Here is a 230,686-nt window from a genome sequence, read left to right on the forward strand (position 1 = left end):
ACGAGCTGTTCCTGGAGCGCCTCCCCGGACGCGGCATCACCTACACCGACTGGACCGACCAGAAACTGCACCCGCTCACGCAGATCCAGGTCGCCACCGCCGCCAACAAGATCGACGCCGCCGAGGCCCTGTCGACCCGCTGGCTCACCCTCCTCCAGGAACGCGCCGACGCCGGCGAGCAGCCCACCGACACCGAGAAGGCCATCGTGCGCGGCCAGACCGGCTTCGCCGCCCAACTGGCCAAGGAGGCCGTGGAGATCCTCCACAACGCCAGCGGCGGCTCCGTCATCCGGCGCGACGTCCACCTGCAGCGCTTCAACCGCGACATCCAGGGCTTCTCGCTGCACGCGCTGGCCAACGCCGACGTCAACCTCGAACTCCAGGGCCGCGTCCTGGTCGGCCTGGAGCCCGGCACCGTCTTCCTCTGAGCCGACGCCCCGGACCCCTCTTCTCCCCGGCGCGCCCCGCGTGCCGGCTTGCTCAGCACACCACTTCGTACTGGAGGAACTGATTCATGGGTGACAACCACACCTCGGTGTCGGTGCTCGGCCTCGGCCTGATGGGGCAGGCCCTGGCCGCCGCCTTCCTGAAGGCGGGTCACGCCACCACCGTGTGGAACCGCTCGGCGGACAAGGCCGACGGCCTCGTCAAGGACGGCGCCGTCCTCGCCGCGAAGCCCGCCGACGCCGTCGCCGCGAGCGACCTGGTGGTCGTGTGCGTGTCGACGTACGACGTGGTGCACGACGTCATCGGCTCGCTCGGCGACGACCTGCGCGGCAAGACCGTCGTCAACCTGACCACGGGCTCCTCCGAGCAGGCCCGGCAGACCGCCGAGTGGGCGGAGAAGAACGGCGCCCGGTACCTCGACGGCGCCATCATGATCACCCCGCCCGGCATCGGCGCCGAGACCTCCGTCCTCTTCTACGCGGGCGACCAGGCCGTCTTCGAGGCGCACGAGCCCGTCCTGAAGCTCCTCGGCGGCGGCACCACCTACCTCGGCACCGACCACGGCAAGCCCGCCCTGTTCGACGTGTCGCTGCTCGGCCTGATGTGGGGCGCCCTCAACAGCTTCCTGCACGGCGTGGCCATCGTGGAGACCGGCGGCGTCAAGGCGCAGGAGTTCCTGCCGTGGGCCCACATGTGGCTGGACGCCATCAAGATGTTCACCGCCGACTACGCCGCCCAGATCGACGCCGGCGACGAGAAGTTCCCGGCCAACGACGCCACCCTGGAGACGCACCTGGGCGCGCTCAAGCACCTCGTCGAGGAGTCCGAGGCGCTCGGCGTCGACACCGAACTGCCCAAGTACTCCGAGGCGCTGATGGAGGGCATCATCGCCCAGGGCCACGCCAAGAACAGCTACGCCAGTGTCGTGAAGGCGTACCGCCGCCCCAACCAGTAGTCACCGGGCCCGGTATTCACTTCACCCCCTGACGAAGGGGCCGGTTCCGAATCCCCCGTCGGAACCGGCCCCTTCCCCATGCCCGAAACTCCGGCGTCCCGGAACCGGACGCGCACCGCTTCTTCCATTTCTCTTCGTTTCCGTCCGTCGATTCCGTGCGCTTTCCGTCCCGTAATTCCCGCTCTTCGCGAAAGGTGTGTTCCATGACCGAGAACGGCGACAGCACGACCCTCCGCGCCCACGGACGCGTCAGCAGAAGAACCGTCCTCAAGGCCGCGGGCGCCACCGCGCTCGCCGCCGGTGCCGTCACCGCGACGGCGTCCTCCTCCGCGGCGGCGGACGACAAGCCCTACGACGCCATCGTGGTAGGCGCGGGATACGCGGGCGGCACCGTCGCCCGCGAGCTGGGCGCCCGCGGCATGAAGGTCCTGGTCCTGGAGGCCCGCGGCCGGATCGGCGGCCGTATCGAACCCGGCACCCTGGCCGGGCAGCACATCGAACTGGGCGGCGGCTGGTTCGGCCCCGGCCAGGACCTGGTCGCCCGCGAACTGAAGCGCTACTCGCTCACCACCACCGAGGACGTGCACGCCACCCGCATGGTGATGCCCGGCCCGAACGGCTACACCAGCCACTCCCCGCAGGAGGCCGGCGCCCGCCTCAACAGCCTCTTCGCAGACTTCTACGCCGGCTCCGAGCAGTACTTCGAGCGGCCCTACGAGCCGCTGCACCGCAAGGACCTGCTGTCGTCCGTGGACCGCCTCTCGCTCGCCGACCGCATCGACCGGCTCCAGCTGCGCGGCGTCGACCACGACTGGGTGAGCGGCGCCACCTCGGTGTTCGCCGGCGGCAACCGCACCGGCTCCCTCACCGGCCTCGCCCAGTGGTACCAGCTCGCCGGCGGCACCTACGACAAGTTCCTGTCGGTGATGAGCGAGCTGCCCGAGGGCGGCATGATCTCCGTCCTGGAACGGATGCTGCGCGAGTCCGGCGCGACCGTCAGCCTCAACTCGCCGGTCACGGCGATCCGGGAGCGCGGCGGCCTCACCCATGTCGAGGTCCGCGGCGGCCGGGTCCATCAGGCCCCGGTGGTCGTGCTCGCCACACCCGTCAACACGTGGTCCACGCTCACCTTCGAGCCGGGCCTGCCCAAGGTGCACGCCGACGCCGCCCGTGAGGGCATCGGTGTGCCGCACGCCACCAAGCTGTGGCTGCGGGTGCGGGGCACCTCCGAGGCGGTGTCCGCCCAGGCCCCGGAGGGCGCCCCCATCCTGCTGCTGATCCCGCAGAAGCAGCTGCCCGACGGACGCATCTTCGTGGCCTTCACCGGGCCCGCCCTCGACGTGTCCGACCCGCAGGCGGTGCGTGCCGCCGTCCGCGGGCTGCTGCCGGAGGCCAGGGTCGTCGAGTACCGGGCGAAGGAATGGCACAAGGACCCGTACGCGCGCGGCGGCTGGGGCCTGCGCCGGCCGGGACAGCTCCTGCGTCAGCTGCCGGACATCCAGCAGCCGTTCGGGCGCATCGTCTTCGCGGGCGGTGACATAGCGAGCGGCTGGAACGGTGCCTTCGTCGAAGGCGCCCTGGAGTCCGGCTTCCGTGCCGCGGAACAGGCCGCGACCCTCGCCGGCTGACCGACGGCAGCGCCATGGCCGGGCGGTGGGAAACGGGGAGTGCGGTCCCCGTCCACCGTCCGGTCATGGCGCCTTCTCCTTTTCCCGCTCCATTTCGTCCGCACCGAATTACCGGAGTGAGGCCGGACACTGAGAAGCGGGAGAGGCCCCCCTGTCTACGATCGGGCCGAACATTCCCCCACTCAGCAGTCTTGCGGTAATTCGGCCGAAAGGGCAGTCGAGCGCGATGACGAATCAGCACCAGTCCGAATCGATCGGGACGCGCCGTGCACGGAGCGAGGAAATCGCCGTCGTCGGCCTTTCCTGCCGTCTGCCCGGAGCCGGCGACCCCGAGGCCTTCTGGGAGCTGCTGAGCACCGGCCGCTCCGCCGTCACCCCCGCCCCGGCGGACCGCCTGCGGCCGGCGACCGGCGAAGCCGCCGACCACGAACCGGGCCTGCGCCACGGAGGCTTCCTGGAACGTGTCGACACCTTCGACGCCGGCTTCTTCGGGATCGCCCCGCGCGAGGCCCGTGTCATGGACCCGCAGCAGCGCCTCGTCCTCGAACTGGCCTGGGAGGCGCTGGAGAACGCCGGGATCGTCCCGGCCACCCTGCGCGGCAGCCGCACCGCCGTCTTCGTCGGCACCCTGCGCGACGACTACGCCGCACTGCTCTACCAGCACGGCGCCCGGGCCGTCACCCAGCACACCATGACCGGCGTCAACCGCGGAGTGATCGCCAACCGCGTCTCCTACCACCTCGGGCTGCGCGGCCCCAGCCTCACCGTCGACTCGGCCCAGTCGTCCTCGCTGGTCGCCGTGCACCTGGCGTGCGAGTCCCTGCGCACCGGCGAGTCCGACGCCGCCATCGTCGCCGGGGTCAACCTCAACATCCTCGCCGAGGCCGCGGTGGCCGGAGAGCGCTTCGGCGGCCTGTCTCCCGACGGCACCACCTACACCTTCGACGCCCGCGCCAACGGCTTCGTACGCGGTGAGGGCGGTGGCGCCGTGGTCCTCAAGCTGCTGTCCCGCGCCCTCGCGGACGGCGACGACGTCCTCGGCGTCATCCACGCCAGCGCCGTCAACAACGACGGATCCACCCCCGGACTGACCGTGCCCGGCCAGGAGACCCAGGAGCGGGTCCTGCGCGAGGCGTACGAGCGCGGCGGCCTCGACCCCGACGCCGTCCAGTACGTCGAACTGCACGGCACCGGGACACCGGTCGGCGATCCCGTCGAGGCCGCCGCACTCGGCGCGGTGCTGGGCGTGGCCCGCTCCGGCGCCGGCCCGCTGCGCGTCGGGTCCGCGAAGACCAACGTGGGCCACCTGGAGGGCGCCGCCGGCATCGTCGGCCTCATCAAGACCCTGCTGGCCCTGCGCCACCGCCGCCTGCCCGCCAGCCTCAACTTCGACACCCCGAACCCGGCGATCCCGCTGGCGGACCTCGGCCTGGAGGTACAGCGCGAGACGGGCGACTGGCCCGCCCCCGACCGGCCGCTGATCGCCGGGGTCTCCTCGTTCGGCATGGGCGGCACCAACGCCCACGTGGTGCTGGGCGAGGGACCGGCCACACCGTCGCCCGCCGAGACCCCGGACAGGAGCGGCGTCCTGCTGCCCTGGGTCGTCTCCGGCCGTGACGCAGCCGCCCTCGCCGCACAGGCCGATCGGCTGCGTGCCGCCGTGACCGCCGAACCCGGGCCCAGCCCCGAGGACGTCGGCCACTCCCTGGCCACCACCCGCACCGTCTTCGACCACCGGGCCCTCGTCCTCGCCGACGACCACGCCGGAATGGCCGCAGGCCTGACCGCCCTGGCCGCGGGCCGTGCCGCCGCGCAGGTCGTCACCGGAGCCGTCCGCCCCGGTACGACGGCCTTCCTGTTCACCGGGCAGGGAGCCCAGCGCACCGGCATGGGCCGCGAACTGCGCGACGCCTTCCCGGTGTTCCGCGCCGCCTTCGACGAGGTGTGCCGGGCCTTCGCCCCGCTCCTCGACCGGCCCCTCGCCGAGGTGGTCGACTCCGGGACCGGCCTGGACGACACCGCCTGGACCCAGCCCGCCCTCTTCGCCGTCGAGGTCGCCCTGTACCGCCTGGTCACCTCCTGGGGCATCACCCCCGGCCACGTGGCCGGGCACTCCATCGGGGAGATCGCCGCCGCTCATGTCGCGGGCGTGCTGTCCCTCGACGACGCCGCCCGGCTCGTCGCCGCCCGGGGCCGCCTGATGCAGGAACTGCCCGCCGGCGGCGCCATGATCGCCGTCGAGGCCACCGAGGACGAGGTGCTGCCGCTGCTCGCCGCGCAGGACGGGCCGGTGGCCGTCGCCACCGTCAACGGGCCGCGCGCGGTCGTGCTGTCCGGCACTCTCGACGGCGTCACGGCCGTCGCGGAGCAACTCGCCGCGCAGGGCCGCAAGACCCGCCGTCTCACGGTCAGCCACGCCTTCCACTCGCCGCTCATGGACCCGATGCTGGAGCCCTTCCGCGCCGTCGTGGAGGAACTGACCTTCCACGAGCCGCGGATACCGGCCGTGTCCACGGTCACCGGCGCCGCCGTCGCACCGGGCCAGTGGAGCTCGCCCGCCTACTGGGTCGAGCAGGTGCGCCGCCCGGTCCGCTTCCTCGACGCCGTACGCACCCTGGAGGAGTCGAGCGCCGCCACCCTGCTCGAACTTGGCCCCGACGGCGTCCTGACCGCGCTGGCCGCCGCGAGCGCCGGTGACACCGCGGCCACCGCGCCCGTCGCCACGCTCCGCGCCGGACGCGCCGAGGTCCGCTCCCTGCTCACCGGTGTCGCCACCGCGTTCGTCCGGGGCACGCCCGTCGACTGGGCGGCCGTGCACGCCGACGGCACCGGCCGCCGCGTCCCGCTGCCCACCTACGCCTTCCAGCGTGAGCGCCACTGGATCGACGGCCCGGCCGCCCCCGCCGCACCGGCATCCGCGCCGGCCCTGTCCGAGGCCGGAACCACCGCCACCGAAGCCGGAACCACCGCCACTGAAGCCGGTACCGCCACCACGGCCCCGGCCGCCCCGGCCCCGCACGCCCCCGACGCCACCGCCCTCGTGCTGGAGCAGGTCGCAGCCGTCCTGGAGCACACCGACACCCGGCGCGTCGACCCGCACGCCGCGTTCAAGGACCTCGGCTTCGACTCCCTGATGACGGTCGAGCTGCGCGACGCCCTGGCCACCGCCACCGGACTGAAGCTGCCCAGCGGCCTGCTCTTCGACCACCCCACTCCGGCCGCCCTCATCGCCCACCTCACCACCCTCCTCGCCGGCCCGGACACGGCCGCCCGCACCGAGGACCGCCCGGGCGGCACCCCCGACACGGCGCACGAACCCGTCGCCATCGTCGGCATGGCCTGCCGCTACCCGGGCGGCGTCACCTCACCCGAGGAGCTGTGGAACCTGGTCGCCGACGGCCGGGACGCCATATCCGGCTTCCCCGGCGACCGCGGCTGGGACGCGGACCTCTACGACGCCGACCCCACGCACGGCGGTCACAGCACCGTCGGTGAGGGCGGCTTCCTGCACGACGCCCCCCTGTTCGACAACGAGTTCTTCGGGATCTCGCCCCGCGAGGCCCTCGCCATGGACCCCCAGCAGCGCCTCCTCCTGGAGACCGCCTGGGAGGCCGTCGAACGGGCCGGTCTGGACGCCGCCGCCCTCAAGGGCAGCCGCACCGGCGTGTTCGTGGGCGCCACCACCCTCGACTACGGGCCCCGGATGCACGAGGCCCCCGACACCGTCGAGGGACACCTCCTCACCGGCACCACCCCGAGCGTCATGTCCGGCCGCATCGCCTACCAGCTCGGACTGCTCGGCCCGGCCGTCACCGTCGACACGGCCTGCTCGTCCTCGCTGGTCGCCCTGCACATGGCGGTGCGCTCCCTGCGCTCCGGCGAGACCAACCTGGCCCTCGCGGGCGGCGCTACGGTCATGTCGTCGCCCGGCATGTTCGTGGAGTTCTCCCGCCAGCGCGGCCTGGCCGCGGACGGACGCTCCAAGTCCTTCGCCGCGTCCGCCGACGGCACCTCCTGGGCCGAGGGCGTCGGCCTCCTGGTCGTGGAGCGCCTGTCGGACGCGATCCGCAACGGGCACCGGGTGCTGGCCGTCGTACGGGGCAGCGCCATCAACCAGGACGGCACCGGCAACGGCCTGACCGCCCCGGTCGGCCCCTCCCAGCAGCGCGTCATCCGGGACGCCCTGTCCGACGCCCGTCTCGCACCGGCCGAGGTGGACGCGGTGGAGGCGCACGGTACGGGTACGCGTCTTGGTGATCCGATCGAGGCGCAGGCGTTGCTGGCGACATACGGTCAGGATCGTGAACGGCCGTTGTTCCTGGGTTCGTTGAAGTCGAACATCGGGCATGCTCAGGCGGCTGCCGGTGTCGGTGGTGTGATCAAGATGGTGCAGGCGATGCGGCACGGTGTGCTGCCGCGGACGCTGCACGTGGACGAGCCGTCGCCGTTCGTGGAGTGGGACACCGGCTCGGTCGAGCTGCTGACGCAGGAGCGTGAGTGGACCGCGCGCGACGGTGAGCCCCGTCGCGCGGGTGTCTCCTCCTTCGGTATCAGCGGGACCAACGCGCATGTGCTGGTCGAGGAGTTCGTCACCGCGGAGGACGATGTCGAGCGGCCGGAGCCGTCCGGGCCCGTTCCGTTCGTGCTGTCCGCGCGGGACGAGGCGGCGCTGCGCGCCCAAGCGCAGCGCCTGCACGACGTCGTCACGGAGAGCGGCACGCACCCCGCCGACCTCGGCGCGTCCCTCGCCGTCACCCGCACCGCACTGCCGCACCGCGCCGTGGTCACCGCCACGGACACCGACACGCTTCTCGCCGGCCTCGCCGCCCTGGCCGACGGCGAGGAGGCCGCCCAGGTCGTCACCGGCAGCGCCGCGGGCGCGGGACGCACCGCCTTCCTGTTCACCGGGCAGGGCGCCCAGCGCGCCGGCATGGGCCGCGAACTGTACGCCGCGTCCCCGGTGTTCGCCGCCGCCCTGGACGAGGTGTGCGCGGCCCTCGACGAGCACCTCGAACTGCCGCTGCGCACGGTGATGTTCGCCGAGGCGGACACCGAGCCCGCCCGGCTGCTGCACCGCACCGTCCACACCCAGCCCGCCCTGTTCGCCGTAGAGGTCGCCCTGTTCCGGCTCCTCGCCCACCACGGCACCACACCGGACCTGCTGGCCGGGCACTCCATCGGCGAGCTCGCGGCGGCCCATGTCGCGGGCGTGCTGTCCCTGGCCGACGCGGCCCGGCTGGTCGCGGCCCGGGGAAGGCTCATGGAGGCGGCACGCGCGGGCGGCGCCATGATCGCTGTGGAGGCCACCGAAGCCGAGATCGCCGACGACCTCCGGAAGGCGGCGGGCCGGTTCGACCTCGCAGCCGTCAACGCCCCCGACTCCCTCGTGATCTCGGGCGACGAGGACGCCGTGGAGGAACTGGCCGGACAGTGGCGCGCCCGGGGCCGCCGCACCCGCCGGCTCCAGGTCAGCCACGCCTTCCACTCACCGCACATGGACGAGATCCTCGACGAGTTCCGCACGATCGCCCAGAGCCTCACCTTCCACGCGCCGCGCATCCCGATCGTCTCCACGGTCACCGGCGAACTCGCCACCCCGGACGAGCTGACCTCGCCCGGCTACTGGGCGCGGCAGATCCGCCGGCCCGTACGGTTCGTCGACGCCGCCCGCGCCCTGCACCGGCACGGCGCCACGGTGTTCGTCGAGACCGGCCCCGACGCCGTGCTCACCCCGCTGACCCGGGCAGCCCTGGCCGACGCGGACGCCGACGCCGTAGTCGTTCCGATGCTGCGGGCCGCCCGCCCCGAGGGCGAGACCTTCCTCGCCGGGATCGCCGCGGCCTGGACGGGCGGCGCGCCGTTCGCCGCCGAGACCTTCCACCCCGGCGCCCGCCTCGTCGACCTGCCGACGTACCCGTTCCAGCGCGAGCGCTACTGGCTCGCCCCCGAACGGCCGCTCGACGCCCGGGGCCTGGGCCTCGACCCGGCCGGGCATCCGCTCCTGCACGCCTCGATGGAACTGGCCGGCAGCGACGGGCTCGTCCTCACCGGTCGCCTCGCCGTGGCCGACCAGCCCTGGCTCGCCGATCACACCATCACCGGCGCGGTCCTCGTGCCCGCCACCGCGTTCCTGGAACTGGCCCTGGCCGCCGCGGGCCGCCTGGGCGTCGACCGGATCGACGAACTGACCCTGGAAGCGCCCCTGGAGCTGCCGGAGCAGGGCGCCGTGCGCGTCCAGGTCGCCGTCGGCGCGCCGGACGCGTCCGGCAGCCGGCCCGTGGAGATCCACGCCTGCCCGGACAGCGGCCCGGACGCCGAGCAGCTGTGGACGCGGCACGCCTCCGGCACCCTCGGCGGCACCCCGCCGGCCGGCCCCGACCTCGGCCAGTGGCCGCCCGCCGACGCCCATGAGATGCCGCTGGACGGCGCCTACGAACGCCTGGCCGCACTCGGTTACGCCTACGGCCCGGCCTTCCAGGGCCTGACGGGCCTGTGGCGCACCGCGGACGTGCTGTACGCCGAGGTCGCCCTGCCCGACGCGCACCGCAGCGGCGCCGGCCGGTTCGGACTGCACCCCGCCCTCTTCGACGCGCTCCTGCACCCGGTGGTGCTGCACGCTGCCGGGGACGGCACCGCCGAGGACACCATCCGGCTGCCGTTCTCCTGGTCCGGCGCGTCCCTGCACGCGGGCGGCGCCGACACCCTGCGGGTGCGGATCGAGCCCACCGGGTCGGGCACCTACGCGCTGCACGCCGCGGACGCCGTCGGCGCACCCGTCATGAGCGTGGAGTCCCTCGCCCTGCGCCCGGTCGCCAAGGACCGGCTGCGCTCCGCGTCACGGCTCCACGACGCCCTGTACGCCGTGGAATGGACGCCGGTCACGACACCCGAGGGCGATGCTCCGGGTCTCGTGGAGGCGAACGACCTCACGCAGGTGGACGCCACGGCCGACGTGGTGCTCGTCCGCGCCCCGGCCGGTGACGGACACGGCGATGTGGCAGCCCGTGCCCACGACACGGCGGAGGCGTTCCTGCGCCTGGTGCAGGACTTCCTCGCCGACGAGCGTCTGACCGACGCGCGCCTCGCGGTACTCACCTCGGGTGCCGTCGCCGCCGTACCCGGCGACCTCGTCCCCGAGCCGGCCCAGGCCCCGCTGTGGGGCCTGCTGCGCAGCGTGCAGTCCGAGCACCCCGACCGGGTGGTCCTGATCGACGCCGACGTCCCCACCGAAGACCCGCTCCTGGCCGCCGCTGTCGCTTCGGGTGAGGCGCAGGTGGCGGTGCGGTCGGGTGGGTTGGTGGTGCCGAGGCTGCGTCGGGCGGAGGCCGCCGAGGGTGACGCTGTCGCCTGGGGTGAGGGTCCGGTGTTGGTGACGGGTGGCACCGGTGGTCTGGGTGCTGTGGTGGCCCGGCATCTGGTGGCGGCCCATGGGGTCCGGTCGCTGGTGCTGGTGAGCCGGCGGGGTGAGTCGGCTCCTGGTGCGGTGGAGTTGCGGTCGGAGCTGGAGGCTCTGGGTGCTTCGGTGAGGCTCGCGGCGTGTGATGTGACCGACCGGCCGGCGTTGGCCGAACTGCTCTCCGTTGTGGGTGGGTTGTCGGGGATCGTGCACACGGCGGGTGTGCTGGACGACGTGACGGTGGAGGGTCTGACGCCTGAGCGGCTGCATTCCGTGTTGCGTCCGAAGGTGGACGCGGCGTGGCACCTGCACGAGCTGACGCGGGAGATGGGCCTGCGGGCGTTCGTCCTGTATTCCTCCGTGTCGGGTCTGCTGGGTACGGCGGGGCAGGCGAACTACGCGGCGGGTAATGCTTTCCTGGACGCGCTGGCGGCGCATCGCCGGGCGGCCGGACTGCCCGCGACCTCCCTCGCCTGGGGCCTCTGGGACGGCACCCACGGCATGGGCGGCACTCTCGGCGAAGCCGACCTGGCCCGCTGGACGCGTCAGGGCATCAGGACCCTCACCCCCGAGCACGCCCTGGCCCTCTTCGACGCGGCGCTGTCCGGCGACGACGCGCTGCGCGTGCCCGTGGTCTTCGAACAGCGGGCCCTGCGCGCCGAATCCTCGCCCCTGCTGCGCGATCTGGCCCCGGCACCCCGCTCCCGGCGCACGGCAGCCCGTGCGGACGAGGCGGGCACCGAAGGCACCACCTGGGCACAGCGGATCGCCGCCCTGCCGCAGGAGCGCCGCCGCGAGACCGTCCTCGACCTCGTCCGCGGCATCGTGGCCGGCGTCCTCGGCCACACCGACCCCGGGCGCCTCGATCCCAAACGCGCCTTCAAGGAGAGCGGCTTCGACTCCCTCGCCGGCGTCGAACTGCGCAACCGCCTGAACACCGCCACCGGCCTGCGGCTGCCCGCCACCGTCGTCTTCGACCACCCCACGCCCGACGCGGTCACCGACCACCTGCTCACCCGGATCGAGGACACCGCCACCGCCACCTCCGCCCCGGCCCCCGCCCCGCGGCCCACCGCCGCCCGGGACGAACCGATCGCGATCGTCGGCATGGCCTGCCGCTACCCGGGCGGCGTCGCCTCGCCGGACGACCTCTGGCGGCTGGTCTCCGAGGGCGGGGACGCCATCAGCGAGTTCCCCGGCAACCGGGGCTGGGACCTGGACGGCCTCTACGACCCGGACCCCGCCCACACCGGCACCTCCTACGTCCGGCACGGCGGATTCCTGCACGACGCCGACCGGTTCGACCCCGCCTTCTTCGGCATCCCGCCGCGTGAGGCGACCGCCATGGACCCCCAGCACCGGCTGCTGCTGGAGACGGCCTGGGAGGCCTTCGAGCACGCCGGCATCGACCCGGCCGGCCTGCACGGCTCGGACACCGGCGTGTTCACCGGCGCCATGTACGACGACTACGCCTCCCGCCTCGCGGCGAGCCCCGAGGAGTACGAGGGCTTCCTGCTCGCGGGCAACCTCTCCAGCGTCGTGTCCGGCCGTCTGTCGTACACCTACGGGTTCGAGGGCCCGGCCGTCACCGTCGACACGGCCTGCTCGTCCTCGCTGGTCGCCCTGCACCTCGCGGCGAACGCGCTGCGCAACGGCGAGTGCTCGCTCGCCCTCGCGGGCGGCGTGACCGTCATGGCCGGTCCGCACGTCTTCGTGGAGTTCTCCCGCCAGCGTGGCCTGTCGCCCGACGGCCGGTGCAAGTCCTTCGCGGCGGCGGCCGACGGTGTGGCCTGGTCGGAAGGCGTGGGCCTGCTGGTGGTCGAGCGCCTGTCGGACGCGGTGCGCAACGGGCACCGGGTGCTGGCGGTGGTGCGGGGCAGCGCGGTGAACCAGGACGGCGCCTCGAACGGCCTGACGGCACCGAACGGCCCCTCGCAGGAGCGTGTCATCCGCCAGGCACTGGCTTCGGCCGGGCTGTCCGCCTCCGACGTGGATGCGGTGGAAGCGCACGGCACGGGCACGCGGCTGGGTGATCCGATCGAGGCGCAGGCGCTGCTGGCGACGTACGGTCAGGATCGTGAACGGCCGTTGTTCCTGGGTTCGTTGAAGTCGAACATCGGGCATGCGCAGGCGGCTGCCGGTGTCGGTGGTGTGATCAAGATGGTGCAGGCGATGCGGCACGGTGTGCTGCCGCGGACGTTGCATGTGGACGAGCCGTCGCCGTTCGTGGAGTGGGACACCGGCTCGGTCGAGCTGCTGACCCAGGAACGGGAGTGGGCCGCCAGGGACGGCGTGCCGCGTCGCGCGGGTGTCTCCTCCTTCGGTATCAGCGGGACCAACGCGCATGTGGTGGTCGAGGAGTTCGTCACCGCGGAGGACGATGTCGAGCGGCCGGAGCCGTCCGGGCCCGTTCCCTTCGTGCTGTCCGCCCGGGACGAGGCCGCCCTGCGGGGCCAGGCCCGGCGTCTCAACGACCACCTCGACCGCCACCCCGAGGATGCTCTCGCGGACCTCGGCTGGTCCCTGGGCACCCGGCGGGCCCGGCACGGCCGCGGAGCCGTGGTGGTCGCCCGGCACCGCGCCGAACTGCTCGACGGCCTCGCGGCGCTGAGCCGCGGAGAGACAACTCCGACGGTGCAGCGAACCCCCGCGACCACGCGCGGCAAGACCGCCTTCCTGCTGACGGGGCAGGGCGCCCAGCGTCTCGGCATGGGCCGGGAACTGTACGCCGCTTCCCCGGTGTTCGCGGCGGCCCTCGACGAGGTGTGCGCCCACCTGGACCCCGAGCTCATGCGCCCGCTGAAGTCGGTGCTCTTCGCCGCCGAGGACAGCGCGGACGCGGCGCTGCTCGACCAGACGGCGTTCACCCAGACCGCGCTGTTCGCTCTGGAGACCGCCCTGTTCCGCCTCGCCGAACACCACGGCCTCACCCCGGACTTCCTGCTCGGCCACTCGATCGGCGAGGTCACCGCCGCCCATCTCGCGGGCGTCCTCGACCTGCCCGACGCCTGCGTCCTCGTCGCCGAACGAGGCCGGCTGATGCAAGCTGCCCGGGAAGGCGGCGCCATGGCGGCCGTCGAAGCCGCGGAGGACGCGGTACGCGCCGCGCTCGCCCCCTACGGCGACCGGGTCGCGGTGGCCGGGGTCAACGGACCACGTGCCACGGTCATCTCCGGCGACGCCGACGCCGTGGACGAGCTCGCCGCCCGGTTCAAGAAGGACGGCGCCCGGGTCAAGCGCCTCCCCGTCAGCCACGCCTTCCACTCGCCGCACATGGACGAGATCCTGGACGAGTTCCGCACGATCGCCGAGGACCTCACCTTCCACGCGCCGCGCATCCCGATCGTCTCCAACGTCACCGGCGCACTGGCCACGGCCGAGGACCTCGCCTCGCCCGGCTACTGGGCCCGCCACATCCGCGAGGCCGTCCGCTTCCTCGACGGCGTACGCCTGCTGGAGGCGGCCGGGGTCACCGAGTGGGTGGAACTCGGGCCCGACGGGGTGCTGAGCGCCCTGGTCGCCGAATCGCTGGAGCAGAGCCCCGGGGTCGTGGCGCCGGTCCTGCGCCGGGGCCGCTCCGAGCCGGAGGTGTTCGCGACCGCCCTCGGGCTGCTCGCCGCGCGCGGCACCGACATCCGCTGGGACACCGTCTTCCCCGGCGCACACGACACCGGCCTGCCGCTGTACGCGTTCCAGCGGCAGCGCTACTGGCTCGACGCGCCCACCACCGTCACGGACGCCGCGGGCTTCGGACTCGTGGCGGCCGACCACCCGCTGCTCGGCGCGGCCGTCCCGCTGGCCGACCGCGACGAACACGTCCTCACCGGCCGGCTGGCCCGCGGCACACACCCCTGGCTGACGGAGCACACCGTCGCCGGCACCGTGCTCGTGCCCGGCACCGGACTGCTCGAACTCGCCCTCCGGGCGGGCGAACAGCTCGGCACCGCCACGGTGGAGGAACTCACCCTCGCCGCCCCCCTGGTCCTGCCCGAACGCGGCGGCGTGCACCTCCAGGTGTCCGTCGGCGCCGAGGACACCGACGCGACCCGCCCGGTGCGCATCCACGCCCGGCCCCACGGCGACCCCGGCCACGACGGGACCTGGACCCTGCACGCCTACGGCACGCTGAGCGCCTCGCCCGGCACGGCCGACGGATCGCTCACGGTCTGGCCTCCCGCGGGAGCCCGGGAGATCGACCTCACCGGCGCCTACCAGCGTCTCGCCGAGCAGGGCTACGCCTACGGGCCCGCCTTCCGCAACCTGCGCAGGCTCTGGACAGCCGGCGACGACCTCTGCGCCGAGGTCGCCCTCGACGACGACCGGCGCGCCGAGGCCCGCCGGTTCACCCTCCACCCGGCCCTGCTCGACGCCGCCCTGCACCCGCTGCTCCCCGGGGTCGCCGGTGACGGAGGCCGGACGGTGCTGCCGTTCTCCTGGGCCGGAGTGAGCGCGACCTCCGCGGGCGCGTCCGTGCTGCGGGTCCGGCTCGCCGGAGCGGCGGCGCCCGAGACCGCCGACGGCGGCTCCACGACCGTCGCACTCACGGTGGCCGACGGTTCGGGCGCACCGGTCGCCGAGGTGGCGGAGCTGACCCTGCGCCCGCTGTCCGCCCAGTCGCTGCGCGCCGCCGGCACCGGCTCCGCCGACGGCCTGCTCAAGGTCGAGTGGAGCAGTCCGGCCACCGCGCAGACCACGGCCGACCTCACCACCTGGGCGGTCCTCGGATCCACACCGGACCTCGGCCTGCCGGACGGCACGGTCCGCTCCTACGCGGACCTCGGCGCACTGGCCCGGGACATCGAGGCGGGCGCACCCGCGCCCGCGGTCGTCCTCGCTCCCCACTTCTCCGCGCCCGTCGGCGAGACGCTGCCGGACACCGCCCGGGAGGCCGCTCACCAGGCGCTCGTCCAGGTGCAGGAGTGGCTCGCGGACGACCGGTTCGCCGACACCCGCCTCGTGGTCACCACCAGGGGCGCCGTGGCCACCGCAGCCGACGAGGACGTCACCGACCTGGCCCACGCCCCGCTCTGGGGCCTGCTGCGCACGGCACAGTCGGAGAGCCCCGGCCGCATCCAGCTCCTGGACCTCGACGGCACGGACACAGCTGCCCTCACCGCCGCGGTCGCCTCGGGTGAGGCGCAGGTGGCGGTGCGGTCGGGTGGGTTGGTGGTGCCGAGGCTGCGGAGTGCTGTGCCGGGTGACGGTGGTGCGGTCGCCTGGGGCGAGGGCCCGGTGCTGGTGACGGGCGGTACCGGGGGTCTGGGTGCGGCGGTGGCCCGGCATCTGGTGACGGTTCACGGAGTGCGCTCAGTGGTACTGGTGAGCCGGCGTGGTGAGGCGGCGCCTGGTGCGGGGGAGTTGCGGGCGGAGCTGGAGGCCCTGGGTTCAGCCGTGAGGCTCGCGGCATGTGATGTGACCGATCGGTCCGCCCTGGCCGAACTGCTGGCTGGTGTGGGCGAGTTGTCGGGGGTCGTGCACACGGCGGGTGTGCTGGACGACGTGACGGTGGAGGGTCTGACGCCCGAGCGGCTGCATTCCGTGCTGCGTCCGAAGGTGGATGCGGCGTGGCACCTGCACGAGCTGACCCGGGAGATGGGCCTGCGGGCGTTCGTCCTGTACTCGTCGGTGTCGGGTCTGCTGGGTACGGCGGGGCAGGCGAACTATGCGGCGGGCAACGCGTTCCTGGACGCGTTGGCGGCGCACCGCCGGGCTGCCGGACTGCCCGCGACCTCCCTCGCCTGGGGCCTCTGGGAGGAGACCAGCACCATCACCGGTCACCTCGCCGAGGCGGACCTGCGCCGTCTGGCCCGCTCCGGCCTGCTGCCGCTGGCCACCGACGACGCGATGGCCCTCTTCGACGCCGCCCCGGCCACCGGCGAGAGCGTCCTCGCCGTCACCCGGCTCGACACCCGGGCGATCCGCGCCCTGGGCGACGGGGTACCGCCGCTCCTCGCCGGACTCGTCCGCGCCCACAGCGCCCGCCGCCCGGCGGCCTCGGGCGACGCCCCCGCCGGCCGCCCGGAGGGCCGGGGTCTCGCCGAGCGGCTCGCCGCCCTGGCCGCGCCCGACCGGGAACGGGCCTTGGTGGACCTGGTTCGCGGCCGGGTGGCCGCCGTCCTCGGGCATGCCGACCACAGGGCGATCGACGCCGACCGGCCGGTCCAGGAACTGGGTTTCGACTCCCTGACGGCCGTCGAGCTGCGCAACCAGCTCGCCACCGAGACGGGACTGCGGCTGCCGACCACCCTGGTCTTCGACCAGCCCACGCCGCGGGCGCTCGCCTCGTACCTGGGCGACCGCCTCACCGTCGAGGAGACCGCACCGGACGAGCCGGTGCTCGCGGAACTGGCACGGCTCGAAGCCGCTATCGAGACGGCCGCCACCGACGCGTCCGCCCACGGCCGGATCACCGCCCGACTGCGCGAACTCCTCGACGCCGCCGACAACGCGGCAGGGGCCCCGGCCGGCGCATCGGACCAGGACCAGGGCGACGACCTGGACGACGACCTGGACTCGGCGACCGACGACGAACTGTTCGCCCTCGTCGACGAGCTGAACTGAGCCACACCGCCCACTGCGGCACCGATCACCACACGACACACGGGAGTTGACACACCATGGCGGGCGAGGACAAGCTCCGCGACTACCTGAAGAAGGCCGTCGCCGATGCCCGTGAGGCACGCCGGCAACTGCGGGACATCGAGGACAGGCGGCGCGAGCCGATCGCGATCGTTGGCATGGCCTGCCGCTACCCCGGCGGCGTGTCCTCGCCCGACGACCTGTGGCGCCTCGTGGCCGACGGCACCGACGCCGTCGGCGGGTTCCCCGGCAACCGGGGCTGGGACGTGGACGGCCTCTACGACCCGGACCCCGACCGCACGGGTGCCTCCTACACCCGCGAGGGCGGATTCCTCTACGACGCCGACCGGTTCGACCCGGCCTTCTTCGGGCTGTCGCCGCGCGAGGCCATGGCGATCGACCCGCAGCAGCGGCTGCTGCTGGAGACGGCCTGGGAGGCGTTCGAGCACGCCGGCATCGACGCCACCGCCCTGCGCGGCTCGGACACCGGCGTGTTCACGGGCCAGATGTACAACGACTACGGCTCACGCCCCCACCTGCCGCCGGAGGACTTCGAGGGCTACCTGTTCAGCGGCAGCGCCGGCAGCATCGCCGTCGGCCGGCTCTCCTACACCTACGGCTTCGAGGGCCCGGCGGTCTCCGTCGACACGGCGTGCTCGTCCTCGCTGGTCGCCCTGCACCTCGCGGTCAACGCGCTGCGCAACGGCGAGTGCTCGCTCGCCCTGGCCGGCGGCGTCACGGTGATGTCGACACCCGTGGCCTTCCTGGAGTTCTCCCGCCTGCGCGGTCTGTCGCCCGACGGCCGCTGCAAGTCGTTCGCGGCCGGAGCCGACGGAGTGGCGTGGGCGGAGGGGGCCGGTGTTCTCGTCGTCGAGCGGCTGTCGGACGCGGTGCGCAACGGGCACCGGGTGCTGGCGGTGGTGCGGGGCAGCGCGGTGAACCAGGACGGCGCCTCGAACGGCCTGACGGCACCGAACGGCCCCTCGCAGGAGCGTGTCATCCGCCAGGCACTGGCTTCGGCCGGGCTGTCCGCCTCCGACGTGGATGCGGTGGAAGCGCACGGCACGGGCACGCGTCTTGGTGATCCGATCGAGGCGCAGGCGCTGCTGGCGACGTATGGCCAGGGCCGTGAACGGCCGCTGCTGCTGGGGTCGTTGAAGTCGAACATCGGGCATGCGCAGGCGGCCGCGGGTGTGGGTGGTGTGATCAAGATGGTGCAGGCGATGCGGCACGGTGTGCTGCCGCGGACACTGCACGTGGACGAGCCGTCGCCGTTCGTGGAGTGGGACACGGGTGCGGTCGAGCTGCTGACCGAGGAACGTGACTGGCCGGAGCGGGAGGACGCGCCCCGCCGCGCGGGTGTCTCCTCCTTCGGATTCGGCGGCACCAACGCGCACGTGATCCTGGAGGAGGCCCCGGCCGCCCCGCCCGCCGAGACCACCGGCCCCCGCGCCCTGCCCGTCCTGCCGTGGCTCCTGTCCGCCCGCACCCCCGAGGCGCTCACCGCCCAGGCCGAACGGCTCCACGTCTACGCCTCGGCCCCCGGCGCCCCCGACCCCCTGGACATCGCCTACTCCCTGGCCACCACCCGAGCAGGCCTCCCGCACCGCGCCGCGGTCGTGGGTACGGGGCCCGCCGAACTCCTCGACGACCTCCGCCACCTGACGCCGGTCAGCCCCTCAGGGGGTGCTCTTGCCTTGGTGTTCTCGGGTCAGGGTGCGCAGCGGGCTGGGATGGGGCGGGAGTTGTATGAGGCGTTTCCGGTGTTCGCGGGGGCGTTGGACGAGGTGTGTGGGGTGCTGGATCCGTTGGTGGGTGGCTCTTTGAGGGAGGTGATGTTCGCGGTCGAGGGGTCGTTGTTGTCTCGGACGGGGTGGACGCAGCCGGCGTTGTTCGCGTTCGAGGTGGCGTTGTTCCGGTTGGTGGAGTCGTGGGGTGTGCGGCCTGGGTTCGTTGCGGGGCATTCGGTGGGGGAGTTGGTGGCTGCGCATGTGGCGGGGGTGATGGATCTGGGTGAGGCGGCTCGGTTGGTGGCGGCGCGTGCGGGGTTGATGGAGGCGTTGCCGCCGGGCGGGGTGATGGTTGCGGTGGAGGCGTCGGAGGGGGAGGTGCTGGCGGCGATCGGTGAGCGTGGTGACGCGGTGGGTGTGGCTGCTGTGAATGGCCCGTCGGCGGTGGTGATCTCGGGCGCGGACGATGCGGTGGAGGCCGTAGTGGCTGGGTTGCCGGGTCGGCGTACCCGTCGTCTCGATGTCTCGCATGCGTTTCATTCGCCGTTGATGGACGGGATGGTGGAGGAGTTCCGTTCGGCGGCCAAGGAGGTGCGTTACGAGGTTCCCCGTCTTCCGGTGGTGTCGACGGTGACGGGTCGGTTGGCGGGGGGTGAGGATCTTCGGTCGGCGGACTACTGGGTGACCCAGGTCCGCCAGGCCGTCCGCTACGCCGACGCCGTCACCACCCTGGAGTCCGAGGGCGTCACCACACTCCTGGAGATCGGTCCCGGCGGCGTTCTCGCCGCCCTCGCCGCGCAGGCCGTCCGCGACCCCGACGCCCTGACCGCCACCGTCGCCACCCGCGCGGGACGCGCCGAGCCGGAGACCCTGGTCGAGGCCCTCGGCACGCTGCACGCCCGAGGCGTACCCGTCGACTGGGAGGCGTACTTCGCCGGTTCCGGAGCCCGCCGGGTCCAGCTGCCCACCTACGCCTTCCAGCGCCGGCGGTACTGGCTCGACGAAGTCACCACCGGCAGCCGTGAGATGGACCCCGGCTCACGCGTCACGCCCGACATCCCGGAGGAGACGACACCCCGGGCGGTGCCCCTGGCCGAGCGGCTCGCGCCGCTGGGCGAGGCGCAGCGGGAGCAGTACCTCCTGACCCTCGTCACGGAGCTGGTCGCCAAGGTGCTCAAGCACCCCGACACCTCGGCCGTGGTGCCCGACCGTCCCTTCCAGGAACTCGGCTTCGACTCCCTGACCGGCGTCGAACTGCGCAACCGGCTCGGTGCCGACACCGGCCTCTCCCTGCCCACCACCGTCGTCTTCGACCATCCGAACCCCGCAGCGCTCGCGGCCTACGTAAAGGCGCAGGCGGCCGCGCCCGGCCCCGGCAGCGGACCGGCCGGTGCCGTCGCCGGGGAACTGGATCGGCTGGAGGCGTCCCTGGGCGCCCTCGCGGCGGACGGCTCGCAGCCGGACGAAAGCCGCGTGGAGCTGTCCGCCCGGCTGCGGGCCCTGGCCGACCGTCTCGCGGGGCCGACGGACACACCGTCCCCGTCCGCCGCCGACGTCCTCGGGGACGCCTCCGCCGACGAGATCTTCGACTTCATCGACACCCAGCTGGGCCGGGCCGCGGACTGACGCCGTCCGCCCGCCCCGCACCACCACCCTTCCGGTACCGAGGAGAGACTGATTCCGCATGTCCGCTGACATGTCCCGCGCGCAGGAGCAGGCCCAGACCAGGGAACAGAAGCTCGTCGACTACCTGAAGTGGGTCACCGCCGACCTGCAGAAGGCGCGCGAGCGCATCGAGACGCTCGAGTCGGCCACCACCGAACCCGTGGCCATCGTCGGCATGGCGTGCCGCTTCCCGGGCGGCGTCACGTCACCGGACGACCTGTGGCGCCTGGCCGCCGAAGGACGGGACGCCATCAGCCCGTTCCCCGAGGACCGCGGATGGGACCTGGACGCGCTGTACAGCACGGACCGTGACGAGCCCGGCACGTCGTACACCCGCGAGGGCGGCTTCCTCGACGGCGCCGCCCTGTTCGACGCGGACTTCTTCGGCATCTCGCCCCGTGAGGCCCGCGCGATGGACCCCCAGCAGCGCGTCCTCCTGGAGACCGCGTGGGAGGCGTTCGAGGACGCCGGGATCGACCCCGCCACGCTGCGCGGCAGCCGGACCGCCGTGTTCGCCGGCGTGATCGAGCAGAGCTACCTCGGACTCGAAGGACCCGCCGAACTCGAGGGCCACCTCATGACCGGCAAGCTCAGCAGCGTGGCCTCCGGCCGTATTTCCTACACCTTCGGTCTCGAGGGCCCGGCCGTCTCGATCGACACGGCCTGCTCGTCCTCGCTGGTCGCCCTGCACCTGGCGGTGGAGTCGGTCCGCCGCGGGGAGTCCACCCTCGCCCTCGCCGGAGGCGCGACGATCACCGCGACCCCCGGCGGATTCGTCGACTTCTCACGCCAGGGCGGACTCGCCCCCGACGGCCGGATCAAGTCGTTCGCGGCGGCCGCCGACGGCACCTCGTGGTCGGAGGGCGTCGGTCTGCTGGTCGTGGAGCGTCTGTCGGACGCGGTGCGCAACGGGCACCGGGTGCTGGCGGTGGTGCGGGGCAGCGCGGTGAACCAGGACGGTGCGTCGAACGGTCTGACGGCGCCGAACGGTCCGTCGCAGGAGCGGGTCATCCGCCAGGCGCTTGCGAACGCCCGTCTGACGCCTGCCGAGGTGGACGCGGTGGAGGCGCACGGTACGGGCACCCGGCTGGGCGACCCGATCGAGGCGCAGGCACTGCTGGCGACGTACGGCCAGGACCGCGAACGGCCGCTGCTCCTGGGCTCGTTGAAGTCCAACATCGGCCACACCGTCGCCGCGGCCGGTGTCGGTGGTGTCATCAAGATGGTGCAGGCCATGCGGCACGGCCTGCTGCCCCGGACCCTGCACGTCGACCAGCCCACCCCCATGGTCGACTGGAGCTCCGGCGCGGTCGAACTTCTCACCGAGGCCCGCGAGTGGACTCCCCGGGCAACGGCCCCGCGCCGCGCCGCCGTCTCCGCCTTCGGAGTGAGCGGCACCAACGCCCACGTCATCCTGGAAGAGGCCCCGGAAACGGAGGCCACCGCCCCGGAGCAGACCCGCACCCTCCCGGCCGTGCCCTGGATCCTGTCCGCACCGGACGACGACGCCCTGAGCGACCAGGCCCGGCGGCTCCAGACGCACATGGGCGCCCACCCCGAGCAGTCCGCCACCGACCTCGCCTACTCCCTCGCCACCACACGCACCCTGCACGACCGCCGCGCCGTCCTGACCGGAACCGGCAGCGACGACCTGTCCGACGCCCTCCGGCAACTCGCCGAGACCCCCACGAGCTTCGGCGCGCCCGCCCGGCCCGGCGCCCTGGCGGTGGTGTTCTCGGGTCAGGGTGCGCAGCGGGCTGGGATGGGGCGGGAGTTGTATGAGGCGTTTCCGGTGTTCGCGGGGGCGTTGGACGAGGTGTGTGGGGTGCTGGATCCGTTGGTGGGTGGCTCTTTGAGGGAGGTGATGTTCGCGGTCGAGGGGTCGTTGTTGTCTCGGACGGGGTGGACGCAGCCGGCGTTGTTCGCGTTCGAGGTGGCGTTGTTCCGGTTGGTGGAGTCGTGGGGTGTGCGGCCTGGGTTCGTTGCGGGGCATTCGGTGGGGGAGTTGGTGGCTGCGCATGTGGCGGGGGTGATGGATCTGGGTGAGGCGGCTCGGTTGGTGGCGGCGCGTGCGGGGTTGATGGAGGCGTTGCCGCCGGGCGGGGTGATGGTTGCGGTGGAGGCGTCGGAGGGGGAGGTGCTGGCGGCGATCGGTGAGCGTGGTGACGCGGTGGGTGTGGCTGCTGTGAATGGCCCGTCGGCGGTGGTGATCTCGGGCGCGGACGATGCGGTGGAGGCCGTAGTGGCTGGGTTGCCGGGTCGGCGTACCCGTCGTCTCGATGTCTCGCATGCGTTTCATTCGCCGTTGATGGACGGGATGGTGGAGGAGTTCCGTTCGGCGGCCAAGGAGGTGCGCTACGAGGTTCCCCGTCTTCCGGTGGTGTCGACGGTGACGGGCGGGTTGGCGGGGGGTGAGGATCTTCGGTCGGCGGACTACTGGGTGACCCAGGTCCGCCAGGCCGTCCGCTACGCCGACGCCGTCACCACCCTCTACGACCAGGGAGTGCGGACCGTCGTGGAGATCGGCCCCGGCACCACCCTCGCCGCCCTCACCCGAACCGTCCTCGCCGACCGGGACGACGTCACCGTCCAGGCCCTCCAGCGCGCCGACCGGCCCGAACCGCCCGCACTCGCCGACGGCATCGGCACCCTCCACGCCCGGGGCGTGCCCGTCGACTGGGAGGCGTTCTTCGCCGGCTCCGGAGCCCGCAGGGTCCCGCTGCCCACCTACGCCTTCCGGCACCAGCGGTACTGGGCCGACGCACTCTCGGCCGGTCGCCGGGACGCGGGCGGATTCGGACTGGACAGCGCCGAGCACCCCCTCATCGGTGCCGCGTTGTTCCCGGGAGACCGCGACGAGGCGCTGTTCACGGCCCGCCTGTCGTCCCGCACGGACCAATTCCTCGCAGCCCACACCGTCGCCGGGGAGACCGTCGTGCCCGGCACGGTCCTCGCCGAACTCGCCGTCCGGGCCGGGGACGAGACGGGCTGCACGGCCGTGGACGAACTCGTCGTCGACGCGCCGCTGGTGCTGCCCCGCGAGGGAGCCCTGCACCTCCAGGTCCGCGTCGGCGAACCGGACACGGCCGGCCGGCGCGCCCTCACCGTCCACGCCCGGCCCGAGGCCGCCGACGCGTCCTGGACGCGCCACGCCCACGGCGTCCTCGCCGACACCCCGCTCGTCCCACCGGCGGACACCGCTCCCGCGCCCTGGCCGCCCGTCGGCGCCGAGCCGTTCACAGCCGCCGCGGACGGGACCGAACACCCGGAAGCGGACCCGGAAGCAGTACAGGAGCTGTACGAACGCTTCGCCGCGGCCGGTGTGCACTACGGGCCCTCGTACCGAGGGCTGACACGGATCTGGCGGCGCACCGACGAGCTGTTCGCCGAGGTGGCCCTGGACTCCGACACCGATCCGCACGCCGAGGGGTTCGGGCTGCATCCGGCCCTGCTGGAGGCCGCCCTGCAACCGCTGTACGCCGCCGGACTGCCCGGCCTGCCGCCCATGGCCACCCGGTGGCGCGGTCTGCGGCTGTACGCCGTCGGCGCGGACACCCTGCGCGTGCAGCTCGCCCCGGTCCCCGGTGCCGACGACACCTACGCGGTGCGCCTCACCGACCCGGCCGGACAGGTGGTCGCGGTGGCCGACGCCGTGACCGTCGGACCCGTCCGCGCCGAGGCGCTGCGGGCCGCCCGCTCCCGGGACCGCGACGCCCTCCACCACGTGGAGTGGATCGCCCGCCCGCTGCCCGCCGCTTCCCTGAACTGGCTCACCCTCGGCTCCGCCGCGCACCCGGACGTACCGGCAGTCTCCGAGGCGGCCAGGGCGGCCGGCGAGCGCATCGGGGCCGTACGCCTCGACCTGGCCACCCCCGCAGGAGCAACCGCGGAGGACGCCGTCCGGGACACCGTGGGCCGGGCCCTCTCCTGGGCGCGGCTGTGGCTCGCCGAGGAGGCCCTGGCCGACACGCCGCTGGTCGTCGTGACCCGTGGTGCCATGGCCGTCGTCGACGACGAGGACGTCACCGACCCCGCCGCCGCTGCGGCCTGGGGCCTGCTGCGCTCGGCGCAGTCGGAGACGCCGGGGCGGATCGTGCTGGTGGACGCGGACGGCGAACCCGACCCGGACGCCCTGTCCGCCGTGGTCGCCTCCGGTGAACCTCAGGCCGCGATCCGCGGCACCACTCCGGGCGGCACCACGTCCGGCACCACCCCCCGCATTCACGTACCGCGCCTGCTGCGCACCCCCGTACCGCAGCCCGCCGCAGCCGGGCGTCGCACCCTCTGGGACCCCGACGGCACCGTCCTGGTCACCGGCGGTACGGGTTCGCTCGGCGCGCACTTCGCCCGCCACCTGGTCACGGACCACGGCGTGCGCCACCTGCTGCTGGTCAGCAGGCGCGGCCCGCACGCCCCGGGCGCCCCGGAGCTGTGCTCCGAACTGCGGGCCCTGGGCGCGACCGTTACCGTGGCCGCCGCGGACGTCGCCGACCGCACCGCCCTCGCGGGCGTCCTGGCCTCGGTGCCGGCGGCGCACCCGCTGCGCGGCGTCGTCCACACCGCGGGCGTCCTCGACGACGGCGTCATCGCCTCGCAGACACCCCAGCGGCTCGACGCCGTGCTGCGGCCCAAGGCCGATGCGGCCTGGAACCTGCACGAGCTGACCCGGGAAGCCTCCCTGACGGCGTTCGTGCTCTTCTCCTCCGTGGCCGCGGCCGTCGGCGGTCCCGGCCAGTCCACCTACGCCGCGGCCAACGCCCACCTGGACGCGCTCGCCAAGCACCGTGTCGCATCGGGTCTGCCGGCCACGTCCATCGCCTGGGGCCTGTGGGAGCAGGCGACCGGTCTGACGGGCGGCCTGACCGAGACGGACCTGAAGCGGATCGCCCGCAGCGGCTTCCGCACCGTCCCGCAGGAACTCGGCACCGCCCTGTTCGACCTGGCTGTGGGCACCGGCCGCCCGTACCTCGTGGCCACCCCGCTCGACCTCCCGGTGCTGCGCCGCCAGCCGCAGGTCCCGGTGCTGCTCAGGTCGCTGGTGCGGGTGCCGGTCCGGGCCACGGCGCGCGGCGTGGCCGACGCGGGGCCGGGGCTCGCCGAGCGGCTCGCCGGACTCGACGAGGCCGCCCAGCACACGGTCGTCCTCGGCGCGGTGGCGGCCGAGATCGCCCGGGTCCTCGGCCGCTCCGGCACCGTCGACCCCGAACGCCCCCTGCAGAACAGCGGTTTCGACTCACTCACCTCCGTCGAGCTGCGCAACCGGCTCGCCGTGGTCACCGGCCTGCGCCTGCCCGCCACCCTGGTCTTCGACCACCCCACGCCCCGGGCCCTGGCGGCACACCTGCGCACCGAACTCCTGGTGCCCCAGGGCGATTCCGAGGCGGGCCCGGCGGTCGACTACGCCGCCGACCTCGACCTGCCCGCCGACATCCGCCCCGCCGGCGAGGTCGTCCACACCGTCACCGACCCGTCCGACCTCCTCGTCACCGGCGCGAGCGGATTCCTCGGCGCGTTCCTGGTGCGCGACCTGATGCGCACCACGACCGCCCGCCTGCACTGCCTGGTGCGCGGCGCGGACGACGCGGCGGCCTACGAGCGGCTGCGCGCCAGCCTCACCTGGTACCGCGTCTGGGACGAGATCGACGAGAACCGGCTGCTGGTCCGCGCCGGAGACCTGGCAGAGGAGCGGCTCGGCCTGAGCGAGGAGCAGTTCGACGGCCTCGCCCGCACCGTGGACGCCGTTTACCACGCGGGCGCCACCGTGCACTGGCTCCACCCCTACGAGGCACTGCGCGCGGCCAACGTCCACGGCACCCGCGAGATCCTGCGCCTGGCGGCCCGCCACCGCACGGTCCCCGTGCACTACATCTCCACCGTCGGCGTCTTCAACGGCCCGGTCACGCCCGGCGTCCCCCTGAAGGTGACCGACCCGACCGGCCCCGCCGAAGCCCTGCCCAGCGGCTACCTCCAGTCCAAGTGGGTCGCCGAACAGCTCGTCGGCCTGGCCCGGGACCGCGGCCTGCCGGTGTCGGTGCACCGCGTCGACGTCATCTCCGGCGACACCCGCAACGGGGCCTGCCAGACCCGTGACTTCGTCTGGCTCAGTCTCAAGGGCCTCCTCCAGGCGCAGGCCGCACCCGCCGGCGTCTCAGGCCGCTTCCACCTGCTGCCCGTCGACTACGTCAGCGCCGCCATCGTCGGCATCTCCCGGCGAGAGCCGGCCGGCGGCACCTTCCACCTGTTCAACCGCACCTCGCTGAGCCTCGCGGACTGCGTGTCGTACCTGCGTGAACTCGGGTACCGGCTCGACGAGACCGACCGGGAGCGGTGGAGCGCCGCGGTGCGCTCGGACCGGGACAACGCCCTGCTGCCGCTGCTGCACGCCTTCGAGATGATGACGTCCGACACCGACGGCTTCTACCCGCCCATCGACACCGCCGAGACCGAGGCGGCGCTGGCCGGCACGGACATCGTCTGCCCGCCGCTGACCCGTGAACTCTTCGCCACGTACGTGGAGTTCTTCGTCCAGGAGGGACACTTCCCACCCGCCGCCCGACCGTGAGGTCCGCCGGCCGGACACCCCAGGCCGCCCGCCCGCTCCCCGTCGAGCGGCCGGGCGGCCCGCCCCTTTTCCCCTTTTCCGTCCCGCGTACGTGAATCCGAGGTATCGCCATGGGCACCGCACGGGTGCGTTCGTTCTCCGAGATCGAGGCCGCCTTCGTCGAGTACGTCCAGCGGACCGTCTACTGCACGATGGTCACCGTCGACCGGCACAACCGCCCCCGGGCCCGGGTCGTCCAGCCCGTCTGGGAGACCGTCGACGGGCGCCCCGTCGGATGGCTGGCGGTCTTCCGCACCCCGGTGAAGGCCGCCCACCTGGCGCACAACCCCCATACGACGTACGCGTACTGGCACCCTCGCCAGGACGCGGTGTTCGTCGACAGCGTCTCCTCCTGGGCGCCCGACCGGGACACCAAGCTGCGCGCCTGGGAGCTGTACCGGCGCAACAGCCCCCCGGGCGTCGGCTACGACCCCCACCTCTACTGGAGTGCCGGCCCCGACAGCCCCGACTACCACCTGCTGCGCATCGACCCCTGGCGCGTCCAGGTCCTGCGCGGCTCGGACCTGAGCAGCCGCATCTGGGCGGCCGAGCCCCCGCCGGACCACTGACACCGGCGGGCCCCGCGCCGAAGCCCGCCGGCCGGACGGCCGCTGTCCGATGACACGGCCCCCGCGTTGCCCCGCCCTCCCGGAATGCGGTTGTATCACCGGACCGGCTGAACCAGGCAGCGATCCAGGGAGAGTTGATGGCAGCAGCAGAGGGGGAGAGGCCGGAGAGCACGTCCGCGGGCCACACCGGTGAAGCGACCGCGCACTTCACGACCGGCGGCGGCGCGTGGGGCCCGATGCCCGCTCCGCCCACGGACGAGGACGCCGGAGCACTCCTCGCCGTGCTCACGGAGCTGCGGTCCGACCTCGCCCGTCTGCGGGACTCGGACGAGATCACCGCGTTGAGGGAGCAGTGCGACGCGGCCGTGGACGAGATCTCCCGGACCGGTCGCGTCACGCTCGACCTCGTCGCTCGGCTCCGTGCCGGTCTCGCGGCAGCGGAACCGGTCCGGTCGGTACTGGCCTCCGGCGCCGCTCTCGCCCTGTACCTCGACCGGGTGGAGGAACGCCTTCGCTCGCCGCGGCCCGCCGCGGAGCCGAAGAAGCGGACCAGGCCCGCGGGTCACGCACGCCCCGGCGGGTACGGGGCCCCGGTCGGCCACACCCCGCCCGGACCCAGCACCGGCTCCGACGACGACGAGTGGCCCGACCCCGCCGATGGGTGACATCGCCAAGGGCGTCCTGGGAGGGGCCTGGACGCTGCTCGTCGGCTGGATCCTGCCCACCGCGCTGAACCTGTCCGTCTTCCTGCTGGCCGTCGCCCCGAGCCTGCGCGGCATCGGCCCGCTCGACCGGCTGCGCGGCGCGAGCGGACCCGGCACCGGCCTCACCCTGCTGACCGGGGCGCTGCTGCTCGGCCTCGTCGCCAACGCCTGTCAGAACGCGCTCTACCGGCTCCTGGAGGGGTACCTGCTGTGGCCGGCCCGGGCCTTCGAAGCGGGCTGCCGCCGCAGCCGCCGGACCAGGGCGTTCCTCGCGGACCGGCTGACCGTGCTCCGCCTGGAACGCCGCGCGGCCGAGCAGGGGCAGCCGAGGAGCGAGGACGTGCAGGAGCTCGCCGGGCTGCTGGCCGACCCGCGGCTCGCCCGGGCCGCCGCACGGGACCGTCGTCGCACCGCCGTCCAGCGCGGGCTGCTGCGGGAGCGGTTCGCCCGGTTCCCGATCGCCGACGACCAGATCGCCCCCACCCGGCTCGGGAACGCCATCCGCCGCTTCGAGGAGTACGGCTGGGACCGCTACCGCCTCGACACCCAGCTGCTGTGGAACGAACTCACCGGCTGCGTCCCGGACCAGATCCGCCGCCAGAGCGAACTGGCCCGTGCCAGCGTCGACTTCTTCGTGGCCCTGCTGTCCGGCCACGTCGCCGTCGCCCTGGCGGCGGCTGTCGCCCTCGCGGCCGGAAGCCGGCCGGACCGCCTCGCCCTGGTGAGCACCCTCGTCGCCCTCACCGTGCTCGTGCCGGTCTGGTACCGGTCGGCGGTCACCGCCACCGACGAGTGGGCGGCGGCCGTCCGCGCCCTGGTGAACACCGGCCGCAAACCCCTCGCGGCCTCTCTCGGCCTCGCCCTCCCGCAGACCCTCGCCGCGGAACGCGACATGTGGACGATGGTGTCCCGGCTCTCCCGCATCCCCTACCACGAACGCGCCGCGGCGCTGGACCCCTACCGCGCGGAACCCGCCACGGACCCGGTCTGACAGGCCCCGTCCCGGCTCGCGGACGGTCGGAATCCGGTACCGGAACGTCGTAATCGCGCCGTTTTCGGTGCGTGGCGTACGGCGAGGTGAGCGACGGGTCGAACGGCGGAAGAATGATAAGGACCTGACAGCCGCAGTGCAGGATCAGGCACTCCGCGAGATCCGGCCCGCACCGAGATCAGGCACGCTCCTGGATCAGGCCGCTCCCCACATGTGATCGACCGTCTTCAGACCGGCACGCACGCGCCGGAACGGAGGACTGCCCCATGGCCACCCCCCTCACCGCCGCCCGGCTCGTCGCCGCGTTGAAAGCCGAAGGCTGCGCCGTCCGCGAAGTCGCCGGCTGGCGCACCAACAACCGTAACCACAAGGGGCCTTGGGGCCCCGTGCACGGTGTGGTGATCCACCACACCGTCACCGGCCCCGGCACGGACGTCGTCGGGCTGATCTTCCACGGCCACAGTGCCCTGCCCGGCCCGCTCGCCACCGGGTGCATCACCAAGGACGGCGTCGTCCACCTCACCGGCAACGGCCGGGCCAACCACGCCGGCGGCGGGGACGGCGACGTCCTCGCCGCCGTCATCGGCGAGTCGTACGGCACGTATCCGCCGCCGACCCACGAGCACGACGGCTCGGCCGGCGCGGTCGACGGCAACGCCCGGTTCTACGGCTGGGAGTGCGAGAACAAGGGCGACGGCAGGGACCCGTGGCCGCCCGCCCAGTACCTCGCGATGGTCAAGGCCACCGCCGGGGTCTGCCGCGCGCACGGCTGGGGCCCCAAGAGCGCCATCGGCCACCTGGAATGGAGCGACTGGAAAGTCGACCCGCGCGGATTCGACATGGCCGGCTTCCGCCGTGACGTCGCCGATGCCCTGGCCCTCCCGGCGGGCCGGTGGGAAGGAGAGGACCCCATGCCCCAGTACGTCAACCTCGGTGTCGCCGCGCAGTACCAACTCGCGCCCGGCGCCTGGAACTCGGTCGAGTTCACCGAGGAGTGGACCGACGAGACCGGCGACCACGCCACCGGCGGAAGTGTCTTCGCCCGCGGCCCGGCCCGCTTCGGCGGAACCCTCAGCCTGCACATCGACGGACTGCCCGCGGGCGCCGTCGTCCAGGCGCGCATGACGGAGTACGAGGACGACCAGCAGCGCGTGGACCACCCGATCCACGAGCTCGTCGGTACGGGCGGCGGCACCTTCGTGGTCCTGGCCGTGACGAAGCGGGTCCCGTCGGGCCGGAGCATGCGGGTGCGGCTGCTGAATCAGGCCGCCGTACCCGTCACCGTCGTGAGCGCCGTCCTGACCGTGCTGGTGTGGAAGGAGACCTGAGCGCCGGAGGGCGGGAGACGATCGCCCGTCCCGGCACGTATACCCGGGCATGAACCGAAGCGAGCCATGTCCGTTACGAGTTGAACGAATGCACGGCCCTGTGATTAGGGTGCGGGCGATGTTCTGCGCACACTCCCTCCCTCTGCTCCCGGCCGGAAGAGGCGCCCACGCCTCGAGTCGCTTCGGGAGGGCCCGTGAGTGACACGATGACCGCGGCCCGCCCGGGCGCGGAAACGACCCCGGTGGCGCGCACCGAAGAGCGGAACGCCGCGACCCGCCCGGCCCGGCGGCGGGACGCGTTCTTCGACAACGCCAAGTACCTCGCGATCGTGCTCGTGGCCGTGGGGCACGCCTGGGAGCCACTGCGCCAGGGCAGCAGGGCCGTCACCGCCCTCTACACCGTCGTCTACGCCTTCCACATGCCGGCGTTCATCATCATCTCCGGCTATTTCTCGCGCACTTTCGACGGCAGCCCGGCCCGGCTCAAGCGCCTGGTCACCGGCGTCGTCGTGCCCTACGTGGTGTTCGAGACGGCGTACACCCTGTTCACCCGCTGGTCCAGCCAGGACCCCGACCGCCCGGTCAGCCTGCTGGACCCCCTCTACCTCACGTGGTTCCTCGCGGCGCTGTTCGTCTGGCGGCTGACCACACCGCTCTGGCGGCTGGTGCGGTGGCCGCTCCCGCTCGCCCTGGTCATCGCGATGGCGGCGACGACCGCGCCCTCCATCGGCCCCGACCTCGACCTGCAGCGCGTCCTGCAGTTCCTGCCGTACTTCGTGTTCGGTCTGCTGCTGCGGCCGGAGCACTTCCGGCTGGTGCGACGGCGCGCGGCGCGGATCCTCGCCGTGCCGGTGACCCTCTGCGCGCTGGGCCTGGCGTACTGGGCGGTTCCGAAGATGGACTACGCCTGGTTCTTCCACGCCGACAGCGCCCCGGAGCTGGGCGTCCCCCTCTGGTACGGGCCCCTGATGACCCTGGCCACTTTCGGCTGCTCCCTCGTCCTGGTCGGCTGCTTCCTCGCCTGGGTGCCCCGTCGGCGGACCTGGTTCACGATGCTGGGCGCCGGCACCCTGTCCGGCTATCTGCTGCACGGTTTCGTCGCGCAGGCCGCGAAGCACTGGGGCTGGTACGGGCCTGCCTGGGTCCACGGGCCGGCCGGAGTGATCGCCGCCACCCTGATCGCGGCCGTGGCCGTCACCGCGTTGTGCACACCGCCCGTACGGCGGGCCTTCCGCTGCGTGACGGAGCCCCGGATGGAGTGGGCCTTCGACGAAACGGCCACCGGACGGGGCGGCGCCCGCCGAGCTGCGCCCTGACCGGCCGGCCCGCACGCTGGAAGGACGACACACGTCTCGGCCAGGGAGTACCGGCATGGCGAAGGGACACAGCGAGGGCGGGAAGCCGAAGAAGGGCGACAAGGTCACCTGGAGCAGTCACGGCAGCCGCACCGAGGGCGAGGTGGAGCGGGAGATCACCGAACGGACCGAGGCGTCCGGCCGCACGGTCGACGCCTCGCCCGACGACCCGCAGTACGAGGTGCGCAGCGGCAAGTCCGGCAGGACGGCGGTGCACAAGCCGTCCGCGCTCAAGAAGAAGAAGTGAGGCGGCGTGGACGGCGGCGAACGCGAGGGGACCTGGAACGACTTCCGTGAGCTGGTGAACATGACACCGGCCGGACTGGAGAAGTGGCTCGAGTCCGACGACTCGCAGAACGCCGGGCAGCACCGGAACGGGGGCGAGTCCACCGGGCACGCCTCCGGCCGTCGGATCGTGGCGATCCTGCGGACCGGGAGGGGCGACCTCACGGACGACGACTACCGGCACATGCGCAAGGTCGTCGGCTATGTCCGCCGTCACCTGGCCCAGCGGCCCTCCGGGGACGTGCGGGACTCACGGTGGCGGCACTCCCTGATGAACTGGGGCCACGACCCGCTCGGCGGGTGACGGGCCGCGGGGGAGTGGCCGCACGGCTCCCCGGGAGGCGCGAGGCCCCTCGGGGGTCATGCCGCGCCGGTCTCCTGCGGTGCCATGGCGACCCCGTTCAGGGCCTGGCTCATCTGGTGCTGGGTCTCTTCGGCCACCACACGGGCCTCCTCCACGACGTCACCGCGTTCGCGTATGAGGCTCTCGTAGATCGGCAGCTCTCCGGTCGATGTCGAGTCAGGTTTCACAGTGCTGTTCCTATCGCTTTGCAGACGGGATCTGAGGGGTCCGAGTAAGTCTGCGTCACGCCCTCTCACCGTGTTACCCACCCCCGGGGTGTCCAGATTTCCGTCACGTGCTTCGCAAATTCCTCACGTTTGCCGTCGTGCCGGGGGGCGATGTCCGCCGCCGTCGTTCCGGAGCGGTGCGCCGCACGCGAAAGGGCCCCGGGAATCACTTCCCGGGGCCCTTGGCGCTCAGTGCGTCAGAGCGACGTCGTGTGGACGCCCGCGTTCGCGCCGGCCGCCGCGCCCTGCGGGGAGACGACCGCCTGGACGGCGGCGCAGGCCTCGCCGGTCAGGGGGCCGACCAGGCCGGCGGAGAGGCCGCCCACGAGGCCCGCGGAGACATCGACGCCGCCCGCGTTGCCGCCGGCGACGGCGTCCAGGTCGGCGTCGGTGAGCTCGGCGGTGTCGACCCGAGAGGTGAGGTTCATGGGGGTGTTTCCCTTCGCGTGAATGTCTCGCAGTGGCGTGAGCGCGGGTGCCCGCAGAAAACCGGAGACCGGAATTCCGCCCCGGTCGCTCCCGCCGTGCGCAGGATCAAAGCACTCCCCGGAGATGAGATCCAACCGCCCGTCGGCGCCGCACGCCATCGCGCGGCCACCGCCTTCACCGCTGTGACCTCCGGGTCACGGAATGCGCCCACTCCTTCACACAGCCCGTCCCCCGGCCGGGCGCGGGAGTCTTGCGCCCCGATTCCCGAAGCGGGCACTTCACCGCCAAGTTCCCAGGTCGCGGCCGGGCCGCGGAGGCGGCCCGGGCATCGCGCGGCATCCCGGCGCACGGTGTGCAGATGTGCTGGATGTTCGGGCCCGGTCCCGTCAGGCCGCGGGCCCCCGCCTCCGGCCGGGCGCAGGCCCTCGCCCCCGTCAGGCCGCCCCGGCCGGCTGCAGCAGCCGGGCCAGCAGGTCGTCCAGGGTGACCAGGCCCGAGAGCCGGCCGGAGCCGTCACGGACCACGGCCAGGGACGACCGGCGTCGGCGCAGCACCTCGATGGCGTCGGCGACCGTGGCGGTCTCCGCCAGCTCGGGCACCGGCCGGGCGAGGTCCCGCGCGGTCGTGGCGCGGCCCCGGGCCCGGGCCACCAACGCGTCCCGGGCGTGCACCGAGCCGAGGACCGTGCCGTTCTCCCGGACCAGCAGCCGGGTGCGGTCGTGCTCGGCGGCGAAGCGCAGCAACGCGTCGAGGTCCGCTCCGCCCTCGACCCAGCTGATCTCGGCGGCCGGGATCCGCAGCGCGGCGACCGGGGTCTCCGGCTCGGTCAGCGAGCGGGTCAGCAGCTCCGAGTCGGTCGCGCTGATCAGGCCCAGCCGCTCCGACTCCTCCACCAGGTGGGTCAGCTGCTCCCGGTTGTGCACCGAGGCCAGCTCGTCGCGCGGGGCCACCCGGCACAGCCGCACCAGGGCGTTGCTCACCCGGTTGAGCAGCCGGATCAGCGGACGTACGGCCCGGACCACCGCCCGGAAGGGCGGTGACAGCAGCATCGCCGAACGCTCGGGGTGGGCGATCGCCCATGACTTGGGCGCCATCTCGCCCACCACCATGTGCAGGAACACCACCACGACCATCGCCACGGCGAAGGCCACGCCGTAGCTCACCGCGCTGGGCAGACCCAGTGCGTGCAGCAGCGGGTCGAGTTCGTGCGAGATCGCCGGCTTGGACACCGAGCCCAGGCCCAGGGTGCACACGGTGATTCCCAACTGGGCGCCGGCCAGCATCAGCGACAGCTCGCGCATCCCGGCCAGGGCCGCCCCGGCACCGCGCCGCCCCTCGGCGGCCGCCTTCTCCATGCGGTGCCGCTTGGCGGCGACGAGGGCGAACTCGGCCGCCACGAAGAAGCCACTGCCGATCAGCAGCAGCACGGTCACGAAGACCGCCATCGGGAAACTCACGCCATCTCCTCGGCTTCCGCGGCCTCCACCAGCAGGCCGATCCGGACGCGGTCGGCCACGTGCCGGTCCAGCGTGCGGACGTCGATCAGGGCCCGGCCGCCCCCGGGCAGCTCGACCGTGACCCGGTCGCCGACCGTCGGGAAGCGGCCGAGCCGGTCCACGACCAGGCCGGCCACGGTGTCGTAGTCGTCGTCCTCCGGCAGCCGGACACCGGTCGCCTCGGCAACCTCGTCCACCCGGCGGCCGGCGTCCACCAGCCAGCCGTCGCCGTCCGCGACGGCGAGCAGGGTGACCCTGTCGGACTCGTCGGCGATGTCACCGACCAGCTCTTCGGCGATGTCCTCGTAGGTGACGACGCCCGCCACGCCGCCGTGCTCGTCGAGGACGACCGCGAACTCGTCGTCCTGCTCCCGCATCCGCGTCACCGCGTCGGGCAGCGCGAGTGTGTCCGGCAGCAGCAGCGGCCGACGGGCCACCTCACCGGCCCGTGCGCCGGCCAGACGCGCGGCGGGCAGCGCCATCAGCTCGCGCACGCCCAGCACGCCCGCGATGTCGTCCGGATGGTCGCCGAGCACCGGGTAGTTGGAGTGGCCGTGCCGGGCGATCAGGCCGACCGCCTCCTCGGCACCGGCGTCCTTGCGGACGAACACGGCCTCGGCACGCGGCACCATCACCTCGTGCAGCGTGCGCTCGGAGAACTCCAGCGCGTGGTCCAGCAGCGCGGCGGTGTCCTGCGGCAGTTCCCCCTGTTCATGGGACTCGCCGATCAGATGGCCGAGTTCCTCCAGCGTGGCGCCGTGGTGCAGTTCCTCGACGGGCTCGATCCCGGCCTTGCGCAGCAGCCGGTCGGCCGCGCCGTCGAAGATCCGTACGACGGGGCCGACGACCTTCAGATACGCCAGGGTGGACGGGGCCAGCGCCTTGGCCAGCCGCTCGGGCACGGCGATCGCGAGGTTCTTCGGGGCGAGTTCACCGAGGACCATCTGCACGACAGTGGCCAGGACGAAGGCGAGCACGACGGCGACGGTGCTGACGGCGGCGTCGGGCAGGCCGAGGCCCGACAGGGCCGGCCTGAGCAGCGCGGACACCGAAGGCTCGGCGATGAAGCCGACCACCAGACCGGTGACGGTGATGCCGAGCTGCGCGCCGGACAGCATGAACGACAGCCGCTCCAGCACCGTGAGGGCACGGGCGGCCCTGCGGTCCCCGGCCTCGGCCTCACGCGCGAGGGTGAGCCGGTCGGCGGAGACGTAGGCGAACTCCTGGGCGACGAAGTAGCCGGTGCCGGCGGTCAGCACGAACACGGCGAGCAGGCCCAGCAGGGCCTCGGCGGCACTCATCGAACACCACCCCGCCGTGTGCCGCGGTCACTCATGTCGTGGCGGGATGGTCGGGGACTGTGCCCCGGAGGGTCCGTCGATCTGGCGGACAAGAACGTGCTCCTTAGACGTGGGGTGTGTCACCGGGTACAACGCGTCTCGTCGCGCCGGTGTTCCCGGATTCTACGCCCGTGTAGATGAAGCGGTCCGGGAGCGCGGGGTCCGGGTGGGATCCGGCTCACTCCTTGCCGGAGTCCGCCGCGAGATCGGGCACCAGCCCCCGCATCGCCGCGCACTGATCCGGCCCCATGAAGCGGGCCAGGGCCGCGGTGACCGTCTCGGCGAGCGGGGCCGAGGCTTCGCTCAGCAGGTGGCGGGCCTTGTCCGTCAGGGCGACCTCGACGCCCCGCTTGTCGCCGCAGACCGATCTGCGGGTGACGAGGCCGGCGTGCTGGAGGCATGCGATCTGGTACGTGAGGCGGGTCTTCGGGCGGCCCAGGAGCTCCGCGACCCGGGTCATGCGCAGACCGCCCTCGGGTTGCTCCGCGAGCAGGCACAGGACGAGGAACTCGTCGTGCGAGACGTCCAGCCTGTCCTTCACGACCGCGCGCAGCCGTTGCTCCACCGCCCCTGTCGCGGCCAGCAGCAGCATCCAGGCGCGCAGCTCCGCGGGCAGCAGTCCGCCACCGCCGTGGGACGGGCATTCGGGCAGGTCGGTGGGGTGCTCCTCGGGGTCGGACATGTCCCTGAGTCTACCTGTCGTCCAAATTTGGAGAAGAATGGTTGTTCAGTTTTGGATTAGCCGCTAGCGTTCCCCATCAGTCATCCAAATTTGCACTACTTGGCAGGGAGAACGCACATGACCGTCACCGTGGAAACCGGACAGTGGCAGCTCGACGCGACCGCCTCGAGCGTCGGCATCCGGCACAGGACCATGTGGGGCCTGGTCACCGTGAAGGGCGTCTTCGGCGCCCTGGACGGCCGGGGCGAGGTCCGGAGCGACGGGTCCGCCGTCGGCACCCTCACCTTCCTCGTCGCCTCCCTCGACACCAAGAACGCCAAGCGCGACACCCACCTGCGCTCCGAGCACTTCTTCGACGCCGACCACCACCCCGAGATCACCTTCGCGGCCCGCAGCGCGGAGCTCCGCGACGAGGACCAGGTGCACGTGGTCGGACAGCTGACCGTACGCGGCATCAGCAGGCCGCTGTCCCTGACCGCGCGAGTGACGGACCGGGACGCCGCGGGGCTCACCCTGCACACCGAGTTCGGCCTGGACCGCGAGCAGTTCGGCATGGGCTGGAACCAACTGGGCATGATCCGCGGCCGGACGACGGTCACCGCCGCGCTCCGCTTCACCCGGGCCACCGCCTGACACCGACGTCAGCCCGGGCCCGCGGGCACATCCGTGCTCGACAGCGTCTGCGGCGACGCCGTGAACGCGCGCAGGCGGACCCGGGATCCGGGGCGGGGCAGTGGGAAACGGCCCGCGGGCGGCCAAAGTTCGTAGCGGGCGGTGCCGTGCGCGGGCAGGGTGCGCGGGCCCCGGACGACCCGCCAGTACGGGCCCATGCCCTGGCCGGTGGTCAGCATGAAGTGCGGGGTGAGCGCGGTGCCGCCGGTGTTGGTGACCTGGACGGCAAGGCGGGAGACCGCCGCCGCGGTGGGGTGCCGGACCGCCGTGACCCGCATCCGCAGGGGCGGTGTGCCCGTCGCCGCCACGGCCGCGCAGGCCGCCGCCGGCGCCAGCAGCAGCACCGTCGCGGCGACCCGCGCCGGGCGGCCGCGCACTCCGGCCGGCAGGCCCGCACGAGGCTGCCACGCCCGGACGAACGCCGACGCCGGAGCCGTCACCGCCGCCGCCAGCCACAGCGGTGTCATCAGCAGGTAGTAGCCGTCCTGCGACCGGGTCGCCAGATAGAAGGCGCACCACGGCAGCACGGTCGCGGCCGGCCCCAGCCGCCGCACGAACAGCACGAACAGGGTGAGCAGCCCCGCGAAGAGCAGCACGCTCGCATGGGAGTACCAGCCGATCCGGTCGCTGCCGTCCGTGAGATACAGCGAGATGCCGACCACGCCCTGGCCGTGCAGCACCGCCCCCTGGGTGAGCGGCAGGGCGATCCCCGTGAGCCAGCGCCCCGGCTCGCTCACGACGAAGTAGGCGTTGACCACACACCATGTGCAGGCAGCGGTCCCGGCGAACCGAAGTACCAGCAGCGCCGTGAACAGCAGGTCGGCCGTGCGGGCGAGCGTGCCGACGTCGGCGTCGTCCATGCCGACGAGGCTCGCCCGGTGCCCCGTCGAGGTCAGCCGCTCGGCGGTGGCGGTGGCGAACTCCTCCGCGTTCCCGGTCTGCGAGGCCCACAGCACGACGACCTCACGGCCGGACCGCTGCGGTGACTCGGCCGTCGAGGTCCGTGAGTACATCCCGGCCAGGACCCCGTTGACCCACAGCGCGTGCTCGGGCGAGAAGGGCGCGTCGGGCGGCAGCACCGGCACGCCGGGGGCGCCCGAGCCGAGGCCCGCGAGAAAGCCGGTGAGGTACTGCCGCTCCTGGGCGGAGAGCACCGGGGGAGGGGAGGGGGCCAGGCCGAAGGGGTTCGCGGTGCCCGGCGTCACGGCCGTGGGCGTCAGGGCCGGTGCCTGCGCTGCGGACACCGCTGCCTGAGGGGTGGGCGCCGCTGCCTGCGGTGCGGGCGCCGCCACCTTCGCCAGCGACACCGCGCACGCCTTGAACTCCGGCTGGAAGGACAGCGGATCCACCGCGTCGCTCGTCACCGCGTTGATGCTCAGGTACTCGCCGAACAGGTCGTTCCAGTGGAACGGCGCGAAGCAGCACCCCGGCCGCACCCGGTCCGTCACCACGGCCGGCAGCACGGCCCGCCCGCGCCGGGAGGCCACCTCGACGAGGTCGTCCTCGCCGACCCCGAGCGCCGCGGCGTCCTCCGGGTGCAGCTCCACGAACGGCCCGGGATTCAGCTTGTTGAGCTTGGCGACCTTCCCGGTCTTGGTGAGGGTGTGCCACTGGTGCTGCACCCGCCCGGTGTTGAGCACGAACGGATAGTCGTCGTCGGGGAGTTCGGCGGCGGGCAGATGCGGCCGCGCGAAGAACACGGCCCGCCCGGAGGCCGTGGGGAAGCGCAGCCCCTCGTCACCCACGTACCGGATCGGATTGCGCTCCGGCCCGTCCTCCCGCGCGGCCGGCCACTGCACGGGCGTCTCCCGCAGCCGCTCGTAGGAGACCCCGCGCAGGTCCCAGCCGGTCTTCGGGTTCCAGAAGCGCCGGATCTCCTCGAAGACCTGCTCGGCACTGTCGTACGAGAACCCCTTCTCGTAGCCCATCGCGCACGCCACCTCGGCGATGATCCGCCAGTCGGCCATCGCCTCCCCGGGCGGGTCCGCGGCCTGCCGGGTCAGTGTGAGGTTGCGCTCGCTGTTGACGAACACCCCCTCGGCCTCGGTCCACATCGCGCCGGGCAGGACGACATCGGCGTACGCGTTCGTCTCGGTGTCCGCGAACACGTCCTGCGTGACGACCAACTCGGCGGCCTCCAGGCCCTCGATGACCGTGCGGCGGTTGGCGACGGAGGCGACGGGGTTGGTGCAGATGATCCAGCAGGCCTTGATCTCGCCCTCGGCCATCTTCCGGAACATCTCGATCGTGCCCTGCCCGGCCCCGTCCGCGCGCAGCGTCCCGGGCGGCAGCTCCCACACCTCCTCGGTGAAGGACCGCTCCTCGGCCACCAGCACCGACCGCTGCCCCGGCAGCCCCGGCCCCATGTAGCCCATCTCGCGCCCGCCCATGGCGTTGGGCTGCCCGGTCAGGGAGAACGGCCCGGCGCCCGGCCGGCAGATCGCTCCCGTCGCCAGATGCAGGTTGACCAGGGCATTGGTGTTCCAGGTGCCGTGCGTGGACTGGTTCAGACCCATGGTCCAGCAGCTCGTCCACCGCTTGCCCGCCGCACCGATGATCCGGGCCGCCTCGCGCAGGTCGCCCTCGTCGATGCCGGTGATCCCGGCCACGGCGGCGGGGTGGTAGTCGGCGAGGAATGCGGGCAGCGCCTCCCAGCCCTCGGTGTGGGCCGCCACGAACTCGGTGTCCGTGTGCCCCGCCTCGTGCAGCAGATGCAGCAGGCCGTTCAGCAACGCGAGGTCGGTCCCGGGCCTGACCTGCAGGAACAGATCCGCCTTGGCCGCGGTCGCGGTCCGCCGGGGATCGACGACGATCAGTTTGGCACCCGCCTTGACCCGCTCCATCATCCGCAGGAACAGGATCGGATGGCAGTCGGCCATGTTCGACCCGATGACGAGAAAGGCGTCCGCCCGGTCGAAGTCGTCGTACGACCCGGGCGGCCCGTCCGCGCCCAGCGACAGCTTGTAGCCGGTGCCCGCGCTCGCCATGCACAGCCGCGAGTTCGACTCGATCAGGTTCGTGCCCACGAACCCCTTGGCCAGCTTGTTCGCCAGATACTGCGCCTCCAGGCTCATCTGCCCGGACACGTAGAAGGCGACCGCGTCCGGCCCGTGCTCGTCCACGATCGCCCGCAGCCGCGCCGCCGTCTCGGCGATCGCGTCCGCGACGGGTACGGGGACCGCCTCCTCGCCCCGGGCGTCCCGCACCAGCGCGCCGGTCAGCCGCCCGGGCGCGGCGAGCAGGTCGGCCGTGGTCGCGCCCTTGGTGCACAGCCGCCCCGCGTTCGCCGGGTGCGCCTTGTCACCGGACGCCTTCAGCACGGTGCGCCGCCCGTCCGGGCCCGTCCCCACATCGAGCACGAGGCCACAGCCGACGCCGCAGTACGAGCAGACGGTGCGCACCTGCCGCGTGTCCGGCCGGTCCGAGGGGGTCGAGGTCATGCCTCGACGGTACGAATCGCCCGTTACGCCTCTGTCACACGGCTTGATCATCGGGGGTTACGCCCGTCACACAGCCGCCTTCCGGCCGTTGTGAGGTGCACTGAGGTCGCGGAGCGTGTCGCATTGGGCCGAACGGGTGACTCTGCGCAAGAATTGCCCGATGCAGACAGCGAGCACGAGCCAGGACGGAGCATGCCGGTGAACAGCCACGATGTCACCGACGAACAGTGGGAGGGGCTCGCCCAGGTCGTGCCGCTGCGGGGCCGGGACGCCTGGCCGTCCGCCGTCGGCCACCGGTCCATACCGGAGGCCGAGACCGAGACCCGCCGCCGTTTCGTCGTCCTGCGCGTCAACGTCTTCGCCGACGCCCGGGACGTCGCCGAGCGGCTGATGGCGGGCGTTCCCGTCCTCCTCGACCTCACCGGAGCGGAGACGGAGGTCGCCAAGCGGGTCCTCGACTTCAGCACGGGTGTGGTCTTCGGCCTGGCCAGCGGGATGCACCGGGTGGACCGCAACGTGTTCCTGCTGACGCCGGCGGGGACCGAGGTGACGGGGCTGATGGAAGGGGCGGGGCTCCCCGGGGCGTGACCAGGAGGCCGGGACGTGACCCGTAGCTCGTTCGTAGGAAGCGCTATAAGACGGAACGGTTCGTCCCACCGGCGGAGCCCTACCGTCCGCGTATGACCCAGCCCGCCCTCCCCGCCTCATCCGTCCTCTCCGCCCCGTCCGGCCGGCCCGCTCTCCCCGACGGGTCCGCAGCCCCCTTTCCGGCCGCTCACTTCTCCCGCCCCGACCGCCCCCGCGTCACCGAACTGCGTCTGGCCGCCTTCACCACCCACCGCCGTGCCGCGTTCCCGCTCGGGCCCCTCACCTTGCTCGCCGGCCGAAGCGGCTGCGGCAAGACCAGCGCGCTGCGGGCGTACGAGGCCCTCGCCCGGCTCGGGGGCGGTGCCGAGCTCGGTGAGGCGTTCCCGGACCCGGTCGCCTGTGTGCCGGAGCGGGCCCGGCCCGACGCGCAGCGCCGCCGCGGCTTCCGCATCGGCTGCACGGCCGACGGCCCCGCCGGCCCGGTCCGTCTCGACGTGGCCGTACAGGCCGAGCCGGAACTGCGTGTGGTGGGCGAGCGGTTGACGTCCGACGGGCTGGTCCTGCTGGAGACGGCCCTGCGCGATCCGGGCAAGCGCGCCGTGCAGGCCGCCTGGCACACGGCCGGGCCGACGCCCGTGACCCGCGGCCCGCTCCCGGACGACCGGCTCGGCACCGCCCTGCTGCCCTTGCGCGTCGCCGGCAAGACGGCGGGGCAGCGCAAGGTCCTGGCGGCGGCCGAGCAGATGGTCGTCGCCCTGCGTTCCGCCTTCGCCTGCGATCCCGAGCCCTCCCGTATGCGCCGGCCCGTGGCCGCCGGCTCCGGCCATCTCCGGAGCGGGTGCGGCAACCTCGCGGACGTGCTGTGGCGCACCCGGTCCGAGTGCGGGCGGCGGCACGAGCAGCTCGTGGCGGCGGTGCGGGCCGGATGCGGCGGGCCGGTGGTGGACGTGCTCGCCCGGCTGCACGGCGACGGGACGGTCGCCGCCGCCGTGGACCGGGGCGACGGCCACCACACGGACCTGGGCCGACTCGGCCACGGCGAACTCCGCTATCTGGCCTTCGCGTTGGTCCTCCTCACCGGACCCGGTGTGCTGGAGGTCGACCCGGCCGGCGAGGTGCCCGCCGCCCTGCAGTCGCTCACGATCCTCGCCGACGGCTTCGACCGGGGTCTGGACCCACGGCAACGACGGGAGCTGTTGGGCCTCGCGGCCCGGATGTGCGAGCGGGGGCACATCCGGCTCGTCGGCGCGGTCAGCGACGGTTCGTGGGCCGCCGGGACGGAGGGGGCCACGGTGGTACACCTGGACCGTGACTGATCCACTGGACGCATCGAAGCCCGGCCCCCACGGCGAACCCCTCGACGTGGCGACACTGCAACGCCGGCTGGCCGAGTTCGCCGCCGCGCGGAACTGGCAGCCGTACCACACCCCCAAGAACCTGGCCACGGCCCTCAGCGTCGAGGCGTCCGAACTGGTCGAGATCTTCCAGTGGTTGACACCCGACGAGTCGGCCCGGGTCATGGCCGACCCGGACACCGCGCACCGCGTCACCGACGAGGTCGCCGACGTGCTCGCGTATCTGCTCCAGCTGTGCGAGGTGCTCGGCATCGACCCGCTGGCGGCGCTGGAGGCGAAGATCGACCGGAACGAGCGGAGGTTTCCGATCTAGCCGGCACGACTCGGCCGCTTGGAGCGAAGAAGTCCACTTGTACACTGCGTAACCGAATCCCGGCCCGAATCCGAATCGTTGTCCGCAATTTTCCGCCTTCCTCTGGCTTTTCGTCTCACACCCACTCACGCTGGGTAGTGAACAAGGGAGTGCGGGCAGACGGACGCGCACAGCGCGTCGGACAAGACGGGGGCAGCGCATGGACGCGGTGCGGCTCATCGTGACGAGCAGGCGGTCCCTGGCGGCGGGCGGCGACGCACAGGAGACCCTGGCACAGGTGTGGCAGGCGCAGGCCCTGGCGCAGGCCATCGGCAGCCGCCTCGCGGTCGCCGGGCCGCCCGAACTGCGTGGCGAGGCGCTGGGGTTGACGGAGCTGGCGGGCCGGGGCTGCGGTGTCCTCGACCCGCCGGTGCTGGCTCCCGGTGAGCTGCTGGCGGGCCAGCTCACCGAGTTGGGCGACGCCCGCCACACCCTGATGTACCTCGGCGGCCTCCTCGGCGAGGTCGGCATCGCCCTGGTCGCCCTGGCCAGCGCCGCCGACGGCGAGGGCACGTACTGGCAGTGCATGGAGGCCATCGACGCGGCGGACGAGTCCCGCGACCGCGTCCTGGAGATGCTCCGCAGACTGGCGGACCGGGAACAGGCGCTGCCGGAGCGGGAAGCGGGGTAGAGGCCAGGGCCAGGGCCAGGGAGCCGCGGGATTCTCCTGAGCCGAAGGGGAGGAACCGCGGGACTTTCCTGAGCCGAAGGGGAGGAGCCGCGGCCTTTCCTGAGCCGAGCGGGAGGAGTGGCGGGACTCTCCCGAACCGAGCGGGAGGAGGCGCGACCCGCTCGGCCGGCCGGGAGGTCCCGGGCCCCTATCCCGCTTGCCCCTCCTCGGCAACCCTCCGTTGCACATCCCCCGCCGACTGAAGATCCGCATCCAACGCCGACAGGTCCGCGTTCAACGCCGCCATCAGCTCCTCCATCTGCTGCAACAGCCCTTTCGGCTGCCCGGTCCCGCCCTGTTGCTGCGGCACGGTCTCTTCGGACATGACGGCCTCCTCGGCCCCCGGCCCCCGGGGAGGCCGGCGCGGGTGACGCCCCGGCGGTCCACCCCCGGTGCGGAAGCCGGGGGCTCCGGCTCCGCCCGAGCCAACGATCACCATCTCGGCCGGTCACTGGCCCGGTCACCCGGGCCCCGCGGTATGGACGTAATTTCACCCGACCGGGGACCGGACGGTACGGGGGACCGACCTGCGTGATCGCACACCCCGGCGTGCAGGATGGAAGCATGGATCTGCGCATCTTCACCGAGCCCCAGCAGGGGGCCACCTACGACACTCTGCTCACCGTCGCCAAGGCCACCGAGGACCTCGGCTTCGACGCCTTCTTCCGTTCCGACCACTACCTCCGCATGGGCAACGTGGACGGACTGCCCGGCCCCACCGACGCCTGGATCACCCTGGCCGGGCTCGCCCGCGAGACCAAGCGCATCCGGCTCGGCACCCTGATGACCGCCGGCACCTTCCGGCTGCCCGGCGTGCTCGCCATCCAGGTCGCCCAGGTCGACCAGATGTCCGGCGGCCGCGTCGAACTCGGCCTCGGCGCCGGCTGGTTCGAGGAGGAGCACAAGGCCTACGGCATCCCCTTCCCCAAGGAGAAGTTCGCCCGCCTCGAGGAACAGCTGGAGGTCGTCACCGGCCTGTGGGGGACGGCCCCCGGCAAGACCTTCGACTTCCACGGCACCTACTACGACCTCGCGGACTCTCCCGCCCTGCCCAAGCCGGCGCAAGCGAAGATCCCGGTGCTCGTCGGCGGCCACGGCCCCTCCCGCACCCCGCGGCTGGCCGCCAAGTACGCCGACGAGTTCAACATGCCCTTCGGCTCCGTCGAGGACAGCGAGCGCCAGTTCGGCCGGGTCCGCACCGCAGCCGAGGAGGCGGGCCGCGGCGACGAGCTGACGTACTCCAACGCCCTCGTGGTCTGCGTCGGCCGGGACGACGCGGAGGTCGCCCGCCGGGCCGCCGCGATCGGCCGTGAGGTGGACGAGCTGAAGCTCAACGGCCTGGCCGGCTCCCCGGCCGAGGTCGTCGACAAGATCGGCCGCTACGCCGGGATCGGCTCCCGCCGCATCTACCTCCAGGTCCTCGACCTCGACGACCTCGACCACCTGGAGCTGATCTCCGCGCAGGTGCAGTCGCAGCTGGCGTAGTCCGCCCGCCAGCCGCCCTCGTTAAACGAAGGCGCTGGTGGGCACAGGTGTGCGAAGCTGAGGACGTCGTCCTGCCGAGCCCCCAGGATCACCCTTCCTGGGGGCTCTCGCGCGTACGGCACCGAACCGTCCACCCAGCCGGAGAGGCCCTCCGCATGTTCCTGACGATCACGACCACCGGCACTCCCGAACGCCCCGCCACCGACCTCGGCTACCTGCTGCACAAGCATCCCGACAAGGCGCAGGCGTTCTCCACCTCCTACGGCACGGCCCACGTCCTCTACCCCGAGGCCGAGGCCGGGCGCTGCACGGCGGCGCTGCTGCTGGAGGTGGACGCGGTGGCACTGGTCAGGCGCGGCAAGGGCAAGGGCCGCGGCGGCGCCCCGGACGCGGCACTCGCGCAGTACGTCAACGACCGCCCCTACGCGGCCTCCTCCCTGCTCGCCGTGGCGCTGAGCAGCGTCTTCTCCAGTGCGATGAAGGGTGTCTGCAACGCCAGGCCGGAGCTGCCCGGTCAGGCCAGGCCGCTGCGCGTGGAGGTGCCCGCGCTGCCTGCCCGCGGCGGCCCCGGCCTCGTACGGGGGCTCTTCGAGCCGCTCGGCTGGACCGTCACCGCCGAACCGGTGGCACTGGACACCGAGTTCCCCGAGTGGGGCGACTCGCGGTACGTGAGCCTGGTGCTGGAATCCGACACGCTCACCCTCGCCGAGGCCCTGCGCCACCTCTACGTCCTGCTCCCCGTCCTCGACGACGCCAAGCACTACTGGGTCGCCCCCGACGAGGTCGACAAGCTGTTGCGCGCCGGTGAGGGCTGGCTGCCCGGCCACCCGGAGCAGCGGCTGATCACCAGCCGCTATCTCTCGCGCCGCTGGTCGCTGACCCGGCAGGCCACCGAGCGCCTGGAGCTGGTGCGGCTCGCCGAGACCGACGACAGCGAGGTCGAGGAGATCGACAACGCCGTCGAGGCGGAGACCGAGGCCGAGGAGAAGCCGACCCCGCTGGCGGTGCAGCGCCGCGAGGCGATCGTCACGGCGCTGAGGCAGTCCAAAGCCGCACGTGTCCTCGATCTCGGCTGCGGACAGGGCCAGTTGGTGCAGACGCTGCTCAAGGACCCGGTCTTCACCGAGATCGTCGGCGTGGACGTGTCGATGCGCGCGCTCACCATCGCCTCCCGGCGGCTCAAGCTGGACCGCATGGGGGAGCGGCAGGCCTCGCGCGTCCAGCTCTTCCAGGGCTCGCTCGCGTACACCGACGCCCGGCTCAAGGGCTACGACGCCGCCGTGCTCAGCGAGGTCATCGAGCACCTCGACCTGCCCCGGCTGCCCGCCCTGGAGTACGCGGTGTTCGGTTCCGCGCGTCCGAGGACGGTCCTCGTGACCACCCCGAACGTCGAGTACAACGTGCGCTGGGAGTCCCTTCCGGCCGGCCATGTCCGGCACGGCGACCACCGTTTCGAGTGGACTCGCGCGCAGTTCCGCGCCTGGGCGGAGGCGGTGGCCGAACGGCACGGCTACGGCGCCGAGTTCGTCGCCGTGGGCCCGGACGACCCCGAGGTGGGGCCGCCCACGCAGATGGCCGTGTTCACGATGACCAGCCCGAAGGAGGCGAAGGCGGCATGACCGACGAGACGCAGGGGCGTGTGCTGCCCGTCACCGACCTGTCCCTGGTGGTGCTGGTCGGGGCCACCGGCTCCGGCAAGTCCACCTTCGCCCGCAGGCACTTCAAGCCCACCGAGGTCATCTCGTCCGACTTCTGCCGCGGCCTCGTCTCGGACGACGAGAACGACCAGAGCGCCACCAAGGACGCCTTCGACGTCCTGCACTACATCGCGGGCAAGCGCCTGGCCGCCGGCCGCCGCACGGTCGTGGACGCGACCAGCGTGCAGTCCGACGCCCGCCGTCAGCTGATCGACCTGGCCAAGCAGTACGACGTCCTGCCGATCGCGATCGTGCTCGACGTGCCCGAGGAGGTGTGCGCCGAACGCAACGCGGCCCGCACCGACCGCGCCGACATGCCCCGCCGGGTCATCCACCGCCACACCCGCGAACTGCGCCGCTCCCTCAGGCACCTGGAGCGCGAGGGCTTCCGCAAGGTGCACGTCCTGCGGGGCGTGGACGAGGTCGAGCACGCCACGGTCGTCACCGAGAAGCGCTTCAACGACCTGACCCACCTCACCGGCCCGTTCGACATCATCGGCGACATCCACGGCTGCGCCGCCGAACTGGAGGCGCTGCTGGCCGAGCTGGGCTACGTCGACGGCGTCCACCCGGAGGGCCGCACGGCCGTCTTCGTCGGCGACCTGGTCGACCGCGGCCCGGACAGCCCCGGCGTGCTGCGCCGCGTCATGGGGATGGTGAAGTCCGGCAACGCCCTGTGCGTGCCCGGCAACCACGAGAACAAGTACGGCCGGTACCTGCGCGGCCGCAACGTCCAGCACACGCACGGCCTCGCCGAGACCATCGAGCAGATGACGGGCGAGAGCGAGGAGTTCCTCGCCGAGGTACGGGAGTTCCTCGACGGCCTCGTCAGCCACTACGTCCTCGACGGCGGCCGGCTGGTCGTCTGCCACGCCGGTCTGCCCGAGAAGTACCACGGCCGCACGTCCGGCCGGGTCCGCAGCCACGCCCTGTACGGCGACACCACCGGGGAGACCGACGAGTTCGGCCTGCCGGTGCGCTACCCGTGGGCGGAGGACTACCGGGGCCGGGCCGCGGTCGTCTACGGCCACACGCCCGTGCCTGAGGCGACCTGGCTCAACAACACCATCTGCCTGGACACCGGCGCGGTCTTCGGCGGCAAGCTCACCGCGCTGCGCTGGCCGGAGCGCGAACTGGCCGACGTCCCGGCGGAGCAGGTCTGGTACGAGCCGGCGAAGCCGCTGCGCAGCGAGGCTCCGGGCGGGCAGGACGGCCGCCCGCTGGACCTGGCGGACGTGCGGGGCCGCAGGGTCGTCGAGACCCGGCACCAGGGCCGCGTCTCGATCCGCGAGGAGAACGCGGCGGCGGCCCTGGAGGTCATGAGCCGTTTCGCGGTGGACCCGCGGCTGCTGCCGTACCTCCCGCCGACCATGGCCCCGACCGCCACGAGTCACGTCGAGGGCTACCTGGAGCACCCGGCGGAGGCGTTCGCCCAGTACAAGGACGACGGTGTCGCCCGGGTCGTGTGCGAGGAGAAGCACATGGGCTCGCGGGCGGTGGCCCTGGTGTGCCGGGACGCGGAGGCCGCGCGCAAGCGGTTCGGTGTGGACGGGCCCACCGGGTCCCTCTACACCCGCACCGGCCGCCCCTTCCTCGACGACGACGCGCTCACCGAGGAGATCCTCGACCGGGTGCGCACGTCGATCGGCGAGGCCGGCCTCTGGGACGAGCTGGAGACGGACTGGCTGCTGCTGGACGCCGAGCTGATGCCCTGGTCGCTGAAGGCGTCCGGGCTGCTGCGGTCGCAGTACGCCGCCGTGGGCGCCGCGTCCGGCGCGGTGCTCCCGCAGGCGCTGGCCGCCCTCCAGGGCGCGGCGGCACGCGGCGTGGACGTGGCCGGTCTGCTGTCCCGCACCGGTGAACGCGCCACGGACGCCGCCGCGTTCACCGAGGCGTACCGCCGCTACTGCTGGACCACCGACGGCCTGGAGGGCGTGCGCCTGGCGCCGTTCCAGATCCTCGCGGTCCAGGGGCGCAGCCTCACCGGCCTGCCGCACGACGAGCAGCTCGCCCTGCTCGACCGGCTCGTCGAGCACGACGGCAGCGGCCTGCTCCAGACCACCCGCCGGCTCTACGTCGACACCGCCGACCCGGAGTCGGTCCGGGCCGGCGTGGACTGGTGGCTGGAGATGACCGGCCGCGGCGGCGAGGGCATGGTCGTCAAGCCCGTCGGCGCGGTGGTCCGCGACGGCCAGGGCCGCCTGGTGCAGCCCGGCATCAAGTGCCGCGGCCGCGAGTACCTGCGGATCATCTACGGCCCGGAGTACACGCGCCCGGAGAACCTCGCCCGGCTGCGCTCGCGGTTCCTCAACCACAAGCGGTCCCTGGCGATCCGCGAGTACGCCCTGGGCCTGGAGGCCCTGGACCGGCTGGCCGAGGGCGAGCCGCTGTGGCGGGTGCACGAGGCGGTGTTCGGGGTGCTGGCCCTGGAGTCGGAGCCGGTGGACCCGAGGCTGTGAAACGGGTGGGCGACGGTCCTGCCGTCGCCCGCCCCCGCTCGTGCCGTCGGCCCCGTCCCGCCCCGTCCGCCCGTTGTCGTCAGTCGGACGCGAACAGAAGTGCGTCGAAACATGCAGGGCGCGCGTCAACCTGTGCCCGGGCGGTCAGGATGGAGGCATGGCATACCACGTCCACTCCGAGGCCGGGCGGCTGCGCCGCGTCATCCTGCACCGGCCCGATCTCGAGCTCAAAAGGCTCACCCCCAGCAACAAGACCTCGCTGCTCTTCGACGACGTGCTGTGGGTACGCAGGGCCCGCGCCGAGCACGACGGGTTCGCCGATGTGCTGCGCGACCGCGGAGTCGCCGTCCACCTCTTCGGTGACCTGCTGGCCGAGACGCTCGAGGTGCCGGCGGCCAGATCCCTCGTCCTGGACCGGGTCTTCGACGAGAAGGAATACGGCCCGCTGGCCACCGACCCGCTCAGAGCCGCCTTCGAGAACATGCCCGCCCCCGAGCTGGCCGAGGTCCTGATCGGCGGCATGACCAAACGCGAGTTCCTGGACGTCAACCCGGAGCCGACCTCGGTGCGCTTCCACGTCATGGACCTGGACGACTTCCTGCTGGGCCCCCTGCCCAACCACCTCTTCACCCGCGACACCTCCGCCTGGATCTACGACGGGGTGTCCATCAACGCGATGCGCTGGCCCGCCCGGCAGCGCGAGACCGTGCACTTCGAGGCGATCTACCGGCACCACCCGCTGTTCCGCGACGAGACGTTCCACGAGTGGTCGAAGGGGCAGGCCGACTACCCGTCGACGATCGAGGGCGGGGACGTGCTGGTCATCGGCAACGGTGCCGTGCTCATCGGCATGAGCGAGCGCACCACCCCGCAAGCCGTGGAGATGCTCGCGCACAAGCTGTTCGCCGCCGGGTCCGCCGAGACGATCGTGGCCCTCGACATGCCCAAGCGGCGTGCCTTCATGCACCTCGACACCGTGATGACGATGGTCGACGGCGACACCTTCACCCAGTACGCGGGCCTCGGCATGCTCCGCTCGTACACCATCGAGCCGGGCGTCGGCGAGAAGGAGCTGAAGGTCACCGACCACCCGCCGGAGCGCATGCACCGCGCGATCGCCGCCGCCCTCGGTCTGAACGAGATCCGGGTGCTGACCGCCACCCAGGACGTGCACGCGGCCGAACGCGAGCAGTGGGACGACGGCTGCAACGTCCTCGCCGTCGAACCCGGGGTCGTGGTCGCCTACGAGCGGAACTCCACCACCAACACCCACCTGCGCAAACAGGGCATCGAGGTGATAGAGATCCCGGGAAGCGAGCTGGGCCGGGGCCGGGGCGGGCCGCGGTGCATGAGCTGCCCTGTCGAACGTGATCCGGTCTAGGAGGCGACCACGGGACCCGAGACCCCTCGTATAGACATGCTGCCGTTCGTATAGTATTCCAGCAGTTCTGTGTCCCCCGTATCCCTGGAGCGCCCTCATGGCGACTGTTCCGACCGCCCTCGCCGGCCGCCATCTCCTCAAAGAGCTGGACTTCACCGAGGAGGAGTTCCGCGGTCTGGTCGAGCTGGCCGCCGACCTGAAGGCCGCCAAGAAGGGCGGGATCGAACCGCGCTACCTCCAGGGCCGGAACATCGCGCTGATCTTCGAGAAGACCTCCACCCGCACCCGCTGCGCCTTCGAGGTCGCGGCCGCCGACCAGGGCGCCTCGACCACGTACCTCGACCCCTTCGGCTCCCAGATCGGGCACAAGGAGTCGGTCAAGGACACCGCGCGGGTGCTGGGCCGGATGTACGACGCGATCGAGTACCGGGGCGACAGCCAGCAGAAGGTGGAGGAGCTGGCGGCACACGCCGGGGTCCCCGTCTACAACGGGCTCACCGACGACTGGCACCCCACCCAGATGCTCGCCGACGTACTGACCATGACCGAGCACTGCGCCAAGCCGCTGGGCGAGGTCTCCTTCGCCTACCTGGGCGACGCCCGCTTCAACATGGGCAACTCCTACCTGGTCACCGGCGCACTGCTCGGCATGGACGTGCGGCTCGTCGCGCCGAAGGAGTACTGGCCGGCCGAGGAGATCGTCGACCGGGCCCGCGCGCTCGCCGTGACCAGTGGCGCCCGCATCACGCTCACCGAGACCGTGGACGAGGGCGTCCGCGGCGCCGACTTCATCGCCACGGACGTCTGGGTCTCCATGGGCGAGCCGAAGGAGGTCTGGGCCGAGCGCATCACCGCCCTGGCGCCGTACGCCGTGACCATGGACGTCCTGCGCGCCACCGGCAACCCGGACGTGAAGTTCCTGCACTGCCTGCCGGCCTTCCACGACCTCGGCACCAGGGTCGGCCAGGAGATCCACGCGGCGTACGGCCTTGAGTACCTGGAGGTCTCCGACGAGGTCTTCGAGTCGGCCCACTCGGTCGTCTTCGACGAGGCGGAGAACCGGATGCACACCATCAAGGCGGTCATGGTGGCGACCCTGGCCTGAACGGGCCCGAACGGGCCTGCCGTGCGGGCGGCCCCCGGTGTCCTTCAGGGGTGCCGGGTCTCACGGCTCGCCCCGGTCACACCGTCCGGCGCCGCTGGGCCGGTAGCGCGGACAGCCTGAACCAGACCGCCTTGCCCGACTCGGTCGGCCGGTGCCCGCAGGAGGAGCTCAGGGCGCGGATCAGCAGCAGCCCCCGCCCGTGCTCCTGCCAGGGGTCGGGCGGTCCGCCGGCCGGGCAGGTGAGGTCACCGGGCGGAGCCGGGTCGGTGTCGTGCACCTCCACCTGGCAGCCCGACGGCATCAGCTCCACGACCAGCTCTATCGGCGTCTCGCCCGTGGTGTGCTCCACGGCGTTGGCCACCAGCTCCGCCGTCAGCAGCTCCGCGGTGTCGCAGTCCGCCCCGTGGTCCAGCTCGGTCAGCGCCGTACGGACCAGGGCACGGGCCACGGGCACCGCCGCTGCGGTGTGCGGCAGCGCGATGCGCCAGGAGGCGGGGGCTGAGGGGAGTTCGTACAAGGCGGGTCCGTTCATGGAGCAGGACATCCTGCTTTCAACCTGATGAATGGTACGGCGCCGCTCTCCGGAGGCGTCCGAGGGGCACCGTCGGAGGCGCCCTTGCCCCCTTGCCGGACGGCTTACCCAGGTGAACGCGCCGCCGCGCGCAGCTGCTCCCGCCGTTACGCCGGTGTGGACGATCTGTGACGGATGTAACCGGGCCAGGTCACGCCCGGCCCGCACCGAAGTCCTACCCGTACGGTCTATCGCGCACTCATGACGACAGTCACGGATGAGTGATAGCTTCGAGGGGTAGAGCTCAGTGAGGCAGTGCCCGCCCGAGGAGGCCGCACGTCATGAGTCCCTTCACCGGCTCCGCCGCCCGCACCCCCGGCTGGGAGCATCTGCGCGTCGAGATCGCCGACGGTGTCGCGACCGTCACCCTCGCCCGCCCCGAGAAACTCAACGCGCTGACCTTCGGCGCCTACGCCGACCTGCGCGACCTGCTCGCGGAGCTGTCCCGGGAGCGGTCGGTGCGGGCCCTGGTGCTGGCCGGCGAGGGACGCGGCTTCTGCTCGGGCGGTGACGTCGACGAGATCATCGGCGCCACGCTCGGCATGGACACCGCGCGGCTGCTGGACTTCAACCGGATGACCGGCCAGGTGGTCCGCGCGATCCGGGAGTGCCCGTTCCCGGTGATCGCGGCCCTGCACGGCGTGGCTGCGGGCGCCGGAGCGGTCCTCGCCCTGGCCGCGGACTTCCGGATCGCCGATCCGACCACCCGCTTCGCCTTCCTCTTCACACGCGTCGGCCTCTCCGGCGGCGACATGGGCGCGGCCTACCTGCTGCCCCGGGTCGTCGGCCTGGGCCACGCGACGCGCCTGCTGATGCTGGGAGACCCCGTCCGTGCCCTGGAGGCCGAGCGCATCGGCCTGATCAGCGAACTGACCGAGGAAGGCGCCGCCGACGAGGCCGCACACCAGCTGGCCCACCGCCTGGCAGAGGGCCCAGCCCTGGCGTACGCCCAGACCAAGGCCCTGCTCACGTCCGAGCTGGACATGCCCCTGGCGGCTTCGGTGGAACTCGACGCCTCGACACAGGCGCTCTTGATGAACGGCGAGGATTACGCCGAGTTCCACGCGGCGTTCACGGAGAAGCGCCCCCCGAAATGGAGCGGACGGTGAGCGAGTCAGCCTCAGGGGCGCGGGGAACTGCGCGATCAGCCACAACGGACCCGCACTCGCACGCGCGGGACGGCCACCCCCTGAGGGTGGCAATCATCGGCGGCGGCCCCGGCGGCCTCTACGCCGCCGCCCTCCTCAAACGCCTCGACCCCGCCCGCGAGGTCACCGTCTGGGAACGCAACGCCCCCGACGACACCTTCGGCTTCGGCGTGGTCCTCTCCGACGAAACCCTCGGCGGCATCGAACACGCCGACCCGATGGTCTACGAGGCCCTCCAGCAGGACTTCGTACGCTGGGACGACATCGACATCGTGCACCGCGGCAACCGCCACACCTCCTCAGGACACGGTTTCGCGGCCCTGGGCCGCAAACGGCTGCTCGAAATCCTCCACACCCGCTGCCGCGACCTCGGCGTCGGCCTCCGCTTCCGCACCGAGGCCCCGGCAGACCTGCCGCACACCCACGACCTGGTCATCGCCGCCGACGGCGTCCACAGCACCACCCGCGACACCCACGCGGACGTCTTCCGCCCCCGGGTGACGGCCCACCGCTGCCGCTACATCTGGCTCGCCGCCGACTTCCCCTTCGACTCCTTCCGCTTCGAGATCGCCGAGACCGAACACGGCGTCGTGCAGCTGCACGGCTACCCCTACGCGCCCGACGCCTCGACGGTGATCATCGAGATGCGCGAAGAGGTCTGGCACGCTGCCGGATTCGACGAGCTCGGCGAAGCGGAGTCGATCGAGCGCTGCGCCAAGATCTTCGCGGAGGCGCTCCGCGGCCGTCCCCTGAAGTCGAACAACTCCACCTGGACGACGTTCCGCACGGTGGTCAACGACCGCTGGTCGCACGGCAACGTCGTCCTCCTCGGCGACGCCGCCCACACGGCCCACTTCTCCATCGGCTCCGGCACCAAGCTCGCCGTCGAGGACGCGCTCGCCCTGGCCGCCTGTCTGGAGGAGCAGGGCTCGCTGCCCGAGGCCCTGGCCGCCTATGAGGCGGAGCGGCGGCCGGTCGTCGCCTCCACCCAGCGTGCGGCCCGGGCCAGCCTGGAGTGGTTCGAGAATCTGCCCCTGTACCTGGACCAGCCGCCCCGGCAGTTCGCCTTCAACCTCCTCACCCGCAGCCGCCGCGTCACGCACGGCAACCTGCGGCTGCGCGACGCCCGCTTCACGCAGAAGGTGGAGCGCGAGTTCGGCTGCCCGCCCGGCACACCCCCGATGTTCACGCCGTTCCGGCTGCGCGGACTGACCCTGCGCAACCGGGTCGTCGTCTCGCCCATGGACATGTACTCGGCCGTCGACGGCGTCCCCGGCGACTTCCACCTCGTCCACCTGGGCGCCCGGGCACTGGGCGGTGCCGGGCTGGTGATGACCGAGATGGTGTGCGTCAGCGAGGAAGGCCGGATCACGCCCGGCTGCGCCGGCCTCTACACCGGACGGCAGGCCGAGGCCTGGAAGCGGATCACCAACTTCGTGCACACCCGGGCGCCCGGCACCGCCATCGGCGTCCAGCTCGGCCACAGCGGCCGCAAGGGATCCACGAAACTGATGTGGGAGGGCATGGACGAACCGCTGGAGGACGGCAACTGGCCGCTCGTGGCCCCCTCGGCGCTCCCCTACAAGCCGTTCAGCCAGACGCCTCGGGAGCTGTCGCGCGCCCAACTCACGGACATCCGCGAGCAGTTCACGGCATCCGCGGTCCGCGCCGCCCGGGCCGGCTTCGACCTGCTCGAACTGCACTGCGCACACGGCTATCTGCTGTCGGGGTTCCTCTCCCCGCTCACCAACCGGCGCACCGACGCCTACGGCGGCTCCCTGGAGAAGCGGCTGCGCTTCCCGCTGGAGGTCTTCGACGCCGTACGGAACGTGTGGCCGGGGGAGCGGCCCATGACCGTCCGTGTCTCCGCCACCGACTGGGCCGAGGGCGGCACGACCGCCGAGGACGCCGTCGAGATCGCGCGGGCCTTCGCCGCGCACGGCGCCGACGCGATCGACGTGTCGACGGGCCAGGTCGTGGCGGACGAGCGGCCGGAGTTCGGGCGGTCGTACCAGACGCCGTTCGCGGACCGGATCCGCCACACCACCGGCATCGCGGTGATCGCGGTCGGCGCGATCTCCAGCTGGGACGACGTCAACTCCCTGATCCTCGCGGGCCGCGCCGATCTCTGCGCCCTGGCCCGCCCCCACCTCTACGACCCCCACTGGACCCTGCACGCGGCGGCCGAGCAGGACTACGCCGGCCCGGGCGCGCCCTGGCCGGCCCCGTACCGGGCGGGCAGCCGCCGCCCCCAGACGGGCCGACTGGACGCGCCCAAACCGCGACTGGATCTCGGAGGCGGTGACGCCCTCGGACGTTAGGATCCGTGGCATGCCCCTGACCCTGGACGACGTGGACCGGTTCGAGGCCTTCAGGCCGCGCCTGGAGGCCGTGGCCTATCGGATGCTCGGCTCGGCGAGCGAGGCCGAGGACGCCGTCCAGGAGACGTTCCTGCGCTGGCAGGGCGCCGACACCGACCGCATCGAGGTCCCCGAGGCCTGGCTGACGAAGGTGCTCACCAACCTGTGCCTCAACCAGCTCACCTCGGCCCGCGCCCGGCGTGAGACCTACGTGGGGCAGTGGCTGCCCGAGCCGCTGCTCGCCGGGGACCGGATGCTCGGGCCCGCCGACACCGCCGAGCAGCGGGAGTCGGTCTCGTACGCGGTGCTCGTCCTGCTGGAGCGCCTGTCCCCGAACGAGCGGGCGGTGTACGTCCTGCGGGAGGCCTTCGACTACCCGCACCGGGAGATCGCCGAGATCCTCGACATCACCGAGGCCTCCAGCCAGCAGATCCTCCACCGGGCGAAGAAGCACGTCGCGGAAGGCAGGGCCCGTACCCGCACCGAGATCGACGAGGCCGCCGCCCGGCGGATCATCGACGAGTTCCTCGCGGCCGCCGCCAGCGGCAGGACCGAGCCGCTCGTGCGGCTGCTCACCGGGGACGCCGTGGCGGTCGGTGACGGCGGCGGGAAGGTCCCGGCGCGCGCCAGGGCCTTCGAGGGCGCCCTCGCGGTCGCGAAGTTCATGCGGGGTCTGTTCAAGCCCGGCGCGGCCAAGCGCGCCCTGGTCGGCGGCTCGCCCGACGTCTACGCCTGGAGCGCCAACGGCGACCCCGCCCTCGTGGTGGTCCTCGACGGCCGGGTCATCGGCGTCATGTGCCTGGAGGTCGCCGCCGACGGCATCGCCGCGTTCCGCAACCAGGTCAACCCCGACAAGCTCGAACGCGCGACCCGGCTGTGGGCCGCCGGTGACCACGGAGAGCCCTTGCTCAGGGTCTTCTGACCCGACTCCTCGTGATGTGACGTGGTTCACATCGATTCCTGTCAGGGAACGGCGGGCCGCCCGGTTCAAGAGGCGAACCCACTGAAGACAGCCGTCATGACAGGAGCTACGCCATGCAGCACCGCATCGTCGTCCTCGGAGCCGGCTACACCGGAGCCACCGCCGCCGGGCGCCTCGCCAAGCGACTCCACCGCGAGGACGTCGCCATCACCCTCGTCACCGCCGAGCCCGACTTCGTCGAGCGCGTCCGGATGCACCAGCTCGCTACCGGCCAGGACCTCGCGCCCCGGCCCTTCGACGAGATGTTCGAGGGAACCGGCGTCGCGCTGAAGCAGGGGAAGGTCACCGCCGTCGACGTCGACCGCAGGACCGTCAGCGTCGCCGGCCCGCAAGGCGCGGGGGAGCGGCAGGACGAGGTCGTGCAGTACGACACGCTCGTGTACGCGCTCGGCAGCGGCTGGAACGACCAGGGGGTGCCCGGTACCGCCGAGCACACCCACGAGATCGCAAGCCGCCCCGGAGCGCTCCGGCTGCGCGAGCGTCTGGCCGGCCTGGCCGCCGGAGAGTCCGTGGTCGTGGTCGGTGGCGGCCTCACGGGGGTGGAGGCGGCGACCGAGATCGCCGAGGCCCGCCCGGACCTCGACGTCGCCCTCGCCGTGCGCGGCGGACTCGGCGACTGGCTCTCGCCCAAGGGTGCCGGACACCTGCGGAAGACCTTCGACCGGCTCGGCATCACCGTCCACGAGCACGCCGCCGTCACCGCCGTCGAGGCCGACCGCGTCACCACCGCCGACGGCGGGACGATCCCTGCCGCGGTCACCGTGTGGACCACGGGCTTCGCCGTCCACCCGATCGCCCGGGCCACCACCCTGGAGGTCTCCGGCACGGGCCAGATCGTGGTCGACGGGACCATGCGCTCGGTGTCGCACCCGGACGTGTACGCCGTCGGCGACGCGGCCCTGGCCATGGGCCCCGGAGACAAGCCGCTGCGGATGTCGTGCGCCTCGGGCGTCCCCACCGCCTGGCAGGCCGCCGACGCCATCGCGGCCCGGCTGACCGGCACGAAGGTCCCGAACGTGCCGGTGCGCTACTTCAATCAGTGCATCTCCCTGGGCCGCAAGGACGGCCTGATCCAGTACGTCACCGCCGACGACCGCGCGAAGCCCGCGGCCCTGACCGGCCGGTTCGCCGCGTTCTACAAGGAGATCATCTGCAAGGGCGCGGCCTGGGGCGTCGCCCACCCGACACTCCTGCCGGTCCGGCGCCGTCGCGTCGTGCGGGAGACCGCCGTCGTCGCGGAGGGCTCGCCGGTCAGGTCGGCGGCCTGACCTGTGGGGACGCCGGGCGTCCAGGACCGGGCGGGCGTGGGTCTGCCGATCTCCGGGGGTGGCATGTGCGTTCCTGTGGCCGGGGCCGGGGCCGGCCGGAGCCGGGTCTCACTCGGTGCGGCGCCCGAGCCCGTGGTGCTCCAGGGCCCAGCGGCCGAGGAGCGCCCCGCCGTAGACGACGAATCCCACACCGATGAGCCAGGACTCCACGACCAGGACGACGCCCATCGCTCCGTAGCTGATCGCGTTGGTGACGATGAGGGGGGTGAAGACGAAGTAGGAGAACATGCGCAGGCCGCCCAGCCCCAGCATGGTGGCGAGCGCCCCCGGGAGCAGATCGCGCCAGCGGACCTGCCCGCCCAGCAGGAAGCGCTGCCCCCACCAGAAGAACAGCACCCCGGACGCCGAGCTCAGCGCGATCCGCTCCGGCCCCGAGACGAGGCTGCGCGTCTGCACCTCCTGGTACAGGTACGCGGTCATCGCGATCATCCACACGGCCTGCCGCCAGACGCGGTGCCACGGGCCCGAGGGCAGGCCCCAGATCCGCTCGTAGCCGTTCTGCACACTCCCTCCGAAGGCGACACCGAAGACGGCCAGCGCCACTCCACCGAGCACGCTCGTGGTGCCGATGACCTTGCGCGGCGGGCTGATGATGTCCGTCAGCAGCCGCGCGGACCGCCCGGACAGCCCCATGCCGTCGGCCAGCCAGGAGGCGAAACCGCCCCGCCCCAGAGGGTCGGCGGCGGCGACCACGATCAGCAGCGGAGCCAGCGTGACCAGCGCGAGCGTGGCGAACCCCGTGGCCCGGTGCAGCAACTCCAGGTCGCGGCCCTGCCGTACGAGGGTGTGGGCACCGGCCCGCTCCCACCCGCCGTGCAGCGAACGGCCCAACCGCCTCACGGGAGCCGGCCCGCGCCGGCGTCCGCCGCTCTCGGCAGCCGGTCCGCGCGTGCGTCTGCCGTCCTCGGAAGCCGGTCCGCGCGGGCGTACGCCGTTCTCGGTGGTGTGGTGACGGTCATCCCTCGGTCCGCCTCCCGCCGCGTGCTCCGTCCACTCACGGACATCGTCGACCGTTCCACAGCCGGGTGGACGCGGCAATCCGGGCGGCGCCCGCGGGTGTCAGAGCCCCACGAACCCCGCCCCCGCGTCCCGCAACCGCTCGTGCAGCCCCCGGAACACGGCCGACGAGCGGACTCCCGGCCAGTCGGCGGGGAGCAGCTCGGACGGCAGGCCCGGGTCGGTGTAGGGGAGATGGCGCCAGGAGTCCAGCGCGAGGAGGTAGTCCCGGTAGGCCTCTTCCGGGGGAGTGTCCTCGCGCTTGTCCCAGTCGTGCAGCACGCGCGCGTGGCGGTCGAGGAACGCCTCGTGCTCCTTGGCGATGGCCGCCAGGTCCCACCACCGGGCGACGGCCTCGGCGGTCGGGGCGAACCCGAGGTGGTCACCGCGGAAGAAGTCGACGTACCCGTCGAGCCGCAGCCGCTGGAGCGTGTGCCGGGTCTCCTCGTGCAAGCGCGCCGGCGCGATCCACACCCCAGGAGCCGCCGTGCCGAAACCGAGCCCGGCCAGCCGGGAGCGCAGCACGTGCCGCTTCTGCCGCTCCGACTCCGGCACGGAGAAGACCGCGAGCACCCAGCCCTCGTCCTCCGGCGGGGCCGAGGCGTAGATGCGGCGGTCGCCGTCGTCGAGCAACTGGCGCGCGTCCGGGGACAGTTCGTAACCGGCCGCGCCCTGGGCGGTGCGGGCCGGCACGAGCAGTCCGCGTCTCTTCAGCCGCGAGACCGAGGAGCGTACGGACGGAGCGTCCACGCCGGCCGCGGCCAGTAGCCGGATCAGTTCGGCAACCGGCACGGGGCCCGGCACGAAGCGGCCGTACGCGCCGTAGAGCGTGACGATGAGAGACCGTGGTGCATGCTGGTCGGACACGTTGATCATCTTAGGTCGTACGGATCATTCCCGGTCGCGTTCCGGTACCCCCGGGGCACGCAGTCTGAACCGCTGGAGCTTGCCGGTGGCCGTGCGGGGCAGCGCGTCGAGGAAGACGATCTCCCGCGGGCACTTGTACGGCACCAGTTCGCTCTTCAGGAAGGCGCGCAGCGCCTCGGCGTCGCGTTCCGCGCCCTCCTTGAGGACGGCGAAGGCCAGCACGACCTGTCCGCGGGCCTCGTCGGGACGGCCCACGACCGCCGCCTCGACCACGTCCGGGTGCCGCAGCAGCGCGTCCTCCACCTCAGGGCCGGCGATGTTGCACCCGGCAGAGATGATCATGTCGTCGGCGCGGGCGACATAGCGGAAGTAGCCGTCGGGATCGCGGACGTAGGTGTCGCCGGTGACGTTCCAGCCGCCGCGCACGTACTCCCGCTGCCGAGGGTCGGCGAGATAGCGGCAGCCGACCGGGCCGCGCACGGCGAGCAGGCCCGGCTGCCCGTCGGGCACGGGTTCGCCGTCGGCGTCCTGCACGCGCGCGTGCCAGCCCGGCACGGGCACGCCCGTGGTCCCGGGCCTGATCCGGTCGTCGGCCGCGGAGATGAAGATGTGCAGCAGCTCGGTGGCGCCGATGCCGTTGATGACGCGCAGGCCCGTGCGCTCGTGCCAGGCCTGCCAGGTCGCCGCGGGGAGGTTCTCGCCGGCCGAGACGCAGCGGCGCAGGGAGGAGACGTCGTGCCCGTCGAGTTCGTCGAGCATCGCGCGGTACGCCGTCGGGGCGGTGAACAGCACGGAGACCCGGTGCCGGACGATCGCGGGCAGCAGCTGCCGGGGCCCGGCCTGTTCCAGGAGCAGGGCGCTCGCCCCGGCCCGCAACGGGAAGACCACCAGCCCGCCGAGGCCGAAGGTGAAGCCCAGCGGGGGGCTGCCCGTGAACACGTCGTCGGGGCCGGGTCTGAGGACGTGCCGCGAGAAGGTGTCGGCGATCGCCAGCACGTCCCGGTGGACGTGCATGCACCCCTTGGGGCGGCCGGTGGTGCCGGAGGTGAAGGCGATCAGCGCGACGTCGTCGGCCGCCGTGGCCACGGCCGCGTACGGGGTGCCGGGCGCGGGGCGGTTCAGGAGGTCGTCCGGGGCGTCACCGCCGTAGGTCGTGATCCGCAGGCCCGGGATCTCCGCCTTGGCGAGGTCGTCGACGGCCCGGATGTCGCACAGGGCGTGCCGCACGCGAGCGATCTCGCACATCGTGCTCAGCTCGTGCGGGCGCTGCTGGGCGAGCACCGTCACCGCCACGGCCCCCGCCTTCAGCACCGCCAGCCAGCAGGCCGCGAGCCACGGGGTGGTGGGGCCGCGCAGCAGCACCCGGTTGCCGGGCACGACGCCGAGTTCGCCGGTGAGCAGATGGGCGACCCGGTCGACGCGGGCGCGCAGATCGGCGTACGTCCACCGCTCGCCGGTGTCGGTGAGGAACGCCGGGCGGTCGCCGGGCGGGCCGTTCAGGAGTTCGGCGGCGCAGTTGAGCCGTTCGGGGTAGTGCAGCTCCGGCAGGTCGAAGCGGAGCTCGGGCCATTGGTCCGGGGGTGGCAGATGGTCCCGGGCGAAAGTGTCGACGTGGGCCGTGCCCCGTGGGTTCATACGGTTCGCCCCCTCGGCGTGGTGGGCTCGCTCCTGGAGCGTATCGTGTTGGTGACGACAGTCAACGGTCCGCGATAGCCTCGGAGTGGCCCAGCCGGAACGCAGGGTGGCGGAGAAGGGACCGGCGATGACCGCATTCTCACTCGAACCGGCACAACTCGCCTGGTGCGCCGAGCTGCGCGCCCTGGCCGCGGAGCGGCTCCGCCCGCTGGCCGACAAGGGTGAACCGGGGCGGGTGAACCGCGCCCTGGTGGCCGAGCTCGGCGGACTCGGGCTGCTCGGACGCCTGTTCACCTCGGGCGCGCTCGATCTGTGCCTGATGCGCGAGTCCCTGGCCTACGCCTGCACGGAGGCCGAGACGGCCCTGGCCCTCCAGGGCCTCGGCGCCCATCCGGTCCACGCGTACGGCACACGGGCCCAACGGGCCCGGTGGCTCCCGCGGGTGACGGCCGGCACGGCGATCGCGGCCTTCGCGCTGAGCGAGCCCGGCGCGGGATCCGACGCGGCGTCGCTGCAACTCAGGGCGGAGCCGGACGCGGGCCCGCAGGGGGGCGGGCCGGCGGACAGGGCGGCGCGGGCGCCGCGGGCGGAGGGGGCGGACACCGGCTCGCAGGGTGACCGGTCGTCGGGCGTGGTGGCACGGGCGGCGCGGGCCGAGGTGGACGCCGTCTCGTGCGAGGGCCGGGCCCCGCAGGGTGCGGCTCTCGCCGCCGCCCCCGACGGCCCCGCCCGCTGGCGTCTCACCGGTGCGAAGTGCTGGATCTCCAACGCCCCCGAGGCCGACTTCTACACCGTCTTCGCCCGTACCACCCCGGATGCCGGGGCCCGGGGCGTCACGGCCTTCCTGGTGCCCGCCGACCGCCCGGGCCTGACCGGCCGCGGTCTCGACATGCTCTCGCCGCACCCCATCGGCGCACTCGACTTCGACGCCGTGCCGGTGACCGCCGACGACGTGCTCGGCGGGCCCGGCCGCGGCTTCCGGGTCGCCATGGGGACGCTCAACCTGTTCCGCCCCAGCGTCGGCGCGTTCGCCGTCGGCATGGCGCAGGCGGCCCTCGACGCGACCCTCGCCCACACCGCCGGACGGGACGCCTTCGGAGGCAGGCTGAAGGACCTGCAAGCCGTCGCCCACCAGGTCGCCGAGATGGCCCTGCGCACCGAGGCGGCCCGGCTGATGGTCCACGCGGCGGCATCGGCGTACGACGCGGACGACCCGGACGTGCCCCGGCGCTCCGCCATGGCGAAACTGCTCGCCACCGAAACCGCGCAGTACGTCGTCGACGCGGCCGTCCAGCTGCACGGGGCCCGGGCCCTGCAACGCGGCCATCTGCTCGAGCACCTCTACCGCGAGGTGCGCGCCCCGCGCATCTACGAGGGAGCCAGCGAGGTGCAACGCGGCATCATCGCCAAGGAGTTGTACGCCCGTCAGGAGGCACGGTGAGCACCGAGCGCGTCAACCCGACCGAGCTGTCCCCGCCGGCCGGCTTCTCCCACGCCGTGGTGGCCTCCGGGTCACGGGTGGTCTTCCTGGCCGGCCAGACCGCTCTCGACGCCGACGGCAAGGTGGTCGGCCGCACCCTGCCCGAGCAGTTCGAAAGAGCCCTCGCCAATCTGCTGACCGCTCTCTCCGCGGCCGGCGGCACGCCCTCCGACCTGGCCCGTGTCACCGTCTACGCCACGGATGTCGAGGCGTACCGCGCGCACGCCCCCGAACTGGGCCGCCTGTGGCGAGAGGCGGCCGGACGGGACTACCCCGCCATGGCGGTCGTCCAGGTCGTCCGGCTGTGGGACGCGGAGGCGATGGTGGAGCTGGACGGCTTCGCGGTCCTGCCGTAGCGGGACCGTCGTGCCGTCGTGAAGCGGCCTCGGGTCAGGCCGCGACGGCCAGTCCCTCCGACGTCGCCCGGTGGGGCTGCACGACGCGCCCGTCGGGAAGCAGTTCGCCGGTGTCGTCGAAGACGACCGTCCCGTCGCACAGCAGGCTCCAGCCCTGTTCGGGACGGGCCGCCACGATGTGCGCGGCGGGGGAGGGGGAGTCGGTCGCGGGGCACTGGGGCTGGTGGGCACACATGGCGCACCTCCACGTCGGTAGGGCCATCCGAAGGGTTCGTATGACTCGTACAGACAGACCATCCTCCCGTCCCGGTCCCACGGGAACGGCCCGGCGGGAAGCGTGACACGCCCCGGACATTCCCGGGACGGTTCCACGACGGCCGGGGCGGACGCGCCGCCGAAGGGGTGAGGCCGACGGGCGCCGGGCCCGCGGGGCGGGTACGAGTGGAAGCCGCAGATCAACCCTTTCCGGGAGGTTTCCTTCATGCGTCCACGTCCCCTTCTCGGCGCGTCGGCCGGTGCCGCGCTGCTCCTGCTCACGGGCGCCGGCGCGGCGCCCGCCACCGCGTCCGCCCTCGCTCCCACGGAGTCCGTCACGGTCGACTCCGTGGGCCGGATCGCCGCCGACGGCACCGTCACCCTGTCCGGCACCTACCGCTGCACCGGCGCCAGCGGCCCGGCCTTCGTCAGCTCCTCCGTGAGCCAGGGCACCTCCACGACCCGTTACGGCATCGGCGGCACCCGGGCCGTGTGCGACGACGCCGAGCACCGCTGGGTGAACACGGGCCGGGTCAGGTCCGGCGCGCTGGTGGCCGGTCCGGCCCACGTCCAGGCCACCGTGACGGAGCTGCGCAGCTTCGGCGGTCTGCCGCTGCCCGTCATCCACGCGGTCAAGGACCAGGACATCACCCTGCAGCAGGCCCCGGCGCGGCGGTGAACCGTTCGGCGGGCGTTCGATTCCGGGACGCCCGCCGGGCGCTGGCCGCACCGTCCACTGGGACGGCCTGACCTGAACCCCACCACCCCCGGCCGGCCGCCCCGGCCCGCTCCCGCCCCGGCAGCCCCCGGCCCGGCGGCTCAAGGTCGGTGGTCGTCCCGGTGGCCCGCCTGGGAGGCGTGGCGGTGGCCGTCGGGAACGTGGTCCGTGTGGTCACCGTGCCGTACGGCCGTACGGCCGCAGGCGTCGCGGTGCCGGAGTGCCCGCCCGCAGCCGCGCCCCGGTGTGGGGCGCGCGGGTGATGCACGCGGCCGGGTCCTGTCGCTTCCGCGCCGGCCGGTGCCGGGAGTCGCCCGTTGGGACCGGTCCGGACGGCAAGCCCTAGCGCACCGCCACGACCACGCAGCTGTCGCCGTACTGCCACACCGGTCCGGCCGTGTCGAAGCCGGCCTGCCGGAGCAGCTCCAGGTGGGCGGCGAGCGGGAGTTCGGCGGGGCGGCCGGTGCCGTGGGCCGCGCGGCGACGCCGCTCCGCGAGCAGGTCCGTCAGCTCCGGGTCGTCGCCGGCCGCGGCCCACCAGGAGCCCCAGTCCTCGTGGGCGAAGACGCGCTGCCGGCCGGCCCGGCACCGCCCGACGTGGGTGGCGATCCCGGCCGGTCCCGTCTCGTCCTGGGGGAGGTGGTCGCCGTTGACGAGGACACCCCCGGGACGCAGCAGCACGGCGAGCTGCCGGTAGGTCGCGAGCAGGGTGTCGCGGTCGAGGTAGTGCAGGGCCGTGGTGGAGACCGCCGCGTCCAGGGGCCGGTCCAGATCCAGGGCCCACGTCCACCCGGGCGCGCCGATCTCGGCGTCGACGTAGCGGGCCGCGTCCGGGTGGTGGGTGCGGCCCAGCTCCAGCAGGAGGGGGTCCCGGTCCACGGCCACGATCTCCGCGTCCGGCAGCCGCCGGATCAGCCGGGCCGCGAGGGAGCCGGGTCCGCAGCCGAGGTCCACGACGAGGGGTGGCGTCGCGCACCCCGCCGTGGCGTGCTCGACGACATCGGCGATCACCGTGAACCGCTCCTCGCGGTCGACGGCGTACCGCTGCTGCTGGAGCTCCCAGCGCTCCACCCACCGCTCCGCCGTCGCCAGACTCAGCCCCATCCGGTCGCGCCACCTCGTCGTATCGCACCTGACTCCTGCCGGTCAGAGACTACAGGTGGAAACGGTTCCCATTACGCATAGTCGGCGGTGTCAGGGGAGCGAGGCGAGAATCGACAGCAACCGGTCGATCTCCTCAACGGTGTTGTACACATGCAGACTCACCCGCACCGAACCGGACTTCTCGCCCGCGTCGCCCTGGCAGTGGTGGTCCGAGCGGACCATGAACCCGTGGCTGAACAGGATGAACCCCAGGTCGCCCGAGTCGATGGCACGGTGCCGCAGGGTCACGATCCCCCGCCGGCGCTGCACGGTCGTGCCGGTGGCCAGACTGAGCGGGCAGCCGAGGATCTCGTAGGCGTCCAGCCGGCGCAGCCCCTCCGTGAGGCGGGTCGCGAGGTCGGCCGTCCAGCGCTCGATCCGGTCGACACCGGCCGCCTCCAGCCAGTCCAGGGCCGCTTCGAGAGAGGCGATGCCCACGGTGTTCGGGGTGCCGCCCCAGCCCCCGGGCGCGAACGCCGGCCCGCGCGCCTGCCGGGCCCACACCGCCCCGGAGCCGGGCAGGGCCAGCGCCTTGTGGCCCGAGAACACGACGAAGTCCACGTCCAGCTCGGCCACGGACACGGGCAGATGACCGACGCTCTGCGCGGCGTCCAGACAGACGACCGCGTCCGGGCCGACGGCCTCGCGGATGCGCTGCACGTTCATGTCGCCGCCGTACACGTGGTGCACGTGGGTGGTCGCGACGAACCGGGTCCGTGGCCCCGCCCGTTCGGCCAGCGCCCGGTGGTCGTAGTCCCCGGAGCCGCTCTGGTACGGCATCGGCACCACCCGGACCCGCACGCCCTCGCGAGCGAGCAGCCGCTGCGCCTCCAGCCACGGCACGATGTTGGCCTGATGGTCGGCGTCCGGGACGACGATCTCGTCGCCGTCCCGGAGGAGACCCGGCAGCCAGTCGCGGGCGACGGTCCGCAGCCCCTCCGTGGCGCCGCTCGTGAAGTGGACGGCGGAGCGCTCCGGCCGCGCGTCCCCGAGGAACCGGGCGACGCGCTCACGAGTGCGCTCGACCAGCTCCGTGGTCCGGTTGGCCCAGGTGTAGGTACCGCGCGCGGAGTTGGCGTTGGACGTCGTCAGATACCTCTGCACGGCATCCAGCACGGCCTGCGGCTTCTGCGCCGTGGCCGCGCTGTCCAGGTACGCCAGCTCCGGATGCCCGGTGAGGATGGGGAACTGGGCGCGCAGCGCCCGCTGCCACAGGTGCGGATCCTCGCGGGTGAGCGGTGCGGTCATGCCGGTCAGTCCCGCACCAGGGGCGCGCCCGCGTCCCGCCAGGCGATGATGCCGCCGGCCAGGCTGCGCACGTCGGGGTGGCCCATCCGGGTCAGCAGTGCCGCGTAGCGCGCGGACTGCTCACCGACCGGACAGGCCAGCAGCACCGACTGCCGCTTGCCGAACGGCAGTCCGCCCCGGACCAGTTCGGCGAACAGCTCGTCGACGATGTTGACCGACCCGTCGATGTGCAGCGCCGCGTACGCGTACGGGCTGCGCAGGTCCACCACGAGCGGCCGGTCGCTGTCGATCCAGCGCCGGGCGTCGGCCACGGTGACCGACGGTGCCCCGGCGACCTCGGCGGCGGACAGGTCTGCGGGCGAGTGCTTCCGAGGGGGCCGGCCCAGCAGATCGGGGCGCCGCTGCCGGACGTAGCTCAGATAGCTCTCCACCCGGTCGCAGACGATGAACACGGCGGTCCGCCGCTCCTCCGACTCCTCGTCCAGGGCCCTCAGATGACGGACCGCGCCGAAGTAGGCCGCCCCCGCGGTGGGCCCGCCGAGGATGCCGCAACGGCGGTTCAGGGTCAGCATTCCCTCGATCGCCTCGTCGGCGCGGACCGACTCCATCGTGTCGTACGTGTCGGGGTCGAACAGGCCGACCTCCTGCACCTCGTCGATGGTGCGGATCCCCGGGATGAAGTCGGACTTGGCCGCCACGAGCCCCACCACCCGCACCGACGGGTCCTCCTCACGCAGGGCACGGGCCACCCCCGTGGAGGAACCGGCGGTGCCCACACAGGCGACGAACCAGTCCGGGACCCGGCCGTCCAGGTCCTTCACGATCTCCGGACCGGTGCCGGTGAGATGGGCCTCGGTGTTGCGCGGGTTGAAGTACTGGTCGGTGTGCAGCCAGGCGCTGCCCGAGGCGGACAGCGTCCGGTGGAACAGGGTCAGTGGGTCGTCCGTGGCCGTCGGGTCGAGGCACTCGCTCTGCCCCGGCAGCTCCTCGATCTCCGCGCCGAGCAGCAGCAGGAGGTCCTTGATCTCCGGCACCCGCATCCGGTTGGTGACGCTTCTGAAGCCCAGGCCGTGCATGCCCGCGATGACCGCGAGGGCCTTGGCCGTGTTGCCGCTGGACAACTCGACCACCTGGCTGCCGTGTTCGACCGCCTCCGCCAGCAGGGGCCCCGCCATGCTCCAGGCGGCCCGGTCCTTGACCGAGCCGAACGGGTTGAGCATCTCCAGCTTGGCGTACAGGTCGATGTTCCGAAGGCCGTGCACGGCCGGGTCTATCCGCACCAGAGGGGTGTTGCCTATCGCCTCGGTGATGCTGTCGTACCTCACTGGGCTCCCCTCGAGGGCGTGATCGGCCAGAACTGGTCGTCCAGGCACCAGCGCCAGGCGTCGCCGTCCTGCCAGGCCGCGACCTTGCGGGCGGCGGGCTGGTGCTGGGCGCGCGTGGCGTGGAAGTCCATGGCGTAGCCCGCGGTGTTGGCGAAGGCCAGCAGGTCGCCCGGTTCGGGGCGGCGGGGCAGGAACACCGTGCGCCGGGTGATCAGGTCGCTCTCCAGGCAGAGACTGCCGAAGAGGTGCACGGCGACCGGCCCCCCGTCCGGCCCGGCTCCGCCGCGGGGCAGGACGACCGGGTCCATCAGCACGCCGTGGTCCTCCAGGGCGATGTCGTCCGCCTTGGCGGCCAGCCGTACGAGCAGGGGCCCGCCGGCCTCGTGGCCGCGGACCTCCAGGACCCGCGCCAGCGAGAGTCCGCACTGGTCCAGCAGTGCCCGGCCGGGCTCGGTGTGCAGGTCGTACAGGTGCTCCAGCAGCAGCGCGGCCAGCGGGCGTCCGCCGAAGGAGGCGGCGGGCTGGGCCAGCAGTTCGTCCAGGTAGCCGGCTCCGGCGACGGGCCGGTGGGCCGGGTAGAGGCCGAGCGCGCCGCGCAGCGTGCCCGACTCGTTGCGCAGGCCGTAGCCGTGCCCGCCCCACGTCAGCGGCGGACGCCGGCCGAGCACGGCCTCGGTGAGCCCGCTCGTGTACGCCTCCCACTGCTCCCGCTCGGCGAGATAGCCGGCGCCGAAGCCGCCTCCGACGTCCACGGCCCGCGGTCGCAGCCCCCGGCTCCGGCACAACTCCAGCGCGGTCAGGCACCCTTCGAGGGCGGCCGCCTTCTCCGCGACGCTCGTCGTGTCCAGATGGAAGGCCACCCCCGCCGGATCGACGGCGTCGGCATGCCGCTCGACCGCCTCCAGCAGCGGCTCCAACTCCGCTACGGGAGTGCCGAAGCGGCTGCGCCGGCTCAGCACCCTCACCCCCGACGTCTCGAAGCCCGACAGCCGCAGCAGCACCCGCACCGGGGCGAGCGCGTGCTTGCGCACCAGGGCGGCGAGCTGGTCCAGTTCGGCGGCGGCGTCGACGCCGACCGTGACCCCCGAACGGGCCGCCAGCCACAGGAACTCGGGGTTCTTCGGGCCCGTGGCCGTGATCCGGCCGGCGTCGAAGCCGGCACCCAGCGCGTGCTGCAACTCGCCCAGCGACGCCACGTCCACGCCCGCGTCCGTCGCGGCCAGCCGCCGCAGCAGCGCACTGGACCGGTTGGCCTTGTGGGCGTAGAAGACCTGTCCCGACAGGTGGTGCGCCCGGTACACCGACCGGAACCGCTCCAGGTTCTCGGCGATCTGGTCCGGCACCACGACGTGCACGGGTGAGCCGAGCGCGTCGACGAGCGAGTGCAGCGTGCCGTGTGCCGCCACGAGCGACCTCAGCCGGGGCTCCAGCCGCGGTTCGAGGTACAAGGGTTCCGGCTGCGGTCCTACGTGCAAGGGCCGGCCGTCCATGCGCGCTCCCTCCCCTGAAGCCGCTGCACCCGGCATCCGGGCACGTCGGACACTCCTCGCGTATCGCCGTATGACCCCTATCCATTCTTCGGTCGCTTTACGCCCTGTAAGGCCCGGGCCCGGGCCTCGTTCGGCGTGAAGCGGATCACGGGCGGGGGAGCGGCGCGCGCCGGGCGCGAGGCGGCGGCATTGCGCGGTCCGCGGTAGCGGGCCCGTGACAATCGGGACGGATCCGTAGCAGGTCCGCAGGGCAACGGATGGGCGGGATGGCGTGTCATACGGGGGGCAAGGGCAAAGCCCGCGCACCCGACCGGGAAAGCCGGGGGGAAACCGATGGGGGAGACCATGAAGATCCGTAACCGAGGCATCCGTACGACCGTGGCCGCGCTGGCGGCCGTCGCCGGTGTCGCCGCAGCCGCCGTGCCGGCCGTAGCCGCCACCGCACCGGCCTCCGACACGCCCCGGTTCCTGGAGCCGGCCGAACTGCCGCCGCACGCGACCTCGCCGTGGTACGCCGGTCCGGTCACCGCCGGCCAGCCCGACCCGCTGCCGATGTGCGTGGGCGACGCGCTGCCGTCCATCACCACGCACCGGGAGTACTGGACGGAGTACGACACCAGCGCCCAGCAGCTCACCGTCGAGGGGCGCAGCGAGCAGTGGGCGAAGGACTTCGCGGCGCTGCTGCGCAAGGACCTCGCCGGCTGTGCGAAGAAGCTGATGCAGCAGAACCCCGACATCACGGCGACGCAGAAGTACTACGGCAAGCTGAACGTCGAGGAGGGCGCCGACGTCTACGGCATCCACACCGCGTCCGCCTGGGGCTCCTCCGACATCAACCTCTTCTCGGTCGGACGCGACGGCGCGACCGTCACGATCGTCCGGTGGGGACAGATGGGCACCTTCAAGGACGCCCAGGTGGCCGACTTCAAGGCCACGACCGTCACGGCGGTGAACAAACTGTACTGACGGCTCAGCCCCCGGACCGCTCGGTGGGGGCGTCGTACACGAGGAGCCCGTCGTCGCGAAGGCGGGCTCCCGGTGTCGGCGTATGGGCACTCAGGCGTCCGTCGTGCATGAGGTGCAGGGCGGACGCACCGCGGGCCAGCACCGCGAAGTCGGCGATCAGCCGGCGGTGGCAGCGCCACCAGACCGCCTCGCTGCACATCACGGCGGTACGCGTGCGCACCGCCTCCCGCAGCAACCGGTCCATGGCCGCGACGAACTCGGGGGACCGGGTGTGGGCGGCGTACCCGCGGAAGGACTCGTTGCGCCACACGACGTCCGGACTGTCCGCGGGCAGCGGGCGGAACCCGCCGAGGGCGGGTTCCCAGCGGTAGGCGAGGCCGGCCTCCGGCATCCATTCCGCCATCCGCTCCCGCAGCAGGTCGGGGTCACGACGGCTGCCGGGAGCGGTCCGCACGTCCACGACGGCCCTCGCACCGGCGTCGCGCAGCAGCTCACCGATCCGGTCCCGGCCGGCGGTGCTGTGCCCGAAGGTCAGCAGGGGCGTGTCCACAGGGCCGGACTTTCCCGTTTCGGCGGGGTCACACCTGACCCGTGCGCCCGCCGGGATGCGCTCATGTCTGTTGATGTAGCCGACAGTGCCAGTATCGTTCCTGGGGGTGACATCTTCGGGCGGGGTGTGATGCGGGGGCGTCATATGAAGATCTTTCTGAGCTGGTCCGGACTGCCGTCACGGACCTGCGCCGAACGGCTCGCCTCGTGGCTGCGCTACTTCAGCGACGAGATCGAGCCGTTCGTCTCTTCGGAGAGCATCAGGAAGGGCGCGCGCGGCCTGGACGAGATAAAGAGGCAGCTCGACGAGAGTTCCTTCGGGATCGCCTGCGTCACCCGGGCGAACCTCGGCGCCCCCTGGATCACCTTCGAGTCGGGCGCCCTGTCCAAAGAGGTCGACGAGCGCAAGGGCCAGCTCGTGCCTTTCCTGCTGGAGGGCAGTCACGACGACCTGGAGGCGGCGAGCAGTCCGCTGCGCCAGTTCCAGTCGACACGGGCGCACGACGAGGAAGACGTGCTGAACATGGTCAGGACCATCAACACCGTCCTGCGTGAGTCGGCCAACCGGTTCCCCGACAACACCCGGGTCGACAGCCTCTTCCGCAAGGTGTGGCCCGAGTTGCGCGATGCCCTCGCCGCGATCGACCTCACGGCGGACACCGCCGAGCAGGCACCGCCGCACCGCTCCGCCGAGGAGATCCTGGAGGACCTCACCTCGCTCATGCGGGAGCAGATCAGCAGGATCACCGATCTGGAACAGACCGTGGAGGCGCTGCGCGAGGAACAGACCAGACTGCCCCGGAAAAGATCCAGATTCACCGGTGTCTACGAGGAGACGCCCACGCCCCACACCCTGTACGTCCCGCCGCCGGTCACGAACACGAACACCGAGGGGCCGGCATGAGCCGGACGGTCGGACACCGGGCACGGACCCTCTTCGGCACCCGGCTCGGCCTGTCCACCGCGGGCCGCGCCTGCGCCGTCCAGTTCACCCTCCTGTCCGGGCTCGTCCAGATGTACCTGGCCTTCTGGCCCGACAGCTCGCTGCCACGCGTCCCGGCGTTCCTCGCCGTCGTCGGCATCGCACTGGTGGGTGGCGTCCTGCGCTCCTGGCCGCGGACGCGGGTGAGCCACGAGTTCCAGCACCCGGAATTCGAGGTGACCATCAAGGTCGGCGACCTCTTCGAGCAACCGGGCCACCTGGTCATCGGCAGCAACGACGTGTTCGACACCGACACCCGGGACGATCTGCTGATCGTCCACAGCAGTGTGCAGGGCCAGTTCCTGCACCGTCTCTACGCGAGCGAGACCGTCCGGCTCGACGGCGACATCGACACCGCGCTCGCCGGAGTACCACCGGCGCGGGTGGAGGACCGGGCCGCGAAGCGGGCGGGGAAACTCACGCGCTACCCGGTGGGCACGGTCGCCGTCCTCGGTACGCCGCGAAAGCGCTTCTTCCTCAGCGCGTACGGCACGATGCGCAACGACCTGACGGTTGCGTCCGGACCCGACCAGATGTGGAAGAGCCTCGAAGAGCTCTGGCACGTGATGCATCTGCACGCACGCCGCGAGGCGGTGGCCATGCCGGTGATCGGATCGGCCCTGGCCCGCATCGACAGCATGGATCACACGAGTCTCATCAAGCTGATCCTGCTGTCCTTCGTCACGAGATCACGGCGGTCGGTCATCTGCAAAGAGCTGACGATCGTGGTCCATCCGGAGGACTATGTGCGGGTCGACATGCTCGAGTTGGCCATGTTCCTGCGGACCCTGTGACCGCCGGACGTGCGGGGGGAGGCCTTGGTGTGAACCAGGAACCGGAGCGGACCGACCCACACGTTCCGTACTTCTTCCTCAGCTACGCCCACACACCGCCGCGCGCGACCGACGGCCCGGATCCGGACATGTGGGTGCGCCGGCTCTACCAGGACCTGTGCGAACACGTCCTGATGCTGACGGACCTGCCGGAGGGCGAGTCGGCCGGGTTCATGGACCGCGCCATGCGGATCGGTGAGGACTGGAGTTCGCGCCTGTCCGCCGCCCTCGCCACCTGCCGGGTGTTCGTACCGTTGTACTCACCGCGCTACTTCGTCAGCGACCACTGCGGCCGCGAGTGGCGGGCCTTCGCCCTGCGCCAGACGCAGAGCCGGACGGCACAGGACGGCGCCCCACCGGCGATCGTGCCGGCACTGTGGACGCCCGTGCACGCCGAGCGGCTTCCCACGACGGCGAAGAGCCTGCGGCACGACCACGAGCGGTTCGGCCCGCACTACGCCTCCGAGGGCCTGTACTCCCTCATGAAACTGCGCAGATACCGGGCCGAGTACGAACAGGCCGTCCTGCTGCTGGCCCGGTCGATCGTCACCACGGCCCACGAGAATCCGGTGCCCAGGGGCGAACCACTGGACCTGGCGGACCTCCCCAACGCCTTCGGGCCGCCCCCCGTGCTGCGCCGGGTGCGCATCGTGGTGGCCGCGCCCAGCAGCCGCGAACTGCCACCGGGACGTTCGGAGCGCTGCTACGGCCCCTCCCCGGTCGACTGGAACCCCTACCGGGAGAGCGACGCCGACGCAGGCCGGCCGCTCGCGGACTTCGCCGCGGAGCAGGTACGAGGGCTCGACTACCTCACCACGGTCGAACCCCTGGACGAAGCGGCCGGCAGTCTGCTGGCCGAGGCGCATCCATCGGCACCGACGGTGATGCTGCTCGACCGGTGGGCGGTCGCCGACCCCGAACAGCGGGAGCTGCTCACCAGGGTGGACGCGGCAGCTCAGCCGTGGGTCGGGGTCATCGTGGCATGGGACCACTCCGACCCGGACAACGAGTCCTCGGGCGCGGAGCTGAGGTCGGCCCTGGAGAAGACCCTGCCCCGCACGTTGCAGCGAGGCCGCAGCGTCTCCCGGGCCGCGACCGGCGGGGTGCCCTCGCTGTCCGCGTTCGCCGACATCCTCCCGACCGTGATCCAGTGGGCGGCCGCCCAGTTCCTCCGCTACGTGTCACCCGTGTACCCGCCCGCCGGTCCCCCCGTCCCCCGGCCCAGGCTGCGCGGCCCCGCCCCGGAGCCGGGATCCGCCCAGGAGACGCGTGATGACCCCCGGATCTGACGGGCAGATCGTCACCTTCTACTCCCAGAAGGGCGGTACCGGGCGGACGATGGCCGTGGCCAACGTCGCCTGGATCCTGGCTTCCAACGGCTACCACGTGCTGGCCGCCGACTGGGACGTGGAGGCGCCGGGCCTGCACCGCTACTTCCACCCGTTCCTCGACACCGCGACCTCGGCCGCCACCACCGGCGTGCTCAACCTGTTCTCGGGATACGTCACGGAGTGGCGCACGAAACCGCACACCGAGTCCGCGGCGGACCTGAGACGGCGTCTCGCCCGGGTCCTGCCGCACGCGGTCTCCGTCGACTGGACGTTCCCCGACGGCGGAAGCCTGGACTACATGCCCGCGGGGCGGCAGGACGGCGAGTACCTGACGCACCTCATGGACTTCAGCTGGCGGGAGTTCGCCGAACGGTTCGGTGGCACACGGTTCCTCGAGGCGCTGCGCCACGACATGAAGAGCCACTACGACTTCACCCTCATCGACAGCCGCTGCGGCGTCAGCGACCTGGTCGGACTGTGCACCATCGACCTGCCGGACATCCTGGTCAACTGCTTCACCCTGAGCTCGCAGAGCATAGAGGGCGCGGCACGCATGGCCCGGTCCATACTCCAGGACGTCCATCCGCGCCCCCTGCGCATACTGCCCGTCGCGATGCGGGTCGCCGACGACCGTGACGAGCGTCTGGCGGCCGCCCGTGAGCTCGTCCGCATGAGCTTCCAGCAACTGCCGGCCGCCTCCCGCACCGGCGTGGAGGTCCCGCACCGGTCGGACTACGCCTACGAGGAGACGCTGGCCGCGTTCGGTGACCGGCCGGGCGAACCGGACAGTCTGCTCGCCGCCTTCGAGTCGCTGACGGAGCTGATCACCGAAGGCCGCGTACGACGTCTGCCACCCCTGGACGACGAACTGCGCCGACGCCATCTCGTCTCCTACGTCCGGCCGTTGTCGCCGATGGCCACCCCGCTGCGACTCTGGTACGCGCCCCAGGACAGGATGTGGGCCGACTGGGTCGGCTGGCTCCTGGCCGGCTCCGGCTTCGAGGTGATCACCTCCGGCGGCGGCGAACCGGGCCCCTGGGGCGGCGCCCCTCGCACCCTGGCCCTGCTGTCGTCGTCCTTCCTGCGCTCGCCGCAGTCCCGGACCCTGTGGGAGAGCATGGGCGGGACCGGTTCCGGCCCTTCCGGGAAGCTGATCCCGCTGCGGATCGAACCCGTCGCGCTCACACCCCCGTTCAGCGACTACGAAGCGGTCGACCTGACCTCACTCGACGAGCCCGGTACCGCCGAAGCCCTGCTGCGCGGAGTAGGACTGTCCGGGGAGGCGGCTGAACGCGCCCTGGGACCGGCCCGTCCGCGGTTCCCGCGCCGGACGCCTCACCTGTGGGAGGCACCGGCGCGCAACCCGTTCTTCGTGGGCCGCAACCGGCTGCTGGACCAGCTCGCCGCCACCCTGGAGGTCAGCAGGCAGCAGGCAGTCATACTCCCTCACGACGGCCTGGCCGCCACCGGGCGCACCCAGCTGGCCGTGGAGTACGCCCACCGCTTCCAGGCGGCGTACGACCTGGTGTGGTGGATCCGTGCGCACAGCCGCGAATCGGTCCTGCTGTCGCTGGCACAGCTGGCGGAGCGCATGGGCCTGCGCAACGGCGACGACGTTCCCACAGCAGCGCGCCGGGCGCTCGACGCACTGGACTCGGGATCGCCGGGCTGGCGCTGGCTCCTGGTGTACGACAACGCGGCAGCCCGGCCGGCCCTGTCGGAGCTGCTGCCCGCCGGCCCCCAGGGGCATGTGCTGGTGACCTCCCGGGACCGCACGTGGAGCGAGAGCATGCACCCCGTGTGGGTCGGCGGGTTCACCCGGGAACAGAGCATCGAACTCTTGCGGCGGAGGGCTCCGTCGCTCTCCGCCGCGGACGCGGACCGGATCGCGGCCACCGCGAGCGACCTCCCGCTGGCCGTCGCCCAGGCCGGAGCCTGGCTCGCGCAGTTCCCGTCGGCGCAGGACTACCTGCACCGGCTGACCGCCCTGAGCGCCGCCCGGGCCGCGGAGGGCGCGGACGAGTCCGCCGCCCCGGCGATCGCCGCCGGCACCGCAGTGGCCCTCGGCGCACTCGCCGAGCGCGCTCCCGCGGCGCTGCGCCTGCTCGCCCTGTGCAGTGTGCTCGCACCGCAGCCGCTGCCGCTGGCCCTGGTCCACACCGACACCGCGCTGCGCCTGCTGCGCCCGCACGACGACGCCCTGCACGAGCCGATGCTGGTCGACCGAGAGGTGCGGGAACTCAGCCGGCTGGGCCTGGCCGAGGTCGACCGGGCCGGGCACACGCTGAAGGTGCACCGTCTCGTGCAGCGCCTGGTGACGGCTTCCCTGCCCGCCGACGAGCTCGACGAGGTCCGCCACGAGGCGCACCGGCTCCTCACGGCCGCCGCGCCCCGGCGCGACGACCCCGCCGCGGAGGCGGACGACCTGGCGTTCGAGAGGCTGTGGCCCCACTTCGACCACGCCGGCGCGGACATGTGCCCCGCCGGCGACACCCGCGTCGTGCTGCTGGAGAGGGTGCGCCGCACCGCGCAGCACGGCATGCCCGCCCGGGCCCTCGAACTGGGCCGTCGGCTGGACCGCAGTTGGACGGCCGTCGACGGGGGAGACGACGACCAGCACGTGCTGCAGCTGCGTAACCATCAGGCGACCGCGCTGCGGAGCCTGGGAGCCCATGACGAGGCGTACGGCCTGGACGCCCGCACCCTGGCCCGGCAGCGCGAGCTCCTGCCGCCCGGCCACGCCCACACCCTGATCACCGCGGCCGGCCTGGCCGAGGACCTGAGAGCGCTCGGGCGGTTCGGCGAGGCGCTGGAGCTGGCGCGTGAGGTGTACACCGGGTTCCACGACCTGTTCGGCGAGGAGCACCCGCAGACACTGACCGCGGCCGAGGCGCTCGCCCGGTCGTTCCGCCTGGTGGGGAACTACTCGGCCGCGCGGGAGCGGAGCCTGGCCACCTGGCAACGACAGTGCCGCGTGCTCGGGGACGGACATCCCGCGGCGCTGGCATCGGCCCTGGGCCACGCGCGGGACCTGCGCGAACTGGGCGACTACGCCGGCTCCGTGCGCGTGCTGCGCCCCGCCCTGGAGAGCCTTCGCCGCCAGAACACCCACGGCGCGCTGCGCGCGACCGTCAGCCTGTCGGTCTCCCTGCGCCGCATCGGAGAACGTCACGAGGCCGACGAACTCGCCGCGCACGCCGAGGCGGGCTACACGACGGAACGGGAACGGGACGATCCCGACTGGCTGGTGTGCGGCGTCAACCTGGCGGCCCTGACCGCCGGCGCGGGCGACCTGGCCGCCGCGCGCACCGTGATCAGCCGCCTTCAGCACGGTGTCGCCCAGCTGCGCGGCCCGGAACACCCGGACAACGCGGTCTGCGACCACAACCTCGCGGCGTGGCTGCGCACCGCCGGAGAGACAGATGAGGCCCTGGCCGCGGCCACCCGGACCGTCCGGTCCTTCGGCAGGTGCCTCGGCGACGCCCACCCGTACACCTTGTTCGGAAGACTGACCATGGCCAACGTCCTGGGCGACATGGAACAGTTCGCACCGGCGGAGAGCATGGCACGGGCCTGTGCCCAGGACCTGCGCACCTGCCTCGGCGAGGGGCACCCGGACACCCTGATCGCCGACCTGTCCCTGGCGGTCACCCTGCGCTCGATGGGCCGCGCCCCCGAGGCCGGCCGGTTGCGGGACCGGGCGGTGAGCGCGTTCGACAAGCGACTCGGCTCCGGGCACCCCTGGACGGCCGCGGGCCGCGGCTGGCAGCGCGTCGACCGTGATCTGGAATTCCTGCTGCCCGCCTGAAGTGCCCGGCCCCGGCCCGCCGTTCGGCGCCCTGGTGAACGCCCGGCGCATCGGTGACGAGAAATCACCGCTGCCGCGCGGTGCATTGCGGTACGCATTGCCCACCTCGCGCAGGGGCTGCGAAGATGGCAGAGGCATGCTTGGCGGAACGTCTACGCACACCGTGTCCACTCCAGCCCCGGACTCTCGCCGTCCCCGGTGTGTGGGAGGCGGCCCTGAACCAAGGTGAAGCCGACGCAGATGAAGAATCCGGTCACGAAACCCGCAGACAAGCCCCCTACGGGAGCCCCGGTCTCCGAGAGAACCCCGCTCGCGGAGATCCGCACGCACGGGATCGAGGTCACCACGGTCGTGAGGCGAGTGACTCCGGCTCTGGGAGAGGACGGGACCAGGACGACCACCACCTTCAACTCCGCCGTCTAGCCGGTCGCCCGGTGCGGACACGCGGCGCGGCCGGCGAGGTGTGAGGACGTGGCCATACGTGAGCTCGTCCTGAAGGTCCACAGCAGGTGCGACCTGGCGTGCGACCACTGCTATGTCTATCGGCACGCGGACCAGAGCTGGCGGAGGATGCCGCCGCTGATCTCCGAGGGCACGCTCCGCCAGGTGGCCCGCCGGCTCTCCGAGTACGTCCGTGAGGAGCGGCTTGCGCAGCTCGCGGTCATCCTGCACGGCGGCGAGCCCCTGCTGGCGGGTCCGGCCCGGTTGCGGTCGATCTGTGCGGAGCTCACCCGGGCGCTGGCACCGTGGACAAGCCTCGACCTGCACATCCACACCAACGGTGTCCGGCTGAACCGCGCGCACCTGGAGGTCTTCAGGGAGTTCGACGTCAAGGTGGGTCTCTCCCTGGACGGCGACCGGGCCGCGAACGACCGGCACCGGCTCGACCACCGGGGCCGCAGCAGCTACGAACGGGTACTGCGTGGCTTGGAGTTGCTGCGACTGCCCGAGTACCGGCACCTGTTCCAGGGGCTGTTGTGCACCGTCGACCTGGCCGGCGACCCGGTCCTCGTGCACGACGCGCTGATCGGCCTGGACCCTCCGCGGATCGACTACCTCCTGCCCCACGCCACCTGGGACACACCACCGCCTCCCGGCCGCCCGGGAGCGTCCACGCCCTACGCCGACTGGCTGCTCAGGGTCTTCGACCGGTGGGAGGAGCAGGGGCGCCCGGTGCCCGTGCGGACCTTCGACTCGATCCTCAGCACGCTGCGCGGTGGCCCCGCACTCACCGAGGCGCTGGGAGCCGCCGACGACGGCATCGCGGTCGTCGACACGGACGGCACCCTCACCCGGTCCGACTCGCTCAAGATCGCTTATGACGGCGCAGCCGCCACCGGATTCGACGTATTCCGGCACGGCTTCAGGGAATTCACCGAACGCACGGAGGCCCCCGCCCGCCACGGAGGGATCAGTGAGACCTGCCGGCGGTGCCCCGTCCTCGCCGCATGCGGCGGAGGACTGGCCGCACATCGCTACAGCACCGGACGGGGCTTCGACAACCCGTCGGTGTACTGCACGGACCTGCGCGCCCTGATCGAGGGCATCGCCGAACGGATCACGGAGCGCACGCTGGCCCCGGCCGTGACGAGCGTGGCCGAACTCGAGCGGGCCCGGCTACGGCTGGACCGCGCGTTGCTCGCGGGTGTGAACGCCAAGCTCACCGGCCGTGCCGGCTGGGACGAGGCCTGGAGCCTCTTGGTCCGACTGGACTCCGACGAAACCACGGCCCCGCACCTCGACGCGGTCGTCTCCCATCCCTATCTCAGGCCCTCCCTGATTCGCTCCTGGGACGTCACGGCGGATCTGCCGCGCTTCATGGCGGTGGCCGTGGCCGCAGCGCTGCGCGCCGGTGTCGAGGCGACCTTGTGCTGGGAGCAGCCGAGCCCCTTGATCCACCTCCCGACCCTGGGCACCGTTCGGCTGTCCCGGCCGGGGCAGGTCGAATTCCACGTCGGCGACGGCGACTTCCGCGTAGGCGATGGTGAACCCCCGGCGGGGACCGGCGACTGCCCGCCCGTCCTGCGCAGCTGGCGGCCGTTGGCCTCGCTGCCTCTCGGTCACGGCCCGCGGCTGGTGATCGACGACGCCGACCCGGGCCGGGACTGCTTCGCCGCGGTCGTCACCCCTCTGCTCGCTCCCGGCGCCCTGGAGGCGTTCCGCACCCGGCTGCGGAACGCGTACGGCCTTCTGGACCGGCGTGAGCCCGGTTGGTGGCGGAGCGTCAACGCGCCCGCCACGACGACGATCACCCCGCTCACCGCCGGCGCCGGACTGCGTCTGGGCGCCTGTGGCAGCGGCGCGCTGGGGGTGGCGATCGACATCGAGCCGGAGGAGTTCGTCCGCGAGCTGCCCCGCCTCGGCCGCAAGGGGAGGCTCGCCGCGCTGCGCGAGGTCCTCGACCTGCACCTGCCGGGCAGCCCGGCGGGGCCACTCCTCGATCTGGCCAGCGAGTACGTCGGCAGAGCCGCCCGTCCGTCGCCGGAAGCCGGTGCCGCGCGCGCCCTGGCGGACCGCGCCCTGCGCGAGCTGGCCGGCCTTCCCCCGCGTGAACTCACGGAGAACGGCACCTACGTGGCCGACGAGCTGCGGGCGGAATGGGCGACTCTCCATGACTGACGGCACCCGGCTGGTGCGGTTCCTGCGCGAGTTGGGCGTCCGGCGGGGCGGCGTCCTGCTGGTGCACGCGTCCCTGAGCGGCACCGGCCTGCCGCCCGCCGTGGTACGAGACGCCCTTCTGGCCGCCCTCGGCCCGGCGGGCACGCTCGTCACACCGGCGTTCACCCCTGAGAACTCCGACACCTCCGACCGCCACCGCGCGCTCACGGCGGGGCTGACCGAGCAGCAGAAGCGGGTCTACCGGGCGGGCATGGCGGAGTTCGATCCGGACGTCACCCCGTGCCCGGCGGTCGGCGCACTGGCCGACTGTGTACGGGCCACCCCCGGCGCGGTGCGCAGCACACATCCGCAGACCTCGTTCGCGGCGATCGGCCCCCTGGCCCGCGACCTCCTCACCGGCCACGACCTCGACTGCCATCTGGGGGAACGCTCCCCCTTGGCGCGGCTGTACGACCTCCCCGCGCAGATCCTGCTGTTCCGGGTGGGGTTCGAGGCGTGCAGCGCACTCCACCTCGCCGAGTACCGCATGACACCGCGGCCACCGACGCGGAGATACCGCTGTGTGATCGGCGGCGGAGCGTGGATCTCCTTCGAGGACATCGTGCTCGACGACAGCGACTTCGCCGCGATCGGAGCCCGAATACCGCACGAACTCCTGACCGAAGGCGAATTCGCCGGAAAGGCGGCCACCCTTGTGGAGATGCGGGACACTGTGGACGCCGCGCAGCGTCAGATGTCCGGATACAGGTGGAGAACGGCGTAAAACGAGCCACCCGTCGGACAGGGGGGTGGGGCAGAGTGTTGATTCCGGCCACATGACGCCGTCGGGTGACTTCCCGGGGCTTCAACCGGCAGGGGGACGTGTGGAGATGCGACATCGGATCAGTGCTCACCGCCCCTGTCCCCGCTCGGGCCGCGTCAACCCGCGGTGCCGGGCCGCGGTCGCCGTCTCCGAAGCCGGGCCGTCGTGCGGAATACTCAGGCGGGCGCTCTCCCCGCGGCCCGCGTGCGCACGACCGCGCCGTCCCTCGGAGGCGCGGACGGGTGCCCCCGCCCCGGCCCCGTCCCGGCGAGCCCGCCAACTCCCCGCCCACGTACCAGGGGCCGACAACGGAGGAAAAGCATGATGGCGCGCCGGAGTGGACGTATCATCACGTTCTACTCTTACAAGGGCGGTACGGGCCGCACGATGGCCTTGGCGAACACGGCGTGGATCCTCGCCGCCAACGGTGCCCGTGTGCTGGCCGTCGACTGGGACCTCGAGGCCCCCGGACTGCACCGCTTCTTCCATCCGTTCCTCGACCCCAGCACCCTCGAGGCCACCCCCGGCGTGATCGACATGATCAGCGAGTACTCCTGGGCGGCGGCCGGCGGAAGCCATCGTTCCGGCGCCTGGCACCGGCAGTACGCACACGTCGCCCGCCACGCGGTCTCCCTCGACCCGAAAGCCCTCGGACTGTCGTTCTCCGACGGAGGCTCACTCGACTTCCTGTCCGCCGGTCAGCAGAACCGCGCGTACTCGGCCACCGTCTCCTCCTTCGAATGGGACAACTTCTACGACCGCCTCGGCGGCGGCATCTTCCTGGACGCCCTGCGCGAGGACATGAAGGCGTCGTACGACTACGTCCTCATCGACAGCCGCACCGGTCTGTCGGACAGCGCGGACATCTGCACCATCCAGATGCCCGACGTCCTCGTCGACTGCTTCACGCTCAGCGACCAGGCGCTGGACGGCGGTGCCGCCGTGGCCCGGACCGTCGAGGCCGACTACCGCGACCGGCGCATCAGGGTGCTCCCCGTGCTGATGCGGGTCGACGAGGGCGAGAAGGAGAAGGCCGACGCGGGACGGGCGCTGGCCCGCCTGAAATTCGACGGGCTGCCCAAGGGGAAGGACGGCGAACCGCTGGACCCGGCGCAGCTGAACGAGTACTGGGGCGCCGTCGAGATCCCGTACCGCCCGTACTACGCCTACGAGGAACTGCTCGCGGCCATCGGCGACCAGAGCGGGGTGTCGAGTTCACTGCTGTCCGCCTTCGAGCGGCTCACGGAGGTCATCTCCGACGGAGAGGTGACCAGGCTGCCGCCCATCCCCGAACCGGTGCGCCAGCGTTGTCTGGCCGCCTACACGCGGCGCAGGCCGACGACCCTGGCCGCGGACGTCTCCGTGGTGTACGCGGGTGAGGACCGCATGTGGGCGGAGTGGCTCGAGGGGATCCTCAAGCCGTACTGCTCGCGGGTGACGCTGCACGACGTGGCCATCCGCGTTCCGGAACGCCCGGACCCGGCCACGCGCGCGCTGATCCTGACGTCGGACGCCTTCCTGCAGGCCAGACACGGACGGGCCGCCTGGCGGGCTCTCACCGACTCCGCTCCGGGCCTGCCGGCTCTCCAGGTGACACGGCTGCGGCTGGACCGCGCGCAGATGCCCGGCTCCGACGTGGAGTACACCTCGGTGGACCTCCACCGGGTGGACGAGGCCGAGTGCGTCCAGAGGGTCTTCAAAGCGCTGAACCTGACGACCGATCTCGTCCCCGCCCCTACGGCGGGCCCCCGGTTCCCGGGCAGCTGGCCGAGGATCTTCAGCGCTCCCAGCCGCAACACCCTCTTCACGGGCCGGGCCGCCGTGCTCGATCAGCTGCGCTCGGAGCTCGGCGGGGGCATCTCCGTCGTGCTGCCCCAGCCCCAGACGCTCTTCGGGCTCGGCGGCGTGGGCAAGACCCAGATCGTCCTCGAGTACGTGCACCGCTTCGTCGCCGACTACGACCTGGTGTGGTGGATCTCGGCGGAGCACAAGGACGCCATCATCGCCTCCCTCGCCGAACTCGGGTCGCGGATCGGTGCCTCCGGCGGCGACGACATGGCGCTGGCCAGCGCCGAGGTGGTGCAGATGCTGGCATCGGGTGCGCCGACCACCCGCTGGCTGCTCGTCTTCGACAACGCGGACGACCCCGAGACGCTCAAGCCGTACTTCCCGGCCGGCGGCGGGCACATCCTGGTCACCTCCCGGAACCAGGCGTGGGCACAGCAGGGCACGTCCCTGTCCGTCGACGTGTTCCCGCGCGAGGAGAGCATCGAGCACCTCACCCGGCAGGCCCCCGGACTGACCGCCGACGAGGCGGACCGGGTGGCGGACGCCGTGGGCGACCTGCCGTTGGCCGTCGAACAGGCCGCCGCCTGGCTCGCGGAGACGGCCACGCCCACCGACGAGTACCTGCGGGAACTGACCGAACAGACCACCGCCGTGCTGGGCCTCAACCACCCCAAGGACTACCCGCAGCCGGTGGCCGCCACCTGGAACATCTCCATCGCCCGCCTCAACGAACGGTCACCGGCCTCGGTACGGCTCCTCCAGCTGTGCGCCTTCATGGCGCCGGAACCGATCTCCGTGCGCGTGCTCTACAACAAGGAGATGCTGGACGCCCTGCGCGAGTGGGACCCCTCGCTCCAGGAGAGTCTGCTCCTGGGCCGGGTGATCCGCGAGATCGGGCGTTTCGCCCTGGCCAAGGTCGATCAGAGCAGCGGCAGCATCCAGGTCCACCGGCTGGTCCAGGCCGTGATCCGCTCACAGCTCTCGGAGGCGGAACGGGAGGAGGCGCGGCACGTCGTGCATACCGTGCTCGCCAGCGCCCGGCCCGACGGCGACGAGCCCACCGACGACCCGTCGACCTGGCCGCTCTTCGACTCCATCTGGTCGCACCTGCTGGCCTCGGGCATCCAGGACTGCTCGGAACCCGAACCCCGGCGCCTGCTCATCGACCGGGTGCGGTACCTGTGGAAGCGCGGTGACCTGCCGAGCGCCCGCCAGCTCGCCGAGGACGTGCTGGAGCGCTGGACCGAGCGCCTCGGCGAGAACCACATGCAATGCCTCTACCTGCGCTGTCAGCTCGCCAACGTGCTCCGCTCCCAGGGGCGCTACCAGGAGGCCCGGGAGATCGACGAGGAACTCCTGGAGCGGCAGCGCGAGGTCCTGGGCTCCAACCATCCGCACACCTACATCACCGCCTCCAGCCTGGCGAGCGACCTGGCCGCACTCGGCGAGTACCGGTCGGCCGTCGAACTGGCGGAGGCCGCGCACCGGGGATTCCGCGACATCTTCCACGAGTCGCACCAGCGGACCCTCAGCGCGGCCAACAACCTGGCACTCGCGCTGCGCATGGTCGGCCGCTACGAGGACGCCCGCGCCGTGGACCAGGACGTCTACGACCGCCGCCTGGTCGTTCTCGGCCCCACACATCCCTACACGCTCGGCTCGGCCTCCAGCCTGGGCCGCGACCTGCGGGAGATCGGCCGCTACGACGAGGCCGTGGAGACCCTTTCCGGTGTGTACGAGGACCACAAGCGCATCCTGGGGGAGCACTTCCCCTCCACCCTCAGCTGTGCCAAGTCGCTCGCCGTGTCGCTGCGGAGAGTGGGGCGGGTGGAGGACGCGCTGCGGCTGACGACCGCGACCCTGGCGAGGTACCGCGAGCAGTACGCGTCGCCGAATCCGGACTGGCTGGCCTGCGACCTGAACCTCGCCTCGGACCTGTACGCCGCCGACGAGAAGGAACAGGCCCGGGAGGTCGCCCGTCAAGCGCTGGCCGGGTACATGAAGGTCCCGGGCGAGGCCCATCCCTACACCCAGGGCGCCCTCAACAATCTCGGCATCTTCCACTGGGGCTGCGGAGATCTGGCAGAGGCCGAAGCGGTGTTCCAGCAGGTTCTGCCGCGCTTGCGGGACATGCTGGGCAAGGATCACCCGCACACGCTGATCTCCGGCCTCAACTTCGCCAACGTGCTCGCCGACCAGGGCCGTTTCGAAGAGGCGTACGACCTGGAGAGCAAGGCCGCCTCCGGCCTGAGCGCTGTGCTGGGCCGGCACCACCCCGACGCCCTGACGGCGGTCGCCAACTCGGCACTGACGCTGAGCTCACTGGGCAGGCCCGAGGCGGACCGCCTGCGGGAGGAGAGCCTCGCCGAGCTGGGGCGACTGCTCGGCGGCGAGATCATGACGATGCGGTCCGCACGGCACGGACGACGCCTCTATCGCGACCTGGAACCGCTGGCCGTGTAACGCGACCCGGTGGTCCGCACGTCCTGGAACGGCAGCGCCTCGCACGGGAGCTCCTCGCCCGGCGAGGCGTCGACGAGCGACCATCTCAGCACGTCCGGCAGCACGCGCAGGGCTCCGAAGTGGGCCGCGGACGGCTCGATCACGGACGTGGCCCGCGGGATGCGCTCCGCGAGCCAGGACGAATGGGCCACCGGTGAGAAGGCGTCGCGGGCACCGTGCCACAGCAGGACGGGCACCTGGATACAGGTCGGGTCGAATCCCCAGGGCTCGGTCAGGGCGAACGAGTCGTCGATCCAGCCGTACGGCGAACTGCGCAACGCCTCACAGTAGTTGCGCAGCAACATCGAGCGGACGCCGTTGTCGGAGATGATCTTCCGGTCGTCGTCGGTCATCTCCGCGCGCAGTTCCTCCAGCAGCCGCGCCGGGTCGGAGCGGATGGAGTCGGTGCGGGGGATGAGCCGGGCCTCGAACTCCTCGGGATCGGCGAGCGCCGTGCTGTACTCGTCGATGTTGGAGGGCGCCATCCCGGCGAACCAGTCGAGGCCCTCCGCGTCCCGGGGGGCGAGGGTGACGAGGGCCGCCGCGCGGGTCACCCGGTGCGGCAGCCGGGCCGCGCAGGCCAGGGCGTGCGGGGCGCCGCCGGAGCGGCCGACGACCGCGAAGCGGTCCATGCCCAGGGCGTCGGCCACGGCGGTCACGTCCTGCACGACGTCCACGACACGGCGGCCGGGCTGGCGGTCGGACCCTCCGTAGCCGGGACGGTCGTAGCTGATCAGCAGGACTCCGCGCTGATACAGGTACATGGGGCGTGGCCTGGGGCCGACCCGGCTGCCGGGAGTGCCGTGGAGCAGGAACACGGGCCGCCCCCGCGGGTCCCCGGAGCACTCGACCCGCAGCCGCCTCCCGTCCGCCGTCCGGACGTGGTCCAGCGTCGACGCCAGGTCCCGCACGATGTGTCCCCTCTCCCAACCCACAGACCAGGTCCCAAGCTGCCGGAACTTGACCCACTCGTCCAGCCGACACCATCGCTTTCGGCTCCGTGTCGGACAGGCACAACGAGGGGCGGGCTTGCGTGTCACCGCAGCGTCCGGGCCGCGCCCGGATACACCCGGTTCGCAGGAGGCTTGCCCCGGGGCGGCTCAGATGTCCCGGAACGTCTCGATCTGCGCCCCGATCGAGTTCAGCCGCTCCGCCAGGTCCTCGTAACCCCGGTTGATGACGTACACGTTGCGCAGCACCGACGTGCCCTCCGCGGCCATCATCGCCAGCAGGACGACCACCGCGGGGCGCAGGGCCGGCGGGCACATCATCTCGGCGGCGCGCCAGCGGGTCGGTCCCTCGACCAGGACGCGGTGGGGGTCCAGGAGCTGGAGGCGGCCGCCGAGGCGGTTCAGGTCGGTCAGGTAGATCGCCCGGTTGTCGTAGACCCAGTCGTGGATGAGGGTCTGTCCCTGGGCGACCGCCGCGATGGCCGCGAAGAACGGGACGTTGTCGATGTTCAGGCCGGGGAACGGCATGGGGTGGATCTTGTCGATCGGCGCCTCCAGCTTGGAGGGCCGCACGGTGAGGTCCACCAGCCGGGTACGGCCGTTGTCGGCGAAGTACTCGGGCGTGCGGTCGTGGTCGAGGCCCATCTCCTCCAGCACCGCGAGCTCGATCTCCAGGAACTCGATGGGCACGCGGCGGACCGTCAGCTCCGACTCCGTCACCACCGCGGCGGCCACCAGGCTCATCGCCTCGACCGGGTCCTCGGAGGGGGAGTAGTCGACGTCCACGTCGATGGTGGGCACGCCGTGCACGGTGAGGGTGGTCGTGCCGATGCCGTCGACCTTGACGCCGAGGGCCTCCAGGAAGAAGCAGAGGTCCTGGACCATGTAGTTGGACGAGGCGTTGCGGATGACGGTGATGCCGTCGTGCCGGGCGGCCGCCAGCAGGGCGTTCTCGGTGACCGTGTCGCCGCGCTCGGTCAGGACGATCGGACGGTCCGGGCTGACCGTGCGGTCCACCCGGGCGTGGTACTGGCCCTCGGTGGCGGCGATGTCCAGGCCGAACCGGCGCAGCGCGATCATGTGCGGCTCGATCGTGCGCGTGCCGAGGTCGCAGCCGCCGGCGTAGGGCAGCTTGAACGAGTCCATGCGGTGCAGCAGCGGGCCGAGGAACATGATGATGGAGCGGGTGCGGCGGGCCGCGTCCGCGTCGATGGCCGCCAGGTTCAGCTCGGCCGACGGCACGATCTCCAGGTCGACGCCGTCGTTGATCCACCGGGTGCGCACGCCGATGGAACTCAGCACCTCGAGTAGGCGGTACACCTCCTCGATGCGGGCGACGCGGCGCAGCACTGTGCGCCCCTCGTTGAGCAGTGAGGCGCACAGCAGCGCCACGCACGCGTTCTTGCTCGTCTTCACGTCGATGGCGCCGGACAGCCGGCGCCCGCCGACCACCCGCAGATGCATCGGACCGGCGTAGCCGAGCGACACGATCTCGCTGTCGAGGGCCTCCCCGATGCGCGCGATCATCTCAAGGCTGATGTTCTGGTTGCCGCGCTCGATCCGGTTGACGGCGCTCTGGCTGGTTCCGAGCGCCTCGGCCAGCTGCGACTGCGTCCAGCCACGATGCTGCCGGGCGTCACGGATGAGCTTGCCGATGCGTACGAGGTAGTCGTCTGCCATGTGACTGAGGTTATCTCAGATATGAGATGCCGCCCGACAGGGGGGCCGAACGGGTGACGGGACGTCAATCCCGCCCGGCGTCCTCAGTGCCGACGCGCCCTCGTGGTGCGGCGCCATCCGAAAGGTCCGGGCAGATCCATCGATGTCGTACGACGTCCTGTGCTGCTGCGGGTGTAGCGCGGGCCGTTCTTTCCGCCGCCGGTGGTGATGGACCAGGAGCGCTTGTTGATGTTCAGCCGCACCCCCGGAAGGATCCGGAAACTCTTGCGGAACGTGAGCGGCATGCCCTGTCTCCCCTCCGTCTTGGTGGATGTCGTGCGTGGGTACCCGGTTCGGATACCCGCGAAAGGGGCGCACATGACCGCGCGGCGGGCTGTCATTTGACAGCGAAGTCAGTCGGTTGCGATGCCCTGACCTTGAGCGACTAGGTTCGATGGCAAACGATCGCTCTCCGTCGGTGCCTCTCGTGTCCCGTCTCAGGTGATCTGGTCCGAAGCCGCAGCTGTGACCTGGGGCGACCGGAACAGTTGAGCCACCTGGGTGGCCGAAAAAATCTCAGTTGATCTGGAACCTGGCGTCTGAATACTGGCTGTCGTCTCAGTTGATCTGGACTGCTTCCGTCGTTTCGAACCGGACTAGTCGAAGGGCCTGCGAGATTGACCATGCACGATGACCAAGTGGACATGACCACCGACATCGTTGCGACCTTGATCCAAGAACAGTTCCCTCAGTGGAGCGGCAAGGCGATCCGGCTCCTGTCGTCGACCGGGACGGTCCACGCCATCTTCCGCATCGGGGACGACCTCTCCGCGCGTTTCCCGCTGCGTCTGACCGATGCCGCGGAGGCGCTGGCGGTTCTGGAACGGGAAGCCCAGGCGAGCGCGGAGCTGGCACAGGTGTCTCGGTTTCCCGTTCCGGAACCCGTCGCCCTGGGAAAGCCTGGAGCGGGTTATCCCATGCCGTGGTCGGTCCAGACGTGGCTGCCGGGAACGGTCGCCTTCGATGCCGACCCGAGTGGGTCGGACGCTTTCGCCGAGGACCTTGCCGCCTTCATCGCGGCCCTGCGGGAAGCCGAGACGCGGGGTCGGCTTTTCGGCGGCGACAATCGCGGCGGCGTTCTCGCTCACCACGACGCCTGGATGGAGAAGTGCTTCGAGGCGAGCCAGGGGCTGCTCGACGTGCCCCGGCTGCGCCGACTGTGGAGCCACTACCGGGAGTTGCCGCGCACGAGTGCCGACGTGATGAGCCACGGTGACCTGATTCCCGGCAACGTACTGGTCACAGGAGACCGGCTCAGCGGCGTGCTCGACACCGGCGGCTTCGGTCCGGCCGACCCCGCGCTGGATCTGGTCAGCGCCTGGCACCTGCTGCAACCGGGTCCGCGGGAAGTGCTCCGGCGGACACTGGCCTGCGACGATCTGGAGTGGGAGCGTGGCAAGGCATGGGCCTTCGAACAGGCGATGGGTCTTGTCTGGTACTACGTCGAGAGCAATCCGACGATGAGCAGAATGGGGCGCCAGACGCTCGACCGCATTCTGGAGTCGACGACATGATGTCGCCCGCATCGTAAGCCGTGACGGAGACGATCGCGTGCCGTCCCCACCGACACAGCACCAACATGAACCGATCGGCTGAGACGGGACATCTCGGCTCGATTCGGGAAGTTACTGAAAGTGACCTTGTGGAGAGCGGGGGCTTCCTTTTGCAGCATTGTGCCGTCGGGGGCAGTACTGACGGACGAAGTGGCGGAGCATCGTGCAGGACACGGAGGTTTCGTAGTCGTCCATGAGCCTCAGCCAGATCTGTTTCGATCCGAGGCCCTCATTCGCCAAGGTCCGGATGTTCTTGATGAGGTCGCTGTCGAAGCCTCCATAGCTCCGGTCGACTCCTCGGGGAGGCGGTTGCATGGTGTCCTGGGCGAGGCGGACGAGACGCCGGGAGACCTGGTGGCGCAGAGCCAGGTCCTGGATGCTGTGGCCTCTGCGGGGTGTAGATGAACACAGGAAGGTTGGGATCGTCGGCGAACAGCTCTGTTTGTGTTGTGCGCGCCTCCTCCGGCACCCCGACCCGCTCGAAGCCCCATCCCGCCTGACGGCAGGCCAGACGGGTCACCTCGAACGCCTCCGCGTCCCTCGGCTCGATCCGATCATCGGCGCGGACATCCACGACCACCGCAGAGCCGTCCGCGCGGCGTACGAAGTAGTCCGGAGCATGCCGACGCTCCCGCTCGCCGTCGTGCCAGTGCAGCCAGAACGGCTGCGAGGCGATCCCCACCACCCCGGGATCGAAGTCCATCAGCACAAGCCGGTCCCGCTCCAGCCACGACCGAAACCGACATGCCGCCCGGTCGTCGCCGCCCAGTACAAGCCCGAGAAGTGACGCTCACCACGCGACCAGCGAAACGGCCGTACCGCGGCCACGTCCTCGAACCGAGCCGTCACACAGTCCAGCAGCGGACGCCGACGACACTCCCGTACCGCATCCACGTACGACAGCTCGACGTACGGCTCCGCAAGATCCACCCCGGCCGGTACAGCCATCCAGCACCCCCAGTACGTCCCCTCGTACGACTAGGTTCGCTGGCAAGGAACCCGAAACGACTGGGTTCGCTGTCAAACGCCTCGATTGGATGACAGCGGACAGCGGGCGCTGTCCTGTCTCAGTGAAGTTAGTCGACGGGGGTGCGGCTGACCTGGGCGGACTGTCTTCCGTGAGACGACTGGCTTCTGGAGAGTCAGCTGGCCTCACTCGTCAGCTTGAGGCCCCATTTGTCGATCGTTCGGGCATGATCTGTCAGTGGGCTATGGCCCCCACCCTCGCGTCGCGGTGTGGCTCAGGGGGTATCCATCGATGGGGAGATGTCTGTGATCGTCTGGGTGAATGGCGCGTTCGGCAGTGGGAAGAGCACGCTGGTGGACGAACTACGTCCGCGCTGGCCCGAGGCGCTGGTCTATGACCCGGAGATGGTCGGCTATGTGCTGCGCGAGATCGTGGACGTCCCGACCGGCGATTTTCAGGATCTGCGGCTGTGGAGACGGCAGGTCTCGGACCTGGCCGTGGGACTCGTCGAGGAGTATCAGCGGCCCGTGCTGGTGCCCATGACGCTGGTCAATCCCGGCTATGTCGGTGAGATCTTCGGTGCGCTGAAGGAGGCGGGGATTGCTGTTCACCACTTCTTCCTCAAGGTTTCCGAGGATGTGCTGGTGAAGCGGATCGACGGGCGGAGCTTCACGCCGGATGATCCCGAGCAGGATGAGCGGGTGCGTGGGTGGTGCAAGTCCAAGATCGAGTTGTGTATGGACGCGGTGGACACGCTGCCCGGAGACACCGTGTTCCTGGACGGCGAGCTGAGCCCAAGGGAGCTGGCCGACGAGGTGCTGGCCCGCGTCGGCGCGGGCCCGGGCCGGTAGCTCGGGACTCTCGTGTGTGCGGTCCGCCTCGCCCACACCAAGAACCAGCAGGGCAGCGGCTCCGCGGCGGTCGAATTTCCGCAGCGGTGTGCCGGGCCGCGAGTCAGGACTGCCATGGCGCGGCGTAGCGCTGAGGGCCGCGCAAGCGGAGGTAGTGGCGAAGCAGCGTGTAGGACACAGAGGCGTCGTGGTCGTCCATGAGGTTCAGCCAGATCTGTTTCGGTCCGAGGCCTTGATCCAGCATGGCCTGGATGGGCTCCATGAGCTCGCTGTCGAGATGCGAATGGCTTCGTTCGACCCCTCGGGGAGGCGGCTGCATCGTGTCCAGGGCGAGGCGGACGAGACGGCGAGGGACGTGGTGACGCAGGGCCAGATCCTGAATGGTGTGGCCTCTGCGGGCGTCGATGTAGATGAGCAAGGCGAGATGGGGCTGACCGGGGAACAGCTCGGTTCGAGCAGCCCGCGGGTTGGGCTTCATGCGGCCGCGCGGGGAACTGGCGTCAGCGAGCGCCCGGTCCAAAGACTCCTCGGAGCGGCCGGAAACCGCGGCCAGGCGGTCCAGTTGGGGCTTGCCGAACCAGAAGGGCGGTCCGTTGAGGAAGCAGTGGAGATAGCTCGGCTTGAGATGGTTCGCGCGGGCGAGGCGGCGGACGTAGGAGTCCGTGATCTCGCCGACGCAGGGGCGTAGTCGGACGGGCAGCGGCGCCAGCGGGCGAGGCAGCTCGGGCAGCGGGCGGGACACCTCAGCGGCCCTTCTTCGCCGCTTCTGCGGCATGGTCCAGGGGGATCGCGTCGAGACCTGCCTTGGTCACGCGTTCTCTGCCGCTGAGGATCGCGTCGATCGCGGCGCCCCGGATCGCGTGCGAGAGCGCGCCGATCATGCCGTCGGCCCGCTTGTGGAGGTAGCGGTCCAGCTTGACCAGGCTGCCCGGCGGGTGATCGTGGAGCAGCAGGGTCTTCTCCATCGTTGCGACCAGTCCCTTCCACTCGTCGCCGTAGGGGAACGGGCGGGTGGGAACGAGGGTGAAGCGGCCTGCGATCTGGGCGCCCCGGGTGCCGGCCAGGAGCTCACTGGTGTCGAGGTTGATGCCTGCGTAGACGAATGTCGCGGGGATGCGCTCGGAGAAGTACTTCAGGGTGTCGGAGACCTCGGCCCCGGCCCGTGTGACCTGAGAGACGTTGTGGATTTCGTCGACGAGGACCCGACCGGTGCGGGTGTCCATGCAGACGCCGACCACCGCTTCGATGATGTCGGTCATGTTTGATCTGGCCCGGACCGGCAGCCCCAGGAAGCGCGCGAACTCGGCCGCGACCATGCGGGCGGACGCCGCGGGCGGAACGGTGATGTAGAGCACCGGGATGCGGTCGGTGACGTTCGGGTGGCGGGCCCGGTCGAGCAGTTCGTGGGCGAGCCCGAGTTGGGTTATCGCGCTGGTCTTGCCCGTTCCGGGCAGCCCGGAGACCATCAGGCCGCGGCGGGCGCTGATCGCGTGCCGGTTCAGCAGGACCAGGCGCCGGCCGCAGACCACTGTCTTCTCGACGAACGAGGTGGCGACCACCAGCATCCGTGCGTGGTGGTCGAGCCGGTCGTCGTCATAGAGCGCCCGCTCGGTCGGAGACAGCTTGGCCAGCTCGGCGGAAGTCAGCAGGACCGGAGGGCTGGGTGGCCCGGCGGCGAACGTGCGCCATCCGTCCAGGGTGGTCAACTGCCGGTTGGCCTCGGCATCCGCTTCCTGGAGCGTGGTGTGCCGGGTTGCCGGTTCGGAGATGGTCACGGACGCCTCCAGGGGTTCGCGAGCGGGTCGAAGAGACCCAGCGAGATGACTTCGGCCAGCTCGGTGTCCGCCTGATCTCCCTGAACGGTCTCGTCGGCGGGCGGATCGGGGACGGGCCGGTCAGGGGCGGTGGCCCGGGTCCGTGCGGCGACGCGCCGGGACCGTTTGGCCGCAGGCCCCTGCTTGGGGGTGGGACCGTCGTGGGCCCGCCGCAGCAGCGCGGCGGCGGCGTCCGCGATCTGTTCCTCCGTGCCGCCGGGGACCTGCTCGCAGGCGTGGTCCCAGGCCAGTTCCCCGAACGGGGCACCGATGCGGTGCAGGTGTTTCCAGAACACGGTGATCCACCGATTGCGCCGGCGGTCGCGTACCCAGATCCGGGAGATGTCGTAGGGGTCGTGGTGGATCTCCCACAAGCCCTTCTTCTCCATCACCCCGGAGTGCTGGCGGCGCAACGGACCCAGTTCGCCGTCGTCGTAGGTGCGGTGCTTGATCCGGATGCCGTAGCTGTTGATCGCCTGCCACCGCTCGGGCAGCAACTCGACATAGTCCTCGCCGTCCAGCGGAACCGGGACGTAGCCGCAGGACTGAAGCAGCATCGCGTACTTCTCGTTCGGCGAGAACGCTCGCCCCGGCGCCTGCGGATCACGTAGCCCGTCATGCGGCCTGGTCTGCCAGACGGCGATGACCCACTCATCGAGCAGGTTCTGGAGTTCAGGAAGAGACCACAGCGGCCCGTCCTCCAGCTTCCGGCCGCGACGGTCCGTGGTCGAGCCGGTGTAGCCCGCGACGAATTGGGCGAACAGCGTGGCCACCGAGCCCAGAGTCTTCTCGATCGTGCCCTTGTCGGTCGGCGTCGCCTTGTGGGCCGGTTGCAGGTTGATGCCCAGATACCGGCAGGAGGCTCGGAAGTTCCGCGAGACGAATACCTTTCCGTGGTCGCAGACGATCGTCTCCGGCACGATTACCGGCCGTGCCGCCGCGTGCTCCAGGCGCTCGTCCAACGTCAGCAACCGCCGGTGCGGCAGCACCGAACGGGACATCCGCAGGGCCTCTGACCAGCCGGGCTGCATCGCCTCCGGGGTGACGCTGCGGGCCAGCAGCGCGGAAGCGTCCGCGGCCTTCGTGGTCGGCCGCAGCACCGCCGCCGTGATCGACCTCGTCGCGATGTCGACCATCGCCGTCAACTCGACTTTCTCCGCGATCCCGTCGTCCAGGCGCACCAGCACATCCAGCGGAGTCGAGTCGATCTGCATCAGCTCGCCCGGTGCACTGGCCGGAACCTCTCCGAACGGGCCGGGCGGCCGGGCCTTGACCGACCGGCGTGTGCGGGCCGAACCCGTCGCGTGCGTGCCCGTCGCCAGCTTGCTGTAGAGCCGGTAGAGAGTGGCCCGGGAAGGAACCTCGACACCGGCGCCATCCTCACGGTCGGCCAGGATCGCCTTAGTCCTCCAGACGACGAATCCGATCGTCTTCGACGAGTCCTCGGACGTCTCGTCGATCGCCTGCTGCATCGCCTCCACCACCGCCGCATGGACCTTGCCGAAGGCCGGCATCTGCTTGGCCGACCGGCCGTCGGCCAGCCCGACCAACCCGTCACGCTGGTAGCGCTGGCGCCGCTGCTTGATCCCGCTGGCAGTCACCTTGTGCCCGGCCGCCGTCAACTCGGCCGCCTTGGCCCGCTCACGCTCAGCCAATGAGTGCTGCCTCGGGTCGAACTCCGGCCGAGACACTGCCCCATCGGACGCCCCCGGCGGCAGTCCGTGCAGCACCTCCAGGATGTGGCCCTCCCACCAAAGCGCCTGTTCAGCCGCTGTCTCGGGAAACTCCGCGAGCCGGGCGGACCTTGCGCCCCTGCCTGTTCAATGGCCACCCCGTTCGACCCGGCCCACGACCGTGCGCGGACCCAGCAGCTGGATCGACAGGTCATCGGCAACCAGTTCCTGACGCCAGAGCAGGTGGAACAGCGCAGGCAGCGTCGCGAGCCGGTCACCCGCCGCGTCGGCTCCGGGCAGCAGCGGCCCCGGCGTCGCGAAGACCTCCCGCAGGCGGTCCGCAGCCGTGGGATGCAGGCACCGCGGGTGCCGGTAACGCGACAGCCACCGGACATTCGCCAGCAACACCGGCTCCGGCTTCCCGACCCGCTCGAATCGCCAACCCGCCTGAGCGCAGGCGATCCGCGTCACCTCGAACGCTTCCGCGTCCTTCGGCTCGATCCGCTCGTCCGCGCGGACATCGACGACCACGGCCGAGCCGTCCACCCGGCGCACGAAGTAGTCCGGAGCGTGCCGACGCTCCCGTGCCCCGTCGTGCCAGTGCAGCCAGAAGGGCTGCGAGGCGATCCCCGTCACCTGCGGATCGAAGTCCATGAGCACAAGCCGGTCCCGCTCCAGCCAGGACTCGAAGCCCACGTGCTGCCCAGTCGTCGCCGCCCAGTACCAGCCGGCGAAGTGACGCTCACCACGGGACCACCGGAACGGCCGTACCGGTGCCACGTCCTCGAATCGAGCCGTCACACAGTCCAGCAGAGGCCGGCGCTGCCGCTGACGTACGGCGTCCACGTACGACAGCTCGACGTACGGCCCTGCGAGATCCACCCCAGCCGGTACGGCCACCAGCACCCCCAGCGCGTTTAGCCCGTACGGCTAGGTTCACTGAGACGGAAGGCCGAACGACTGGGTTCGCTGAGTAAACGCCTCGAATGGATGAGAGCGGTCAGGCGCCGGGGCATGACCATTCGGCGCTCGTGTATTAGAGTTATCTCGACATCGAGATATCTGTACGGAGAGCACCGCAGCCGCACGCCGCCATCGCATCCGGCGGTAAGGGTTACCTAACTTAGCCTTACCTTAGCGGATCGGCCGAGATGCCGTGGCGGCAGGATCGTGGTGGTACGCGCACATCAATGAAGGAGACTGTCGTGTCGGCGAACAGCTTCGACGCCCGCAGCACGCTGCAGGTGGGCGACGAGTCGTACGAGATCTTCCGGCTGGACAAGGTGGAGGGCTCGGCCCGCCTTCCCTACAGCCTCAAGGTCCTGCTGGAGAACCTGCTCCGTACCGAGGACGGCGCGAACATCACCGCCGACCACATCCGCGCCCTCGGCGGATGGGACTCGCAGGCCCAGCCCAGCCAGGAGATCCAGTTCACGCCGGCCCGCGTGATCATGCAGGACTTCACCGGCGTCCCCTGCGTCGTGGACCTCGCGACCATGCGCGAGGCCGTCAAGGAGCTGGGCGGCGACCCGGCGAAGATCAACCCGCTGGCGCCGGCCGAGCTGGTCATCGACCACTCCGTCATCGCCGACAAGTTCGGCACCAACGACGCCTTCAAGCAGAACGTCGACCTGGAGTACGGCCGCAACAAGGAGCGCTACCAGTTCCTGCGCTGGGGCCAGACCGCCTTCGACGAGTTCAAGGTCGTCCCGCCCGGCACCGGCATCGTCCACCAGGTGAACATCGAGCACCTGGCCCGTGTCGTCATGGTCCGCGAGGGCAAGGCCTACCCGGACACCCTGGTCGGCACCGACTCGCACACCACCATGGTCAACGGCCTCGGCGTGCTCGGCTGGGGCGTCGGCGGCATCGAGGCCGAGGCCGCCATGCTCGGCCAGCCGGTCTCCATGCTCATCCCGCGCGTCGTCGGCTTCAAGCTCACCGGTGAGCTCCAGGCCGGCACCACCGCCACCGACCTCGTCCTCACGATCACCGAGATGCTGCGCAAGCACGGCGTCGTCGGCAAGTTCGTCGAGTTCTACGGCGAGGGCGTCGCCGCCACCTCGCTGGCCAACCGCGCCACCATCGGCAACATGTCGCCGGAGTTCGGCTCCACCGCCGCGATCTTCCCGATCGACGACGAGACCATCAACTACATGCGGCTCACCGGCCGCAGCGAGCAGCAGCTCGCACTGGTCGAGGCGTACGCCAAGGAGCAGGGCCTCTGGCTCGACCCGGCCGCCGAGCCCGACTTCTCCGAGAAGCTCGAGCTCGACCTGTCGACCGTCGTGCCGTCCATCGCCGGCCCGAAGCGCCCGCAGGACCGCATCGTCCTGGCGAACGCCGCCGAGCAGTTCGCGCAGGACGTGCGCACCTACGTCAACGACGAGTACGAGGCCAGCAAGGAGTCCTTCCCGGGCTCCGACGCGCCCTCGACGATCCCGAACGGCACCCCGTCCAACCCGGTCACCGTGACCGCCCCCGACGGCACGTCGTACGAGATCGACCACGGCGCGGTCACGGTCGCGGCCATCACCTCCTGCACCAACACCTCCAACCCGTACGTCATGGTCGCCGCCGCACTGGTGGCCAAGAAGGCGGTGGAGAAGGGCCTGACCCGCAAGCCGTGGGTCAAGACCACCCTCGCGCCCGGCTCCAAGGTCGTCACCGACTACTTCGAGAAGGCGGGCCTGACCCCCTACCTCGACAAGGTCGGCTTCAACCTCGTCGGCTACGGCTGCACCACCTGCATCGGCAACTCCGGCCCGCTGCCGGAGGAGGTCTCCAAGGCCGTCAACGACCACGACCTCGCGGTCACCTCGGTCCTCTCCGGCAACCGGAACTTCGAGGGCCGGATCAACCCCGACGTCAAGATGAACTACCTGGCCTCCCCGCCGCTGGTGGTGGCCTACGCGCTCGCCGGCTCCATGAAGGTCGACGTCACCCGGGACGCCCTGGGCACCGACCAGGACGGCAACCCGGTCTTCCTGAAGGACATCTGGCCCTCCGAGGCCGAGGTGAACGACGTCGTCGCCAACGCCATCGGCGAGGACATGTTCTCCAAGTCCTACAGCGACGTCTTCGCGGGCGACGCCCAGTGGCAGGCGCTGCCCATCCCGACCGGCAACACCTTCGAGTGGGACGCCGAGTCCACCTACGTGCGCAAGCCCCCGTACTTCGAGGGCATGGCCCACGAGCCGGCCCCGGTGGAGAACATCTCGGGCGCCCGCGTGCTCGCCAAGCTGGGCGACTCGGTCACCACCGACCACATCTCCCCGGCCGGCGCCATCAAGGCCGACACCCCGGCCGGCCAGTACCTCACCGAGCACGGTGTGGAGCGTCGTGACTTCAACTCCTACGGCTCGCGCCGAGGCAACCACGAGGTCATGATCCGCGGCACGTTCGCCAACATCCGCCTGCGCAACCAGATCGCGCCGGGCACCGAGGGCGGCTACACCCGCGACTTCACCCAGGCCGACGGCCCGGTGAGCTTCATCTACGACGCCTCCCGCAACTACATCGAGCAGGGCATCCCGCTCGTCGTGCTCGCGGGCAAGGAGTACGGCTCCGGCTCGTCCCGTGACTGGGCCGCCAAGGGCACCGCGCTCCTGGGCGTCAAGGCCGTCATCGCCGAGTCCTACGAGCGCATCCACCGCTCGAACCTCATCGGCATGGGCGTCCTGCCGCTGCAGTTCCCGGAGGGCCAGACCGCCGCGTCCCTCGGCCTCACCGGTGAGGAGACCTTCGACTTCACCGGCGTCGAGGAGCTCAACAACGGCACCACCCCGCGCACGGTGAAGGTCACCACCGACACCGGCGTCGAGTTCGACGCGGTCGTCCGCATCGACACCCCCGGCGAGGCGGACTACTACCGCAACGGCGGCATCATGCAGTACGTGCTGCGCAGCCTGATCCGCAAGTAAGCGGACCGCGAAGGCAGTTCGAGGGCCGCGTCCCCGGGTGACCGGGGGCGCGGCCCGCGCCGTACGGCGGCGGCCCCGGCGAGCGGCGCGGGCCTTGCGTACGAAGGCGGCCCTGGCGAGCGGCGGCCGGTTCACTCGCCGCGGTACTTCGCCGCGGCGGCCTGGGCGAGGTCCTGCGCCTTGTCGAGGGCCGCGTCCACGGACTGCCGGCCGGCGATGGCCGCGGCGATCTGCTCGGAGACCGCCGTCCCCAGCACGGCGAACTCGGGGATGCCCAGGAAGCCGATGCCGGTGTAGGGGCGGGGGCCGACGCCCGGGTCCCTCGGATCGGCGGAGTCCGTCGCCGCCGTGTACTCCTGCCGGTACCAGGCACCGGCCGCCTGCTGGTAGTCGGGCTTCTCGTAGAGCGACTTGCGGTTCCCGGCGGGCGCCGAGGTCCAGCCCACCTCCCGGCCGACCAGTTCCTGGAACTCCTTGGAGGAGGCCCAGGAGATGAACTCCCAGGCGGCGTCCTTGTGCTCGGACGCCTGCTGGATGCCCCAGGCCCAGGTCCACACCCAGCCCGCCTTGTCGGTCTTGTCGTGCGGGGCCGGGACGTATCCCACCTTGCCCTTGACCGGGGAACTGTCGGCCTCGATCGACGAGGCCAGCGACGTGGCGTCGTACATCATGGCGCATTTGCCCTCGACGAAGCTGTCCATGATCTCCAGCACGCCCATCCGCTCGGGACCGGGCTGGCCGTGGGAGCGCAGCAGGCCGACGTAGAACCCGACGGCCTTCTTGAACTCCGGTGAGGTCAGCCGGGCGTTCCAGTCCATGTCGTACCAGGCGCCGCCGAAGGTGTTGACGACCGTGTTGATCGGGGCGAGGTTCTGTCCCCAGCCGGGCATGCCGCGCAGGCAGATGCCGCTCGCGCCCTCGGAGCCGTCGACCTGGGCGGCGAGGTCGGCGACCTGCTTCCAGGTCGGGTTCGCCGGCATGGTCAGCCCGTCCTTGCGGAACAGGTCCTTGCGGTACATCAGGAAGGAGCCCTCGCCGTAGAACGGCTCGGCGTAGATCTTGCCGTCGTCGCCGGTCAGCGAGGACGCCAGGTTCGGGAAGACGTCGTCCTGGTCGAAGTCCTCGTCGGCCTTCACGTAGGGGTCCAGCGGTGCGAGCCAGCCGTTGTCCGCGTAGATCGGCGCCTCGTAGGCGCTGACACTCGCCACGTCGTAGGTACCGGCCTGGGTCGCGAACTCGCGGTTCATCCTCTCCCGCGCCTCGTTCTCCGGCAGCAGCGTGTAGTCGACGGTGATGCCGGTCTCCGCCGTGAAATGCCTCTTGGTGAGCTTCTTCAGGGTCTGGATCTGCGGCACGTCCGTCGCGAGCACGCTGAGCCGGGTCTGCTCCTCGCCGCCGGACAGATCGGCGTCACCGCACCCGGCGAGGACCAGACCGGCGGCGGCCGTGACGGCCACGGCCACCTGGGTGAGGCGGCTGCGTTTCATGACATCTCAGCCAGTACCCACCTTTGCTCTTTCTTAGGCGTTTCGTGAGAAACGTAATAATCGGCTCGTTCTGGACACTGTGTCACTCATGGTCGGCCACCTCGGGCCTGAGCGCGTCTGGACAGCGCGTCGGCCGCCACGGCTGCCAGCAGCACCCCACCCGTGATCATGAACTGCACGGCGTCCTGGACCCCCAGCAGCCCCATCCCCGAGGCGATCGACTGGATCACCACCACACCGAGCAGCACCGACCAGGGCGAGCCCCGCCCGCCGAACAGACTCGTCCCGCCGATGACGGCCGCCGCGATGGCGTTGATCAGCAGCATCCCCGAACCGGCGGCCCGCGCCGTCGTGGGACTCGCCGAGGTCAGTCCCGACGCCACGAACAGCCCGCCGAACGCGGCCAGCGTCCCCGACACCATGAACATCGCGACCCGCACCCGCTCCACCCCGATCCCGGCCCGCCGCGCCGCCTCGACCCCGCCACCGACCGCGTACACCCGCCGTCCGTAGCGGGTACGGCGCAGCAGGTAGTCCGAGACGACCAGGACCACCAGGAAGATCAGCAGTGCCAGCGGCAGCCCCTGGAACCGGTTGAGGGTGTAGGCACCGGCGAAGGCCACCACCGCCAGCAGGCCGGTGCGCATCCCTATGTCGCCCTCCGTCCGGTAGGGCATCCCGGCCGCCCGGTGGCGGCTGCGCCGGCGGTGGGCGGCCAGGAAGTACCCGGCCGTACCGAGCGCGGCGACCCCGTACGCCACCAGGTGGTTGCCGAAGTGCCGGCTGGTCAGGGAGGCGACCAGGCCCTCCTCGTCGATGTTGATCGTGCCGCTGGCCCCCAGCAGATACAGCGTCAGGCCGTTCCAGATCAGCAGCCCCGCCAGTGTCACCACGAACGCGGGCACGCCGAGCCAGGCGTGGAAGAACCCGTGGAAGGCGCCCACCGCCGTGCCCACGGCCACCGCCACGATCACCGCCAGCCACTCCGGCACTCCGTGGTTCACGTTCAGCACGGCGAACGCCGCCCCCGCCAGGCCGCTGACCGAGCCGACCGACAGATCGATCTCCCGGATCAGCAGCACGAACACGATCCCGACCGCGACCAGCCCCGTCCCGACGATGTCCACGCTCAGGTTGGACAGGTTGCGCGGCGAGAGGAACTTGTCGTCCAGCCCCTGGAAGACGATCCAGATCACGAGCAGCCCCGCGAGAACCAGCAGCGGACCCCGCTCTCCGCCCCGCACACTGCCTCGGACCTCATGCGCGTACTGGCGCACACCGTCCCGCCAGCCGCGCGCGGCGCGCCGCTCACGATCGGTGGTGAGCGGACCGGCGCTGCCCGGCCCCGCCGGTCCGCCGTCCCGGTGCGGTCCGCCGCGGCTCACGGCCACGCCTCCTCGTCGCCCTTCGAGCGATGGGCCACGGCGTTGTCCGCCGCCCCCGTGACGGAGGAGATGATCTGCTCCTGGGTCACGGTGCTCACGTCGAACAGACCGTTGTTGCGGCCCAGCCGCAGCACCGCGACCCGGTCGGCGACGGCCTTGATGTCACCCATGTTGTGGCTGATGAGGATGATCGCCATACCGCGGTCGCGGACCTGCTCGATCAGATCGAGCAGATGACTGGTCTGCTCCACGCCGAGGGCGGCGGTGGGCTCGTCGAGCAGCAGCACCTTGGGGGCGCCCATCAGCGAGCGGGAGATCGCGACGGCCTGCCGCTGCCCGGCCGACAGCGCGGCGACCGGCACCCGCACGTCGGGGATGCGGATCGACAGCGCACGCATCAGGTCCCGGGACCGGCGCTCCATCTCCACCTCGTCGAGGACGCCCACCCGGTCGATCTCGCGGCCGAGGAAGAGATTGCCGACGACGTCCAGGTTGTCGCACATGGCGAGGTCCTGGTAGACGGTCGCGATGCCCAGGGCGTGGGCGTCGTGCGGGCGTTTGATCTGCACGAGGTGCCCCTCCCACTCGATGACGCCCCGGTCGGCGGGGCTGACCCCGGAGATCACCTTGACCAGCGTGGACTTGCCCGCTCCGTTGTCGCCCGCCAGGGCCACGACCTCACCGGCCCGGACCTGCAGGTCGACGTCCACCAGCGCCTGGACGCCGCCGAACCGCTTGGTGATGCCGCGCAACGCCAGTACGGGGGGATGGGACACGGGGACCACCTCGCTCACCGGATGAGTCCGGCCCGGACACAGGCCGGGCGGAGCTTCGGGGTGCAGATCTGGCCGACCGTGTAGACACCGTCCCGGACGAGCGTCCGGCCGATCGTCTCGCGCGTCACGGCGGTGGGCGTGAGCAGGATCGCCGGGACGTCCTCGGTCGTGGGGCTGTCCACCGTCGTCGTGACCAGGGAGTCGATGTCGTTGCCGCGTGCCAGGGCCACGGCCATCGCGGCGGCCGCCTCGGTCTCCAGCCGGAACGGCTTGTAGACGGTCATGTACTGCTCGCCCTCGACGATGCGCTGCAAGGCGTCGAGATCCGCGTCCTGCCCGGTGACCGGGGGCAGCGGCGTGACACGGGCGCTCTTGAGGGCCGAGACGACACCGGCCGCGATGGAGTCGTTGGCCGCGAGCACCCCGTCGATCGCGCTCGGGCCGAGGTCGCTGATCGCGGCGGACATGTGGTCGTGCGCGTTCTCCGTACGCCAGCCGAGGGTGTCGTACGACTTCAGGATCCGCACCCGGTCCTGGAGGACGGCCCGCGCCCCGTCCTCGTACCAGGCGGCGTTGGGGCTGGACGGGTCGCCGTTCACCATGACGACACCGCCACCGTCGGCCCGGGCGCCCATGCCCTTCAGGAGCTCCTGGCCCTGGAGCCTGCCGACCTGGTGGCCGTCGAAACTGACGAAACCTGAGATCGGGCCTTCGGCGAGGCGGTCGTAGGCGACGACCGGGATGCCCTCGCGCTGCGCCGCGTGCACCGAGGAACGCAGGGCTTTGGGATCGACGACGTCCAGGAGCAGCGCCGAGACGCCCCGGGTGATCATGGAGGTCATCTGCTGCCGCTGGCTCGCCGCGTCGTTCTCGGCGTTGGCGTACACGACCCTGCACTCGGAACACAGCTCCTTGACCCGCTTCTCGATCAGGGGCCTGTCCGAGTTCTCCCAGCGGGGCACGGCCCGGCTGGGCAGCAGCAGCCCGATGGTCAGCTCGCCCTCGCCCTCCCCGCCGTCCGTACACCCGGCGAGGGACACGGCCAGCAGGACCGCCAGCAGCCCGGCGGCCCCACGCAGACCGAGCCCACGAAGACCGAGCCCACGCATCAGGGACCTCCCTCGGGGGAGCGGTGAGGGCCGGGGTGCGGGCTCGGGGCAGGGTTCGCGTTCGGCCCCGGCGCCCGGGCATCTCCTGCGCCCGGGCCCGCCCCGTGGGCTTCGCCCCCCTGCGTGGGCCGGTCGGCGGGCCGGTCCGTGGCCGGGGCGCCGTCGCGACGCGCGGTGTGCCCGCGGTTGCGATTCCCGGGCGGGTCGCCGGTCCGGCCCGTGGCCTGCTCGCCGTCGCGTGACGTGGGCCTCTCGCCGTTGCGCCGCGGGCCCTGGTCGCGGGACTTGCGGCGGTCCCGGCTGCGGCCCAGGCCCCAGCTCCGGTCGCGGCCCAGGCCCCAGACGCGGCCCGGCCTGCGCTCCTCCTCCGGCTCGGTCTCCGGTTCCTCGTCCGGCTCCTCGCCGGGCTCCGTCTCCCGACGGGTGACGACGATCTCGCTCCACACCTGCTTGCCGCCGCCCACCGGCACCGAACCCCAGGCCGCCGACATGGCCTCGACCAGGAAGAGCCCACGCCCGCCCGTCGACTCCCAGTCCACGACCACGGGCTTGGCGGGCGCCCGCGGTGAGGAGTCGCTCACGGTCACCCGCAGCCGGTCCGCCGCCAGGGTCAGCTCCACCCGGACCGCGCCCTGCGTGTGCACCAGCGCGTTGGTGACCAGCTCCGACACCACCAGCTGGACGCTGTCGGCCTCGGCGGCGATGCCCCACGAACGCAGGGTGCGCGCGCTGAAGCGGCGGGCGTGCATCACCGCGTCCGGCAGCCGCCACACCACCCAGCCCGCCCGCACCGGCCGTATCCGCATCCCGTCGTAGCGCAGCAGCAGCACCGCCACGTCGTCCTCGCGCCGCCCGGCCTCGCCGAGCAGCGCGTCGGCCATCCGCCCCGGGTCGGCGGGATCCGCCGCCGCGAGCGCCTGGCGCACGAGCCGCATCCCCTCGTCCACCTGGAGGTCCGCCGACTCGACCAGACCGTCCGTCACCAGCGCGAGCACCGATCCGGGGGTGAGCGCGAGGGCCGTCAGCGGGAACTCCGCGTCCGCGAGGACGCCCAGCGGGAGCCCGCCCTCGACCGCGATCTCCTCGGTGCCGCCGTCGGGATGCCGCGCCAGCGGAGCCAGGTGCCCGGCCCGGACGAACAGCGCGTTGCCCTCCTCCATGTCCAGTTCGACGTAGCAGCAGGTGGCGAACAGGTCGGTCTCCATGCCGACGAGCAGCCGGTTGGCGTGCGCGACGACCACGTCCGGCGGATGCCCCTCCACGGCGTAGGCCCTTACCGCCGTACGCATCTGGCCCATGATCGTCGCGGCCCCGGCGCTGTGCCCCTGCACATCACCGATGACCAGGGCCACCTTGCTCTCCGACAGCGCGATCACGTCGTACCAGTCGCCGCCCACCTGGAGCCCGCGCCGGGCGGGCAGATAGCGGGCCACGGCCGTGCCCCCGGGCAGCTTGGGGAGCCGGCGCGGCAACAGGCTGCGCTGGAGCATCGTCGCGAGCTCCTGCTCGGCGTCGTAGGCGTGCGCGCGCTTGAGGGCCTGCCCGACCAGGCCGGCGGTGGCGGTCAGCAGGGCCCGCTCCTCGGGCGCGAACTCGTGCGGGGTGTCCCAGCCGACCAGGCACACCCCGGCCACCCCGCTCCTGGCCGGCAACGGCAGCACCGCGAGCCCGCCGGGGCCGATCCCCGCGAGCCCCGGTTCCAGGACGGAACCCGCAGGCCACAGGCTCATCCGCCCGTCCCGCAGTGCCGCCTGGAGCGTGGGCAGGGCGGAGACCGGCGCGTCGGGCCACTCCGAGCGCCACTCACGGCGCCACAGCTCCGGCCAGGCACCGGCACCCGGCGGATCGAGCACGGTGACCGCCAGCCGGTCCTCCAGCAGCTCGGCGAGCGCCACCCGGTCCGCTCCCAGCGGCTCGCGCAACGCGGCGACGACGACACGGCTGACGTCCCGGACGGTCGTGGCGTCGTCGAGCGCGGCCGTCAGCCACTGGATCCGGGCGACGTCGCTGGCGCTGCGGCGCAGCACGGGCGCCGCGCTCACCACGCCCAGCACCCGCTCGGGAGCGCCGCCCAGCCCTTTCAGCACCCGGCAGTTCAGCCGCAGCCAGCACAGTTCACCGGTGGGCCTGCGGATACGGAACTCCAGCTCACGGCGGCCCGGGGCCTGTGCGGACGGCTCCATGACCGACATCAGCGCGGGGACGTCCTCCGGCACGCTGACCGAGAGCAGAGTGTCGGTCTTGCCGTCGAAACCGCCCTCGGGGATGCCGACGAGTTCGAGCAACGCCGGGTCCGTCTCGACCAGCCCGGTCCCGGGCGACAGGGCGAAGGAGCCGACCCCCATGGCGCGCAGGGCCGAATCCAGCAGCGGCGAGGGCGCCGACCGGTCGGCCTCACCGCGCAGCCGCCCGGCGACGGCGTCGGCGTACTGCTCCAGGAACTCCCGCTGCTCGGACCCGAACCCCTCACCGGCCTCTCCCACCACGACGAGACACCCCAGCCAGCCACCGGCCGCCCCCAGCGGCAGGGCCCCGAGCGGGGCGGAGGCGGCCACGCCCTCGTCCCCTCCGTCGAGCACCACCCCCGCGAGCCACACGGGCCGCCCCCGCAGATACGCCTCGGCGACGGCCGGGCCACCGCCTCCCGCCTCCGGGCCGGAAGGGGTGTCGCCGGAACCGGCACCGGGGGAGGGTGCGGGGGGAGGGGCGGCGGAAGGGGGGCCGGGGGCGCCGACGTCCGTCGCCGGACCGGGGCAAGCGCCCGATCCCGCGCCGGGAGAGCCCCCCGCAACCGGGACCGCCACCCGCCCCGGCAACCGGTACCGCTGCTCCGGCCCGGCCTCTGCCGACTCCACCAGGCACAGCTCGGCCCCGTCCTCGCCGCGCACGTACACCGCGGCCAGCGTCACCCCCGCGTAGGCCAGCAGCCGCGCTCGCGCGGCCGGTTCCGCAGCGGGGCGAGGCGGACCGGTGCCCCCGTCCCCCGGCGCCCGAAGACCGGGGATCGCGGCCCGGGCATCGCCGTAGTGGGGCATGTCCGCATCCACCTCCCGTCCATGCCGCAGCCACCGGCAGGTGGGAGTCCCCGGAACTCAGGCGACGACGACGCGGGCACGGGAGCGGCGGCGCGGCGTCGCGCCTCCCATGGCGGATCCACGCCGCACACGAGCGGCAGGGCACCCACACAACAGAATCGCACACCTGGACAACCACGACATATGGGGCTATCCGCCTCTGTTCCCGGAGCCGGACGCCACCCGGGCGAGCCGACGGGGCGCCGTCACCGCCGACGGACGAAGCCACGCAGTTCGCCGACCTTCATCACGCGGGCCAGGGCGAGATGGCCCGACGCCATCACGACCGTTCCGGCGGCGAGGCTCAGCGCGGTGGACCAGGTGCCGGTGCCCAGCGACGCGGCGCAGGCCCGGGCGGCTCCCCAGCCCAGTCCCGCGGCGAGGGCGGCGGCGCCCACCAGTTTCGTGTACGTGCGGCGCAGCTCCCCTTCGTCGAGCCGCCCGCCCAGCCTGCCGCGCAACCGCCATGCCGTGACGGCCAGCCCGGCCAGGTACGACACGGTGTAGGCACCGGCCATACCGGTCACCGCCCAGCGCGCGGGCAGCAGCAGGTGGCAGAGGGTGGCCAGGGCGATGTTCACCGCGGCGATCCACGCCGCCATGAAGAAGGGGGTGCGGGTGTCCCCGAAGGCGTAGAAGCCCCGCAGGAGGAGGTACTGCGCCGAGAACGGGATCAGCCCCGGCCCGAACGCCTGGAGCATCTGCCCGAGCGGCCGGGCGGATGCGGCGTCGGCCGCCCCGTGCGCGAACAGCAGCGCGGCGATCTGAGGGCCCAGCGCCACGAACAGGAACCCGGCCGGCACGATGACGACCGCGCTGACCCGCAGTGCCCGGGAGAGATCGGCACGCAGCTCGGCGACCCGGCCCTCCGCGGCGGCCCTGCTCATCCGCGGCAACAGCGCGGTCACCAGGGACACGGTCACGATCGACTGCGGCAGCATCCAGATGGTCTGCGCGTACATGTAGGCCGAGTAGCCGGCACCGGCATGCGGCAGCGCCTGGTCGGCCGCGTTGGCGAAGTTCGTCACCACGGTCAGGGCGACCTGGTTGACCAGGACGAACAGCAACGTCCACTTGGCGGCATGGATGCTCCCGCCCAGGCCGGTGCCCCGCCAGTCGAAGCGGGGCCGGAACCGGAAGCCCGCGGAGCGCAGGAAGGGGATCAGCGCGAGGGCCTGCAGGGCGATACCGGCCGTCGTCCCCAGTCCCAGCAGCCGCACCTGCGTCGCGGTGATGTCCTCCACCCCGTCCGGGACCGTCATCAGCCCCAGGTACGCGGCGAACATGCCGATCAGCACGACGTTGTTCAGCACCGGCGTCCACATCATCGCGCCGAACTTCTCCCGGGCGTTCAGCACTTGTCCCAGGATGCCGAACACGCCGTAGAAGAAGATCTGCGGCAGCAGGAACCGGGCGAAGACCACGGTCAGTTCGAACGCCTCGTGGCTGCCGGTGGTGTCGCGCATGTACAGGCCCACGATCTGCGGCGCCGCCCACACCGCCAGCGCCGTCCCCGCGGCCAGGACGCACAGCACGAGCGTCACCAGCCGCTGCTCGTAGGCCCTGCCGCCGTCGGCCTCGCCGGCCCGCGCCCGGACCAGCTGCGGCACCAGCACGGCGTTGAGCGCACCGCCGATGACCAGGGTGTACAGACTCGTCGGCACGGTGTTCGCCGTGTTGTACGTGCTCGCCAGCAGCCCCGTGCCCAGCGCCGCCGCCTGGAGCACCTGCCGGATCAGCCCCGTCGCCCGGGACACCATCGTGCCCAGTGCCATCAGCAGGGACGAGCGGGCCGGTCCGCCCCGCTTCTCCTTGCCGCTCCGCGCCGGTGGCTGTTCTCCGGCTCGCTCGCTCGTGGCCGCCGACTCGGTCGCGGCCTTCGCCCCCTCCGTCATGGCGTCAACCTACGCGGCCCGGAATCCGGGGAGCGAACCGGAGGGCACGCTCCGCCCGCCCTCCCGGTCCCTCCCGGCCCATGCCGGGCCGTGCCGACGGGCCCGGTCACCGTCGCCCCGGTCACCGGGCCCGCCTCGTCCGTCGGTTCAGCCCACCCGGCAGGGCAGACTGCTCGTACTGTCACCCCCCGACCCCGTGACGACGTATCCGAATGTCGTGCTCCTGCCTGGTGCGAGGGAGCCGTTCCAGCCGGCGTTGTGGACCATCACCGCCTGGCCGTTGTAGGTCGCGCTGCCGCTCCACAGGCTGTCGACCTTCTGGCCCGCCGGGAGGGTCCAGTCGACCATCCAGCCGAGCATCGGGACCGTGCCGGTGTTGGTGACGGTCACCTCGGACTGGTAGCCGCCGTTCCAGGTGCCGGTCGTCCTGCGGGTGGCCGTGCAGGTGCCGGGGACCGGTTCGGACGGGTTGCCCGGCTCCTTGATGCCGGTCACCTCGCCGTTGCCGCCGTCGAAGACGACGTCGGAGCAGGAGTAGAAGGTCTCCTGGCTGTCGGAGCGCTGCCAGACCATGTAGATGATGTGGCGGCCCGACTTGCCGGCCGGCAGCTTGCCCGTCCAGGAGTAGTTGGCCTCGACCGTGCCCGGGGAGCCCTTCAGTGGCGGGTGGTCGACGCTCAGGAACGGCCGCTCCTCCATGTCGTTCCAGGTGAGCGTCTTCGTCGGGTCGAAGCCGTCCTTGGTGATGTAGACGTAGAACCAGCCCGGGTGCGCAGCCCAGGCGTTGTACGAGAAGTCGACGGTCGCGCCCGAGGTGAGATGGGTGAGCGGCCAGTCCTTGCTCGGCGTGTTGAACCCGGTGAAGTTGGTGTTGCCGCCGCTGCACAGCTCGCCGTCCGGTACGAAGCCCCGGGTGCGGCCGGCGCCGTCCGAGCGCAGCACCGAGAACCAGTTGTAGAACGGCGTGGTACCGCTGACCTGCTGCGCGCCTCGGCAGGCGGGATTGACCGGCTTGATCTCGCCGGTGTCGGTCAGACCGTCCTGCCAGCACAGGAAGGTACGGCTGCCGGGCTTCATGGGGGTGCCGTGCGCCTCCGCCTCGCCGCCGGTCGTCATGACCAGTCCGATGGCCGGGACGGTGACGAGGAGGGAGAGCAGCACGAGAAAGAGGGCTTTGGCCCGGGAGGGGAGTGCCGGGCCGGGCATCGTGGATCCTCCGGGCTTTCTTGTCAGGATCATGACAGCATCATCCGTTCGTGGGGGTACGGGCCTGCGGATGCGTGTGCACGGATGCGCGGGATGGGAGCGACTCGCGGGCGGGTTCCGGTCCACCGATATGGGAGCGCTCCCACCCCGCCTGTTGCGGAAGTTAGCGCCAGGCGGCCCAGATGTAAACGGCTCGGGCGGCAGGGTCTGGGCCCGGACCCCCGCGCCGATGCAGCGCAGACCTCTGCCCGAGAGGGGGTGAGCGACGGCAGGCCGTCACCGGCGACGGCCCGACAGGCCTGCGCACAGGGGGAGTTGACTTTTACTTTCCCTTTGCGATTGGCTGCGGGCTCGACCATCATGATCCGGGGGGATCCCTTTGAAGCGCACCTTTCGCGCAGCCGTCTGTTCCGTCGCCGTCGCCGGTCTCGCACTCGGCCTCACCGCCTGCTCCGAGGCGGTCGACCAGGTCGACAAGGCGGTGGACGAGACGTACGAGGTCACCTACGAGGTGACGGGCAAGAACATCGACTCGATCGAATTCCACGGCGGCGGGGGCAAGGCCATGGAGCCGAAGATGGAGTCGGTGTCGAGGCCCGAACTGCCCTGGAAGAAGACGGTCACGCTGCGCGGCATCATGCCCGCGGCGGTCATGCCCGTCGCCGCGGACCCCGAGGGCTCCCAGATCACCTGCAAGATCATCCACAAGGGCAAGGTGATCGAGGAGCAGAGTGCGAAGGGTCTGGTGAGCGCCGGCGGCTGCACCGCGGAGTCCCCGGTCGCGGGGTGACCGAGGAGGGGCACCGAAGGTTGCGGGGGCGGATCAGCCGGACCGTGTGAGGCCCGGTCCGGCGGCGCCGGGTCCATGGAGTCGCGTTCGGACTCCGGCGCGGACTCGTCCTGTCGAAGTCCGGCGTCGGCAGGCGCGACACCTGTGGTGCGCGCCTGCCGCACCACAGGCCTTTCAGCCCCGCGGTGCCACGCGGATACGGTTCCCGTCGGGATCGGCTGCGAGGAAGGTCAGTCCGAACCCGGCATCATGAGGTTCCTGAAGGATCGTGACCCCCTTGGACTTCCACTGCTCGAAGATCGCGTCGACCTCGTCGGGTCCGCTGTCGGTGGCCAGGCACACCTCACCGGTACGCGGGACATCCGGTGACAGATCCTCGAACCGGCCGGACCACAGAGCGAGGTCCGCGCCCGGCCCGAGGCCGAAGGTGATGTATCCCGGAGTCTCGAACGAGGGGCTCATGCCGAGGAGTTCTCCGTAGAAACGAGCTGCGGCGGGAGCGTCGTTCACGTAGACGATGGACACGACGGATGTGGTCATGGTTGTTCCTTCTCGCAGGTCGGAGGTGCGCATCCGCCAGCCTGACCGGGATGTGCGCCGTACCGTGTCGCAATTCCCTGGGAAAATCGGTGGGTGACCCCAGACCGCTTCTTCACCCTGATGCTGCTCCTCGGATCGAGGGATGCGGTGACCACACAGGAACTCGCCTCAGCGCTCGGGGTGTCCCTTCGAACCGTCAACCGAGACCTGAACTGGCTCCGTGACGCCGGTCTGCCGGTCACCGCACACCGGGGCCGCCTGGGAGGCGTGACCATGCTGCCCGGGTCCGGACCCGACCTCACGCGACTCACACCGGACGAGCGTGATCAGTTGTCGCTCACCGGGCTGGATGAGCAGCAACGTGCGGAGATCGACGCATCGGCCGAAAGCCGGCGCGCGCTCTCCAAGCTCGCCGCTGCACAGCCACGTCGAGTTGATGAGCTCCTGCCGCTCACCGACGTGGTGCACGTGGACAGCCGTCCCTGGCGTCAGGCACGAGCTTCCGGCGCGACTCCGGCCTCGCTGCTCGGCGCGGTGCGGCGAGGCCGCCGGCTGCGGATCGGGTACGACAGCCCACGCGGGTCGTGCCCACACGACCTGGTCGTGGATCCCTACGGGCTGTTCGCCAAGGCCGGCATCTGGTACCTCGTCGCCGACCGTGCCCGAGTGCCACGGATGTACCGGCTCGAACGGATCACGAGGTGGGAAGAAGTCGGCCGGCCACGACGGATCCGCGAGAGCGAGACCCTGGCGACCGTCGCTGCGGCGCTCGTCGACGAGTGGGAACACGACCACGCGACAGAGGTCAGCGCCACCATCGACCGGGCCCAGATCGAGCGAGCGCAACGGATCTTCGGCCTGCGGCTCGTCCGGGACGACCAGGAGGAATGCGCCACCGGCCACAGGGTGACGATCCGCTTCCTGCATCTGGAGGACGTGCGGGCACTGCTGCCGTTCGGGAGTGCCGTCACGGTGCACGGACCCACCGAAGCCAGGGCTCACCTCCGTGACCTCGCCACCAGCCTTGCCCGCCACTATGCGCCGTCACCGACGTCCTGACCCACAACGGCCGGGGCGATTCGTTCGGATCACTTCCGCGGGCCGAAGCGGTCGTTGATGATGTCCACGTGGCCAACCGCATCAGCGCTCTGATTTCGGCTTTCGGTGTCCTGGCCGGCACAGTGATACTCGTCGCGGCCGTTGGTGAGTACCGTTCGGGAGCATCGGCTCTGTGGATCGCAGCTGGAGGTGTGATCTTCTTCGTGGCCTCCTACGCACTTGTGCGTGACGTAAGACGCCTCCGCAGCGGCCGGACCGTCTGACGGGCGGAGCCGGTCCCGATCGGGCCCCTCCGTCGTTGATCCGTGTGTGCCGTTGGCTGACGCGCAGTGGGCGCGGATCGAACCGTTCGGCCGTCAGCCCAGCGCCCTTCGCAGCCAGTCCAGTTGGCGCCGCACCTGCACGGCGTCGCCGCCCTCGTGCCCGTTGAACGGATAGGCGTGGATCTCCCGGCGCGGGTCAGTGCCGGTCAGGTCCCCGTAGCGGTTGAAGGCGGCGTACGCCCCGCTCGGCGGGCACACCGTGTCCCGCAGGCCCACCCCGAAGTGGGCCGGGGCCTGTGCGCGGCGGGCGAAGGAGACCCCCTCGACATAGGAGAGGGTGCGAAAGGCGGCCTGCTCGGCACCCCGGCGGACGGAGAGGCAGGCGGCGATCTCGCCGTACGGTCCGGCGTCCGTCAGGTCCAGGGCGCGCCGGATCCCGCACAGCAGCGGCGCCGTGGTCAGCAGGGCCGCCAGGCCGGGCACGAGCCCCGCGACCGCCAGGGCCAGTCCGCCCCCCTGGCTGTTGCCCACGGCGGCGATCCGCCCGGGATCGACGCCGGGCAGCTCCCGTACGGCCGTGACGGCACGCACCGCGTCCGTGATCAGGCGCCGGTAGTGGTAGTCCTCGGCGGCGAGCAGCCCGCGCGCCGCCGGCCCGGGCCCGCCCGGTGCGCCGGCGTGCGGGTCCGGTGTCTCGCCGCCGCAGCCGTACTGGTCGCCCTGGCCGCGGTTGTCCATGAGCAGATGTGCGTACCCGGCGTTGACCCACGTCAGGCGCTCGTGCGGAAGGCCGCGGCCGCGCCCGTAGCCGGCGAACTCGACCACGGCGGGCAGCGGTTCGTCCGCCCCTGCGGGCCGGCTGAACCACGCTCGCACCGGGTCGCCCGCGAAACCCCGGAACGTCACGTCCCAGGTCCGCGTCAGCCGAAGGCCCGTCTCCACCGGCCGCACCGACACCACGGGGTCCGCCTCCCCGGCCGTCTTCAAGGTGTCCTGCCAGAACGCGTCGAAGTCGGCGGGCTCCTCGATGTCCGGGCGGTAGCCCTCCAGTTGGGCCAGTGGCAGGTCGAACGCGGGCACGACGGCACCTCGCAGGAGTCGGTGGTCATCCAGAAACTTGCGGCCGGGCAAGGGCAGTTGACTCCGGGGTCATACCCAGCGACGGTGGGATTCCAACGCGCCACAAGGGCCCCGTCCGAGTGTCGCAGCACCCATTGACAGCGCTTTCTGCGCCCCCTAAGTTGCCGCAAGTTACCGGCAAGAGCTCGAAAGTTTCGGTTCCGCGTCCCAGGTCCACGGGAGGCCCGAGCAATGAGCACGTCCACCACACCGGCCCCGCCGGGCACTCAGAACCAGCCGTCGGCCCGGGCCGCTCCCCGGCGCGGCAGGCGTGCGCCCGCCCGGACCGGATGGCGGCGGGCACTGCGCCGCGACTGGCAGCTGTACTCGCTGGCGATCCTGCCGCTGGTCTTCTTCCTGGTCTTCCGCTATCTGCCGATGATCGGCAACGTGATCGCCTTCCGGCGCTTCGAGCCCGGCGGTTCGATCTTCGGTGAGGACTGGGTGGGCCTGCGCTATGTGCGCATGTTCCTCGGCGACCCCACCTTCTGGCAGGTGTTCCGCAACACCCTGTGGCTGGGCGGGCTCACGCTCGTCCTCTGCTTCCCGATCCCGATCGTGCTCGCGCTGCTGCTGAACGAGGTGCGCCGGCGCTCCCTGAAACGGTTCGTGCAGTCGGTGTCGTACCTCCCGCACTTCCTGTCGATCGTGATCGTCGCGGGCATCACGATGCAGATGCTGGCGAGCGACGGCCCCGTCAACCACGTCCTCGGACTGCTCGGTCACGACCCGGTCCGCTTCATCCAGGAACCCGGGTGGTTCCGCACCGTCTACGTCGGTTCCGAGATCTGGCAGACCGCCGGCTGGGGCACGATCCTCTACCTCGCCGCGCTCACCACGATCGACGAGGACCTGTACGAAGCCGCCCGCATCGACGGCGCGGGACGCCTGCGGCAGATCTGGCACGTCACCCTGCCCGGCATCCGCCCCACCATGATCACGCTGTTGATCCTCAACGTCGGCACCTTCATGGCGGTCGGCTTCGAGAAGGTGCTGCTGCTGTACAACCCGCTCACCTACCCCACCGCGGATGTGATCTCGACGTACGTCTACCGCGCCGGCGTGGAGTCCAACAGCTTCAGCTACGCCGCCGCCATCGGCCTGTTCGAGGCGGTCATCGGCCTGGTCCTGATCACGTCCGCCAACACGCTCTCGCGCCGCACGGTGGGGACGAGCCTGTGGTGAGGCCGAGCCGCTCCCAGCGGGTCTTCCAGGGCGTCAACGGGGTGATCCTCACGCTCGTCGTGCTGGTGACCCTCTACCCGTTCGTCAACATCGTCGCCCGGTCCTTCAGCGGCGAGCGGCAGATCCGTGCCGGTGAGGTGACGCTGCTGCCCGAGGGGTTCAACCTCACCACCTACCGGATCGTGTTCCAGGACTCGATGTTCTGGCGGAACTACGGCAACACCGTGCTCTACACGGTCGTGGCCACTGCGGTCGCCATGGTGCTGACGACCTGTTACGCCTACGTGCTGTCGAAGAAGGACCTCAAGGGCCGCGGCGTCCTCGTCGGGGTGGCCGTGTTCACCATGTTCTTCACCGGCGGCCTGATCCCGAACTACATCCTGGTCACCAGCCTCGGCCTGAAGAACAGCGTGTGGGCGATCGCCCTGCCGAACGCCATCAGCGTCTTCAACCTGCTGGTGATGAAGGCCTTCTTCGAGAACCTGCCGACGGAACTGGAGGAGGCCGCACAGATCGACGGCCTGAGCACCTACGGCATCCTGCTCAGGATCGTGCTGCCGCTGTCCAAAGCGGTCGTGGCGACCATGGTGCTCTTCTACTCGGTGTCCTTCTGGAACTCCTGGTTCAGCGCCTTCCTCTACATGGACCGCACCGAGCTGATGCCGGTCACGGTCTACCTGCGCAACCTCATCCAGGGCGCCACCGGCGGAGGCAACGCCGGCGCCGGAACCGAGCAGCTCAGCCAGGTCGGCGCGAACATCCAGTCGGTGACCATCGTCCTCACCGCCCTGCCGATCCTCTGCGTGTACCCGTTCGTCCAGCGCTACTTCGTCTCGGGCGTGATGCTCGGCGCGGTCAAGGGCTGACCGCGGCACCTCTCCTCGACCGGCACAAGGGCTGACCACCGCAGCTCTCCTCAACCGGCATACGGAACAAGGGGGTTCCCGTGAACAACGAAGGACAGATGTCGCGGCGCCGGATACTCACCGCGGCCGGCTTCATCGGCCTCGCCACGGTCACCGGCTGCGGCGGCGGTGACGACGGCGGGGACGGCAAGGACCTGTCGAAGAAGCAGAACGGAGCCATGAAGAACTACCGGGCCGGGCAGCAGTTCAAGGCGTCCCGCCCGCTGTCCTTCTCGGTGCTGCACAACAACAACCCCGTGTACCCGATGAAGAGCGGCTGGCTGTTCTGGAAGGAGGTCACCGAGCGCACCGGAGTGACCCTCGAGCCGGTCGACGTGCCGCTCGCCGACTACGAGAAGAAGCGCAGCGTCCTCATCGGCGCGGGCGACGCACCCTTCCTGATCCCGAAGACGTACCACCCCTCGGAGGTCGCCTTCGTCTCCTCGGGCGCGATCCTCCCGGTCAGCGACTACGTGAAGCTCATGCCCAACTTCCGCGAGAAGGTCCGCAAGTGGAAGCTGGAGCCCGAGCTCGACTCGATCCGCCAGTCCGACGGCAGCTACTACCTGCTGCCCGGCCTGCACGAGAAGGCCAAGGCCGGCTACTCGCTGTCCTTCCGCACGGACGTCCTCGACCGGCACGGCCTGAGCCTGCCCACCACCTGGGACGAGGTGTACGACGTCCTCAAGGGGCTCAAGGAGGAGCACCCCGGCAAGTACCCCCTCACCGACCGCTGGAGCACCAACACCCCGTTTCCCTGCGGCGCCCTGTTCAGCTACCTCGGGCAGGCCTTCGGCGTCAGATCCGGCTGGACGTACGACAACATCAGCTTCGACCACAAGGCGCAGAAGTACGTCTTCACCGGCGCGCAGGACGCCTACCGCCAGATGATCGAGTACCTGCGGAAACTCGTCGCCGAGAAGCTGATGGACCCCGAGAGCTTCAGCCAGACCGACGACCAGGCGCTGCAGAAACTGCTCGCCCAGAAGTCCTACGCGATGAGCGCCAACCCGCAGGTGCTGGTGCAGGACTACCGGTACAACCTGGAGAAGCAGGTCAAGGGCGCGCGGATCGAGATGGTGCCGGTGCCGATCGGGCCCGCCGGCCCCGTCGTGCTGGGCGGCAGCCGGCTGGAGAACGGCGTCATGATCTCCAGCAAGGCGCTGAAGAGCGACGACTTCGTCGCCATGATGCAGTTCGTCGACTGGCTCTGGTACTCCGACGAGGGCCAGCGGCTGGCCCGCTGGGGCGTCGAGGGCGTCACCCACACACGCTCCGGAGGCCGGTACCGGCCGAAGCCCGGCATCAGCCTCATGGGCTCCGACCCGGACGCCCCGAAGGACATGCAGAAGGACTTCGGCTTCTACAACGGCGTCTTCGCCTACGGCGGCAGCTGGGAGCTCGTCTCCTCGATGTTCAGCCCGGACGAGAAGAAGTTCCAGGACGCCATGGCCCAGCGCCGGCAACTGCCCATCGACCCCGCCCACCCCCTGCAGTCCTTCGAGCAGGAGCAGGCCACCCTCTGGGAGACCCCGCTCAAGGACCACGTCATCCAGAACACCCTCCAGTTCGTCCTCGGCAAGCGCCCGCTGTCCCAGTGGAACTCCTACCTCGCCGAGCTGAAGTCGAAGAACATGCAGCAGCTGGTCGACCTGCACAACAAGGCCTACGAGCGGTTCAGGAAGGAGAACGGGTGAGCCGCGCCGCCGACGCGCCGCGCGGCCGGCTCACCCGTGGCACGGCGGCGCCCCCGCCCCGCGCGTGGCGGGGCGCCCGCCCCGCGCGGCGGCGGCCCGGCCGGGAGGCCGCCGCATGAGCACCGCGCGCACCTCCGACTTCGGCACCGGAACCCTCTCCCGGGCCTCCGCCCTGCTCCACACCCTCCTGACCGTCGAGGCGCTGCTCCTGCTCACCGCCTCCCCGGGCCTGGCCGGGCTGCTGCTGCTCGGCCCCGACCCCGCCAACCTCCCCCTCGCCGCCCTGTGCCTGCTGCCCCTCGGACCGGCCCTGTCCGCCGCGCTCTACGCCCTCCACCACCGCAGCCGCGACCTCACCGAACTGCACCCGGCCCGGGACTGCCTGCGCGGCTGGCGGCTCAACGCCGTACCGGCGCTGAAGCTGTGGACACCCCTGCTGACGTGGCTGACGGTCATCGCCTTCACCCTCACGCACTTCTCCGCCACCGGCCTGCCCGGCTGGTGGGCGCTGCTGCTCGCGCTGATCGGCACCGGCTCACTGCTCTGGGGCGCGCACGCCCTCGTCCTCACGTCCCTGTTCGCCTTCCGCGCCCGGGACACCGCCCGCCTCGCCGCCTACTTCCTGTTCCGGCACGGCCGCGCCACCCTCGCCGCCGCCTCCCTGCTGGTCCTGACGGCCGCGTCGGCCGCCCTGCTGACCGAGGCCCTGGCCGCCCTGCTGGCGGCCCCGCTGCTGCTGTCCCTGCTGCACGGCAGCCGCCCGGTGATCGCCGAGACGCGGAGGGACTTCACCGCATGACGCGCAAGATCCGCTACGGCGGCGACCACAACCCCGAGCAGTGGCCGCAGGAGGTCTGGGACGAGGACCACCGCCTGTTCACCCGGGCCGGCATCGACACCCTCACCGTCGGCGTCTTCACCTGGTCGCTCACCCAACCCGCCCCCAACTCCTACGACTTCACGATGCTGGACCGCATCCTGGACCGGGCCGCCGCCGAGGGACGCCGGGTGTGCCTCGCCACCGGCACCGCCGCCGTCCCGCCCTGGCTCGCCAAGCGGCACCCCGAGGTCAACCGCACCGACTTCGAGGGCCGCCGCCACCGCCACGGCCAGCGCCACAACTTCTGCCCCAGCTCGCCGGCCTACCGCGAGCACGCCACCGCCATGGCCTCCCGTCTCGCCGAACGGTACGCGCACCACCCGGCCCTGCTCGCCTGGCACATCAACAACGAGTACGGCGGCGCCTGTTACTGCGAGCTGTGCGCCGAGGCCTTCCGGCTGTGGCTGCGGGACCGGCACGGCAGCCTCGACGCCCTCAACGACGCCTGGTGCACCACCTTCTGGTCCCACCGCTACACCGCCTGGGACCAGATCGAGCCGCCCAACGCGCTCACCGAGCACTGGCGGGGCCCCGACCACACCGCCTTCCAGGGCATCACCCTGGACTACCTCCGCTTCACCACCGACGCCCTCCTCGGCTGCTTCCTGGCCGAGAAGGAGGTGATCCGCGCCCACGACCCCGACACCCCCGTCACCACCAACTTCATGGGCCTCTTCCGCCCCCTCGACTACCACCGCTGGGCGCCCCACCTCGACTTCGCATCCTGGGACAACTACCCGGCCCTGGACGCCCCGCCGACCCGGCCCGCCCTCGCCCACGACCTGATGCGCGGCCTGAAGGGCGGCGCCCCGTTCTGGCTGATGGAGCAGACCCCGTCGACGACGGCCTGCCGTGACGTCAACCCGCTGCGGCGCCCCGGCGAACTCCGCCTCGCCACCTTCCAGGCCGTCGCCCACGGCGCCGACGCGGCCCTGTACTTCCAGATGCGCGCCTCCAGGGGCGCCTGCGAGAAGTACCACGGGGCCGTCATCGGCCACGCGGGCCGCGACGACACCCGGGTCTTCCGGGAAGTCGCCGCCCTGGGAGCGGAGCTGGAGGCCCTGGGGGAGCGGACCCTCGGCGCGCGGACCCCCGCGCGCACCGCACTCCTCTTCGACTGGGACAGCTGGTGGGCCCTGGAGATCTCCGACGGCCCCTCCCGGCTGGTGAAGTACCCGGACGTCGTCCACGCGTACTACCGGGCGGCCCGCGAGGCCGGTGCCGACGTGGACGTCATCCCGCAGACCGCCGACCTCACGCCCTACGACGTGGTCCTCGCCCCCGTCCTGCACATGGCCAAGGGCGACCTCGCCCCGCGCCTCGAAGCCGTGGCAGCCCGCGGCGGCACGGTCCTGACCACGTTCCTCTCCGGCCGCGTCGACGAGCACGACCGCGCCTTCCTCACCGACGTCCCCGGCCCGCTCGCGCCCCTCATGGGCATCCGCGTCGACGAATGGGACGCCCGCCCGCCGGAGTTCACCCAGACCGTCCCCGAGCTGGGGGCACGCGCCCGGCTCGTCTTCGAGATCGTGCTCCCGCGCGGCGCGGAACCGGTCGCCACGTACGGCACCGACTTCTACGCGGGCACCCCCGCCGTCACCCGCCACCCCTTCGGCGAGGGCGAGGCCTGGTACGTGGCCACCGTCCTCGACCAGCCCGGCGTCGACCAGGTCGTCCGCAGGATCCTGACCCGCCACGACCTGCTCGGCCCCTACGCCGGCCACCCGGCGGTGGAGACCGCGAACCGGGTCGCCCCCGACGGCACCCGCCTGCTCTTCCTCCTCAACCACGCCCCCCAGCCGGCCCACCTGACGGCGTTCGGCACGGCCACCGATCTCCTCACCGGCAAGCGGGTGGCCGAGGGCGAACCCCTGGTCCTCGATCCGCTGGGCGTGGCGATCCTTCAGTGGATCCGCCGCCCCCGCTCGTCCGGCACCCCGGAGGCGCGGAAGAAGTAGGTGTTGACCTGGTCGCGCCATTCACGGGCACTGCGCAGCTGCTCCTCGTAGCGCTCCGCCACCCGGGCATGGCGCGCCGGGTCCACCAGCCCGGCCAGCGAGGCCCACGCCGCCCGGGCCTCCTCGACCTCCTCGACACCCTCGAAGTGGCTGTCGTAGATGTGCTGGATCACCGTCTTCCCGCTCTTCAGCACATGCCCGTACGGCACATGGTGGAAGAACAGCAGCAGCTCGTCCGGGCAGGTCTCCGGCGACTCGTACACCTCGGACCACGGCTTGCCGTACTGCCCGGCGTACCCTGTGCCGGTCGCCGCGCTGCGGTCGACCCCGATGCCGTCCCGGTCGGCGAAGTGATAGGTCCCCCAGGGGCTGTACTCGTACCCCTCCACACTCGGCCCGTAGTGGTGGCCCGGCTGCACCATGAACCCGGCGCCCAGGGGAGCGGTGTACTTCTCGTACGTCCGCCACGAGCCGTCGAGGACCGCGTGCAGCCCGTCGGCCAGCGGCGACGGGGCGTCCGGGAAGGTGAGCGCGATCCACTCGTCGAGCACCACGCCCGGATCGGCGGCGGGCTGCCAGGCCAGCCGCCCGAAGGTGTACAGATTCGCCTGCGCCAGCGGATGCCCCGTCCAGAAGGGGTCGTCACCGACGTTCGGCACCGCGACGAGCCCGCCCCGCGCCGACTCGCCCACGGTCGAACCCTGCCGGATCCGGAACCGCAGCACCTCGCTCCACATCGGGCCCAGCCAGCACGTGTGCCGCTGCTGCCCGGTGTACTCCTGGGTGACCTGCAGCTCCACCGCCAGCCGGGTCCCCGGCATGGCCCCGATCAGCGGCGAGACCGGCTCCCGCACCTGGAAGTCCATCGGCCCGTGCTTCACCTGGAGCACGGCACCGGCCGCGAACTCCCCGTCCAGCGGCACGAAATGGTCGTACGCGGCCCGGGCCCGGTCCGTCGTGCGGTCCCGCCAGTCCTGGCGGTGGTCGTAGACGAACGCCCGCCAGTGGACCGTGCCGCCGAACGGCTCCAGCGCCGCCGCCAGCAGGTTCGCGCCCTCGGCGTGACTGCGGCCGTACGCGAACGGCCCCGGCTGCCCCTCCGAGTCGGCCTTCACCACGTACCCGCCGAAGTCGGGTATCGCCTCGTACACCCGCCGCGTCGCCTCGGCCCACCAGCCGCGCACCGCCTCGTCCAGCGGATCGGCCGTCGGCAGCCCGCCCAGCGTGACCGGGGACGCGAAGGAGACCGACAGATGGGTGCGGACACCGTAGGGACGCAACGCCTGTGCGACGGCGGCCACTTCATCGATGCGGTCGGTCAGCAGACGCGCCTCCGTCGCGTGCACGTTGACGTTGTTCACCGACAGCGCGTTGATCCCGCACGCCGCGAGCAGCCTGCCGTACGCCCGCACCCGGTCGAGTTCGCCGCGCGCCCTGCCGTCCTCCCAGAACAGCGAGCCGCCCGCGTAGCCGCGCTCCACCTGGCCCATCACCGGGTGCACGGCCACGTTGTCCCAGTGGTCGAGCATGCGCAGCGCGAGAGCGGGGCGGTGGGTCTGCGGCGCCCACCCGCCCCGGAACGCGGCCTCGCCGAGGCGGACGACGTGGAACAGCCCGTACAGCAGCCCCCGGCCACCGGAGGCGGAGACGGTCGTGGTGCCGTTCTCCCGGGCGACCGTGTACTCCTCGTTCCCCGGGTCATGGACGCCGAGGTCGAGGACCAGGTCGTACGCGTCGCCCTCCGGCCCGGCATCGCGCACGACCCGGCCCCCGAACCGCCGGCAGGCATCCGCCACCTCCCCGTGCACCGTCTCCACCAGTGGACCCGATCCACGGATCAGCGTCCGCCGGCCGCCGACCGACCGGAAGGCGGCAGGCGGTAACCAGGCCGGATCGACACCCTCGGGCAGGACGGGCACGGGAAGCGGCATCGGACCCCCAACTCGGCTGCTCAGGACAGCAGTTCGACCTCCGCCAGCGTGGCCTCACCGTCGAGGACCAGGCGGTACCTCTCGTACGTACCCGGCGACCTCACGGAGAACGCGCGGGTCTGTCTGTCCCACGCGAAGGACTCCCCGGAGCGCCGGTCCAGCGTGTGCCAGGCCGTGCCGTCGGCGGAGCCCTGGAGCGTCCATCCGGTCGGTGCCTTCGCCCGGTCCGCCGACGAGGTCAGCGTGTACTGGACCGCCTCGGTGCCCTCCGAGACCGGGAGATCCACGGAGGTCACCACCGCGTCCGTCGCCGAGGTGTCGTCGAACAGGGCGCCGTCCCCCGCCAGCACGTCCCGGCGTGGCGCCGGCACCTCGTCGTCCCGGGTGATCGACACGGGCGCCGCATGCCCACCCGTGCCCCACGACGACGGCCGCGAGCCCATGTCGAACTCCAGGACACCGCCCTCGGCGACCAGCGCGTGCGGCAGCGAGGTCTTCGTCCACGCGCGGCCGTTGACCTTCAGCCCCTGCACGTACACGTTCCCCGCGCTGTTCCGCGGCGCCTTCACCACCAGCTCGCGCCCGTCGTCCAGATGCACGGTCGCCTCGGTGAACAGGGGCGACCCGATCGCGTACTCGCCGCTGCCCATCACCAGCGGGTAGAAGCCGAGCGCGGAGAACAGGAACCAGGCCGACTGCTCGCCGTTGTCCTCGTCACCGTGGTACCCCTGCCCGATCTCGCTGCCCGTGTACAGCCGGGACAGCACTTCGCGGACCTTCTCCTGCGCCTTCCACGGCTGCCCGGCCGCGTCGTACATGTAGATCGCGTGGTGGGCCACCTGGTTGGAATGCCCGTACATGCCCATCCGGACGTCCCGCGCCTCGGTCATCTCGTGGATGACACCGCCGTAGGAGCCGACGAACTCGGGGGAGGCCGTCTCCGGGGTGGAGAAGTAGTCGTCGAGCTTGTCCCCGAGACCCTTCCGGCCGCCGTACAGGTTCGCCAGGCCCCGGCTGTCCTGCGGAGCGGTGAAGGCATACCCGTAACCGTTCGTCTCGGTGTAGTCGTGACCCCAGACGCGCGGGTCGTACGCCGAGGACTCCACCCGCCAGTCGCCCTTCGCGTCCTTGCCCTGGAAGAACCCTGCCTTCGCGTCGAAGAGGTTCACATAGTCGCGGGCGCGGTTCAGGAAGTACTCCGACTCCTCCCGGTAGCGCCGCTCACCGGTCTCCTCGTAGAGCTTTTGTCCCATGCGGGAGATGCCGTAGTCGTTGAGGTAGCCCTCCAGCGCCCAGGACAGGCCCTCGTGCGTCTCGGTGCTCGTGTAGCCGAGGAAGGGGGAGGTGGCCATGCCCTTGCGGCCGACGCCCGGGTTCGGCGGCACGACCGTGGCGTTCTTCACCGCCGCGTCGTACGCCGCCTCCGCGTCGAAGTCGACGCCCTTGACGTACGCGTCCGCGAACGCCACGTCCGAGGACGTGCCCGTCATGAGGTCCGCGTAGCCGGGGGAGGACCAGCGGGAGGTCCAGCCGCCGTCCTTGTACTGCTGCACGAACCCGTCGACCAGCTCGCCCGCCCGGGAGGGGGTCAGCAGCGAGTACGCGGGCCAGGTCGTCCGGTAGGTGTCCCAGAAGCCGTTGTTGACGTACACCTTGCCGTCGACGATCTTCGCGCCGGTGTGTGTCGGGGTGTCCGGCTTCGGCATGGGGGAGAAGGGCGAGGCGTACCGGTACCTGCCGCCCACCTTCTCGAACCCGGAGTTCGGGTACAGGTAGAGCCGGTACAGGCTGGAGTACAGCGTCGTCAGCTGGTCGGGCGTCGCGCCCTCGACCTCGACCCTGCCGAGCAGCCGGTCCCACTGCCGCTGGGCGCTCTTCTTCACCGACTCGAAGGACCGGCCCTGCGGGATCTCCCGGCGGAGGTTGTCCTCGGCCTGGTCGAGGCTGATGAGCGAGGTCGCCAGGCGCAGGGTGACGGTCCGGTCGTCGGCCTCGAAGCGCAGATGGCCCTTGACGCCGCTGGAGCCGCCTTCGGTCACCGGCTGGTCGAACTCGCCGTGGACGAACAGCCTTGTCGCGCCCGCCGACAGCCCGGACCTGACGTCCGAGTAGCCGGTGACGATGCCGTTCTCCTCGTCGAGCGTCAGGCCCGCCTGGTCCGTCACGTTGTCGAAGAGAACGCTCGCGTCGTCGCCCGGGTAGGTGAAGCGCAGCACCGCCGCGTGGTCCGTCGGCGCCATCTCGGCCCTCAGCCCGTTCTCGAACCGCACCCCGTAGTAGTACGGCCGCGCCGTCTCGTTCTCGTGCCGGAAGGCAAGCTCGCGGCCCTCCCGCCCGTAGTCCGGGGTCCCGGTGGCCGCGGACGGCATCACCTGGAACGTCTGCCGGTCACCCATCCAGGGGCTCGGCTCGTGGCTCGCGCTGAACGCCTGGATCGTCGGCAGGTTGTCCGCGTTGTTCGCCCGCGCGTAGTCGTACAGCCAGCTGAGCGAACCCGCGTCGGTCACCGGCGTCCAGAAGTTGAAGCCGTGCGGCACCGCCGTCGCCGGGAAGTTGTTGCCCCGGGAGAATCCGCCGCTGGAGTTGGTGCCCCGGGTCGTCAGCGCGTAGTCCGACAGATGCGCCTTCGGCCGCTCGGGGGCGACGGACTCGATGCTCACGTCGTCCAGCCAGCCCCGGAACTTCGCCGGGCCCTCGGGGGAGTCGTAGGCCACCAGGATCCGGTCCACGGTCTTCCCGGCCGCGACCGAGCCGATCCGCGAGGCCACGTCGTTCCACTGGTTGACGTAGAGGATCTTCGCCGCGCCCTGACCCCGGGGGGTCAGCGGGAAGCCGTGCTGGTCGGTGGCGCGCAGGTCGCTCAGGTGGGTGCCGTCGGTGAAGGCGAGGTCGACGGAGACGTTCGTGGCGTCGTAGTCGAGGTCGCCGTCCGCCATCGACGGGAAGACGCGGTAGGCCAGCCGCGTGTTCCGGCCGACGGCCACGTTCACGTCGAAGATCTTGTTGTACGAGTACGCCCGCCCCTCGGTGGTGTGCCGGCCGGCGTACCGCAGGGCCCGCTTTCCGGTGAACCCGGCGCCCGCCTTGGCGGTGGGGGAGCCGCTGGGGCCCCGGTCGACCAGGGAGAGCATGTCCTGCGGCACGGGCCCGTCGGTGCCGCCCGTGGACAGCTGGAGGTCGGCGAGCTGGAGGATGTCGCCGCCGTTGTTCCCGGTGACGTCCAGCCGGAAGTGCCGGTACTCACCGGGTTCGGCGAGATCGTAGGTCTTCGTCAGGAAGCGCTCGGGGAAGGATTCGCCGGAGCGGGTGTCGAGCGTCTTCCACTCCTTCCCGTCGGCGGACCCCTTCAGGACCCAGTCCTTCGGGTCGCGCTCATCATGATCATTGGCCGACGTCAGCGCATAACGCACCGGTTCGACCGGCTTGTCCAGGTCGAACTCGACCCAGCCGGAGGGCTCGAAGGCGAGCCACTTGGTGCTCGGTTCGCCGTCGACGAGGTTCTCCTTCACCTCTCCGCCGCCCGCGTTCTCGGCGCTCGCCCGGACGTCGGTGACCCGGTCGGTCACATTGCCCGGTATGCCGCTGCTGTAGCCGCCGTCGACTCCGGAGGCCCGCGCGGTGCCGTCGGGGCCGGTGTCGACGGTGTTCACCCAGTCCGGAACCGGGTCGTCCGCCTCGAAGGAGGACGTGAACTCCCGATCCGGCTTTCCGGGGGCCTGAGGCAGTGCGACCGCAATGCCCTGCGAACCCAGGGCCAAAGCGAAGGCGGTCGCCGACACGACCGCCGAACCCCATCTGTGCCGAGCTTTCCGCTGCATCAACGGGTACCCTCCCTGCGCAGTGGACAACGTTGTCACCTTCGATGCGCAAGGACCAGTAGTCGCTCAAGTGACGGGGAGTGTCAAGGGTGTTGCCTGTGGCATTCGGGCGCGACGACGAGGATATTTCCGGCGGAGCACCCACAGGCCGCTCATACTTCCGCGAGGTCTCAACTCGGATAAGACCCATGGCCAACTCTGTGTTCGATGTTGATCCGCCGACGGGAAGTGGACTATACCTGTCGCACGCTTCACCCGATCCGCACATCACCACCCGCACATCCTGCACGACCCAGCTTGACCCGATCGCGGTGCCGGGGAGGATCCGGTTCACCGCCTGAGTCCTGGAGAAGGCGAGGACTTGAGCATGGGATCCACTTCCGCCGAGAACCGCGGCACCGAGGGTGTCGGCCGCCGTGATCTGATCAAGAGGTCTGCCGCACTCGGGCTGATCTCCGTCCCCACCATGAGCTTCCTGTCCGCCTGCGCGAGCAGCGGTGGCGACGACAGCGGCGACAAGGCCAAGGCCGGTAAGAAGACCGCGAAGAACCCGCTCGCCGTCAACGACACGGCCGGCATGGAATTCGTCCTGTTCGACGGCGGTTTCGGCAAGGAATACGCCGAGGACGCGGTGAAGATCTACGAGAAGAACTTCCCCAAGGTGAAGGTGAAGTTCGCCGCCACCCAGAAGATCCAGTCCACCCTCCAGCCCCGCTTCAACCAGGGCACCCCGCCCGACCTCATCGACAACTCCGGCGCCGAGCAGATGGACATGGGCGTCCTGGTCGGCAAGAACCAGCTCACCGACCTCACCCCGCTGCTGGACGCGCCCTCCTACGACGACCCGAACAAGAAGGTCCGCGACACGCTGCGCCCCGGCATCGTGGAGATGGGCCAGTTCGACGGCGAAAAGGTCTGGATCCTCTACTACGCCTACACCGTGTACGGCGTCTGGTACTCGCGAAAGGCCCTGGACTCGCTCGACGAGCAGTACCCCGAGACCTGGGACCAGATGCTCGCGGTCTGTGCGAAGGCCAAGAAGAAGGGCATGGCAGGCTGGACGTATGCGGGCAAATACCCGTACTACATCCCCTTCTCGCTCTATCCGATGATCGGCAAGGTCGGCGGCCGCGAGGTCCTCGACGCGATCGACAACCTGGAGCCGAACGCCTGGAAGCACCCGGCCGTCAAGGCCTGCTTCGAGGCGTACTACGAGCTCTACAAGAAGGGCTACGTCCTCAAGGGCACCCCGGGCCTGGACCACATCCAGTCGCAGACGGCCTGGGCCGAGGGCAAGGCACTGTTCATCCCGAACGGCTCCTGGGTGGAGAACGAGTCGGCGAACGTCATCCCGAAGGACTTCGATCTGGCCGTCTCCGCGCCCACCGGCCTCGACTCCTCCGACAAGATGCCGTTCGGCACGATCTGGGCCTCCGGTGGCGAGCCCTTCATCGTCCCGGCCAAGGCGAAGAACGCGGCCGGTGGCATGGAGCAGCTGCGCATCATGCTCAGTGAGGCCTCCTCGAAGAACTTCACCGGCAAGGTGAAGTCGCTGACCGCGTACAACGGCGGCACCGACGGCATCGCCCTCACTCCCGGTCTGAAATCAGGTGTCGCGGCCCTGGACAAGGCCGGCGAGAACGTGGTGAATCCCCGTATGCAGGACTGGTACGTGCAGTTGCAGAAGGAGAAGATCGGCGTCTCGGGCCTGGGCGAGATGATGGCCGGCCGTCTGACTCCCGCCGAAGCCATCAAGAAGATCCAGGGCTTCGCCGACGAGACCGCCAAGGACGACTCCATCAAGCACTACAAGCACCAGTAACGGCACCGGAAACCCAAATTCCGCACACGGCACCGGAGTGGCGATGCAGCACGGCAAGTACCGGTTCATCGTGGGCTTCCTCGCGTTGCCCCTGGGACTGTACGCGCTCTTCGTGGTCTGGCCGTTCATCCAGTCCATCTATTACTCGTTCACGGACTGGACCGGCCTGAGCCCCGAATTCAAGATGGTCGGTTTCGACAACTACAGCCGCATGCTCGACGACGAGATCTTCTGGAAGTCGTTGCAGCACAGCCTGCTGTTCGCCCTCCTGCTACCGGTGGTGACGATCGGCCTCGCGCTGTTCTTCGCGTTCATGATCAACGTGGGCGGCAGAAAACGGAGAAACGGCCCGGTCGTCACCGGCGTCCGCGGCTCCTCCTTCTACAAAATCGTCTATTTCTTCCCGCAGGTCCTCTCGATCGCCATCGTCGCGCTGCTGTTCGCGTTCGCGTACAACCCGGACAGCGGCGCGATCAACTCGCTCCTGCGCGGTATCGGCCTGGACGACGTCCAGCCCCTCTGGCTCGGCGACCCCGATCTGGCCCTCTGGGCGGTGATGGGGGTCCTCGTCTGGTCCACCGTCGGCTTCTTCGTGGTGCTCTTCTCCGCCGGCATGGCCTCCATCCCGTCGGACATGTACGAGGCGGCCCTGCTGGACGGCGCGAACCGCGTCACCACGTTCTTCCGGATCACCCTGCCCCTCCTCTGGGACACGGTGCAGTCCGGCTGGGTCTACATGGGCATCCTCGCCCTGGGTGCCGAGTCGTTCGCGGTCGTGCAGATCATGACGACCGGGCCGGGTGGCCCCGACTACTCGACCACCGTCATGGTCCTGTACGTGTACCAGAAGGCGTTCCGCGACGGGCAGGCCGCCTACGCCACCACGATCGGTGTCGCCCTGCTCGTCGTCACGCTGGCCTTCGCCGCCGTGGTGATGCGGCTGGGCCGTCGCGAGCGGCTGGAGTACTGAGATGAAGACGACCGAAACCCCCGCGCCGCTCCCTGCCGAGTCCGGACCCCCGATCATCAAAACGGACCTCGCGCCGCCCCCTCCCGCGAAGGAGAAGAAGGAGGGCACGGTCCTCAACGTCTTCTCCCACGGCGTCCTGGTCATCTGGGCGTTCATGGTGGTCATGCCGCTGCTCTGGGCGGTCATGACGTCCTTCAAGGACGACCGCTCCATCTTCAGCTCCCCCTGGTCGCTCCCGGACGCCCTGCACTTCGACAACTGGTCGCGGGCGTGGACCCAGGCCAACATGAGCGACTACTTCCTCAACACGGTCCTCGTGGTGGGCGGTTCCCTCATCGGCACGCTGGTCCTCGGCTCCATGGCGGCCTACGTCCTGGCCCGCTTCGACTTCCCGGGCAACCGCTTCATCTACTTCCTGTTCATCGGCGGCATGAGCTTCCCGATCATGCTCGCGCTGGTCCCGCTGTTCTACGTCGTGAACAACATGGGCCTGCTGAACACCATCCACGGCCTGATCCTGGTCTACATCGCGTACTCGCTGCCGTTCACGGTGTTCTTCCTCACGGCGTTCTTCCGTACCCTGCCGACGTCGATCGCCGAAGCGGCCTTCGTGGACGGCGCTTCCCACAGCCGCACGTTCTTCCAGATCATGCTGCCCATGGCCAAGCCGGGCCTGATCAGCGTCGGCATCTTCAACTTCCTGGGCCAGTGGAACCAGTACATGCTCCCCACGGTCCTCAACACCGACCCCGACAAGCGGGTCCTCACCCAGGGCCTGGTCCAGCTGGCGGTCAGCCAGGGCTACAAGGGCGACTGGTCGGGCCTGTTCGCCGGCCTGGTCATGGCGATGCTGCCGGTGCTGGCCGCGTACATCATCTTCCAGCGCCAGGTGGTGCAGGGGCTTACGGCGGGGGCGCTGAAGTAGCCCGGGCCGGTGGGGTGCTGGGGCCGGGTGGGTGCGCAACTCGGCGCGACGAGGCGCCTCCCCCGAGCTCTCGGCTTCGCTCGAGCAGGGGGCACCCCCACGCCCACCCGCGCCGCCCCCAGCGGCACGCATGCCCGCAGCTAAGGGCGGCTGCCCCCACGCACCCGCACCCGCCGTCGGACGCAAGGGGACGTGTCGGGGGGTGTCCGCCCGCAGCGGTTGGCGCGTCAACGAACAGTCAGTCGGCACGCAACCCCATCGCGACGTTCCGAGGACGGACACCCCCCCGACGCGGCCCCGACCCCCACCCGACGCAAGGCGAAAGCGGCGCACCCCCACCCAGCCGCACAGGCCTCGCAAGCAGAAAGCGCGTACCCCCACCCAGCCGCACAGGCCCCGTAAGCAGAAAGCGCGTACCCCCACATAGCGCTCCGCGACGACCCGCGCACACCCCGGAATCAGTTCAACCTCTTGACGGGAGGCGACCCGAACGGCTCAGCTTAGAGTTCACTAGTTGGACAAAGACGGGGCCCCATCGCTGCGGCCCCGTGCGCAGGAGGTCGTCGTGGAGACTCCGGGGTCGCAGTCATCGCTGCACCGAGCCAACCTCGAGCGGGTCGTAAGAGCCGTGCGTCTCGCGGGCTCCCTCACCCAGGCCGAGATCGCGCGGACGACAGGGCTGTCCGCGGCGACGGTCTCCAACATCGTCCGGGAGCTGAAGGACGGCGGCACCGTCGAGGTCACTCCGACCTCCGCCGGCGGCCGCCGCGCCCGCAGCGTGTCACTGAGCGGCGACGCCGGCATCGTCATCGGCGTGGACTTCGGCCACACCCACCTCCGCGTCGCCATCGGCAACCTCGCGCACCAGGTCCTGGCCGAGGAATCCGAGCCCCTCGACGTCGACGCCTCGTCCACCCAGGGCTTCGACCGCGCGGAACAACTGGTCACCCGCCTGATCGAAGCCACCGGCGTCGACCGCTCCAAGATCGCCGGCGTCGGCCTCGGCGTCCCGGGCCCCATCGACGTCGAGTCCGGCACCCTCGGCTCGACCGCCATCCTCCCCGGCTGGACCGGCACCAAGCCCGCCGAGGAGCTGCGCGGCCGCCTCGGCGTCCCCGTGCACGTGGACAACGACGCCAACCTCGGCGCCCTCGGCGAGATGGTCTGGGGCAGCGGCCGAGGCGTCCGCGACCTGGCCTACATCAAGGTCGCCAGCGGCGTCGGCTCCGGCCTGGTGATCAACGGCAGGATCTACCGGGGCCCCGGCGGCACCGCCGGAGAAATCGGACATATTACACTCGATGAATCCGGCCCGGTCTGCCGTTGCGGAAACCGCGGCTGCCTGGAGACCTTCGCGGCCGCGCGCTACGTGCTCCCGCTCCTCCAGTCCAGTCACGGCACCGACCTGACCATGGAGGGCGTCGTACGGCTCGCACGGGACGGAGACCCGGGCTGCCGTCGGGTGATCGCCGACGTCGGCCGCCACATCGGCAGTGGAGTGGCCAATCTCTGCAACCTGCTGAACCCGAGCCGGGTGGTCCTCGGCGGTGATCTCGCCGAGGCCGGTGAGCTGGTGCTCGGGCCGATCCGGGAGTCCGTCGGCCGCTACGCGATCCCCAGTGCGGCACGCCAGTTGTCCGTTCTCCCCGGTGCGCTCGGCGGCCGTGCGGAGGTGCTCGGAGCGCTCGCCCTCGCCCTCAGCGAGATGGGCGATTCGACCCTTCTGGACGGAACCGCCCCCGGCGTGCTCCGGGCGGCCACCCCTGCCTTCACTTAGAGAACGGATGGCACCGTTGCCATCTCGTTAAGGATTTACTTCTTGACGTCGCACGTGTGGCCGAGTTGACTTCCAGCCACCTCGGCCGCAATGTCGCGGCCTCGTCAGGGAGGTTTCTGAAGTGAACACGCGTATGCGTCGCGCCGCTGTTGCTGTTGCCGCCGGTGCGATGGCCGTTTCGCTTGCTGCCTGTGGCAGCGCCAAGGAGTCGGGCGACAAGACCGATTCCACCGGGTCCGCCAAGAAGGGCGACGACATCAAGGTCGGCCTGCTCCTTCCCGAGAACGCGACCGCCCGCTACGAGAAGTTCGACCGGGTTCTCATCGAGAAGAAGGTCAAGGAGCTCACCGACGGCAAGGGCAAGGTCGAATACGCCAACGCCAAGCAGGACGCCAGCACGCAGAACCAGCAGGTCGACGCGATGGTGACCAACAAGGTCGACGTGCTGATCGTGGACGCCGTGGACTCCAAGGCCATCGCCGGTTCGGTGAAGAAGGCCAAGGACGCCGGCATCCCCGTCGTCGCCTACGACCGCCTGGCCGAGGGCCCGATCGACGCCTACACCTCGTTCGACAACGTCACCGTCGGCAAGACCCAGGGCGAGGCCCTGCTGAAGGCCCTCGGCGGCAAGGCCAAGGACGGCCAGATCGTCATGATGAACGGGTCGTCCACCGACCCGAACGCCGCCCAGTTCAAGCAGGGCGCGCACTCCGTGCTCGACGGCAAGGTCAAGATCGGCCGCGAGTACGACACCAAGGAGTGGAAGCCGGAGAACGCCAACTCCAACATGGAGGGCGCCATCTCCGCCCTCGGCAAGGACAAGATCGTCGGCGTCTACTCCGCCAACGACGGCATGGCGGGCGGCATCATCACCGCCCTGAAGGCCGCCGGCATCCCCGACGTCCCCGTCACCGGCCAGGACGCCGAGCTCGCGGGTGTGCAGCGCATCGTCACCGGTGAGCAGTACATGAGCGTCTACAAGCCCTACCCGCAGGAGGCGGACGTCGCGGCCGAGATGGCCGTCGCCCTCGCCCAGGGCAAGTCGCTCGACTCGATCGCCAAGGACAAGGTCGACAGCCCGACCACCAAGGCCATCCCGTCCGTCCTCGTCCCGGTCGTCTCGCTGACGAAGGACAACATCAAGGACACCGTCATCAAGGACGGCATCTACACCGTGAACGAGATCTGCGCGGGCAAGTACAAGGCCGCCTGCGACAAGATCGGTCTCAAGTAAGCGGCCGCCAAGTGCCCTGCGGAGCACGGGAGTCCGAGCCGGACTCCCGTGACTCCGTGCGGGGACCGGTCCGCCCCCGAGTTCCTCCGGCGCCCCGCCACATCAGCCCCGCAAGCTATGCGGGGCGCCGGAGTGATCACTCCTCCCACCCTTCTGCACAACCTCCCGCCGGGTCAGGCGGCGAAGGAGATGGTTCACGTGTCCGCTACGCCCGTGCTGGCGTTGCGCGGGGTCTCCAAGCGGTTCGGTGCCGTTCAGGCGCTCACCGACGTAGAGCTTGAGGTCCATGCCGGTGAAGTGGTCGCCCTGGTGGGCGACAACGGAGCCGGAAAGTCCACGCTGGTCAAGACGATCGCCGGCGTGCACCCCATCGATGAGGGCGTCATCGAATGGGACGGCAGGTCCGTCCAGATCAACAAGCCGCACGACGCCCAGAACCTGGGCATCGCGACCGTCTACCAGGACCTCGCGCTCTGCGACAACATCGACGTCGTCGGCAACCTCTACCTGGGCCGGGAGATCCGCAAGCGCGGTGTCCTGGACGAGGTGGAGATGGAGCGCCGCTCCCGCGAGCTGCTCGACACGCTGTCGATCCGCATCCCCAGCGTGCGCATCCCGATCGCCTCGCTCTCCGGCGGTCAGCGCCAGACCGTGGCCATCGCCCGTTCCATGCTCGGCGAGCCCAAGCTGGTCATCCTCGACGAGCCCACCGCCGCCCTCGGCGTCGAGCAGACCGCGCAGGTCCTCGACCTGGTCGAGCGGCTGCGCGAGCGCGGCCACGCCGTGATCCTCATCAGCCACAACATGGCCGATGTGAAGGCCGTCGCGGACAAGGTCGCCGTGTTGCGCCTCGGTCGCAACAACGGCGTCTTCGAGGTCAAGTCGACCTCGCAGGAAGAGATCATCTCCGCCATCACCGGCGCCACCGACAACGCAGTGACCCGCCGTGCGGCGCGCACGAACGGGGAGGTTTCCAAGTGAGCATCGACAAGACCTCCGCGGCTCCGGACGACCACGTCGTGGAGAACCCCGAGGCGGCCAAGGCCGCCGTCACGGTGGTCGACCCCCGGCTGCTGGTGCGCGAGCAGGGCCTCAAGGGCTACGTCACCGAGTTCAAGCGGAAGATGAAGTCCGGTGACCTGGGATCCATCCCGGTCGTCATCGGCCTGGCGATCATCTGGCTCATCTTCACGAGCCTGAACTCCAACTTCCTCACCGCGGGCAACCTGTCCGACATGTCCGTCGCCATGGTCGGCACCGGCATGATCGCCGTCGGCATCGTCTTCGTGCTGCTGCTCGGCGAGATCGACCTGTCGGTCGGTTCGGTGTCCGGTGTGGCGGGTGCGTCGTTCGCGGTGCTGAACGTCACCAACGGCATGAACGAATGGCTCGCCTTCGTGCTGGCCATCCTCACCGGCACCGTCGCCGGCGTGCTGCACGGCTTCTTCTTCGCGAAGATCGGCGTCCCCGCGTTCGCCGTCACCCTGGCCGGTCTGCTGTTCTGGAACGGCCTCATGCTCCAGATCCTCGGCGACAACGGCACGATCAACCTCGACCCGGACGGGGTCGTGGTCCAGCTGACCAGCTACTACTTCTCCGACGTGGCCGCCGCTTACGGTCTGGCCGCGGTCGTGACCGCCGGGTTCTTCCTCAGCTCCTTCCTCGGCAACCGGCGCCGCGAGGCCGCGGGCGTGCCGTCGCGGCCGCTGAGCGAGACCATCGTGCGGACCGTGCTGCTGGCGGTGCTCGCCTTCACCGTCGCCGCCGTCTTCAACCAGTACAAGGGCCTGCCGCTCGCCGTGGTGATCTTCATCGTGGTGCTGCTGGTCACGGACTTCGTGCTGCGCCGTACCTCCTACGGCCGGAAGGTGTTCGCGCTCGGCGGCAGCGTCGAGGCGTCCCGCCGTGCCGGCATCAACGTGGAGATGGTCCGGATCTCGGTGTTCGCGATCTCCGGCACCTTCGCCGCGGTCGGCGGCCTGTTCATCGCCTCCAAGATCGCCGCGGCCAACCAGGGTGCCGGTGGCGGTGACCTGCTGATGAACGCGATCGCCGCGGCCGTCATCGGCGGCACGTCGCTGTTCGGTGGCCGTGGACGCACCTGGAACGCGCTGCTCGGTGTCCTGGTGATCGTGTCCATCCAGTACGGTCTCGCCCTGGAGGGCATCGCCTCCCCGGTGCAGTACATGATCACCGGTGGTGTGCTGTTGGCCACGGTCGTGATCGACGCCGTCACGCGTAAGACGCAGAAGACGGCCGGGCGCGCGTAACGCCCGGGAACCCACCTGTGCCCGGTGCCTCTCAGGTACCGGGCACAGCTGTGTCGTAGAGGTGGCGCACCATGGGTAGAGCCGAACGCGTGACGTACGACGCAAGGCCACGGCGCCGCCCGCGCAGGCGGAACATTAGACTCGACAAGCCCGGCAACAGCTCTACTGCAAGGAGGCACGGGTGCCGCTGCTGACCCGTATCAGGGGACCGCGCGATCTGGACCGGCTCAACCTGGAGGAGCTGAACCAGCTGGCGGAGGAGATCCGGAGCTTCCTTGTCGAAGCGGTCTCCAAGACCGGCGGTCACCTCGGCCCCAACCTCGGCGTGGTGGAGCTCACCATCGCCCTGCACCGGGTCTTCGACTCGCCCAAGGACAAGGTGCTCTGGGACACCGGCCACCAGTCCTACGTCCACAAGCTGCTCACCGGCCGCCAGGACTTCTCGAAGCTGAAGATGAAGGGCGGCCTGTCCGGCTACCCCTCGCAAGGCGAGTCCGAGCACGACGTCATCGAGAACTCGCACGCCTCGACCGTCCTCGGCTGGGCCGACGGCATCGCCAAGGCCAACCAGATCATGGAGCGCGACGACCACGTCGTGGCCGTGATCGGTGACGGCGCGCTGACCGGTGGCATGGCCTGGGAGGCGCTGAACAACATCGCCGACGCCAAGGACCGCCCGCTCGTCATCGTCGTCAACGACAACGAGCGCTCCTACGCGCCGACCATCGGCGGTCTCGCGAATCACCTCGCGACCCTGCGCACCACCGACGGCTACGAGCGCTTCCTCGCCCGCACCAAGGAGGTCCTGGAGCGCACACCCGTCGTCGGGCAGGCGCTCTACGACACCCTGCACGGCGCCAAGAAGGGCCTGAAGGACTTCATCGCCCCGCAGGGCATGTTCGAGGACCTCGGCCTGAAGTACGTCGGCCCGATCGACGGGCACGACCTGGAAGCCCTGGAGTCCGCGCTCGCCAAGGCCAAGCGGTTCGGCGGGCCGGTCATCGTGCACTGCCTCACCGAGAAGGGCCGCGGCTACCAGCCCGCCCTCCAGGACGAGGCGGACCGCTTCCACGCCGTCGGCAAGATCCACCCCGACACGGGCCTGCCGATCGCCAGCTCCGGCGCCGACTGGACCTCCGTCTTCGGCGAGGAGATGGTCAAGCTCGGCGAGGAGCGCGAGGACATCGTCGCCATCACGGCCGCGATGCTCCAGCCGGTCGGCCTGGACAAGTTCGCCAAGCGCTTCCCGAAACGGGTCTACGACGTCGGCATCGCCGAGCAGCACGCCGCCGTCTCCGCGGCCGGACTGGCCACGGGCGGCGTGCACCCGGTGTTCGCCGTCTACGCCACGTTCCTCAACCGCGCCTTCGACCAGGTCCTGATGGACGTGGCCCTGCACAAGTGCGGCGTCACCTTCGTGCTCGACCGGGCCGGGGTCACCGGGACCGACGGTGCCTCCCACAACGGCATGTGGGACATGTCGATCCTGCAGGTCGTGCCCGGTCTGCGGCTGGCCGCCCCGCGCGACGCCGACCAGGTGCGCGCCCAGCTGCGCGAGGCCGTCGCCGTCGACGACGCGCCGACCGTGGTCCGCTTCTCCAAGGGCGCCGTCGGCCCCGCCGTGCCCGCCGTGCGGCGCGTCGGCGGCATGGACGTGCTGCGTGAGCCCGGCAGCGACCGGCCGGACGTGCTGCTGGTCTCCGTCGGCGCCCTCGCGCCGATGTGCCTGGAGATCGCCGGCCTGCTCGACAAGCAGGGCATCTCCACGACCGTCGTCGACCCGCGCTGGGTCAAGCCCGTCGACGAGGCCATGGCCCCGCTCGCCGAGCAGCACCGTGTGGTCGTCACCGTGGAGGACAACAGCCGGGTCGGTGGTGTCGGCTCGGCGATCGCGCAGGCGCTGCGTGACGCGGGTGTGGATGTGCCGCTGCGGGACTTCGGCATCCCGCCGCGCTTCCTCGACCACGCCTCGCGGGCCGAGGTCCTCGCCGAGATCGGGCTCACCGCGCCGGACATCGCCCGGCAGGTGACCGGGCTGGTCGCCAAGCTGGACGGGCTCCCCCACTCTCGGCTCCGCTCGAGCGGGGGCACCCCCACCGAGCGCAGCGCGGTGGACGCGGCGCGCGACTGACGGGGCCGAGGTCGCCGAGACCGCCGAGACCGCCGAGACCGCCGAGACCGCCGAGGCGGCCGACGGGGCCGAAGCGGTTCGTGATGGGCCGGTTTTCCCACCATGAGGGTGGCGAAACCGGCCCATTGGCGTGAATTGGGCCGTGCCGGGGCATACGGATGGTGCCACCTCTCGATCATGTCGAGGACGACAAGCGTGGGAGGTACCCCGTGAGCAGTACCCTCTTCCGGACGAAGAAGGTCGAGCAGTCCATCAGCGACACCGAGGAGCCGGAGCACGCGCTCAAGAAGTCCTTGTCCGCGCTGGATCTGACCGTCTTCGGCGTCGGCGTGATCATCGGCACCGGCATCTTCGTCCTCACCGGCACAGTCGCCAAGGACAACGCGGGGCCCGCGGTGGCCCTGGCGTTCGTGACGGCCGGCGTCGCCTGTGCGCTGGCCGCGCTCTGTTACGCCGAGTTCGCCTCCACGGTTCCGGTCGCCGGGTCCGCCTACACGTTCTCGTACGCCTCGCTCGGGGAGCTTCCCGCCTGGATCATCGGCTGGGACCTGGTCCTGGAGTTCGCGTTGGGCACGGCGGTGGTGGCCGTCGGCTGGTCCGGCTACATCCAGTCGCTCCTGGACAATGCGGGCTGGACGATGCCGGCGGCCCTGGGCAGCCGGGAGGGCGCCGACGTCTTCGGCTTCGACATCCTCGCCGCCGCGCTGGTTCTCGTCCTCACCGCCATCCTCGTGGTCGGCATGAAGCTGTCCGCGCGGATCACCTCGCTCGTCGTCGCCATCAAGGTGACGGTCGTCCTCGTCGTGATCGTCGCCGGTGCGTTCTTCATCGAGGGGAAGAACTACGACCCGTTCATCCCGAAGGCGAAGCCCGTGGAGGCCGGGTCCAGTCTGGACTCGCCGCTGATCCAGCTGATGTTCGGCTGGGCGCCCTCCAACTTCGGTGTGATGGGCATCTTCACCGCGGCCTCGGTCGTGTTCTTCGCCTTCATCGGGTTCGACGTCGTGGCCACGGCCGCGGAGGAGACGAAGAACCCGCAGCGGGACATGCCGCGCGGCATCATCGGCTCCCTCATCATCTGCACGACGTTGTACGTCCTCGTGTCGATCGTCGTCACCGGCATGGAGCACTACACGAAACTGGATGTGGACGCGCCGCTCGCCGATGCCTTCAAGTCCACGGGGCATCCGTGGTTCGCCGGCTTCATCAGCTTCGGCGCCGCGGTCGGCCTGACGACGGTGTGCATGATCCTGCTGCTCGGGCAGACCCGGGTGTTCTTCGCGATGAGCCGGGACGGGCTGCTGCCGCGGTTCTTCTCGCACGTCCACCCGCGGTTCAAGACGCCGCACCGGCCGACCATCCTGCTCGGCGTGATCATCGCGATCCTCGCCGGGTTCACGCCGCTGACGGAGCTCGCCGCGCTGGTGAACATCGGCACGCTGTTCGCGTTCGTGGTCGTCGCGATCGGTGTGATCATCCTTCGCAGGACCCGGCCCGACCTGCCTCGGTCGTTCCGGACGCCGTGGGTGCCGGTCCTTCCGATCCTGTCGGTGTGTGCGTCGCTGTGGCTGATGATCAATCTGCCGGCCGAGACGTGGGTCCGCTTCGCCATCTGGATGGTCGTCGGGTTCCTCGTCTACTTCCTGTACGGCCGCACCCACAGCCGCCTCGCCCCCCGCGAGGCGGGAGAGGAGCAGCCGGGCGTGGGGGGTGGCACGCCGTAAGCGGCTGCGGCTGACTGGCCGTATGGCTCTCGCGGGGTGGGGGTGCGCCGCTTTCGCCTTGCGCGGGGTGGGGGTCGGGGCCGCGTCGGGGGGTGTCCGTCCTCGGAACGTCGCGATGGGGTTGCGTGCCGACTGACTGTTCGTTGACGCGACAACCGCTGCGGGCGGACACCCCCCGACACGTCCCCTTGCGTCCGACGGCGGGTGCGGGTGCGTGGGGGCAGCCGCCCTTAGCTGCGGGCATGCGTGCCGCTGGGGGAGGCACCCCGCTCCGCCGGGCTGCGCACCCACCCGGCCCCGGCTCCACGCCCAGCGCCCTACGGACGAACCGAACGCGGTCCCGCCACCTCGGCCCCCAGCTCCCCGACCCTCCTCCGCAGCTCCCGGTCCGCTGTGATCACCAGGACCGGACGCTCACCGGCCGAGGCCACGACCTCGACGATGTGGTCGTCTCCGCTGCCCGGGGCGGACGACACCCGTACCCCTGGTACGGATTCGACCCCGCGCGCCGCCCCCTCCACCACCAGGACGATCTCCGCCGGGCCGGCGACGGCCGGAACTCCTTCCGACGCCAAGCGGTCGCGCAGTCGTTCCGCCGCACCACGGCGGTCCCGCCACCAACCGTCCGGCACCGAACCGACGACGTTCGCGGCGTCGACGACGACCAGGACAGGCACGTTGGCGTTCATGTGGCCAGGGTCGCACGGGAGATGGGCCGGGGCGGGGGCGGGCGGGCGCGCGCCGGGACCGGTCGGCCGCATAAAGTGAACTGGTGAACGGCGACTGGCTCATCCGCGGCCGCGACGGCCGCCTCACCGTGTATCTGCCCTCCGGCGAAGCCGTCCTGTGCCGGGCGGAGCTCGGCCCCGGAGGTCCCTGGGAGGACGACCCGCGAACGGTCGGCGGTGCCCAGAAGCTGCACCCGGTGGCGGCGGTCGGACAGGGCGCCGACGGCTACGCACATCTGGCGGCCTGGCGGCCCACCGCCCCGGGCGAGTCCGGGCTCGTGCACTCCACGCACTTCCGCCCCCACCTGGCGCCCCTGGACTGGACTCCCATCGGCCACCCGGACAAGAAGGGCGACCGTACGGGGCCGCCCGCCGTGACCGTGGACGGGGCGGGGCGCGGGTATGTGTTCGTCCGCAACGGGAACGGCGGAGTCAGCCTGCGCAACCAGAAGGTGAAGGGCGGCTGGGGAGGCTGGCTGGACCTCGAAGGGCGTGACGTCGAGGGGGAGTTGGCGGCCGTCACCGGTGAGTCGGGGCTGGTCGGGCTGTACGCCTGCGCACCCGGCGGGATCCTGCGCTGGCGCCAGGAGTCGGACGGCAGGAAGCCGGTGCGGACCGAGGGCGTCGAGACTCCCGTGCGTCCCGGAACCCTGCGCGCGCTCGCCACGTCCGCCGAGCACACCACCCTCTTCTTCACCGACGGCTCCGGCGATCTGTGCACCTGGCGTCCCGGTGAGAAGCCGGTGACCCTGCTGGCGTCGGCCGGGCCGGGGCCGGTCTCCGCCGTCCGGTGCGTCATAGAGGGGTACGACTGCACCGTGCTCGCCCAGCGGTCGGCGAGCGGCCGGGTCGCCTTCGCCGCCTATCCGACCGAGCAGGAGTCGGCCGGTGCCTGGTGGACCGAGTCCGGCCCCCGGCTGCCTTCCGACGCCGTCGTGTCGGTGGCCCTCGACGAGCACGGGGAGGTCGTCGCGGCCTCCCTGTCGCCCTCGACGGGGACCGTACTGCTCACCCGTCGCAAGGACGAGCCGGGGCTCGCTCTGGAGGCCTGGCGGGAGCTCTGACCGCCTGCGGGAAGTGAAGCCGGCCCCCTTGCCGCAAAAAAAAGGGGGGCGGGTGCACGGGTTGTCACCCGTACGCCCGCCCCCTTCAGGGGTTACGCGTCACGCCGGGACGCTCGCGACGCCCTGCGCCAGGAACCTTTTGCCGTTCACGCGCTCGGAGACACCCTCGCGGTCCAGGTACGGCGTGATGCCGCCCAGGTGGAAGGGCCAGCCGGCGCCCGTGATGAGGCACAGGTCGATGTCCTGCGCCTCGGCGACGACGCCCTCGTCGAGCATGATGCCGATCTCCTGCGCCACCGCGTCGAGCACGCGGTCGCGGACCTGCTCCTCCGTCAGGACGGTGTCGCCCTGCTTCAGCAGCGCGGCGACCTCGGGGTCCAGCTCCGGCTTGCCGCTGTCGTAGACGTAGAAGCCGCGCTTGCCCGCCTTGACGACGGCCGCGAGGTTCGGGGAGACCGTGAAGCGGTCCGGGAAGGCCCGGTTGAGCGTCTCCGAGACGTGCAGACCGATCGCCGGGCCGACGAGCTCCAGCAGGACCAGCGGCGACATCGGCAGACCGAGCGGCTCGACGCCCTTCTCGGCGACCTCGACGGGGGTGCCCTCGTCGATGATGTTCTGGATCTCGCCCATGAAGCGGGTCAGGATGCGGTTCACGACGAACGCCGGGGCGTCCTTGGTGAGGACCGCGGTCTTCTTCAGCTTCTTGGCGACGGCGAAGGCCGTGGCGAGGGAGGCGTCGTCGGTCTTCTCGCCGCGGACGATCTCCAGCAGCGGCAGGACCGCGACCGGGTTGAAGAAGTGGAAGCCGACGACCCGCTCGGGGTGCTTCAGCTTCGACGCCATCTCCGAGACGGAGAGGGAGGAGGTGTTGGTGGCGAAGATGGCGTGCGCCGGGGCGACCGCCTCGACCTCCGCGAACACCTGCTGCTTGACGCCGATCTCCTCGAAGACCGCCTCGATGACGAAGTCGGCGTCCGAGAAGCCCTCGGCCTTGTCCAGCACACCGGACACCAGCGCCTTGAGGCGGTTGGCCTTGTCCTGGTTGATGCGGCCCTTGCCGAGCAGCTTGTCGATCTCGGCGTGGACGTAGCCCACGCCCTTGTCGACGCGCTCCTGGTCGATGTCCGTGAGGACGACCGGGACCTCCAGGCGGCGCAGGAACAGCAGCGCGAGCTGGCTGGCCATCAGGCCGGCGCCGACGACACCGACCTTGGTGACCGGGCGGGCCAGGTTCTTGTCCGGGGCGCCGGCCGGGCGCTTGCCGCGCTTCTGCACCAGGTTGAAGGCGTAGATGCCGGAGCGCAGTTCGCCGCCCATGATGAGGTCGGCGAGGGCCTTGTCCTCGGCGTCGTAGCCCTGCTGGAGGTCGCCGTCCTTGGCGGCGGCGATGATGTCCAGGGCGCGGTAGGCGGCCGGGGCGGCGCCGTGCACCTTGGAGTCCGCGATGAAGCGGCCCTTGGCGACGGCCTGGTCCCAGGCCTCGCCGCGGTCGATCACCGGGCGCTCGATCTCCAGCTCGCCCTTGAGGACGGCGGCGGTCCAGATCAGCGACTGCTCCAGGAAGTCCGCGCCCTCGAAGATCGCGTCGGCGATCCCGAGCTCGTAGACCTGCTTGCCCTTGAGCTGCCTGTTCTGGTTGAGGCTGTTCTCGATGATCACCGAGACGGCCTTCTCGGGGCCGATCAGGTTCGGCAGCAGGGCGCAGCCGCCCCAGCCCGGGACCAGACCGAGGAAGACCTCGGGCAGCGAGAACGCCGGCAGGGCCGCGGACACGGTGCGGTAGGTGCAGTGCAGACCGACCTCGACACCGCCGCCCATCGCGGCGCCGTTGTAGTACGCGAAGGTCGGCACGGCCAGCTCGGACAGCCGCTTGAAGACCTCGTGGCCGCCCTTGCCGATGGCGAGGGCGTGCTCGTACTCCTTGAGGATCTCCACGCCCTTGAGGTCGGCGCCGACCGCGAAGATGAACGGCTTGCCGGTGATGCCGACGCCGATGATCTCGCCGTCCGCCGCCTCCTTCTCGACCTGGTCGATCGCGGCGTTCAGGTTCGCCAGCGAGGCCGGGCCGAAGGTGGTCGGCTTGGTGTGGTCGTGGCCGTTGTCCAGGGTGATCAGGGCGAAGCGCCCGGCACCGAGGGGGAGGTCGAAGTGGCGTACGTGCGCAACTGTGACGACCTCGTCCGGGAACAGCTCGGAAGCCTGCTTGAGAAGCTCGGCGGTGGTGCTCACTTGTCCCCCTCGAAGTGCGGGTTCTCCCAGATGACCGTCGCGCCCATGCCGAAGCCGACGCACATGGTGGTCAGGCCGTAGCGGACGTGCGGCTGCTCCTCGAACTGGCGGGCCAGCTGCGTCATCAGGCGGACGCCGGAGGAGGCCAGCGGGTGGCCGAAGGCGATGGCACCGCCGTACTGGTTGACGCGCTCGTCGTCGTCGGCGATGCCGTAGTGGTCCAGGAAGGCCAGGACCTGGACGGCGAAGGCCTCGTTGATCTCGAACAGGCCGATGTCGGAGATCGACAGGCCGGCCTGGGCCAGCGCCTTCTCCGTCGCCGGGATCGGGCCGTAGCCCATGACCTCCGGCTCGACGCCCACGAAGGAGTAGGAGACCAGGCGCATCTTCACGGGGAGGTCGTGCTCGCGCGCGAAGTCCTCGGAGGCGATGAGCGAGGCGGTGGCGCCGTCGTTCAGACCGGCCGCGTTACCAGCGGTGACCCGGCCGTGCACACGGAACGGGGTCTTCAGGCCGGAGAGGTTCTCCAGGGTCGTGCCCGGGCGCATCGGCTCGTCGGCGGTGACCAGGCCCCAGCCCGTCTCACCGGCCTCGGGGGAGGTGCGGCGGACCGAGACCGGCACCAGGTCGGCCTGGATCTTGCCGTTGGCGTACGCCTTGGCGGCCTTCTCCTGGGAGCGCACGGCGTACTCGTCGGCGCGCTGCTTGGTGATCTGCGGGTAGCGGTCGTGCAGGTTCTCCGCGGTCATGCCCATGAACAGGGCCGACTCGTCGACCAGCTTCTCGGAGACGAACCGCGGGTTCGGGTCCACGCCCTCGCCCATGGGGTGGCGGCCCATGTGCTCGACACCGCCCGCGATGGCGATGTCGTAGGCGCCGAAGGCGACGGAACCGGCGACCGAGGTCACGGCCGTCAGGGCGCCGGCGCACATGCGGTCGATGGAGTAGCCCGGTACGGACTGCGGGAGACCCGCGAGGATCCCGGCGGTGCGGCCGATGGTCAGGCCCTGGTCACCGATCTGCGTGGTCGCGGCGATGGCGACCTCGTCGATCTTCTTCGGGTCGAGTCCGGGGTTGCGGCGCAGCAGCTCCCGGATCGCCTTCACGACGAGGTCGTCGGCACGGGTCTCGTGGTAGATGCCCTTCGGGCCCGCCTTGCCGAACGGGGTGCGGACGCCGTCGACGAAGACGACGTCCCTGACGGTACGAGGCACGATGGCTCTCCTCCAGGGTCAGGATCTGCATTGCTGCTGCGATGCGCTGAGCGCGCGCTCAGGCCCATGCTACTTATGAGTAACGTGACTGCACACCCCTGGCAGGCGGAGCGGCGAAGGTCACACCCCATGAGGGCAGCGCCCTGCTTTTCAGGGGCGCGGGGAACTGCGCGAGCAACCCACGACCACCCGCACCCTCGCACGGTCCCTACCGAGGCGGCGCAGTCGACCCCCGAGGCGTCAGCACAGGGGTCGGCACAGGATGCGACCCACCCTCACCCCCGGCGATCACCGAGAACAACGTCCGGGCCACCTCCGCTCCGAACCCATGCACGTCATGGCTCATGGCCGAAAGCGTCGGATGCGTCAGCCGGCACAGCTGCGAGTCGTCCCAGGCCAGCAGCGACACGTCCTCCGGCACCCGCAGCCCCATCTCCGCCGCCACCGACAACCCCGCCACGGCCATGATGTCGTTGTCGTACACGATCGCCGTCGGCCGGTCGGCGGGTGCCGCGGTCAGCAGCGAGCGGGTCGCCCGCGCCCCCGCGTCCCCCGAGAAGTCCGTCGCGACCTGCCATGCCCCGGCCAGCGCCAGCGCCCCCGCCGCCTCGTCGAACGCCGCCGTCCGGATCGCCGTGTGCCCGAGGTCCGCCGCCCCGCCCACCCGGGCGATCCGCCGGTGCCCGAGGGCGGCCAGATATCGCACCGCCTCCGTCACGGCCGTGGCGTCGTCCGTCCACACCGACGTGAGCCCCCCGGTCAGCGAAGGATGCCCGACGGCGACCGCGGGCATCCCGAGGCGCTGCGCCATGCCCGCCCGAGGGTCGTCCGCCCGGAAGTCGACGAGGATGGACCCGCCGATCTGCCGCGCCCGCCACCACGCCTCCTGGACGCCCACCTCCTCGTCCATGTTCCGTACCAGCCTCAGCAGCAACGAGCTGGAGTGTTCGGCCAGCACACTCTCCACGCCGGAGACGAACTCCATGTACCAGGGCTCGAGCCCCAGGACCCGCGCGGGCCGGCACACCGCCAGGCCCACCACGTCCACTCGCGATCCGGCCAGGGTCCGTGCCGTGAGACTCGGCGCCCAGCCCAGTTCGCGCGCCGCCCGGAAGATCCGGTCCCGGGTGGCCTCCGCGAGCCCGGGCTTGTGGTTGAAGGCGAGGGACACGGCACCCTTGGACACACCGGCGCGCGCGGCGACGTCCTTGATGGTGACGCGAGGGGTCGGCGTTGCCGTCATCGGGTGGGCTCCACGCAGTACAGGGCCGAACGGGCGGTCTCCGCGTCCGGAGTCTTCCAGCCGCGCACCCCGATGGTCACCTCTTCGCCCGGCAGCAGGGTGACCAGCCCCCGGTCGGCCCGCGCCCCCGGCTCCAGCCGGTCGGCCTGGAGCAGCAGGTCCCGGACCAGGGTGCGGGCGGTCACGGTGATGCCGCCCGGGGCGAGCGCGACCTCGAACCGCGGGGCCGGGTAGGGGACTTCACGGTCGGGCACGGGGAAATGCAGCGCCCGCAGCCTCCCCGCGCCCGCACCGGCGCCCGCGCCCGCACCGGCGCCCGCGCCGCCGTCCGCGTCCGCGACCAGGAACTCCTTCGGCCCGAGGGGCGTCAGCTCGCGCGGCACGTCCACCCGGGCCACGCTGCGCGCCCCGGCCGCCAGCTCCACCTCCGCCTGCCCCAGCACCTCGCCCTCGACGGACATCCGCCGCAGGGTCAGCGCCCCCGCCCAGTCCCCGGCCGCCTGGTTCACGGCGGCCAGCTCCACGCCGCCGTCCACCGCCAGGATCGTCAGCAGCCGGTCCGCGTACAGCCGCCTCAGCTCGTGGTACAGCGGCTTCTCCCGGCCGTCCCCGTCGATCGCCGCCCAGGACGTCACCGGCCAGCAGTCGTTGAGCTGCCAGAGAATCGTGCCCGCGCACACCGGCCAGTGCGCCCGCCAGTGCTCGATCCCGGCCGCGACCGCCCGTGCCTGGTTGAGCTGCATCAGGTAGTGCCACCGGTCGAAGTCGCCCTCCGGCACGGTGAAATGCCGCTGGAGCCCCCGCTCCAGCTTGCCGTTGCCGTCGTCGGCCTTCTGGTGGTGCAGCACGCCGGGGGAGCCGGGCGCGAGCTCCTCCCCGGGCAGGGCCCGGCGCAGCGTGCTGTACGCGGGCGGGGCCTGCCAGCCGAACTCGGCGACGAAGCGCGGCACGCTCAGCCGGTAGTCCGCGTAGTCCTCCCGGTTCCACACCTCCCACGAGTGGTGGGTGCCGTGCGCCGGGTCGTTCGGGTGGTGCTCCCACGACCCGGACCAGGGGCTGCCCGCCGTGTACGGCCGGGTCGGGTCCAGCTCGGCCACCACGCGCGGCAGCACACCCAGGTAGTACCCCTCCCCCCAGGAGTCCCCGGCCAGCCGCGGCTCCCACTCCCAGTCGCGGAACCCCCACAGGTTCTCGTTGTTGCCGTTCCACAGCACGAGCGACGGATGCGGCATCAGCCGTACGACGTTCTCCCGCGCCTCGGCCTCCACCTCGCCGCGCAGCGGCTGCTCCTCCGGGTAGGCCGCGCAGGCGAACGGGAAGTCCTGCCAGACCAGCAGGCCCAGTTCGTCGCAGGCGTCGTAGAAGTCCTCGCTCTCGTAGATCCCGCCGCCCCAGATCCGGACGAGGTCGACGCCGGCGCCGGCCGCCTGCTCCAGCCGTTCCCGGTAGCGCTCGCGGGTGATCCGGGAGGGGAAGACGTCGTCGGGGATCCAGTTGACGCCCCGCGCGAAGAGCCGCTCGCCGTTGACGACGAGGGTGAAGCCGGTGCCGTGCGCGTCGGGCCGCCGGTCCAGCTCCACGGTCCGGAAGCCGACCCGCCGCCGCCACACGTCCAGCGGCTCCTCGCCGTGCAGCAGCTTCAACTCGACTTCGTAGAGCGGCTGTTCGCCGTAGCCGCGCGGCCACCACAGCCGTGCGCCCGGCACCCGCAGCCGTACGGCCCCGCCCGCTCCCTCGATCTCGGCCCGGGCCCGCACTCCCGCGACGGTCGCCTCCACGGCGAGCGGTGCCTCGACCCGGGTCCGCTCGACGTCCACGACCAGCTCGACGACGCCCGTGCCCTCCTCGACGGTGACCAGCGGGCGCACCCGGGCGATCCGGGCCGTCGACCAGTGCTCCAGGCGCACCGGCCGCCAGATCCCGGCCGTCACCAGGGTGGGCCCCCAGTCCCAGCCGAAGGAGCAGGCCATCTTGCGCAGGTACTGGTAGGGCTCGGCGTAGGCGGCGGGGCGCTCGCCGACCCGGCCCCGCACCGCCTCGGCCTCGGCGTACGCCGAGACGAACCGCACGGACAGCCGCCCGGACAGCCCCGTCACGTCGAACCGGTAGGACCGGTGCATGTTGCGCACCTTCCCCAGCGGCCGCCCGTCCAGGGAGATCTCGGCGACGGTGTCGAGCCCGTCGAAGACCAGGTCGGTCTGCTCCTGCGCGGACGAGCCCACGAGTTCCCGCTCGTAGGTCCAGTCCCGGCGCCCCACCCAGGCCACCTCGGTCTCGTTCCGGCCGAGGAACGGGTCCGGGATCACCCCGGCCGACATCAGGTCGGTGTGCACGCACCCCGGCACACCGGCCGGCAGTCCGTCCGAGTCGTGCCGCAGGATCCAGCCGTCGCCGAGCGGTGTGGCCTCCAGCATGCGCACTCCCTTAACCGGTCCAGTGAAGAGTCGTGTGTCGGTTTCGCATCGTTGGCGGGATTGGGACTTTACCGGTTGAGTGCGCACTGTCAGAGTTCCGAACCAGCCATACCGCACGTGCTCGTCCGTCCCGAGTTCCCCTCCGCGAACGGAGCTGATGCACATGAACCGCCGTACCCTCCTCGCCCTCGCCGCGGGCGCCGCCCTGCTGGCCTCCGGCTGCACCGGCACCGGAAGCTCCTCCGAGGGCGCCGACGCCGAGGCGCCGGACGATCCCGCCAAGGTCGGCGGAACCATCACCGTCCTCACCCACCGCACCGACCTAGTGCAGGACGGGACGATGAAGAAGTACGCCGCCGAGTTCAACCGGACGTACCCCAAGGTGAAGGTCGAGTTCGACGGCATCACCGACTACGAGGGCGAAGTCAAGATCCGTATGAACACGGAGAACTACGGGGACGTCCTCATGATCCCCTCGGTGATCGAGAAGAAGGACTACCCCAGGTTCTTCGCCTCGCTGGGCAGCGAGGCGGAGCGCGGCAAGAAGTACCGCTTCACGGACTTCACGAGCGTCGGCGGCAAGGTCTACGGCCAGAGCCCGCTGGGCGCACTTCCGGGGTTCATCTACAACAAGAAGGTCTGGAGAGAGGCCGGGGTCACGCAATGGCCCACGACACCGGCCCAGTTCCTCGCCGGCCTCAAGGCGATCAAGTCGAAGACCGACGCGGTCCCCTACTACACCAACTTCAAGGACAAATGGCCGCTCAGCCAGTGGACGGGCGTCAACGGCTCGGTCGGCTGTGACGATCAGGCCACGACCCGCCTCGCCGAGGGCAACCCCTGGGCCGAGGGAGCCGACCTGCGCGTGGCGGACACCCTGCTGTACGACATCGTGCACGAGGGGCTCGTCGAGAAGGACCCGACCACCACCAACTGGGAGGCGTCCAAGCCCAAGCTGGCCAAGGGCGAGATCGCCACCATGTGGCTCGGCTCCTGGGCGGTCATCCAGATGCAGGGCGCGGCGAAGCAGGCCGGCGCCGACCCGGACGACATCGGGTTCATGCCCTTCCCCGCCCAGAAGGACGGCACGTTCTGCGCCGTGACGTCCCCCGACTACAACCAGGCCGTCAACATCAACTCCTCGCACAAGGAGGCCGCCCGCGCCTGGATCGACTGGTTCACCGAGAAGTCCGGCTACGCGCAGGACAACCTGGCGCTGTCCCCGCTGAAGGACGCCCCGCTTCCCGATGTCCTGAAGCCGTACGAGGAGGCGGGCGTCAAGCTGCTCGAACTCGACGACAGCAAGGGCGCCGAGGTGAAGAGCATCGACAACCAGTCCGAGGTCGGCATCAACAAGCCCGACTACCGCCAGGAACTCGTCGACATGGCCCGCGGCGCCAGGAAGGGCGACCCGGACGACTTCCTGGACGGCCTCGGCGAGAAGTGGACCGAGACGCAGAAGTCGCTGGGGTCCTGATGACGGGCACCACCGAGACGGCGGCCGTCCAGGCCGCCGCGAAGGCGGCCGCCGCCCCGGCTCCGGCCCCCGCCCCGCGCCCGGCACGTCTGTGGCGCGGGGCCACCCCCTGGCTCTTCCTGCTCGCCCCGCTCACTCTCCTGGTCGTCTTCACCTACGCGCCGATCGCCAACATGGTCGCGTACAGCTTCACCGACTGGGACGGGGTGAGCCCCGAGCTGAACTACACGGGCGCCGAGAACTACGCCGAACTCTTCACCCGTTCCGAGCTGTTCGAGGTCTTCTGGGTCAGCGGCTACTACCTGGCGGCGTCCGTGATCCAGATCGTGGCCGCGCTCTGGTTCGCCACGATCCTCAGCTTCGACGTGCGCTTCCGGAACTTCTTCAAGGGCGTGCTGTTCTTCCCGTACCTGATCAACGGGGTGGCGATCGGGTTCGTCTTCCTCTACTTCTTCCAGGACGGCGGCACCCTCGACTCGGTGCTGAGCCTGTTCGGCGTGGAGAGCGACCGGGCCTGGCTGGGCACCCCGGAGTCGGCGAACACGTCCCTGGCGGGCGTCTCCGTCTGGCGCTATCTGGGCCTGAACTTCGTGCTGTTCCTCGGCGCGATCCAGTCGATTCCGGGGGAGCTGTACGAGGCGGCCGAGCTGGACGGCGCGAACCGCTGGCACCAGTTCCGGTACATCATCGCGCCGGGCATCAAGCCGGTGCTGTCCCTCACCGTGATCCTCTCGATCTCGGGCTCCCTGTCGGTCTTCGAGATCCCGTACATCATGACGGGCGGCGCGACCGGCACCGAGACGTTCGTGATCCAGACCGTGAAGCTGGCGTTCCAGTTCAACAAGACGGGGCTGGCCTCGGCGGCCGCGCTCGTGCTGTTGCTGATCGTCCTGGCGGTGACCTGGGTGCAGCGGCGCCTCGCCCCCGACGACAAGGTGGACCTCGTATGACCCGCCGTGCGGTGACCCGCGTCCTCGTGCACCTGTCGCTGATCGCCGCGACCGCGGTGGTCCTGCTCCCGCTCGCCGCGGTGTTCCTGACCTCGCTCAAGTCCGAGCGGGAGATGGCCGACGGCAGCGGAGCGCTCGCGCTACCTGAGGACCCGCTGAACTTCCACAACTACGTGACGGCGTTCCAGGGCGGCCGGATGCTCTCGGCCTTCGGCAACACGGCGATCATCCTGGTCGTCGCGATCGGCGGCACGGTCCTCATCGGCTCGATGACGGCCTACGCCATCGACCGCTTCCGGTTCCGCTTCCGCAAGGCGGTCCTGGCCCTGTTCCTGGTCGCCGCGCTGGTCCCCGGTGTGACCACTCAGGTGGCCACCTTCCAGATCGTCAACAGCTTCGGCATGTTCGACAGCCTGTGGGCGCCGATCGTCCTGTACATGGGCACGGACATCGTCTCGATCTACATCTTCCTGCAGTTCGTCCGGTCCATCCCGGTCTCACTGGACGAGTCGGCCCGCCTCGACGGCGCCAACGCGTTCACGGTCTACCGCAAGATCATCTTCCCGTTGCTGAAGCCGGCGATCGCGACGGTCGTGATCGTGAAGGGGATCACCGTCTACAACGACTTCTACATCCCCTTCCTCTACATGCCCTCCGAAGATCTTGGCGTGATCTCGACGTCGCTGTTCCGCTTCAAGGGCCCCTTCGGCGCCCACTGGGAGACGATCTCGGCCGGAGCGATCCTGGTGATCGTCCCGACCCTGGTGGTCTTCCTGTTCCTCCAGCGCTTCATCTACAACGGCTTCACCCGGGGTGCCACGAAGTAGACGCCCTTCGTTCAGGGGCGCGGGGCTGTGCCGATGTGCGGCTCCGCCGCGTGGCCGCGAACAGCCACACGCGACTCGCAGCCGCCGTACGACGAGGACGGTCACGGCGGCTACGCCTCCTTGCCGGACAGCGCCTCCACGAGCACCGGCGTCACCTGCTCCACCTGCCACGGCCGGGCCCCGTGCCCGGCCAGGGCGGCGGCCACCGACTCGGCGTCGACCACCGCCGGAGGCTCCCAGCACACCCGCCGCACCGTGTCCGGCGTGATCAGGTTCTCCTGCGGCATGGTCAGCTGCTCGGCCAGCGCCGTCACCCCGGCCCTGGCCGCGGACAACCGCGCCGCGGCCGCGGGGTCCTTGTCGGCCCAGGCGCGCGGCGGCGGAGGGCCGGCGACCGGCTGCCCCGGCTGCGGCAGCTGCGCCTCGCTCAGCGCCTTCGCCCGGTCCACCGCCGCCTGCCACTGCTCCAGCTGCCGCTTGCCGACGCGGTGGCCGAAACCGTTCAGCGCGGCCAGCGCCTGCACATTGGCCGGAACCGCCAGCGCGGCCTCGACGATGGCCGCGTCCCCGAGCACCTTGCCCGGCGACACGTCCCGCCGCTGCGCGATCCGGTCCCGGGTCTGCCACAGTTCCCGAACGACGGCCAGCTGCCGCCGCCGGCGCACCTTGTGCATGCCGGACGTACGCCGCCACGGGTCCTTGCGGGGCTCGGGCGGCGGGGCCGAGGCGATCGCGTCGAACTCCTGGCGGGCCCATTCGAGCTTTCCCTGCCGGTCCAGCTCCTTCTCCAGCGCGTCGCGCAGGTCGACGAGCAGTTCGACGTCCAGCGCCGCGTAGCGCAGCCAGGGCTCGGGCAGGGGCCGGGTCGACCAGTCGACGGCGGAGTGGCCCTTCTCCAGGACGAAGCCCAGCACGCTCTCGACCATCGCGCCGAGGCCGACCCGGGGGAACCCGGCGAGCCGCCCGGCCAGCTCCGTGTCGAACAGCCGGGTGGGCACCATGCCTATCTCGCGCAGGCACGGCAGGTCCTGGGTGGCGGCGTGCAGCACCCACTCGACGCCGGACAGGGCGTCACCGAGGGCGGACAGGTCGGGGCAGGCGACGGGGTCGATCAGGGCCGTGCCGGCACCCTCGCGGCGCAGTTGCACGAGGTAGGCGCGCTGCCCGTAGCGGTAGCCGGACGCGCGTTCGGCGTCGACGGCGACGGGGCCGGACCCCGCCGCGAAGGCGGCGATCACCCGGGCCAGGGCGGTCTCGTCCGCGATGACGGGCGGAATGCCCTCACGCGGTTCCAGCAGAGGGATCGGCGCCTCCGTAGCAGAAGATCCGCCGTCGTCCGGAGGGGCGCCTCCGGTGGTTCGCAGTGAGCTGTCTGCTGCGGTGTCGTGGGCGTCGGTCACATGTCAAGGGTATCCATGTATGGACAGCGCCCGCCGACGGAACGTTCCGTCGGCGGGCGCTCGGGGGTCGCAAACCAGTCATGTCGGGGAAGCGGCGGGTTCACGAACCGTGAGGGACGTGAACGGGGCCGGCGGCCGGTCCCGCGTCACGTGAGGAGATGATCACGAAGGGGCACGGCGGATCGGGTCAGTGGATGATCCCGGTCCGCAGCGCCACCGCGACCATGCCGGCGCGGTCGCCCGTGCCGAGCTTGCGGGCGATGCGGGCGAGGTGGCTCTTGACGGTCAGGGCGGACAGGCCCATCGAGACGCCGATCGCCTTGTTCGACTGGCCCTCCGCGACCAGCCGCAGCACCTCGACCTCGCGGCCGGACAGTTCGCGGTAGCCGCCCGGGTGGCTCGGGGCGCCCGGGGGGCGGCGGTGCAGTCGCGCGGCGGCGGCGCCGATGGGGGCGGCGCCCGGCCGGGTGGGGAGCCCGACGTTGGTACGGGTGCCGGTGACGACGTAACCCTTCACGCCGCCGGCGAGTGCGTTGCGCACGGCGCCGATGTCGTCGGCGGCGGAGAGGGCGAGCCCGTTGGGCCAGCCCGCGGCGCGGGTCTCCGACAGCAGCGTGAGGCCGGAGCCGTCCGGCAGGTGGACGTCTGCGACACAGATGTCGCGGGGGTTGCCGATGCGGGGACGAGCCTCCGCGATGGACGAGGCCTCGATGACGTCGCGCACACCGAGCGCCCACAGATGGCGGGTGACGGTGGAGCGGACGCGCGGGTCGGCCACGACCACCATGGCGGTCGGCTTGTTCGGGCGGTAGGCGACCAGGCTTGCGGGCTGCTCGAGGAGAACGGACACCAGGCCTCCTGGGGTGCGGGACGGGGCCGGCTCGTGGGGGGTGAAGCCGGGACGAACCGTGCTTTCAAGGTCACAGTCGTCTTCGGCACCGAACCCGTCCGCCTTTAGAGAATGATCACGAATCGGTGATAACAATCCGTGCAATTCGGACACGCGGTCGATCATTCGAAGGTCGAACGGTTTCGGTCTGCGTCGATACGCGGTCGAAAGTGGCCGTATCGACAAAGTGATTCGGCCAAGAGGGGTACTCAGGTGTGATCGTCGACCGGACATGGTTGACCGCCCCGCACAAGGTCGATCAGTGCGGGGCGGTCAGAGGGAGATCGGGGAGGTCAGGGACCGGTCAGCGGGACTGCGGTCCTCGCCGCTGGGGCAGCGTCACCACCGACGCGTCGCCGGGAACGGCCGGAGGCAGCCCCGCGATCTGGGCGAGCAGATCGCACCAGGCCGCCAGGTGCGCGGCCGTGTCCGGGACCCCGCCCAGGCCCTCGCGCGGCGTCCACGACGCGCGGATCTCGATCTGCGAGGCGGCCGGGCGCGCGGAGAGCCCGCCGAAGTAGTGGGAGCTCGCCCGCGTGACCGTGCCGCTCGGCTCACCGTAGGTCAGTCCGCGTGCCTGGAGCGCGCCGGTCAGCCAGGACCAGCACACCTCCGGCAGCAGCGGGTCCGCCGCCATCTCCGGCTCCAGCTCGGCACGCACCAGCGTCACCAGCCGGAAGGTGCCCCGCCAGGCGTCGTGCCCGGCAGGGTCGTGCAGCAGCACCAGCCGGCCGTCGGCCAGATCCTGGTCGCCGTCGACCACCGCCGCCTCCAGCGCGTAGCTGTGAGGAGCGAGCCGCCTCGGCGGGGGCGTCGGCTCGACCTCGATCTGGGGCCGCAGCCGCGCCGCCTTGAGCGCGTCGACGGCGGCCCGGAAGGGCAGCGGGGCGGAGTCCGCCTCCCGCCGGTCGTTCTCGGTGTCCTTCGCTTCGTCCATTCCGCCAGCGCCGTCCGACAGTCGTCCCTGAGCCGCAGCCATGCGGGAAGATTACGGGGACCGGAGCCCGGGTGCCGGGCTAGACACCCCGCGCCTGCCCAGGGGCTGAATCACGCCGTTCGGCGGCGTGCGAAACTTGGCCCCGTGAGTGCCAACGACGCCCCTCGGGCCCAGCAGCCGTCCGCCGCATACGACTCCGCCTTCCTCAAGGCCTGCCGGCGCGAGCCCGTGCCGCACACGCCCGTGTGGTTCATGCGGCAGGCCGGGCGCTCACTGCCGGAGTACCGCAAGGTGCGCGAGGGCATCGGGATGCTCGAGTCCTGCATGCGGCCCGACCTGGTCACCGAGATCACGCTCCAGCCGGTGCGCCGGCACGGCGTGGACGCGGCCATCTACTTCAGCGACATCGTCGTCCCGCTCAAGGCCATCGGCATCGACCTCGACATCAAGCCCGGCGTCGGCCCGGTCGTCGAGCGCCCGATCCGCACCCGGGAGGACCTCGCGCAGCTGCGCGACCTGACCCCCGAGGACGTCTCCTACGTCACCGAGGCCATCGGCCTGCTCACCCGCGAGCTCGGCGCCACGCCCCTCATCGGCTTCGCCGGCGCCCCCTTCACCCTCGCCAGCTACCTCGTCGAGGGCGGCCCGTCCCGCACGTACGAGAACGCCAAGGCGATGATGTACGGCGACCCCGAGCTGTGGGCCGACCTGCTCGACCGGCTTTCGGACATCACCGCCGCGTTCCTGAAGGTGCAGATCGAGGCGGGCGCCTCGGCGGTCCAGCTGTTCGACTCCTGGGCCGGTGCGCTCGCCCCCGTCGACTACCGCCGCTCGGTGCTGCCGGCCTCCGCGAAGGTGTTCGAGGCCGTCGCCGGGTACGGCGTCCCGCGCATCCACTTCGGCGTCGGCACCGGCGAGCTGCTGGGCCTCATGGGCGAGGCCGGCGCGGACGTCGTGGGCGTCGACTGGCGTGTCCCGATGGACGAGGCCGCCCGCCGGGTCGGCCCCGGCAAGGCCCTCCAGGGCAACCTCGACCCGACCGTGCTGTTCGCCCCGACGGAGGCCGTCGAGGCCAAGACCCGCGAGGTCCTGGACTCGGCGAAGAACCTCGAGGGCCATGTCTTCAACCTCGGCCACGGCGTCATGCCGTCCACCGACCCGGACGCCCTGACGCGGCTCGTGGAGCACGTGCACACGCTGACCGCGCGCTGACGCCCGGTCACCGGCCGGCCGCTTCGGTGAACGCGGCCGGACGCGCGTGCGTATGTGTCGGCAACCGCCCGCGGCGCGGGGAAGGCGGGTCGCGGGGCCGACGTGAGGAACAGGCGATGAACGACCGAGTGACCCCCGCGATGCACGCCCTGCCCGACGGTGAGGCGGAGCTGACGCTGGTGGTGCGGCTGCCCTGGGAGGACGTGGCCCGCCTCGGCCAGGAGGCGGGGCGGCTGGCCACCCAGTTGCGGCGGCCCGTGACGCTGGAGGAGGCGGTGAGCCACCGGTTGCGGTCGACCCGCGTGGCGTCGCACGCGAAGCCGGCGGGGGAGCAGCCGCCGGCGGTGACGGCCGCGCCGGCGTCGGTGTCGTCCTTGCCGTCGCGGCCGCCGGCGGAGCAGGCCCGTCAGGCCATCGACCGGATCACCGGTACGGCGGGGACGGCGTAAGGGATTCGCCGTAGGGGTGCGGGTGCGTTGCCGGGTGCCGGCCCGTCGTGGCCGTTCGCGCCCACGCGGCGGAGCCGCACATATACAGCCCCGCGCCCCTCAGGGCACGATCCCGCCCCGGGTCACAAGGAACGGCGCACCTTCACCGACGCCTTGCGGGCCGCCACCAGGACCGGGTCCCAGACCGGGGAGAACGGGGGTGCGTAGCCGAGGTCCAGGGCCGTCATCTGTTCCGCCGTCATGCCCGCCGTGAGGGCGACCGCGGCGATGTCGACCCGCTTGCCCGCGCCCTCCCGGCCGACGATCTGGACGCCGAGGAGGCGGCCCGTGCCGTGCTCGGCGAGCATCTTGACCGTCATGGGGGAGGCGTTCGGGTAGTAGCCCGCGCGGCTGGTCGACTCGATGGTGACCGACTCGAAGCGGAGCCCGACGCTGTGGGCGTCCTTCTCGCGCAGGCCCGTGCGGGCGATCTCCAGGTCGCAGACCTTGCTGACCGCCGTGCCGACCACGCCCGGGAAGGTGGCGTAGCCGCCGCCGGCGTTGGTGCCGATGACCTGGCCGTGCTTGTTGGCGTGCGTGCCGAGCGGGATGTGCCGCTCCTGGCCCGAGACCAGGTCGAGGACCTCGACGCAGTCGCCGCCGGACCAGATGTTCTCCTGGCCGCGCACCCGCATCGAGCGGTCCGTGAGGAGACCGCCGTGCGGGCCGAGGGGGAGACCGGCGGCCTTCGCGAGGGCCGTCTCGGGGCGGACGCCGATGCCGAGCACGACGACGTCCGCCGGGTACTCGCCCTCCTGCGTGGCCACCGCTCTGACCCGCCCGTCGTCACCGGTGAGGATCTTCGTGACCTCGGCGTCGTTCACCATCGTGATGCCCAGGCCCTCCATGGCCTCGTGCACCAGACGGCCCATGTCGGGGTCGAGGGTCGACATGGGCTCGCTGCCGCGGTTGACGACCGTCACCCGGTAGCCGCGCTTGATGAGCGCCTCGGCCATCTCCACGCCGATGTAGCCGGCCCCGACCACCACCGCGCGGCGGCCCCGGGTGCCCTCCAGCGTGTCGAGGAGCGCCTGGCCGTCGTCCAGTGTCTGCACCCCGTGCACCCCGGCCGCGTCCACCCCGGGCATGTCGGGCCGGATCGGCCGGGCGCCGGTGGCGATCACGAGCTTGTCGTACGACGTCCAGGACTCCTCGCCGGAGTCGACGTCACGCGTGCGTACCCGCTGCCCGTCGAGGTCGAGTTCCGTCACCTCGGTGCGCAGGCGCAGGTCGATGTCCCGGGCGCGGTGCTCCTCGGGAGTGCGGGCGACGAGCTCGTCCCGGTCGGTGACGTCGCCGCCGACCCAGTAGGGAATGCCGCACGCCGAGTACGACGTGAAGTGGCCCCGTTCGAACGCCACGATCTCCAGTTCGCCGGGGCCCTTCCGGCGGCGCGCCTGGGACGCCGCGGACATGCCCGCGGCGTCACCGCCGATGACGACCAGTCGCTCCCGTGCACGGCTCTTGTCCATGCGAACACGCTACGGGAGCAGGGCATTTCAGTCCCGTTCACCCGGCCTTCCCGGCTGCGCGGACTCCGGCGCCGGCCGGGCCGTGGGCAGCGGGCCCAGCGCGGTCGCCGTGGGCGCGGGCGCGGGGCGGCGCGGCAGACGGGGACGTACGACGCGCAGCCACAGCCAGACGAGCAGCGCGGCCACCGCCGCGAACGGCAGGACCGCGCCGAAGGCCACCGCGAGCCAGCGCAGCATCGTCACGAAGGCGCTCCAGCCGCCCGCCAGCGCGTCCACGAACCCCGGGTCTCCGTCCTTCGCCTCCTTCTTCACCGGGGTCTCGGACAGCGACAGGGTGATGGTGGCCAGGCTGGTGCGGTCCTTCAGTGACTTCTGCCGGGCGAGCAGTGCCTCCAGGTCGGCCTGGCGGGTGCTCAGCTCGCCCTCCAGGGTCACCACGTCGCTGAGTTTGGTGGCCTGGTCCATCAGCTCGCGGATCCGGGCCACGCTGGCGCGCTGCGTCCTGATCCGGCTCTCCACGTCCACGACCTGGTCGGTGACGTCCTCGGCCTTCGCGCTGCGGTCGAGGAGCTTGCCGGAGCCCTCCAGCCCGGCGAGGACCTCGTCGTACTTCTCGACGGGCACGCGCAGCACGACCCGGGTCCGCTCACGGCCCTCGGAGTCCCGGGTGGTCGTCTCGTTGCCGACGTAGCCGCCCGCGTTCTCCACGCCGGTGCGGGCCTGGTCCAGTGCCTTCGGGACGTCCTTGACCTGCACGGTCAGGGAGGCCGTGCGGATGATGTGGTTCGGGGTGAGCTTCGGCGGCGCCGTGGCCTTGGCGTCGCTTCCGGTGCCGCCCGGGGCGGCCTCCCCCGAGACGGCACTGCCGGCCGCCCCCTTGTCGGCGGCGGAGCCGCTGCCGCCCGAGGCGTCGTCCCCGGCGCTGCACCCCGTGAGGGCGAGGGCGGCCGCGAGCAGGAGCGCGGACAGGGCCGGGACGGGGTGTCGTACGGGTCGTCGTGTGCGCATGCGGGCATCCCCCGGGGGTCGATTCTGCTGACGCTTCTTCGACGCCGGACAGGCGCCGATCGTTTGGCCCGGGACGGTTCCGATGCGGTCACGGTCGGAACTCGTGAAGGACACCGGGGCGCGGCGGCGCTGCCGGAGGGGTCTGAGAAGCTGGGGGCATGCGCGAAGTGCAAGGGCGGGTCGTCGTCGTCGGGGCGGGCATCGCGGGGCTGGCGGCCGCGCACCGGCTGCTGGACCGCGGGGCGCGGGTGACCGTGCTGGAGGCCTCCGGCCGGGTCGGCGGCAAGCTGCTGCCCGGGGAGGTCGCGGGCGCGCGGGTGGACCTCGGCGCCGAGTCGATGCTGGCCCGCCGCCCCGAGGCCGTGGCCCTCGCCCGCGAGGTGGGCCTCGCCGACCGCCTCCGGCCACCGGCCACGGCGACGGCCTCGCTGTGGACCCGCGGCGCCCTGCGCCCCTTCCCCAAGGGGCATGTGATGGGCGTGCCCGGCACCGCGTCCGCCCTGGCCGGCGTGGTGTCCGAGGAGGGCCTCGCCCGCATCGGGCGCGACGCCGAGCTGCCCCGTACCGAGGTCGGCGACGACGTGGCGGTCGGGGAGTACGTGGCGCGGCGTCTCGGCCGCGAGGTCGTCGACCGCCTGCTGGAGCCCATGCTGGGCGGGGTGTACGCGGGCGACGCGTACCGCATCTCCATGCGTTCGGCCGTTCCGCAGCTCTTCCAGGTGGCCCGGACCCACACCTCCCTGACGGCAGGGGTCCGCGAGCTCCAGGCCAAGGCGGCCGCCGCTCAGCAGACCGGTCCGGTCTTCATGGGCATCCAGGGCGGCATCGGCACCCTGCCCCTCGCGGTGGCGGACTCGGTCCGGGCCCGCGGGGGCGAGATCCTCACGGGGACGTCCGTGACCGGGCTGCGCCGCACCCCCGAGGGCGGCTGGCACGTCGTCTCCGGTGAGCGCGAGTGGCTCGCGGACGCCGTGGTCGTCGCCGCGCCGGCCGCCGCGGCCGCCCGGCTGCTGCGCGCCGAGAACCCCGGGGCCGCCGCCGAGCTCGACGGCGTGGAGTACGCCTCCATGGCCCTGGTCACCCTCGCCTACCGCCGTGCGGAGACGGCCCTGCCCGACGGCAGCGGCTTCCTCGTGCCGCCGGTCGACGGACGGACCATCAAGGCGTCCACCTTCGCCTCGCAGAAATGGGGCTGGATCGCCGACGAGAACCCCGATCTGGTCGTCCTGCGCACCTCCGTCGGGCGGTACGGCGAGACGGAGATCCTCGAGCGCGACGACAGCGAGCTGGCCGACGTCTCCCGGCAGGACCTGAAGGCCGCGACCGGCCTCGACGCCACACCCGTCGCCACCCACGTCACCCGCTGGGACGACGGCCTGCCCCAGTACCCCGTCGGCCATCACGCGCGCGTGGCCCGCATCCGCGAGCACATCGCCCGCCTCCCCGGCCTCGCCGTCTGCGGCGCCGCGTACGACGGCGTCGGCATCCCCGCCTGCATCGCGAGCGCGTACGCCGCCGTCGACCGGATCCACGGTGCCCCGGTCGCTGTGCAGGAGCTCACCGCCCACCCGGTGCAGAGCCTGCACGGCGGAGCGGGAGAATGAGGCCATGAGCAACGACGCCCCTACCCCCGAGTCCGGCAGGATCCCGAACAAGGGCAAGCTGGCCAAGGACCTCAACGAGGTCATCCGCTACACGCTCTGGTCCGTCTTCAAGCTGAAGGACGTCCTCCCCGAGGACCGCGCCGGGTACGCCGACGAGGTCCAGGAGCTGTTCGACCAGCTCGCCGCCAAGGACGTGACCATTCGCGGAACCTACGACGTCTCGGGCCTGCGCGCCGACGCCGACCTCATGATCTGGTGGCACGCGGAGACCAGCGACGCGCTGCAGGAGGCGTACAACCTCTTCCGCCGCACCAAGCTGGGCCGCGCCCTGGAGCCCGTCTGGTCGAACATGGCGCTGCACCGCCCCGCCGAGTTCAACCGCGCGCACATCCCGGCGTTCCTCGCCGACGAGACGCCCCGCAACTACGTCAGCGTCTACCCCTTCGTGCGCTCCTACGACTGGTACCTGCTGCCCGACGAGGACCGCCGCCGCATGCTCGCCGACCACGGCAAGATGGCCCGTGGCTACCCCGACGTGCGCGCCAACACCGTCGCTTCGTTCTCCCTCGGCGACTACGAGTGGATCCTCGCCTTCGAGGCCGACGAGCTGTACCGCATCGTCGACCTCATGCGTCACCTGCGTGCCTCGGAGGCCCGTATGCACGTGCGCGAGGAGGTGCCGTTCTACACGGGCCGCCGCAAGGACATCGCCGAGCTGGTCGCCTCGCTGGCCTGAGTCAGCGGACGCCTCCGTGGGCCCCGGCCCCGGCTCGGTGCGGGGCCGTCGGTCCCGGCTCGGAGTGCGGGGCGGTCGGTCCCGGCTCGGTGGCCGGGGCGGTCGGTTTCGGCTCGGTGTGCGGGGCGCAGTCCGTGCGTCGTCCCGGCAGCCGCCCTTCCAGCAGGTATGCCTCCAGGTGGTCGTTGACGCAGGCGCTGGGGCCGCCGGCCAGCCCGTGGGATCCGGCGTCCCGTTCCGTCACCAGGACCGAGCCCGCCAGACGGCCGTGGAGGTCGAGGGCGCCGTCGTAGGGGGTGGCGGCGTCCCGCTCGGCGGCCAGGATCAGCGTCGGCGGCAGCTCGCCCGGCCCGGCGCCGACATCGAGCGGTCGCTGCCGGGGCGCCCGCCAGTAGGCGCACGGCAGGTTCGTCCACACGTTGTCCCAGGTCTCGAAGGGCGCCATCCGCGCCAGCCGGGTGTTGTCCCGGTCCCACACCGTCCAGTCCGTGGGCCAGGGGGCGTCGTTGCACTCGACGGCCAGGTACGCCGCCCGTGAGTTCTCCGCTTCGGCCGCCGCCTCCGGTTGCCGTTCCGCCTGTTCGACCAGGGGCTTCGGGTCACCCCTGAGGTACGCCGACAGCGCGTGCGCGCGGTGCGGCCACTGGTCGTCGTAGTACCCGGCCTGCAGGAAGGCCCCCTGCAACTCACCCGGTCCGACCTTCCCGCCCGCCGGCTCGGCGGCCAGCCGCGCGCTCGCCCGCTGGTAGCTGCGCAGCACCTCCCGCGCGGTCGAGCCCAGCCCGTACACGTCGTGGTGGCGGGCGACCCAGGTCCGGAAGTCCGACCAGCGGCGCTCGAACGCCGCCGACTGGGCGAGGTTGTTGCGGTACCAGATCCGGCGGGGGCCGGGGTGGACCACCGAGTCGAACACCATCCGGCGCACGTGCGAGGGGAACATCGTCGCGTACAGGGCACCGAAGTACGTTCCGTACGAGGAGCCCATGAAGGTCAGCCGCTCCTCGCCGAGCGCGGCACGCAACACGTCGAGGTCGCGGGCGTTGTTGAGGGAGTGGTAGTGCCGCAGGGCGCCGCCCACGCGCTCGGCGCAGCCGCGCGCGTACGCCTTCGCCCGCGCGATGCGCTCCTTCTTGTACGACTCCGAGGGGTGGGCCGGTGCCTGCGAGGGCCTCTCGAAGAACCGCTTCGGGTCCGTGCACGACAGCGGCGCCGAACGGCCGACCCCGCGCGGGGCGTAGCCGACGAGGTCGTACGCGGCCGCGATCCGCTTCCACTCGGGGAGCAGGCCGATGAGCGGGAAGTACAGGCCGGTGGCGCCCGGGCCGCCCGGGTTGTGGACCAGGGCGCCCTGCCGCCCGACCGTCCGCTTCGCGTGGTGCGGGTCCTTCCCCGTGGCCCGGACCCTGCTGACGGAGAGTTCGATCTGCTCGCCGTCCGGGCGGGCGTAGTCCAGCGGGACGCGCACCGATGCGCACTGCATGCTGCCGGGCAGGTCCTGCGCGTCGGGGCAGGGGCCGAAGTCGACACCGGCGGCTTCGGCCCGGGCGGCCGCCACGGCGGTGCCGCGCCGCTCCGCCGCACCCGTCGGGTCCTCGGTGCCCGGGGCCGCGGTGAGGGTGCTCAGCAGCAAGGACCCGGCGGCCGAGTAGAGGAGGACGGCTCTCATGCGTATCCCTTCGGTGCACGGTGGCGACCAAAGGGATGTTTCGTTCGGTGAGGGAGGAAGGCAAGCACCGTCCGCCGGTGTCGGGCCGCATGCCCCTTGTGCGCCTGTCCCGGTCGGTCAGTCGTGCGAGCCGCGGTGTGCGAACGCGGCGCGCAGGTCCGGTTCGCCGATCGCGCTGACGCCGCGCACGGCCACCGAGGTGAGGTACGTGCGGTCGTCGGCGGTGCCGTCCGCGGTCCGGGTCAGCGTGCCGAGCAACTGCCGCCCGGCCGGGGAGGCCCAGTGCGAGTAGGGGTGGATCTCGACCCGCGCGACGGCCAGGCAGCTCAGGGTCAGGGTGAGCGGCAGCGCGAACCACAGGGCGACCAGATGCCGCGGCATGTCCGGCGGAGCCGGCGTCAGCAGCGCGGCCACGCCCAGCCCCAGGACGGCGACGGCTGCCACGCGGACCTGCCGGACGGCCGTCGCGACCGTCGTACGGGCACTGTCCGGCACCGCGAGCCCCGCGCGCACCAGCCCTTCGGCGATCCCGCGCACCGCGTCGGCCGCGGCGGCCGTGGACCGCACCGGCGCGATCCGGGACTGCCCCTCCGGCCCGATGGCTCCTATCACCGACCGCTCCATCTCGTCCCGCCCGCGCGGGTCGACGACCGTCGCCCAGCCGGTGTGCGCCAGGAGCAGCCGGCGCTGACGGGCCATCGCGACCAGTGTGACGTCGGCGACCCGGCGGGGGCCGCCGGAGAGGAACGCGGCCTCGTACAACGTGAGTTCACGACCCGGACCGGTGTCCGCGTCCACGGCCGCGGCGCGTACGGCGGCCAGGCACAGGCGCGTGCACGCCGTGCCGGCCACGGCCCAGGCCGCCAGCAGGAAAAGAACCCAGAGCATATGTTGTTTGTATGTGACACGCTCCCGAAAACACCATGCCTCGTTCACGATCCGGACGGAGTGTTGTCGGTATGTGACGTTCCGCTTCAGCTCGGCGGCGTCCCGGGCCGGTGGCCGGGGACAAATGCGGTACGCAAAAGGGGTGATGGACCGAGATGCGTCGGCATGAAGCATCTGGTGCCTCCCGGGCGTGCGAGCCGGGCGTCGGCCCCGGCGCCCTCGCGTGCGCAGACCTGGAGCCTGGCGACTAGCCCACCCGGGTCCTCTGGGCCGCCCGGACACCGTCGCGGCGGTGTGCCCCGTGGCCGCCGCCCGCCCGATGGGCCATGTTGCTGATCGTCGAGCCGATCGGGCTCCGGCCGGACGCGAAGGAGGGCCCGCGGTGGGTGAGCTGTACATCGACGGCGAGTGGACGCAGGCGGTGGCCGGTGGCCGGCGTGAGGTGGTCAACCCCTACGACGCCTCGGTCGTCACCACCGTCGACGAGGCCGACGCCACCGACGTCGACCGCGCCGTGCGCGCCGCCCGGCGCGCCTTCGCCGAGGAGGACTGGGCGAACGCCCCCTCCCGCCGTCGGGCCGACCTCCTGCTGCGCGTCCACGACCTGCTGCTGCGCGACCGTGAGGACATCGCCCGCACCGAGACGCTCGACACCGGCAAGACGCTCACCGAGTCCCGCATCGACGTGGAGGACGTGGCGAACGCCTTCCGCTACTTCGCCGAACTCGCGGGCAAGGACGGCGGCCGGGTCGTCGACGTCGGCCCGGACGTCCTCAGCCGCGTCGTCTACCAGCCGGTCGGCGTGTGCGCGCTCATCGCCCCCTGGAACTACCCGCTGCTGCAGGCCTCCTGGAAGGTCGCCCCGGCCCTGGCCGCCGGCAACACCTTCGTCCTGAAGCCCAGCGAGACCACGCCCCTCACCACGATCGCCATGATCCGGCTCATCGAGGAGGCCGGCGCCCCACCCGGCGTCGCCAACCTCGTGCTGGGCTCCGGGGCGACCGTCGGTGCGGCCCTGACCAGCCACCCCGACGTCGATCTGGTCTCCTTCACCGGCGGCCTGCACACCGGCCGGGCCATCATGGTCGCCGCCGCCGAGGGACCCCGCAACATCGCCCTGGAACTGGGCGGCAAGAACCCCAACATCGTCTTCGCGGACGCCGACTTCGACGCCGCCGTCGACTACGCCCTGGACGCCGCCTTCCTGCACTCCGGGCAGGTCTGCTCGGCCGGTTCGCGCCTGCTCGTCGAGGACGCGCTGCACGACCGGTTCGTCGAGGCCTACGCCGAGCGCGCCCGGGCCATCCGGCTCGGCAACGGCCTGGAGGAGGGCACCGAGAGCGGCCCGCTCAGCTCCGCCGAGCACCGCGAGAAGGTCGAGGGCTACATCGCCGTGGCCAAGAAGGAGGGTGCCCGGCTCGTCACCGGCGGCATCCGCCCCGACGACCCGGCCCTCGCCCGCGGGTTCTTCCTGCTGCCGACGATCTTCGCCGACTGCGACCGGTCCATGCGCATCGTGCAGGAGGAGGTCTTCGGCCCGGTGGTCACCGTCGAGCGCTTCCGCGGCGAGGACGAGGCGGTGGAACTGGCCAACGACACCCGCTACGGCCTGGCCGGCGGCGTGTGGACCTCGGACGCGAGCCGCGCCCAGCGCGTCGCACAGCGGCTGCGGCACGGAACCGTGTGGATCAACGACTTCCACCCCTACGTACCGCAGGCCGAGTGGGGCGGCTTCGGCCGCTCGGGCGTCGGGCGCGAACTCGGTCCCACGGGACTGCGCGAGTACCAGGAGGCCAAGCACATCTACCAGAACCTCGCCCCCGCCCCCTCCGGCTGGTTCAAGGGCTGACCGGCGCCGGCCCACCGGCACCACCTCCATGGCCGGCCGACCCGATCCACGACGTGCCGAAGCGGGGCTGCCCGCCCGCGGATTCGGCCCGCGGCGCACAAGCCGTCGACACAGGGCCGTCCGCTCGCGACGCACGACCACCGATGAAGGGCCGTCCGCTCGCGACGCACGGCCACCGATGAAGGGCCGTCCGCTCGCGACGCACGGCCACCGATGAAAGGCCGTTCGCTCGCGACGCACGACCACCGATGAAGGGCCTTTTGCCCGCCACGCACAGGCCACCGAAGAAAGGCACCGCATGGCCACCACTCCCGCGCACGGCGACGAGTCCGCCTACGACTACGTCATCGTCGGCGGCGGCACCGCCGGCTGCGTGCTCGCCGCCCGGCTGAGCGAGGACCCCGACTGCCGCGTCTGCGTCATCGAGGGCGGCCCCAGTGATGTCGGCGACGAGCGCATCCTGCGCCTGCGCAACTGGATCAACCTGCTCGACTCGGAGTTCGACTACGGCTACACCACCGTCGAGCAGCCGCGCGGCAACTCGCACATCCTGCACTCCCGGGCCCGCGTGCTCGGCGGCTGCTCCTCGCACAACACCCTGATCAGCTTCCTGCCGCTGCCGCAGGACCTCGAGGACTGGGTCGGCCACGGCTGCTCCGGCTGGGACCCGGCGACGATCCTGCCCTACCGCGACCGGCTGCTCACGCAGATCGTCCCGGTGGCCGAGGCCGACCGCAACCCCATCGCCCGGGACTTCGTCACCGCGGCCTCCCGGGCCCTCGGCGTCCCCGTCGTCGACGACTTCAACGCCGAACCCTTCGCCGACGGCACCGGCTTCTTCTCGCTGGCCTACCAGCCGGAGGGCAACCTGCGCTCCTCCGCGTCCGTCGCCTACCTCCACCCGGTGCTGGACCGGCCCAACCTCACGCTGAAACTGGAGACCTGGGCCCACCGGCTGCTCCCCGACGCGGCGGGCCGGCTCACCCGGGTCGCCGTCCGGGGCGCCGACGGCGAACCCGCCACCGTGCGCGCCGAGCGCGAACTCCTGCTGTGCGCGGGCGCCATCGACACCCCGCGCCTGCTGATGCTCTCCGGCATCGGACCGGCCGACGACCTGCGCGCCCTGGGCATCGCGGTACGGGCCGACCTGCCCGGCGTCGGGGAGAACCTGCTGGACCACCCCGAGTCGGTGATCGTCTGGGAGACCGCGGGACCGCTGCCGCCCAACTCCGCGATGGACTCCGACGCCGGCCTGTTCCTGCGCCGCGACAAGAGCGGGCCGCGCCCAGACCTGATGTTCCACTTCTACCAGGTGCCGTTCACGGTCAACACCGAACGCCTCGGCTACCCCGTACCGCGCCACGGGGTCTGCATGACGCCGAACGTGCCGCGGGCCCGCTCCACAGGCCGCATGTGGCTGCGCAGCAACAACCCCGCCGAGCACCCCGCCCTGGACTTCCGGTACTTCACCGACCCCGAGGGCCACGACGAGCGCACCATCGTGGACGGTCTGAAGGTGGCGCGCGAGGTCGCCGCGACCGAGCCGCTGCGGGACTGGCTCGTCCGCGAGGTGGCGCCCGGCCCGGACGTCGTCTCCGACGCCGACCTGTCGGAGTACGGCCGCCGCGCCGCCCACACCGTCTACCATCCGGCCGGCACCTGCCGCATGGGCGCCGCGGACGACCCCTTGGCCGTCTGCGACCCCGAGCTGAGACTCCGGGGCTTCGACGGGGTGCGGATCGTCGACGCGTCGGTGTTCCCGACGATGCCCACGATCAACCCGATGGTGACCGTGCTGCTCGCCGCCGAACGGGCCGCCGACCTGATCACCGCGGGACGGAGGTCCCGGCCGTGACCGGCACACCACCTCCCGCACCGGCGTCCGGCGTCCCGTCGGGGGAGCCCGGCTCCGAGTTCCGCAAGGACATGGGCCCCTGGGCCAACTTCGCCCTCGGCTTCACCTATCTCTCCCCGGTGGTGAGCACCTACACCCTCTTCGGCACCGCGCTCGCCGAGGGCGGCCCACCGATGATCTGGGCGTTCGTGCTCGCCGGCTGCGGCCAGTTCCTGGTCGCGCTGATCTTCGGCGAGGTCGTCGCGCAGTACCCCATCGCCGGTGGTGTCTACCCGTGGGCGCGACGGCTGTGGGGCAAGCGCTGGGCGTGGATGACCGGCTGGGTGTACATGTGGGCGCTGCTGGTGACCATCACCTCGGTCGCCTACGGGGCCGGGCCCTACATCGCCATCCTCTTCGGCTTCGACCCCACCGTGCACACCACTGTGCTGTGCACCGCCGTCCTGATCGTCATCGCCGTCCTCATCAACTACATGGGCACCAAGGCCCTGTCGGCGGCCGCCGTCATCGGATTCGCCGGAGAACTCATCGGCGCCCTCGTCGTCGGCATCTACCTGCTGTCCACGCACCGCCACCACAACATCGGCGTCATCTTCGACACCTACGGCACCGAGGGGAACGGCTCCTACCTGCCGGTGTTCCTGGGGGCCGCCATCATCGGCTTCTACCAGTACTACGGCTTCGAGGCGTGCGGCGACACCGCCGAGGAGGTCGAGCACCCGGGCCGCGTCATCCCCAGGGCGATGCGCCGCACCATCTACATCGGCGGCGCGGCGGCCACGTTCACCTGCATGTCGCTGCTGCTGTCGGTCACCGACTACAACGCGGTCATCTCCGGGGAGCAGGCCGACCCGGTGGTGGACGTGCTGTACGACGCCATGGGCGCGGCCGGGGCGCGGGCGGTGATGGCCGTGGTGCTGATCTCGTTCCTGTCCTGCACGATCAGCCTCCAGGCCGCGGCCGGGCGGCTCATCTACTCCTACGCGCGCGACGAGATGATCGTCGGGCACGGGCTGCTGCGGCGCTTCGTCCACGCCCGCGCGGTGCCGAGCTGGGCGCTGTTCGTCTCCGCGGCGGTGCCGCTGCTGATCGCCTTCGCCTCACTGGCCTCCGAGGACGCCCTCACCAACATCGTCTCCTTCGCGATCCTCGGCATCTACGCCTCGTTCCAGATGGTGGTCCTGGCGGCGCTGCGCGCCCGGCTCAAGGGCTGGCGTCCGGCGGGGGAGTTCACCCTGGGCCGCTGGGGCACGGCGGTGAACATCGGGGCACTGGCCTACGGCATCTTCGCCATCATCAACATCTGCTGGGCCCGCACCCCGGAGAAGCCGTGGTGGGAGAACTGGATCGTGCTGCTCTGCGGCGCGGTCGTGCTGGGCACCGGCCTGCTCTACATGTTCACCACGCACCACTACGGCCGCGGCGACGCCCCTGCGGGTGATGCCGTGCCGGAGAAGGCCGGTTCGGTCTCCGGCGCAGGCCCCGCAGGGGAGGGGTGAGGAAGCACCGGGCCCAGCGCCTCACCGCCGCAGCAGTACCCTGCGCGTGGCGCGGGCGAGGCGGTGGCCGGGCCGCCGGGAGCGCGGGGCAGGGCCCGACCGCTCCAGCCACCACTCCCGCAGCTCCCGCCGCGCCCGCGAGTCCCCGGGGAGCCCGGCGGACAGCAGGTGCTCGGCGAAGGAGAGGGCGTCGCGCCGGTATCCCGCGGTCATCGGACGGGTCTGGGCGTAGCCGAGGAACGCCGCGCGGTACCCGTCCCCGAGGATCACCGGCAACTCGGGAGCGACCTTCGCCACGACGTCCGCCCGCTTCGCGGCGAGCGCCCGCGCCTGGACACCGATCCGCACCCGGTCGAACCCCTCGGGCACGGGGGTGCCCGCGACCAGCGCCGACAGCAACGCGGCCTGCGCCAGCCCGAGCCGCTGCCGGGCCTCCCCGACCCCGCCCGCCCCTTCCTGATGGGGCGGGCCGGAGGCGCCCCGTGTCGCCCCGGCCGCCCCGGTCTCATGGCAGCGCGCACCGGAACCGGCCGGTGCCGGTTCCTCGGCGCGCCGTTCACGCAGCTGCGTCTTCACGCGTTCGACCGCCCCCGACTCCAACGCCCGGCGGATCGTGGTCAACTCGGCTTCCAGCTCCGCCGGTTCCGGGAAGTTCTCGTCCCGTTCCAACAGGACGCCCGGGGGACCGACCCGGGAGGCTAGGTCCGTCAGGACGTCGAGGACCGGCCGGGGGACGGGGTGGGCGTGGCTGTCGTGCCAGACGCCGTCGCGTTCGAAGCCGCCGGCGACGTGGACGTAGGCGATGGCCTCCAGGGGCAGCTCGGCGAGGGCCTTGGACGGGTCCTCGCCGCGGTTGACGTGGTTGGTGTGCAGGTTGGCCACGTCGATGAGGAGGCGGACGCCCGTGCGGTCGGCGAGTTCGTACAGGAACTGGCCCTCCGTCATCTCCTCGCCCGGCCAGCAGACCAGCGCGGCGATGTTCTCGACGGCCAGCGGCACCGGAAGCGCGTCCTGCGCGATGCGCACGTTCTCGCACAGGACGTCCAGGGCGTCCCGGGTCCGTGGCACGGGCAGCAGGTGGCCCGCCTCCAGGTGCGGGGAGGCGGTCAGCGACCCACCCGCCCGTACGAACGCGATGTGCTCGGTGACCAGTGGGGAGCCCAGCGCCTCGGCGCGCTCGGCCAGCGCCGTCAGCCGTCCGGCGTCGGGCCGGTCCGCGCCGCCGAGGCCGAGGGAGACGCCGTGCGGCACCACGGTGACGCCGCGCTCGCGCAGCCGCCGCAGGGAGTCGGGCAGATGCCCGGGGCAGACGTTCTCGGCCACCGCCTCGACCCAGTCGATCCCCGGCATCCGCTCCACGGCGTCCGCGATCTCCGGTCGCCACCCGATGCCCGTCCCCAGTCGCTCCATCGTCCCCTCCTCCACCCGGCCCGTTCCTCGAACGTGAGGGGGGTATGGCCCAGCCGCTCGCCCCCGAACCCCGCACGGCCCGCCTTCAGAGCAACATTTGAGGTTCGGGGGCCCGGCCGCCGCCCCCACTGACGGAGGCGCAGGGGTCGCGTCCCGGTCCGAAACGCCGTAGACCGGACCTATGCCCGAAGGCAGCGAGCAGCCCCACCGCCCCGTGCGGAAGCGGGAGAAGGAGTTCGGGGCGGCCGCCGTCCGCCGGCTGCGGTTCGGGGCCGGAGCCGTGCTCGTGGCGGGCGGCACGGCCTATTTCCTGTTGCCGCTGGAGGGCCTGGGCGCCGATCGCCCCTGGCTGGGCTGGCCGCTGTTCGTGCTGTGCCTGACACTCGTCGCCGCCCTGCTGCTGCGCCATGTGCGCGACGTCGTGCTGGAGAAGCCGCAGGCCCGGTCGGGCATCATGATCTCGTTGCTGATGTGCCTGGCCGTGCTGGTCTTCTCGTCCGGGTACTACGCCCTCGCGCAGCAGCCGGGGCAGTTCACCGGCCTGAGCACCCGGGTCGACGCGCTGTACTTCACCGTCGTCACGCTCGCGACCGTCGGCTACGGCGACATCACCCCGCGCGGGCAGGAGGCCCGCATGGTGACCGTCGTCCAGATCGTCTACACGTTCGTCTTCCTCACCGCGGCGGCCACCGCGCTGACGCGCCGGATGCACGCGGTGGTCACGGAGCGCGAGCGCCGCCCTGACGCGGGAGGCCCTACACCGGGCGGACGGAGCGGTAGTTGAACACCGACCAGAGGACGAACAGACCGGTCACGATCATGATGATCGACCAGAACGGCTGGTACGGCAGCCAGAGGAAGTTCGCGATGAGCGCCAGGCCGACCACGACCGCGCTCACGACCCGGGCCCAGGCGGCTCCGGCGAACAGGCCGAGCCCGGCGGCCACCACCAGCACCCCGACGATCACGTGGATCCAGCCCCACGCGGTCAGGTCGAACGCGAAGGAGTACTGGCCGAAGCTCGTGTACACCTCGTCCCCGGCGATCGCCGCGATGCCCTGGAGCACCGCGAAGAGGCCGTAGACGACCATCAGGATGCCACCGAGAGCCAGACCCCCGGCCGCCCACGGGTCGCCGGAACCGCCCGAGCCGGGGCCGCCGGGCGTCCGGTCGCCGGGGGCGGGCGGAGCGGGGGGAGGGGGCGCGGCGCTGGTCATGGCTGCCTCCTGGAGTCGGGCCGACCGGTAACCCCACTGGAGCACTCGCCCCAGGCCGCCGCGCCCGCGGCTACTCCGAACGGGTGGGCGCCGCGCGACCGGCCCCCTGCGGCTCGCGGCGCAGCGCCGGGTGGTCCGCGACCACCGTGCACGAGCCGGGCGCGATCTCCGTGAACCCCGCGTCGCGCACCAACGGCAGCCCGCTGCCGGTGAGTCCGGGCCAGCGGGCCGCGTCGGCCGTCCGGACGGAGAGCGGGAAACCCGCCTCGTGCCAGGCGGCCCGCTCCTCGCCGGACAGCTCCCACCAGGCCAGCTGGGCGGCGTGGCCGGCCTGTGCCATGGCCTTGCCGGCCGACATGCCGAGGTCCGGGTTCAGCCAGAGCACGGGGGCGGAGGGGTCCGCGTCCACCGGCGGCCGGGGGTCGTCCAGGTCGGTGCCGGAGACCTGGAGCCTGGCCAGATCCTTGGGCCAGCCGTCCAGCGGGACGGGCGGGAAGACCCGTACCTCGGCGGCCTTGCCGGTGACCGTGATGCCGGGCAGCGCCTCGGCCCGCCGCCACTCGGCGCCGCGTGCCCGCCGCACGACCTTGCGGATCCTGGCGTCCTGCCAGTCCCGCATGGCTCCGGCCCACTCGCCCTCGCCGGCCGACCGTTCGTCGGCCAGGATCGTCAGCACCGCCCGCGCCGCCGTCTCCAGTGCGTCCGTGCGCGCCGGCGGGTCCGCCCGCTCGATCCGCACGACGAGCGGCAGCACGAACTGCGGTGCCTCGTCGCGCGCCGAGGGCTCGGACCGGAAGGGACTGTCGCTCTCGCTCACGGGCGTCGGGTTTTCGCTCACGAACCCCAGTGTGCCAGCCGGAAGATCGTGCAGGATGGCCGCATGAGACCCGACCTGTGCCTGCGCGAAGCGGGCCGCCGCTACGGTCTGACAGGCCCCTGGGTGCTGCGCGGCATCGACCTGGCGGTGGCTCCTGGCCGGCTCGTCCGCGTCGAGGGCGCCAACGGCAGCGGCAAGTCCACGCTGCTGCGGCTGCTCGCCGGCATCGACGCGCCGAGCGAGGGCCGGATCACCGGCCGGCCGCGCACGGCATACGTCCCCGAGCGGTTCCCGCCCGCCCTGCCCTTCACCGCCGCCGGCTACCTCACCCACCTCGGCACCGTGCACGGCCTGACCCGGAAGGGGGCCGCCCGGGCCGCCGGGGAGTGGCTGGAGCGCCTCGGGGCCGCCGCGTACGCCGAGACGCCGATGGCCCGGCTGTCCAAGGGCAGCAGTCAGAAGGTGGCGGTCGCCCAGGCCCTGCTGGCGGAGCCGGAACTGCTGGTGCTGGACGAGGCGTGGACCGGCCTGGACACCGCTGCCCGCGCCGAGCTGGAGCGCGCGGTCGCCGAACGGACGGCGGCCGGCGGCTCGGTGGTGTTCGTCGACCACGACCCGCGCCGCCTGGCAGGCCTGCCCGACGAGACGTACGCCGTGCGCGAGGCGGGCATCGTCCGGCAGGAGCCCGCGTGGGTTACGGCCCCGTCCGGTCCGCACGTGCTGATCGAGGCGCAGGGCCCGCCGGACGCACGACTGCCCGAGGACGTGCGCCGGACGGTGTCCTCGGCCGAGGAAACCGGACCTGGCGCCTACCGGCTCTCCGTCCCCGCCCCGCACTCCGACGTCCTGCTCCGCACGCTGCTGGCGGCCCGTCCGCCCTGGCACGTGGTGAGCGTGACGCCGCGGACGACGCCCCCGGCGAGGCAGGGGTGACAGCCCGCGGCACGGCACCGGGCGACGGTCGCCGAGAGCCGCGTACCGCCGCCACCGGGGTGGGAGCCGACCGGTGCGGCGAGCCACGGATGATCGTTCGCAGGAGCTGCCGATGACCGCCCTGATGCGCTACCACGCCGCCCTGCTGCTGCGCTCGCAGCGCTGGCTGCCGCCGTTCCTGCTGTACGCGGCCTTCCTCGCGATCAGCATCCAGGCCGGGCAGCCGGTGCTCGACTCGCTCGGGTACACGGCCGCCGCCCTGCTGCCCGTCGCCGCGTGGCTGGCGCGGATCTGTGTCATGGGCGAACCCGACGCCGCGCGCGGCTGTGTCGCGGCGGCCGCCGGGCCCGCGCGGGCTCATGTGGCCTGCCTGCTGGTGGCCCTGGCCGGTGCCGCGGCGCTCGGCACGCTCGCGACCCTCGCCGTGACGCTGCTCAGCGACCCGGTCGCCTCCGACCACCGCACCCGGGTCCCGCTCGCGGCCGCCTGCGGTGCCGGGCTGCTCGCCGCGCTGGCCTGCGCCCTGCTCGGCACCGCCGTCGGAGCGCTCACCAGCCGGCCCCTGCTGCGGTCGCCGGGCCGGGCGGTCCCCGCCCTGCTGCTCGCGGCGCTGCTGTCGCTGGTGGCCACCGGCTCACCCGCCCAGGCGGCCGTGCAGGGCCTGGTCACCGGCTCGCAGCGAGGCACCGTCCCGCTGCCGCTGCTGCCCCTGGGTGCGGCGGCCCTGGTCACGGCCGGGGCGCTGGCCCTGGCCGGTGCTCTGGCCTCCCGCAGATCGCCGTGAGCAGTCGGATCGCCGTGAGCAGGCAGGTCACCCCGAGCAGGCCGTGCGCTGCGCCTCCTGCCACTCGCAGACGGGGCAGAGCGTGATGCCCTTGTACGACTCGGGGTACTCCGTCGGCTCCCGGCACAGCACACACTCCGCATAGGGCGGCCCGTCCGCCCGGGGCGGCCTGGCCGCGTCGATCAGGCAGTAGTCGTCCTCGCTCATACGTCCAGCGTAGGCCGGGGGCGGACCGTTCAGAGGTCCCGTCGCTCCAGGGGTTTGGTCGCCGGGCCCTGGATCACCTTGCCGTCCGTGTCGAAGCGGGAACCGTGGCAGGGGCACTCCCAGGCACGTTCGGCGGCGTTGAAGTCGACCAGGCAGCCCAGGTGGGTGCAGCGGGCGGACACGGCGTGGAGAGCGCCGTCCTCGTCCCGGTACACCGCCACGCGGTGGCCGTCCGCGCGGACCACGGCGCCCTCGCCGGGCGGCAGGGACTCCACCGGCGGCGAAGGCCGCAGCCGGTCTCCCACGAAGTGCCCGGCGACCTTGGCCTGCGTCTTGAGGAGCGCCGGTGCCTCACGCAGCGCGGGCCTGACCCGGCGCGGGTCGTACAGCGCGCTCCACTCGCACTCCTCGCCCAGGATCTGCGCGGTCAGCAGCCGGCCCGCCATGATGCCGCCGGTCATGCCCCAGCCGCCGAAACCGGTGGCCACGTACGTGTGCCGGGCGCCCGGGTGCAGGGGGCCGATCATCGGCACCGTGTCCGTGGGCTCGGTGTCCTGGGTGGCCCACCGGTGGGTGACCTCCAGGTCCGGGAAGTGGCCGGTGGCCCAGGCGGTGAGGCGTTCGAAACGGGCCCGCGGGTCGCCCGTGCCCGGTGCGAAGTGCTCACCGGTGACGATGAGCAGCCGCCGGTCGCCGTCCTGGGGCGCGGTGCGCACCGAGCGGGTGCCCTCGTCGGGTGTGATGAACATGCCGTCCGGGTCCTGGTCGGCGGGGATCGTCCCGGCGACGACCAGCTCGCGGCGTGTGGACAGGCGGGCGAACAGCAGGGCCCGGTCGAAGATCGGGTAGTGCGTGGCGACGACGACGTCCCGGGCCCGGACCGTCGCCCCGGTCGTGGTCGACAGCCTGCACGGCTCGCCCTCGTCCAGGCCGAGGACGGTGGTGTCCTCGTAGATCCGCCCGCCGCGCCCGACCAGGTCGGCGGCGAGCGCCAGCAGGTACTTGCGCGGGTGGAACTGGGCCTGCCCGGTGACCTGGACCGCGCCCGCCACCGGGAAGGGCAGCCCGGTCTCCGTCACGAACGACGCGGGCAGCCCGGCCTCGGCCGCGGCCCGGGCCTCGTCGCGCAGTTCCTCCACGCGGCCCGCGTCACGGGCGTAGGTGCAGGCGCTCCTCGTCTCCCACTCGCAGTCGGCGCCCAGCTCTTCGGCGATCCGGGCCGCGTGGCCGATCGCCTCCGACTGGGACCGCGCGTACAGCCGTGCGCCCTCGGGGCCGCGGGTGCGCCGCAGCTTGTCGTAGACGAGCGTGTGCAGGGCGGTGACCTTGGCGGTGGTGTGTCCGGTGACGCCTGCCGCGACCCGGCCGGCCTCCAGGACGGCCACGCTCCGCCCGGCCCGCGTCAGTTCCCACGCCGTGCTCAGCCCGGCGATCCCGGCGCCGATCACCGCCACGTCGACGTCCAGGTCCTCCGGCAGCGCCGGGTGGCGGCCGTCCGGCGCCGTCTGAAGCCAGTACGAGCTGCTGACCTGCTGCTTGTCGCTCATGAGCCGCCGAGTACCCCCGTCCGCCGGCTTCACTGTCCCCGACGCCCCCGGGCCGGTGGGTCAGGGCTGCTCCAGCAGCCGTTTCCGGCACGCGGCCACGTCGAAGTCCGCCTCCGGATACCGCGGATCCAGCTCCTCGAAGTGCTCCAGGAGCAGGGTGCTGACCGCCCAGTTGCGGTACCACTTGTGGTCCGCCGGGATCAGGTACCAGGGCGCGTCCGGGGGGCCGCAACGCTCCAGCGCGATCTCGTAGGCCTCCTGGAACGCGGGCCACAGGGCCCGGTCGTCGATGTCGGACGCGGCGAACTTCCAGCGCTTCTCCGGTTTGTCGAGGCGCTTGAGCAGCCGGCGGCGCTGCTCCTCGTAGGAGATGTGCAGGAAGCACTTGATGAGGGTCACCCCGTCGCCGGTGAGGGACCGCTCGAAGCGGTTGATCTGCTCGTAGCGCCGGGAGATCTCGGGGGCGGGCGCGAGCTCGCGGACGCGGGCCACGAGGACGTCCTCGATGGGGGCACCGCCCGCTCGAGCGAAGTCGAGAGCGGGGGAGGGAACGGTCGAAGATGCCCAGTTCGCCGCGGATCGGGAGCGCCTGCTCCACGCGCCACAGGAACGGGTGCGCGCGCTCCTCGTCGGTGGGTGCCTTGAACGCGGTGATCCGGCAGCCGGACGGGTTGAGCAGGCCGATGACGTGCTTGACCGTGCCGCCCTTGCCGCTGGTGTCCATGCCCTGCAGAACCAGCAGCACGCGGCGCCGGTCGCCCCCGGTGCTCGCCGCCCACAGCCGTTCCTGGAGGACGGCCAGCCGCTCGCCGGTCCGGTCCGTGGCCGCCTTGCCCTCCGCCTTGCCGTGCGGCCCGCCCGGAGTGGCGGCGGCGTCGTACCGGCTCAGGTCGACCGGACGGCCCGGGGGCAGGCGCAGCCGCTCCCGCAACGACGTGCCGGCCTTGTGTGTCACCGGGCCCCCTTCGCCCTCTGGTGCCTCGATGGTCCGGCGGGGCGCCGGGATGCGCACCCCGTGCCCCGCCGGGAGCGGGGTGCCCGCTATCGGCGCCAGGGGCCCGTCACCGCGAACGTGGTGCCGGGCGTGTAGCAGTTGACGTACATCGTGTCGCCGTCCGGGGAGAACGTCACCCCCGCGAACTCACCATATTCCGGCTCCTGCTCGGTGCCGCCCGCCGCGTCAGCGGCTGATGTGATCGCCTGCCGGTTGCGGGCCATCGCGTAGACCTCGCCGCGCCGGGTGACACCGAAGACGTGCTGGGCGCCGTTGCCGTCCTCACAGACCATGAGGCCGCCGCCGGCCGCCAGGCAGATGTTGTCCGGCGACTCGCCCGGCAGCTGCACATCGGTGTCGGGGCCGAAGACGATCACCAGGGTGAGGCGGCGGTGCTCGGGGTCGTAGCGCCAGACCTGCCCGTAGTGGTCGGCGGCCGAACCGTCCGACCGGCGCGCGAACGACGACACGAAGTACACCGAACGGCCGCCCCAGTAGCAGCCCTCCAGCTTCTGCGCGTGCGTGATGCCCCCGCGGCCGAAGTCCTGGAACCGGATCGGCGTCTGCGCGGCCTGCGGGTCCGGCACGTCCACCCACTCGATGTGTCCGAACTCGGCGCCCACCTCCTGGATGGAGGACAGGTCCGGCACCCCGGGCACCCGCATCGCCTGGAGCCGGCCGCCCGCGCGCAGCGAACCCCTGCCGCCCAGCGGCCGGTTCGGCAGGAAGCGGTAGAAGAGGCCGAAGGGCTTTTCGAAGGCGTCCTCGGTCTCGTACACCACGCCCCGCCGGGGATCGACGGCGATCGCCTCGTGTGCGAAGCGGCCCATCGCGGTCAGTGGCACGGCCCCGGTGCGGTGCGGATCGACCGGGTCCACCTCGAAGATGAAGCCGTGGTCCTTGGTGTAGCCGTTGGTGCCGGCCCGGTCCTCGGTCTCCTCACAGGTCAGCCAGGTGTCCCAAGGGGTGGGGCCGCCCGCGCAGTTCACGGCGGTGCCGGCGATCGCGACACGCTCCGACTGGACCCTGTTGCGGGAGTCCAGCGTCAGCGCCGTGCAGCCGCCCTTGCCGCCCGGGTCGTAGGTGAGGCCCTCGACGGTCGGGACCGGGACCTTGCCGTTCACGCGGTTCTCGTGGTTGCGGACCAGGTGGACGCGGCCGCCTCTGCCCCCGAAGGCCGACATGCCGTCGTGGTTGGAGGGGACCTTGCCCTCGCCGGAGCGGAGTTCGTCCCCCTCGCGGGAGAGGATCCGGTAGTGGAATCCTTCCGGCAGGTCGAGGACGCCCTTCGGGTCGGGGACGAGCGGGCCGTAGCCGGTGCGGCCGAGGCCCTGTGCCGCGGCGGTACCGGCGAAGAGTTCGGAGAGGGCGCCGGAGAACGCGATTCCGACGCCGAGGGCGCCCGTCCCGGCGAGCATCCGACGTCGGGTGGCGAAGCGACCGGATTCGGTCATGGGGAAACCTTCCTGCTGGCGGACAGGAACTGTGATCCCGCTGTGTCTATCACCTGGTGCGGGCCGCGGGAACCACGCGCGTAGCGCGCGTCACTGCTCGACCGCGCGTCGCAGCCGCTCCATGGCCTCCCCGGCCTGCTCCGTCAGGTCGACCGGGCGCTGCTCCGTGAGGTCGACGGGGCGCTCCTCGATCTCCGCGCGGTCCGTGGGCTGCGCGCGGCTCGCGCTCTCTGTGTCCCCCGCGTCCCCCGCGTCCTGCGGCTGTCCCGCGGCCTCCGCCGCGGGCTGAGCGCCCCGCTCCAGGAACCGCAGGAGCTCCACCGGGATGGGCAGGACGAGCGTGGAGTTCTTCTCCGCCGCCACCGCCATCACGGTCTGCAGCAGCCGCAGCTGGAGCGCCGAAGGGGTGTCGGCCATCTGGCGGGCGGCCTGGGCCAGCTTCTTGGAGGCCTGGTACTCGGCGTCGGCGTTGATGAGCCGGGCCCGCCGCTCCCGGTCGGCCTCCGCCTGGCGGGCCATGGAGCGCTTCATGGTGTCCGGCAGGGAGACGTCCTTGATCTCCACGCGGTCGATGGTCACGCCCCACTGCACGGCCGGGCTGTCGATCATCAGCTCCAGGCCCTGGTTGAGCTTCTCGCGGTTGGACAGCAGGTCGTCCAGCTCGCTCTTGCCGATGATCGAGCGCAGTGACGTCTGGGCCATCTGCGAGACGGCGAAGCGGTAGTCCTCGACGTTGATGATCGCGGCCGAGGGGTCCACGACGTTGAAGTAGACGACGGCGTCGACCCGCACGGTCACGTTGTCGCGGGTGATGCCTTCCTGGGCCGGGATGGGCATGGTCACGATCTGCAGGTTGACCTTGCGCATCCGGTCCACCGCGGGGATCACGAGGTTGAACCCGGGCCGCCGCACGTCCCCGTGCAGACGACCGAGCCGGAAGACGACCCCGCGCTCGTACTGCTTGACGACCCGTGCCGCTGAGGCCAGGTACACCAGCGCACCGGCCCCGACCGCGGCCACCACGCCGACCAGCTCTTCGACCATGCCGACCTCCCCGTTCAGAGGTCCGAATCCATCCGTTTCTGTAACGATATGCCCGAAGTGGGGCGTGGGGCCACGCCCCACTTCGGGGCCCGGACGGGTGAACGCGAATGGTCCGGGGCGCGCAGCCGGCGCGTCCCGGACCAACGGGTGGGTGATCGGCCCGCCGGCTAGGCGACGGTGACCTTCTCCGCCGGAGCCTCCTCGGGCTCCGTGACCTTCACCGGTTCGATGCCCGTCGCGCTGTGGCGTGCGGCCCAGTTCTCCAGGGCCGTGCGGCAGGCGTGGTCGAGGTGGTGCAGGCCCGAGAGGTCCAGCTCCACCGGGCGGTCCTGCGGCAGGCTCTCCAGGTTGTCGAGGATCTTCGGCAGCCGCAGGAAGGTCGCGTTGCCGGACAGGTACGCCTGGATCGGGCCGGCGCCCTTGTCGATGATGTCGAGCTTGATGTGCGAGGCCTCCCAGGCGGTCTTGACGACCGACAGGGCCAGACCGATGAGCACACCCTCGAACATGTTCACCGCGACGATCGACACGGCGGTGACGATCAGGATGAGCGCCTCACCCTTGTGGGCCCGCCACAGCGTCGTGATCTGCTGGAACGGGATCAGCTTCCAGCCGGCGTGCACGAGGATGCCGGCGAGGGCGGGGATCGGGATCAGTGCCAGGGCCCACGGCATCGCGGCGGCGAACAGCAGCAGCCACACGCCGTGCAGCACCCGGGAGGCCTTGGTCTTGGCGCCCGCGTTGACGTTGGCGGAGCTGCGCACGATGACGGCCGTCATCGGCAGTGCGCCGAGCAGACCGCACAGGGTGTTGCCCGCGCCCTGGGCGATCATCTCCTTGTTGTACTCGGTGCGCGGACCGTTGTGCAGCCGGTCCACGGCGGCCGCGCTGAACAGGCTCTCCGCGGAGGCGATCAGTGCGAAGGCGATGATGGTGCCCCAGATGGCCGGGTTCGCCAGTTCACCGAAGGCCTCGGCCCCGGGCGGCTGGATGACGCCCAGCAGACCCTCCACCTGGACGGTGGCGACCGGCAGGCTGAAGGCGAGCGTGGCGACCGTGGCCAGGACGACCGCTGCCAGGGCGCCGGGCACGGTCTGGACCGCCTTCGGCAGCTTCTTCCAGAGCACGATGACGGCGATGGTGCCCGCGCCGATCGCGAGGGAGGTCATGGCCGCGGTGCTGCCGAGCGTGTCGGCGAACATCCCGGGCAGGCCGGCGATCTTGCCGAGTCCGGACTCCGGTGCCTTCAGGCCTGCCGCCGCGTAGATCTGCCCGGCGATGATCACCAGGCCGATACCGCAGAGCATGCCCTCGACGACGGAGACGGATATCGCCCGGAACCAGCGGCCGATCCCCAGGAAGCCCATGGCGAGCTGGAGCAGGCCGGCGAGCAGCACGATCACGCCGAGCGTGGCCACTCCGAACTGGCTGACGGCCTCGAAGACCAGCACGGTGAGTCCGGCGGCGGGTCCGGACACCTGCAGGCTGCTGCCACGCATCAGCCCGGTGACGAGCCCGCCCACGATGCCGGTGATGAGGCCCAGTTCCGCGGGGACGCCGGAGGCGACCGCCACGCCGACGCACAGCGGGACCGCGACCAGGAAGACGACGATCGAGGCGAGGAAGTCCTGCTTCAGGTAAGGGAACTTGGTCATGGTCGCCCTCACACCTTCTCGAAGGAATCGGTGTCTGCGCGGTGTTCGCGCACGGTGCCCGTGTGCACCTCGTAGAACCAGGCGTGCAGCCGGAGCCGGCCGTCCGCCAGGCGGTTCTCCACGCAGGGGTAGGAGCGCAGCCGCTCCACCTGGGTCAGGACATGGTTCTGCACGGCTTCGGTGACCGTCTTGTCGGTCGGGTCCGCGCACTTGGGCTCGTCACAGGCGTGCGCGAGCCAGTCGCGCACGGCGGGCACGCCCGAGAGGTCGTCATGGCGTACCACCGCGCCCACGGCGCCGCAGTGCGAGTGGCCGCAGACCACGATCTCCTTGACGCCGAGGACCTCCACGGCGTACTCGATCGTGGCCGCTTCCGAGGTGGGGTGCGCGAGGGAGTGCGGGGGAACGACGTTGCCCGCGGTGCGCAGCTCGAAGAGCTCGCCGGGCCGGGCACCCGTGATCAGGGCCGGTACGACCCTGGAGTCGGAGCAGGTGATGAACAGGACCTCGGGGGACTGGCCCTCGGCGAGGTGGGCGAACTCCTCAGGGCGCTGTCCGAAGATGCGGGCGTTGTCGATGAGGGGTTGCATGAGTGTGTTGACTCCTCCTGGCGCGCAGATGGGGGCGCGTCGGACGGGCATGGCAAGGGTGGGGGGGAAGTGCTCTGCCGCTCAGCAGCGGAAGACCTGGAGTGCCGCCGGCGTGTGCGACGTCGAGGATCTTGTCGTGTGGTCGTGCGCGGCGCCGGGTCTGACCGGATCGGGTCCGGTCGGCCGGATGTGCCGTTGCAGCGGCCGCTCCGGGCTCGGGGGTGCGAGGTCCGCGGTGTGGGACCGGTCGCGGGTCCGCAGGGGACCGGTCGGGTCCCCGTGGTGCCCGGCGCGGCAGGCCGCCGTCTCGTCGCGCAGCGCCTTCCCCGGGGACTTGTGGCCGGGGCGCGAGGACGTGCCGGAGGGCTTCGTTCCGGTCTGAGCTTTGGCCTCGACTTGACTGTGTGCATGCGCGCTTGCGAAGGACGCGGTCGGTGCGAAGAACTGGAGGGCGAGCAGGACGGCGGCGAGGATCGAAACCACGGTCCGTGCCGTCGTACCTCGGTACATGTGCCCTCCTTCCGGTGCTTCGCGCGTCTAGTGCGGACCAACACTTGGTCAACGGCCGGTCAAGAAACACGTTAACCCTGCAAAGTCGTTTGCAGGGTTAACTTAACGTTTCAAGCTGAAGAGAGCCTGAAAACCGCAGATGGGATGGCTTGAACAGCCCCTTCCCGCAGGGCGGTCGACGCGGTACGGGAGCTGTGGTTACCGGGGGTCCGTCAGCGAACCCGCGTCGCGGGCGAGAGCGGTGAGCCGGGAGATGGCCCGGAAGTACTTCTTGCGGTAGCCGCCGTTCAGCATCTCGTCGCTGAACAACCGGTCGAAGGGCAGACCAGAGGCGAGCACCGGCACCTCGCGGTCGTAGAGCCGATCCGCGAGAACGACCAGCCTGAGAGCCGTCGACTGGTCGGGAACCGGGTGCACCCCGGTGAGGCACACGGCCTTGATCCCGTCGGTCAGCGCGCCGTACCGGCTGGGGTGGACCCGGGCCAGATGGTCCAGGAGGGGCGAGAACGCGTCGAGGGAGGCGCCCTCGGTGGCGTGCGCCGCGTCGGTCACCTGCTCGTCGGAGTACGGCGGCGGCGCCTCGGGCAGACCACGGTGGCGGTAGTCCTCGCCGTCGATGCGCAGGGCGCGGAAGTGGGCCGACAGGCCCTGGATCTCGCGCAGGAAGTCGGCCGCGGCGAACCGGCCCTCACCGAGCTTGCCGGGCAGAGTGTTGGACGTGGCGGCGAGCGCCACACCCGCGTCGACGAGCTTGCCGAGCAGGGTGGAGACCAGGACGGTGTCGCCCGGGTCGTCGAGCTCGAACTCGTCGATGCACAGCAGGCGGTGCCCGGACAGCGTCCGGACGGTCTGCTGGAACCCGAGGGCACCGACCAGGTTGGTCAGCTCCACGAACGTGCCGAACGCCTTGAGCTCGGGCTCGGCCGGAGTGGCGTGCCACAGGGACGCCAGCAGGTGCGTCTTGCCGACGCCGTACCCGCCGTCGAGGTAGACGCCGCGCGGGCCGGCGGGGGCCTTCTTCGGCGCCCTGCCGAAGCCGAACAGCCGCCGCTTGCCGGATCCCGGGGACCCACCCGCGTCGAGGCCCGCCGCGAAGCCCTCCAGGACCCGGACCGCCTCCGTCTGGCTGGGCTGGTTCGGATCGGGGATGTACGTGCTGAAGCGGACGGAGTCGAACCGCGGTGGCGGCACCATCTCGGCGACGAGCCGGTCCGCGGGTACGTGCGGCTCACGGGCGCACAGGGACAGCGGGGCCGGATCGGCTATGGGGCCGCTTCCGGAGGGGGCCAGGGGAGAAGACACGGTTCACCATGCTAGAGCCTGTCCGGCGGGCCAAGCCGTGCCGGATCCGGCGTTGACCTGGTAACGCCCGAGAGCGGGGTCTGGTGCGTCCAGCTGCAAGGCGGAGGAGGGCGCCGATGCGGAGCATCGGCAACTGACGACAACGCCGCAGATGGGCGTGCCAGGCCCCGCGACCACGGCTTGGCTCGCCGGACAGGCTCGCAGGCGCGTGGAACACTGCACGGCATGCGACGTCTGTTCCCTGTGACCGATGAAACAGCAGCTCCGGCGCCGGGCGGCGCGGCCGGCGAGGACGCCGGACGGCAGTGGAGCCTTCAGGAGCTGGCCGCCGCGTACGCCTATCCCGAGCCTGGGCCCCGGGGGCCGGTTCCGTGGCTGCGCGCCAACATGGTGTCCACGCTGGACGGCGCCGCCCAGCACGACGGCCGCTCGCAGCCCATCTCCAGCGCCACCGACATGCGGATCTTCGGCACACTGCGGGCCCTGGCCGACGTCGTGGTCGTCGGCGCGGAGACGGTACGGCAGGAGGGCTACCGGCCCGCACGCGCGCGAGAGGACTTCGCGGCGATGCGGGAGGCGGCCGGGCAGCGTCCCGCACCCGCGATCGCGGTGGTCACCGCCAGTCTCGACCTGGACTTCTCGCTCCCGCTGTTCACCTCGCCCCTGGTCCCCACCCTGATCCTCACGGGCGCCGCGGCCGCCCCGGACCGCGTCGCCGCAGCCGAGAAGGCGGGCGCCCGGGTGGTGACCGCCGGGGACGGCATCGGCGTGGACCCCGCCCTCGCCGTCCGGGCCCTCGCCGACCTCGGCCACACCCGGCTGCTCACCGAGGGCGGCCCGCGCCTGCTCGGCCAGATGGTCGCGGCCGACGTGCTCGACGAGCTGTGCCTGACCGTCTCCCCGATGCTCACGGCGGGCGAGGCGCAGCGCATCGCCGGAGGGCCGGCGGTCACCGTCCCGCACCGCTTCGGGCTGGTGTCGATGCTGGAGGAGGACGGCTTCCTGTTCACGCGGTACGGGCGGGCCCGAGCCGCGTACTGAAACGCCGGGCCCGGGGTACAAGGGCGGTCGGGAAATCCGGTCGGCCGGAACGCCGAGGCAGCGGGGTGGACCCGCCGTCGGTCCGTTCATCGGCGGAATATGCCGTTCTGTTTGGTTTTAGGAGGGCACACTGGATCCGGCAGTACCGATGCGCAGACGGTGCAGGACGGTTTCCGCAGGGCCCGGCACGGCCGGCCCGCGGAGAAGTGGGGCCGAGGGCCCCCGGAGCAGAAGGAGCGCCTGGTGTTCACCAGCGTATTGATGATCGAGAAGGCGCTGACGTCGGCCGACGTGGAGTTCGTCACCACCTTGCACGGGGAGGAGCAGGTCTCCTTCGAGGTGCTGTTGCAGCCGCGTGGCGAGCAGGCGGACCGCCTGCTGCGGGCCATCGACGACGTGGCGCTCGGCGAACTGGACGAGGCCGTCCGCGAGGGGGAGACACCGGAGGGCGAGGAGGCGCTCAGCGTGGGGCAGCGGGCGCTGGAGGTGTCACTCGCCGCGCTGCGCGCCTCGGGCAGCCCGGCCCAGGGGCGGCTGATCGAGGATCACCCGCTGGACGCGCTGAAGTCCCTGGTGGAGGAGGTCGGGGCGGACGAGGTCATCGTGCTGACCGACCCCCACTACGTGGAGGAGTTCTTCCACCGGGACTGGGCGTCACGGGCCCGGCACAAGGTGGGGGTTCCGGTGCTGAAGCTGTTCTCGCACAGCAAGGCGTAGGGGTGCTTTCTGACGTCAGTCGGGTGCGGGTGGTGTGGGGCTGGTCGCGCAGTTCCCCGCGCCCCTGAGGGGTTGGCCCGGTCCTGCCCACTCCTGAAATAGGCTGGGGCTGCTCACCCTCGCCCCCCGAACTTGGAGACACGCATGGCAGCCGGCCTTCCTCCCGCCATGGACCGACCGCACTTCATCGGTATCGGTGGGGCCGGGATGTCGGGGATCGCGAAGATCCTCGCGCAGCGCGGGGCCGCGGTCGCCGGCAGTGACGCCAAGGAGTCGGCGACGGCCGAGGCGCTGCGGGCGCTGGGCGCGACGGTGCACATCGGCCACGCCGCGGAGCATCTCGCCGACGACGCCAGCTGTGTGGTCGTGTCCTCGGCGATCCGGCAGGACAACCCCGAGCTGGCCCGCGCGGCCGAGCTCGGCGTCCCCGTCGTGCACCGGTCCGACGCGCTCGCGGCGCTGATGGACGGGCTGCGGCCGATCGCCGTCGCCGGTACGCACGGCAAGACGACCACGACGTCGATGCTGGCCGTCTCGCTGAGCGAACTGGGCCTGAAACCCTCGTACGCGATCGGCGGCGACCTGGACGCGCCCGGCTCCAACGCGCTGCACGGCGAGGGCGAGATCTTCGTCGCCGAGGCCGACGAATCGGACCGCAGCTTCCACAAGTACGCGCCCGAGGTCGCGATCGTCCTCAACGTCGAACTCGACCACCACGCCAACTACGCGTCGATGGACGAGATCTACGAGTCGTTCGAGACGTTCGTGGACCGGATCACCGAGGGCGGCACGCTGGTGATCGCCGCCGACCACGAGGGCGCGCGGGAGCTGACGCGCCGGGTCGCCGGACGCGGTGTGCGCGTGGTGACCTACGGCGAGTCCGAGGACGCCGGCGTGCGCATCCTGTCGGTCGTGCCGCAGGGGCTGAAGAGCGAGGTCACCGTGGTGCTGGAGGGCGAGGAGCTGACCTTCACGGTCTCCGTCCCCGGCCGCCACTACGCGCACAACGCCGTCGCCGCGCTCGCGGCCGGCGCGGCCCTCGGAATCCCGGCCGCCGAGCTGGCCCCGGCGATCGCCGCCTACACGGGCGTGAAGCGGCGGCTCCAGCTGAAGGGCGAGGCCGCGGGCGTCCAGGTCATCGACTCCTACGCCCACCACCCCACCGAGATGACCGCCGACCTGGAGGCCATGCGCGCGGCGGCCGGCGACGCCCGGATCCTGGTCGTCTTCCAGCCCCACCTCTTCTCGCGGACTCAGGAGCTCGGCAAGGAGATGGGACAGTCCCTCGCCCTCGCGGACGCCTCCGTGGTGCTGGACATCTACCCGGCGCGCGAGGACCCGATTCCGGGCATCACGAGCGAGCTGATCGTCGAGGCGGCCCGGGCCGCGGGCGCCGACGTGACGCCGCTGCACGACAAGGCCGACGTCCAGTCGGTCGTCGCGGGAATGGCGAAGCCCGGTGATCTCGTTCTCACCATGGGAGCGGGCGACGTCACCGACCTCGGCCCGCACATCCTGGACCATCTGTCGAACTGAGGGGCTGGAGGCTCATGCCGTACGACGTCGACAAGCCGGACGAGCAGTGGCGCGCGGAGCTGAGCCCGGGCGAGTACGCGGTGCTGCGCCAGGCGGCCACGGAGCCCGCCTTCACCGGTGAGTACACCGACACCAAGACCCGGGGCGTCTACTCCTGCCGCGCCTGCGGAGCGGATCTGTTCACCTCGGACACCAAATTCGAGTCGCACTGCGGCTGGCCGTCCTTCTTCGACCCGAAGGACACCGACGCGGTGGAGCTGATCGAGGACCGCTCGCACGGCATGGTGCGCACCGAGGTGCGCTGCGCGCGCTGCGGCTCGCACCTCGGGCACGTCTTCGGGGGCGAGGGGTATCCCACGCCCACCGACCAGCGGTACTGCATCAACTCGATCGCGCTGCGGCTGGCTCCCGAGGAGGACTGAGGCGGCGCTCAGCGGATCCGGCACTCCTCCTGAGTGAGGCGCTTCGTGTCGCCCGCGGGGCGACTGCACAGCACGTGGGTGTCGGAGGTGCCGTCGGTGGCGCGGCGGACCCTCTTGAGGACGATGCTGTGGCCGGCGCGGTCGCCGTACAGCGGGGCGCCGGTGAAGTCGATGGTGCCGGTGGCCATGCCCTCGATCCTGACGCTGCGCAGGTTCACCCAGGTCGAGGCGCGGCTCTGCGGCCGGTCGTCGCGGGTGGCCGCCCAGAACAGGGCGCGGGTCGCGTCATGGGCGAGGGCGGTCTGGCCGCTGGCCAGGGCGGGGCTGTCGTAGCCCAGGCGGTGGCCCTGCAGGCCGGGCAGGTGCTTGGCGGCGTCCAGGTAGAAGGCCGTTCTCTTGGCGGCCGTCTCGAGCTCCGCGAGGGCCGCGTGGTACAGCGTGACCTTCGGCGCGACGGACTGGCCGCCGCCGGCGAAGTCGGCCTTGGACAGGTCGTCGCCGGTGAGGATGGCCAGGGGTTTGCCGGCGCAGCCCGGCTCGGTGCCCAGCTGGGTCATCAGGGGGTCGATGTCCTCCACCCGGCCCGCGAAGTAGACGACGGACGGGACGCGGCCGCCCCGGCAGATCTCCTGGGCGTGGGAGCGGAGTTCGGGCTTGCCGCCGCTGAGGGTGTAGCGGCGCTGATCGAGCGGGGTGAAGCCCTGCCGCCGCAGCATCTCCTGGCCGTAGCGCGCCTGCTCGTCGGTGTAGAGGTCGTCGGTCTTCGCCGTGTCACGGGCCAGGACGAGGGCGTACTGCCGACGGCCGGGTGTGCGCAACTGGGCGGCGATCAGCCCGAGTTGCCGGGTCTGCCACTCGTCGGTGGCGGCCAGGCTGAACCAGTTGGCGAACTCGCGCGGCAGATAGGTCGCGGAGTTCGTGCCGGAGACGACCGGCAGTCCGGCCCGCATCAGGGTGCGGGTCGTCGCCCGGCTGGACTTCAGGTCGCGGCCGGTGCCGACGACTCCCACCACGGTCGGGTCGTGGGCGGCGTACGCGGCGATCGCCTCGGCCATCTCCTCCTGGTGGCCCAGGTCGACGCCGCCGTTGGCGATCAGGACGCGCAGCTTCACACTGGAGTTCTCGTTGATGACGGCCTGTGCCAGATACACGCCCGCCAGTTCCTCGGCGCCCTTCACCAGGGAGGAGCCGGCCGAGGCGTCGGCGCTGAGGGGCCCCGCGTAGACGACGGTGACGTACTTGCCGGCGTGGTGGGCGAGGACGTCCGCGTTCTGCCGGGCGATGCGGTCCTCCAGATCGGCCACCGTCCAGGGCCTCTCGTCGTCGGCGTCGAGGGCCTTGACGTCGTCGCCGGGCTCGGGGGCGGGCAGCCAGTCGGCGAAGCGGACGTCGTGCGTCGCGATGCCGATGCACTCCGTGGCGCCGTCGGGCGCCGCCTCGCGCCGGGTGTCCCGGTTGGCGGTCAGCACGGACGCCGAGCAGTACCGGTCGTGCAGGGCACCGGCCCGCATGACGGTGGCCGCGGTGAGCAGGGCGACGACCAGCACCAGGGTGTGCAGGGCCCACACCAGCCGGGCGGGCGTCGGCCGGGAGGAGGCCCGCAGGTGGTGGCGGCCCTCCTCAAGAGGGCCCAGCTGGTCGTGGGGCAGCGGGATCTTCATCACCCACGGCAGGACGGACCGCTCCCGGCTGGGTGACTGCTCGGCGCGCAGGTTGCGGCCCCACTCCTGGTACCAGGTGCGCAGCCGGACCCCGAACGTCGGTGGTGCCGCGTCCGGGGCGGGCGGTACCTGGGCGACGCTGCGCTCCAGGCGCGGCCCGTCGTCGTGGCGCACCGCGGCCACCACGAGCAGCGGGTCGAGCTCGCTGCGCCGGCTGCGGACGTCGCTGATGGCCCGGATCAGCTCGATGCCGCCGTTGCGGTCGTCGGCGTGCGGCAGGAACAGCATCGGCGGCCGCGGCCGTTTGAAGCCGCGCAGGTCCCAGCTCCAGCGCCGGTGGTTGTCCCGCAGGTCCTCGCGCAGCGCCAGCACGCAGAGCTGGAGGTGGAAGTCGCCGCCCGCCCTGAGCGCCTCGGCCACGTCGTAGGCGCGGGCCGCGATCGCCTTCCAGGAGCGCACCGGCCGCAGCAACGACACCTCGGTGGACTCCTCCTGGTCCGCCGCCCTCAGGAAGGTCGTCGTCAGGAACCAGCGGCTCTCCCGGCGCAGCCACAGGAAGATCGGGGCCCGGCCCGGCAGGACGTAGTTGAGGACGGTCAGCAGCAGCAGGAAGACGAGACCGGCGCCGACCGCGACGTACCACTCGCTGCGGGCCAGCAGGGCGGCGAGTACGGTCACGAGGCTCGCCGGGAGGATGTGCGCCATGTCGAACAGCGGCAGGCCCGAGCGCCAGCGCGCGGCGTTCTTCGGCCGCCAGCGCTGCTGCGCCAGCTCGTCCAGCAGCCGCCGGTGCTGGTCCTGCCCGGCCTCGGGGCTGCCCGGGGCGGGCGACGGCCAGCTGTCACCGAGCGCCGAGACCGCGTCGTCGATGGCGTGCACCAGCCGCAGTCGCGGGAACGCGTAGCGACGGTAGAGAGCCTTCGGGCCGCCCCACTTCCGCGGGTCGCTCAACGCCCGTACCAGGGCCGCGGCCCGGCGCACCTCGGTGGTGCCCTCGTAGGTGTCCTGCGTCACCGCGCAGCGCGTGCCGTGCGCCTCCTGGCCCGCGTGCAGTTGCCGGACCAGCCCGGCCACCGCGTCGTCGTCCCGGCCCTCCTGGGCGTGCACGACGAACACCGGCATGGGCGGTTCGGTGCTCCTGCGGAAGTCCTGGATGAGGATCTCGAGCTGGTTCTGAAGGTGGCGCCCGGCGTCGCTCTCCGGCATGCCGTCGTGGCCCCCGGAACAGTCCGGCGGCGTGCGATGGTCCTTCACCATGGGCTACCCCCCGTTAACCTTCGGTGACCTATGAGATTAACCGCTGCCGGTGGGGTGCGAGTGGGTGACGAACGAAGTTCAGGAACGTTTCCGCTCCTGGGTGGCGCCGAGTCGTCGCACGCGCCGGCCGGCTCGTCGGTGCGGGGAGCTCCCGGCCTCTGAATGGACGATCCATCAAGATGTTGACATTTGGTTGATCGAGCCAGAGTATTCCCGGGGTGACCCACTCCGCGCACCTGCCCCACGGCCTCGACGAGGCCGCCCACCACTGCCTCGTCGCCGGTTTCGCCGGCACCACGACCGTGCCCGACCCCCTCAAGCGGCTCATCGACCGGGGCCTCGGCGGGGTCATCCTCTTCACGCGCAACGTCCGCGACGCGGAGCAGGTCCGCGGGCTCACCGACGCGCTGCGGTCCCTGCGGCCCGACCTGCTGGTGGGCATCGACAACGAGGGCGGCGGCATCGGCCACCTGGTCAGTGCGGGCGCGCCGGACGTCCCCGGCTCCTACGCCCTCGGCGTCGTCGACGACCCGGCCCTCACCGCCCGCTGCGCCGACGCGCTCGCCGGGCATCTGGCCACCCTCGGCATCACCGTCTCCTACGCCCCGGTCGCCGACCTCCAGCACCACCCCCGCAACCCGATCGTGCGCACCCGGGCCTTCGGCGCCGAGCCCGCGCTCGCCGCCCGGCATCTGCGGGCCTGGATCACCGCCACCGAGCGGCGCGGCGTCGCCTCCTGTGCCAAGCACTTCCCCGGCCACGGCGGCACCGAGACCGACAGCCACCACGGCATCGCCGTCGACCCGCGCTCGCGCGAGGAACTGCGGGCCGATCTCGAACCGTTCCGCGCGGCCGTCGCCGCGGGCGTGCCGATGATCATGAGCGCCCACGTCGTCTTCCCGGAACTGGACCCGGAGCGGCCCGCCACGCTGAGCCGCCGCATCCTGGGCGATCTGCTCCGCCACGAGCTGGACTTCGACGGGGTCCTGGTCAGCGACGCGCTGGAGATGAAGGCGATCTCCGACCGCTACGGCGAGGCCGCCGGGGCGCGGATCGCCCTCGCGGCCGGTGCCGACCAGGTCGTCGTGGCCGTGCCGGAGCTCGAGGTCACCCTGGACTGCCGGGACGCGGTGCTCGGCGCGCTGGCCTCCGGAGTGCTGGCCGAGGAGCGGGTGCGCGAAGCCGCCGGGCGGGTGCGGCGGCTCGCCGAACGGTACGCCGCACCGGCCGGGCCGGCCGGTGGCTGGGACGCGGAGGCCGGTCTGGAGGCCGCCCGCCGGGCCGTCCGTTCCCGGCCCGTGCCGCCGGCCGTACGGGGCGCCCACGTGGCCGACCTGTTCCCGCCACCGCACCCCGCGCTCAACTGGGGTGGCGAGGACCTGCTGACGCAGGTGCGCGCCGTCGACCCCACGGCGACGGGCACCGCGGTCCCCGGAGAGCCGGCGGACCCGGCCGCCGCCTCGGAGGAGATCCTGCGCGCCTGCGGCGACGCGCCTCTGGTCGTCGCCACCTGCGATGCCGGACTGCACCCCTGGCAGCAGCGGCTGCGTGCCGCCCTGCTGGCCCGGCGGCCCGATGCCACGGCGGTCGACACCGGGCTGCCGGAGGGCGGCGCGCTCTGCTCCTACGGGCGGGGCCGGGTGAACCTGCGGGCCGTCGCCGAGGTACTGGCGGGCGGCTGAGCGCTCACGGGCCCTACTGCCGCCTCACGGCACTCGCCCTACCGGCTCACGGCACTCGCACTTACTGCTTCACGGCGCCCGTGCGAGTCACGGCGCGGCACCGGTACGTCGCGCGGCACCGGGGCGGCGGCATGGCACCGGTACGTCGCGCGGCACCGGTACGTTCGCATGGCCCCGGGTCGGCCGCATGGCCCCGGGTCGGCCGCATGGCGCCGGTACGTCGCATGGCACCGGGTCGGCCGCATGGCGCCGGTACGTCGCACGGCCCAGGGTCGGCCGCATGGCCCCGGGTCGGCCGCACGGCGCCGGTACGTCGCATGGCGCCGGGTCGGCCGCATGGCACCGGGTCGGCCGCATGGCGCCGGTACGTCGCATGGCGCCGGGTCGGCCACATGGCACCGGGTCGGCCGTATGGCGCCGGGTCGGCCGCATGGCGCCGGTACGTCGCATGGCGCCGGGTCGGCCACATGGCACCGGGTCGGCCGTACGGCCCCGGGTCGGCCGCACAGCCCCGGGACCTCGCCCAGCACCTGGACGGCCTCACTGCACCCGTACGGCCTCCTTGATACCGCGCGCCGTCAGGTACGCGGGGTCGTCCGCCCGGTCGGCCAGGACCACCGCGGGGTGGCCGCCCGCTGCCCGCAGGTCCATCCACGCCTCGAAGAACGCGCCGCCCGGGCCGGAGACGGAGCGGGTGGACGGCGTGCAGTCCAGGACCAGGGCCGTCTCGCGGGGCCGGACCGGGTGGTGCCCCGCGCGGACCTCGGCGACGGTCTCGGCCAGGGCGCTCGCGATAGGCTTGGCGCGGCCCCGGGAGTCGAACAGGCCCAGCGTGTACTCCAGTTCGGGGTAGTCGGCGAGGGCGCGGTCCACGTCGTGGGAGCACCACCAGGTGACACCCCACAGCCCCTCGCATCCGGCCGCGTTCCGGACCGTGGCCCGCGCGAAGTCCGGGGCGTCCGCCGCCGGGATGTGCGGCTCCGGGGCGCCCGTCTCCTGGACCCAGACCGGGCGGGCCGGGTCGTCGGCGTAGGCCTTGGCGAGTTCCGTGCCGTACTCGGCGAGATGCAGCACCTGCGGGGAGCGGGGGCCGTAGCGGCGGGCGCAGTCGCCGGAGAACACCCAGGGGTGGACGGTGGTGACGTCGCCCTTGCGGGCCGAGGCCTCGGGGGTGAAGGGATGGTCGTCGCCGTACCAGGCGGCGTCGTAGGCGGAGTGGGTCGCGAGCCGCCCCGGGGGCAGGTGCTCGCGCGCCGCGGCCAGCAGCGTGTCGAGGTAACGGTCCACCTCGTCCGCGGTCACGGGGTTGTGCTCGACCAGGTTGTTGAGCTCGTTGCCGAGCTGGAGACCGATGAGGTTGGGGCGGCCGGCCAGGGCGCGGCCGAGGGTCCGCATCAGCTCGGCCTGGGCGGCGACCGCCTCCGGGTCGGTGAACACGTTGCGGTGGTGCCAGCTGCGGGTCCACTCCGGATAGAAGTCGAAGCTGGACAGATGGCCCTGCACGCCGTCCACCAGGACGTCGAGACCGGCCTCGGCCGCGAGGTCCACCAGGTGTGCCAGCTGGTCCACGGCCGCGGGGCGGATGTAGGTGCGGTTGGGCTGGAGGAGCGGCCAGAGGTGGAAGACCCGGACGTGGTCCAGCCCCAGCGCGGCGATCTGGTCCAGGTCCTCGCGGGCGTGCGCCGGGTCGAAGTCGTGCCAGGCGTGGAACCAGCCGCGGCGGGGCGTGTAGTTGACGCCGAAGCGGAGCGTAGGGATGGGATCCTCCTCGGGTCGGGTCTTGCCCTGGGTGAATGCATCAATCACCATAGTCGGCGATGGGTAATGAATTGAACCAGGAATGCCGGAGCGCCTCCACCCTGGTGATCGGTCTCGACGCGGGTGGCACCCGGACCCGGGCGGTTCTGGCGGACGCCACCGACGGACGTCCGCTCGGCGAGGGCGCCGCCGGGCCGGGCAACGCCCTGACCGTTCCCGTGCCGCAGCTCACCGAGCACCTCGCCGAAGCCGTCGGGCGGGCCGTGCCCGAGCCGGACCGGGGCAGGGTCGTGGCCGTGGCCGGCGGTTTCGCCGGGGCCACCGGCGCCGCCGCCGACGAGCCGGGGCGTCGCAACGCCCTGGCCGCCCTCACCGCCGCCCTGCGCCGGCTGGGCATCGACGCCGGTCCGCCCGTCATCGGCAGCGACATCGAGGCGGCCTTCGCCTCCGCCCCCGGAACCCCGGCCGACGGACTCGCCCTGGTGGCCGGCACGGGCGCGGTCGCCCTGCGCATCACCGGCCGCCGCGGGGTCGCCACCGTCGACGGCGACGGCTGGCTCCTCGGTGACGACGGCAGTGGCTTCTGGATCGGCAGGGCCGCGGTACGGGCCGCGCTGCGGATGGCCGACGGCAGGGGCGCGCCGACGGTACTGGCCCGGGCGGTGGGCAGGGAGCTGGGCGTGCCGGAGGAGGCGCTGCCCGGCGGGCCGTCGCTCGCCCCGGCCGGCGGTGTCGTCGTCCGGCCGCTCGGGGAGGACGCCCCGTACGAGGCCGGTGACGCCGCCGACTCCCCGGGTGGTGCCGGGCCCGCACTCCCGCCCCACGACGAGACGCCCTGGTCCCGCCCGGACCGCGAGGCCTACCGCCGGCATCTGCTCCCCGCCGTGATGGCCGAGCCGCCCATCCGGCTGGCACGGCTCGCCCCCCTGGTCGCCGAGGGGGCCCAGGCCGCCGGGGACGCCGTCGCCCTGGCCGTCCTGGACGAGGCGGCCGACCGGCTCACCGAGACCGTACGGGCCCTGGAGCCCGGTCCCGGGGAGCGGATCGTCGCCACCGGCGGACTGCTCGGGCCCGACGGCCCCCTCACCGCCCGCCTCGAAACCCGTCTGCACGCCCTCGGCCTGACCCTCGACTGGGTGCCCGACGGCTGCCGGGGCGCCGTCGCCCTCGCCCGCCTCGCCCACGAGAGCCGCACATGACCACCACCGCGCTCCTCTACCGAGACCCCGGCGCCCCCGTCGAGGCCCGCGTCGGCGACCTGCTCTCGCGCATGACCCTGCGCGAGAAGGCCGGCCAGCTCAACCAGCGGATGTACGGCTGGGACGCCTACCGCCGCACCCCCGGCGGGGGTTTCGAGCTCACCGAGGCCCTCCACGCCGAGACCGAGCGCTTCGCCGGACTCGGCGCGCTCTACGGGCTGCTGCGCGCCGACGCCTGGTCCGGCGTCGACCACACCACCGGCTCCGGCGCCGAGGACGGAGCCGAACTGGCCCACCTCGTCCAGCGCCATGTCGTCGAACGCAGCCGGCTCGGCATACCCGCCCTGTTCGTCGAGGAGGTACCGCACGGCCACATGGCCCTCGACGGCACCGTCCTGCCCGTCAACCTGGCCGTCGGCGCCACCTGGGACCCCGGCCTGTACGAGCGGGCCGCGGCTCACGCCGCAGCCGAACTGCGGGCCCGCGGCGGCCATGTCGCCCTGGTCTCCGCCCTCGACATCGCCCGCGACCCGCGCTGGGGCCGGACCGAGGAGTGCTTCGGGGAGGACCCCTACCTCGCCGCCCGGCTCACCGAGGCCCTCGTGCACGGCATGCAGGGGGACCGGGGACCGGACGGGCTCTTCGCCCCCGACAGGGCGCCCGTCGTCCTCAAGCACTTCGCCGGACAGGGCGCCACCGTCGGCGGCCGCAACTCCGCCGAGTCCGAACTCGGCCCCCGGGAACTGCACGAGATCCATCTCCCCGCCGCCCGCGCCGGCGTCCGGGCCGGAGCCGCCGCCGTCATGGCCGCCTACAACGAGGTCGACGGGATGCCCTGCTCCGGCAACCGCGCCCTGCTCACCGGGCTGCTGCGCGAACGCTGGGGATTCGAGGGGCTCGTCATGGCGGACGGGCTGGCCGTGGACCGGCTGGCCCGCATCACCGGCGACAAGATCACCGCGGGCGCCCTCGCGCTCCGGGCCGGCATCGACCTGAGCCTGTGGGACGAGGGCTTCACGCATCTGGAGGAGGCGGTCGAGCGAGGGCTGGTGAGCGAGGAGGACCTGGACCGGGCCGTCGCGCGGGTGCTGCGGCTCAAGTTCCGCCTCGGGCTGTTCGAACAGCCCTGCACCGCCTGCCCGTTCCCGGACCCCGCCGCCGGGCGCGAACTGAGCACTGCACTCGCCCGTGCCGCCGTCACCCTGCTCCGCGACGACCAGGGGGTACTGCCCCTGACGGCCGCCTCCCGCGTCGCCGTCCTGGGACCGCACGCCGACACCGTCGCCCACCAACTGGGCGACTACACCGCGCCCCGACGCCCCGGCACCGGCACCAGCGTCCTCGCCGCCCTGCGACGCGCCGGAGTCGACGCCCGTCACGCCCGGGGCTGCGCCCTGACCGGCGGAGACCTGTCCGCCGTTCCCGCCGCGATCACCGAGGCCGCCGCGGCCGACCTGGCCGTTCTGGTCCTGGGCGGCAGCAGCGCACGGACGCCGGACACCGAGTTCGACGCCAACGGGGCCGCGCGCACCGCCGTGTCCGAGATGACCTGCGGCGAGGGCGTCGACCTCGCCGGGCTCCGGCTCGGCGCCGCCCAGCACGCCCTGCTCGACGCCGTGACCGCGACCGGCACCCCCACGGTCGTCGTCCTGGTCCAGGGCCGCCCGCACGCCGTCCCCGAGGCGGCCGAGCGTGCCGCCGCGCTGCTCACCGCCTGGTACCCGGGCCCCTGGGGCGGTGAGGCGATCGCGGACGTGCTGCTCGGCCGGGCCGAGCCGGCGGGCCGGCTGCCGGTCTCCGTGCCCCGCTCGGCCGCGCACCTGCCCGTCCACTACAACCACAAGGACACCGAGTACGGCGGCTACGCCGACGACAGCGCCGAGCCGCTGTTCGGGTTCGGCCACGGACTGTCCTACACGCATTTCGCCTACGGGCCGCCCCGGCTGTCGGGGCGTACGGTCGAGGTCGACATCACCAACACCGGGCAGCGGCGCGGGCGTACCGTCGCCCAGCTGTACCTGCGCAGGCTCGTCACCCCCGTCTGGCCGCGCACGCTCGAACTGAGGGGTTTCAGGGCCGTCGACCTGGCACCGGGGGAGTGCCGCACCGTCGCCTTCACGCTCGGGCCGGAGCAACTCGCCCAGGTCGGAACGGACCTGGAGACGGCGGTCCTGCCCGGCACCGTCGAGATCCGCGTCGCGGAGTCGGCGCGCCGGGCCCTGACCGCCGTGCCGGTCGGGCTCCGGGTCGATCAGAGCTTCACGGCACCGGACGAGACGCCCTTGTAGAACCACCGCTGGGTGATGACGAACAGCACCAGCACCGGGATCACGGAGATCACCGAACCGGCCATCACCATCCGCTGGTCGTAGCCGAACGACGACGTCTGCAGCCTCGCCAGACCCAGCGTCAGCGTGAAGTGGCCCTCGGTGCGCAGCACGATCAGCGGCCACAGGAAGTCGTCCCAGGCGCTGATGAAGGTGTTGATCGTGACGACCAGGATCGCGCCGTAGGCGGACGGCAGATACAGGTACCGGAAGCGTTTCCACTCACCCGCGCCGTCCAGCATGGCCGCGTCCTCGATCTCGCGCGGCACGGCGAGGAACGCGGCCCGCATGATGAGGACGTTGATCGCGGCGACGAAGCCGGGCAGCCAGACGCCGGCCAGGTTGTCGACCAGGCCCATGTCCCGGATGCTCAGGAACAGCGACACCATGATCGACTCGAAGGGGAACATCATGGACGCCAGCAGCACGATCCACACCAGCTTGCGGCCCTTCCAGCCGGGCTTGGACAGCATGTAGCCGGCCATGGTGGAGAAGACGAGCTGGCTGGTGATGGACAGCAGGGCCACGATCACGCTGTTCCTGATGTACGTCCACACCGGCACCTGGTCGAAGACCTCGCGGTACGCCCGCAGCGAGGGGTGGTGGGGTATCAGGGACGCACCCGAGCCGAAGACGTCCTCGCCCGCGCCCTTGAGGGACGACAGCAGCTGCCACAGCAGCGGGCCGACGGTGATGAACAGGACGAACACCAGCAGCAGGTAGCGCAGGACCAGTTCGCGGGGGCGGCCGTAGTCGCGCCAGCGGGGCGTCAGGCGTCGGCGCTTTTCGACGGCGGTCGTCATGCCTCGTCCTCCTTCGTCAGGCGCTGGGCGAGCAGCGTGAGGCCAAGGGTCAGGGCGAACAGGGCGACGCTGACGGCCGCGCCGTAGCCGGCGTTGCCGGTGAGCGGGTCGAGGCCGACGTCGCGGATGTAGAAGGGGAGGGTGCGGTCGGCGCCGCCGGGGCCGCCGGTCGAGCCGCCGAGCATGTAGATCTCGGTGAAGACCCGCAGGGAGCCGATGCCGGTCAGGGTGCCGACCAGCATCATCGACTGACGCACGCCGGGCACCGTGACGTTCCAGAACCGGCGCACGGCACCCGCTCCGTCCACGGCCGCCGCCTCGTGCAGTTCCCGGGGCACGTTCCCGAGGGCCGCCAGGTAGAAGATCATGTACCAGCCGAGGCCCTTCCACAGGGTCAGGCCCATGGCGGACAGCAGGATCAGCCACGAGTCCGACAGGAACGGGACGGCCTCGCGGACGATGTGGGCCTTGAGCAGCCAGGTGTTGACCAGTCCCTGGTCGCTCAGCAGCCACTGCCAGCTCAGGCCCACGACCACGCTGGAGGCGAGGACGGGCGTGTAGAACGCGGAGCGGAAGAAGCCGATGCCCGGCAGGTTCTTCTCCACGAGGATCGCGAGCAGCAGCGGCAGCAGCACCATCAGCGGGACGACGATCAGCGCGTACAGCAGGCTGTTGCGGGTGGCCAGCCAGAAGTCCGGATCACCCAGCATCCGGCGGTAGTTGGCCAGGCCGACGACGTCGTACGCCCCGCCGAGCGGCTTGGCGTCGGTGAAGGAGACGACGACCGTGTTGAGGAACGGGAAGACCCCGAACACGGTCGCGCCGACGATGGCCGGAGTCATCCACAGCCACGGCAGCCACCAGCGGCGGTAGAGCGCCGCGCCCCCCGCGTCCGCGCTCGGGCCGGGCTTCACGGAGCGCAGGGCGCGGCGCGGCAACCCCGGCGAGGGCGGGGAGGAGACGCCGGCGCCCCGGGCGCCCGCGCCCGGGGGAGCGGGCGCGGGCACCTGGTGCACGGTCGGTTGCGTCATCCTCAACTGCCCTGCTCGATCAGCTGGTTCGCCTTGGTCTGCGCTTCCTTGAGGGCGTCCTCGGCGCTCTTCTTGCCCTGCATGGCCAGCTGGATCTGGGCCGATATGGCGTTCAGTTCACCGGGTGTCAGGGCGATCTCGTCGGCGGTGGCGGTCTTGCGGTCGCCGGCGACGATCTTGCGGGCCTGGGCGAACGGGTCGTCGCCCTTGACCGACTGGAAGAACGGGTCGTTCAGGGAGGCCGTGGTGGAGGGGAAGATGACGACGTTCGGGTCCTTGGCCCAGTCCAGCTGGTTCTTCGCGTTGGTCAAAAACTGCGCGAAGGCGAGCGCCGTGGCGGCGTTCTTGCTGGTGGAGGCGACCCCGATGTACTGCGGGGCGCCGACGGTGTGGCCGAGGGCGTCCAGCATGAAGCGGGCGACGCCGGTCTTCTTGTAGACGCTCGGGTTGTTCTGCTGGATGAACCGCAGGAAGTTCGGGTTGGTGGGCCCGTAGACCAGCTTGCCCTGGCCGTAGACGTTGGCCGGGTCCTGGGTGGAGGACAGCGAGTCCCGGGGCATCCCGCCGGCCTTGTACAGCTTGGTCATGGCCTCGACCCACTGCGCCGTCTTGGGGTCGTCGGCGAAGGTGAACTTCTTGCCGTCCCCGGACAGGACCTCGATGCCCATCTGCTGCCAGTCGGCCGGGATGCGCAGCTGCGGGTTGGCGAGGAACGCGTAGTACTTGCCGCCGGACGCCTTGGCGACCTTCTCGGCGTCGTCGAACAGCCCGAGGACGGTCGTCGGAGGTTTCGCCGGGTCCAGGCCCGCCTTCTTCATCAGGGTGGTGTTGAAGGTCTGCACGATGCCGCCGGAGTACCAGGGCAGCACGCTGTGCACCTTGGCGCCGTCCGCGTCGGCGTACATGCTCGACTTCCACATGGCGGCGGAGAAGGGCTTGCCCGCGTCCGGGGCCTTGTCGTCCAGGTCGAGCAGGTAGCCGTTCTTCGTCAGTGCCACCGCCGTGTTGACGTTGATGTTCACCACGTCCGGCAGGGTGCAGCCCTGTGCGTCCGCGACCAGGCGCTGGGTGAAGGTGGCGTCGCCCGGGTCGTCGATCCAGTTGACCTTCGTGCCGGGGTGGGCCTGCTCGAAGGCGTCGATGACTCCGTTGAAGTACTTCCCGAAGTCCTTCTTCAGGTTGGTCGTCTGGAAGGTGATCTTTCCCTTGACCTCGCCGGAGAGCTTGCCGGAACCGACGTTGCCCTTGTCGACCTTGCAGCCTCCGGCGGTGGTGTCGCCGTCGCCGGAACCACCGCCGGACAGGCCGCAGCCGGCCGCCGTCAGTGTCAGGACGACCAGACAGGTCAGGGATCCGGTGAGTCTTCTTGTGCGCATTGCTGCCCTCCTGGGGCCAGTCGGTGCTGGCTCAAATCACCAAGTTGGACTTCGATTGATGAAAATGTGGACCAGAATTCATCGGAGGTCAATGGTTTGCCGTGTTGCTGTTCGGTTGCTTGCGGCGATCAGTGCCGGTGTTCGTGGTCCGGGTGCGAGGGGTCGGCGGGGTGTTCGTGGCCCTCGGCGTACTCGACGCCGGCCCGGGCCTCGTCGAGCCAGGTGAAGAACGCGCGCCGGGCCGCCGCCCGGAGCAGCTCCTGTGCGATGCCGTCGCGGACCTGCCGGTACGGCTGGAGGTCCGCGGGGTCCGGATCGTCGTAGGGGTCCACGCCGCGGCGCAGGGCGCCGGGGGTGAGGAAGCGGTCCCGGTTGCGGTCGTAGTAGTCCCGAACGGCCGGTTCGGGGATGTGCTGTTCGCGTCCCAGGTCGGCGAGGAGGGCCCGTGCGGCCGGGGAGTGGGCGAGGACCGCGGCGACGATGCTGCCGAGGTCGGCGACGTCGGTTTCCGGGACGGTGAGGAGGCGCATCGGTTCGAGGCCGTCCGGTGGGGGGAGGCCGCGTTGCGCGCAGGCTCGGCGGGCGAGCTCGTCCGAGATGACGACCTGGGTGGCCCAGCGTCGTTGCTGGCGGTGCCGTCTCGCCGGTGCGGCGCCGTGGGGGCTGCTCGCGCCCCGCGGCGGAGCCGCACTTCGATACAGCCCCCCGCCCGTGAGGTGCGCGGGCGTACCGGCGTTCAGGAAGGCGGCCACCTTTTCCTTCCGGATCGGGGCGCCACGCACCGTTGCCGCGTAGTCCTCCCTCATGGCGTCACCACCAGCTCCACCGCCTCCGTGTACGCCACGCAGCCGTGCCAGGCCACCTTCGCCATCAGCCAGTACGAACCCGGGGGCACCGCGTCGCCGTCCACCTCGATCACGGACTCGGCCTGCTCCCCGCCCGCCACCGTGAAGCCCTGGCAGCCAGGGGTGACGCCGGGCCAGGTGCCCCACGCGGAGACGGCCCAGAGCGTGCCGTTGACGGAGCCGCGGGTGGGGTTGAGCAGGGTCACGGGGACCCTGGCCCGCTCGCCCCGGCGGACGGTCACCCGGTCGATCGCCAGGCCCGCCACCAGGGTCGGGCCGGTGTGCCCGCCGGGAACGTCCAGGGCGACGACGTCCTCGTACGTCTGGCCGCCGTGCGACAGCCGGGCGGCCAGCCAGTGGCGGCCGGGTTCGGGGTCCGGGGGCGGTGTGACCGTGACGTCCGTGAGGGTGAAGCCGGACGGACCGAGGGCGTAGGGCAGTTCGGCCGGTTCGGTGGTCCAGCCCGCCGGGACCTCGAAGGTCACCGTGCCGGACGCCGAGGCGTCGGTCAGCTCCGAGGAGACCCGGACCGTCGCCGTGACCGGGCCGTCGGCGGTGAGGGCGGCGGGGGAGAGGCAGACGGCCACCGGCATGTTGCCGCGGGGTGCCGGGCCGGAGTTGTGCAGCCAGTAGCGGGTGGCGATCGGCTGCGCGGGCTCGTGGGCCTCGACGCCGGGGCCGGGCGACGGCGTCCGGCCGGCCGCCGGTGAGGCCAGGAGCGTGGCGACCTCGAAGCCGGTGAGGTCGGCTTCGAGAACGCCCTCACCGTCCGGGGCCAGGGGTGCCCCGGGTGTCTCCAGGACGTCGGCGTGGGCGCCCGAGGCCCAGGCGACCGGGCCGGTGACCCGTGCCCGCACCGGGCGCCCGTCGACCTCGTGCACCCGGACGACGATCCCCCGCCCCGGATCCACGCGTGCCTCGCTGCCCCGGGCCAGCGGGGAGCCGGCCGGCTTGAGCGCGTCGAGGAGCACCTCGCCGGCCGGCTCCAGCCCCAGCAGGACCGCGTCGCGGGGCAGGGAGCCGTCGGAGGACCGCCGCAGCCGTGCCGTGAACGGGCGGTTGTACGCGTGTCCCGCCTGCGGCAGCCGCAGGTCCCGCCAGTCGCCGGTACCCGCGACGACGGCGTACTCGAAGGTGTGGGACCAGCGCTGGAGCTGGAACCCCGAGCCGTCCGGGGCGGTCCGGCGCGGCGGGTCGACCCAGATCCCCGAGGGCCAGCCGGTGCAGGAGCGCATCAGGGACATGTAGAGGTCACCGGAGGGGGTGATCACGCAGCCGGGTGTGCCGCGGTTGAGGACGGCGAAGCTGCGGCCGTCCCAGGCGTCACCGGGAGGCAGGGCCTCACCGCCGCCGGCCGCCGTGGCCGTCACCGTGAAGTCGTCCAGGTCGGCGATCAGCGCGTCCACCGCCTCGGCGTCGTCCTCGGCGCGGGCGCCCGCCACCACCAGCAGCGGCAGGCGTTCCAGGTCGCGCAGGTCCGCCCCGGGGATCCACTCCTCGCGCAGACAGGCGCGCGGCGCGACCCAGACGGCCGCCACGCCCCGCTCGGCGAGTTGCCGCCCGAGTTCCCGTCCGGCCGCCGGGTCCCAGCCGAGCGCCTCGGCGGTCACGGCGTTGCGCTCGGGGCCGCCGACGGCGATCCGGATGTCGGGAAGGTTGGAGTCGACCTCCAGGTCGCCGTAGCGCGGTCCGCCCGCGATGGTCGAGGTCGCCGTGACCCCGGCGCGGACCAGGGCCGCCGCGAGCGGGGCGCCGATCTCGCCCGCGATGTCCCAGTCCGGGTACACGAGTTCGGCGACGCCGACGGACCGGTGGCCGAGGAGGGCGCCCGAGTCGTCGTGGACGGCGACACGGGCGGTGGAGCCGAGGCCGAACCAGGTGTTCGCCGGGTTGTCCAGCGTCCACGGGAACCGTTCGCTGTCCACCTCCACGAACCCGAAGCCGCGCCCGATCACCGCGTCCGCCACCTCGTGCACCGGCAGCCCGCCCCGCACGTCCGAGGGCCAGCGCACCCGGATCAGCCGGTCCTCCCCGTCGTAACCGTCGACGGTCGTGGTGAGGTCGAGCCGGTCCACGCCCTGCCACAGCGTCAGCCGCTGGGTGTACCGGAACAGGCCGAGGTCGGCGGTGACGGTGATGCGGGAGCCGGCCGCGGAGCGCTCGGCGTGCACCTCGGCCCTCACGTCCCGGCCCCGGGCGGCGGTCGTGCCGGTCGGGGTGAGGTGCCAGGGGCCCTCGCCGAAGCGCGGGTGCCTCGGGTACTCCTCCTGGACGACGATCTCGTTGCCGATGTCGCCGGGGCGCAGCAGCTCCCGCCCGCCCTCGGTCAGGGCGCGCAGGCCGCTCACCCCGCCGCCGCGCGCCGGGTCGACCGTCACCTCGTAGAACTCGTTGCGGATCGTGTGGCCGTCGGCGGGCTCCCAGCCGGGGGCGGTGCCCTCGGTGAGCGGCAGCGCCTTCAGGCCCATGCCGGGCACGTCCGGGACGACGACGTGGAGCCGGCCGTCCTCGCGGACCGCGGGCAGATCCCGCGGCACGAGGCCCGGGTCGTCGACCGTCAGTACGTCCCGCCGTGCCCAGGTGGCGGAGTTGAAGACGACCAGGTCGCAGCCGTCGCCGGGGGTGACCTGGTCGGCGAGGGCCTGGGTGGCGTCCGTGTGCACGCTCACGGCCAGGTCGTGCAGTTCGCGCCAGCCGGTCATCAGGTCGATGTACACCTGGTCCGACTCGGAGCCGGTGATGGCGTCGTGGTGGGCGCCGTAGACGAGTTGCCGCCAGGCCTTGTCCAGGGCCGCGTCGGGATACGGACGGCCGGTGACGAGCGAGGCGAGTGTCGTCCAGGCCTCGGCGTCGGCGAGCAGGGTCTCCCCGTACCGCTGGGCCTGCTTGGTGTCGATGTAGGAGACGTCCTTGCCGGTGTACACCGGGTTCATGTCGCGAGTCTGGGGGGAGGCCCTGCGGCCCTCCGCCGCCAGCTCCGCCCGCACGGCGGTGAAGAAGTCCCGGGGGATCGCGCTGATGAAGCGGGGCCAGACGTAGCGGGCGTTCCAGTCGCGGTGGATGTCCATCACCCAGCGGCACGGCGGCGCGTAGTCACCGCCGACCGGGAGCAGTACGTTGCGGGTGAGCGCGACCTGCTTCAGCCGCCGGAAGAGCGTGTACGCGGCGGCTTCCGCCTCGGGCAGGGTGGGGGCGTTGTCGATCGCCCAGCCGGCGCCGTAGTGGTTGACCATGTACGCCGTCAGCAGCCCGCGTCCCGAGGGGGCGATCCAGTCGAACTCGGCCGGGAACTGCATCCGGCCCGGGTCCCTCGGCTCCTCGCCGAACACCGACAGGGTCGGCCCCCACTGGTGGAACGGCCCGCGCGCCCAGGAGCTGGAGCCGAGCCCCGCGTCCGCCATCAGCCCGGGGAACTGCGGGTCGTGCCCGAACGCGTCGAGCTGCCAGGCGGTGTCGGGACGGGCCCCGATGATCCCGCGCTGGAAGCCGTCGCCGTACAGGGCGTTGCGGATCGTCGCCTCGGCGCCGGTGAGGTTGGTGTTGGGCTCGTTGTAGGTGCCGCCCATGATCTCCACGCGGCCGGTGCGGATCAGCTGCCGCAGGAAGGCGCGCTCCTCCGGGAAGGTGTCCCAGTAGGGCTTCAGGTAGTCGACCTCGGCGAGCACGAAGGTGTAGGCCGGGTCGCGGCGGGCCAGGTCGCAGTGGGCCCGCACCAGACTCATGCCGGACTGGCCGCGCGAGTCGAAGGTCCGGGCGGGCAGGCCGCTCGTCGCCGGGTCGTCGGCGACGTCCCAGGTCTCGGTGTAGGCGCCCTGGGTGTTCCACCAGACGGGGTCGTAGTGGAAGTGGCTGACCATGAACATGGTCCAGCCGGGCTGGGCCGCGATGAACTCGCCGGTGCGGGTGGTGACGTCGTCCCCGTCCGCGGCGCCGACCGTGATCCGGCGGTGGTCGCCGGGGACCAGGTCCTCGCCGGTGACGGGTATCTCGGCGCGTACGGTGCCGTCCTCGCCCACGGTGGCCTCGGCGGTACCGCTGAGGCCCGGGCCCTCCACGGTGAGCCGGACGGTCCGGCCCGGGGTGTGGCTCAGTTCGACGGCCACCACCTGGAGCGGGCGTTCGGTGGTCCCGGTGAAGAGCTCGGTCGACTCGACAGAGGTGACGCGCATGGGGCTCCTACGAGGTGCGCTGGGGGGAGCCCCATCCTGCACCGCAGGAGTGATTCAAACAACCATCTTCGCGTCAACTTGGTGGTTCATCCATGCATGCCTGGTCATGCCCGGCCACCGTCCCCAGCGGTCCCCGGCCGGGGTCACCTGGCTCGCCGGGACTTCACCGCGTGCTGTCCGGCGATGTGGTCGGTCAGCGCCAGCGAGGCGCTCGCCCGCTGGTAGGAGAGCTGGGCCACCCGGACGTAGAGGCAGTCGATGAGCATCAGGACCGAGTGCCGGCTGCTGATGCTCTCGGCGCGGAAGCTGGTCTCCGAGGAGGAGGAGATGAGCCGGATGTCGGCGGCCCGGGACAGCGGTGAGCGCGGGTCGGTGGTGAGGGCGACGGTGGTGGCGCCGCGCTCCCTGGCCATCTCGAACGGTTCGAGGGTCTCCCGGGTCGCCCCGGAGTGGGAGATGCCGATGGCCACGTCCGCCGGCGTCAGCAGGGCCGCGGAGGTGGCCGCGGCATGCACCTCGGTCCAGCCGCGCACCGCGCAGCCGATGCGGAACAAGCGGGTCTCCGTCTCGTGCGCCACCGCGCCGCTGCCGCCGACGCCGTAGACGTCGATCCGCCTGGCCTTGGCCAGGGCCTGGGCGGCGCGCTCCAGGGCGTCGAGGTCGATCCGGTCGATGGTCTGCTGGACGGCGCGCAGGTCCGCGGTGCCCACGACCTGCACGACCCGCTCCAGGCTGTCGTCGGGCGAGATGTCCGGGCCGATCTCGGCGGTGCCCCAGTCGGAGACCTCGCCGCGGCCGCGCTCCTGGGCCAGTTCGATCAGCAGGTGCTGGTAGGAGTCGAGCCCGATGGCGCGGCAGAAACGGGTCACCGTGGCCTGGGAGGTGCCGGTGCGGCGGCCCAGTTCGGCGGCCGAGCAGTGGGTGACGGCGGCGGGATCCTCCAGGATCAGCTCGCCGACCTTCCGCAGGGAGCCGGCCAGCCGGGGCAGCTCGGTACGGATCAGTGTCGTGACGTCCGTGGGAGGCATGGGGGAGAAGGTACCAGCCACCTTTCGGCGCATGAATTGAATACCAGGACCGGATTGCCCGCCGACGGCCCCCTGTGATTTATTGATTCATTGATGGTGAAGTGCAGGGTGATTTAATCCACCAATGGGGAGTGTGCCGCGTGTCCGTCGAGTCTGTGAGCGCCCAGGGGTACGCGCGCAAGAGCCTCTCCGTCCTCCAGGAGGTCGTCGAGTCCGCCCGTGACGACGTGGCCGCCGCCGCCGACCTGGTCGTCGAGTGCGTGCGCGCCGACGGAGTCGTCCAGGCCTTCGGTACGGGCCACTCGCAGGAACTCGTCCTCGAACTCTCCGGCCGGGCCGGAGGGCTGGTGCCCACCAACCGGTTGAGCATCACCGACCTGGTCCAGTACGGCGGTGCGGACCCGTCCGTCCTCGACGACCCGCTCCTCGAACGCCGGGCGGGAGTGGCCGCGCGCCTGTACGAACTCGCCGCCCCGCGCCCCGAGGACCTGTTCGTCGTGGTCTCCAACTCCGGTGTCAACAACGTCATCGTGGAGATGGCCCTGCACGCCGAGGAACGTGGCCACCGGATCCTGGCCCTCACTTCCCTCGCCCACACCCGGGCCGTCCCGGCCGCCCATCCCAGCGGCCGGAAACTGGCCGACATCGCCGACGTCGTCCTCGACAACGCGGCCCCGCCCGGCGACTCCCTGCTCGAACTCCCCGGCGGGGGCTCGGTCTGCGCCCTGTCCACACTCACCGGCGTGATGCTCGTCCAGATGACGGTCGCCGAGGCGGCCGGCCGCCTCCTCGCCGCCGGGGAGCGTCCCCCGGTCTACGTCTCGGCCAACGTGCCCGGCGGCTTCGAGGGCAACCTGGAGCTGGAGAAGAAGTACGCGGGCCGCATCCGCCGCACCGCGAGCTGAACCGCGCCGGACCGGCACGGGAACGGCCGGGCCCCCGTACGGGGTCCCGGCCGTTCCCGTCTCACTTCACCGGAACCGGCGTCACCGCGACGGCCAGCGGATACGCCCCGGTCCTCAGCGGCGCCCCCACGGCTCCGGACGCCGGGTCGAACGGGACCAGGGCGCCCGCGTCGGCCGTGGTGACGTACGCGGTGGCGCCGTTCCAGTCCAGGGCGACGTCGAAGGCGGACCTGCCGGCCTTCACCGTCTTGCCCGGGGCGCCGGTGACCGTGTCGACGGGTGTGACGGTGTCGCCGGTGCTGGGACTGACCCACAGGGTCCGGCCGTCCGGCGACAGGGCGAGTCCGTAGGCCTGGCCGGTGACCAGGAGGGTCGGCTCGGTGTCGTTCGTGGCCGTGTCGATCGGAGTGACCGTCGAACCACCGGAGTTGGACACGTACACCGTCTTCCCGTCCGGCGCGGCCACGACGTTGAAGGGGCCCGGGCCCACGGGGACGGCGGTTGCGGGCTCACGGGTGGCCAGGTCGACCGGTGTGACCGTGTTGTCCTTGATGTTCGGTACGTACAGGGTCTTTCCGTCCGGTGTGATGGCGAGGTTCTCCGGCCCGTCGCCGACCTTCACGGGAGCGCCCGGGGTGAGGGAGGCGGTGTCGACGGGCTGGACCGTGCCGTCCCCGTAGTTGGCGACCCAGAGGGTGCGGCCGTCCGGGGTGAGCGCGAGCCCGGCGGGGACCTTGCCGACCGGGACCGTGGCGGTGACCTTCCCCTGTGCCACGTCGATCACGCTGACCGTGTTCGCGCCCTGGGCCGCCGCATAGGCGGTGCGCCCGTCCGAACTGGTCACGATCTCACCGGGGTTGGCGCCCACCGGGATGTCCGTCGTCTTCTTCGAGGCCAGGTCGATCGAACTGACGGACGCCCCGCTGAAGTTGGCGGTCAGTGCCCTCGGTGACCCCGTGCCGTCGGTGACCCGCACCGGTATCGCACGGCTGACGACGCCCTCGCCCGTCACCACGACGGACCGCACCCCGTCGGAGGCACCCGCCCGGGCCGTGACGGTCACGGTCGCGGAGGCGCTGCCCCCGGCCGGGACGGTCGCGGTGCCGGAACCGGGAGAGACGGTGACCCCGTCGGGGGCGGTCAGCTTCCACGCGACGGTCTTCGCCGAGGCGTCGGAGAAGGAGAGCGTCACCTTCGCCGAACCCCCCGGCTCCAGGCTGACGGACCCGGGTGAGAACGCGGCGTCCACGCCCGGGTCCGGCGCGTACGCCGTCATCGCCGAGTAGAGGAACGGATCCATCACGCCCGGCGCCACCTGCTGGGGTGTCGCGTCGAGTTCCTTGCGCTGGGCCCTGAGCCGGTTCCAGTACATGCCGACCGCCTCGGTGTCGCCCTTCTTGCCCGCCAGCAGCAGGTCCACGGCCGTCTTCCCCGCGGTGCCGTAGCGGCCGAGCTTGTCCAGCCAGGGCGCGGTCTCCTTCAGGAAGCCCGGACGGTGCAGGCGGGAGCGGAGTTCGGCGGGCGTGGCCGCCATGCGGGCGAAGTACGAGCGGAGCGCGTCGGCGGCCCGGCTGAGGCCGGAGTCGTGCTCGTAGGCCGTGCGGAACCGGGAGATGAGCGCGCTCAGGGTGGGGGACTCGGCCGGGTCGAGCTGGGACGAATAGTTGTTCTCGGCGAAGATCCGCAGCCACGGGGCGGCGCCGGGTCCGGCGAAGTCCCGGACCGAGGCGAGGAACGCGGCCCGTGGGTCGTAGGAGTCCGGGTTCCACAGGTAGGCCGCGGAGGTGAACAGGGCGATCCGGCTCGCCTCGCCCTGCACCATGGGATTGGCCGTCACCCCGGTCACCGCCTTCGCCACGCCGGGCTCGCGGCCGGTGCAGGGGCCGAGCAGCAGGCGGCTGGTGACGTAGTCGTTGACCGGGTAGTTGTCCCAGAGCAGGATCGGATGGCCGTAGACCTCACGCGCCTGCCCGACCTGCTCGGCCGTGACGGTCGGGGCGATCACCCCGACGCCGGTCCACTCCACGACCACGGACGGGTCCAGCTTCTCCCGCAGTGCCTTCTTGTAGGGGGAGTCGGCGAGGTCGGAGTACTCGGTGGGGACCATCTCCAGCGGTTCGAGGCCCGGGTGGCCGGCGGAGAAGTCCTGCCACGCCCGGTTCAGCAGATGCGCCTGGGCCGTCCCGGCTGCGCCGCCCCCCGTGCCGAACTCCCGCTCGTCGGCATCGCAGTTCCACTTCGTGTAGCTGATGTCGTCCAGCGGGATCGCGAAGGACCGCACACCGATGGCGTACAGCGAGTCCAGCTTGTGGGTGAGGGCCGCGAGATCGGCGCCGGAGGAGTAGCAGACGGACAGTCCGGGGGAGAGGGCGTAGGTGAAGCGGACGTGGTTGGCGCGGGCCCGGTCGACCAGTTCCCGCAACCGGGCCAGTTCCGCGGAGGGGTACTCGTCCCGCCAGCGCTCGCGCAGATAGGGGTCGTCCTTGGGCGAGTAGACGTAGACGTTCTGCTTGGTGCGGCCGTAGAAGTCGAGCTGGCCGAGCCGCTCGGACTGCGACCAGGGGGTGCCGTAGAAGCCCTCGATCACTCCGCGCAGGGCGGCGGTGGGCCAGTCCCGGACGGTCACCTGCGGCACGGTCCGGGTGACCAGCTGGCGCAGCGTCTGGGCGGCGTAGAAGGTGCCCGTGGGGTCGGTGCCGGACAGGGCGAGGACGGTGCGGCCGGCGCTGCGGCCCGAGGCCAGGACGTAACCGCCGGAGGGCAGTCCGGCGGGAGAGGGGGCGTGCAGGCGGCGCAGGGCGAGGGCCGTGGCGGCGTTCTCCTTCGGGCCGCCGACGAAGACCGTGAAGGGCGCCCGCGCGGGTGGTTCGGTGACCATGTCGATCCGCTCGGCCCCGGCGTGGCGCAGGACGGTCTCGACGACCCGCCGCGCCGACGGGTCGGTCCCGCGCCCGACGACCGCCACCACCCGGTCGGGCACCGGGAACCGGCCGGTCCCGGCATCCATGTGCCGGGGCTGCGGCCAGACTTGGGGCGGGGCGCTCGTCGGGGGCCGCGGTGGTGCGGCGTCGGCGGCCGGTGTCTGCGTGAGGAGGAGGCTCAGCGCCAGCAGCAGGGCGGCGGCGGGCGGTCTGACGCGAGTGGCTGGAAACACGGATGCTCCTTCGGGTGCCGCGGGCGCACGTCCCGGGCCGGAGAGGAAGAGGTGAATGGAGCCACCGAGTGATGCTAGAGATGCTGAATGGATCAATCAATGGGGCATGGGGGACGGGTTCCGCCCCGGCCGTTGACGCCGGCCGCCGGGACTCCCACACTGGCGTGACTACGTAGTCAAGCAAGCCCTTTCCCGCGGTAGGTCCACGGGTGACTACGTAGTCCATGCCGTCCGCCGTCCCCGGGGAGCCCTCATGACCACGACCGGATCCGCCGGCGGGCGGCGCCGCCGTGGGCCCGGGATGACCGAGGTCGCCCGGGCCGCCGGGGTGTCCCAGAAGACCGTCTCGCGGGTCGTCAACGGCGAACCGCACGTCAGCCCCGAGGTCCGCGACCGCGTGCTGAAGGCCGTCCGCGAGCTGGACTACCGTCCCAACACCGCGGCACGAGCCCTGCTCCTCGGCCGCTACCGGCGCATCGGCGTGGTCTCGCTGGGCAGTTCGCTCTACGGCCCCTCGACGCTGCTCATCGCCCTGGAGCGGGCGATGCAGCGGGCCGGCTACTCCGTCGCCCTGGCCAGCACCCTGGAGGGCCAACGGGTCTCGGCCGCCGTGGACGCGCTGCTGGAGCAGGGCGTGGACGGGATCGTGCTGTCCGAGCCCATCGACGACGGCACTCCCCTGCGGATCGGCGCGGACGTCCCCGTCGTCAGCTTCGGGGAGGGGGTCGAACTGGCTCCGGGCGCCGGAGCCGTGGTCGGCGCCGACGGCGTCGCGGCCGCCCGGATCGCCACCGAGCACCTGCTGTCCCTCGGTCACCGCACCGTCTGGCACATCCCCGGCCCACAGGACTGGTGGGCCGCCCGCGACCGGCTGCGCGGCTGGCGCGAGGCACTCGCCGCCGCCGGAGCCCCCGAGCCGCCCCTGCCGTCACCGGGCGACTGGAGTCCGGCCTCCGGCTACACCGCCGGACGCCGGCTCGCCGGACTCTCCGACGTCACCGCCGTGTTCGTCGCCAACGACGACATGGCCATAGGCACCCTGCACGCCTTCGCCGACGCCGGCCGCTCCGTCCCGGGTGACGTGAGCGTCGTCGGCTACGACGACATACCCGCCGCCGCCCACCTCTGTCCGCCACTGACCACCGTCCGGCAGGACTTCGCCGCCGTCGCCGACCGCGCCGTCGGCACGCTGATCGCCCTCGTCGAAGGCCGCGCCGCACCGGCCGCACCGGCCGGCCGGGCCGTCGAGCTGACCGTACGGGCCTCGACCGGTCCGGTACGCGACCCGGACCCCGCGCACCCCCGCCCGTAGCCGCACCACGTGAGGAGTCACGTGTCGTACCTCCCGGCACCACCAGCCCCTCCCACCCGCCGCGCCCTGCTGCGCGGAGCCCTCGGCCTCGGCGCGGCCGCCACCCTCTCCGCCTGCGGCGGCACCGGCCCCGCGCCCCGCACCTCCGGCGACGTCACCCTCGGCCTGTGGACCCACGACCCGGGCTACGAGGCGTTCTTCGAGAAGGGCATCCCGGCGGCCGACCGTGCCGGAGACTTCCGCTACCACCTGAAGGCCACCCGGGCCGGCGCTCCGGACATCGTCACCAAGCTGCTCGCCCAGGCCGTCGCCGGACGCGGCACGCCCGACCTCGTCGGCTTCGAGATCGCGAGCTTCCCCCGCATGCTGCGCGGCGACATCGCCGAGCGGCTGCTGCACGACTTCACCCCCGACATCGAGGCCGTGCCCGGTCTGAAGGACGACCTGCTGCCGGCCCGCACCGCCCCCTTCGGCAAGGACGGCCGGGTCTACGCCTTCGACTCGGACACCCCGATGGTCGTGTACTTCCACCGCCAGGACCTCTTCGAGGAGTACGGCCTGCCCGCCGACCCCGCGACCTGGGAGGAGTTCGCCGAGGCAGGCGCGCGGGTGCACCGCGACCACGGCGCCTCGATGTGCGTCGTCTCCACGGTGGGCAGCGACCCGGCCCAGGTCGTGCAGTCCTTCCAGATGCTGCTGTACCAGCGCGGCGGGGCCTTCTTCGACGCCGACGGGAGGCTGGTCCTGGACTCGCCGGAAGCCGAGGAGGTGCTGCGGTTCCTCTGCGAGGGGCTGCGCAGCGGATTCGTCGTCGAGGTCTCCGACTACTACGGGGCCGGCATGCAGACCGCGCTGAAACGGGGCCGGGTCATCGGACTGCCCATGGCCATCTGGTACAAGAACTACGGCCTGGTGACCAACGTGCCCGAACAGAAGGGCAGATGGCGGGTCCGGGCGTTGCCGCGGTTCGCGGGGGGCGGCGGAGTGACCGCCGCGCTCGGCGGCACCGGGTTCGGCGTCGTCAAGGACAAGGCGAACACCCGGGCGGCGACGGAATTCCTCTTCAGGACGTGGCTCACGCACGAGGGGCAGGTGCGGCGGTTCACCGAGACCGGGTATCTGCCCACGCGGCGGTCGGTGTACCAGGATCCGCGGCTGGGTGCGTACGAGGACGAGTTCTGCGGGGGACAGCGGCTGTTCGGGCTGTACCGGTCGCTGCTGCCGGATGTTCCGCCGTTCCATCAGAGTCCCGACCAGTCGATTCTCTATGACGTGCTCGGTGGGAATCTGCTGCGCGCGTACCACGGGGATCTGTCGCCCCGGCAGGCGCTGAAGCAGACGGCAGCGGATTTCCGTGACCAGGCCGGGCGGTAGTCCGGCCGCGGCGCCGTCGTGGTGCGCCGCGCCCGCGCGGCGGAGCCGCACATCGACACTGCCCCGCGCCCCTGGAGGGCGCCGCACCCGGCGCGTCTGGAGGACCACCATGACCACCACCCTGACCGGCGCGTCCGGCACCGCCCGCGCGCGCAGCCACCCGAAGGGGACAGCACGGCGACCCCGCCGGACCTGGGCGCCCTACCTCTTCGTCTCGCCCTTCTATCTGCTCTACGTCCTGTTCATGCTGGTCCCCGTCGGCGTCTCGCTGTGGCTGAGCCTCACCGAGTGGGTCGGGCTCGGGCCCCCACGCTGGGTGGGGCTGCGCAACTACCGGCTGCTCGCCACCGACATCAGCTTCCACCGGGCCCTCGGCAACACCGCCGTGTTCGTGCTGGTCGCCCTCTGCCTCGTCGTCCCGCTCGCCCTGCTGATCGCCCAGGCGCTCAACACCCGGGGACTGCGAGCCCGTGACCTGTGGCGGACCGCCTACTTCGTCCCGATCGTGGTGTCGCCGATCCTCGTCGCGCTCCTCTTCGGGCTGATCTTCGACCGGCAGTTCGGACTCGCGAACGCCCTGCTGCGCGCCCTGTTCGGCACCGGAGGCGTCGACTGGCTGGGCGACCCGGACCTGGCGAAGGTGAGCATCGCCCTGGTCATGCTGTGGCGCTGGACGGGCTACCTCACCGTGTTCTTCCTCGCCGGGTTGCAGAACGTGCCCCGGGAGCTGTACGAGGCCGCCGCCCTCGACGGGGCCGGGCGGCTGCGCACCTTCACCACCGTGACCCTGCCGGCCCTGAAGCCGGTCACCGCGTTCGTCGTGGTCACGTCGTTCATCTGCGCGGCCCAGATCTTCGAGGAGCCGTACCTGCTGACCGGCGGCGGACCGGCCGAGTCCACCCTCTCGGTGACCATGTTCATCTACCGGGCCGCCTTCCAGCGCCAGCAGTTCGGCTACGCCGCGGCCGCCGCCGTCGTGCTGTTCGTCCTCGTCTTCGGCCTCAGCCGGCTCGTCAACCGTCTCCTCGGCATCGGGAGGGCCACCCCATGACACGCGCCCGCCTGCCCCTGTACGCGTTCCTGGTCCTGTTGTTTCTCGGCTTCCTCACCCCGCTGGTGTGGGCGCTGAGCGGCTCGTTCAAACCGCGTGGCGACATCTTCGGCTACCCGCCGAAGCTCGTGCCGGACCCCTTCACCCCGGACAACTACCGCACCCTGCTCACCGAACAGCCCTTCGGCCGCTGGTTCCTGATGAGCACGGTCGTCGCCGTCGTCGCCACACTCGTGTCCGTCTTCGTGTGCGCGCTCGCCGGCTACGCCTTCGCCAAGTTCCGCTTCGCCGGGAAACGGCTGCTGTTCGACGTCATGTTCAGCTCGCTGTCGATACCGTTCGCGGTGATTCTCGTGCCGCTGTTCGTGATCCTCGTGAAGACGGGGCTCGGCAGCCCCTGGTTCGCGCTGATCGTGCCGTGGGTGGCGCCCGCGTTCGGCATCTTCATGATGCAGCAGTACATCGTGCAGTCCGTCCCGGACTCGGTGCTGGAGGCCGCCCGCATCGACGGGGCGAGCGAGTTCGGCATCTTCCGGACCATCGTGCTGCCGCTGCTGCGGCCCGCGCTGGGCGCCCTGGCCGTCTGGCAGTTCCTGCAGAGCTACAACAGCTTCCTGTGGCCGCTGGTGCTGGTCTCCGACAGCTCCCAGTACACCCTGCCGCTGGGCCTGCAGACCCTGTTCGTGTCGGAGCAACGGCAGTACGACCTCGTGCTCGCCGGAGCGGTCCTCGCCGTCCTGCCCGCCGTGGCCCTCTTCGTGCTGCTGCGCAAGCAGCTCCTCGAGGGGCTCTCCACCGGCGCGGTCAAGGGCTGACGTCTCACCCACTTCCCTGAAGGAGAAGCATGTTCGAGCTGCCCGGCCGCGTGCTGTTCGGCGCCGCCTACTACCACGAGTACCAGCCGTACGACCGCCTCAAGGACGACCTCGACCTGATGGCCGAGGCCCGCTTCACGGTCATCCGGGTCGGGGAGTCGGTCTGGTCCACCTGGGAGCCCGAGAACGGGCGTTTCGACCTCGACTGGCTCCAGCCGGTCCTGGACGGCGCCCATGAGCGGGGCATCCGCGTGATCCTCGGGACACCGACCTACGCGGTGCCGCCCTGGCTGGCCCGGCAGTACCCGGAGATCGCGGGGGAGCGGCGCACCGGCAGGCGGCTCGGCTGGGGTGGCCGGCAGGAGGCCGACTTCACGCACCCGGCGTTCCGCTTCCACGCCGAGCGGATCATCCGCAAGGTCGCCGAACGGTACGCCGGCCACCCGGCCGTGATCGGCTGGCAGGTCGACAACGAACCCGGCCTGCACCTCTTCCACAACCACGGCGTCTTCCAGCGCTTCACCGACGAACTGCGCGCACGCTACGGTGACGTGGAGACCCTCAACCGCGAGTGGGGCCTGGTCTACTGGTCTCACCGGCTGTCCACCTGGGCCGACCTGTGGACCCCGGACGGCAACGCCCAGCCGCAGTACGACCTGGCGTGGCGGCGCTTCCAGGCCCGGCTCGTCACGGAGTTCATCGCCTGGCAGGCGGACCTCGTGCGCGAGTACGCCCGCCCCGGCCAGTTCGTCACCACGTGCATCTCCTACGACCGCCCCGGCGTCGAGGACGACAGGCTCACCGAACGGCTCGACGTCACCGCGGGCAACCCGTACTACACGATGCAGGACGCCCTCGCCCTGCCCGAGGCGGGCGCCGGCGGGCAGAACTGGACGACCAACGGCACCTGGGCGCTCTACCGCAGCGCCGACCGCATGTACTCCTCCCGGCAGGAGCCCTTCCTCGTCACCGAGACCGACGCGCAGGCCATCGGCGGGCCGTGGGACAACCGCCCCGCCTACGACGGCCAGTGGCGCCAGGCCGCCTGGGCGCTGATCTCCCGCGGGGCCTCGATGATCGAGTACTGGCACTGGCACACCCTGCACTTCGGCACCGAGACCTACTGGGGCGGCATCCTCCCGCACAGCGGCCGGCCCGGCCGGGTCTACCGCGAACTGGCGGCGCTGGGAGCGGAGCTGGAGCGGGCAGGCGATCTGGTGTCGGCCCTCACCCCGGACGCGGACGTGGCCTTCCTCTACGACGGCCCCAGCAAGTGGGCCCTCCAGGGGCAGCCCCCGCTGGCGGGCGCCGACGCGGGCCCGGACGAGCGCTCGTACGAGAGGATCTTCGACGCCTTCTACCGGGGTGCCTTCGACGCCGGCCTCCAGGTACGCGTGCTGCACCCGGGGCAGCTCCCGGACACCGAGCTGCCGCCCCTGCTGGTCGTCCCCGCCTACTACGCCGCCGACGACACCGTCCTGGACCGGCTGCGCGGCTACGCCCGGGCCGGTGGCCATCTCGTCGTAGGCCCCCGCACCGGCTACGGCGACACCGAGGCCCGGGCCCGCACCGAGCTCCAGCCGGGCCGGCTCGCCGAGGCCGCCGGGGTGACGTACGACGAGTTCAGCAACCTGTCCGACCCGCTTCCCGTCGCCGGCACGCAAACCCTCCCCCTCCCGCCCGGCGCGCACGCACTGCACTGGGCGGACGGGCTGTCGCCGCAGGGCGCCGAGACCCTGGCGTCCTACGAGCACCCGCACTTCGGCCGCTGGCCCGCCGCCACCACCCACCGGCACGGGGCCGGACGCATCACCTACGTCGGCACCGTGCCCGATCCGGTCTTCGCCCGGGCCCTGTTCGGCCGGTACGCCCCGGACGGTGCCTGGCGCCCCGGCCACCCGAGTGTCACGGCGACCTCCGCGACCGCCCGGGACGGCCGCCGGGTGCGCTTCCTGCACAACTGGTCGTGGGACGAGGTGTCCGTACCGGTGCCGACGGCCCTGCGGGACGTGCTGACGGACGCTCACTACGCCGACGCGGTGCCGCTCGGGCCGTGGGACGTCAAGGTGCTGCGGGAGGAGTAGACCCGGCGACCGCGCGTCGCGGCGGGCAGGGACGGCTGGGGCCCGGTCCGCCGACGGCCTCCCCGCGTGCCGTCACCGGCAGCCTGTTCCTCGTACCGCCGGCGGGCTTCCCGGGAGGGCCTGCCGGGCAGTGGCCGACCGGCGCCACCCGGCTCACGCCGCCGCGACCCCGCCCCCGCCCGCCGACGGGAAACCGGCACTGCGCAGCACCCGCCGGTCCGCGTCCACCGCGAACACCTCGCAGCCCTCGCGGGCCGCCGCCCATCCGACGCCCTCCCTGCCGAGTGCGAAGGCCGCCGTCGCGACCGTGTCCGCCTCGGTCAGGGTCGGGGCCACCACCGTCAGGCTGAGCAGGCCGGTCGCGGGGCGGCCGGTGCGGCCGTCGAGGATGTGGTCACCGCGTTCGTAGCGGGCGGAGGTCGCCACGGCCCGGTCCGTGACGTCCAGGACCGTGCAGAGCCGGTCGGCGTGCTCGGGATGGCGCACGCCGACCCGCCAGGGGCCGCCGGATGCGATCACGTCGCCGCCGGCGTTGAGGCAGAAGCGGCGCGCCCCCGCTGCCGACAGCAGTTCCGCTCCCCGCTGCACCGACCAGCCCTTCACCACGGCGCAGGGGTCCAGGCCGCGGCCGGGCAGGCGCACGTCGAAAGCGCCCCCGGTGGCGATCCGGTACTCCTCGCACAGGTCCAGGACCTCGCGCAGCTCCGGGCCGGGCTCGGGCACCTCGCCCCGGTCCAGCCGTGACACCTCGCTGTCCGGGCGGAACGGGCTGAACCGTGCGTCGACCTGGCGCAGCCAGGCGAACAGGCCGTCCACCGCCGACTCGGGGACGTCCTCGTCGTCGATCCGTACCGACACCGGGAACCCCATGACGTGCTCGACGCGCCGTATCACCCTCGTACCTCTCACCCGCGCGCGTCGATGGCGGCCTGGAGCGACTCCTTGTAGCCGTCGCTGGTGATCGTCGCACCCGACACCGTGTCGATGTCGGCGCTCTGCGCGCGGAGCGTCTCCTCGATCAGCTGAGGAACGGCGGCCGTGGTCTGCGGGTGGTCCGGCTGCCGCAGCATCCGCACCGAGGCGATCCGGTCGCCGTCGAAGGTGACCTCGACCCGCACCGGGCCCTTCTCGGTGTCGACGAGGGACCCCGACACGACGGTGGTCGTGGTGCCGCCCGACGAGGACGCCGAGGGAGTGGACGCCGGCGCCGCCGCCTCGGCGGGGACCGGCGACGAACCGGTGTCCTGCGAGGGCGCGTAGCGCCAGAGGGGGATCAGGCCCGCGACACTGAGGACGAGGACGGGCAGGGCTCGCTTCACGACTCTCTCCTCGTCATCCGGCCAGGCTGAAGCGTTCGAAGTGGATCTGCGGCCCCGGCACACCCAGCTCGCGCAGGCTGCCGAGCACCGCGTTCATCATCGGCGGCGGCCCGCACAGGTAGACGTCCCGCTGCGCGAGGTCCGGCACCAGCCGGGCCAGCTCCGGCGGAGCCAGCCGGTCGGGCACGGGCGGGCCGGTGACCAGGTGCAGTTCGGCGCCTCTGGCGAGGGCCAGGTCGCGCAGTTCGTCGTAGAGGACGGCGTCCCGGTCCGTGGCCACCCGGTAGATCACGACCGCGTGGCCGTGCAGTTCCTCCAGCAGGGCCCGGATCGGTGTGACACCGACGCCACCGGCGATGAGCACGGCGTCGGGGCGGGTGCGGTGCAGGGTGGTGAAGGCGCCGTAGGGGCCCTCGGCGAACACGCGCGTGCCGACCTTCAGATGCCGCAGGGCCGCGCTGCCGGCACCGGCCCTCTTGACGGTCAGGCGCAGCGTACGGCCGTCCGGGGCGGCCGACAGGGAGAACGGGTTCGCCTGCCACCAGCGGTCCCGGGTCAGGAACCGCCACAGGAAGAACTGCCCCGCCCTGGCCGGCAGCCGGTCCAGGTCGCGGCCCGTGATGTGGACCGAGACCACGTGGTCGTTCTCCGGGACGACGGCCGTCACCCGGAGCCGGTGACGGAGGTTGCGCCACAGCGGCAGCACCAGCCGGCCGGCGAACACCGCGGCGAGGGCCCCGCCCCACAGGACGTACCAGTACGCCGTCGCGACCGGCGAGGAGGCGAACGTCGTCCCCGCCGCGACCTGGTGCGTGAACGCCAGCACCACCGCCAGGTAGGTGTACAGGTGGATGAAGTGCCAGGTCTCGTACGCCAGCCGGCGCCGGGCGTACCGGGCCGAGACCGCTCCCACCACCAGGATGATCGCCAGCGCGACGATCGCCCGCAGCACGCCCTCGACCGTCTCGGCGAGGTCCACCAGCTGGTCCACCGGGTCCAGGGACGAGGACGCGGCATAGCCGAAGACGATGAACACCGCGTGCGCGAGCAGCAGCCACAACACCGTAAAGCCCGTCCAGCGGTGCCAGGACGTCAGCCGGTCCATGCCGATCCGCCGGTCGAACCACGGCAGCCGGGCCACCAGCAGCAACTGGAACGCCATGAGCAGCGCCGCGTACAGACCGGTCAGCCGGCCCAGCACGATCAGCGCGTTCGAGGCGAAAGAGGCCTGCGCGAAGAACACGGCCACCACGACCGCGTTCGCCAGCAGCACCGCGTACAGACCGGTGCGGCCCACCACTGAGGGCCGCACGCCCGGGCGGGGCGCCAAAGGACGTTGATGGAGGGTCGTCACGATCGGCAGCTCCTTGATCGGCTCCTGGTGCACCGAGCTTGGCGCGTGGGAGCTGTCGGGAAGCTGTCGCCCGACTTTCAAGTGGTTATCGATCGCACGGCGAGGGGGCACGCGGCTATGGCGGCGCGGGACGCGTGCCGCACTATGAGCGCGTGGAGAAAGTACGACTTCTCGTCGTCGACGACGACCCGCCCATCGCCGATCTCGTCGCGACCGTCGCCCGCTACGAGGGCTGGGAGGCGGTCACGGCGTACACCGGCGAGGACGCGCTGAGGCGGGCCGCCGACTTCCACCCGGACATCGTGGTGCTGGACCTGATGCTGCCCGGCGTGGACGGCTTCGGCGTCCTGGACCGGCTGCGCGCCTCCGGCACGATGGTGCCGGTGGTCTTCCTCACCGCCCGCGACGGTGTCGCCGACCGGGTCGCCGGCCTCACCCGGGGCGGCGACGACTACCTGGTCAAGCCGTTCGCCGTGGAGGAGCTGATGGCCCGGTTGCGGACCGTGCTGCGGCGCAGCGCCGGACCCGCCTTCCAGCGGTCCGTGCTCCGGGTCGGCGACCTGACGATGGACGAGGACACCCGCGAGGTCCGGCGCGGCGCGAGGCTGCTGTCGCTCACCCCGACCGAGTACGAGGTGCTGCGCTACCTCATGCGCAAGTCGCCCACCGTGCTGACCAAGGCGCAGATCCTCGACCACGTGTGGGAGTACGGCTTCGGCGGCCGCTCCAACGTCGTCGAGCTGGTCGTCAGCCGGCTGCGCCGCAAGCTCGACGAGACCGGCGAGACCGACGAGGGCGGCTCGCCGCTGATCCACACCGTGCGCGGCTTCGGGTACGTGCTGCGGCAGGCCGCCGAGTGATCGCCCGGCTGCGGCGGACCTACCGCAGGATGCGGCTGGGCACCCGGCTGGCCCTGGGCCTGGGCGCCCTGTCCCTGGTGGTGTTCGCCGTCGTCGGCACCGCCCTGACCACGTACATGCGGGACTATCTGTCGGCCCAGCTCGACACCCAGCTCGGCCAGGCCCAGGTCGCCCAGTCCAAGAGCATCGCGGACTACGGCACCCTCTCGGGCAAGAAGTACTACAGCTGGTTCTACGCCGTGTACGACGTGAAGAACGGCACGCCCGAGCTGCGCAGGCCGGAGGATCCCGCCGACCTGCCGGAGGACGTCGACGACTTCACCTCCCTCGCCCGGGCCCAGACCGCCGCACACCAGGAGATCCTGCGCACCGAGCACCTCCGGGACGCGGGCTCCTACCGGCTGCGCGCCTGCCAGGTGAAGCCCGGGGTGGTCCTGGTCAGCGCCGCACCCCTGGAGGACATCGAGGACACGGTCGGGCAGCTGATCACGATCCAGGTCGTCACCTTCGCCCTCGCGCTGCTCGCGCTGGTCGTCTTCGGCCGCCGGATGCTGCGCCGCGGCCTGAAACCGCTCAGCGACATGGCCTCCACCGCGCACGGCATCGCCTCGCACGACCTGACCGAGTCGGCGGCCCGGCTCCCGCTGCGCGCCGACGGCCGGGACGGCGGCCCCGAGGTGGACGAACTGCGCACCGCCTTCAACACGATGCTGGAGCACATCGACGACTCCCTCGCCGTGCGCGCCGAGGCCGAGCAGCGGCTGCGCCGCTTCGTCGCCGACGCCTCGCACGAACTGCGCACCCCCCTGATGTCGGTGCGCGGTTACGCCGACCTCTTCCAGTACGCCGCCGCCAACGCCCCCGAGGAACGCGACCGGCACCTGGCCCGGTTGCGCGCCGAGGCCGCCCGGATGGGCATCCTCCTGGACGACCTGCTGCTGCTCGCCCGGCTGGACGCGGCGGAGGTGGAGACACCGCTGCGCATCGAGGACGCCGACCTGGTCAAGCTGGTGGGCCAGGCCGCGGACGCCTTCCGCGCCGGCCGCCCCGACCGTCCGCTGACCGTCCTGGCGGGTCCGGGCCCGGTGACGCTGCCGATGGACCCGCTGCGCATCCGGCAGGTCGTCGACAACCTGCTGACCAACGCCGCCGTGCACACCCCCGCCGGGACGAAGGTGTCGGTGGAGGTCGCCCTCGTGCCCGGCGCGGCGGAAGTGCGCGTCGCCGACACCGGTCCGGGCATCCCGCCCGACGACCGGGCCCGGGTCTTCGACCGCTTCTACCGCGTCGACAAGGCCCGCAGCCGCGACCGCGGCGGCAGCGGCCTGGGCCTCGCGGTCGCCCAGTCCCTGGTCCGCGCCCACGGCGGCCGCATCGAGCTGAACAGCGCACCGGGAGCGACGGTGTTCACCGTGCGCCTGCCCGTGCGGGACGTACGCCCTGCGGGCCGGTGACAGGCGCCCTCTAGACTCGTCCGGAAACAGCCCGTACGACCCTGGCCAACGCTTCCGCCAACCCGAAGGGCTCCGGCGCCTTGATACGGATCGAATCAGTCACCAAGCGGTATCCGGACGGCACGGTGGCTGTCGACCGGTTGTCCCTGGAGATACCCGACCGCTCGATCACCGTCCTCGTCGGACCCTCGGGCTGCGGCAAGACCACCACCCTGCGGATGATCAACAGGATGGTCGAACCGAGCGAGGGGACGATCCTCCTCGACGGCGAGGACATCCAGCGCCGCCCCGTCACCACCCTGCGCCGGTCCATGGGGTACGTTATCCAGAACGCCGGCCTCTTCCAGCACCGCACGATCCTCGACAACATCGCCACCGTGCCCCGCGTGCTCGGCTGGGGCAAGCAGAAGGCCCGCACCCGGGCGGCCGAGCTCATGGAGCGCGTGGGTCTGGACGCCGCGCTCGCCAAGCGGTACCCGTACCAGCTGTCCGGCGGCCAGCAGCAGCGCGTCGGCGTGGCCCGGGCGCTCGCCGCCGACCCGCCCGTGCTGCTCATGGACGAGCCGTTCTCCGCGGTCGACCCGGTCGTGCGCAAGGGCCTTCAGGACGAACTGCTCCGCATCCAGGACGAACTGGGCAAGACCATCGTCTTCGTCACCCATGACATCGACGAGGCGATCAAACTCGGCACGATGGTCGCCGTGATGCGCGAGGGCGGTCACCTCGCCCAGTACGCGCCACCCGCCGAGCTGCTGTCCGGCCCCGCCGACGCCTTCGTGGAGGACTTCCTCGGGGCCGACCGCGGCATCCGGCGGCTGTCGTTCTTCCCCTCCGCCGAACTTCCGCTGACCACCGGTGCGGTGATCCCGGCCGACGCCACCGCCGAGCGGATCGCCGCCGCCGACGCCCCCTGGCTCCTGGTCACCGACGCCGAGGGCAGGCCCCTCGGCTGGGCCGAGCCGGCCGACCTGACGGCCGGTGACATCGACCCCGGCCGCCTCCTGCCGTACGGACGGCCGTTCGTCCCCGGCGCCGACTCCCTGCGGGCCGCCCTCGACGGCGCCGTGCTCTCCCCGGCCGGCTGGGCCGTCGCCGTGGACGACGCCGGGCGGGTGACCGGCGTGGTCTCGCAGGCGGCCATCGGCGAGGCGATCCGCAGCGCCCACGCCGCGGGCCACTCCGACGTGGCCGAGGTCGCGTCGTGAACGGCTTCTTCGACATCCCGAGCGACCTCCAGCACAGCTACGCCGGCCTGATCGGGCTCCATCTGCGCGAGGCCCTGCTGCCCGTTCTGGCCGGCCTGCTGCTCGCGCTCCCGCTCGCCCAGCTCTGTGTCCGCTTCCGCTGGCTGTACCCGCCGGTGCTCGGCGCCACCACCATCCTCTACGCCGTCCCGTCGCTGGCCTTCTTCGTCGTCCTCATCGACTACACCGGCCAGACCGAGCTGACCGTGATGATCCCGCTGGCCGTGTACAGCCTCGTGGTGCTCGTCCCGGCCATCGTCGACGGGGTGCGGTCCGTGCCCCAGGAGACCCTGGCCGCGGCCACCGCCATGGGCTTCGGCCCCGTACGCCGTTACGTGCAGGTGCAGTTGCCGATCGCCGTGCCCGCCATCATCGCCGGGCTCCGGGTCGCCACCGTCTCCAGCATCTCCCTGGTCAGCGTCGGCACCCTCATCGGCAACCAGGGCGCGCTCGGCAACCTCCTCGCCGACGCGCAGAAGTACGACCGGCCCGAACTGGCCGTGAACTCCGTGATCACCACGGCCGTCCTGGCCATCGCGTGCGACGCCCTGCTGGTGCTGCTGCGCGTCGCGCTCACCCCGTGGATGCCGAACGGCACCCGCAGGCGCCCGAAGGCCGGCGTGCGGCAGCCCCTGCCCGCTCCCCAGGACGTGACCCGGTGAACGTACTGAACTTCGTCAACGCCTTCTTCAGCGACAGCGCCCACTGGCACGGCTACGACGGCATCCCGCAACGCCTGCTCGAACACGTCCAGTACTCGCTCCTCGCCCTGGCCCTCGCCGCCGCGATCGGGCTGCCCGTCGGCCTGCTGACCGGGCACACCGGGCGGGGCGGCAACGCGCTCGCCTTCATCGCCACCGCCGCCCGCGCGCTGCCCAGTTTCGGCCTGCTGGTGCTGATCGTCATCGTGATGGGCTTCGGCCTGCTGCCCGTGATGATCCCCCTGGTCGTCCTCGCCGTTCCGCCGATCCTGGTGACCACCTACGAGGCCGTGCGCACCGTCGACCCCTCCCCGGTGGACGCCGCCCGCGGCATGGGCATGCACGAGTCCCGGATCCTGTTCCAGGTCGAACTGCCGGTCGCGCTGCCGCTGATCCTGAGCGGTCTGCGCTCGGCGGCCATCCAGATCGTGTCGACGGCCACCATCGCCGCCTACGTCAGCCTGGGCGGCCTCGGCCGGTACATCGTCGACGGGCTCTACCAGCGCGACTACGAGAAGGTCGTCGGCGGCGCCACCCTGGTGGCCGTTCTGGCCCTCGTCACGCTGGCGTTGTTCTGGGTGGCGGGCCGGATGACCGTGTCGCCGGGCGTGCGCCGACGTTGACGGCCGGTCTGTGACAAACCGTGACCAGGACGCTCTTGACTGATCACAAAGCGGCTGGATTGGATCGGTAAATGACTTTCACCGCGAAGAGCAGCAGGTCCACAACGAGGCACACCGGCGTGGCGGCCGTCGCGCTCACCGCCGCTGCGGCGCTGCTCGCGGGCTGTTCGTCCGGCGACTCCTCCGACAACCCTCTCGAAGGCGAGAAGGCGAAGGCGGGCACCGTCGTCGTCGGTTCCAACAACTTCGCCGAGAGCACCCTGCTCGCCGACATCTACGGCGAGGCCCTCAAGGCCAAGGGGCTCAAGGTCACCTACAAGCACAACATCGGCAGCCGCGAGACGTCGTACGGGCTGATGAAGAACGGCTCCGTCACCGTGCTGCCGGAGTACAACGGCTCGCTGCTGGCCTACCTGGACCCCAAGGCCGGGCAGAAGTCCCCCGACGCGGTGAACGAGGCCGTCAAGACCAAGCTGGACAAGAGGCTGACGCTGCTTCGGTCGTCGCCCGCCGAGAACAAGGACTCGGTCACCCTCAACGCCGAGACGGCCCGGAAGCACAAGCTCACCTCCTCCTCCACCCTCGCCGACCTCAAGGACGCCGCCCCGGACCTGGTGATCGGCGGTTCCCCCGAGTTCCAGACCCGGCAGCAGGGCCTGAAGGGCCTGAAGTCCGTGTACGGCCTGGAGTTCAAGTCCTTCAAGGCGCTCGACGCGGGCGGCCCGCTGACCCAGGCGGCCCTGGCCAAGAACACCATCCAGGCCGCCGACGTCTTCACCACGGACCCGACCATCGTGAAGGAGAAGTTCGTCGTCCTGAAGGACCCGGAGAACCTCTTCGGGTTCGCCAACGTCACCCCGCTGGTCAACAAGAGCGGCCTGAACCAGAAGGGCGTCGACGCCCTCGACGCCGTCTCCGCCGAGCTGGACACCAAGACGCTCCTGAAACTGGACGCGCAGGTGCAGCTCGAGAAGAAGGACCCGCTGGACGTCGCGACGGCGTGGCTGAAGTCGGCGGGCCTGAACTGACGGCCTGACGGAACCCGGCCCGGACGACCGCGACCGCCCGGGCCGGCCGCCCCTTCCGGCGGTCGCCGTTACGCCTGCACCGCCGACGCGATCAGCTGGTCGATCAGGGCGATCAGCACGTCCCGGCTCGACTCCCGGTCCCGGGCGTCGCACAGCAGTACCCGGACGTGGTCCGGCACCGCCAGCGCCTCCCTGATCTCGTCGGCCGGATACGGGTGTTCGCCGTGGAAGCCGTTGACACCGACGACGAACGGTATGCCCCGGCGCTCGAAGAAGTCGATCGCCGCGAAGCTGGATCGGGGTCTGCGCACGTCGACCAGGACCACGGCCCCGAGCGCGCCGAGCGCCAGGTCGTTCCACATGAACCAGAACCGCTGCTGCCCCGGCGTACCGAACAGGTACAGCACCAGTTCCCGGCTGATGGTGATCCGGCCGAAGTCCAGGGCCACGGTGGTGGCCCGCTTCTCCTCTATGCCGTCGAGGTCGTCGATGCCCAGACCGGCCATGGTCAGGGGTTCCTCGGTGCGCAGCGGGGCGATCTCGCTGACCGACCCGACCATCGTGGTCTTGCCCACGCCGAAGCCACCGGCGATGAGGATCTTGACCGTGTCGGGTGCCGAAGACGCGTGAGTGGCAAGGTCAGAGCCGGCCAAGGCCGTCCCTCACTTTCTGCAGCAGGTCCAGGTCCGGGGAGGTACGGGAGACGAGGCGCGGCGGGCGGACGGTGATCCGGCCCGCCTCCAGCAGGTCGCACAGCATGATGACGACCACGCTCACCGGCAGGTCGAGCCGGGCGGCCAGCTCCGCCACGGCTACCGGCTCGGCGCACAGCCGCAGGATCCGGGTGTGCTCGGGCTGGCACCGGACCGCCGTGTCGGGCGGCGGATCGACCGCCGTGACCGTCGAGATGAGCGTGAAGTCGGCGCGGCTGGGGCGGGTCCGGCCGCCGGTCAGGGCGAACGGCCTGACGAGCCGGCCCGCCGGATCACCTACGTCCACCTCACACGCCGGGATCGACGACGGGGCCGGCCATGCCCCGGGGTGCCGCGCTGAGGTGCTCGCCGATCTTCTTCACCAGCATGTTCATCTGATAGGCCACCACCCCGACGTCCGCGCCCGGCCCGGTCAGCACGACCAGATGCGCGCCGGGGCCGGCGGAGGTCAGGATCAGGTAGCTGTTGGCCATCTCGATGAGCGCCTGGCGCACCGGACCGCCCCGGAAGTCCATGCTGACGCCCTTGCTGAGGCTCATCAGCCCGGACGCGGTCGCCGCGAGCCGCTCGGCGTCGTCGCGCAGGAATCCGGTGGACTTGCTGACCACCAGGCCGTCCTCGGAGAGCACCACGGCCTGGTTCACGTCGGCGACGCGCTCCACGAGTCCGGTCAGCAGCTGGTCGAGCTGGGTGTGCGTGGCGGGGATGGGGCGTGTCATTGCGGTGTCCTTCGTCAGCGGTCGGCGGGCGGAGTCGGGGCGACGGGATCGGCGGCGGCCCGGCGGGGCACCCCGGCCGTCTCGTCGGGGTGGGGCGGCTCGGCGTCGTCGTCACGGGCCCGGAGCGTGCCGCGCTGGAAGCCGGCCAGGGAGGACGCGGCGGCCTCCGCGGTGAAGTCGTCGAACGAGCCGTCGTCGACGGCCGGTGCGGCCTCCTCGCGCAGCTCCTCCACCAGGCTGGTCTGCGGCACCCGGCGGGGGAGCGGCGCGAGACCGTCCCGGCGGTTGACGACCTCGCGGTCGGCGGACGGGACGGCGGAGGTGGTGCGACCGTCCCTGCGGGCGACGACCTCGCGGTCGGCGGACGGGACGACGGAGGCGGTACGGGCCGTGACGAGGGGTCTGAGCTCGCGAACGGCGCCGGCGGCGCTCCCGGTTCCCACCGATGCCCCGGCGCGCTGCGGTGCCCCGCCCGGCTCGGCGTCCTTCGCGGCCCGTCCGGCCACCGCGGACAGCCCGTCCTCCCGGACGTCGCCGTCCTTCGTGTCGTCGCCCGGTACTCGCGGGCCGGCCGGGGCCGCGAGTCCGTCCGGACCGGTTCCGGCCCCGGCTGCCCGCGGCTGCGGGGTCTGGCTGCCGGCCGGCTCCCGCACCACGATCTCGTGCGGGATCAGCACGATCGCCGTGGTGCCGCCGTAGGGCGACGAGCGCAGGGTGACGGCGATGCCGTGCCGGTGGGCCAGCTGGGCGATCACGAACATGCCGAGGCGCAGGTCGTCGGCGAGCGCCACCACGTCGAACTGCGGGGGCACCGCGAGTTGTTCGTTGAAGGACGCGTAGTCCTCCTCCGACATGCCGAGGCCCCGGTCCTCGATCTCGACGGCCAGGCCCTTGGCCACCATCTGGGCCCGCACCGTGACGGAACTCGGGGCGGGGGAGTACGCGGTCGCGTTGTCGATGAGCTCGGCCAGCAGATGGATGACGTCGGCGACCGCGGGCGGCGCGACACACACCTCCTCCTCGGTGAGCACCTCCACCCGCCGGTACTCGGCGACCTCCCCCACCGCGCTGCGCAGGATGTCCATCAGCGCCACCGGCTCGCTCCAGCTGCGGCCGGGCCGTTCGCCGCTGACGATGACCAGGTTCTCCTCGTAACGGCGCAACTGGCTCGCCGTCGAGTCCAGTTCGTACAGGCCCCTGAGGATGTCCGGGTCGGTGTGCTCGCGCTCCAGGGTGTCGAGCTTGCTCAGCTGGAGGTTGACCAGGTTCTGGCTCTGCCGGGCGATGCCCAGGATGATCTTCTGGAAGCCGCGCCGGGTGTCGGCGAGTTCGACGGCGGTGTGCACGGCCGTGCGCTGGGCGGCGTTGAACGCCTGTGCCACCTCGCCCAGTTCGTCGTGTCCGTAGTCCAGGGGCGTGGTCGCCGACTCCGGGTCGACCGTTTCGCCCCGCTCCAGCCGCGCCACCACGTCGGGCAGCCGCTCCTGCGCGAGGCTGACGGCGGCCCGGCGCAGGCCGCGCAGACGCCGGGACAGCGAGCGGGTGATCCGCCACGACATGCCGACGCAGACCAGCAGGGCGAGCAGCCCGCCGGCGCTCAGCAGAGCCGCCTTGAGCAGCAGGGCGTCCGCCTTCTCGGCGCTGCGCTGCAGCAGGCTCGCCGTCTGCTGCTGGATGAGGGCCGTGTACTGATCGGACAGCTTGTCCATGGCGGCGGACCACTGCTTCTGCGCGGGGGGCAGGGCGATCCGGTCGGCGCTGCCGCTCGCGTTGCGCGAGGCCAGCACCCGGTCCTCCACGGACTGCAGCGTCTGCCAGTCCCGGCTCGCCAGGATCCGCTCGGTCTGCGTCTTGGCGCTGCCCGTCAGCTGTGGCATGACCTGGTCCTGGACCAGCCAGCGCCGGGTGTTCACCAGCTCCGTGAACTGCGTCCACGTCTTGTCGTCCAGGTGCCCGTCCGGCCAGGCCAGGGTGAGCTGCGCGTCCTCCCGGGAGACCAGCTCCGCCGCGTGCTCGAGACCGATCAGCGGGCCCGCCTGCGAGGTGAGGTCGCCGTCGTCGACCTGGGACAGCTCCTGGAAGGCGTGGATCTGGTCGTCGATGATCGACGAGTACTGGTCCAGCGCCTGCTGCGCGGTGATGTCCGTCGGGTGGTCCACCTGGTCCCGGTAGTACTCGAGACTGCCCACCGAGCCCAGCACCGAGTACAGCCGGTCGGATATGCGCGCGGGTGCCTTCTCGATCGCGTCCGCCTGCCCGACCAGCTTGGCCACCGCCTTGTCGGTCTCCTCGCGCTGGGCGTCGAGGGCCGCCCTGGAGCCCTTCGCGGAGGCCAGCCAGGCGGCGGACAGGCTGCGTTCCCGCTGCAGCGCCAGCGTCGCGTCGGTGCCCATGGCGCCGGTCGACCGGCTGAGCTCCGTCTGGTCGCGCAGCCTGAGGCCCTCCGAGAACATCTGGATCGTCGTCACGCCCCACATCGCGGCGAGGGTGACGCTGGGCACGAGGGCCAGGAGCACCAGGGAGAGGCGTATGGAACCGAGGCGGCGCCGGGCACCGGTCCGTCGAGGCATCGTCGTCCTAGGGCGATCAGCGGGGGCTGAGGAACGGGGAGGAGGGGGGAGCGGGCGGGGGGTGTGAGGGACGGGCGAGGGGTGGTGCCGTCCCGGGCACGGCACATGGGATGCGCAGGATGTTATCCGTACAAGTGGACCCGCGGGCGGGGCCTGACCGAATCTTTGGCGACACCGTCACAGGAAGCGTCCGGTCACCGGGTCCCGGCGGCCGCGAACCGCGCCACGGCGGACACGTTCTGCCTGGTCACGAACGCGGGACCGGTGAGGACGGGCGCCGTCCCGCCGCCGCTGACGTTGCCGTTGGTCCGGTACAGCCACAGGGCGTCCACCGCCAGATAGCCCTGCAGGTAGGGCTGTTGGTCCACGGCGAACTGCACCTCACCGCTCTTCACCGCCTTGACCAGGTCCTTGTTCAGGTCGAAGGTGGCGACCTTCGCCCGGCTGCCGGACTGCCGAACGGCCTCGACGGCACTGAGCCCGTACTGGGCGCCCAGGGTGACGACCTCGTCGATGCTCGTGTCCTGCCGCAGCCGGGAGGCGATCGTGGCGGTCACCGCGTTCATGTCGCTGCCGTCCACGTACAGGTTGTCGGTGTCGCCGCGGAACGTCTTCCGCATTCCGGCGCAGCGCGCCTCGAGCGCGACGTTGCCCCGCTCGTGGATGACGCACAGGGCGTGCCCGGCCTTGACCTCGTCCAGCTTGTCGCCGACGGCCCGGCCCGCGACGGACTCGTCCTGGCCGAAGTACTCCAGCAGGCCCGCGGGACGCCAGGCGTCGATACCGGAGTTGAGTCCGACGACGGGGATGCCGGCCGCCCTGGCCCGGGCGATCGGGCCCCGCATCGCCGCCGGCTTGGCCAGCGTCACCGCGATGCCGTCGACCTTGTCGCGGACCGCGTCCCGCACGAGCCCGGCCTGCGCGACCGGGTCGGCGTCGCCTGCGTACGTCAGGTCGACGCCGTCCTTGGCGGCGGCCGTCTCGGCGCCCTTGCGCACGAGGTCCCAGAAGGCGTCCCCCTTGCC

General features: G+C 71.9%; 167 protein-coding genes and 2 pseudogenes (1 of these 169 cut by a window edge). 92 read left to right on the top strand and 77 right to left on the bottom strand.

What is annotated here, in order from left to right; genetic code table 11:
* The 13 genes and pseudogenes from ACFCXS_RS27915 to ACFCXS_RS27975 form a co-directional block, all read left to right on the top strand.
* A pseudogene (locus tag ACFCXS_RS27915) lies at positions 1–428 on the top strand (acyl-CoA dehydrogenase); the annotation flags it as partial.
* An 86-nt stretch (positions 429–514) separates the two neighbouring features.
* On the top strand, positions 515–1,402 hold the full coding sequence (locus ACFCXS_RS27920) for an NAD(P)-dependent oxidoreductase (RefSeq protein ID WP_376646093.1): 888 nt from the start codon (positions 515–517) through the stop codon (positions 1,400–1,402).
* A gap of 203 nt (positions 1,403–1,605) precedes the next feature.
* Positions 1,606–3,030: a flavin monoamine oxidase family protein gene (locus ACFCXS_RS27925; protein ID WP_376646094.1), complete on the top strand. Its 1,425-nt coding sequence runs from the start codon at positions 1,606–1,608 to the stop codon at positions 3,028–3,030.
* A gap of 226 nt (positions 3,031–3,256) precedes the next feature.
* Positions 3,257–16,987, top strand: coding sequence for a type I polyketide synthase (locus ACFCXS_RS27930; RefSeq protein WP_376646095.1), 13,731 nt, complete (start codon positions 3,257–3,259; stop codon positions 16,985–16,987).
* Between the two features lie 86 nt (positions 16,988–17,073).
* Complete coding sequence (locus tag ACFCXS_RS27935) at positions 17,074–20,361, top strand: type I polyketide synthase (protein ID WP_376646275.1); 3,288 nt, start codon at positions 17,074–17,076, stop codon at positions 20,359–20,361.
* Between the two features lie 58 nt (positions 20,362–20,419).
* Entirely contained in the window at positions 20,420–26,962 is a 6,543-nt protein-coding gene (locus tag ACFCXS_RS27940) for a type I polyketide synthase (RefSeq protein ID WP_376646096.1), read from the top strand.
* 110 nt (positions 26,963–27,072) lie between these two features.
* Complete coding sequence (locus ACFCXS_RS27945) at positions 27,073–27,570, top strand: pyridoxamine 5'-phosphate oxidase family protein (RefSeq protein ID WP_376646097.1); 498 nt, start codon at positions 27,073–27,075, stop codon at positions 27,568–27,570.
* A gap of 137 nt (positions 27,571–27,707) precedes the next feature.
* Positions 27,708–28,235, top strand: coding sequence for a hypothetical protein (locus ACFCXS_RS27950; RefSeq protein WP_376646098.1), 528 nt, complete (start codon positions 27,708–27,710; stop codon positions 28,233–28,235).
* Positions 28,228–29,265, top strand: coding sequence for a hypothetical protein (locus ACFCXS_RS27955; RefSeq protein ID WP_376646099.1), 1,038 nt, complete (start codon positions 28,228–28,230; stop codon positions 29,263–29,265). The genes ACFCXS_RS27950 and ACFCXS_RS27955 overlap by 8 nt, the downstream gene beginning before the upstream one ends.
* A gap of 266 nt (positions 29,266–29,531) precedes the next feature.
* Positions 29,532–30,593, top strand: a complete 1,062-nt coding sequence (locus ACFCXS_RS27960) for an N-acetylmuramoyl-L-alanine amidase (protein WP_376646100.1) — start codon at positions 29,532–29,534, stop codon at positions 30,591–30,593.
* Positions 30,594–30,787: 194 nt separating this feature from the next.
* The gene (locus ACFCXS_RS27965) at positions 30,788–31,909 is read left to right on the top strand and encodes an acyltransferase family protein (RefSeq protein ID WP_376646101.1); all 1,122 of its coding nucleotides are present in this window, start codon (positions 30,788–30,790) and stop codon (positions 31,907–31,909) included.
* 55 nt (positions 31,910–31,964) lie between these two features.
* Positions 31,965–32,195, top strand: coding sequence for a DUF2945 domain-containing protein (locus tag ACFCXS_RS27970; protein WP_376646102.1), 231 nt, complete (start codon positions 31,965–31,967; stop codon positions 32,193–32,195).
* 6 nt (positions 32,196–32,201) lie between these two features.
* Positions 32,202–32,537 (top strand): DUF3140 domain-containing protein, encoded by a 336-nt coding sequence (locus ACFCXS_RS27975; RefSeq protein WP_376646103.1) that lies wholly within the window; start codon positions 32,202–32,204, stop codon positions 32,535–32,537.
* Positions 32,538–32,593: 56 nt separating this feature from the next.
* Here ACFCXS_RS27975 and ACFCXS_RS27980 read toward each other — a convergent pair whose 3' ends face one another.
* From ACFCXS_RS27980 to ACFCXS_RS28000, 5 genes are all read right to left on the bottom strand, one after another.
* Entirely contained in the window at positions 32,594–32,764 is a 171-nt protein-coding gene (locus ACFCXS_RS27980; RefSeq protein ID WP_376646104.1) for a hypothetical protein, read from the bottom strand.
* A 236-nt stretch (positions 32,765–33,000) separates the two neighbouring features.
* The gene (locus ACFCXS_RS27985; RefSeq protein WP_362239527.1) at positions 33,001–33,231 is read right to left on the bottom strand and encodes a hypothetical protein; all 231 of its coding nucleotides are present in this window, start codon (positions 33,229–33,231) and stop codon (positions 33,001–33,003) included.
* Positions 33,232–33,666: 435 nt separating this feature from the next.
* On the bottom strand, positions 33,667–34,689 hold the full coding sequence (locus tag ACFCXS_RS27990) for a hemolysin family protein (protein WP_376646105.1): 1,023 nt from the start codon (positions 34,687–34,689) through the stop codon (positions 33,667–33,669).
* Complete coding sequence (locus ACFCXS_RS27995; protein ID WP_376646106.1) at positions 34,686–36,029, bottom strand: hemolysin family protein; 1,344 nt, start codon at positions 36,027–36,029, stop codon at positions 34,686–34,688. Before ACFCXS_RS27995 ends, ACFCXS_RS27990 begins: the two co-directional genes overlap by 4 nt.
* 217 nt (positions 36,030–36,246) lie before the next feature.
* On the bottom strand, positions 36,247–36,750 hold the full coding sequence (locus ACFCXS_RS28000; RefSeq protein ID WP_376646107.1) for a MarR family winged helix-turn-helix transcriptional regulator: 504 nt from the start codon (positions 36,748–36,750) through the stop codon (positions 36,247–36,249).
* Positions 36,751–36,867: 117 nt separating this feature from the next.
* Between ACFCXS_RS28000 and ACFCXS_RS28005 the strand changes: the two genes are divergently transcribed.
* On the top strand, positions 36,868–37,383 hold the full coding sequence (locus ACFCXS_RS28005) for a YceI family protein (protein ID WP_376646108.1): 516 nt from the start codon (positions 36,868–36,870) through the stop codon (positions 37,381–37,383).
* An 8-nt stretch (positions 37,384–37,391) separates the two neighbouring features.
* Here ACFCXS_RS28005 and ACFCXS_RS28010 read toward each other — a convergent pair whose 3' ends face one another.
* Positions 37,392–40,862, bottom strand: a complete 3,471-nt coding sequence (locus tag ACFCXS_RS28010; protein WP_376646109.1) for a molybdopterin-dependent oxidoreductase — start codon at positions 40,860–40,862, stop codon at positions 37,392–37,394.
* A gap of 192 nt (positions 40,863–41,054) precedes the next feature.
* On the opposite strand from ACFCXS_RS28010, the gene ACFCXS_RS28015 reads away from it, so the two are divergent.
* The 4 genes from ACFCXS_RS28015 to ACFCXS_RS28030 all read left to right on the top strand — a co-directional run bounded on the left by ACFCXS_RS28015 (position 41,055) and on the right by ACFCXS_RS28030 (position 43,788).
* A complete protein-coding gene (locus tag ACFCXS_RS28015; RefSeq protein ID WP_104778449.1) occupies positions 41,055–41,450 on the top strand; it encodes a cell division protein SepF in 396 nt (131 codons plus the stop codon).
* Between the two features lie 92 nt (positions 41,451–41,542).
* Positions 41,543–42,766, top strand: a complete 1,224-nt coding sequence (locus tag ACFCXS_RS28020) for an ATP-binding protein (protein WP_376646110.1) — start codon at positions 41,543–41,545, stop codon at positions 42,764–42,766.
* On the top strand, positions 42,759–43,118 hold the full coding sequence (locus ACFCXS_RS28025) for a nucleotide pyrophosphohydrolase (protein ID WP_376646111.1): 360 nt from the start codon (positions 42,759–42,761) through the stop codon (positions 43,116–43,118). Before ACFCXS_RS28020 ends, ACFCXS_RS28025 begins: the two co-directional genes overlap by 8 nt.
* 199 nt (positions 43,119–43,317) lie before the next feature.
* Complete coding sequence (locus ACFCXS_RS28030) at positions 43,318–43,788, top strand: DUF6099 family protein (protein ID WP_376646112.1); 471 nt, start codon at positions 43,318–43,320, stop codon at positions 43,786–43,788.
* Positions 43,789–43,975: 187 nt separating this feature from the next.
* Here ACFCXS_RS28030 and ACFCXS_RS28035 read toward each other — a convergent pair whose 3' ends face one another.
* Entirely contained in the window at positions 43,976–44,152 is a 177-nt protein-coding gene (locus ACFCXS_RS28035) for a hypothetical protein (RefSeq protein ID WP_376646113.1), read from the bottom strand.
* A gap of 239 nt (positions 44,153–44,391) precedes the next feature.
* Between ACFCXS_RS28035 and ACFCXS_RS28040 the strand changes: the two genes are divergently transcribed.
* From ACFCXS_RS28040 to argF, 5 genes are all read left to right on the top strand, one after another.
* Entirely contained in the window at positions 44,392–45,312 is a 921-nt protein-coding gene (locus ACFCXS_RS28040; protein WP_376646114.1) for an LLM class F420-dependent oxidoreductase, read from the top strand.
* A gap of 155 nt (positions 45,313–45,467) precedes the next feature.
* The gene (locus ACFCXS_RS28045; protein WP_376646115.1) at positions 45,468–46,931 is read left to right on the top strand and encodes a 3' terminal RNA ribose 2'-O-methyltransferase Hen1; all 1,464 of its coding nucleotides are present in this window, start codon (positions 45,468–45,470) and stop codon (positions 46,929–46,931) included.
* Positions 46,928–49,468 carry a polynucleotide kinase-phosphatase gene (locus ACFCXS_RS28050; RefSeq protein WP_376646116.1) on the top strand — a complete coding sequence of 847 codons (2,541 nt, stop codon included), beginning with the start codon at positions 46,928–46,930 and terminating at the stop codon, positions 49,466–49,468. The genes ACFCXS_RS28045 and ACFCXS_RS28050 overlap by 4 nt, the downstream gene beginning before the upstream one ends.
* A 157-nt stretch (positions 49,469–49,625) precedes the next feature.
* Positions 49,626–50,849, top strand: coding sequence for an arginine deiminase (locus ACFCXS_RS28055; RefSeq protein ID WP_376646117.1), 1,224 nt, complete (start codon positions 49,626–49,628; stop codon positions 50,847–50,849).
* A gap of 97 nt (positions 50,850–50,946) precedes the next feature.
* Positions 50,947–51,954 (top strand): ornithine carbamoyltransferase, encoded by a 1,008-nt coding sequence (argF, locus tag ACFCXS_RS28060; protein ID WP_376646118.1) that lies wholly within the window; start codon positions 50,947–50,949, stop codon positions 51,952–51,954.
* A gap of 76 nt (positions 51,955–52,030) precedes the next feature.
* Here argF and ACFCXS_RS28065 read toward each other — a convergent pair whose 3' ends face one another.
* Complete coding sequence (locus tag ACFCXS_RS28065) at positions 52,031–52,498, bottom strand: ATP-binding protein (RefSeq protein WP_376646119.1); 468 nt, start codon at positions 52,496–52,498, stop codon at positions 52,031–52,033.
* 308 nt (positions 52,499–52,806) lie between these two features.
* On the opposite strand from ACFCXS_RS28065, the gene ACFCXS_RS28070 reads away from it, so the two are divergent.
* The 4 genes from ACFCXS_RS28070 to ACFCXS_RS28085 all read left to right on the top strand — a co-directional run bounded on the left by ACFCXS_RS28070 (position 52,807) and on the right by ACFCXS_RS28085 (position 58,283).
* A complete protein-coding gene (locus tag ACFCXS_RS28070; RefSeq protein WP_376646120.1) occupies positions 52,807–53,634 on the top strand; it encodes an enoyl-CoA hydratase family protein in 828 nt (275 codons plus the stop codon).
* Complete coding sequence (locus ACFCXS_RS28075) at positions 53,619–55,994, top strand: bifunctional salicylyl-CoA 5-hydroxylase/oxidoreductase (protein ID WP_376646121.1); 2,376 nt, start codon at positions 53,619–53,621, stop codon at positions 55,992–55,994. The genes ACFCXS_RS28070 and ACFCXS_RS28075 overlap by 16 nt, the downstream gene beginning before the upstream one ends.
* Before the next feature lie 10 nt (positions 55,995–56,004).
* Entirely contained in the window at positions 56,005–56,955 is a 951-nt protein-coding gene (sigJ, locus tag ACFCXS_RS28080; protein WP_376646122.1) for an RNA polymerase sigma factor SigJ, read from the top strand.
* Positions 56,956–57,068: 113 nt separating this feature from the next.
* Positions 57,069–58,283, top strand: coding sequence for an NAD(P)/FAD-dependent oxidoreductase (locus tag ACFCXS_RS28085; protein WP_376646123.1), 1,215 nt, complete (start codon positions 57,069–57,071; stop codon positions 58,281–58,283).
* Positions 58,284–58,391: 108 nt separating this feature from the next.
* Here the strand turns inward: ACFCXS_RS28085 and ACFCXS_RS28090 are convergent, their stop codons facing one another.
* From ACFCXS_RS28090 to ACFCXS_RS28100, 3 genes are all read right to left on the bottom strand, one after another.
* Positions 58,392–59,183, bottom strand: a complete 792-nt coding sequence (locus ACFCXS_RS28090; RefSeq protein WP_376646124.1) for a ribonuclease BN — start codon at positions 59,181–59,183, stop codon at positions 58,392–58,394.
* Positions 59,184–59,402: 219 nt separating this feature from the next.
* Positions 59,403–60,215: a PaaX family transcriptional regulator C-terminal domain-containing protein gene (locus ACFCXS_RS28095; RefSeq protein ID WP_376646125.1), complete on the bottom strand. Its 813-nt coding sequence runs from the start codon at positions 60,213–60,215 to the stop codon at positions 59,403–59,405.
* A gap of 15 nt (positions 60,216–60,230) precedes the next feature.
* On the bottom strand, positions 60,231–61,841 hold the full coding sequence (locus ACFCXS_RS28100) for an AMP-binding protein (protein WP_376646126.1): 1,611 nt from the start codon (positions 61,839–61,841) through the stop codon (positions 60,231–60,233).
* Positions 61,842–61,968: 127 nt separating this feature from the next.
* Between ACFCXS_RS28100 and ACFCXS_RS28105 the strand changes: the two genes are divergently transcribed.
* Positions 61,969–63,282, top strand: coding sequence for an acyl-CoA dehydrogenase family protein (locus ACFCXS_RS28105; RefSeq protein ID WP_376646127.1), 1,314 nt, complete (start codon positions 61,969–61,971; stop codon positions 63,280–63,282).
* Positions 63,279–63,677, top strand: a complete 399-nt coding sequence (locus tag ACFCXS_RS28110) for a RidA family protein (protein ID WP_376646128.1) — start codon at positions 63,279–63,281, stop codon at positions 63,675–63,677. The genes ACFCXS_RS28105 and ACFCXS_RS28110 overlap by 4 nt, the downstream gene beginning before the upstream one ends.
* Positions 63,678–63,711: 34 nt before the next feature.
* Here ACFCXS_RS28110 and ACFCXS_RS28115 read toward each other — a convergent pair whose 3' ends face one another.
* Complete coding sequence (locus tag ACFCXS_RS28115) at positions 63,712–63,912, bottom strand: DUF5999 family protein (protein ID WP_376646129.1); 201 nt, start codon at positions 63,910–63,912, stop codon at positions 63,712–63,714.
* A 246-nt stretch (positions 63,913–64,158) separates the two neighbouring features.
* Between ACFCXS_RS28115 and ACFCXS_RS28120 the strand changes: the two genes are divergently transcribed.
* Positions 64,159–64,611 (top strand): DUF6299 family protein, encoded by a 453-nt coding sequence (locus tag ACFCXS_RS28120; RefSeq protein WP_376646130.1) that lies wholly within the window; start codon positions 64,159–64,161, stop codon positions 64,609–64,611.
* Positions 64,612–64,992: 381 nt separating this feature from the next.
* Here the strand turns inward: ACFCXS_RS28120 and ACFCXS_RS28125 are convergent, their stop codons facing one another.
* From ACFCXS_RS28125 to ACFCXS_RS28140, 4 genes are all read right to left on the bottom strand, one after another.
* On the bottom strand, positions 64,993–65,754 hold the full coding sequence (locus ACFCXS_RS28125; protein WP_376646131.1) for a class I SAM-dependent methyltransferase: 762 nt from the start codon (positions 65,752–65,754) through the stop codon (positions 64,993–64,995).
* A gap of 90 nt (positions 65,755–65,844) precedes the next feature.
* A complete protein-coding gene (locus ACFCXS_RS28130; protein ID WP_376646132.1) occupies positions 65,845–67,041 on the bottom strand; it encodes an aminotransferase class V-fold PLP-dependent enzyme in 1,197 nt (398 codons plus the stop codon).
* Between the two features lie 5 nt (positions 67,042–67,046).
* The gene (locus ACFCXS_RS28135) at positions 67,047–68,366 is read right to left on the bottom strand and encodes a pyridoxal-phosphate dependent enzyme (protein ID WP_376646133.1); all 1,320 of its coding nucleotides are present in this window, start codon (positions 68,364–68,366) and stop codon (positions 67,047–67,049) included.
* A complete protein-coding gene (locus ACFCXS_RS28140) occupies positions 68,363–69,856 on the bottom strand; it encodes a Y4yA family PLP-dependent enzyme (protein ID WP_376646134.1) in 1,494 nt (497 codons plus the stop codon). Before ACFCXS_RS28140 ends, ACFCXS_RS28135 begins: the two co-directional genes overlap by 4 nt.
* A gap of 333 nt (positions 69,857–70,189) precedes the next feature.
* Here ACFCXS_RS28140 and ACFCXS_RS28145 point away from each other — a divergent pair, with 333 nt between their 5' ends.
* Positions 70,190–70,822 (top strand): hypothetical protein, encoded by a 633-nt coding sequence (locus ACFCXS_RS28145; RefSeq protein WP_376646135.1) that lies wholly within the window; start codon positions 70,190–70,192, stop codon positions 70,820–70,822.
* Positions 70,823–70,826: 4 nt separating this feature from the next.
* On the opposite strand, the gene ACFCXS_RS28150 is transcribed toward ACFCXS_RS28145, so the two are convergent.
* Positions 70,827–71,372, bottom strand: a complete 546-nt coding sequence (locus ACFCXS_RS28150; RefSeq protein ID WP_376646136.1) for a DUF488 family protein — start codon at positions 71,370–71,372, stop codon at positions 70,827–70,829.
* A 144-nt stretch (positions 71,373–71,516) separates the two neighbouring features.
* Here ACFCXS_RS28150 and ACFCXS_RS28155 point away from each other — a divergent pair, with 144 nt between their 5' ends.
* The 8 genes from ACFCXS_RS28155 (at position 71,517) to fxsT (ACFCXS_RS28190) (ending at position 85,997) form a co-directional block, all read left to right on the top strand.
* Positions 71,517–72,275: a TIR domain-containing protein gene (locus ACFCXS_RS28155; RefSeq protein WP_376646137.1), complete on the top strand. Its 759-nt coding sequence runs from the start codon at positions 71,517–71,519 to the stop codon at positions 72,273–72,275.
* Entirely contained in the window at positions 72,272–73,147 is an 876-nt protein-coding gene (locus ACFCXS_RS28160; protein ID WP_376646138.1) for a macro domain-containing protein, read from the top strand. The genes ACFCXS_RS28155 and ACFCXS_RS28160 overlap by 4 nt, the downstream gene beginning before the upstream one ends.
* A 29-nt stretch (positions 73,148–73,176) precedes the next feature.
* On the top strand, positions 73,177–74,475 hold the full coding sequence (locus ACFCXS_RS28165; protein ID WP_376646139.1) for a TIR-like protein FxsC: 1,299 nt from the start codon (positions 73,177–73,179) through the stop codon (positions 74,473–74,475).
* Positions 74,459–78,325 carry an FxSxx-COOH system tetratricopeptide repeat protein gene (fxsT, locus tag ACFCXS_RS28170; RefSeq protein WP_376646140.1) on the top strand — a complete coding sequence of 1,289 codons (3,867 nt, stop codon included), beginning with the start codon at positions 74,459–74,461 and terminating at the stop codon, positions 78,323–78,325. The genes ACFCXS_RS28165 and fxsT (ACFCXS_RS28170) overlap by 17 nt, the downstream gene beginning before the upstream one ends.
* Positions 78,326–78,565: 240 nt before the next feature.
* Positions 78,566–78,748, top strand: a complete 183-nt coding sequence (locus tag ACFCXS_RS28175) for a hypothetical protein (protein ID WP_376646141.1) — start codon at positions 78,566–78,568, stop codon at positions 78,746–78,748.
* A gap of 48 nt (positions 78,749–78,796) precedes the next feature.
* A complete protein-coding gene (fxsB, locus tag ACFCXS_RS28180) occupies positions 78,797–80,944 on the top strand; it encodes a radical SAM/SPASM protein FxsB, inactivated metallohydrolase extension form (protein WP_376646142.1) in 2,148 nt (715 codons plus the stop codon).
* Entirely contained in the window at positions 80,937–81,707 is a 771-nt protein-coding gene (locus ACFCXS_RS28185; protein ID WP_376646143.1) for an aminoglycoside N(3)-acetyltransferase, read from the top strand. The genes fxsB and ACFCXS_RS28185 overlap by 8 nt, the downstream gene beginning before the upstream one ends.
* Before the next feature lie 360 nt (positions 81,708–82,067).
* Positions 82,068–85,997 (top strand): FxSxx-COOH system tetratricopeptide repeat protein, encoded by a 3,930-nt coding sequence (gene fxsT / locus ACFCXS_RS28190; protein WP_376646144.1) that lies wholly within the window; start codon positions 82,068–82,070, stop codon positions 85,995–85,997.
* On the opposite strand, the gene ACFCXS_RS28195 is transcribed toward fxsT (ACFCXS_RS28190), so the two are convergent.
* From ACFCXS_RS28195 to ACFCXS_RS28205, 3 genes are all read right to left on the bottom strand, one after another.
* Positions 85,967–86,947, bottom strand: a complete 981-nt coding sequence (locus ACFCXS_RS28195; protein WP_376646145.1) for an alpha/beta fold hydrolase — start codon at positions 86,945–86,947, stop codon at positions 85,967–85,969. The two genes, fxsT (ACFCXS_RS28190) and ACFCXS_RS28195, sit on opposite strands and share 31 nt — an antisense overlap.
* Positions 86,948–87,136: 189 nt before the next feature.
* Complete coding sequence (locus tag ACFCXS_RS28200) at positions 87,137–88,666, bottom strand: helix-turn-helix domain-containing protein (protein WP_376646146.1); 1,530 nt, start codon at positions 88,664–88,666, stop codon at positions 87,137–87,139.
* Between the two features lie 83 nt (positions 88,667–88,749).
* Positions 88,750–88,950 carry a DUF4236 domain-containing protein gene (locus tag ACFCXS_RS28205; RefSeq protein ID WP_184851016.1) on the bottom strand — a complete coding sequence of 67 codons (201 nt, stop codon included), beginning with the start codon at positions 88,948–88,950 and terminating at the stop codon, positions 88,750–88,752.
* 378 nt (positions 88,951–89,328) lie between these two features.
* Between ACFCXS_RS28205 and ACFCXS_RS28210 the strand changes: the two genes are divergently transcribed.
* Positions 89,329–90,219, top strand: a complete 891-nt coding sequence (locus ACFCXS_RS28210) for an aminoglycoside phosphotransferase family protein (RefSeq protein WP_376646276.1) — start codon at positions 89,329–89,331, stop codon at positions 90,217–90,219.
* Between the two features lie 268 nt (positions 90,220–90,487).
* On the opposite strand, the gene ACFCXS_RS28215 is transcribed toward ACFCXS_RS28210, so the two are convergent.
* Positions 90,488–90,961, bottom strand: a complete 474-nt coding sequence (locus ACFCXS_RS28215) for a TnsA-like heteromeric transposase endonuclease subunit (RefSeq protein WP_376646147.1) — start codon at positions 90,959–90,961, stop codon at positions 90,488–90,490.
* A 569-nt stretch (positions 90,962–91,530) separates the two neighbouring features.
* On the opposite strand from ACFCXS_RS28215, the gene ACFCXS_RS28220 reads away from it, so the two are divergent.
* Entirely contained in the window at positions 91,531–92,076 is a 546-nt protein-coding gene (locus ACFCXS_RS28220) for an AAA family ATPase (RefSeq protein ID WP_376646148.1), read from the top strand.
* A gap of 103 nt (positions 92,077–92,179) precedes the next feature.
* Here ACFCXS_RS28220 and ACFCXS_RS28225 read toward each other — a convergent pair whose 3' ends face one another.
* The 4 genes from ACFCXS_RS28225 to ACFCXS_RS28240 form a co-directional block, all read right to left on the bottom strand.
* Positions 92,180–92,818, bottom strand: coding sequence for a hypothetical protein (locus tag ACFCXS_RS28225; RefSeq protein ID WP_376646149.1), 639 nt, complete (start codon positions 92,816–92,818; stop codon positions 92,180–92,182).
* Between the two features lies 1 nt (position 92,819).
* On the bottom strand, positions 92,820–93,851 hold the full coding sequence (locus ACFCXS_RS28230) for an ATP-binding protein (RefSeq protein WP_376646150.1): 1,032 nt from the start codon (positions 93,849–93,851) through the stop codon (positions 92,820–92,822).
* Positions 93,848–95,362 carry a Mu transposase C-terminal domain-containing protein gene (locus tag ACFCXS_RS28235; RefSeq protein WP_376646277.1) on the bottom strand — a complete coding sequence of 505 codons (1,515 nt, stop codon included), beginning with the start codon at positions 95,360–95,362 and terminating at the stop codon, positions 93,848–93,850. Before ACFCXS_RS28235 ends, ACFCXS_RS28230 begins: the two co-directional genes overlap by 4 nt.
* Before the next feature lie 348 nt (positions 95,363–95,710).
* Positions 95,711–96,463: a TnsA-like heteromeric transposase endonuclease subunit gene (locus ACFCXS_RS28240; protein WP_376646151.1), complete on the bottom strand. Its 753-nt coding sequence runs from the start codon at positions 96,461–96,463 to the stop codon at positions 95,711–95,713.
* 305 nt (positions 96,464–96,768) lie between these two features.
* Here ACFCXS_RS28240 and acnA point away from each other — a divergent pair, with 305 nt between their 5' ends.
* A complete protein-coding gene (gene acnA, locus ACFCXS_RS28245) occupies positions 96,769–99,486 on the top strand; it encodes an aconitate hydratase AcnA (protein WP_376646152.1) in 2,718 nt (905 codons plus the stop codon).
* A 131-nt stretch (positions 99,487–99,617) separates the two neighbouring features.
* Here the strand turns inward: acnA and ACFCXS_RS28250 are convergent, their stop codons facing one another.
* The 7 genes from ACFCXS_RS28250 to ACFCXS_RS28280 form a co-directional block, all read right to left on the bottom strand.
* Positions 99,618–100,973 carry an ABC transporter substrate-binding protein gene (locus ACFCXS_RS28250; protein ID WP_376646153.1) on the bottom strand — a complete coding sequence of 452 codons (1,356 nt, stop codon included), beginning with the start codon at positions 100,971–100,973 and terminating at the stop codon, positions 99,618–99,620.
* A gap of 86 nt (positions 100,974–101,059) precedes the next feature.
* Complete coding sequence (locus ACFCXS_RS28255) at positions 101,060–102,358, bottom strand: sugar ABC transporter permease (RefSeq protein WP_376646154.1); 1,299 nt, start codon at positions 102,356–102,358, stop codon at positions 101,060–101,062.
* Entirely contained in the window at positions 102,355–103,134 is a 780-nt protein-coding gene (locus ACFCXS_RS28260; protein WP_376646155.1) for an ATP-binding cassette domain-containing protein, read from the bottom strand. The genes ACFCXS_RS28255 and ACFCXS_RS28260 overlap by 4 nt, the downstream gene beginning before the upstream one ends.
* Before the next feature lie 14 nt (positions 103,135–103,148).
* A complete protein-coding gene (locus ACFCXS_RS28265; protein ID WP_376646156.1) occupies positions 103,149–104,243 on the bottom strand; it encodes a substrate-binding domain-containing protein in 1,095 nt (364 codons plus the stop codon).
* Positions 104,243–107,278 carry a SpoIIE family protein phosphatase gene (locus ACFCXS_RS28270; RefSeq protein WP_376646157.1) on the bottom strand — a complete coding sequence of 1,012 codons (3,036 nt, stop codon included), beginning with the start codon at positions 107,276–107,278 and terminating at the stop codon, positions 104,243–104,245. Before ACFCXS_RS28270 ends, ACFCXS_RS28265 begins: the two co-directional genes overlap by 1 nt.
* 245 nt (positions 107,279–107,523) lie before the next feature.
* Positions 107,524–109,092, bottom strand: coding sequence for a murein biosynthesis integral membrane protein MurJ (gene murJ / locus ACFCXS_RS28275; protein WP_376646278.1), 1,569 nt, complete (start codon positions 109,090–109,092; stop codon positions 107,524–107,526).
* A gap of 267 nt (positions 109,093–109,359) precedes the next feature.
* Positions 109,360–110,451 (bottom strand): lytic polysaccharide monooxygenase, encoded by a 1,092-nt coding sequence (locus ACFCXS_RS28280; protein ID WP_376646158.1) that lies wholly within the window; start codon positions 110,449–110,451, stop codon positions 109,360–109,362.
* 346 nt (positions 110,452–110,797) lie between these two features.
* On the opposite strand from ACFCXS_RS28280, the gene ACFCXS_RS28285 reads away from it, so the two are divergent.
* Positions 110,798–111,208, top strand: a complete 411-nt coding sequence (locus ACFCXS_RS28285; RefSeq protein ID WP_376646159.1) for an MmpS family transport accessory protein — start codon at positions 110,798–110,800, stop codon at positions 111,206–111,208.
* Between the two features lie 174 nt (positions 111,209–111,382).
* Here ACFCXS_RS28285 and ACFCXS_RS28290 read toward each other — a convergent pair whose 3' ends face one another.
* On the bottom strand, positions 111,383–111,748 hold the full coding sequence (locus ACFCXS_RS28290) for a VOC family protein (protein ID WP_376646160.1): 366 nt from the start codon (positions 111,746–111,748) through the stop codon (positions 111,383–111,385).
* A 93-nt stretch (positions 111,749–111,841) separates the two neighbouring features.
* On the opposite strand from ACFCXS_RS28290, the gene ACFCXS_RS28295 reads away from it, so the two are divergent.
* Complete coding sequence (locus ACFCXS_RS28295) at positions 111,842–112,807, top strand: helix-turn-helix transcriptional regulator (protein WP_376646161.1); 966 nt, start codon at positions 111,842–111,844, stop codon at positions 112,805–112,807.
* Between the two features lie 356 nt (positions 112,808–113,163).
* Here the strand turns inward: ACFCXS_RS28295 and ACFCXS_RS28300 are convergent, their stop codons facing one another.
* Positions 113,164–114,150 carry an acetylxylan esterase gene (locus ACFCXS_RS28300; protein ID WP_376646162.1) on the bottom strand — a complete coding sequence of 329 codons (987 nt, stop codon included), beginning with the start codon at positions 114,148–114,150 and terminating at the stop codon, positions 113,164–113,166.
* 231 nt (positions 114,151–114,381) lie between these two features.
* On the opposite strand from ACFCXS_RS28300, the gene ACFCXS_RS28305 reads away from it, so the two are divergent.
* The 6 genes from ACFCXS_RS28305 (at position 114,382) to ACFCXS_RS28330 (ending at position 120,814) form a co-directional block, all read left to right on the top strand.
* On the top strand, positions 114,382–115,374 hold the full coding sequence (locus tag ACFCXS_RS28305) for an ABC transporter permease (protein ID WP_376646163.1): 993 nt from the start codon (positions 114,382–114,384) through the stop codon (positions 115,372–115,374).
* A complete protein-coding gene (locus ACFCXS_RS28310; protein WP_376646164.1) occupies positions 115,368–116,240 on the top strand; it encodes a carbohydrate ABC transporter permease in 873 nt (290 codons plus the stop codon). Before ACFCXS_RS28305 ends, ACFCXS_RS28310 begins: the two co-directional genes overlap by 7 nt.
* 98 nt (positions 116,241–116,338) lie before the next feature.
* On the top strand, positions 116,339–117,976 hold the full coding sequence (locus tag ACFCXS_RS28315; RefSeq protein ID WP_376646279.1) for an extracellular solute-binding protein: 1,638 nt from the start codon (positions 116,339–116,341) through the stop codon (positions 117,974–117,976).
* Entirely contained in the window at positions 117,973–118,095 is a 123-nt protein-coding gene (locus ACFCXS_RS28320; RefSeq protein ID WP_376646165.1) for a hypothetical protein, read from the top strand. Before ACFCXS_RS28315 ends, ACFCXS_RS28320 begins: the two co-directional genes overlap by 4 nt.
* Positions 118,092–118,775, top strand: coding sequence for a hypothetical protein (locus ACFCXS_RS28325; RefSeq protein WP_376646166.1), 684 nt, complete (start codon positions 118,092–118,094; stop codon positions 118,773–118,775). The genes ACFCXS_RS28320 and ACFCXS_RS28325 overlap by 4 nt, the downstream gene beginning before the upstream one ends.
* Positions 118,772–120,814: a beta-galactosidase gene (locus ACFCXS_RS28330; protein ID WP_376646167.1), complete on the top strand. Its 2,043-nt coding sequence runs from the start codon at positions 118,772–118,774 to the stop codon at positions 120,812–120,814. The genes ACFCXS_RS28325 and ACFCXS_RS28330 overlap by 4 nt, the downstream gene beginning before the upstream one ends.
* Here the strand turns inward: ACFCXS_RS28330 and ACFCXS_RS28335 are convergent.
* Together ACFCXS_RS28335 and ACFCXS_RS28340 are read right to left on the bottom strand one after the other, a co-directional pair.
* Positions 120,760–122,745 (bottom strand): alpha-glucuronidase, encoded by a 1,986-nt coding sequence (locus ACFCXS_RS28335; RefSeq protein WP_376646168.1) that lies wholly within the window; start codon positions 122,743–122,745, stop codon positions 120,760–120,762. The genes ACFCXS_RS28330 and ACFCXS_RS28335 overlap by 55 nt on opposite strands.
* 20 nt (positions 122,746–122,765) lie before the next feature.
* A complete protein-coding gene (locus ACFCXS_RS28340) occupies positions 122,766–126,563 on the bottom strand; it encodes a GH92 family glycosyl hydrolase (protein WP_376646169.1) in 3,798 nt (1,265 codons plus the stop codon).
* Between the two features lie 367 nt (positions 126,564–126,930).
* Here ACFCXS_RS28340 and ngcE point away from each other — a divergent pair, with 367 nt between their 5' ends.
* From ngcE to ACFCXS_RS28385, 9 genes are all read left to right on the top strand, one after another.
* Complete coding sequence (gene ngcE / locus ACFCXS_RS28345) at positions 126,931–128,385, top strand: N-acetylglucosamine/diacetylchitobiose ABC transporter substrate-binding protein (RefSeq protein ID WP_376646170.1); 1,455 nt, start codon at positions 126,931–126,933, stop codon at positions 128,383–128,385.
* Between the two features lie 43 nt (positions 128,386–128,428).
* Entirely contained in the window at positions 128,429–129,355 is a 927-nt protein-coding gene (locus ACFCXS_RS28350; RefSeq protein WP_376646171.1) for a carbohydrate ABC transporter permease, read from the top strand.
* A 1-nt stretch (position 129,356) separates the two neighbouring features.
* Positions 129,357–130,280, top strand: a complete 924-nt coding sequence (locus ACFCXS_RS28355) for a carbohydrate ABC transporter permease (protein WP_376646172.1) — start codon at positions 129,357–129,359, stop codon at positions 130,278–130,280.
* A gap of 565 nt (positions 130,281–130,845) precedes the next feature.
* A complete protein-coding gene (locus ACFCXS_RS28360) occupies positions 130,846–132,057 on the top strand; it encodes an ROK family transcriptional regulator (protein ID WP_376646173.1) in 1,212 nt (403 codons plus the stop codon).
* A gap of 133 nt (positions 132,058–132,190) precedes the next feature.
* Positions 132,191–133,291: a sugar ABC transporter substrate-binding protein gene (locus ACFCXS_RS28365; RefSeq protein WP_376646280.1), complete on the top strand. Its 1,101-nt coding sequence runs from the start codon at positions 132,191–132,193 to the stop codon at positions 133,289–133,291.
* Positions 133,292–133,480: 189 nt separating this feature from the next.
* Complete coding sequence (locus ACFCXS_RS28370; protein ID WP_010033972.1) at positions 133,481–134,272, top strand: ATP-binding cassette domain-containing protein; 792 nt, start codon at positions 133,481–133,483, stop codon at positions 134,270–134,272.
* The gene (locus ACFCXS_RS28375) at positions 134,269–135,561 is read left to right on the top strand and encodes a sugar ABC transporter permease (RefSeq protein WP_376646174.1); all 1,293 of its coding nucleotides are present in this window, start codon (positions 134,269–134,271) and stop codon (positions 135,559–135,561) included. Before ACFCXS_RS28370 ends, ACFCXS_RS28375 begins: the two co-directional genes overlap by 4 nt.
* Before the next feature lie 181 nt (positions 135,562–135,742).
* Positions 135,743–137,692, top strand: coding sequence for a 1-deoxy-D-xylulose-5-phosphate synthase (gene dxs, locus ACFCXS_RS28380; protein ID WP_376646175.1), 1,950 nt, complete (start codon positions 135,743–135,745; stop codon positions 137,690–137,692).
* A 209-nt stretch (positions 137,693–137,901) separates the two neighbouring features.
* A complete protein-coding gene (locus ACFCXS_RS28385; RefSeq protein ID WP_376646176.1) occupies positions 137,902–139,416 on the top strand; it encodes an amino acid permease in 1,515 nt (504 codons plus the stop codon).
* 317 nt (positions 139,417–139,733) lie between these two features.
* On the opposite strand, the gene ACFCXS_RS28390 is transcribed toward ACFCXS_RS28385, so the two are convergent.
* Positions 139,734–140,105 carry an NTP pyrophosphohydrolase gene (locus ACFCXS_RS28390; protein WP_376646177.1) on the bottom strand — a complete coding sequence of 124 codons (372 nt, stop codon included), beginning with the start codon at positions 140,103–140,105 and terminating at the stop codon, positions 139,734–139,736.
* An 83-nt stretch (positions 140,106–140,188) separates the two neighbouring features.
* Between ACFCXS_RS28390 and ACFCXS_RS28395 the strand changes: the two genes are divergently transcribed.
* Positions 140,189–141,208 carry a hypothetical protein gene (locus ACFCXS_RS28395; protein WP_376646178.1) on the top strand — a complete coding sequence of 340 codons (1,020 nt, stop codon included), beginning with the start codon at positions 140,189–140,191 and terminating at the stop codon, positions 141,206–141,208.
* A 99-nt stretch (positions 141,209–141,307) separates the two neighbouring features.
* Here the strand turns inward: ACFCXS_RS28395 and ACFCXS_RS28400 are convergent, their stop codons facing one another.
* From ACFCXS_RS28400 to ACFCXS_RS28415, 4 genes are all read right to left on the bottom strand, one after another.
* Entirely contained in the window at positions 141,308–143,437 is a 2,130-nt protein-coding gene (locus ACFCXS_RS28400) for a 3-hydroxyacyl-CoA dehydrogenase NAD-binding domain-containing protein (protein ID WP_376646179.1), read from the bottom strand.
* Positions 143,434–144,651 (bottom strand): acetyl-CoA C-acyltransferase, encoded by a 1,218-nt coding sequence (locus ACFCXS_RS28405; protein WP_102911807.1) that lies wholly within the window; start codon positions 144,649–144,651, stop codon positions 143,434–143,436. Before ACFCXS_RS28405 ends, ACFCXS_RS28400 begins: the two co-directional genes overlap by 4 nt.
* A gap of 208 nt (positions 144,652–144,859) precedes the next feature.
* Positions 144,860–145,894 carry a LacI family DNA-binding transcriptional regulator gene (locus tag ACFCXS_RS28410; RefSeq protein ID WP_376646180.1) on the bottom strand — a complete coding sequence of 345 codons (1,035 nt, stop codon included), beginning with the start codon at positions 145,892–145,894 and terminating at the stop codon, positions 144,860–144,862.
* On the bottom strand, positions 145,891–148,308 hold the full coding sequence (locus ACFCXS_RS28415) for a glycoside hydrolase family 2 protein (RefSeq protein WP_376646181.1): 2,418 nt from the start codon (positions 148,306–148,308) through the stop codon (positions 145,891–145,893). The genes ACFCXS_RS28410 and ACFCXS_RS28415 overlap by 4 nt, the downstream gene beginning before the upstream one ends.
* A gap of 163 nt (positions 148,309–148,471) precedes the next feature.
* On the opposite strand from ACFCXS_RS28415, the gene ACFCXS_RS28420 reads away from it, so the two are divergent.
* The 3 genes from ACFCXS_RS28420 to ACFCXS_RS28430 are packed head-to-tail and all read left to right on the top strand — an operon-like array spanning position 148,472 to position 151,562.
* Positions 148,472–149,785 carry an ABC transporter substrate-binding protein gene (locus ACFCXS_RS28420; protein WP_376646182.1) on the top strand — a complete coding sequence of 438 codons (1,314 nt, stop codon included), beginning with the start codon at positions 148,472–148,474 and terminating at the stop codon, positions 149,783–149,785.
* Entirely contained in the window at positions 149,785–150,735 is a 951-nt protein-coding gene (locus ACFCXS_RS28425; protein WP_376646183.1) for a carbohydrate ABC transporter permease, read from the top strand. The genes ACFCXS_RS28420 and ACFCXS_RS28425 overlap by 1 nt, the downstream gene beginning before the upstream one ends.
* Positions 150,732–151,562 (top strand): carbohydrate ABC transporter permease, encoded by an 831-nt coding sequence (locus ACFCXS_RS28430; RefSeq protein WP_376646184.1) that lies wholly within the window; start codon positions 150,732–150,734, stop codon positions 151,560–151,562. Before ACFCXS_RS28425 ends, ACFCXS_RS28430 begins: the two co-directional genes overlap by 4 nt.
* Before the next feature lie 110 nt (positions 151,563–151,672).
* Here the strand turns inward: ACFCXS_RS28430 and ACFCXS_RS28435 are convergent, their stop codons facing one another.
* The 3 genes from ACFCXS_RS28435 to ACFCXS_RS28445 all read right to left on the bottom strand — a co-directional run bounded on the left by ACFCXS_RS28435 (position 151,673) and on the right by ACFCXS_RS28445 (position 154,830).
* Positions 151,673–152,962 (bottom strand): ribonuclease D, encoded by a 1,290-nt coding sequence (locus tag ACFCXS_RS28435; RefSeq protein ID WP_376646185.1) that lies wholly within the window; start codon positions 152,960–152,962, stop codon positions 151,673–151,675.
* A gap of 187 nt (positions 152,963–153,149) precedes the next feature.
* A complete protein-coding gene (locus ACFCXS_RS28440) occupies positions 153,150–153,812 on the bottom strand; it encodes a response regulator transcription factor (protein ID WP_003993737.1) in 663 nt (220 codons plus the stop codon).
* A gap of 343 nt (positions 153,813–154,155) precedes the next feature.
* Positions 154,156–154,830: a DUF3000 domain-containing protein gene (locus ACFCXS_RS28445; protein WP_104778336.1), complete on the bottom strand. Its 675-nt coding sequence runs from the start codon at positions 154,828–154,830 to the stop codon at positions 154,156–154,158.
* A 102-nt stretch (positions 154,831–154,932) separates the two neighbouring features.
* Here ACFCXS_RS28445 and hemE point away from each other — a divergent pair, with 102 nt between their 5' ends.
* Both hemE and ACFCXS_RS28455 read left to right on the top strand, forming a co-directional pair.
* Positions 154,933–156,000, top strand: coding sequence for a uroporphyrinogen decarboxylase (gene hemE, locus ACFCXS_RS28450; protein WP_376646186.1), 1,068 nt, complete (start codon positions 154,933–154,935; stop codon positions 155,998–156,000).
* A gap of 116 nt (positions 156,001–156,116) precedes the next feature.
* The gene (locus ACFCXS_RS28455) at positions 156,117–156,449 is read left to right on the top strand and encodes a hypothetical protein (RefSeq protein ID WP_097221496.1); all 333 of its coding nucleotides are present in this window, start codon (positions 156,117–156,119) and stop codon (positions 156,447–156,449) included.
* Positions 156,450–156,571: 122 nt separating this feature from the next.
* Here ACFCXS_RS28455 and ACFCXS_RS28460 read toward each other — a convergent pair whose 3' ends face one another.
* Together ACFCXS_RS28460 and ACFCXS_RS28465 are read right to left on the bottom strand one after the other, a co-directional pair.
* Complete coding sequence (locus ACFCXS_RS28460; RefSeq protein ID WP_376646187.1) at positions 156,572–157,960, bottom strand: FAD-dependent oxidoreductase; 1,389 nt, start codon at positions 157,958–157,960, stop codon at positions 156,572–156,574.
* Between the two features lie 27 nt (positions 157,961–157,987).
* The gene (locus ACFCXS_RS28465; RefSeq protein WP_376646188.1) at positions 157,988–158,968 is read right to left on the bottom strand and encodes a DUF4349 domain-containing protein; all 981 of its coding nucleotides are present in this window, start codon (positions 158,966–158,968) and stop codon (positions 157,988–157,990) included.
* Between the two features lie 158 nt (positions 158,969–159,126).
* Between ACFCXS_RS28465 and hemG the strand changes: the two genes are divergently transcribed.
* Both hemG and hemQ read left to right on the top strand, forming a co-directional pair.
* A complete protein-coding gene (gene hemG / locus ACFCXS_RS28470) occupies positions 159,127–160,572 on the top strand; it encodes a protoporphyrinogen oxidase (protein ID WP_376646189.1) in 1,446 nt (481 codons plus the stop codon).
* 4 nt (positions 160,573–160,576) lie between these two features.
* Entirely contained in the window at positions 160,577–161,308 is a 732-nt protein-coding gene (gene hemQ / locus ACFCXS_RS28475; protein ID WP_104778326.1) for a hydrogen peroxide-dependent heme synthase, read from the top strand.
* Between the two features lies 1 nt (position 161,309).
* On the opposite strand, the gene ACFCXS_RS28480 is transcribed toward hemQ, so the two are convergent.
* Both ACFCXS_RS28480 and ACFCXS_RS28485 read right to left on the bottom strand, forming a co-directional pair.
* Entirely contained in the window at positions 161,310–162,974 is a 1,665-nt protein-coding gene (locus ACFCXS_RS28480) for an alpha/beta hydrolase (protein WP_376646190.1), read from the bottom strand.
* A gap of 117 nt (positions 162,975–163,091) precedes the next feature.
* Entirely contained in the window at positions 163,092–163,862 is a 771-nt protein-coding gene (locus ACFCXS_RS28485) for a TIGR04222 domain-containing membrane protein (RefSeq protein WP_376646191.1), read from the bottom strand.
* A gap of 382 nt (positions 163,863–164,244) precedes the next feature.
* Between ACFCXS_RS28485 and ACFCXS_RS28490 the strand changes: the two genes are divergently transcribed.
* The 3 genes from ACFCXS_RS28490 to ACFCXS_RS28500 all read left to right on the top strand — a co-directional run bounded on the left by ACFCXS_RS28490 (position 164,245) and on the right by ACFCXS_RS28500 (position 169,065).
* A complete protein-coding gene (locus ACFCXS_RS28490) occupies positions 164,245–165,711 on the top strand; it encodes an aldehyde dehydrogenase family protein (RefSeq protein WP_376646192.1) in 1,467 nt (488 codons plus the stop codon).
* A gap of 298 nt (positions 165,712–166,009) precedes the next feature.
* Positions 166,010–167,566 carry a GMC family oxidoreductase gene (locus ACFCXS_RS28495; protein ID WP_376646193.1) on the top strand — a complete coding sequence of 519 codons (1,557 nt, stop codon included), beginning with the start codon at positions 166,010–166,012 and terminating at the stop codon, positions 167,564–167,566.
* Positions 167,563–169,065: an APC family permease gene (locus ACFCXS_RS28500; RefSeq protein WP_376646194.1), complete on the top strand. Its 1,503-nt coding sequence runs from the start codon at positions 167,563–167,565 to the stop codon at positions 169,063–169,065. The genes ACFCXS_RS28495 and ACFCXS_RS28500 overlap by 4 nt, the downstream gene beginning before the upstream one ends.
* A 21-nt stretch (positions 169,066–169,086) precedes the next feature.
* On the opposite strand, the gene ACFCXS_RS28505 is transcribed toward ACFCXS_RS28500, so the two are convergent.
* Positions 169,087–170,475: a DUF692 domain-containing protein gene (locus ACFCXS_RS28505; RefSeq protein WP_376646195.1), complete on the bottom strand. Its 1,389-nt coding sequence runs from the start codon at positions 170,473–170,475 to the stop codon at positions 169,087–169,089.
* A 181-nt stretch (positions 170,476–170,656) separates the two neighbouring features.
* Here ACFCXS_RS28505 and ACFCXS_RS28510 point away from each other — a divergent pair, with 181 nt between their 5' ends.
* Positions 170,657–171,259, top strand: coding sequence for a potassium channel family protein (locus ACFCXS_RS28510; protein WP_376646196.1), 603 nt, complete (start codon positions 170,657–170,659; stop codon positions 171,257–171,259).
* Here ACFCXS_RS28510 and ACFCXS_RS28515 read toward each other — a convergent pair.
* Positions 171,231–171,692: a hypothetical protein gene (locus tag ACFCXS_RS28515; RefSeq protein WP_376646197.1), complete on the bottom strand. Its 462-nt coding sequence runs from the start codon at positions 171,690–171,692 to the stop codon at positions 171,231–171,233. The two genes, ACFCXS_RS28510 and ACFCXS_RS28515, sit on opposite strands and share 29 nt — an antisense overlap.
* A gap of 70 nt (positions 171,693–171,762) precedes the next feature.
* The gene (locus tag ACFCXS_RS28520) at positions 171,763–172,530 is read right to left on the bottom strand and encodes an aminoacyl-tRNA hydrolase (RefSeq protein WP_376646198.1); all 768 of its coding nucleotides are present in this window, start codon (positions 172,528–172,530) and stop codon (positions 171,763–171,765) included.
* A gap of 42 nt (positions 172,531–172,572) precedes the next feature.
* On the opposite strand from ACFCXS_RS28520, the gene ACFCXS_RS28525 reads away from it, so the two are divergent.
* A complete protein-coding gene (locus ACFCXS_RS28525; protein ID WP_376646199.1) occupies positions 172,573–173,442 on the top strand; it encodes an ATP-binding cassette domain-containing protein in 870 nt (289 codons plus the stop codon).
* 112 nt (positions 173,443–173,554) lie between these two features.
* Positions 173,555–174,226, top strand: coding sequence for an ABC transporter (locus ACFCXS_RS28530; protein ID WP_376646200.1), 672 nt, complete (start codon positions 173,555–173,557; stop codon positions 174,224–174,226).
* Positions 174,227–174,253: 27 nt separating this feature from the next.
* Here the strand turns inward: ACFCXS_RS28530 and ACFCXS_RS28535 are convergent, their stop codons facing one another.
* From ACFCXS_RS28535 to zapE, 9 genes and pseudogenes are all read right to left on the bottom strand, one after another.
* Positions 174,254–174,433, bottom strand: a complete 180-nt coding sequence (locus ACFCXS_RS28535) for a hypothetical protein (RefSeq protein WP_094052755.1) — start codon at positions 174,431–174,433, stop codon at positions 174,254–174,256.
* A gap of 29 nt (positions 174,434–174,462) precedes the next feature.
* Positions 174,463–175,980, bottom strand: a complete 1,518-nt coding sequence (locus ACFCXS_RS28540; RefSeq protein ID WP_376646201.1) for an FAD-dependent oxidoreductase — start codon at positions 175,978–175,980, stop codon at positions 174,463–174,465.
* A gap of 60 nt (positions 175,981–176,040) precedes the next feature.
* Positions 176,041–176,965: pseudogene (locus ACFCXS_RS28545) on the bottom strand (PPK2 family polyphosphate kinase).
* Between the two features lie 56 nt (positions 176,966–177,021).
* Positions 177,022–178,428 (bottom strand): PhoX family protein, encoded by a 1,407-nt coding sequence (locus ACFCXS_RS28550; RefSeq protein ID WP_376646202.1) that lies wholly within the window; start codon positions 178,426–178,428, stop codon positions 177,022–177,024.
* A gap of 90 nt (positions 178,429–178,518) precedes the next feature.
* Complete coding sequence (locus ACFCXS_RS28555; RefSeq protein ID WP_376646203.1) at positions 178,519–179,472, bottom strand: slipin family protein; 954 nt, start codon at positions 179,470–179,472, stop codon at positions 178,519–178,521.
* A gap of 167 nt (positions 179,473–179,639) precedes the next feature.
* On the bottom strand, positions 179,640–181,127 hold the full coding sequence (locus ACFCXS_RS28560; RefSeq protein ID WP_376646204.1) for a SulP family inorganic anion transporter: 1,488 nt from the start codon (positions 181,125–181,127) through the stop codon (positions 179,640–179,642).
* Between the two features lie 8 nt (positions 181,128–181,135).
* Complete coding sequence (locus ACFCXS_RS28565; protein WP_376646205.1) at positions 181,136–181,717, bottom strand: carbonic anhydrase; 582 nt, start codon at positions 181,715–181,717, stop codon at positions 181,136–181,138.
* An 81-nt stretch (positions 181,718–181,798) separates the two neighbouring features.
* Positions 181,799–182,227, bottom strand: coding sequence for a hypothetical protein (locus ACFCXS_RS28570; RefSeq protein WP_376646206.1), 429 nt, complete (start codon positions 182,225–182,227; stop codon positions 181,799–181,801).
* A 198-nt stretch (positions 182,228–182,425) separates the two neighbouring features.
* Positions 182,426–183,529, bottom strand: coding sequence for a cell division protein ZapE (zapE, locus tag ACFCXS_RS28575; protein WP_376646207.1), 1,104 nt, complete (start codon positions 183,527–183,529; stop codon positions 182,426–182,428).
* A gap of 225 nt (positions 183,530–183,754) precedes the next feature.
* On the opposite strand from zapE, the gene ACFCXS_RS28580 reads away from it, so the two are divergent.
* The 4 genes from ACFCXS_RS28580 (at position 183,755) to msrB (ending at position 187,245) form a co-directional block, all read left to right on the top strand.
* Positions 183,755–184,570, top strand: coding sequence for a pyrimidine reductase family protein (locus tag ACFCXS_RS28580; protein WP_376646208.1), 816 nt, complete (start codon positions 183,755–183,757; stop codon positions 184,568–184,570).
* A gap of 243 nt (positions 184,571–184,813) precedes the next feature.
* Positions 184,814–185,287, top strand: coding sequence for an indole-3-glycerol phosphate synthase (locus ACFCXS_RS28585; protein ID WP_351625800.1), 474 nt, complete (start codon positions 184,814–184,816; stop codon positions 185,285–185,287).
* A 144-nt stretch (positions 185,288–185,431) separates the two neighbouring features.
* Entirely contained in the window at positions 185,432–186,823 is a 1,392-nt protein-coding gene (gene murC / locus ACFCXS_RS28590; protein ID WP_376646209.1) for a UDP-N-acetylmuramate--L-alanine ligase, read from the top strand.
* Positions 186,824–186,837: 14 nt separating this feature from the next.
* Complete coding sequence (gene msrB / locus ACFCXS_RS28595) at positions 186,838–187,245, top strand: peptide-methionine (R)-S-oxide reductase MsrB (protein WP_376646210.1); 408 nt, start codon at positions 186,838–186,840, stop codon at positions 187,243–187,245.
* Positions 187,246–187,253: 8 nt separating this feature from the next.
* Here the strand turns inward: msrB and ACFCXS_RS28600 are convergent, their stop codons facing one another.
* The gene (locus ACFCXS_RS28600) at positions 187,254–190,163 is read right to left on the bottom strand and encodes an ABC transporter substrate-binding protein (protein WP_376646211.1); all 2,910 of its coding nucleotides are present in this window, start codon (positions 190,161–190,163) and stop codon (positions 187,254–187,256) included.
* A 218-nt stretch (positions 190,164–190,381) separates the two neighbouring features.
* Between ACFCXS_RS28600 and ACFCXS_RS28605 the strand changes: the two genes are divergently transcribed.
* The gene (locus ACFCXS_RS28605; RefSeq protein WP_376646212.1) at positions 190,382–191,845 is read left to right on the top strand and encodes a glycoside hydrolase family 3 N-terminal domain-containing protein; all 1,464 of its coding nucleotides are present in this window, start codon (positions 190,382–190,384) and stop codon (positions 191,843–191,845) included.
* A gap of 540 nt (positions 191,846–192,385) precedes the next feature.
* Here ACFCXS_RS28605 and ACFCXS_RS28610 read toward each other — a convergent pair.
* Positions 192,386–193,654, bottom strand: a complete 1,269-nt coding sequence (locus tag ACFCXS_RS28610; protein WP_376646213.1) for a glycosyl hydrolase — start codon at positions 193,652–193,654, stop codon at positions 192,386–192,388.
* An 8-nt stretch (positions 193,655–193,662) separates the two neighbouring features.
* Here ACFCXS_RS28610 and ACFCXS_RS28615 point away from each other — a divergent pair, with 8 nt between their 5' ends.
* Positions 193,663–194,802 carry an N-acetylglucosamine kinase gene (locus ACFCXS_RS28615; RefSeq protein ID WP_376646214.1) on the top strand — a complete coding sequence of 380 codons (1,140 nt, stop codon included), beginning with the start codon at positions 193,663–193,665 and terminating at the stop codon, positions 194,800–194,802.
* Positions 194,799–197,090 carry a glycoside hydrolase family 3 N-terminal domain-containing protein gene (locus ACFCXS_RS28620; RefSeq protein WP_376646215.1) on the top strand — a complete coding sequence of 764 codons (2,292 nt, stop codon included), beginning with the start codon at positions 194,799–194,801 and terminating at the stop codon, positions 197,088–197,090. The genes ACFCXS_RS28615 and ACFCXS_RS28620 overlap by 4 nt, the downstream gene beginning before the upstream one ends.
* On the opposite strand, the gene ACFCXS_RS28625 is transcribed toward ACFCXS_RS28620, so the two are convergent.
* The 6 genes from ACFCXS_RS28625 to ACFCXS_RS28650 all read right to left on the bottom strand — a co-directional run bounded on the left by ACFCXS_RS28625 (position 197,054) and on the right by ACFCXS_RS28650 (position 206,381).
* Complete coding sequence (locus ACFCXS_RS28625; protein WP_376646216.1) at positions 197,054–197,932, bottom strand: carbohydrate ABC transporter permease; 879 nt, start codon at positions 197,930–197,932, stop codon at positions 197,054–197,056. The two genes, ACFCXS_RS28620 and ACFCXS_RS28625, sit on opposite strands and share 37 nt — an antisense overlap.
* Complete coding sequence (locus ACFCXS_RS28630; protein ID WP_376646217.1) at positions 197,929–198,963, bottom strand: carbohydrate ABC transporter permease; 1,035 nt, start codon at positions 198,961–198,963, stop codon at positions 197,929–197,931. The genes ACFCXS_RS28625 and ACFCXS_RS28630 overlap by 4 nt, the downstream gene beginning before the upstream one ends.
* A 2-nt stretch (positions 198,964–198,965) precedes the next feature.
* Positions 198,966–200,339: an extracellular solute-binding protein gene (locus ACFCXS_RS28635; protein WP_376646218.1), complete on the bottom strand. Its 1,374-nt coding sequence runs from the start codon at positions 200,337–200,339 to the stop codon at positions 198,966–198,968.
* A gap of 128 nt (positions 200,340–200,467) precedes the next feature.
* A complete protein-coding gene (locus tag ACFCXS_RS28640; RefSeq protein WP_376646219.1) occupies positions 200,468–201,145 on the bottom strand; it encodes a peptidyl-prolyl cis-trans isomerase in 678 nt (225 codons plus the stop codon).
* On the bottom strand, positions 201,142–205,353 hold the full coding sequence (locus tag ACFCXS_RS28645) for an NEW3 domain-containing protein (protein WP_376646220.1): 4,212 nt from the start codon (positions 205,351–205,353) through the stop codon (positions 201,142–201,144). Before ACFCXS_RS28645 ends, ACFCXS_RS28640 begins: the two co-directional genes overlap by 4 nt.
* Before the next feature lie 143 nt (positions 205,354–205,496).
* Positions 205,497–206,381, bottom strand: coding sequence for a MurR/RpiR family transcriptional regulator (locus tag ACFCXS_RS28650; protein ID WP_376646221.1), 885 nt, complete (start codon positions 206,379–206,381; stop codon positions 205,497–205,499).
* A 140-nt stretch (positions 206,382–206,521) separates the two neighbouring features.
* Here ACFCXS_RS28650 and ACFCXS_RS28655 point away from each other — a divergent pair, with 140 nt between their 5' ends.
* Positions 206,522–207,286 (top strand): sugar isomerase domain-containing protein, encoded by a 765-nt coding sequence (locus ACFCXS_RS28655; RefSeq protein ID WP_376646222.1) that lies wholly within the window; start codon positions 206,522–206,524, stop codon positions 207,284–207,286.
* Between the two features lie 61 nt (positions 207,287–207,347).
* Here the strand turns inward: ACFCXS_RS28655 and ACFCXS_RS28660 are convergent, their stop codons facing one another.
* Positions 207,348–210,440 carry a beta-N-acetylglucosaminidase domain-containing protein gene (locus tag ACFCXS_RS28660; RefSeq protein WP_376646223.1) on the bottom strand — a complete coding sequence of 1,031 codons (3,093 nt, stop codon included), beginning with the start codon at positions 210,438–210,440 and terminating at the stop codon, positions 207,348–207,350.
* A 253-nt stretch (positions 210,441–210,693) separates the two neighbouring features.
* Here ACFCXS_RS28660 and ACFCXS_RS28665 point away from each other — a divergent pair, with 253 nt between their 5' ends.
* The 5 genes from ACFCXS_RS28665 (at position 210,694) to ACFCXS_RS28685 (ending at position 217,076) form a co-directional block, all read left to right on the top strand.
* Positions 210,694–211,752: a LacI family DNA-binding transcriptional regulator gene (locus ACFCXS_RS28665; protein WP_376646224.1), complete on the top strand. Its 1,059-nt coding sequence runs from the start codon at positions 210,694–210,696 to the stop codon at positions 211,750–211,752.
* Between the two features lie 21 nt (positions 211,753–211,773).
* Positions 211,774–213,126: an ABC transporter substrate-binding protein gene (locus tag ACFCXS_RS28670; protein WP_376646225.1), complete on the top strand. Its 1,353-nt coding sequence runs from the start codon at positions 211,774–211,776 to the stop codon at positions 213,124–213,126.
* A gap of 109 nt (positions 213,127–213,235) precedes the next feature.
* Positions 213,236–214,177: a carbohydrate ABC transporter permease gene (locus ACFCXS_RS28675; RefSeq protein ID WP_376646226.1), complete on the top strand. Its 942-nt coding sequence runs from the start codon at positions 213,236–213,238 to the stop codon at positions 214,175–214,177.
* Positions 214,174–214,992, top strand: a complete 819-nt coding sequence (locus ACFCXS_RS28680) for a carbohydrate ABC transporter permease (protein ID WP_376646227.1) — start codon at positions 214,174–214,176, stop codon at positions 214,990–214,992. The genes ACFCXS_RS28675 and ACFCXS_RS28680 overlap by 4 nt, the downstream gene beginning before the upstream one ends.
* 29 nt (positions 214,993–215,021) lie before the next feature.
* Positions 215,022–217,076 carry a beta-galactosidase gene (locus ACFCXS_RS28685; protein ID WP_376646228.1) on the top strand — a complete coding sequence of 685 codons (2,055 nt, stop codon included), beginning with the start codon at positions 215,022–215,024 and terminating at the stop codon, positions 217,074–217,076.
* Positions 217,077–217,229: 153 nt separating this feature from the next.
* Here the strand turns inward: ACFCXS_RS28685 and ACFCXS_RS28690 are convergent, their stop codons facing one another.
* Genes ACFCXS_RS28690 through ACFCXS_RS28700 form a run of 3 tightly spaced genes read right to left on the bottom strand, consistent with a single transcriptional unit; the run spans position 217,230 to position 219,695 of the window.
* A complete protein-coding gene (locus tag ACFCXS_RS28690; RefSeq protein ID WP_376646281.1) occupies positions 217,230–217,967 on the bottom strand; it encodes an FAD:protein FMN transferase in 738 nt (245 codons plus the stop codon).
* A 14-nt stretch (positions 217,968–217,981) separates the two neighbouring features.
* Positions 217,982–218,395 (bottom strand): FMN-binding protein, encoded by a 414-nt coding sequence (locus tag ACFCXS_RS28695; protein WP_376646229.1) that lies wholly within the window; start codon positions 218,393–218,395, stop codon positions 217,982–217,984.
* Between the two features lie 13 nt (positions 218,396–218,408).
* On the bottom strand, positions 218,409–219,695 hold the full coding sequence (locus ACFCXS_RS28700) for a ferric reductase-like transmembrane domain-containing protein (RefSeq protein WP_376646282.1): 1,287 nt from the start codon (positions 219,693–219,695) through the stop codon (positions 218,409–218,411).
* A 206-nt stretch (positions 219,696–219,901) separates the two neighbouring features.
* On the opposite strand from ACFCXS_RS28700, the gene ACFCXS_RS28705 reads away from it, so the two are divergent.
* The 6 genes from ACFCXS_RS28705 (at position 219,902) to ACFCXS_RS28730 (ending at position 225,659) form a co-directional block, all read left to right on the top strand.
* Entirely contained in the window at positions 219,902–220,609 is a 708-nt protein-coding gene (locus ACFCXS_RS28705; RefSeq protein WP_376646230.1) for a response regulator transcription factor, read from the top strand.
* Entirely contained in the window at positions 220,606–222,063 is a 1,458-nt protein-coding gene (locus ACFCXS_RS28710; RefSeq protein WP_376646231.1) for a sensor histidine kinase, read from the top strand. Before ACFCXS_RS28705 ends, ACFCXS_RS28710 begins: the two co-directional genes overlap by 4 nt.
* A gap of 80 nt (positions 222,064–222,143) precedes the next feature.
* Positions 222,144–223,268: an ABC transporter ATP-binding protein gene (locus ACFCXS_RS28715; protein ID WP_376646232.1), complete on the top strand. Its 1,125-nt coding sequence runs from the start codon at positions 222,144–222,146 to the stop codon at positions 223,266–223,268.
* The gene (locus ACFCXS_RS28720) at positions 223,265–223,969 is read left to right on the top strand and encodes an ABC transporter permease subunit (protein WP_362239225.1); all 705 of its coding nucleotides are present in this window, start codon (positions 223,265–223,267) and stop codon (positions 223,967–223,969) included. Before ACFCXS_RS28715 ends, ACFCXS_RS28720 begins: the two co-directional genes overlap by 4 nt.
* Complete coding sequence (locus tag ACFCXS_RS28725) at positions 223,966–224,631, top strand: ABC transporter permease (protein WP_376646233.1); 666 nt, start codon at positions 223,966–223,968, stop codon at positions 224,629–224,631. The genes ACFCXS_RS28720 and ACFCXS_RS28725 overlap by 4 nt, the downstream gene beginning before the upstream one ends.
* 71 nt (positions 224,632–224,702) lie before the next feature.
* Entirely contained in the window at positions 224,703–225,659 is a 957-nt protein-coding gene (locus ACFCXS_RS28730) for an ABC transporter substrate-binding protein (RefSeq protein WP_376646234.1), read from the top strand.
* A gap of 68 nt (positions 225,660–225,727) precedes the next feature.
* Here ACFCXS_RS28730 and ACFCXS_RS28735 read toward each other — a convergent pair whose 3' ends face one another.
* The 5 genes from ACFCXS_RS28735 to ACFCXS_RS28755 all read right to left on the bottom strand — a co-directional run.
* Complete coding sequence (locus ACFCXS_RS28735) at positions 225,728–226,312, bottom strand: ATP/GTP-binding protein (RefSeq protein WP_376646235.1); 585 nt, start codon at positions 226,310–226,312, stop codon at positions 225,728–225,730.
* Positions 226,299–226,658, bottom strand: a complete 360-nt coding sequence (locus tag ACFCXS_RS28740; protein ID WP_376646236.1) for a DUF742 domain-containing protein — start codon at positions 226,656–226,658, stop codon at positions 226,299–226,301. The genes ACFCXS_RS28735 and ACFCXS_RS28740 overlap by 14 nt, the downstream gene beginning before the upstream one ends.
* Position 226,659: 1 nt before the next feature.
* Positions 226,660–227,091 carry a roadblock/LC7 domain-containing protein gene (locus ACFCXS_RS28745; protein ID WP_020271575.1) on the bottom strand — a complete coding sequence of 144 codons (432 nt, stop codon included), beginning with the start codon at positions 227,089–227,091 and terminating at the stop codon, positions 226,660–226,662.
* A gap of 14 nt (positions 227,092–227,105) precedes the next feature.
* Positions 227,106–229,661, bottom strand: a complete 2,556-nt coding sequence (locus ACFCXS_RS28750; protein ID WP_376646237.1) for a nitrate- and nitrite sensing domain-containing protein — start codon at positions 229,659–229,661, stop codon at positions 227,106–227,108.
* Between the two features lie 194 nt (positions 229,662–229,855).
* On the bottom strand, positions 229,856–230,686 hold the 3' portion of the coding sequence (locus tag ACFCXS_RS28755; protein WP_376646238.1) for a substrate-binding domain-containing protein. 180 nt of this gene lie beyond the right edge of the window; the window shows 831 of its 1,011 coding nt (coding positions 181–1,011); its start codon lies beyond the right edge, outside the window; the stop codon is at positions 229,856–229,858.

Source organism: Streptomyces sp. NPDC056373, assembly GCF_042262425.1.
Classification (GTDB): Bacteria; Actinomycetota; Actinomycetes; order Streptomycetales; family Streptomycetaceae; genus Streptomyces.

Excerpts from the sequence above, each read along its gene's own strand:
- ACFCXS_RS27945 (WP_376646097.1), top strand. The coding sequence starts at position 27,073 with ATGGGCACCGCACGGGTGCGTTCGTTCTCCGAGATCGAGGCCGCCTTC.
- argF (WP_376646118.1), top strand. The coding sequence starts at position 50,947 with ATGGCGACTGTTCCGACCGCCCTCGCCGGCCGCCATCTCCTCAAAGAG.
- ACFCXS_RS28055 (WP_376646117.1), top strand. The coding sequence starts at position 49,626 with ATGGCATACCACGTCCACTCCGAGGCCGGGCGGCTGCGCCGCGTCATC.
- ACFCXS_RS28005 (WP_376646108.1), top strand. The coding sequence starts at position 36,868 with ATGACCGTCACCGTGGAAACCGGACAGTGGCAGCTCGACGCGACCGCC.
- ACFCXS_RS28095 (WP_376646125.1), bottom strand. The coding sequence starts at position 60,215 with ATGATCAACGTGTCCGACCAGCATGCACCACGGTCTCTCATCGTCACG.
- ACFCXS_RS28535 (WP_094052755.1), bottom strand. The coding sequence starts at position 174,433 with ATGAGCGAGGACGACTACTGCCTGATCGACGCGGCCAGGCCGCCCCGG.
- ACFCXS_RS28425 (WP_376646183.1), top strand. The coding sequence starts at position 149,785 with ATGACGGGCACCACCGAGACGGCGGCCGTCCAGGCCGCCGCGAAGGCG.
- ACFCXS_RS28745 (WP_020271575.1), bottom strand. The coding sequence starts at position 227,091 with ATGACACGCCCCATCCCCGCCACGCACACCCAGCTCGACCAGCTGCTG.
- ACFCXS_RS28175 (WP_376646141.1), top strand. The coding sequence starts at position 78,566 with ATGAAGAATCCGGTCACGAAACCCGCAGACAAGCCCCCTACGGGAGCC.
- ACFCXS_RS28250 (WP_376646153.1), bottom strand. The coding sequence starts at position 100,973 with ATGAAACGCAGCCGCCTCACCCAGGTGGCCGTGGCCGTCACGGCCGCC.
- ACFCXS_RS28650 (WP_376646221.1), bottom strand. The coding sequence starts at position 206,381 with ATGCCTCCCACGGACGTCACGACACTGATCCGTACCGAGCTGCCCCGG.
- murJ (WP_376646278.1), bottom strand. The coding sequence starts at position 109,092 with ATGGCACTGGGCACGATGGTGTCCCGGGCGACGGGGCTGATCCGGCAG.
- murC (WP_376646209.1), top strand. The coding sequence starts at position 185,432 with ATGGCAGCCGGCCTTCCTCCCGCCATGGACCGACCGCACTTCATCGGT.
- ACFCXS_RS28105 (WP_376646127.1), top strand. The coding sequence starts at position 61,969 with ATGACCGCATTCTCACTCGAACCGGCACAACTCGCCTGGTGCGCCGAG.
- ACFCXS_RS28350 (WP_376646171.1), top strand. The coding sequence starts at position 128,429 with ATGCAGCACGGCAAGTACCGGTTCATCGTGGGCTTCCTCGCGTTGCCC.
- ACFCXS_RS27995 (WP_376646106.1), bottom strand. The coding sequence starts at position 36,029 with ATGAGTGCCGCCGAGGCCCTGCTGGGCCTGCTCGCCGTGTTCGTGCTG.
- ACFCXS_RS28145 (WP_376646135.1), top strand. The coding sequence starts at position 70,190 with ATGGGGGAGACCATGAAGATCCGTAACCGAGGCATCCGTACGACCGTG.
- ACFCXS_RS28340 (WP_376646169.1), bottom strand. The coding sequence starts at position 126,563 with ATGCAGCGGAAAGCTCGGCACAGATGGGGTTCGGCGGTCGTGTCGGCG.
- ACFCXS_RS27955 (WP_376646099.1), top strand. The coding sequence starts at position 28,228 with ATGGGTGACATCGCCAAGGGCGTCCTGGGAGGGGCCTGGACGCTGCTC.
- ACFCXS_RS28540 (WP_376646201.1), bottom strand. The coding sequence starts at position 175,980 with ATGAGCGACAAGCAGCAGGTCAGCAGCTCGTACTGGCTTCAGACGGCG.
- ACFCXS_RS28020 (WP_376646110.1), top strand. The coding sequence starts at position 41,543 with ATGACCCAGCCCGCCCTCCCCGCCTCATCCGTCCTCTCCGCCCCGTCC.
- ACFCXS_RS28420 (WP_376646182.1), top strand. The coding sequence starts at position 148,472 with ATGAACCGCCGTACCCTCCTCGCCCTCGCCGCGGGCGCCGCCCTGCTG.
- ACFCXS_RS28565 (WP_376646205.1), bottom strand. The coding sequence starts at position 181,717 with ATGCAACCCCTCATCGACAACGCCCGCATCTTCGGACAGCGCCCTGAG.
- ACFCXS_RS28085 (WP_376646123.1), top strand. The coding sequence starts at position 57,069 with ATGCAGCACCGCATCGTCGTCCTCGGAGCCGGCTACACCGGAGCCACC.
- ACFCXS_RS28560 (WP_376646204.1), bottom strand. The coding sequence starts at position 181,127 with ATGACCAAGTTCCCTTACCTGAAGCAGGACTTCCTCGCCTCGATCGTC.
- ACFCXS_RS28070 (WP_376646120.1), top strand. The coding sequence starts at position 52,807 with ATGAGTCCCTTCACCGGCTCCGCCGCCCGCACCCCCGGCTGGGAGCAT.
- ACFCXS_RS28115 (WP_376646129.1), bottom strand. The coding sequence starts at position 63,912 with ATGTGTGCCCACCAGCCCCAGTGCCCCGCGACCGACTCCCCCTCCCCC.
- ACFCXS_RS28265 (WP_376646156.1), bottom strand. The coding sequence starts at position 104,243 with ATGCGTGGGCTCGGTCTTCGTGGGCTCGGTCTGCGTGGGGCCGCCGGG.
- ACFCXS_RS28675 (WP_376646226.1), top strand. The coding sequence starts at position 213,236 with ATGACCACCACCCTGACCGGCGCGTCCGGCACCGCCCGCGCGCGCAGC.
- ACFCXS_RS28325 (WP_376646166.1), top strand. The coding sequence starts at position 118,092 with ATGAGCACCGCGCGCACCTCCGACTTCGGCACCGGAACCCTCTCCCGG.
- ACFCXS_RS28730 (WP_376646234.1), top strand. The coding sequence starts at position 224,703 with ATGACTTTCACCGCGAAGAGCAGCAGGTCCACAACGAGGCACACCGGC.
- ACFCXS_RS28120 (WP_376646130.1), top strand. The coding sequence starts at position 64,159 with ATGCGTCCACGTCCCCTTCTCGGCGCGTCGGCCGGTGCCGCGCTGCTC.
- ACFCXS_RS28625 (WP_376646216.1), bottom strand. The coding sequence starts at position 197,932 with ATGACGACCGCCGTCGAAAAGCGCCGACGCCTGACGCCCCGCTGGCGC.
- ACFCXS_RS28280 (WP_376646158.1), bottom strand. The coding sequence starts at position 110,451 with ATGATCCTGACAAGAAAGCCCGGAGGATCCACGATGCCCGGCCCGGCA.
- hemG (WP_376646189.1), top strand. The coding sequence starts at position 159,127 with ATGCGCGAAGTGCAAGGGCGGGTCGTCGTCGTCGGGGCGGGCATCGCG.
- ACFCXS_RS28215 (WP_376646147.1), bottom strand. The coding sequence starts at position 90,961 with ATGGACTTCGATCCCGGGGTGGTGGGGATCGCCTCGCAGCCGTTCTGG.
- ACFCXS_RS28365 (WP_376646280.1), top strand. The coding sequence starts at position 132,191 with ATGCGTCGCGCCGCTGTTGCTGTTGCCGCCGGTGCGATGGCCGTTTCG.
- ACFCXS_RS28065 (WP_376646119.1), bottom strand. The coding sequence starts at position 52,498 with ATGTCCTGCTCCATGAACGGACCCGCCTTGTACGAACTCCCCTCAGCC.
- ACFCXS_RS28210 (WP_376646276.1), top strand. The coding sequence starts at position 89,329 with ATGCACGATGACCAAGTGGACATGACCACCGACATCGTTGCGACCTTG.
- ACFCXS_RS27970 (WP_376646102.1), top strand. The coding sequence starts at position 31,965 with ATGGCGAAGGGACACAGCGAGGGCGGGAAGCCGAAGAAGGGCGACAAG.
- ACFCXS_RS28330 (WP_376646167.1), top strand. The coding sequence starts at position 118,772 with ATGACGCGCAAGATCCGCTACGGCGGCGACCACAACCCCGAGCAGTGG.
- fxsT (WP_376646144.1), top strand. The coding sequence starts at position 82,068 with ATGATGGCGCGCCGGAGTGGACGTATCATCACGTTCTACTCTTACAAG.
- ACFCXS_RS28635 (WP_376646218.1), bottom strand. The coding sequence starts at position 200,339 with ATGCGCACAAGAAGACTCACCGGATCCCTGACCTGTCTGGTCGTCCTG.
- ACFCXS_RS27925 (WP_376646094.1), top strand. The coding sequence starts at position 1,606 with ATGACCGAGAACGGCGACAGCACGACCCTCCGCGCCCACGGACGCGTC.
- ACFCXS_RS28075 (WP_376646121.1), top strand. The coding sequence starts at position 53,619 with ATGGAGCGGACGGTGAGCGAGTCAGCCTCAGGGGCGCGGGGAACTGCG.
- hemQ (WP_104778326.1), top strand. The coding sequence starts at position 160,577 with ATGAGCAACGACGCCCCTACCCCCGAGTCCGGCAGGATCCCGAACAAG.
- ACFCXS_RS28555 (WP_376646203.1), bottom strand. The coding sequence starts at position 179,472 with ATGGTCGAAGAGCTGGTCGGCGTGGTGGCCGCGGTCGGGGCCGGTGCG.
- ACFCXS_RS28040 (WP_376646114.1), top strand. The coding sequence starts at position 44,392 with ATGGATCTGCGCATCTTCACCGAGCCCCAGCAGGGGGCCACCTACGAC.
- ACFCXS_RS28315 (WP_376646279.1), top strand. The coding sequence starts at position 116,339 with ATGTCGCGGCGCCGGATACTCACCGCGGCCGGCTTCATCGGCCTCGCC.
- ACFCXS_RS28035 (WP_376646113.1), bottom strand. The coding sequence starts at position 44,152 with ATGTCCGAAGAGACCGTGCCGCAGCAACAGGGCGGGACCGGGCAGCCG.
- ACFCXS_RS28530 (WP_376646200.1), top strand. The coding sequence starts at position 173,555 with ATGACCGCCCTGATGCGCTACCACGCCGCCCTGCTGCTGCGCTCGCAG.
- ACFCXS_RS28185 (WP_376646143.1), top strand. The coding sequence starts at position 80,937 with ATGACTGACGGCACCCGGCTGGTGCGGTTCCTGCGCGAGTTGGGCGTC.
- ACFCXS_RS27960 (WP_376646100.1), top strand. The coding sequence starts at position 29,532 with ATGGCCACCCCCCTCACCGCCGCCCGGCTCGTCGCCGCGTTGAAAGCC.
- ACFCXS_RS28680 (WP_376646227.1), top strand. The coding sequence starts at position 214,174 with ATGACACGCGCCCGCCTGCCCCTGTACGCGTTCCTGGTCCTGTTGTTT.
- ACFCXS_RS28430 (WP_376646184.1), top strand. The coding sequence starts at position 150,732 with ATGACCCGCCGTGCGGTGACCCGCGTCCTCGTGCACCTGTCGCTGATC.
- ACFCXS_RS28750 (WP_376646237.1), bottom strand. The coding sequence starts at position 229,661 with ATGCCTCGACGGACCGGTGCCCGGCGCCGCCTCGGTTCCATACGCCTC.
- ACFCXS_RS28480 (WP_376646190.1), bottom strand. The coding sequence starts at position 162,974 with ATGAGAGCCGTCCTCCTCTACTCGGCCGCCGGGTCCTTGCTGCTGAGC.
- ACFCXS_RS28415 (WP_376646181.1), bottom strand. The coding sequence starts at position 148,308 with ATGCTGGAGGCCACACCGCTCGGCGACGGCTGGATCCTGCGGCACGAC.
- ACFCXS_RS28665 (WP_376646224.1), top strand. The coding sequence starts at position 210,694 with ATGACCACGACCGGATCCGCCGGCGGGCGGCGCCGCCGTGGGCCCGGG.
- ACFCXS_RS28000 (WP_376646107.1), bottom strand. The coding sequence starts at position 36,750 with ATGTCCGACCCCGAGGAGCACCCCACCGACCTGCCCGAATGCCCGTCC.
- msrB (WP_376646210.1), top strand. The coding sequence starts at position 186,838 with ATGCCGTACGACGTCGACAAGCCGGACGAGCAGTGGCGCGCGGAGCTG.
- ACFCXS_RS28125 (WP_376646131.1), bottom strand. The coding sequence starts at position 65,754 with ATGGGGCTGAGTCTGGCGACGGCGGAGCGGTGGGTGGAGCGCTGGGAG.
- ACFCXS_RS28525 (WP_376646199.1), top strand. The coding sequence starts at position 172,573 with ATGAGACCCGACCTGTGCCTGCGCGAAGCGGGCCGCCGCTACGGTCTG.
- ACFCXS_RS28160 (WP_376646138.1), top strand. The coding sequence starts at position 72,272 with ATGAGCCGGACGGTCGGACACCGGGCACGGACCCTCTTCGGCACCCGG.
- ACFCXS_RS28200 (WP_376646146.1), bottom strand. The coding sequence starts at position 88,666 with ATGGCAGACGACTACCTCGTACGCATCGGCAAGCTCATCCGTGACGCC.
- ACFCXS_RS28495 (WP_376646193.1), top strand. The coding sequence starts at position 166,010 with ATGGCCACCACTCCCGCGCACGGCGACGAGTCCGCCTACGACTACGTC.
- ACFCXS_RS28235 (WP_376646277.1), bottom strand. The coding sequence starts at position 95,362 with ATGCAGCAGGCGATCGACGAGACGTCCGAGGACTCGTCGAAGACGATC.
- ACFCXS_RS27930 (WP_376646095.1), top strand. The coding sequence starts at position 3,257 with ATGACGAATCAGCACCAGTCCGAATCGATCGGGACGCGCCGTGCACGG.
- ngcE (WP_376646170.1), top strand. The coding sequence starts at position 126,931 with ATGGGATCCACTTCCGCCGAGAACCGCGGCACCGAGGGTGTCGGCCGC.
- ACFCXS_RS28465 (WP_376646188.1), bottom strand. The coding sequence starts at position 158,968 with ATGCGCACACGACGACCCGTACGACACCCCGTCCCGGCCCTGTCCGCG.
- ACFCXS_RS28410 (WP_376646180.1), bottom strand. The coding sequence starts at position 145,894 with ATGACGGCAACGCCGACCCCTCGCGTCACCATCAAGGACGTCGCCGCG.
- ACFCXS_RS28610 (WP_376646213.1), bottom strand. The coding sequence starts at position 193,654 with ATGGTGATTGATGCATTCACCCAGGGCAAGACCCGACCCGAGGAGGAT.
- ACFCXS_RS28455 (WP_097221496.1), top strand. The coding sequence starts at position 156,117 with ATGAACGACCGAGTGACCCCCGCGATGCACGCCCTGCCCGACGGTGAG.
- ACFCXS_RS28445 (WP_104778336.1), bottom strand. The coding sequence starts at position 154,830 with ATGGCTGCGGCTCAGGGACGACTGTCGGACGGCGCTGGCGGAATGGAC.
- ACFCXS_RS28045 (WP_376646115.1), top strand. The coding sequence starts at position 45,468 with ATGTTCCTGACGATCACGACCACCGGCACTCCCGAACGCCCCGCCACC.
- ACFCXS_RS28335 (WP_376646168.1), bottom strand. The coding sequence starts at position 122,745 with ATGCCGCTTCCCGTGCCCGTCCTGCCCGAGGGTGTCGATCCGGCCTGG.
- ACFCXS_RS28140 (WP_376646134.1), bottom strand. The coding sequence starts at position 69,856 with ATGGACGGCCGGCCCTTGCACGTAGGACCGCAGCCGGAACCCTTGTAC.
- ACFCXS_RS28010 (WP_376646109.1), bottom strand. The coding sequence starts at position 40,862 with ATGACCTCGACCCCCTCGGACCGGCCGGACACGCGGCAGGTGCGCACC.
- ACFCXS_RS28100 (WP_376646126.1), bottom strand. The coding sequence starts at position 61,841 with ATGAACCCACGGGGCACGGCCCACGTCGACACTTTCGCCCGGGACCAT.
- ACFCXS_RS28460 (WP_376646187.1), bottom strand. The coding sequence starts at position 157,960 with ATGGACAAGAGCCGTGCACGGGAGCGACTGGTCGTCATCGGCGGTGAC.
- ACFCXS_RS28570 (WP_376646206.1), bottom strand. The coding sequence starts at position 182,227 with ATGTACCGAGGTACGACGGCACGGACCGTGGTTTCGATCCTCGCCGCC.
- ACFCXS_RS28550 (WP_376646202.1), bottom strand. The coding sequence starts at position 178,428 with ATGACCGAATCCGGTCGCTTCGCCACCCGACGTCGGATGCTCGCCGGG.
- ACFCXS_RS28205 (WP_184851016.1), bottom strand. The coding sequence starts at position 88,950 with ATGCCGCTCACGTTCCGCAAGAGTTTCCGGATCCTTCCGGGGGTGCGG.
- ACFCXS_RS28155 (WP_376646137.1), top strand. The coding sequence starts at position 71,517 with ATGAAGATCTTTCTGAGCTGGTCCGGACTGCCGTCACGGACCTGCGCC.
- ACFCXS_RS28355 (WP_376646172.1), top strand. The coding sequence starts at position 129,357 with ATGAAGACGACCGAAACCCCCGCGCCGCTCCCTGCCGAGTCCGGACCC.
- ACFCXS_RS28615 (WP_376646214.1), top strand. The coding sequence starts at position 193,663 with ATGGGTAATGAATTGAACCAGGAATGCCGGAGCGCCTCCACCCTGGTG.
- ACFCXS_RS28645 (WP_376646220.1), bottom strand. The coding sequence starts at position 205,353 with ATGCGCGTCACCTCTGTCGAGTCGACCGAGCTCTTCACCGGGACCACC.
- ACFCXS_RS28015 (WP_104778449.1), top strand. The coding sequence starts at position 41,055 with ATGCCGGTGAACAGCCACGATGTCACCGACGAACAGTGGGAGGGGCTC.
- ACFCXS_RS28640 (WP_376646219.1), bottom strand. The coding sequence starts at position 201,145 with ATGAGGGAGGACTACGCGGCAACGGTGCGTGGCGCCCCGATCCGGAAG.
- ACFCXS_RS27950 (WP_376646098.1), top strand. The coding sequence starts at position 27,708 with ATGGCAGCAGCAGAGGGGGAGAGGCCGGAGAGCACGTCCGCGGGCCAC.
- ACFCXS_RS28485 (WP_376646191.1), bottom strand. The coding sequence starts at position 163,862 with ATGCTCTGGGTTCTTTTCCTGCTGGCGGCCTGGGCCGTGGCCGGCACG.
- sigJ (WP_376646122.1), top strand. The coding sequence starts at position 56,005 with ATGCCCCTGACCCTGGACGACGTGGACCGGTTCGAGGCCTTCAGGCCG.
- ACFCXS_RS28270 (WP_376646157.1), bottom strand. The coding sequence starts at position 107,278 with ATGCCCCACTACGGCGATGCCCGGGCCGCGATCCCCGGTCTTCGGGCG.
- ACFCXS_RS28030 (WP_376646112.1), top strand. The coding sequence starts at position 43,318 with ATGGACGCGGTGCGGCTCATCGTGACGAGCAGGCGGTCCCTGGCGGCG.
- ACFCXS_RS28630 (WP_376646217.1), bottom strand. The coding sequence starts at position 198,963 with ATGACGCAACCGACCGTGCACCAGGTGCCCGCGCCCGCTCCCCCGGGC.
- ACFCXS_RS28130 (WP_376646132.1), bottom strand. The coding sequence starts at position 67,041 with ATGACCGCACCGCTCACCCGCGAGGATCCGCACCTGTGGCAGCGGGCG.
- ACFCXS_RS28685 (WP_376646228.1), top strand. The coding sequence starts at position 215,022 with ATGTTCGAGCTGCCCGGCCGCGTGCTGTTCGGCGCCGCCTACTACCAC.
- ACFCXS_RS28515 (WP_376646197.1), bottom strand. The coding sequence starts at position 171,692 with ATGACCAGCGCCGCGCCCCCTCCCCCCGCTCCGCCCGCCCCCGGCGAC.
- ACFCXS_RS28305 (WP_376646163.1), top strand. The coding sequence starts at position 114,382 with ATGAGCACGTCCACCACACCGGCCCCGCCGGGCACTCAGAACCAGCCG.
- ACFCXS_RS27940 (WP_376646096.1), top strand. The coding sequence starts at position 20,420 with ATGTCCGCTGACATGTCCCGCGCGCAGGAGCAGGCCCAGACCAGGGAA.
- ACFCXS_RS28370 (WP_010033972.1), top strand. The coding sequence starts at position 133,481 with ATGGTTCACGTGTCCGCTACGCCCGTGCTGGCGTTGCGCGGGGTCTCC.
- ACFCXS_RS28620 (WP_376646215.1), top strand. The coding sequence starts at position 194,799 with ATGACCACCACCGCGCTCCTCTACCGAGACCCCGGCGCCCCCGTCGAG.
- ACFCXS_RS28290 (WP_376646160.1), bottom strand. The coding sequence starts at position 111,748 with ATGACCACATCCGTCGTGTCCATCGTCTACGTGAACGACGCTCCCGCC.
- fxsT (WP_376646140.1), top strand. The coding sequence starts at position 74,459 with ATGACCCCCGGATCTGACGGGCAGATCGTCACCTTCTACTCCCAGAAG.
- ACFCXS_RS28600 (WP_376646211.1), bottom strand. The coding sequence starts at position 190,163 with ATGGTGAAGGACCATCGCACGCCGCCGGACTGTTCCGGGGGCCACGAC.
- ACFCXS_RS27985 (WP_362239527.1), bottom strand. The coding sequence starts at position 33,231 with ATGAACCTCACCTCTCGGGTCGACACCGCCGAGCTCACCGACGCCGAC.
- ACFCXS_RS28505 (WP_376646195.1), bottom strand. The coding sequence starts at position 170,475 with ATGGAGCGACTGGGGACGGGCATCGGGTGGCGACCGGAGATCGCGGAC.
- ACFCXS_RS28510 (WP_376646196.1), top strand. The coding sequence starts at position 170,657 with ATGCCCGAAGGCAGCGAGCAGCCCCACCGCCCCGTGCGGAAGCGGGAG.
- ACFCXS_RS28050 (WP_376646116.1), top strand. The coding sequence starts at position 46,928 with ATGACCGACGAGACGCAGGGGCGTGTGCTGCCCGTCACCGACCTGTCC.
- ACFCXS_RS28390 (WP_376646177.1), bottom strand. The coding sequence starts at position 140,105 with ATGAACGCCAACGTGCCTGTCCTGGTCGTCGTCGACGCCGCGAACGTC.
- ACFCXS_RS28580 (WP_376646208.1), top strand. The coding sequence starts at position 183,755 with ATGCGACGTCTGTTCCCTGTGACCGATGAAACAGCAGCTCCGGCGCCG.
- ACFCXS_RS27920 (WP_376646093.1), top strand. The coding sequence starts at position 515 with ATGGGTGACAACCACACCTCGGTGTCGGTGCTCGGCCTCGGCCTGATG.